Source organism: Kaistella sp. PBT33-4, from assembly GCF_029194425.1.
Classification (GTDB): domain Bacteria; phylum Bacteroidota; class Bacteroidia; order Flavobacteriales; family Weeksellaceae; genus Marnyiella.
This window is the reverse complement of sequence record NZ_JARFYL010000003.1, coordinates 1-230,686: the sequence shown is the minus strand read 5'-3', so window position 1 is coordinate 230,686 and position 230,686 is coordinate 1. Positions and strand designations below refer to the sequence as shown.

Below are 230,686 nucleotides of genomic sequence, written 5' to 3'. Positions count from 1 at the left end.
GGCTTCTAATTGGCCTTCTTGGCAACGGACATGTTCTGCTTGAGGGTGTTCCCGGCCTGGCTAAAACCCTGGCAATTAAAACGCTGGCTGATGCTGTTCAGGGCGAATTTTCCCGTATCCAGTTTACGCCTGACCTTTTGCCTGCAGATGTCATCGGTACCCAGATCTACAACATAAAAGAGAATGATTTCTCCATAAAGCGCGGACCTATATTTGCCAACTTTGTTTTAGCTGATGAGATTAACCGTGCACCGTCTAAAGTTCAGTCGGCCTTGCTGGAAGCGATGCAGGAGAAACAGGTAACCATAGGCGATGAAACAATGGCCTTGCCTAAGCCATTCCTGGTTCTGGCTACGCAAAATCCTATTGATCAGGAGGGTACTTATATTTTGCCCGAAGCACAAAGTGACCGTTTTATGCTGAAATGCCGCATCGATTATCCTTCGCTTGAAGATGAGAGACAAATCATGAAGATGGTAGCAACATCGCATCAGCCCCAAATCCGGCCGGTAATCAGCCTGAACAATATCGTTGAGGCCAAAATGCTCATCAACCAGATCTATCTGGATGAAAAGATTGAAAAATACATCCTTGATATGGTTTTTGCCACACGCTACCCGGACAAATACGGACTGGGTGAACTGAAAAATTTCATCAGCTTCGGTGCCTCGCCGCGTGCATCCATTAACCTTGCCATAGCATCCCGCGCCATGGCATTCCTGAAAAACCGTGCCTTCGTCATTCCTGAAGATGTGAAAGATGTTGCCAAGGACATCCTTCGGCACAGGATAGGACTTAGTTTTGAGGCAGAGGCTGAAGAGGTAACTTCCGATGAGGTGGTGGACCGCATCCTGGCACGCATCCAGGCCCCCTAATTTTCTAAATTATCCGAAGGCGTGCAGATCAGAGATATTATAAGGAAAGTAAAGCAGATTGAAATCCGGACCCGAAAGAAGTCCGAAGCCACACTTATGGGCCAGTATCACAGCGCCTTTAAAGGTCAGGGGATGACCTTTTCTGAAGTGAGACCTTATCAGTTCGGCGATGAGATCCGGCGCATAGACTGGAACAAGACGGCGCGCTTCCGGGAACCTTTCGTGAAAGTAATGGAAGAGGAGCGGGAACTCACTATGATGCTTCTCGTAGATATTTCGGCGTCAATGAATTATGGAACCAGAACCCAGCTGAAAAAAGAATTTGTAGCTGAGATTGCCGCCAGTGTTGGTTTCTCGGCCGCAGGTAATAACGACAAGGTAGGTCTGATTCTTTTTGCTGATAAAGTTTATAAAGTGATCCCGCCTCAAAAAGGGAGAAAACATATCCTGGCAATTATCTCCAATATCCTGACCGCAGACTTTGTGCCCGCAACTTCTGACCTCAATACTGCCTTGCAGTATATGCTGGGCATTTTCAAAAGGAAATCGCTTGTTTTTCTGTTTTCGGATTTCAACGATGAGTATGATTCCCGCACGCTGAAAATTGTGGCTCGCAAACACCAGATGCTCGGTATCCGGATCTATGATGATAAGGATAAGGAAATACCCGATGTAGGATATGCGCTCTTTCGGGACAGCGAAACCGGACAGCAGGTTTGGGGAAATACGTCGAGCAAAAGATGGCGCTATGAGTTTGCTGAGGCACAGCAACAGAGACAGCGTGTGGTGAAGGAGGATTTCGAAAATGCCTCAGCGGGCTTCATAAGTATGAATACCGGTGAGGATTATTCCAAACACCTTTATCAGTATTTCCGGAAAAAATAGTAGATTCATTGCTGCATATGATATTAAAAAAGTCGGTTTTCTTTGTTATTATTTTACTGGGGTTCATGGTGCAGTCCCAGACCCTGGGATCAAAGGTGGACAAGGAAACGCTTGCGCTTGGTGAAGTGGGCACCTACACTGTTTATATTTCAGGATTACAGGGTAAAGTGGTGAATTCCGCGCCGGAGAATGAGTTACTGCCTTTCCATTTTGAAGAGATTTCGGATTCTGTTGCGGTATCTGCTGAAAGGTATGAACGTATTATACAGTTTGCGGTTTTTGAGGAGGGAACGTATACCATTCCGGCTTTTGAATTTAATATCGGTGGTAGCGTGCAAAGGACTGTTCCCTATGAATTAAAAGTGGTCAATACTGCCCAGAAAGGCGATGAGATTAATGACATCCGCAAAAACAAGGAAGTAACTCTGGATGCGGTAGACTACTGGGATATGTACAAATGGTATATCATTGGAGTCCTTGCACTTTTGATTTTGATAATCACAATAATTTTGGTGCGCAGATATTTGGCAGCCCGAAAGACCTCGCCCAAGGTCATGACTAACAGAACAATACGGGAACTGGAGGAACTCAGGAAAAAGAAGTTTATTGAGCGTGGCGACTACCGTTCCTATTATGTGGAACTTATAGATATAACACGAAAATTCATCAGCAGACAGTACGCCATTCCGGCAGACGTCCTGCTTACTGACGACCTGATTGAGGTAATGAAACGCAGCAACAGTATCTCTCCCGAGAATGAAGTAATTGTGGAAAACGTTTTTCTGAGGGGTGATCTTGTAAAATTCGCCAAGACCTTTCCCGACCGCGAAATGATGGAAAAAGACTTCAATGACATCCGGGAATTTGTAAAGAGATCTTCCCATGATCTTGAAACTGAACAGTTAAGGTCTGGTGTATAATTGACGGATATGATGATGGATTTTTTTAATTTTGAATTTTACAGCCCCTATTTTTTACTGCTGTTTCTACTTTTTATTCCATTGCTGGTTCGTGATATCCTTAAAAGACCGAATCAGGGAATTTCTGTTCCTACCACTTTGCCAATGCCGCAGAGTGGCGGACCCAGGTTTATTTTTTTTCTGCTTAAAATCTCCAAATATCTGATACTTTCGGCACTTATCCTTGCCCTGGCCAGGCCGCGGACTTTTACAGTTTCTCAGGACCGGGACGAGACCAAGGGGATTGATATCATGCTTTCTGTGGATGTTTCTCTAAGTATGCTGGCCCGCGATCTGGAACCCGACCGTCTTACTGCACTTCGAAAGATTGCCATCGAGTTTGTAGGCAAACGGCCCAATGACCGGCTTGGTTTGGTAACTTATTCTGGTGAAGCATTTACAAAGGTCCCGGTTACCAGCGACCATCAGGTAGTTATAGATGAACTTTCAGTTCTGAATCCGCTTGAGCTGGAACCCGGCACTGCCATCGGAGAGGGGTTGTCCGTAGCCGTAAACCACCTGAAAGACAGCCGTGCAAAAAGCAAAGTTATTATCCTGATGACAGATGGGGTGAACACTATACCTAACGCAATGAATCCGCTGTTGGCCGCGCAGTTGGCGCAGGGCGCCGGCATCAAGGTGTATGCGGTGGGAATCGGTACGAACGGATATGCGCTGATGCCTACAGGCACTGATATTTTTGGCGATTTGGTTTTCACGGAAACGGAAGTACGAATTGATGAGGCTATGTTGCGCGAAATTTCTGCAGCAACCGGCGGAAAATATTTTCGCGCCACCTCAACAGAGTCACTTGGTGAGGTTTATGAAGAAATAAACCGCCTGGAAAAATCGGAAAACAAAGCCGCAAAGCTCTATAATTACACAGAATTTTACATTTACCTGCTGTGGTTCGCATTGGGGATTTTACTGGCAGATGCGCTGCTCAGATGGTGGCTTTACAAACAGTTTACTTAAGAAAATGGATTGGAAAGAGCTTAGTGTAGGAGATTACAGGTACTTGTTATGGTTGCTGCTGCTTCCGGTGGTGCTGCTGTTGCTTTTCCGCTTCCGCAACTGGATGGATCGTGCAAGGCAAAATTTCGCTGATTCCAGATTTCATGGCCGTCTTTTTGAGTCTAATACCGTATTCAGAAAATATTTCCCCGTTTTGTATATTCCGGCGCTGGCTTTTCTTCTTCTGGCGGTGCTCGATGTACGTGGTGGTAGCGAGCAGGTGGAAACCAGGCAGAATATGAACAATGTCATGTTTGTGCTGGATGTTTCCAATTCCATGAATGCCGAAGATGTTTTGCCTAACCGGCTGGTCCTGGCCAGGAATATTATGATCCGGACTATGGAAAAGATGACCAATGATAGGGTAGGAATCGTGGTTTTTGCCGGTGAAGCCACCTCCATAATGCCGTTGACTACAGATTATACAGCGGCAGAAACCTATATTGGCGGAATTGAAACCAACATGATGAAAATCCAGGGTACCGATTTTCTTAAGGCGATGCAGGAAACTGGCCGCAAATTCAAGAATGTGCCTAAAGGGTCACGAAAGGTGGTTCTGATAAGTGATGGGGAGGATAACGAAGGAAATGAGGAAAAGGCCGTACGGTTGGCAAAAAGTGAAGGCATTACCATTGTATCTGTAGGTGTAGGCACCGAACAGGGAGCACCGGTTCCGGAGTACATCTTTGGACAGTTGATGGGTTATAAAACAGACCGTACCGGCCAGACGGTACTTTCCCAACGTCAAACCCGAGCTCTGGAGAAGATGGCGTCGGGATCCGGCGGAGCCTTTATAGACGGTAATAATCTTGAGGAGTCGTCGGGTCAGATCATAGATGCGCTTTCTAAAAGCGGTGCGGGTTCCGGCACTATGGTTCGGTCGCAGAATTCCGTTCTTTTTTATCAGTATTTTCTCGCTGTAAGTATTTTGCTGTTCCTGCTTATCTACCTGCTGAATCCTAAGAGGGATCTCAATATTTAGCTCTGAATCTTGTTGAAAAGCCCTATGAATCCCCTTTTAACCTAACTTTAACGCAAGTGTGGCTTTTTATTAACAGATAAAGGGATATTTTTGTACAATGCATTTTAGGAGCTTCATTATCACGATATTTACGGTAGTTTTCTGCGGCACTTGGGTGTTCGCCCAAAAAAGCTATAAATCGTTGGTGCACGAAGGTAACCGTTTTTACGAAAATAATAAGTTCGAAGCTGCTGCATCGTCATTTATGGAAGCGGTAAAAACTGATAAGAACAGTTATACCGCTCATTATAATCTTGGCAATGCACTCTACCGCAGTAAAAAGTACGAGGAAGCCATCGCAGAATATCAAAAAGCCAGCGAGCTTTCACAAAATCTGCATGATAAAGCCTCAGCGTTGCATAATTTGGGAAATACCTATATGCAGCTTAATAAGCCTGATAAAGCAGCAGAATTTTACAAGCAGTCTCTTAAGCAGGAACCACGCAACGAGCAGACACGTAAAAACTACGAAATCGCCAAACTTAAAGACCAGGAAAATAAGCAAAACCAGGGCAAGGGCGGTGGTGGAGAAGGTCAGCAACAGCAGGATCAGTCCGGGCAGGGTGATCAGAAGAAAGACGGACAGCAGGGAGCCGGAAGCGGACCGGAAAATGAAGGCAAGGATAACAGTGGAAATAATCCCAACCCAGATAAACAAAACAATAACGGAGCTTTGCCCAAAGGCATGCAGGAGGCCATCCTGAACCGGGTTTCAGATAAAGAACGGGAAACAGCGAAAAAGATTCTGAACAAGGATTCGTACTCGATGCCGGAGAGCAACGAGAAGGATTGGTAATGACTAGATTCTATCCCATACTTTTTATTTTTTTTGCGGCATTTTCTTATGCGCAGGTTAACCTGGTTGTTACTACCGACAGAAATACCCGCGACTTTAAGGAAGAAGACCCCATTGTGGTAAACATTCTGCTGGAAATTGCCGGAAAGGACATGATTCAGCAAACGCCTTTGCGTATGTTTGATACTTCCAGGTTTGAAGTTATAGCGAGCGGTTCCGAACAGAATACTTTCATTGACTCCAAATCCGGCTTTAGGGTGAACAGGACCCTTTACCAGTACGTACTTAAACCTAAGAAAACGGGAAAACTCAAGATCGGATCGGCTTCGGTAATTGTCAATGATAAACTGTATCACACCGAACCTTTTGATATCTTCATCAGCGAATCCGAAAAGAAAGTCATAGCGGACAAAAGCTTCAGTGAAATCTATTTGAATATGGAGCTGGACCGGGATGAAGTATATAAGAACCAGCCTACTGTTGCTGTCCTGCGCGCCTATTCCCGTAACCTCAACAGTTTCCGCAAAGTCCGCGACATAAAGTTACCTGACAATATCCAACTGACGGTTCGCAAGGTCAGTTCCGAAAAATCAGAAATCGAACCCGCCGGGAATATTTCCAGTCAGGTACTGGCAGTTTTTCTGATTTATCCTTCGGAGTCGGGGAGGTTGGATATCGGTCCGGTAAGTGCACGGGTGTCCTCCGGTAATTCAAAGATTCTGTCAAATAGATCCAGGCTGAAGGTTAAAAGTTTACCGCCGTCAGCTCCTGCGGGATTTAAAGATGCAGTAGGGAATTTTGAGCTCCAGCTTTCACATTCCGGCGAAAAGGCCGAAGTTGAAAAACCGGTGAAAGTGTCACTCACTTTACGAGGTGAGGGCAATTTTGACAATATGACACTGCCGAAGATCAAAGAATCGGAAAGCTACCGTTTTTACACTCCTAAGATTGTTACAAATACAAAAGTTTCCAAATCCGGAGTGAGAGGTGAGGTTACGGCACATTATCTTATTATTCCGCAAAAACCCGGGCCGCTCACTGTCTCCACAGATGCATTCTCTTTCTTTAATCCTGAAACTGGCAAATATGTAGACCTGGGCAGCAGGAAAGTGAAGATGGACGCACTTACGCACAACGAAATACTGGCAGCGCGCACTCCCATTGAAAAGGTGAATGATTATACGAATACCGTGCTGGAAACCGTAGACAATCCTGTAATAAAAACCACTAATCTGCGCGTAGAGGAAAGAAAAACTTTAAACTGGAAGACGGTATGGATCAACCTTGGACTTTTGCTGGCCGCTGCTTTGGGCCTGTTGTGGTTTCGAAAGTACCGCCGGACAAATGCTGGTGCCAGCTCGGCAAAACAGCAAAAAGATTTAGGTACGATTGCCGAAACAGAGCGGGAGTTAAAAGCAAAGGAGGCTGTGGACACGGATATATATGTTCCTTACCTACAGCAGTTGGCAGATAATGCTCAGTACGATAGATTTTTTGAAACGCTGGCAGAAATGGATGCAGCTTTCCGTGCGGTTTTTGGAGCAAACACAACGGCTGATTTCAAGGTTGTTCTGGAGCAGTCCTTCGGGCAGAATATGGCCGAAAATTACCGTATTTTGCAGCAAAAAATCCAGATGGAAAAGTTCGCGCCCGTCCATACCCCCGAGCACATCCGGGAACTTCTTGAAGAAACCCGGAATTTATATTCGCAATTTAACAAATAAACAATAATATTTCATATTTTTGCGAAATTATTAAAGCGTCTGTAATGTTTGAACACTTTTCCTGGAAAGAGATTTTAACCTGTTCTATGGTTCTGTTTGCGGTAATCGATATCATCGGGTCCATCCCGATCATCGTGAGCCTGAAGAAGAAATTCGGTAAAATTGAAGCCGAGAAAGCAGCCATTGTAGCGGGCCTTCTGATGATTGTTTTCCTTTTCGTGGGTAATAAAATCCTTAATTTTATTGGTGTTGACGTAAATTCGTTTGCGATAGCGGGTGCATTTGTCATTTTTATAATAGCTCTGGAAATGATCCTGGGTGTGCAGATACAGAGGAATACTGAGGCTACTTCAGCTTCCATTGTGCCTATTGCTTTCCCCCTGATCGCCGGTGCGGGAACTCTTACAACTACGCTGTCACTGAAGGCCGAATATCACGATATCAATATTATATTCGGAATTGTATTGAATACAATTTTTGTATATGTTGTTTTAAAATCCGCAAACTGGATTGAAAGAAAATTAGGTACCGGAACTCTTAAGGTGGTTGAAAAAGTTTTCGGAATTATCCTTTTGGCCATCTCCATTAAATTATTTACCGCTAACTTTGCGCAGCTATTTCAAACTTACGTTCATTTTTAATAAATAATCATGCAGCTATATTATAAGATATTTCTGGTTCTTTTTATCCTATTCATAGGTTTTAACCTCTATGCTGTGGACTGGAATATCGGTTTGATGAATGATGATAATCTTAAATACGTATTTTCCCTTTCGGCAGGTATCGTAGGACTTCTCTTGGTATTTGTTCTGCATACCTGGAGCAAACTCAGGTCGCGTCCGTAACTGCAAGGTTATTTAAAACTGCGCCGGCTTTCAGTTCGGTTTCCTGCCATTCTTTTTCAGGATCACTTTTCGCATTAATTCCTCCGCCTGCGTACAGGTGGACACCCGATGCTGTGAAGCGCGCGCACCGAAGATTTACAAAATACTGAATTTCACTTTCTGTTTCCACCCTGATATATCCCGAATAGAAAGACCTTGGATTCTTTTCGAATGCAGCGATTGCTTTTTGGCAGAAATCTTTCGGAATTCCGCAGACGGCAGGCGTAGGATGAAGTTCAGCTATCAGCGCTTCAAGGTCATCTTTTTTTACCTTGGCTTTAAAGTCTGTCCGCAGGTGCTTGATGTTTCCGGAATGATGATCGTATGTTTCAGAAATCCATACCTCTGAACTGTATTTCTGAACCGTTTCAGCAATGTACAGTGTTACTGGCCTCTGTTCTTCCGTTTCCTTATCTGTCCAGTCTTCCTCCAGAGGAAGTGTACCGGCCAGGCTCATGGTTTCAAAAACCGATGTTTTTTTGTTAAATCGGCCTAAAAGTTCAGAAAATGCGCCCATCCAGCAGTGCTGCCCCTTATTAATAAGATAAACAAAAGCATTAGGATAAGATCCGCACAGATTCAGAAAGCTTCTGCCAAAATCAATTTCCCCGCTGCCCGAAAGCTTGCTGTATTGTAAATATTTCTGCCGGGAGAGTACCAGTTTAGGAATGTCATTCTTTCTAACAAATTGAATTACTTTCGCCACCCTTTCCAGATATTCTTCTTTACTTTCAGAACGAAAATAAGGATCCGGCCCGCCTGTAACCCGCGGAAAGGTCGAGCTCAGTATTTCATCATTTGATAACCTCATCAGTTTACCGCCAAACCGCACCGTCTCAGTTTCATCAAATGAAACAAGCTTTACCGGAAACTCGTTTTCCGGCCCCTGTACGGTGAAAATTTCAGGTTGGAAAGGGAACTTGAGGAAGATCATTATGAAAGCTTGCTGTGCGGAATGATATTATTTGTCATGGTAGTATGATTGATAAGGTGGCCTTTGGCATCCCTTATTTCAATCTGCGAAACATGAACTGTATTCCCCTTGCGTATGAAGGAGGCTTTTCCGGTCACGGTGCCTGTGCGTATTGCACGCAGATGGTTGGAGTTGATATTGGTGCCAACCGGCGCATATTTTTCCATATCTACATGAAGTACTGACAGACATGAGCCAAGTGTTTCGGCCAGAGCCACGCTGGCGCCGCCGTGCAGGATGCCGTAGGGCTGATGCACACGGGGTTCTACCGGCATTTCTGCAGTTAGCGATTCATCATCAACATCAGTAAACCGTATATTGAGGGTTTTTCCAAGATTTTCCCGACCCCAGTTGTTCAGACGGTCCAGGATTTCATTTCTTTTGCTGTCTTCCATAATAAATCAGCTGATATTTGGGTTCCAGTTTTCAGGTACCTTTGGCGTTATGTCGTATTCCTTGTAGTAGTCGGAGATGTGCTGCAGTACCTCCTCATAACTCATTAGTTTAAGCTTTTCGTATGGTATGGTATGCCCCAGATAAACGGTATTGCGTTTAAAATCACCTGCTCCCAATACAATGGGTAATTTTGCCTCCATTGCCATATAATAAAAGCCTTTCCGCCATTTCGGTACCCAGCTGCGCGTCCCTTCGGGTGTTATTACCAGACTGAAATTTTCCTTTTCGAACAGTCTGCCTACAAACTTTACGAGATCATTTCTCTGGCTGCGGTCTATACCTATACCCCCCAAAGCCTTTACGATCCCACCGTACCAGCTTTTGGTGTGCTCATCTTTAATGATAATTTTAAGAGGTTTGCCCAATGCCCAGTATGCGAAGTTACCCAGGATATATTCCATGTTGTGGGTATGGGGAGCAATAACGAGGATACAGCGTTCCAAAACTTTTGGATCGCCGTGTAAAACCACTTTCCAGCCCAGCATTTTCAGTGCCAGCGCACCAATAATTTTCTTCATGAAGTGTATTGTTAAAAACAAAAAAAGTATAACCAGCAAGGCTATACTTTACAAATATATTGAAATATTAACTCTCCTAAAACAAACTGCTTACTAAATAAACAATCTTAAATACGATTTCTAAAACAAGCTGTACCATAGGTGAAATTTTTGTGGTTTTGGTGGAACGAATTTACAATTTTATTTTTAATAATTAAAAAGCAGGTGATGCTAATTTTTTAATTAATAATCAGACTGATAATGAACGGGCAGATAAAACCTGAACTGGGAGCCTTGAAACTCTGCCCGTTGCCAAATCACTTTCTTACCTGGTCTTGATGGATACTTCCTTTTTTTGGCCATTAATGGAGATATTGATATCCTTAATGCTGTCGGTATCTATCTTCAGCTTTTTAATCATCAGATCTGCCTCTTCTTTGGATACCTTTTTGCCGTTTACGATTATGGAATCGGCATTGTTTGATGATACTACGATGCTGTTACTGCCCGTGTTCTGATTTCCGTACCTGTCATCTTCATCACGGTCATCGCTCAGTGAGAAACCCCGCTCATCATTCAGCGCAATTACGCTCATGTTTTGTGGAACTACCAGTTCATAATCTACCCGGTAGTCACGGAACCTGTATTCGTAGGGATAGGAATAGTAGTTAGGGAGCAGTATCTTATTGTTCACGATTTCTACGGGAATATTTACCTTAAGTGGCAGATTATAGCCGTCTGCTCTCTTCTTCACTTCCAGGTATGGCGCGGCTACATTTTCACGGCGTACATGGATATCAGGATAATCCTGTTTATAGATTGTTTTTCCGTCGGAATATATATCATCCCAATACGATTTGAAATTTTGAGGAATCACCACTTTTTTCACATCTACCAGTATGGAGTCCGATGTGGTATTTATGGCTACATTCTCTGTTTCATCATTATTGCCGCTGTACTGCGTGCTGTATTTAATTGCACTTGCTCCTGTAAATGCGGCTAAAGCAATCCAGATCAGTACAAGTCCGCCAATTACATAACCTGTATTGTTGAGTTTAGTTCTTGGCGAAAACAGCTTAATGGCCAGGTAACAGAAGATCAGAGCCGGAATAAACACCGTCAGGAATGCCAGGGCTATAGCCAGGAATCCCAGGTTGCTGTCCTGCAGATAAAATCCTAAATTATCAAAGAAATTGATATTACTGGTTCCTGCCAGTCCGAAAACACTTATTGAGGCCAACAGCATGGACAGACCGATGAGCCCGAATATACCGCCAAGTATATAACGGATTACGTTCCAGATGCCGTTTCCTGCATTATTAATATAGGGTTTGTTCTCGGTATAAATTTCCCCTACACGCTGCGTGGATTCATTGGCAAACTGTACCAGTTTATTGGATTCACTTTTCAGGTTGTCAAAATTCATGGGTTTGCCTTTCATCTTCAGGAAGTCTGCCGCCGTTTGGGCTTTAGGCAGGACAATCCAGAAGATAATATAAATCAGTATAATCAGTGAGGTGGAAATTGCTGCTGTAAATATTCCCAGGATGGCTATACCTAACCAAATGGCACGCATCGCACTGATGTCCATACCAGTGTAGTGTGCCAGACCGGCGCAAACCCCTGCTATCTTTTGCCTTTCGGGATCACGGAACAGCTGTTTCGCACCTGGATTGCCAAAAGCCTTCCGGCTGTTTTTATTATTCGTTTCAGAATAATAGGCTTCCTCCTGCTCTTCAATTATTTCAGGTTTTCCAATCTGGAATATAACCTTTTCAACGTCTGCGTCATTTATGACTTCGCGTCTGCCAAGGGTTTCCTTAAATATTTCGACCATCCGTATTTCGATGTCGTGCATCACTTCATCAGCTTCTGTAGGCTCCAAAGAACTTCTTAGGGCTGCCAGATAATCGCTGAGTTTTATATAGGCGTGTTCCTCAATCGTAAATGAGAAACCGGCGAGTCCAATTGAGAGTGTCTTGTTCATAGTTTTAAGAATTTGCTTGAAACGGATTTTCAGTCCCGCTTGTCGGATTGTTTTTAGTGATTTGGTTTACAGATTCATTCAGCTCGCGCCAGGTAGTCAACAGTTCAGCCAGAAACAGGTTTCCTTTTTCGGTGATCTGATAATACTTCCTTGGCGGCCCTCCGGTAGATTCTTCCCAACGGTAGGAAAGAAATTCGCCGTTTTTCAGTCGGGTGAGGAGCGGATAAAGCGTTCCTTCCACCACATCCAGTCTGCCTTTCTTTAGCTCATCTATGAGATCGGAAACATACATCTCGCGCTCATGGATCAGACTCAAAATGCAGAATTCCAGAATTCCTTTGCGCATCTGCGCCTTCGTGTTCTCGGTATTCATTTAGTTGAGGTTATGATTTGGTTAATAATTCAAAACTGATATAACTTAACAATACAAAGATATGTTATTTATTCAGTAATATGCAATACAAAGTAGTGTAAAATTATGCTAATGTCGTTTAAGTAATTGATTACCAGTATAAAAATTTTTAAGAAATTTTACTGTACTTTAAATCTAAAATGAAATTTGATCAAATTTTAAGCAAAATTTCAGATAATATCCATTTTTAGTAATTTTATACGAAAATTAAAAAAGCTATGAATAACCACGAAATCGATTACAGGATACATGGAGAAGAAATGCAGTGTGTGGAGATTGAACTGGATCCCAACGAAAGCGTCATTTCCGAGCCGGGAAGTTTTATGATGATGACCGACGGCATACAGATGGAAACTATGTTTGGCGACGGTAATGAAAAGGGGCTTATGGGCAAACTGTTCTCGGCAGGCAAACGTTTACTTACCGGTGAAAATCTCTTCATGACAGCTTATACAAATATATCCAGTAAGAAAAGGCAGGTGTCTTTCGCAGCACCTTATTCAGGAAAAATAATCGCGTTGGATCTTTCGCGGCTGGGTGGACGGGTAATCTGCCAGAAGGACAGCTTCCTGTGCGCTGCCAAAGGAGTATCTGTAGGTATTGAATTTCAGAAGAAGCTGGGTACAGGGCTTTTCGGTGGCGAAGGGTTCATAATGCAGAAATTAGAGGGAGACGGGATGAGTTTTGTGCACAGTGGCGGCCACGTAATTGAGAAACAGTTGCAGCCCGGCGAAATACTCAAGATCGACACCGGCTGTATCGTTGCTTTTACCAAAGAAGTGGATTATGATATCCAGTTTGTGGGTGGCATTAAGAACTCCATTTTTGGCGGCGAAGGACTCTTTTTTGCGCAGCTTCGCGGTCCCGGAACAGTTTGGATACAGACCTTGCCCATTTCCCGACTGGCTGCTCGTATACTCCAGTTCGGAACCGGAAAAAAAGGTGAAGAAGGAAGTGTACTCGGAAAATTGGGTAATCTCCTGGACGGTGACGGATTTTAAAGACCGGTTTTCAATAAACGGATTTTAAGCGGGTTTATACAGCCTGCTTTTTTGTTTTATTAAATCCCTGGACCTGCGCTAAAAAGACATTAATCAGGGTGCTGAATTTTTGCATAAAAATTTAAATATCAGTATTTTTGTGAATTACTGAAATTTGGGCTAAAGCTGCAATGTAATACCGGCAGCATTTTATATGAGCGAAAACAACAACTTTAATTATACCGAAGACAATATCCGGACGCTGGACTGGCAGGAGCACGTTCGGCAGCGGCCCGGGATGTACATCGGAAAGCTGGGTGACGGATCGTCTGCTGATGATGGAATCTATATCCTTCTGAAGGAAATCATTGACAATTCCATAGATGAATTTGTGATGAAATCCGGAAAGCGGATTGAAATCAAGATTGATGAAGGTAAAGCTGTGATCCGCGATTTTGGCCGTGGGATACCGCTGGGGAAGGTGGTAGACGCGGTTTCCAAAATGAATACCGGTGGTAAATACGACAGCAAAGCCTTCAAGAAGTCTGTGGGACTGAATGGTGTGGGTTCCAAGGCTGTTAATGCTCTTTCCGACTTCTTTAAAGTTAAATCGGTACGTGAGGGACGGATGAAGGTTGCCGAATTCTCCAAAGGGGTAGTTACCCACAACCACGACGAGGCGGATACTTCCGACCGTAACGGTACGGAAATTACTTTTATTCCGGATCATGAGATCTTCCCGCATTTCAAATTCAGGAAAGAGTATATAGAAAGGATGCTCAGAAACTATGTATACCTGAATCCGGGACTCAAGATTATCTTCAACGGTGAAACTTTTTTTTCGGAAAACGGTCTTAAGGATCTGCTGCAGGAAGAACTGGAGGGCGACATTCTGTATCCTATCATACATCTGAAGGCTGAAGATATTGAGATTGCGGTTACGCATTCAGACAAATCGCAGTCGGAAACCTATTTTTCTTTCGTAAACGGTCAGAATACAACGCAGGGCGGTACTCACCTCAATGCATTTAAGGAGGCCTATGTAAAAACAATACGCGAATACCTCAATAAGACCTACGAAGCCTCGGATATTCGCAAGTCCATTATAGCGGCTGTTTCCATAAAGGTTATTGAGCCGGTTTTTGAATCCCAGACCAAGACCAAACTGGGCTCGAATGATATGGAGCCGGGAAAAGAAACCATCCGGACTTTCATGAATAATTTCCTTAAAAAGGAACTGGATAATTACCTGCACAAAAATCCGGAAACCGCCGAGGCGGTTCACAAGAAAATCCTGGTTTCGGAACGCGAGAGGAAAGAGCTTTCCGGTATTCAGAAACTGGCCCGCGAAAGAGCGAAGAAAGTATCACTTCATAACAAAAAACTGCGTGACTGCCGTCAGCATTATAATGACCAGAAGGCAGAAAGGAAAGCAGAATCCCAGATTTTCATCACCGAAGGAGATTCGGCCTCCGGTTCTATTACCAAGTCACGGGATGTTGAAACCCAGGCTGTTTTCTCACTGCGCGGTAAACCGCTGAATTCCTATGGTCTTACTAAGCGGGTGGTGTACGAAAATGAGGAGTTCAACCTTTTGCAGGCTGCGCTGAATATTGAAGACTCATTGGAGGATTTGCGCTACAACCAGGTAATTATTGCCACAGATGCCGATGTGGACGGTATGCATATCCGGCTGCTCATGATCACCTTTTTCCTGCAGTTTTTCCCGGATCTGATCCGGAACGGGCATTTATACATCCTTTCCACCCCTTTGTTCAGGGTGCGGAATAAAAAAGAAACGCGTTACTGCTATTCCGATGCCGAAAGGATAAAAGCACTGAATGAGCTCGGCAAGAATCCGGAGATCACACGCTTTAAAGGTTTGGGTGAGATTTCCCCCGATGAATTTAAGCATTTCATTGGCAAGGACATCCGGCTTGAACCCGTGGTAATCGGTAAAGATCAGACTATAGAGCAAATTCTGGAATTCTATATGGGTAAAAATACTCCGGACCGGCAATCCTTTATCCTTGAAAACCTGGTAGTTGAAGATCCGGAAATTGACAAAAAGGAAAAACTGGAAGATGTGCACGTATAATTTGCAGCATCCATTATCAAACAGAATTAATTTCGCGCTTGCGCGGACCAATATATGACTGAAGAAAACCTCCATGAAGGGGAAAGTTTAAGGAAAGTATCAGGGCTGTATAAGGACTGGTTTCTGGATTACGCCTCTTACGTAATTCTGGACCGGGCCATTCCGTCGGTCTACGACGGTTTCAAACCTGTTCAGCGCCGGATCATGCACTCCATGCGTGAGCTGGAAGACGGCCGCTACAATAAGGTGGCGAATATCGTTGGGAATACAATGAAGTATCATCCTCACGGTGACGCCTCCATTACCGATGCGATGGTTCAGATTGGGCAAAAGGAACTGCTCATCGATACCCAGGGTAACTGGGGAAATATCTACACCGGCGATTCTGCCGCTGCCGCCCGTTATATTGAAGCGCGCCTAACACCCTTTGCGCTCGAGGTTGTTTTTAACCCAAAGACTACCGAATGGTCCAAATCTTATGACGGCCGGAACAACGAGCCTATTGACCTGCCCGTAAAATTCCCGCTGCTCCTGGCACAGGGGGTGGAAGGTATTGGGGTTGGACTTTCAACTAAAATCCTGCCGCATAACTTTAATGAACTGATCAGTGCATCAGTTGCGCATCTGAAGGGCAAAAAATTTCAGGTGTTCCCGGATTTCATTACAGGTGGTTTACTGGATGTAGCCGAATATAATGATGGTGAAAGAGGCGGTAAAGTACGCGCAAGAGCCAGGATTGTTCAGCGTGAAAAAAACCTGCTGGTAATTACCGAACTTCCCTATTCCAAAACCACTGTAGACCTTATTGACAGTATAGTAAAGGCCACCGAAAGAGGTAAGATCAAAATAAAAAGGATTGAAGACAATACCTCGGATAAAGTGGAGATCCTGATTCATCTTGCCAATGATGTATCTCCGGACAAGACCATTGATGCACTGTACGCTTTCACCGACTGTCAGGTTTCCATTTCGCCTAATGCGTGTGTAATCGTGGGTGACAAGCCAATGTTCCTGAGTGTTTCCGAAATCCTGCGCATGAATACCGACCACACGGTATCTCTGCTGAAAAAGGAACTTGAGATTGAACTTCATGAACTTCAGGAAAGCTGGCATTTTGCCTCGCTTGAACGTATTTTTATTGAAAACCGGATCTATCACGATATCGAAGAAGTTAAATCCTGGGAAGAAGTTCTTACGACTATTGATACAGGCCTCAAACCGCACACCGGGCATCTGCTGCGTGAGGTAACAGAAGAGGATATTGTCAGGCTTACCGAGATCAGGATAAAGAGGATTTCCAGGTTTGACCTTGATAAATTCAAGGAAACCATAGCGGCGCTCGAGGATAAGATTGAAAAATGCAGATACAATCTGGAACATCTTATTCCGTATGCCATAGACTACTTCCTGAACATCCAGAAGAAATACGGTAAGGACCGCGAAAGAAAGACCGAGATCAGGATATTTGATACGATTGATGCTTCCAAAGTAGCGGTTGCCAACGAGAAATTCTACGCGAATTTTGCTGAAGGATTTATTGGTACTTCCCTTAAAAAGGACCAGTTCCTTTTCGACTGTTCCGATATTGATGATATCATTACCTTCCGCCGCGACGGTACCATGAAGGTAGTGAAGGTGGAAGCCAAGACCTTTATCGGCAAAGACATTGTTCACGTAGGCATCTGGAAAAAAGGCGACACCCGCACGGTGTACAATACCATTTACCGCGAGGGACGCGACGGCCCTTATTATATGAAGCGTTTCTCGGTGACAAGCATTACGCGTAACACCGATTATCCGCTTGCCTCTGAGAAAAAAGGATCTGAATTCCTCTATTTTTCTGCCAATCCAAACGGCGAGGCAGAACTGGTGACGGTCTTGCTGAAGCCCAATGCGCGCGTACGCAAGAACAGGATTGACATAGATTTTTCCGAGCTGGCCATTAAAGGCCGCGCCTCCCGCGGGAACCTGGTCACCAAGTATACAATTAAAAAAATTGACCTGAAGGAAGAAGGTCACAGCACCCTTGCACCAAGGAAAATCTGGTTTGACGAAACTGTTCGGCGTTTGAATGTCGATGCTCGAGGTACGCTGCTGGGTAACTTTAAAGGCGACGACCGCATACTTACTATCAACAGTAACGGTGAGGCAAAACTGGTTTCCTTTGACCTGATGAACAGGTTTGACGATGAATATCTGGTGCTGGAGAAGTGGATTCCGGAACAGCCAATTACCTGTATTTATTTTGACGGTGAGAAAGGTATTTATTTCATCAAAAGATTCCTGCTGGACCACACCCCAAATATTCAGCATTTTGTACCTTCAGATCATCCCAAAACTTTTATTGAACAGATTATTACTGTGGACAGGGCCCAGGCAGAGATTGTTTTTGCCAAAGAAAAAGACAAACAGCGTGACCCCGAAACTATCATTATCGATGATTTTATCTCGGTAAAAGGCATCAAAGCGATAGGTAACCAGCTTACGAAAAGCAAGGTGAAAAGCATTAACATCACCCTGCCTGAGCCGGAGGAAATGAATCCCGGTTTCGACGAGGTAGAACAGAATGAAGACAGTGTGGCCTTTATAGACCACGATGTAGCCAACGGAGACTTCCCGGAGGAAGGGGCCATAGGAAATCTCTTCGAAGAGTAATTTAAACTGATGCCGCTTACCGCATCATCAATGAAAAAAATATGAGTTTAGTACTGATTATAATTATCGCGGCTACGGCCCTTATAAGTTTTATCGCCTTCAGCAACCAGCCGCTGTTCGAGAAATATAAATTCAATGTAGGAGCGATCACCAATAACCGGGAGTATATCCGGCTGATCAGCGCAGGATTCCTGCATGGTGATATGATGCATCTGCTTTTCAATATGATGACGCTCTACTTTTTTGGGCCCATCGTGGTGCAGGCGTTTGGCGAAATTGGATTTTTAATCGTTTACTTTGGTTCCATACTTTTAGGCAACCTGTTTTCCCTTTATCTGTACAAAGCCCAACCCTGGTATTCGGCGATTGGTGCGAGTGGCGGTGTCTCCGGGATTTTGTTTGCTTCAATTGCAATGATTCCGGATCTGGGTATATACTTTTTCTTTATCCCAATACCCATTCCGGGTTATATATTTGGCTTTTTGTACTTCGCCTATTCCGTATATATGATGCTTAATCCAAGACCTCACGACAATATCGGACATGCTGCTCACCTCGGAGGTGCAGCTTTCGGACTTGTATATGCCGTAGGTTTGCTGCCGGAAGTGGCATTAAGTAATATCCGTTTCCTTGGCATTATGTCGCTGCCACTGCTCTATATGGCGTATATGGTTTTTGTAAAGAAAGCCATCTGATCACTTTTCTGTTTCGCATTAAGTAGCCATATTACCTCAGCATAAAATAGTAAATCAATGCCCAAACGGTAATAAAGAACAGGCCCGGGTACAGCACAGACCTTAGCATCTGAATGTCCTTTTTTACAAAGGCCAGGTAAATCACATAAATGATAAATACGATGATGAGTCCTATTGGAATTAGTGGGTAAGTCATGGCATTTGTTTTAAAAGTTCGACATTATCATTGCGGAATTTTGCGACGGTTCCGAAAGTTTCAATTGAGTGAATTTTAAATCACCTTCTCACGAACGCCGTTCCAGCGTACCTAAAGTTAATAAATCTATTTGATTTACATCCTCAGATACAGCACGACAGTAAAACAGCCATTATTCTATATCATCTCAAAAATTGTCGGAAACCGACATTCTGTTCCTGTGATTAATTCCCCAGTCTTTCAGGGCATAGATAATCGGCGTCAGGGTGTCAGCGTACGCTTCTGCTTTGTAAATGATACGCGACGGATAATTATCCGAAACCGTACGGCGTATGAGCTGGTGGCGCTCCAGGTCCTTCAGTTCCTTTGCCAGTACACGTGCACTGATCCCCGGGATACTTTCCTGTATGGCATTAAACCTCTCATTTCCAACGGATATAGAAATCAGTATAGGCAGTTTCCACTTGCCGTTAATAACCTCCAGTGCATCCCGCACCGGATTTAAAGTGTCTAAACAATTGCTGCATTCTCTCTTTGCCATAGCCATCTATTATAATGATAGTACTTGCCTCTCGGAAAGCACTATACAAAAGTAAGTTAATTTTGGTAAATTTGCAGAACCATTTCACTTAACAGAAAATCATAAATATGAATAACCGAACAATATCATACTCAATCCTGGAACTCGCGATCGTTTCGCAGGGACAAAGTTTTAAGGAAACGCTAAACAACTCTCTGGTTCTGGCAAAAGAGGCCGAAGAACTTGGCTATAAGCGATTCTGGTTTGCAGAACATCATAATTCCGAGTCCGTAGGTAGCAGCGCTACCTCGGTCCTTATTGGTTATGTAGCCGAAAACACCACGAAACTTAGAGTGGGTTCCGGCGGAATCATGCTTCCGAATCATGCCCCGCTTATCATTGCTGAACAGTTCAGTACACTGGCGCATCTTTATCCGGGCCGGATTGATTTGGGACTAGGCCGTGCACCCGGTACAGACCAGGAAACCGCCCGTGAGATCCGTTCGGATTTTATGCAGGCTGCACATTCATTCCCAAGAGAGGTGGCAAAGATCCAGCAGTATTTTTCAGCGGACAATAAAACCGCTAAAGTACGCGTGCCTATGGCCGAAGGGACTGACGTTCCGGTTTATATATTAGGCTCCAGTACTGACAGTGCGCATCTTGCGGCTCAAAAAGGTTTGCCATATGCTTTTGCCAGCCATTTCGCTACCACGCATCTGCATAGTGCGCTCCGCATTTACCGCGACGAATTCCAGCCTTCCGAATTTTTGGAGGCGCCTTACACTATTGCGGGAGTCAATGTGTATGTAGCAGATACGGATGAAGAAGCGCAGGAACTTTTCACCTCTTTAATCAGAATGTTCATCGGAATCCTGACTGGTGCCAGAGATCCGCTTTATCCGCCCGGACCCATGACCGACGATCTGGAGGAGATGTTCCATCATCCGGCGGTGCAGCAAATGCTGAAATACTCCTTTGTGGGAAGCCGCGAAACTGTGAAAAGGGAAATCAGGCAGTTCCTGGAAGAAACCGGCGTAGATGAACTCATCGTTGTTTCTACAATGTTCAACCTTCAGGATAGGCTCAAATCCGCACATCTGTTTTCGGAAATTATGACCGAAATAAATAATGGGAATTAAGCAGCTGACAATTTTTAATTGATACCTTAGAAGAGATTAGGATTTTAGGACGGATTCTCTTTCAGTTCATCAAACTTAGCCTTCATAGTGGGATTGTTGTGCGTAAGTTTCTTGATCGTAAGATCCTCAGTTTTCTGATTGGCAAGTCTGAGGTTATTTTCCGAAGAAAGCAGTGCTTCCTTGGTTTTCTGAAGCTGATGGATGGTTTTGTCAATGCCGTCTATAGCATCCTTAAACTTTCGGCTGGCCAGATCATAATTCCGCGCAAATCCTTCCTTGAACTTGTTCATTTTCTCCTCAAAGTTCGTAATATCGATGTTCTGGCTTTTCACCAGGGCGAGTTCAGCCTTGTACTGAAGGGAGTTCATGGCCGCGTTGCGGAGTAAGGTAATGATGGGGATAAAGAATTGGGGTCTTACCACATACATTTTGCCGTAACGGTGGGAAACGTCTACGATACCGGAATTATAGTACTCGCTTTCTGCCTCCAGGCATGAAACAAGAACAGCGTATTCGCACTTCTTCTCATTACGGTCTTTGTCCAGTTCTTTCAGGAAATCCTCATTCCTCTTTTTCGTAGCTGTTGCGTCGCATTCATTTTTCATTTCGAACATAATCGAAATGATTTCATTGCCTGCATCATCAAACTCTTTGTAGATGTAGTCACCTTTACTGCCGGAACGGGCGTCATTGTCTTTTTCGAAATAGGCTTTCTGGAAAGCCGTAGCGCGAAGTTTGTTGAATTCGATCTCGCAGTGCTGCTCCAGGGACTCGCCCAGCATTTTGGTACTGAGTTTGAGTTTCATATCACGAATGCGGGCTATTTCATCATCTTTATATTTAATGATGGCTTCCTTATTCTGAAGTTCGGTGGCAAAATGCTGTTTCAGGGATCCTTCCAGATTCTGTTTCTCCAGATCCTTGGTCCGCACCTCATGAGCCAGTGCATCGCGTTCCTTTTCAATCTTCTGCACAGCTTCAGTAACGGCCAGTTGTTTCTGAATCTCTACATTATCGATGATGGATTTCAGTTTCAGGATTTCAGCTTCTTTCTGATTAATCTTTTCGGCCAGAGCGACTTCGCTCTGAGCTTTAAGTTCAGAGATTTCGCGGTCTTTTTTTGCCAGATTCTCCTGAAGTGCCTGCCGTACCTGAGCCTCCGCCAGTTTTACGGCACTTTCTTTCTCGCGGTCGGCCAGCGCCAGGCGGGTTTTAAGTTCATGTTCAAACTGGTGGTCGCGCACCTGCCGCACAATATCGGCAAATCCCGCTTCATCAATCTTAAAGGCTTTGTTACAGTGGGGGCAGATTATTTCGTTCATGTTATTCAGTAGTAAGTGAAGCTAAGCTAAGGATTATTAGGGAATTCAGGATTTGAACCAGGCTAAATTCTTTCAAGTTCATCCGCGCTGATTGTCGTCTTGAAAGTGCCGTAATTTACGGTTATTTTGTTTTTGGAAACTTTCTCAATAGTTCCCACACTTGTGCTGCCCGTGATCCTAACACGCTGGCCGGGTTTTAGCCATAATTCACGTTCTTCTTTTTTCCTTTCAACAATCTTTTCGTGGGCTTCCGCAATTTTTTCCTGGATATCAGCCTTTTTTAACTGTTGGGTAATTTTGCGCTTTACAACCTGCAGTTTTTTGGATTCATCCTTATCCGTACCCAGCTTTCTGAATTTCTCCTGCTCCAGAATCTTTACAAAATCGCGCACAACATCTTTCCGGGATTTCCCCTTCATATAGGCATCTATAAAGCCTTCAATCTTATTTCCGAACTGCAGCTTGCGGTGCTCTTCCTCGTACAGTTTCTGGAAGTTGAAGAGTTTCTGCTGCAGTTGCTCATTCAGTTTTTGCAAATGATCGCGTTTGTCAGTTACCGAGTCTTTCTGTTCCGAAAGATTGGTGCGAAGCTTCTCTACCTCAAATTTTTCCTGCTGCAGTTTTACAATGGTTTTGTCCAAGTTCACCACATCCTTTTCAACCTTCTTCTTGGCAGATCTCAGGATGAACTGTGGGATTTTATTTTTCTCGGCTACCTCAAAAGTAAATGAACTGCCGGCTTGACCTACTTCCAGTTTATAGAGTGGTTCCAGACTCTTCTCATCGAAAAGCATGGCGGCATTTTCTGCATTCGGCAGCTGTTCCACAACAAGTTTAATGTTGGTATAGTGGGTGGTGATGATGGCAAAGCTCTTCTTTCCGTAAAAATATTCCAGAAAACTCTCGGCCAGGGCACCACCCAATTCAGGGTCCGAACCGGTTCCAAATTCGTCGATGAGCAGCAGTGTTTTGGCGTCGGCTTCCTTAATGATGCCCGACATCTTCTTCAGTCGTGATGAATAGGTGGAAAGGTGATTTTCGATAGACTGATTGTCACCGATATCCGTCATTATTTTGTCAAAGAAAAACATCTCCGACTTCGGATGCGCCGGGACCAGGATACCGCTCTGAATCATAAGCTGTAGTAAACCCACCGTCTTTAGTGTGATGGATTTTCCGCCGGCATTGGGTCCGGAAATACAAAGGATCCTGTTGTGCTCGGTAAGAGTCAGCGTCTGGGGAAATATCTTTTTCCCTTCTGCTTTATTGCTTAAGAACAGCAGCGGATGATAAGCCTCCCTGAGTCTTAGGGTAGGATGCCGGTTTATTTTGGGCAGGATTCCGTTAATCTGCTCAGCGAATTTTGCTTTTGCGCGAGTAAGATCAAGATCGAACAGATACAGTTGGTATACGCTGAGTTGGGGCTGGAATTCTGCCGTTTCAGCCGTCAGTCTCCGCAGAATGCGGTCCACTTCTTTTTTTTCCTCCTCCTCACTTTCCCGCTGCTTAAAATAATGCTTCAGCACACTTTCCGGCTGAATGTAAGTAATGGAACCTGTTTTCGAAATTCCCAAAACCCGCCCCGGAACTCTTTTCTTGAAGCCTGATTTTACTGCCAATACACGCTGATCTTCAATAATGGTCTCGCGTATTTCATCCAGGAAGTCACTTTGCCCATAGGTGGTGAGGGCACGGTTAAAGTTTTCCTGAATGGCTTTTCTTGAATGCTGTATTTCGGTCCGGATTTCTTTAAGTAGGGTAGAAGCGTCGCTTTTTACATCGCCGAACCGGTTAAAGACCTTGTCAATCCTGTCAATGATTTCTTTGCGGAATTCAAGTTTCCTGATTTCAGCCGTCAGATGCGGAAAGGTCTCCTCGAAATTGGGTAAGAATTTTTGCAGCCTTCCAATCTGCGCCGTAATATTCTTTATTTTGATAAAAGATTTCGCATCCAGCCGGAAGTTTTCAATAACCATAAGTTTCAGCTCATCGTCAATATCTTCAAATTCATTAAACGGAATGATGTTATGACTTTCAAAACTGGTGAGGAATTCTGCAGTTTTCTTAAGCGTAAGCTCAGCATCATCTATCGCCATTGGACGCAGCTCCATAATCCGGTCCTGCGTTTTGTGAGAGTATGCAAATGGAGCAATTTCCGCTAAAAGCGCGGGGAATTCCAATTCGTCTAAATCTTCTTGTTGTATCAGCACAGTGCAAATATAAGTTAATAGTTGTAGGTAAGGCTGGCCGCAGGCGATATGAATTACCTAAACTCACCGTTAAACCCGTAACTTAACATCAAAGAATATTCCCTAAAAATTTCTGGCCTGCAATTGGGGATGTGCACTACATACTTCAACAAAATTCGGACAACCTGGCAACTACCAAAATAAAATCTGCAAATTTGCAGTCAAATTATAAGCAAATGGCGGACTGGAAAGAAATACTTGCACCCATAAAAAACTCAACCTACTTCGAACAGCTCTGGAAGGATGTGCAGTCAGAATATGCAGATACAAAATGCTTTCCGCCCAAAAAACAGATTTTCCGTGCCCTGGAACTTACTCCGTTTAATGAGCTAAGGGTCGTTATTCTCGGTCAGGATCCTTATCATAATGACGGACAGGCCAACGGTCTTTGTTTTTCGGTGTCCGAAAGTGTTGCTGCGCCGCCATCTTTAAAGAATATATTTACAGAGCTCCAGACTGATTTAGGAATTGAACGTACCCGCAAAGACCTGGAAGACTGGGCTACGCAGGGCGTACTTCTGCTCAACGCCACGCTGACGGTTAGGGCGCACTCGCCAAATTCGCATAAGGATTTAGGTTGGGAGAGATTTACAGACTTCATCATCAGTGAGATTTCAGCCAAAAAAGAAAAAGTTGTTTTTGTTTTATGGGGTGCCTTCGCACAAAAAAAGGAGGAACTTATCGATTCCTCCAAACATCTGATTATTAAGTCGGCGCATCCTTCACCATTTTCGGTCTACCGCGGATTTTACGGCAGCCGGCCCTTTTCGCAGGTTAACACTTGGCTTGCTCGCCACGGCCAACCCCAGATCCAATGGTAATTACCTTACAGAGGGCTCTACCGAATTCTGTGCGACTTTATCAACTTTAATTCCAATGACATATTTTCCGGAATTTGCCGCAAATCCTGCTCCTGCAGTCGGGTAGGGATTCGCCTCTACCAGGGTGTACCTGTAACCGTTAAAGAAAGCTTTGTTATCATAACCTCGCTGCGGATTACTTTGTGTGGATAGCTTCACTTTAACCGGACGGGTATAGGTTCCCATCAGTTCAATCTCTGCTGTCGCTACGCCTTCCCAGACGCAGTTTACTTCCTTCGGACAGCGGCTGTCCTCCAGCATCTTTGTGAAGGTGAAAGTCATATCATGATCTTTGAGAAACATGGATTCTCCTTCTTTAAAGTACAGAACACCTTCCATTTTTTGAATTTTTGCTGCAGCTTCTTTATTTTCAACCCGTTTGGGTTCTTTAGGGATATTGGTATCGGTATTCTTTACTGTATCCTTTGCAGGACTTGTGACATTGCTCTTTTTTGTTTCAGGAAGTGGCTGTTTTTCCTGAAGATGTTTTTCCTGTGCAGAACATGCCAATATTGAAAGCGATATAATTCCGGTGAGAAGTATGTTGTACATTGGTTAATATTTAGGGGTTAATGATGTCCCACAATACAACCAAAAACATTGCCACACCAACCATCAGGTTAAAGCCGGTACCGATGATGAAGCCAATGAATGCACCTTTCATAGAGTTAAAGGCTTTTTTCCTGTCGCCGGCATCATGGAGTAACTCACCGATAAAGACTCCGGCAAACATTCCGATAAGAAAACCAAAAGGGATGGGGAGGAAGAAACCAACAAAAGTTCCGATTACAGAACCAATGCTTCCCCAACGGGTGCCGCCATACTTTCGGTTGGTTTTGGCAGGTATCACGTAATTCAGCACTATGGAAGCTGCCGTAAGGAGGGAAAATATCCAGATATAGGCCATAGAAAGATCTGAACCTGTCCCGAATTTATAGATGAGCACACCGCACAGGCTTAGTAAAAGTCCCGGAAGAACCGGCAGAATGGTGCCTGCTATTCCTAGAACAAGCAGTATAATACTTATGAGGGATATAAGTCCGTAATCCATATTGTATAATAATTGATGAATAAAAAGAGAGCAGCCATTTAAGTGCCGCTCTCCGTTTTGCAGTAAGATAATTTTATTTAAAGATTTAAAATTACATACTGAAGGATGGGGGCAGTATTTCCAATATTGCCAGTTGCATGGTTATGAAATGTGGTATAATAGATATTTCCGCTTGTTGAAACACCTGTACATGAGCCTACGGAATCACCATGACCCAGGTGAGCCTGAAGTGCATTTTGATTGATGGTTAGCGTAACGGGCGTTCCGTTGTCGTCATGACAAATGGTAATCCAGCCACTGTTCGCCGAGTTTCCGACAGGCATGGCAGGTGCGCCAGTGCTGTGGAATTTATTGGTACGAAGCATAAGTGCTTCATTATTACGCTGTACCAATACTTCCCAGAAGGCTGCATCGTAATTGATGACTTTCTGCCATGAACCTAAATCGTACTGGATGTCCAGCGTATTGAAACCTAAAGCGTTTGCCAGGTTCACATTGCTCACAGCACAGTTGGTATAAGTAGTAGCCGAACCTGTACTGGTGGAACACATCAATGCATCCGGGATAAAACCGCCGGCGGTATTGCAGGCCGGTGTGTTGTTATTCCCACCCAGTAGGTACGCCACGTCCCAGTCTGATGCATAGAGGCTGCCACCATTACTTACAAAAGTTGCAAGGTTGTCGTAGATTTCGGTGTCATTATTTGGTGTTGAAGTACCGGAATGACTTTGGCCACGTGAGCCGCAGTTCAGGAAAATAACATCATACTGCGATAGTGTGCTCATTACCTTCAGGTCGTTATAATCAATTTCTGTCACCAGATAACCAAGGCCCGTCACGATATCTTCAATTTCATCATAACTGCCTTTCACATAGGCCATATTGGCCACCTGATTGAGTTTGGTTACGTTCAGTGGGGCAACAACATTGTCGGATTTCGGTACGTTGATTGTGAATTCGGAGCGGAAGTTTGACCCATCACCCGTCTGGATATGAATGGTGCGCTGCCCTTCCGGTGCCTCCAGTGTGAAATCGCCAGCTGCATTTGAGAAGGTGCGGTAAATTTTGTTTTGACTGTCGAAGGTGAATACCAGAGCTCCGCCTATTGGCTTAATTCCGTTCTTAGCCATCACCTTGCCGCTCACGCTGCCTTTTTTGGTGCTTACCGGAGTGGGATTGGTTACTTCAACAATATTGTCGTCACTGCGAATACAGCCGTACAGTGACAGCAGCATAATACTCAGAAAAAGGTAAATTGTTTTTTTCATAGAATGATTTTTAAAAGTTAATGATTGTGATTTGAATAACAAATATAATAAAATATTAACAATAGCTTAATTAACAGGTTTGAATACCATCAAATTGTTATTGATTTTTTCAATCAAGTATTTGAATGTGATTTGCCTTAAGTGACTGTGATGTTTAATATTTAGTAAATTTGCTTGAATGAAAGAGGAAATTCAGCAAACCAAAACATTACTGGCCGATTTGGTACTGACCATTCACCGGTTTATCGCGGAAAATATTTCTGATCATTGGGAAGTGCAGGTGCTCATAAAGTTCCTGATGCTGTTCGGGATCGTAATTGCATTGGATCTTCTCATAAAAATGATTCTGCTTCCAATTTTCTCGAGTTACCGTGACGGAGAAAAGTATCCTTTCCTGAAAGCAGTGCATACTTCGGGAATTACACGCTCTGTAGCCAATATAATTGCACTCCTGCTGGGTAACATTCTTTTTACGGCCTTTTTCAGCATTTATCATAAGGAGACATTCAGTGTCCTGCACAGGGTGTATAACGTAGTTGCAATTGTGGCGGTAGCCAGAATGGGACTGCGGGCAATGAAGGCTGTAGAGAATTATTTTTTCTACAAAAAGGATTATTACAAGATCGTCGCGCTGAAAGCCATTTCCGAAACCCTAAAAACGATAGGTATTTTCATTTTCATTGTGGTGTTGATTTCGGTAATCTTCGGCATCCAGGGAACGACCATTCTGGGAAGTCTGGGAGCAATAACCGCCGTTCTGGTACTCGTTTTCCGTGATACGATTCTTGGTTTTATGACCAGTCTTCATGTTGCAACATCCAAAAACCTGAAGGTGGGCGACTGGATCGGCATCCCAAAATACAACCTGGAAGGCACCATTGAAGAAATTAACCTGCTGACCACCAAGATCCAGAATTTTGATAAGACAAAATCTACGATACCTACTTACGATCTTTTATCCACCGAGATCAAGAACATGCAGGTAATGTCCGAAAGTAATACGAGACGTATTAAGCGGTCCATCAGTTTCAATATCAAATCATTCAGGTTCCTTAGTCCTGAAGATATAGAAAAGCTGTCCAAAATAAATTTAGTGGCCGATTACCTTAAAATTAAGAAAGAAGAAATTGCCGCCGAACGTGCAGGTCTGCAGAATTCCGACCTACTTATAAACGGCCGTCAGCTTACCAACATTGGTGTATTCCGCGAATATACTTTCAACTACTTAAAAAACAGTGCCCATATCGATCAGGAAGGGACATTGATGGTACGTCAGCTGGAAAACACGCCGCAGGGTATGCCACTGGAAATTTACTGCTTTACCAACGATTCAGTTTGGGTGAACTATGAGGAAATTCAGTCAGATATATTCGATCATTTGCTGGTGGCTTCGCGCGAATTTGACCTGGAAGTGATGCAGTTTACCAAAATTTAAAGGATTTTTTTGATGACAAAACTTAGTGTAAATATAAACAAGATTGCCACGCTCCGTAATGCAAGGGGCGGCGAACTGCCCAGTGTCACCGAAGCGGCTGTGAGACTTCAGAAATTTGGTGCGCAGGGAATAACCATCCATCCCAGACCGGATGAAAGGCATATTACCCGCCGCGACGTGTACGACCTGAAACCTCTGGTTACAACCGAATTTAATATTGAAGGAAATCCCCACCGGGCATTTATTGATATGGTTCTCGAGATTAAACCCGAACAGGTAACGCTGGTGCCGGATGCTGATGATGCCATAACCTCCAATGCCGGTTGGGACTGCATAAAGTACGGTGGTTTTCTGACAGAAGTAATCAAGGAATTTAAAGACGCAGGCATTCGCACTTCAGTTTTTCTGGATCCCAATCCTGAAATGGTGAAATATGCCGCCGCAACAGGTACCGACCGGATTGAACTCTACACCGAAGCGTATGCAAAAAACTATTTGATTAACAGGGAGCAGGCTGTTGAGCACTATGTGAAGACTGCCGAAGTAGCAAACCGAACTGGCCTTGGTGTCAATGCCGGGCATGATCTGAGTCTTGAAAACCTTAAATATTTCGCAGATACTGTGCCGGGACTGTTGGAAGTGTCCATTGGACATGCTTTAATTTCCGAAGCACTTTACATGGGCATGGAAAATACAGTTCAGGCCTATCTGAAAAGGCTGGCTAAGTGGTAACAGGGGCAATTTTATTGCTATTTTTGAATCAAAATTTTTTAGAATGAATATTCTCCACTCGAAGATATACGGACAGGATAAATCCGGAATCCCATTGCTCGTATTTCATGGTCTTTTCGGAATGCTGGACAACTGGGCCAGTTTCGGAAAGATTATGGGCGATTTCTTTCCCGTTCATCTTGTCGACTTAAGAAACCACGGCAAAAGTTTCCACTCCGAGGATATGTCCCATGACGATCTTGCTCATGACATTGCACACTATATGGAAGCACATAAGCTGGAAAAGGTAAATCTTCTCGGGCATTCCCTGGGTGGTAAGGCAGTGATGCAGTTTGCTGTGAAATATCCGGTAAAAGTAGAGAAACTGATTGTGGTTGATATCGCTCCCAAGGCTTATCCCCCGCACCATCAGGGCATCATTAAAGCCCTCCAGACTGTTGATTTTGAAAAGGTGACGTCAAGACAGGAAGTGGAAGATGCACTTAAGGAATATATTCCTGAACCCTCAGTCATTCAGTTTCTGGCTAAAAACCTATACTGGACCGAAGATAAAAAATTAGCCTGGCGTTTTAACCTGGATACGCTTTCCAAAAAATATGACCAGTTTGTATCCAATGCCATTAAATTTGGGGTGTTTACCGGTGAAACGCTCTTTATCGGTGGTGCCAAATCCAACTATATCCTGCCTCAGGACGAGTTTCAGATAAAACAGCAGTTTCCTCATTCTTCTGTAGTGACCATTGCCAACGCTGGACACTGGGTCCAGGCTGAAAACCCAACCGATTTCAATGAAGTCGTTAAGGATTTCATATTCGATATTAAAAAATACTGATGCAAAAGTATCAAAGCAACATATGGTTTTAGTTACAGGCGCAACAGGAATTCTGGGCCGGGTCATTGTCTTGGAACTCCTTAACAGGGGATATCAGGTGCGTGCTGCGAAGCGTCCTTCAAGCGATCTGGACGAAGTCCGAGAGTCCTTCAGTTACTACACCGACAGTCCTGATGAATACTTTGACAAAATTGAGTGGATTGATGCTGATTTTGATGATATTCATTCTTTGGAAGCCGCTGTAACGGGGGTTAGCAGCGTATATCACTGTGCCGGGAAGGTGAGTTTTTATCCTACCGATGAGAAAGAAATTTACAGCACCAATGTAACGGGAACTGCCAATCTGCTTTATGCATGCGAAAATTCTTCAGTTCAGGACTTCTGTTTTATCAGTTCAGTAGCAGTCCTGGACGGTCTGAATGAGGTAGGGCTGATGGATGAAGACTCAGATTTCAATCCCAAACTCAACCACTCACATTACGCCATTTCCAAACACCTGTCGGAAATGGAGGTTTGGCGCGCTTCGGCAGAAGGCTTAAATACTGTAATTCTGAACCCCGGCATTATTCTGGGCAGCGGTAACTGGAATGCCAGCAGTGGAGAACTTTTTAAAACGATTGAAAAATTTCCTTATGCCATGCCCGGCAGCACTTCTTATGTTGATGTGCGCGACGTAGCTGAAATTTCGGTACGATTGATGGAAGAGAATATATTCGGTGAAAGGTTTATCGTCAGTTCTGAAAACCGTACGTATGCGGATATTGCTTCCAGGGTACGCCGTAGATTGGGCAAGCCGAATCCGAAAGTGTTATCAGGAACTATCCTGGATGCCGGTTATTTTCTACAGCTTATTTTTGGAGGCCTTTTCCCGGCGCTGCGTATAATGAACAGGACAAATTTGCAGACAGTGAGGTCCCGCAGTCATGTTTCCAATAAAAAGATCACCGAGCAACTCAACCGGGATTTTATTCCGGTGAATGAAAGTCTGGAATTTCACCTTTCGAATTATATTTCGCATAAAAATAAACTATAATATCACTGATGAATATCGCTGAATTCCTGAATGTCAATGCAAGAAACTACCCGTATAAAGCCGCAATAGGTTTTAAGGTAAGGGAAGAATGGAAAGAACTGAAATGGCCGGTATTCCGTGATATGGTTTTCAAAACGGCGAACGCACTACGCGAAACCGGAATCGGCGAGAACGATTGTGTAGCTATTTATTCAGATAATTCTGCAGAATGGATCACCATGGACCTTGCTGTCCTGAGTCTGGGCGCAGTTACCGTACCTGTATATTCAACCAACAATAAGGAACAGGCGGCCTACATCCTGAATGATTCCAAAGCAAAGCTGGTGCTGGCAGGCAATCAGGAGCAGTATGATTCCTGTTACGCCATCATGGAAGAGGGTTCGTCCCTGGAACATATTATTCTGGCCAAAAAGAGAGACTGGATCAAGAAAGACCGCAGCTCCTATTTTGAGGATTTCATCAAAAAAAGTTCGCCTAAATTTGAGATTTGCCCAAAAGAAGAGGATGATCTCGCTACCCTTATCTACACCTCCGGAACAACCGGTGTGCCTAAAGGCGTAATGCTAACCCACGGTAACTTCCAAAAGTGCTTCAAAGCACATTTCGATTTTTTTAAGTTCCGGGATTTTGAAAGGGAGCACTCGCTGGCTTTCCTGCCGCTTACCCACGTCTTCGAAAGGAGCTGGACGCTGCTTTCTCTTTCGGGTGGTGCCAAGGTGACTTTCCTGGAAAACACCAAACTGATCGCGCATACCCTCATGGAGGTAAAACCCACTATGATGTGCGCGGTACCGCGTTTCTACCAAAAAATATATTCCGGTGTGCACGATATGGTGCAGGAAGGGTCTCCGCTTAAAAAGAAAATCTTCGCCTGGGCGCTGGATCTAGGAACTGAAATGGCTGAACGCAGGCGGCTGGAGAAAAGTATATCGCCTGGCTTAAGACTGAAAAATGCCCTTGCCAACCGTCTTGTTTTCGCAAAAATAAAGAATAAGATGGGCGGCAAACTCTGGTTTATGCCCTGTGGTGGAGCCTCGGTATCGCCGGAAGTCACGCGTTTCTTCGATGCAATCGGAATGCACATGACCGTTGGTTACGGACTCACCGAAACTACAGCTACACTTACTGCTTTTCCGTTTACAAAGTACAGGCACGGCTCGGCGGGTATTCCTCTGGGCGATACGGAACTTAAAATCGGCGAAAACAATGAGATTTTAGCAAAGGGAAGCGGTATTATGAAAGGCTATTATAACAAACCCCGGGAAACGGCGGAAGTCTTTACTGAAGACGGCTGGTTTAAGACAGGTGACGCCGGCGAGTTTGATGATCAGGGCAACCTTACGATTACAGACCGGATAAAGGACCTTATGAAAACCTCCAACGGTAAGTATGTAGCCCCGCAGCCTATCGAGAATCTGCTGTCCAATGACAGTCTTATCGAACAAGTGATGGTGGTGGCTGAAGGTAAGCCCTATGTGACCGCGCTCATTGTGCCCAATTTTGAAAACCTGAAACAGCAGCTGGAAAAACTTAAAATTCCATTTTCATCATGGAGCGAAATTGTGAACCTTCAGCAGATTAAAGACCTCTATCATCAGAAACTTGAAGTGATACAGAGCGGCCTTCCCGGCTTTGAAAAAGTGAAGAAATTTGAACTGATGCCGTCGGAATTCGAAATTGGTGCCGGTGAAATTACCCCAACTTTAAAAATAAAGAGGAATATTTTACTCAGAAAGTACGAATCGCTTATTGAAGGCATGTACGATGCTAAAATGGGTTAAATCCAAAGGATTATAAATAATGGAAAAAGAATTTTTATCAGAAAAGACCTTTAATATAAAAGACATTACGGTTACAGCCAGCTGTCCGTCTAATATTGCACTCATCAAATATTGGGGCAAATATGCCGGGCAGATTCCCGCTAATCCAAGCATCAGCTATACCCTGAATCATTGCCGGACAAATACCGAACTTGAGTTTTTAGCAGGCGAGGGGTTTTCAGTTCAAACTTTCCTGGCAGGAAAAGAAGAACTGAAATTCGCTGAAAAAATGGAGAAATATTTCCGGAGCATTGAGCCTTATCTGCCCTGGATCCTGAAGGGGAAATACATTATCAGGACAGAGAATACTTTTCCCCACAGTTCCGGAATCGCCAGCTCCGCGTCAGGTTTTGGTGCCGTTGCCAAATGTCTGATGGAAGTTGATGATGCATTCTCCGGAGAAAACGGAACTGAATTCAAAGTAAAGAAAGCAAGTTTCCTGGCCCGGCTGGGCAGCGGCAGCGCCTGCAGAAGCCTTTATGACGGACTTGTTGTTTGGGGCAAAACGCCGGAGGTGGATGCAAGCAGTGACCTGTTCGCAGTTCGCTATCCCGACAGTGAGGTGCATTCTGTGTTCAAAGATTTTAATGATTGGGTGCTGTTGATTCACGAGGGTGAAAAATCGGTAAGTTCCACTGTAGGACATGGGCTTATGAACACGAACCCTTACGCGGAGCGCAGATTTCAGGAGGCGCATGAAAATTTTACATTATTGAAGGGAATCCTGGGAACTGGAGATATGGAAGGCTTCATTAAGCTGGTGGAGCACGAAGCACTGACCCTTCACGCAATGATGATGATGAGTGAGCCTGCTTTTATCCTCATGAAAACCGGAACACTGGCTGTCATCAACAAAATATGGGAATTCCGGAAGTCCACAGGTTTACAACTGTTTTTTACGCTGGATGCCGGAGCAAATGTTCATCTCCTTTTCCCAAACAACGGCGATGAAGACCAAATAAAGGAATTTATTAGGGCTGAATTACTTCAGCATACCCAGAATAACGGGGTAGTGAAGGATGTGATGACGTTCCTGTAAAGAAGCATCTGATGAAAATCCATCATATTGCAGTCATCTGCTCAGATTATGAAGTTTCCAAAAAATTCTATACCGAAGTTATAGGACTTCAGGTCTTGCGTGAGGTATACCGTGCAGAGCGAAAATCCTATAAACTGGATTTGGGCATCGGTGATCAGTATGTAATTGAGCTTTTTTCATTTCCTGATCCCCCGCCCCGTCAGTCACGTCCCGAAAGCTGCGGACTCAGGCATTTGGCGTTCAGTGTAGAAGATCTTCAGGCAAAACGTGATGATTTGATGGGTAAAAGCCAGCGCTGTGAAGAAATCCGGACGGATGAATATACCGGAAAGAAATTCTTTTTCACACAGGATCCCGACGGTTTGCCCATAGAATTTTATGAAGCTTAGAAAGCGGTTAGAATGCGAACCCCTCTTAGTGCGGATGTTCGGTTCGGTCCCGGTTGTCCGACTCCTCTTTTCTGCCTTCAACTATAAGCTCATCCACTACGTCTTTCTCTTCCTCTTTCAGCGTCTTCACTTCGTCTATCTGCACCTGTTTCGCCATTGGATCAATATGAAATTCGCACAGAATAGGGAAGTGGTCTGAACCGATATGTTCCAGAGTTTCCAGCCGGTCTACAAAGATATGCGAACTGTGGAAGAGTAAATCCAGGGGTACACGGAAAAACCAGTATTTTGCGTGAAACGTTGCCAGGATTCCCCGGCCTACACGCGCATCAATCAGCTCGCTGGTTTTGCGGAAAAGAATCGAGGTATCCGACCAGGCCACGGTATTGAAATCGCCAATGACAAGCGTTGGTGTTTTTGTTCCGCGGATTTTCTTGGCCACACAAAGCAGGTCACCATCCCTTTCTTTGGAGGTGCGTTCTTCGGTCGGACTGGGTGGCGGCGGGTGTACACCGAATACAATAAAATCCCGCCCGTCTTCGGTCCGGAAATGCGACTCGAAACTGGGAATATCCTCTGCCACAAAAAAGTGGATTTCTGATTTCTGCAGCGGCATTTTGGAATAAAGGTGCATGCCGTAGGTATTGTCCAGTGTCATCTTCTGGGTGTGGGGGTAATCTTTTTCCAGTTTGCGGTTCGCTTCTTCCCATTTTGAATCCGTCTCCATTGTAATAAAGATATCAGGCTGATGTTTTACAATGAGTTCATGAAATCTGCTGTAATCCGTGTTGAACTGGTGCACGTTTACAGACAGTATCTTTACCTTAGAAGATGAATGTGAGGTTTTTGAAGGTTTCTTTCGCTTATAGAATTTAGTATACCGGATCAGAACATACAGATGATAGCACATAAGCGCTAGTTGGGTGATATTCAGGATCCAGAACCAGAGATCTTTAGTGACCAGAATAATGCTGAACCCAAAAACTGCAGCCTGCAGGATGAGCAATTGTATTTTCATAAATTCCGGCACGCGGAAAATCCAATGCTGATTCTTAATAAAAGGAAGTACACTCAGCAGTATAAGAAGTCCGGAAAAGACGTTTAGAAACAGTTCCATAGTTTAATAGTTGCAAAGTAAAATAAAAAACCCGCATTTAAAGCTTTTCTGTTCAATTTAATTCAGTCAGGACCTTGGTGCCTATGGGATTCCTTTCGTATTTTTGCGGTGCCGGCACGTTATTTTTTTAATCCGGCAGCTTTCATACTTCTTCAATAAAATTCTAAAATATGAAAATCGGGATATTAGGTGGCGGACAGCTGGGACGGATGTTAATTCAGGAAGGTCTGAAATACGACGACGAATGGTTTACTCTTGATCCCGCAGCCGACGCGCCATGCAGTACTATATCCGGTTTTACCCAGGGCAGGTTTGATGAGTTTGAGACGGTTTTCAACTTTGGGAAAGGAAAGGATGTGGTTTCCATTGAAATCGAGCATGTTGATGTAGATGCGCTTTATGAACTTAAAGCCTCAGGCATCAGGGTTTGCCCAAGCCCGGAAATCATCCAGATCATTCAGCAGAAGATATTGCAGAAGAAATTTTACCAAAAACACAATATTCCAAGTCCGGACTTTCAGATTATTCAGCAGAAATCCGAAGCAGACTTTCCGCTGCCTTTTGTTCAGAAAATGAATACCGGCGGTTATGACGGTAAAGGAGTTCAGGTCATACGTACGGAAGACGATCTGCATAAGCTTTGGAATGTACCCTCGGTACTGGAAGCTCTTGTCGATATTGAAAAGGAACTTTCCATCATTGTGGCGATTGGCGAAGACGGCGAAACGAAAACATTTCCCGTAACTGAAATGGTGGCCGATCCCAAACTGAATCTGCTGGATTTCAATATTTGCCCTGCAAATATTTCTGACGATGTGGAGAAACAGATCGCCGAAATAACTGCGCAGTTCACGAAAGCTGCCAGCTCTGCCGGCCTGTTCGCTATTGAACTGTTCCTTGATAAAGAAGGTAAGGTTTGGGTAAATGAAACTGCGCCCAGGCTGCATAATTCCGGTCACCAAACACAGGAAGGAAATGCCAACTCGCAATTTGAGCAGTTATGCAGGATCCTGAAAAACGTACCTCTGGCTGATACGGATGCAACGGGTTACTCGGGCATGCTGAATCTTGTAGGCGATGAAAACCACTCCGGCAAAGTAAAATATGAAGGTTTGGAAGAAGTGATGAAACTGCCACAGACTTATGTACACCTTTATGGAAAAACCAGCACGAAACCCGGACGAAAAATGGGTCACATCAATGTATTAGCAGACAGCCGTGAAGAGCTGTTGGAGAAACTGATCCGCATAAAGTCCATGGTGAAGGTTACTTCCGTTTAAGCATTCCGGGACGGTAGTTCATGATGATGACCCCGGTGATGATGAGTATCGCTGCAATAATAAACTTCACGGTGATTTCTTCATTCAGCACGAGCCAGCCCAGAAAAATGGCAATACCTGTATTAACGTAGGAAAGCATTGATATCTGCGTCGGTCGTAGCCTCTTAAGCGCATAATTGAAAGCAAAATAAGCCGCCACTGAGCCAAAACAGGCCAGATAAACCGTTGCTGCAATACTTCGGGCCGACCATAAACGGTAATCGGTGGCTTCAGAAAAAAGGAAAGCAATGATTAGCTGCACAATTCCCGCAAAAGCAAACTGGTAAAAGAGGTTCAGGAAAAGACTGTCATTACGGAACTGAATTTTCTTCGTGTAAACAGTTCCGCCTGCCCAACCGAATATGGCAAGAAAAAGCAGGATAATGCCGAAAAGGTAATCAGGGTTTGCAAAATCGGACATTCCGTTCCAGAAAATAAACAGCACCCCGCTAAAGCCGAAAAGTATCCCGGTCAGAGACCGGAAAGAAAATTTTTCCAGTCCGAAAAGAACACTGCAAAGCAAAACCGCTATGGGCGACATTGAACTCACCAGGGAGGCCAGACTGCTCGATATATGGGCTTCGGCCACAGTGGTAAGACCGTTGGCAACGATCAGCATCAGCGACGAAAGGGTGATCTGCACCATGAAATTTCGTCGTCCGATCCATTTTAACTGTCCGCGCGCAAGCAGGAAAAGCAGCAAAATTATCGCTGCCAGCAACTGCCGCAGGCCGGCTACAAACCAGGGCGGGATGGTCTCCACGCCGATCTTTATACCAAGGAAGGTGGTTCCCCAAACGATGGCAATGGTAAGTACTGCTAAGATAAGCCGGATATCTGCACTGATTTTCACGCTGCAAAAGTAGCCATTCCCCACGTCATGCCGCCGCTTTTCCTAAATTTTCCTAACTTTAAGGCTTCAAAATAAATATCTTTTTCTCGGTATGGTCGGAATAATTATGGGTAGCCAGAGTGATCTGGCCATTATGCAGCAGGCAGCAGATTTCTTAAAATCACAGAATATAGACTATGAGCTTACAGTAGTTTCGGCACACAGGACTCCGGAACGCATGTTCGACTACGCAAAATCTGCAAAAAGCCGTGGACTTAAGGTAATCGTAGCCGGTGCCGGCGGTGCCGCACACCTTCCCGGAATGGTGGCGAGCTGTACCACGCTTCCTGTAATCGGCGTTCCGATCTTATCCTCCAACTCCATTGACGGCTGGGATTCAATCCTTTCAATTCTGCAGATGCCGTCCGGAATTCCCGTGGCTACGGTCGCGCTGAACGGTGCCATGAACGCGGGAATCCTGGCCGCCAAGATCATTGGTGCATCCGACGAATCCGTTGCGGAAAGACTTGAAAAATACCAGGAATCACTTAAAGACAAGGTTCTCGGAACGGTGGATGAAATCAGCAAAAGCCATCCTAACAACTTCGACAAATAGCCGGCAACCGTCCCAAAAGACAGCGGTCATCACGGCTTATTCTGTTTCCATTCTTGAATAAAAATTAATTTGAGGGCAATAGTAGACGGCTTCTCATAATGAGCGTGGAGAAGTCCACTTTTGTTTACTTCTTGAAGAAGTCCATCAGGTCCATATAATTTTTCTGGTTCACGCCGTGTCCGCTCATATATTCGCGGAAAGTGAAATAGCAGCTCAGGTCGTATAACAGATCTGCGGCTTTGCGGCCCCACTCCAGAGGGATAACAGTGTCGTCGGTACCATGAGAGATAAAGAAACGCAGGTGTTCCAGTTTTTTCTTGTCCTTAACAATTTCTCCCAGAAGTTTTTCTTCAGGATAACAGCTCAGGCAGGCTACTTTGGAAAATAATTCAGGTAAACGCAGGGCAAGTGCGTAACTTAGGATACCGCCTTGCGAAAAGCCACACAAATGTGTTTTGTTGTCGGTGAGTCCATATTGGTTGGATATTCTGAGCATTTGGTCCAGGATGCCGTTCAGTGACGCATTGGCCTGTGCTGTATCCACAAATTTTTCAGAATCCATAAAATCGATATCATACCACGAAAAACCTTCATACTCAGTGGAATGTGGCGCCCGAAAACTTACTACAATCCAGTCCTCGGGTAGGGTAGGCGTAAAAGAGAACAGATCCTGTTCATTGCTGCCATAGCCATGGAGAAGAAACAGAATGGTGGTTTGCGGAGTGATATGCTGAGGTTCGCGTATAAGGTACTGAAGGTCCATAGAATATTTTCTGCGAATATAGTCAAATCTGCTGCCATGCCTGTGAATTGCCATTAAGGCTGAAATTTCGGGCAATTTAATTGCAAATAATGTGCAGAATGTCAATCTTTATTATTAAAAAATCCTATATTTGACCGTTAATAATAAAATTTGGCATGAAAAGAACGCTTCTTTCCCGTAAAAAGATCAGTTTTACGTTACCGTTAATAGCTTCAGTTACTATATTAAGCCTTTTTTCCTCCTGCAAAGAGCGCGAAGAAGACCCTAACGAAACGCTGAGCGTAGCCTTTACCGTACAGGCCACACCAATGGTCGACATCAATGCGGTGGTTACTCAGGTGGGCACGGTGCAGAGCACCCAGTTCAATGTTCCCGGTACCAGCTGGTCCAGTGAGCCGCAAATAGTGAACAGTTCTGTAGGAGCTGTACATCTTGCTGCAACCGGAGAGGGTGTAGATGCCGATTCCAGACTGATCGTAAGGATCTTTGTAAATGGTGAACAGAAAGCCGTAGACACCGCCAAGGGTATCAACCTGATGGCTAAGACGGTTGTTGATTTCAATAAATAAGATTTACCTATTAATTATAAAACTCCCGGAAATACTGTTTCCGGGAGTTTTCAGTTTTAGGCTCTATTTATAGTTCACGCTCTACTTTTGCGACCGGCTTAAGCTTAATCAGCCGCATTTTGTCCAGCAGAAGCATGATGTAGTAGGTGACGTCTATCTCGTGCCATCTTACGCCGCCGAAGTTGGCTCTGCTGCCGTGTTTGTGGTGGTTATTGTGATAGCCCTCGCCCATCATAAGCCAGTCAAATCTGAAAAGGTTTTTGGAGGTGTCTGAAACCTTAAAGTTCACATAACCGTATATATGCCCAAACCAGTTGATGATCACCCCGTGGATAGGCGCCATCATATAGGCTACCGGTAAAAGCAGCCACTGCCACCAGGCCGTTGCGAAAATATAGAAAAATGCTGTGTAGCCGACCGCCCAGGCAAGTCGGGAAAACCATGAACTTGCAAAGCGGTCAAACGCTTCCCACTTCGGAACGTTCTTGGTAAATTTTTCCTCAATCGCCACTTTCTGCTCATTGATCTGCTGATAGATGGACTTCGTACGCCACATCATGGTGAACAGGTTGTGGTCGTATTTCGGCGAGTGCGGATCTTTCTCAGTGTCGGCATAAGCATGATGCATGCGGTGCATTACTCCATAACCATAGGCTGACAGATAATTGGATCCCTGGGTAACCCAGGTCAGGATATAGCAAAGTTTTTCGCCAAAACGGGACATTTTAAAACTCTGATGAGCGGCGTAACGGTGCAGGAAGAATGTTTGAAAGAACAGCCCGGAATACCAGAGGACTGCGATAAAAATAAGGATTGTCATTAACTGAAAAAATATTATTAAGTGCTAAAGTTACGCCCATTAGGGCAAAATTGTGTTCTTCAACTTGACTTTACGCTATGTATAAAATAAAAGCCGCAAAGAAATTCGCGGCTTTTACAGGTATTTTATGGCGTGTCTTTACACCGCTTTTACGATGAAATAGTTCTTTTTTCCCTTCTGCAGCAGCATAAATTTTCCGTCTATAAGGTCATTATCAGAAACTTCAAACGTGTCAGTTACTTTATCTTTATTGATGGAAATGGAATTGCTTTGCAGTTCTCTTCTGGCCTCACCTTTTGATTTCAGGAATCCTGATTTTTCAGAAATAAGGTCAATGACATTAGTGCCGATCAGTTCATTTATTAAAATTTCTTTCTGCGGTACCCCCTCAAAAACTTCCAGAAAGGTATTTTCATCCAGATTTTTAAGTTCTTCGGCGGTAGACCGCCCGAACAGGATGTCCGAAGCCTTTACCGCTTTTTCAAAATCTTCGCGGCTGTGTACCCAAACGGTAACTTCTTCAGCCAGTTTTTTCTGTAATTTTCTTTCATGAGGAGCCTGTTTGTGCTCTTCCACCAGACTTTCAATTTCTTCCTTGCTAAGGAAGGTGTAGAATTTTATAAAGCGTTCGGCATCCTCATCGGTTGCATTAACCCAAAATTGGTAGAAACGGTAGGGCGAAGTTCTTTTTGGATCCAGCCAGTAATTCTCGCCGCTTTCAGACTTACCGAATTTGGAACCGTCGGCTTTTGTAATCAGCGGAACCGTTAAGGCAAAGGCTTCGCCCTGCACTTTTCTGCGGATAAGCTCTGTTCCGGTGGTAATGTTTCCCCACTGGTCCGATCCGCCCATCTGCAGTTTCACATTATTGTTTTTATAGAGGTGCAAGAAATCATAACCCTGCAGCAACTGATAGGTAAATTCTGTAAAACTCATGCCCTCGGCACCGTTTTCGCCAGTAATACGCTTCTTCACGGATTCCTTGGCCATCATATAATTAACGGTCAGGTTCTTGCCTACATCCCGGACAAAATCCAGGAAGCTGAACTCCTTCATCCAGTCATAATTATTTACAAGTTCGGCTCTGTTGGCTTCCTCACCTTCGAAGTTGAGGAATTTTGAAAGCTGCGCCTTGATGCAGGCTACATAATGGTTCAGAGTTTCTTCGTCCAGAAGATTCCTTTCGTTGGATTTACCGGATGGATCACCAATCATTCCGGTGGCACCGCCCACAAGAGCGATAGGCTTGTGTCCGTGCTGCTGGAAATGGGCCAGAACCTTTATCGGAATAAGACTTCCTATATGCAGTGAATCCGCTGTGGGGTCAAAACCTATATATGCAGACGTAACTTCCTTGTTCAACTGTTCATCAGTTCCGGGCATCATGTCTGCGTAAAGTCCGCGCCATTTAAGTTCTTCAATAAAAGGATTCATTTCTATAAAAATTTGAGTAAATATAATATTATAACTGCCTTTAATAACAGATTGATTATCAGTCAGACTTCCGGCTGGCCAGAACTTCAGCTTTCTGCAGGCGTTTAAAGGTGCGTGCACTCAGTGCAATACTGAATTCAAAAAGAATTAAAAGCGGTATAGCAGCCATCATCATGCTGATGACATCTGCCGGCGTGATCACCGCTGCAATAATCATAATGAGCACTATGGCATGTCTCCTGTAAGTTCTGAGGAATTTTGGCGTCAGGATGCCGATGGTTGTCAGGAAATAGACAATGACCGGAAACAGGAATACGATTCCCATACCCAGGACAATCTGGAAAAACAGGGCCGTGTAATCAGAAAGGTCATAAAGAGGTTCAATGATATCTGAGATTTTGAAAAGTACGGCAAAGTTTATGGCAAATGGCAGGATAAGATAGTAACCGCAGAGAATGCCCAGAAGGAAGAGGATCCATACAGAGTTAATCAGCATCAGCGAATTGCTTTTTTCCTGAGGTCTTAATGCAGGTGAAATAAAGCGCCAGAGTTCCCACACAATATATGGGAAGGCCAGTACCACACCGCCCAGAAACGAGACAGACATCATCACATTAAACTGCTGGTAGAGTTTCTGTACACGCACCGGAAAATCTTCCGGAAGTATCATGGCATCTACACCACTCATTTGTCTGGACAGCATATTGATTACCTTAAATGTAGGAAAATCATTTCGAACCGGACCAAAAAATACCTGGTCCATTATCCATTCAATATTGAAACCTACCACCAGCGCACCAATGACTATCGCTATGATACATCTTATCAGGTGGCCGCGCAGTTCGCCTATGTGCCCCATAAAGGACATGTCTTTTCCTTCGCTCATTTTATTGGGTTCCGGCTCTCAGCATATGAAAACGGAAGCTGCAAAATTACTGATTTCTGTGGGATAATGGGCAGGGTCGATTCCGGAAAGCGACTTACTAGTTGATACCTTCATCCAGGAGCCGGTGAATGTCGATGATGCCAAAATACTGTCCCCGGTCGGTCACGATGAGCTGTCCGATGTTGCGCTCTTTAAGGATGGCCATGGCCACTTTGGCCAGTTCCTCCTTGTCTATACTTTTAGGATGATGGCTCATGATTTCTTTAGCGGTCACTTTTGAGACATCTTCTTCACGCATCAGCATGCGGCGAAGGTCACCGTCGGTAATTACACCAACGATTTCCTCATCACGCGTGACCACTGTAATTCCGTGCGAGGAACCGCTTACTGAAATAATGATTTCTCTGATGCCGGCATTTTCGCTTACCTGCGGTTTTTGAGGTGAAAGGAATTGCTTTACGCGGGCGGTGAGGTTTTTCCCCAGGCTGCCACCGGGATGGAACCGGGCAAAGTCCTGTTCCCGGAAGCCGCTGATTTCCATCAGGCATACCGCCAGGGCGTCACCCAAAGCCATCTGCACGGTAGTGGAACTGGTAGGTGCCAGTTTTATAGGACAGGCTTCCTTTTCCACAGAAGAGTCCAGGATGACCTCCGAAAATTCAGCCAGTTTGGAATTGGGGTTTCCAGTCATGCCGATTAGTGCCGACGAATATTCTTTCAGAAATGGCAGCAGGTTTACGATTTCGGGTGAGTTACCGCTGTTGGAAATGCAAAGCACCACATCATTTTTCTGAATGACACCCAGGTCGCCGTGAATGGCCTCCGACGCGTGAAGAAACTGTGCCGGTGTACCCGTGGAATTAAGGGTGGCTACAATTTTATTTCCTACATGAGCAGATTTGCCTATACCTACAACAATAAGTTTTCCTGTGGCACCGTTTATAATCTCCACGGCTTTAAGGAATTGCTGATCCAGGCGGTTTTTAAGATTTTCGAGCTCCTGTATTTCAGTGCTTACTGCAGACCTGGCAATATCGAGGATTTTTTCCGGATTCATTTTCAGATATTTGGGATGGAATTTGGATATGATTTATATCATTTATTTTTTTGTGTTATCGCTCTCAAAATTGACTTCACAAATTAACTTTATGACTTTAATTTGTTAACTTTGGCTTATTTGCAAATTTAGAAAACTTTAGACGAATTTCGTTTACTGAACAGAGAATGTGGATGTAGAAAGACCTTAGTGGTGATGCGCTGTTTCGGTCTTAAAATGAATAATAAGATGAAAATAACTTCCGCCGAATTAACAGGCGAACTTAAAAAATACTTCGGTTTTTCAAAATTCAAAGGCCAGCAGAAGGAAATAATTACAGCCCTGCTGGGAGGTAATGATGTTTTTGTGCTTATGCCTACGGGTGGCGGAAAATCTCTTTGCTACCAGTTGCCCGCGCTTATTTCCGAGGGAACCGCAATTGTAGTCTCACCGCTTATAGCCTTGATGAAAAATCAGGTAGATGCCGTAAACGGGCTTTCGTCGGATCCCGGCGTAGCCCATGTACTGAACTCATCGCTTAACAAAACCCAAACCAAGCAGGTTTTCGATGATATTACCGCAGGGCGGACCAAATTATTATATGTGGCCCCCGAATCACTCATCAAGGAAGAATATATGGACTTTCTGAAGGAGGTTAAGATTTCCTTTGTGGCCATTGACGAGGCACACTGTATCTCCGAGTGGGGCCATGATTTCCGGCCGGAATACCGTAATCTGAAGCTGATCATTGACAAAATAGCCGATGTACCTGTAATTGCACTTACTGCTACTGCTACACCTAAGGTGCAGGATGATATTCAGAAAACGCTTGGAATGACCCATGCTAAAGTATTTAAGGAGAGCTTTAACAGGCCTAACCTTTTCTATGAAGTACGTCCGAAGGTCAATATTGATAAGGAAATTGTCCGTTTCATCAATCAACACAAAGGAAAGTCCGGAATTGTGTACTGCCTTAGCCGCCGAAAAGTGGAAGAGTTTGCTCAGCTGCTGCAGGTGAACGGCATTAATGCTTTGCCTTATCATGCCGGTTTGGACCAGAAAACCCGGGTGGCCAATCAGGATAAATTCCTGATGGAGGAAGCTGATGTAATAGTTGCTACCATCGCTTTCGGGATGGGTATAGACAAACCGGATGTGCGTTTCGTAATCCATTATGATATTCCAAAGTCGCTGGAGAGTTATTATCAGGAAACAGGACGTGCGGGTAGAGACGGTGGCGAAGGAATCTGTCTGGCTTTCTATGATCCCAAAGACATTGAGAAGCTGGAAAAATTCCTGGCCCAAAAACCTGTCTCGGAGCGTGAAATTGGTCTGCAGCTTTTGAATGAGGTGGTGGGTTATGTAGAAACCTCGATGAGCCGCCGCCAGTACATCCTCCATTATTTCGGCGAAAAGTTTGATCCTGTAAATGGCGAAGGAGCGCAGATGTGCGACAACTCCGTAAATCCACCCAAGTTGGTAGATGCTACTGCCGAACTGAAAATGGTGCTGGAAATGGTGAAGGAACTGGACGAGAAATTTAAGACCAAAGACCTTATTTCGGTGATCGTTGGTAAGGAAAATTCTGTTACCAAATCCTACAAACTGGAGTCCGGAAGACATTTCGGTATGGGCAGGGACAGGCCCGAGAATTTCTGGAAATCAATTATCCGCCAGGCCACAGTTCAGAATTATCTTCAGAAAGATATTGAGACTTACGGTGTTCTTAAGGTTACCGAAAAAGGTTTGAACGTAATTACAGGTAAAGATACTGAAGCTTTCCAGATTGCCGAAGACAGGCAATACGACCTGGCGCAAACCAAGGCAAATTCCGACCAAATGCAGGGTCAGCAAAGTGGCGGAATGGATCAAAACCTGTTCGCGCAACTTAAGGATCTGCGGAAAAAGGTGGCGAAAAAACACGGGATTCCGCCCTATACAGTATTCATGGATCCCAGTCTGGAAGATATGACCGTTCAGTATCCGATAAAGATTGAGGAAATCGGCAAGATTTATGGCGTAGGCGAAGGCAAGGCCCGGAAATACGGAAAGGAATTCGCTGAATTCATCAGCCAGTACGTAGAGGAAAACAATATCGAGCGCACTCAGGACATGGTCATCAAGCAGGTGGCGAATAAATCGTCTCACAAGGTTTTCATTATCCAGAGTACCGATAAGAAAATTGATCTGGAAGACATTGCCAAAGCCAAGAACCTCAGCATGCACGACCTTCTGAAGGAAATGGAAAGTATTGTATATCAGGGTACCAAACTTAAGATTGATTATTATATCGATGAAAATTTTGATGAAGATATTGTAGATGAATTTATGGACTTTATGAAAGGCTCCGAAAGTGACAGTATGAAAGTGTTGCTCAATGAATTTGGAGATGACCTTAGTGATGATGAGGTTCGTATGCTCCGTATCAAATTTATTTCTGATGTAGCCAATTAATGCGGGTGCATTAACTATGAAGAAAAATTATTTTTCCGGCATCCCCTTGGTGCCGGAATTTTTTTTTGCTAAAGTTTTGTCACGTCTTACAATTGTTAATTGTACGTTTCCGTACAGTTTTGCTTCAAAATTTTCGTAATTTTGTGCCACTTAATTTTTAATTATCAAATCAAAATAAAATGAGTCAATTTGATGTTACCGTTATCGGTTCAGGTCCCGGTGGTTACGTAGCTGCAATCCGTTGCGCACAGTTGGGTTTAAAAACTGCAATCATTGAGAAATATCCCACGATGGGCGGTACCTGCCTCAATGTAGGTTGTATTCCATCCAAAGCTCTACTGGACAGTTCAGAACATTTTGAAAACGCAAAACATAACTTTGCCTCTCACGGAATCATCATAGATGAGCCAAAAGCTGATCTTGCAAGGATGATAGAAAGAAAAAATGAAGTAGTAGAGCAAACCACGAAGGGTATCAACTTCCTGATGGACAAAAACAAGATCACCGTTTTTGAAGGGGTGGGAAGCTTTGAATCTTCAACGCAGGTGAAGGTTACCAAAAATGACGGCTCTTCTGAAACTTTAGACTCAAAATACATCATTATCGCCACAGGTTCCAAACCCAGCTCACTTCCATTCATCACTTTGGATAAGGAGAGAGTGATCACTTCTACAGAAGCTCTGGAACTTAAGGAAATCCCAAAACATCTGGTGGTTATCGGCGGTGGTGTCATCGGTCTGGAACTGGGTTCTGTTTATAAGAGATTAGGTTCAGAGGTTACTGTAGTTGAATTTATGGATAAAATCATTCCTACGATGGATGGTGCACTATCCAAAGAGCTTAATAAAGTCCTGAGAAAGCAGGGTATGAAATTCATGCTTTCCACAGCGGTGCAGGCGGTTGAAAGAAACGGCGACACTGTGAAGGTAACTGCGAAAGATAAAAAAGGTGCCGAAGTTGTGGTGGAAGGAGATTACGTTCTTGTTTCAGTGGGCAGAAGACCTTATACCGACGGTCTTGCACTGGAGAAAGCCGGTGTAGATATGGATGAAAGAGGTCGCGTGAAAACGAATGATCATTTGCAAACCAACGTCTCAAATATTTACGCAATCGGTGATGTGGTTGCCGGAGCCATGCTGGCACACAAGGCTTCCGAAGAAGGTGTACTGGTAGCCGAGCAGATTGCCGGACAGAAACCGCACATCAATTATAACCTTATCCCGGGGGTGGTTTATACCTGGCCGGAGGTTGCCGCTGTTGGTAAGACGGAAGAGCAGCTTAAAGAGGAAGGTGTTGCCATTAAAGTAGGAAGTTTCCCAATGCGTGCCTTAGGCAGAAGCCGTGCTTCAGGCGATGTAGACGGTTTTGTTAAAATTATCGCCGACGAGAAGACGGACGAGGTTTTGGGAGTGCACATGATTGGTGCCAGAGCAGCCGATATGATCGCTGCTGCTGTAACCGCAATGGAATTCCGTGCAAGCGCCGAAGATATCTCAAGAATGTCCCACGCGCACCCCACCTTTGCCGAAGCAATTAAGGAAGCAGCACTGGACGCTACAGCAAAAATCGCGATACACATGTAATCGTAGGCTGTTCAGTCAATAATAAATTAAATAGATCTGTCTCAATACTTTATTGAGGCAGATTTTTCGTTTAGGATAATAAATTTTAGACCTACAAACAGCAATCTGCCTCTTCAGCGCTGTCTGCGGAAGTATTCAAAGATAGATCTCCGAAAATCTGTGCGAAATATGCAGCTCGCGGATTACACAGATGTATACATAAAATCTGCGATATCAGCGCAATCTGCGGGCTAAAAATATACTAATCCCCGCGAATGTGTGAGAAACTACCGCTCACAGATCACACAGATATCCACAGATAACATCAGCGTTATCAGCGCAATCTGCGGGCTAAAAAAAAATCTGCGTGAATCTGTATGAAAACTACTGTTTTAAAGAAGCAGTATCACACCGCTTCGTCTGAGTATTTGCACAGGTTTTGAAAACCAAAAGAGTTCGAAATCCTCAAATGATGTCTCAAAACTGCTTTTCAGCTCCTGAAGGGTGACTTTCCGAGCATTTTCAGCAGGATTTTCGGCCATAACCTTCATCAGCCACTGCGCTTTAGATGCTTGCAGTTCCACCGCAACAATATTGGTCTTCAAATGAAAGGTCATGCTTGCAAAAGATGCGGTCTCACCTTTTTTTGTTTTACTGTATTGTTCAACTCGCGGATTTGTATTTGTGAAAATAATTTTAGAGCTTCCTTTAATGACAAAATTTTCCTCTTCAAGCAGGCAGTCATGAATAAATGTTGGAGGAACAGTCGTTTTGGGAATTTTAAAATCAAACCATTCGCGCAGGGGCAGGTCAAAATTAATTCCGTGCATATAATTGAAGAGCGATTTTCTAAGACCCGTGCTGAAGCGGCTATGGTCAATACCTGTGCTGTCAGTGAACTGAACATCATTATTCGCAAACTGAATATCCTGTAATTCAGGCCTGACTCCAAATTCTTCTGGGTTTTGTCCCACCGGCGAATGTGTCGTCATGGCGAACTGATGCCAGAACCCACTCTGTACAATGCCCATTTCAAACAACTGCCGAACCATTTCAAGCGAGTCAACAGTTTCCTGTATGGTTTGTGTTGGGTAACCATACATCAGATACGAATGCACCATAATCCCCGCTTCCGTGAAATTACGCGTCACTTTGGCTACCTGTTCCACCGAAACTCCCTTGTCTATCAGTCTCAGCAGGCGGTCACTGGCAACTTCCAGACCGCCGGAAACCGCAATGCAGCCCGAAAGCTTAAGCAGATAGCAGAGGTCGCCGGTAAAGCTCTTCTCAAACCTGATATTGGTCCACCAGGTTACCACCAGTTTTCGCCTCAGGATTTCCAGTGCTACCTCCCGCATAAGTGCTGGCGGAGCCGCTTCATCAACAAAATGAAACCCCGATTCGCCGGTTTCCGCAATTAAGATTTCCATACGGTCTACCAGAATTTTGGCTGAAACTGGCTCGTAGGTCTTGATGTAGTCCAGTGAAATATCGCAGAAGGTGCATTTGCCCCAATAACAGCCGTGTGCCATAGTCAGTTTATTCCACCGTCCGTCGCTCCACAAACTATGCATAGGGTTGGCCACCTCAATCACAGAGATGTACTGGTCCAGCAGTAAATCACTGTAATCAGGTGTGCCTGTATAGGCCATCTTATAATCAGGGCGGGTAGAATCATTTTTATAAACAGTTTCACCGTTCTGCCGCAGGAAAGTTCTTTTAAATTCCGGCTGCGGACTCTGTGTTATACCGCAAAAATGGGAATGCAGCAATTCAATGGGCAGTTCGCCATCATCCAGAGTAATGAAATCAAAAAAATCAAATACGCGGGCATCTTTCAGGTCGCGCAGTTCCGTATTTGCAAATCCACCACCCATGGCCGTCTTTATATCCGGATAATTTTGTCTGATGAATTTCGCAGCTCTAAAAGCGGAATACAGATTTCCCGGAAAAGGCACGGAAAAACAAACCATTTTGGGCTGAAGGTCATCAATTCTTTCCTTCAGAATTTTTAATGTAAACTGGTCGGTGAATGTGGCCTCAGCCTGAAGTTTCGCATAGAGTTCATCAAATGAATTGGCACTTTGGCCAAGGCGTTCGGCGTAACGGCTGAAGCCGAAATCAGGGTCAATATTTTCGACAATAAAATCTGAAAGGTCTTCCAAATACAGCGTGGCCAAATGTTTTGCCCTGTCCTGCAGTCCCATGTTACCGAATGCGTAGTCCAAATCATCAAGCGCATTGAATCTGGAGGCCTCCGGCAGAAAATTCATTGTGCAGATCTGTCTGGCGAGGGTCGGGTTTCTGTTTTGCAGAAAAAGCATCACCTGATTGATGGTATTTACATACTCATCGCGCATTGCACAAATACGGCTGCTGTTTTCTGAGAAACCGGCTGTTCCATCCACCCGGTCAAACACCTTCCTCAATCCCTCTCTGGAAAAAAGTTCCAGAATCACCTCTATTCCCAAATCCATCTGAAAAGAAGAAATATTTTTTGTGTTCAGAAAACCTTTTAGGTAGGCTGTAGCCGGATAAGGGGTATTCAGCTGGGTAAAAGGTGGGGTGATGAGCAGGAGGTCTTTCAAGAATGTTTTTTGCAAATTTATTGAATTATTAGCAATGCAGTCATCGTAAGCCGGGTGCTTTTGGCGGACTTTTCACCATATCGTTGATTGCCCAGATGTTTAGTTTTTTTTAGATTTACTGTAAGCAAGTAATAAAAAATTAATGAAATGATGCCTGATGTAACAACTGTAATATCAAACGGTGATTATTGCCATGTTATTGGCGGTACACATAAGGGAAAATCCGGTACTGTTCAGGACAAAAACCTGAGCAAGACCGGGCAGATTACCATCACTGTGGTGCAGGATGATGGCGTGCGCTTTAAAACACTGGCGAAAAATGTACGGCTGCAGCTTAATAAGTAGATTCTCACAATCTACTTGAGCAAAAATCAGTTCGGCATGAGCTGAGGGGCATTTTGGTCTGATGTTTTCATGTGGCTTACAATTGGAGATATGAAAAAAAATTTACTCTGTTATTTTATTAAATAATCAGGCACGTGCTTCTAAGACCGGAAGCAGGTATCTGGTTGTTTTCAGTGTGATGCCGGACTGTTTTTGGTAATAATGCTGTCTTTACTTATGTAAAATTTTTGGATTTCTTTGATAAGGCTGTCGCTGCGACCTCTGCTAAAATGTCTGATATCACATGAAAAGTTTTAAAAAAGTCCTTAAATATGCCGGTATAACATTAGGATCACTCATCATTCTGGTGGTATTTGCAGTCCTGAGCCTGCAGCTGCCGGCGGTCCAGAATTTTCTTAAGGGCAAGCTGGTAAACTATCTTGAGGAAAAAATTCACACCAAAGTCACACTGGAACGTGTTTTTGTAGCGTTCCCCAACAGTCTGGTAATGGAAAATCTTTACCTCCAGGACCAGAATAAAGATACTTTACTGTTCGCAAGGAAAGTGGATGTGGGACTTCATATTCCCAAACTTCTTAAAAGTACGGCAGATTTGACCTCTGTTGATCTGGCCGGTGTGCGTGCAAATGTAATCCGCAGGCAGAACGGTAATTTTAATTTTGATTATATTCTGGAGGCCTTTGCCACCAAAGATGCTGAGGAGAGCGAATCCAAACCTTTTATTATTTCACTGGATAAAATAAAGCTTCAGGATATTGGAGTTAATTTTCGGGATCTGCAGGCTCGCAACGATCTGAGTGTATATTTCAAGTCCTTTGATACCCGCGTGAGGACTTTTGACCTTCAGAACAATTCCTATTCTGTAAATGACATCCTCATGGATGGTCTGCGCCTCCGTCTTAAGCAGGATTTACTTGAGGAAGTTACTGAGGAGGTGGAGCAGACTGTCGATTCACTGAACCGGCGCAAGCCGATGCAATTAGACCTTAACAGAATTAAACTGACCAATTTCGATATTGATTATGGTGATGATAATACCAAGACTTTCGGAAAAATAAAGTTTGCAGAACTAAGTTCGAAGGTAAATAAACTGGACCTTCAGAACAGTGATTTTGTTGTAGATAATGTAACGTTGAGAGCTGCAGACATTAATGCTAAACTTTTTATGCCGGCTTCCAAAGGCGCTTCAACCAAAGATAACACAGATACTAATAATCTGAGCACGGACAAGCCTCTCGCACTTCAGCTTAACAGATTAACATTTGACGATGTCCGCGTGGTGTACGATAATACGGCAATACCAGTTACGAGGCGCGGTATGGATTTCAACCATCTTAATTTCTCTAAACTGGATATGGAGGTCCGGAACTTCCAGATGAAGGATGGAACATTTGCCGGCACGGTAAATTCGGCGGTGGTTAAAGAAGGTCGCGGACTGGATATTCAGCGTTTTGAAACCGATTTTGTTTATGGTGAGAAACAGGCTTATCTGAAGGATCTTTATTTGCAGACTTCAAAGACACTTCTGCGCGATGAACTGGTATTGAACTACAATTCAACTGAGCAGCTGTCGGCCAATCCGGGGGCGGCACGGATATCGGCAAATCTTCGCAACTCAAAGGTAGGATTTTCAGATATTTTGATGCTGGTGCCATCCCTGCAGAATACCGTTCCGTTTAACAAATATCCTAATTCGGTTGTCAATGTAAATACAAGGCTTAGGGGCAGCCTGAATGTCCTGCAGATCCAGTATCTGGAGCTTTCCGGGATTGACAGGCTGAAGGTCAACGCGTCGGGAAATGTAAAGAATGCCATGAATCCGGACAATCTTCTCTATGACCTGAACATCCGCGAACTCTCATCCGATGCCCGCACAGTTACAAACTTGCTACCTAAAAATACGCTGCCGGCTAATATCACAGTACCCTCTTTTTTCAGGATCTCCGGTATCGCTAAAGGAAGTACTCAGGTGGTAAATACCAACCTGAAATTAACGTCGACTCTTGGTAATGCCGCCATACGGGCCGCTTTGGACATGAGGCGTAAAAACCAGGAGCGCTATGATGTCTTGGCTAATCTGCGAAACCTTCAGATCGGAACAATTATACAGAACAAAGACCTGCGTTCTGTCACAGGGCAGATTGCTGTAAAAGGCCAAAGTTTTGAACCCAACCTTGCCATCGCCAATTTAAAGGGAAATATTGCCTCTGTATATTATAACGGCTATACTTACAGGAATATGAATCTTGCGGGCACGGTGAACCGTGGGGCTTACGTTATTAACCTGGATTCCAAAGATCCGAATGCCAATTTAAAACTGCGGGCATCGGGAGTTTACAAAGAAAATAATCCGAGCATCAGGGTAAATGGTAATATCCAGAAACTGGACCTTAACAAACTGGGTTTTTATAAGGATCAGATGATTCTTGCCGGTGAGTTGGCTGGAGATTTCACGAGTCTGGACCCTGACGCACCAAACGGCTACCTCTATCTACGGAATTTTGCCATTTCAGATACAAAGGATGTCTATTCTCTGCAGGAAGTAGCACTCACAGCGCGGTCTACACCGGACAGTAATAGTATTAATCTGCAGTCTCAGGTAGTAGATGTAGACCTGACAGGAAAATACAAACTGACGCAGATATTCGGCTCACTAATGCAGACGGTAAATCAGTATTATCAGTTTCAAGGCCCGGGAGCTGCGGCTTCAAAAGTGGATCCAAACCAGTTCTTCGCCTTCAGCGCAAAGATTAAGGATGACGATTTGCTGCGCCGCTTTGTTCCTGAACTGAATTCCTTTGAACCTGTTGTTCTTACTGGAAATTATGTGGCAGATACCCGACAGCTGCAGATAAATGGTCAGATACCTCAGGTAAGCTACGGAAAGAACGATATCAGAGGTGGTGTGATTTCGGTAAATAATGCTGATGATTCTTTGATATATGATGTAAGTCTCGACGAATTCAAAAATGAGAGTATCGCATTGATGAAGGTAAACCTGAACGGTAATGTGAAGGACAATCTTATCACTTACAATGCATCAACCAAAGATGAAAAGGATGCCACCAAATTTTTACTGGCCGGAACCGCAGAGAAATTAGGCGAACTGACGGAAATCAGCCTTAATCCCGATGGACTGATCCTGGATTACACCAACTGGCAGGTTGCACCGGGCAATTCTCTGCGAATTGGCAGCCGTGGTATTGTAGCTGATAATTTTGCGGTCTCCAACGCCGGAAGTGAAATTCGGTTGCAGTCCGAATCCAATGTTCCCAACAGTCCGCTCAATGTAACCATCCGTGATTTCAAAATAGAATCCATTACAGAAATCCTGAAAAAAGATTCGCTTCTCGCGAAGGGAAATATCAACGGTACTGCGCAGTTGCGGGATCTGAAAAACAATATGTCCTTCACTTCGGATTTGGCGGTAACAGACCTCTTTGTGTACGGAAGTCCGGTGGGTAATGTGGATGTAAAAGTGAACAGCGAAACTTCTCAATTGCTGAGAGCCGATGTACAGGTTTCCGGTAATGATAATGATGTTAAGCTTCTGGGGACATATAATACATCGTCCGGCATTCTGGATATGAATCTGGATATGGACAGGCTGCAGATGCAGACGGTTCAGGGGCTATCGCTCAATGCCATTGAAAATGCAGAAGGTTATCTTTCCGGCGATCTCAAAATTGCAGGTAATCTGGATGCACCTTCCATTCTTGGTGATGTTAGGTTTAATAATGTAGGTCTTGGGATCACACAGTTGGGAACTAAGTTCAAAAATATCAATGATGAAATCAGTTTTACAAGAAACGGGATTGATTTTAATGATTTCCAGCTTAAAGATGAAAGCGGAAATGCCATTAGGGTTGATGGGTCAGTTTTAACTGAAAGATACAGGGAATTTGCATTTAATCTTGATGTTGATGCAGATGATTTCAAAGTGGTAGATTCCAGGAAAGATAATGACAAACTGATGTACGGTGTACTTGCTGTAGATGCTGGCCTCCGTATCCGGGGTGATCTTGACTTGCCAAGGGTAGATGGCAGTATAGCTGTAAAGGATGTCACAGATTTCACATTTGTATTACCCCAGTCATCACCTGCAATGGAAGACAGGGAAGGTATAGTGGAATTCATAGACCAGGACCAGATCGCGCTTCAGGAAACTGTTACGGCAGATTCACTCACAAATCAAAGTGACATAAAAGGCCTGGACGTAAATGTAAACATTGAAGTGACCAAAGAAGCAAAGATCTCGCTGCTCATTGACAAAGCCAACGGAGATTTTGTGGCACTTCAGGGTGAAGCACAGCTCACCGGCGGGATAGATCCTTCAGGAAAGACCACGCTTGTAGGTGTTTATGAAGTTGATCAGGGTGCCTACGAAATGTCGGTTAGTCTGCTGAGAAGAAAATTTGAAATTCAAAAGGGAAGCACGATAACCTGGACGGGTGAACCAACCACTGCTGACCTGGATGTGACGGCCATATACAAAACCGATGCAGCACCACTGGACCTCCTGCAGCAGCAGCTTACAGGCGTCAGCGGCACTGAACTCAACCAATACAAGCAGCGGATTCCTTTTAATACCCTGCTGATGATGAAGGGAGAACTCATGAAACCGGTTATTACTTTTGATATTACAACGGATGAGGAAAACAGTTCGGTTTCAGCCACGGTATTAGACAATACGAGAGCTAAGCTGGACCAGCTCCGACGCGAGGAAGCTGAAATGAACAAGCAGGTTTTCGCGCTGCTTCTACTGAACCGTTTCATTGGCGAAAATCCGTTCCAAAGCGAGACAGGACTCTCGGCATCAACGATAGCAAAGCAAAGTGTGAGCAGGATACTTTCCGAGCAGTTAAATAATCTGGCCGAAGATCTGGTAGGAGGGGTAGAACTTAATTTTGACCTGGAATCCACTGAGGATTATTCCAGCGGAAACAGAAATGAGCGTACAGACCTCAATGTGGATCTGAGCAAAAGACTTTTCGATGACCGCCTGAAAGTGACAGTAGGCAATAATTTCGGCATTTTAGGTGATACCCGGAAAAATGAGCAAACCACCAATATTGCCGGCGATGTAACTTTGGATTACAGCCTGTCCAAAGACGGCAGATATATGCTGCGTGCTTACCGCAAGAATGATTATCAGGTCGCCCTGCAGGGGCAGGTTATTGAAACCGGTGTGGGCTTCATTATTACTTTGGATTACGATAAATTCAGGGAGATTTTTGAAAGAAGCCGCAAACAGAGAGACACAAAAAACAAAACCGAAAACACGACTTCAAAATAATGAAGAAATCCAGTTTATTATATTTGCCTGCAGCTGCCGTAGCTTTAGCATTAACGGTTTCATCGTGCAGTAATACGCGCTTTCTGAAAGAAGGCGAAAAACTTTACACAGGCGCCACCATCGACATCGTAAACGATACCTTAAGCAAAAAGGAAAAATCCAATCTGAAAGATGCGCTCAAGGATCAGTTGCGGCCAAAACCCAATTCTTCCTTTCTTGGTTTGCGGCCTCAGCTTTATATCTATAACATAACAAAGGAGCCAAAAAAGGAAAAGGGGCTCCGTAACTGGCTGAAGTACAAAATTGGTGAAAAACCTGTGCTTTTGGGGGATGTGGATCGTGAATTCAATGAGAAGATCATCGTTAATTATTCCGAAAACAAAGGGTTCTTCAATGCACGTGCATCTTCGGATACCATTTCGAAAAACAGACGGGCAAAAGTTGCCTACACCCTGAAACCCGGCGCAAGGTATTTCATCAGCAACGTTACCTACGCGAAGGATTCAACTGTCATCAATGCAGAAATACAGTCTATTAAGGATAAATCATTCCTGAAGACGGGCAATCCTTTTGATCTGGATGTGATTAAAGCGGAACGCGAGCGCATAGATGAACACCTTAAAGACAAAGGTTTCTATTATTTCGGCGCGGACAATATTGTGGTGCAGGCCGACAGTACCGTAACAAAAGATCCAAAAGTAGAGCTTATCGTAAAGTTGAAAGACAATACTCCGCAACTTGCCAAAGAGCAGTTTACCATAGACAAAACCATCGTTTTTCCCGACTACAATATTGCTGACGCCAAGCTGGGAAAATATGGTATTCCCTATAATACAGATTCGGTGGAAGTTATAGACGACCTTTACATCATTGACCCTGAGAATAAATTTAAGCCCAAAATATTTGACCGTGCGTTGTACTTTGACAAAGGTGACCTTTATAACAGGAAAGACCATAACCTCTCGCTCAACCGTCTGATCAGTCTGGGTGTTTTTAAATTCGTAAAGAATGAATTCATCGTTTCAGATTCGCTCAACCATAAATTTGATGCCTATTATCTGCTTACGCCAAGGCCTTTTCAGTCCTTGCGACTGGAAACCTTAGGTAAGACGAGTTCTGCCAATTATACGGGCGGCGAGGTTAACCTCAACTGGACCCACCGAAACCTCTTCCGTGGTGCCGAACAGCTGAAAGGTGCGGTGTATGGTGCTTTTGACGTGCAGGTTGGCGGTCCCAAAGATGCCAATAATATTATCAGGGTGGGTGCCAACGCGCAGCTTTCTATTCCAAGAATTGTGGCGCCTTTCCGGTTTGAATCTTCCAGCGCATTTGTACCCCGGACCAATATAGAGTTGGGTTATGAATACCTGAGCCGGACAGGACTCTATACACTTCACAACTTCAATACCTCCTTCGGTTATCTTTGGAAGGAAAATGAGAGAAAGGAGCATAACCTCAAGGTTTTGGATGTTACGCTGGTGGCTCCCCAAAATGTGAGTGATAAATACCGTGAACAGATTGAAGGTAATCCAGCGGCGGGAATTCCTGCAAACCCTTCGCTTCAGCGCGTGATAGACAAACAGTTAATCTTCGGACCTGCGTACACTTATACTTATACCAACACCATGCTTCCGAAAAAAAATACGGTGTATTATAAAGGAAGCGTGGACCTGGCGGGAAACATTGCCGGTCTTGTAACTGGCGCCAATGCTAAAGAGGGTAACCAGAAAGAGCTTTTCGGCATTCCTTTCAGTCAGTATGCGAAGATGGAGCATGACTTCCGTTATTACCGAAAGGTGGGCGATAAGTCCTCAGTCGCTTCGCGGGTAATTGCGGGTCTTGGCTACCCTTACGGAAACAGTGCCACCATTCCGTACGTAAAGCAATTCTTTGTGGGAGGAAGCAACAGCATACGGGCATTCCGGGCCAGGACCCTTGGGCCGGGCAGTTATGATCCGCGCGTGCAGAACGCCTCTTTTTTCTTTGATCAGTCCGGAGATATTAAATTGGAGATGAATCTGGAATACCGTGCGAATCTTTATAAATTCCTTAATGCTGCTGTATTTGCTGATGCCGGAAATGTTTGGCTTGTAAATGAAGACCCGGAAAGACCCGGCAGTAAATTTTCAGGTGATTTTATTAAAGAGATGGCAGTAGGAGCAGGGATCGGCCTGCGTTTGGACTTTTCAATTCTCATTCTGCGCCTGGACCTGGCTATGCCACTTAGGGTTCCATATTATGCTGAGGATGAGCGTTGGGCTTTTGACAGGATTGATTTTGGAAGCAGTGCCTGGCGCCGTGATAATCTGATCCTCAACATCGCAATCGGCTATCCTTTCTGAGATATTGCGTTGAGAATTAATATTGAAGAGGCATTGCCTCTTTTTTTTGTTTCAAATTTTTATTTAGAATTATTAAAAATAAGGGAAATTATTTTACTTTTGCAGCGTCTTTACAGACCTGAAACAAATGACTAACTTCTCCTATTACTTATATGCGTTTATGACATTGATACTCTCCAGAGATTTTGATACAGCATTGCGGGGTTTTCAGTCAAACTTAGCAAAAGGAATTTTAATATCATTTAAAAAATCAGTTTGATGGCAGTGGTAAGGTTTATCATTTTCGTGTTACCGCTACTTTTATTACCGACCCCTTTATTCGCACAACTCAGTGGAGTGGTAGTGGAAGCCGATACACGCAAACCAGTTGGTGGCGTTCGGGTGACGGTTGAAAATACAGGGGTGTGGACGGTGACGGACAATGCCGGTAATTTCGTATTACAATACAGCAGCGGTGAGACGGTGGTCTTCTCACGCGTTGGTCTGTTGGAAGAAAAGCGAACTTTCCTACAGCCTTTTTCCGGGAAAATTACAGTGGAAATGCAGGTAGCTTCAGTCCGGATTAAAGAAGTAACACTTACAGCCAGGAAAAAACACTACTCCGAAATTGAAATCAGGGAAGAAGCGCTGAAGAACATTCAGGCATTTTCAATAAGCGATGTGCTGGAGCAATTGCCCGGGCAGAAACTTCAGGACCTGAGGCTCAATGAATTTAAACCCATTGTTTTCCGTTCGGTGAATCCAAATGCGATCGCTGCAAACGGAATGGAGGGTTTCGGTAATAAATCTTTCGGAACTGCGGTGGTGGTAGACGGCATACCTGTGTCCAACAACGAAAATATGCAGAGCTACGTAGGAAATTACGCTCCTAACTCCAACTCGTTTCTGTATCAGGGATCTGTATTTTCACCCAATACTATTGGTTTCGGGGTTGCCAACGGTTATAACGGATATTTCTCCAATACCAATTTCGGCTCGGATCTCCGTGAGATTCCTGTTGAGAATATTGAAAGTGTGGAGGTGGTTCAGGGTATTCCCTCAGCACGTTATGGTGACCTTACTTCCGGCCTGGTCCACATTCACCAAAAAAGCGGCAGCACTCCTTACCGTGCTTACCTGGCAGTTCGTGAAGGTACCCAGGAATACAACCTGAATAAAGGTTTTAAACTTACCGAACGGATAGGATTCCTGAATGTAAATCTCAATTACCTCAGTTCCAATTCTGATCCGCGTACCAAATTCAACAATTATCAGCGTCTTGGAACTAATTTGTTATGGACTGTTTATGGCCGAAACCGTAATATCAGCAATTCACTTTCGGTAAATTATAGCAATAATCTGGACGATGCCAACTTTGAAGCCGAGGACCAGACCCAAAAAATTGTTTACAACAGAAAACGGGATTTCATGATCTCCAACCGTTTCAACTGGCGTCTAAAGACGGCGCTGGCAGATAACCTGAATGTAAGCGCAAGTTATTCACAGGGTTATCAGAACACCCATGAGTCCAGTATCTACAATTCGGGTGGGGAGGTTGTGGGAACCAGTTTGGTTGAAGGCGTTTACCTGGGAACTTATTCGCCCGTAGTATACCGCCAGACCAAGGAAGTGGAAGGTAAACCGGTCTCCATGTTTTTTTCTGCCGATGTAAAAAAGAATCTGAAAACCGAAAAAGGCTGGATCCATAATTTCCTCGTGGGTATCTCGGCACGCGGCAGTGACAACCGGGGAGCGGGGCGTTTGGGAAGTCCCGAAACCATTATTGCTGCCTTCCAGGGTGGTGGACAGGCCTTCAGACCGTATAATTTCGGCGAAAATGTCAGGCCGGAATATCAGTTTTCTCTTTTTTCAGAAAACAATATGTTCAAGAAATTTGGTGAATTTGTTTTTAATCTGAACGCGGGCGCCAGGCTGGACCGTCAGGCCGGAACCACCATTCTGCAGCCCAGGCTTAATTCTTATCTTCTTTGGAAAAATCTAAAGGTTCGTGGTGGATTTGGTATCGCTTCAAAAGCACCCGGAATCAATATGATTTATACGGGACCGCGGTATTTTGATATGATTTTAGCTGATGTCCGTGTACCCGGAGTTTACAACTTCGGAATCGTACAGACTTTCATAGACTATTCGGACAATATGGACCTTAAGCCCAGCAGAAGTAACCGCACAGAGGTGGGACTGGATTACCGTTTACCCTTCGGAAATGTGAGTGTTACGGCATATTACAACAAACTGCAGGACGGATTTACGAACGAAAGTTTCGCAGCCAAAAGGGATTTAGCCGAAGTTACGGTGCAGCCGGACGGCACCAATACACCTGCCTTTCAGATTACGGGTTATGACGATTACTATTTTCTGCAGAACCGTATTGTTAATGCGCTTACCTCTACCGATAAAGGTTTGGAATTTATGATGAACTTTAACCGTTTGCCGGTAAACAATCTTTCACTGGATCTTAACGGAAGTTATGTAGAGACCACAAACAACTCCGGAACCGATAAATATTTCAGGTCTACAAACCTCACCAAAGATGAAATATACGGTCTGTACCGCTCTTTTACAAGTAAATACCGCCAGATGATGGTGGGGGCTGCCCTCAATTACCATTTGCCGGGCGCCGGGCTCCTGGTCACGCTGCGCACCCAGCATTTTATAGTTGATGATGCCTTTGTGCATAACCCGCGCCTGCTGTATGCTTATATCGATACCAACTTAAACATGGTGGAGCTTACTCAGCAGCAAATTGATGATCCTTCACAGTTTGCACATATAAAAACCGCAAATGTAGATGAGGTAAATACCAGCCTGGATAAAGTGTACCACAATATGAATCTCAAAATATCCAAGGATTTCCGGAATGGATTTAAATTTTCCTTTTACGCAAATAATTTCCTGGATCTAAAGCAAACCGAAACTTATTTTGAGTCCGGAGTATATAAAGTAAGACCAAAAGGTGGCCTGCTGGATCTGTCCTTCGGAGCCAAGATAGAGTACGAATTTTAATTTTGTGAATATGAAGCAAATTATAAGTATTATTTTCCTTTTACTGATGCTGTTTTCATGCAGGAGTGATGATTTTGGCTCCGGCAGTGGCTCCGGAAACCTTGTGCCGGTAACCTTTACCGTTCAGGTAAGGTACGACAGCTACTTTGGCAATAAACAGTCCAAGAACGCGGTGGTTACCCTGGTGAATAACAGTTCGGGTGATACCTATACAGCAACCAGCGGAGATAACGGTGCCGCGGTTTTTGCAACCGTAATTCCGGGAAGCTATAAAGTTACCGTCTCCAAAACGATGCCTGCGGCAGAATTCCTTTCTGCTTTCGGATACCCTTCGCCGGTACCTGAGGTACATTTTAATGGGGTACAGGAAAATGTGATCGTAAATGCGAACGTAACTGCTACATCAATTGAGATTAAATCTGCACGGCTGGGCGATCTGGTAATCAAGCAGGTGTATTATGCAGGATCCCACGCAACGCAGGGAGCCTCCTTCCGGGATCAGTTTATTGAGATCTATAACAATTCCAATGAGGTGATCTATGCCGACGGCCTTTTCATCGCGCAGTTATATGGCAAGAACAATATGACCGTAAATGCGACATCACTTGCAAACGGTCAGTTCGACTGGAGTAAATCTCTGGGTATGACGGGCGGAAGTTCTGCAAATACAGATTATGTATATGCGGATTATGTACTGCAGGTTCCGGGCAGCGGAACACAGTATCCAATCCAACCCGGGCAGTCACTCGTAATTGCACAGAACGGGTCCAACCATAAAGCGCCGCTGGTAGATAACACCGGTGTTCCGGTCACTGTTTTGAATCCATCACTTACTTTGGATTTAAGCACTGCAGATTTTGAAGCTTATCTGGGTGATTTCAAACTCTCCATCGGAGATACGGTTTATAAATATGACCTCCAGAACCCAGCTGTAAAAGATCTTACAATCGCCTATTGGGGAAGAACAGGCTACTGGAACAGTAATAATGACTTCCTGATCGATAATCTGGGCCGCGACAGTTTCGCTATTTTCAGGATGAATGATTTCGATGCGCTGCCCGATTATGCCGATCCTACAGTAGCTGTTGTTGGGACCAATACAAGATTCTATAAACAGATTCCTGTTTCTGTAATAATAGACGGGGTAGAGCTGCAGCACTTTAATCCCAATTCCCAACGGCCAAAGATGCTCGGTTCCGCGGTTGATGCTTCCTTTATCAATACGGATGCAGCCTTTAATTCCCAGTCTGTCATCAGGAAAACAAAAACGGTTTTGCCGGATGGCCGACGTATTTTGGAAGACACCAACAATTCCGCAAATGATTTTGTTAAACTTCCAATGGCCAACCCGCGTGGCTTTGCGCTATGATGAGATATAAACCGGCATTAACACTAAGTCTAATTCTGTCTTTTCTGGCTGTAGCCGCACAGGAGAAGGACAGCCTGAATTTGATGCAGAACCGGATTTACAGGCCTCAGTTTGATCACCTGAAGACAAATCCGGTGCAATACACAGATTTACCGCTGGCCGATTTTACAGAAACCACCCTAATGCTTAGCAGCCGCGATCTCAATCTGAAACGTACCCAAACCGCCGGGCAAATCACTGAATATGGCTTTGCAACAGACGGTATCTATAACATTCATCAGAACCTCCGGCTTTTTGGCAGTTTCAATTACGCTTTCATAAAGGAAAAAGAACTTGCCTACAACCTGACTTCCCAGCGCACGGAGAATAATATGATTCTGAATCCAAATTATCTGCTGGTACCAAAAGCCGGTGACTGGGAATCACAGGAGTACAAAGTAACCGGTGGTGCAAGTTACAGGCTTTCCTCATTTGATTTTGGCGCAACTGTAAACTACGGAAACCGGAGTTCCTTCCGGGATACTGATCCCCGCCCCGGCATCTCCTCCGCCGATTACTCAGGAAAAGCTTTTGTTGGTTTTAATTTGGGAAAACATCAAATCTCATTTTTTGGACATTTAGGCCGCAAGACAGAAGAGCACGATATAATTTCAGTGAACGAATACATTAATGCACCCTCGTTTCCGGATACTTTCGTACGATTTTCGGCGGGTTATGGCCGGATAATTAATTTCCCGTCTTACAGTGATTTCATTTACAAAACTTTTGACCGAGGTTACGGTGCCGGTTATGCTTTCCAGGGTGAGCATGATTTGATAACTGTTAATTCCGGCTACTCAAAATCGATTGAGACTTTATTTACAAAAGATGCAGGTGGAGCTGTCTATTTCGAGGAAAGTCTGGAAAACATGAAATACCGCCTAAAAAGTTACTATGCACAAGTGCAGTGGTTGCGAAGAGGTGCTGAAAAAGATATTATTACTAACATAGATTTGAAGAGCATTACCGGCGATAATTATAGTGTGCCGGAGCAGGGTCAGAATTTCCGTATGACCCTGGACCGGGCAGAACTTTCCAACGCGGTGGTCTGGAAGGACCGGAAGCGTGTGCTTCTTGGTTTAAATACAAGCGTGTCATACTCAGATTTTTCCGCAACAGACCTTTTAGGAGTTACCTATAAGCACATCAAATCTTTTGATTTACAGTTTGCAGCAAACCGCGACCTCCTTCATTCAACAGAATTTATACTGAACCTGGAAGCGGGCGCTGATGCTTATATTCCGCTGTCTCAAAGCCTGAATTATACAGCGGCATCCTCCAGTGACCTGATGTTCAATAATGTGATTGCGCCTGATCACGCCTTTGACTCAACTACTAAATTAGGTCCGCAACTTACCCTGAACTTTTACCGTCCTTTAACTGCCAGAACAAACCTCAGGATTTTCACAAGTTTTGCGGCACTATATGCGCTAAGCAGTGAGTTTCAGGATCAAACCGATTATTCCGGAACGCCTAACCTCCGTTTTAATGCAGGAATTTCTTTGTTCTACTAGCCTATATAGCCATTATGCGAAGTTGATCTGATTTAATGAGATGAAATTCGAGCTCAGCTCCGTTTACGATAAGCAAATCTTGGTTTGATTTCGCGGTTAAGAAAGATTCCCTTGGAGTAGGCCGCCCTGAATTCGTCAAAAACGTTCTGCGGAACATCCAGATAATCATAAACTGAGCCTGAATTATAGACAATGGTCAGGATCCGCAGTTCGGGTTTGTAATAATATTTATTGATGACGGTAGAAGGCATAGTCCGGCAGGTGCAATATCTGTTCCTTTAGATTTCATACCTTTACAGCTTATTATTTTATATATGAAAATCGGCCAAACGCAAATTCTTAAAATTGCAGAGAAAAATTATTCCGGACTTTTCCTGGAAGACGAAAACGGGGAAAGGGCTTTCCTTCCCAAGATTTTTGCTTCAGAAGATGCTGAAGTTGGCAGTGACATGGAAGTTTTCGTATATCAGGACGACGACAGACTGAAGGCGACTACCGAAAAGCCGACCGCAGAAATCGGTGAGTTTGCCGTGATGACATGTGTGCAGGCGTTGCCCAGCGGTGCATTTATGGATTGGGGCATCATCAAGGACCTTTTTATTCCCTATCAGCAGCAGAAGCTGAAAATACTGGAAGGTAAACGATATCTCGTTTATGTATATGTGGATGAAAAGCTGGGCCTTATTACCGGCACTACTAAGTTTAAAAGGAATCCGCAGTATGAAGATCTGCCCTTCCGCAAAGGAGACAAGGTAAATATTATTATCATGGGCGAAAGTGAACTGGGCTGGAACGTGATCATCAACAAAAAATACATAGGGCTCATTTATACTTCCGATGTTTATAAGCGGCTTTTTCCGCTTTCTGATGAGGTGGGTTATATTAAAACCATCCGTGAGGACGGAAAAATCGATGTTTCCCTGCAGCCTGAAGGTTATGATAATATAGACGAATTCCAGCAGGTGATCCTGGAAAAACTGGAAAGCAATTACGGTCTTCTGTATCTTTCAGACAAATCCGAGCCGGAAGAAATTAAGCAGGAACTCCAGATGAGTAAGAAGAATTTCAAAAAAGCCATCGGTGGCCTGTACCGTGACAAGAAGATAGAAATATTTGAAGATAAAATACGTTTGGTTAACGAAGGTGAATAGACACGCAGGACTGGATTTCAGTCCTTTTTTTATGTCTGGAATGGAAAATCAATAAACAGAAAAAGAGCAGTGACAAAAAACTGCTCTTTTTTTCAGTCGGGATGACTGGATTCGAACCAGCGACCCCTTGCACCCCATGCAAGTACGCTACCAGGCTGCGCTACATCCCGAATTCGTGGGCAAAAGTAATCATTCTTTTCTTACCAGCAAAATCCAGTCTTCTTCCAGGAATTTATAGCCAATATCATAGACAAAACGGTACTCTGCACCGTTTTTATAGATTTTCAGATTTGTAAAATATTCGAAATCAAAACCTTCGGCTGAAAGTTTACTGCGGGTGGTTTTCGCTTTGCCTTCGGTGAACTTTTGATCAGCTAAAATCCGGTGATTCTTCCGCAGTTTATTATTGATATTGCGCATCAGATTCGATGCGTCTTTATTCTGCTTATTGTTAAAGGCATTACGGCACGCGTCCGAACAGAATTTCTTGTCGGATCTGCCGTGTATGGGCTCATTGCATTCCAGACAGTTGTTCATGTGCTTAAGTTTTAAGTTTTTTGGCGAAAGCAATAATGTGACCGTCAGGATCAGCCAGATAACATGCACGGTCTCCCCAGTCGCGGTCGGAAGGTGCACTTACGATTTCAGCATTCAGATTCACGGCTTTCTGAAATTCAGCCTCAATATCATCAAGATAAAGATAAAGTTCACAACGCGGAATTCCAGTTCCGCTTGCAGGGTCGGGTGTTTTCCCGTGAAGAATTTTGTTTATGCTGCTGTTGGGCATCAAGCCCAGGGTGAAAAAATCAGAAAGCTGAAACTCTGTCATTCCGGGCACATCCAACACGGGCTCCAAACCAAGAATCTGTCTGTAAAAATCCCGGCTTGTGGCTTGATCTGTTACATACAGGATGGTATGTACTTTCTGAAAGCTTTTCATCACAATCAAATATAGCAAAATATCCGTTCGGAAACGGATATTTATAAGTATACTTTAAAGTTGTGGTATTTACTGCTTAATGATTTGTTTAATTTTCTGAGTATTGTCGCTCAGTGTATATCTCATCAGATATTTGCCGGGTCTCAGGTTTCCAAGGTTAATCTCCGCCGCATTCATATTCACATTATAGCTGGCCACCTGAGTGCCAAGAATGGAATAAAAGGAAACCGACTTCACTTTAACCATTGGATCTTTTGCTTTCACCAACAGGATATCGCGTGTAGGATTAGGATAGGCCACCAAAGTTCCGTCATCATTTTTCTGGCTGATGCCAAAGGGTTCACGGCTTTGAGCAGTTAAAGTGGAGCTGAAGCCAAGACTAAAAAATAATATAATAAGTAAAAGTTTTTTCATTTTTTAATACAATACTTTACGAAGATAAGAAACTTCTTTTAACCTGCAATAGTTTTATCATTAACTATTGGTAAATTTGTACTTTCAAAAAGAATACCACTTTTACATTTATAATATGATGATATATTCCCGGAACCGACGTCTCAGAGTGAGCGCCGCCATACGCAGTTTAGTACAGGAAACTGTCCTTACTACCAACGACCTGGTAATGCCGGTTTTTGTAATGGAAGGCCAGAACAAACAGGAGGCTATTCCTTCTATGCCCGGAATATTCCGCAGGACTTTGGACCTAACAGTGCAGGAGTGCCGCGAGCTGTATTCTCTGGGAGTGAAAGGAGTAAACCTTTATATGAAGGTCTCCGAAAACCTGAAAGACTATACCGGAAAAGAATCCTGGAATGACAGCGGACTTATGCAGGATACTATCAAAGCCATCAAGGATGCTGTTCCCGGGATGGTGGTGATGCCCGATGTAGCGCTGGACCCATATTCGGTTTACGGTCATGACGGTATTATAACCAACGGAAAGGTTGACAATGACGCTACCAACGAAGCACTTACCAAAATGGCTGTCTCTCACGCAAAGGCCGGTGCCGACATTGTAGCGCCCAGTGATATGATGGATGGCAGGGTGGCCGCTATACGTACTGGTTTGGAAGAAGGCGGTTTTACTGATGTAGGCATTTTAAGCTACTCAGCAAAATATGCCAGTTCTTTTTATGGCCCGTTCCGCAGTGCTTTGGATTCAGCACCCGTGGATGCACAGGAAATTCCGCAGGACAAGAAAACCTATCAGATGGACTTTCATAACTCGCGCGAAGCTATTGATGAAGTATTGAAAGATGTAGCCGAAGGTGCCGATATCATTATGATTAAGCCGGGCATGCCATATCTGGATATCGTAGCCAAAGTTCGCGAAACCATTGAGTTGCCGATTGCCGTTTATAATGTAAGCGGCGAATATGCCATGCTGAAGGCCGCGGCACAGAACGGCTGGCTGGACAATGACAAAGCGGTTATTGAAAGTTTAACCTGTATCAAGCGTGCCGGCGCAGATATGATCTTTACCTATGCGGCCAAGGAAGCGGCCATCCTGCTGAACGGATAAGTTCTCAGCACAAATTGCAAAAGGGTCTTCGGGTACGGAGACCCGTTTGTTTCAAGACCGGTCTAAATATTGGCTTGTGTGAATTTTTACTTGAAAACCCATTATCCCAGTATTAATAAACCAGCCTCTTTGTCATTCCGAAGGAATCTCAATAGACAGAAATCTACTGTAAATAACAATTTGATGGATTTGTATCCGTATTTTTTTTTAAATATATCTATATAATCAGTGGGTATACTATTCGTGTGCGGTTAACCACGGCGTGTACGTAGGTTCTCTCAGCTTGCAGGGAAGTTTTAATACTTCATTTTCTGAATAAATCTAACTTCTAATCTCTAACCTCTGATATCTAATGTCCAGACAAGGTCCAAATTGAATAAAATTAAGCTTAGAACCATGGTTTCCTTCCCTGAACATACGTGCGGTCAAACTGCTCGTCACTCATCGTAAGGTAAATGATACCTTCAATAAGAGGTACGATAAAAACTACAGGATAGAAGGCACTTCCAATCCCGCAGGTAATTATGGTGAGCAGTGGCAGGATAATGAGCGTGGAAAGCAACAGCGTAATACCTTCACTTGTATAACCGAGATAGAACTTGTGGATGCCTAAAGCACCCAAAATGATGGCGAAGATGCCTGTGGCCAGTTTCTTGTCGGAGCGGTAATTGGGATTTCTGTTTTGTGGATCGGGATTATTGTAGCCGTAGGTTTCCATGGTTTTTTATTTAAAATTAACAATAATATTGAATTTCTGCACAAATATTTAAGGCTTGTGCCGATATATTCAAAAATTTGTGCTTACTGAAGTCGTGCACCATTTTTATTTATATTTGCTGCATGATTTTACGGGGAGAAAATTTAATTAAGGAATACGGACCGAAAAAGGTGGTGAAAGGCGTTTCTGTGCAGGTTTCACAAGGTGAAATTGTAGGGCTTTTAGGTCCCAACGGTGCCGGAAAGACAACTTCTTTCTATATGATTGTGGGTCTGGTGAAACCAACCTCCGGAAAAATCTACCTGGACGATAAGGAAATTACTTCAGATGCGATGTACCGCCGTGCACAGAAGGGTATTGGCTACCTGGCGCAGGAAGCATCGGTATTCCGTAAACTTTCTGTGGAGGAGAATATCTTAGGAGTTCTTCAGCTTACCAAGCTTTCCAAAAGGGAACAGCAGATGAAGTGCGACGAACTTATTGAGGAGTTTTCGCTCCAGCATGTGCGCAAGAACCGTGGCGACCTGCTTTCCGGGGGTGAGAGACGCCGTACCGAAATTGCCCGCTGTCTGGCCACAAGCCCCAACTTTATTCTATTGGATGAACCATTTGCGGGAGTGGACCCCATTGCGGTAGAGGATATCCAGAAAATAGTCCGCAGCCTTGTCGACAAAAACATAGGCATCCTGATTACTGATCACAATGTGCAGCAAACCCTTGCAATTACCCACAAAACCTATATTATGTTTGAAGGTAAGATCCTGAAAGAAGGTCTGCCGCATGATCTGGCAAATGATCCTCTCGTTCGGGAGGCTTATCTGGGGGAGAACTTTGTATATCAGGACATCCTGAATAAGGAACACACCAAATCATACGTATACAATATCTGGGCAGGTAATTTTGATACTAAAAACCACTTCAGGGATTTTGTTGATGAAAATTTTTCCGGACTGGACAATCTTAGACTGATGTACGGCTTTGAAGATATGAGTTTTGCTTCGCTGGCCAATTCAGAAATTGAACACATTTTCAACAATGTGGTTGATAAAAATGCGAACAATTCCTTCCTGTTCCAGAAGAAGGAACTGACAAGCCGCTATTCAATGGAAATGGCAGAAGCTGAATCCAGCGCTGCCAGCCGTCCCGAACTGCACTATCTGACAAGCTACAGCTACAAAAGCTAAAACTGTTTTGGTCAAATTTTTGTTTATTTCAGGTTTTGGAATTTTCTGAAACCTTTTTTGACATTGATGCCGAAACCATTTGCCCGCACCACCAACCTGATCAGCATTTATAAACAGCTGAGACCGTTTATATCGCCTTACCGGTTTATGATTTACGGTACGCTGTTCCTCACCTTCCTGGGGGCTTTGGCGGCGCAGGTAAACCCGCTGGTGCTGAAGTATACCGTGGACGAAGTTACTGCGCTGGTAAATCTTCCGGATCCGATGAGTGAAGGTATTCATGTCCTGGTGGTCATCACCGCTATTTTACTTGGCAAGGAGCTGGCCAACATCTTCATTCAGTTCGGTCAGAAATTCTATGGCGAAAAAATCAGGATTAATGTAAGTTCTGTATTGGCCCAAACTGCGATCGATAAAATTCTCCGTTATAGGATCGCTTACTTTAACGATGAAAATCACGAAACCGGAAAGTTGCAGACCCGCATAGACCGCGGCATCGAAAGCCTGACAAAATTGGTGCAGAATTTTTTTATTGATATCCTGCCTTTGTTTTCAAATGCCATTATCGCCCTGATCATCATGTATATGCAGAATGTATATGTGGGGTTGGTTTCTACGGTGGTGGTGCCCATTTATTTCTATGTAAGCGCGCTGCAGGCCAAACGACTTTCAGGTGTACGCCGTACGCTGAGAAATCAGCGGGAGCAGAAGACCTCAGGACTTCTTAATCTGATAGGCTCTATTATGGTGATCAAGAGTTTTGTACGCGAAAAATTTGAGGGTAAAAAACAGTTTGACCTCCAGATGCAGCTTATGGAAAGCCAACTCTACACCCGGCGTACCAATTTTATTTATGACGGTTTAAAGACCTTCATTGAGCAGTTTGGTGTTGTACTTATCATTTTGCTTACTGTATACCTGGTCCTGGACCAGCAAATGACTATCGGAGCCATTATGCTGCACATTATGCTGTTCAACAATGTGTCGTCGCCCATCCGGCAACTGCACCGCATATATGACGATATGAATGATGCCTTCATATATGCTGAAGGATATTTCGACATTTTAAATGCTGATGATGAAACCGAGCCCAACGGAACACATATCGACAGTGATATCTCAGGCAATTTTGAACTGAAAAATGTAGATTTCAGTTATCCCAACGGTACAAAGGCTTTGAATAATGTTTCAATGCGTATTGAAAACGGCAAAACAACGGCACTGGTAGGTTTAAGCGGCGCAGGAAAATCAACAGTGATCAATCTGCTCTGTAAGTTCTATTTGCCGGATTCGGGGAATATTACGCTCGATAACATTAACCTGAATCAGTATGAAAATTCATTTCTTCGCGGCGATATTGGTTTGGTGCTGCAGCGCAACCATATTTTCCAGGGAAGCATTGAAGATAACATCCGTTATGGTAATATGGAGGCCACTTTTGAAGAGATTGAAACTGCTGCCAGAAAAGCCTACCTGCATGACCAGATTATGGATTTGCCGCAAGGTTATCAACATGACGCAACGCAGCTGTCCGGCGGACAGCAGCAACGCATCGCCATCGCCCGGCTATTCCTGAAGGATCCGCCAATTATTTTCCTGGACGAACCAACAGCCAGCCTGGACGCCATTGCCACCGAACAGATCAAAAATTCACTCGATGCGATTAAGGAGGGCAGGACGGTGATCATAATTTCCCATTCACTCTCGCAGATTCTGGACAGTGATACGATTTATGTGATGAAAAAGGGGAAAGTGGTTGAAAGTGGTAATCATGAGCAGCTGGTGAACATGAACGGAACCTACCGCGAGATCTTTGATGCCTCAGCCCGAAGCCTCAATCTTGATAAACTGGTGAGTTCCTTCCGCGATAATCAATAAAAGACTGAAAATTACGTTTAATCCAGACATGAAAATATTTAATACGAACGCGGTGCTGGCTGCAGGTGCAATGATGCTGTTTTCCTGCCAGAAAATTGAGGAAAGTGTAACGACTATTGTAACAGATACTAAGGAGCAGGTTCAGCAGAAAGCCATGGAGACCGTGCACCAAACCATCACCGAACAGGTGAGCAGGGTAGTGAAGGCAGAGGATGTCGCTTTTGACAGTGTGTTTATAGGATCAAATGACCTGCAACTGAGTCCAATAACCGGCAAAAAGATTGTAACACCCAGTGGCTCGCCATATTATGTCTTTAAGTATAAAACTCCGGAGAAGGAACTACTGTTGCAGTCGCTTACAGAACAGCCAACAACCGATGAAAGCCGGTCTTCCAAAGAGTATAAGAAAGTTGATGGAGGATCCATCATCGAAAAGATTGCTTTTGTTGAAAAATTCATCCCCGGTGAATTGGTTAATGTTTCCTTTCTGAATGAACTCAGGACCGATAAAACAATAGAATATTATAAAATAAGCCGTTTTCCAAACTCCAGCACCGTCATTTATCATCCCAAGGACCAGACGGTATGGCATTTCGTGGAGGTAATGAAGTAGGCTATCAACTTAAGATTTCCATTTTAAAACTTTATCTTTGGGTATGAAAATTTATACGAAGACCGGTGATAAAGGCGAAACCTCCCTATACGGCGGGACACGCGTTTCCAAAGCTTCAGCGCGGGTTGAATCTTATGGGACAATAGACGAGCTGAACTCATTTATAGGCTTTGCCAAAGCTGAGATAACGGACGAAGGTATCCTCTATCAGCTTAAGAAAATTCAGTTCGACCTTTTTACGGTAGGGTCAGAATCGGCCACGCCAACTGATAAACTTACGCTGGCTAACGGAAAGTCAAGACTCTCTTTGATGATTTCTGAAACAGAAATTGAAGAACTGGAGCAGTGGATGGATGAATTTGAAACTGCTCTGGAGCCATTGCAGTATTTCATACTTCCGGGTGGTGGTAAAGGTGCGACCTCGCTGCATATTTGCCGTACGGTTTGCCGCCGGGCTGAGCGCAGTCTGGTGTTCCTTAATGAGCACGAAGAGGTAAGACCGGAACTCATCAAGTACCTGAACCGCCTGTCGGATTATCTTTTTGTTTTGGCCAGATATGTATCCAAAATTCAGGGTGAGCCGGAAGAATACTGGAATCCCAACGACCGCGGCCAATAAATGAATCGCGCACTTCTTTTCATCAACGGTGTTCCACCTAAGCAATTGCCGGAAACTGCTGCGTACGATATGGTTGCCTGCTCTGATGGTGCCTTTCATTATCTGAAAGAAAAGGGTTTTGCTTTGAACCTGCTGGACTTTATTTCAGGTGATTTTGACAGTCATACGGGCAGCGACGAAGAAATTTACAGTCAGAGATTCATCCATACACCGGATCAGGACAAAACGGATTTTCAGAAATCGCTGGAGATTCTGCTGGAACGCGGAATTCAAAAAGTTGATGTGTACGGCGGCAGTGGTGGCGAAATGGACCACTTTCTCGGAAATCTGCATGTAGCTTACCTCTTCAAAGACCGGGTAAAAATTACCTTTTATGATGAATTTTCCAGTTACTTTTTTGCGGACGAATACACAGTGCTCAACGGCATAAAAGACCGTCTGGTCTCGCTATACCCCTATCCCGAAGCAAACCAGATCACTACAAAAGGATTGAGATGGCCTCTGAACGAAGAAAAACTGATGATTACCGACCGCATCGGCACAAGAAACCACGCCGCAGACGATTTGGTTGAAATAAAATTTGAAAGTGGCGCGCTGGTACTGTTCGTCGGCCTGGCAACCGGTATTTCAGCCGGCAGCGCTGACGGATAACTGAGCCGATTGTTCTTAAAAATCAACTTTTTTTACCACATTTGCATTTTGTAATTCCATAAACCGACAGCATATAATGAAAATTAAATATTCAGAACTTATTGACCAGACCCTTTATTTCCCAACTGAAGAATTCAACGTGGTTGAGAACAGTCTGCAGTTTCACGATATTCCGCTGATGGATATTGTTGAGGAGTTTGGTACCCCGCTGAAATTTAATTATTTGCCCAAGATATCTACCAATATCCAGCGGGCAAAAGGCTGGTTTAAGGAAGCTATTGAAAAAAATGATTATAAGAAAGGCTATGTATACTGTTACTGTACCAAATCCAGCCAGTTTGCATTTGTTGTAGAGGAAGCCCTGAAGAATGATATTTCACTGGAGACTTCATCTGCCTACGATATGGACATTATCCGTTCGCTGTACAACAAAGGTAAGTACGGCAAGGATGTAGAGGTTATCTGTAACGGTTTTAAAACCGATGATTACCTGGCAAAGATCTCAGACCTCATCAACAACGGTTTCCAGAACATCATTCCTATACTGGACAATTACCGCGAACTGGACAAGCTTACCGAAAGCATCGATACCACTTTTAACATAGGCATCCGCATCGCTTCGGAAGAAGAGCCTAAATTTGAGTTCTACACCTCGCGGCTGGGAATTGGCTACAAGGACATTATTCCTTATTACAGCCAGAAAATTGCTGAGCATCCCAATGCCAGGCTCAAGATGCTGCACTTTTTCATTAATACCGGAATTAAGGATACTGCCTATTACTGGAACGAACTGTATAAATGTCTGCGGGTATATGCCAGACTCAAGAAAATTGCGCCTGAAGTCGATTCACTTAACATCGGTGGCGGTTTCCCCATCAAAACCTCACTCAACTTCGATTATGATTACCAGTATATGGTGAATGAAATCGTTTCTCAAATCAAGAAATTCTGTGAGGAAGAAGGGGTGGAAGAACCGCATATCTACACGGAATTCGGCTCCTTTACGGTAGGTGAAAGCGGTGGACATCTGTACAAGGTGATTTCACAGAAAAGACAGAACGACCGTGAGAAATGGAATATGATCGATTCCAGCTTCATGACTACACTTCCTGATACCTGGGCTATCTCTCGTAAGTTTATTATGCTGCCGCTTAACCGTTGGGACGATACCTATGAGCGTGTATTTCTGGGTGGACTCACGTGTGATTCGGATGATTATTACAACTCCGAGCAGCATACCAATGCCATTTACCTGCCGGTCTTCAGTGAGACCAAGCCCATGTATATCGGATTTTTCCATACGGGAGCTTATCAGGAAACCATCGGAGGTTACGGCGGAGTTCACCACTGTCTGATGCCGCAGCCAAAGCATATTTTAATCAACAAGGATGAAGACGGCAATTTTACGTACGAAGTCTTCCGCGAGGAGCAGCAGCCGGAGGAGGTTTTGAAACTTTTAGGATATTAAGATTAGGAGCAACACGCGGGTTGCTCCTTTTCATTTGTCGTCCCGCTTTACGCTGCAATTTGGCTGCGTAGAACGATAATGATAATAGCTATTTTTCCTGCTTCAGCACTTTTAAAACTTCTCCCATCATTTTCTTATCAGTAAACATCATAACCATCACGCTGTTATTGAATGTGCTGTCACTGAACTATTGTGAAATATTTGTCTGTCCTGATTCTTCAAAAAGATCTTTGATTTCCACTCCAAATTTTTCGGCTAATCTTGGGATATATTCCGATTTAATACCACTGGTTTCCTTTTACCAATTGATGTATGTTTTTCTACCAACCCCTATAAAATCAGCGACAGCTTGTTGTGAGTAATTTGTTTTGGTTCGCAGAACTCTAAGTGTTCTACCGACAGTCATAAGTGTATATTTTTCACAAATATATAAAATGTCCTAAAAACACCACATGCTTTGTGAATTAATTACTACATTTAGTTTGAAAATTCTTTTTTAGCTTTGATTTGTCAATAATGACACAAAACAATTTTTTAAAACATTTTATTATGAAAAAATTAAATTCAATTCAGAAAGGGTTTTCTTCTTTGGAAAACAAAAAACTGCAAAATTTGAGTAAAATATCTGGCGGTGATATCGTAGAGGAAACTTGGACGAATGAACAAACCTGTGGTGTAGATGGCAATACCCCGGATCATGTACAATTTTCAGATGATAACAAAAAAATGAGACCCTGCTCGATTATTGGTGGTTAATGAAAATCTTAGAAAAAATAAAGCTGATTGTTAATTCAGTCAGCTTTTTTTACATATGAAAATAAAAAATATTGTATTAGTTGGCAGTTGCATGGTAATGTTGTCTTGTGCTGCCAGGAACACTGACAAAATGGATTATCTAAATGATTATTATCCCTCCATTTATAAAGCAGACAGTTTATTTCACTACTCTGGGAGTAAAGAGGATGCATTTCTTTTGTATAGAAGTGTCTATAAAAAACATCCAGTTTTAGGCAATGATTTTTATGATTCATACAAAAACTACCTAAAATCAGGATATCTTACACATAACGATTTTGGTGGTCGAAAATCTTTAATCACCTATCTGAAGTCTCAAGCCGGGTATTTAACGTATAAAAGTGATGATAGCTTACTGAATGTAATTTATAAAGCATATTTAATAGATGATGATGACATTGAGAAAATAATTACCCACTCAAGAAAGAAAATTAAAGTTCGATTACGCGATAGCATAATTGTAATTAAAGAAAGAGATCAGGAGAACAATCGTTCCATAAACAAAACACTTATCAAGAACGACAGTATGAATGAGAAATCTCTATTAAGAATTTTCAATAATGAGGGATTTCCAGGGTATGACAAAATTGGAGGTGAGGGTCCAAAGCGGGAAAACCTTAATTTAACAGCAGTTCTAATGCATATGAATTATGGGAAGAACTATGAAACTTTCAAGGCTAAACTTTATACTTTTCTAAAAAATGGCGAATTAGACCCGCTAACCTATGCTTTATTTATTGATAAGCATAATAACACTAACCGAAAACCAAGTGAGTACGGTTACTTGAGCGGTAGTCAAATTGATACTATAAGGATCAATTCAAATAGAAAAAAAATCGGACTACCTACCTTGTCCTATGAAAACCTTAAAAACAAATAGAATATGGTTTTGATTTTTTCTGAAAAAAATGATCAAACTACTAACAAGGTTATTCAATGGTTTCTTTATTATAACAAAGCATTTATCCGGATTAATGACGATGAAATTTTTGAAATACAAGTAGAAAATAGGAGGCTAAAACTTGTTAGTCGCAGTAATTGCTTTTTTATTGACGAAATCACAAGCGTTTGGTTCAGAAGAGGTGGGCTAAAAATAAAATATTTGGAGTACGATAATGCAGGTTTGAACGATTATATGTTTGAAACCCAATTTTGGATAAAGGATTACATATTGTACAAGTTGGAACAAGTGAAAACAATAAACAAGGAATCAAAGTCAACTGTTAATAAGCTGATTGTATTAGAATATGCTGAAAAAATTGGTTTGTCAGTTCCGCAGTATTTTCTATCAAATTCCACAGACGGGCTTGAAATGGGAGATTTTGTAACGAAAACAATTAACGGAAATGGTACAGTTGACCTTTCTGACAATGTTTCAGGTTGGTCCTACACAACAGTTTTTAGACCAAAACTTGGATTTCACATTCTATCCAACTCTTTTTCAAAATTTAATAGAAAAGAAATTTGAAATAAGATCCTTTTATTTAAACGGGAATATTTGGTCAATGGCAATAATTTCACAGTTGGATCAATCAACAGCAATAGACTATCGACATTACAACAAAGAAAATCCTAATAGAAATACCCCCTATAAACTGCCCTTTTATCGTTTAATAACAAGTATCCATATAGGAGTTTCTTTGTCTTTACGCTGCATCGGGGCTGGTAGTCTGCTTTCACTTTGTGCGCCTGTTTGTCATTCCGCAGGAATCTCTACGAATTACTCCTTGCTCGGTTTAGATTCCTGCGGAATGACAGAAGTCATAGAAATAACTTAATGTCCGTTTCGTTGCGCTTTGATCGCATTACACTCACATCCAGACAGCAGTCTCCTTGTCATTCGCTGCAATCGGAGCTGGGAGTCTTCTCTTCACTTTGTGCGCCTGGTTGTCATTCCGCAGGAATCTTTACGAATTACTCCTTGCTCGGTTTAGATTCCTCCGGAAAGACCGACGACGCAATCAGGTTTGCTTAAAATTGTTCTTTTTGAACAAATTATACCATACCTATTGTCAACAGCCTGTTTGTCATTCCGCAGGAATCTCAACGAATTACTCCTTGCCCGGTTTAGATTCCTCCGGAATGACATGCCAACGCGTATAAATTTACTGCTGTTACCGAAGTCTAATTGGCCGGATAAGTACTATAGCCAATGCAGCAAATCAGTTAATAGACTCTAAAAATACTTCTTCACCTTCTCAAATTCAATATCCGAGAAATCGAAAACCGACAGATTGGCTTTGGTATAATCCTGATTTTTTGAATGTGCGCTTTGGTAAGCAGTACAGAAAATTCCCGCCGAATGCGCCGCCTCAATCCCGTTTGTTGAGTCTTCAATCACCATGCAGTGTTCTCTGGGTTCCCCGGCCATTTCGGCAGCGAGCTCAAAGATCTCTGGGTGCGGTTTGGATTCCTGTAAGTCAGCACCGGAAATTTTCCCGATAAAGTAGGGTTCAAGCTCAAATTTCTCAAACACCCAGTTGATGGTATTCATATGTGCCGATGAAGCCAGTACCAGCTTCACACCGTTTTCGTAATAGTTCTCAATCAGGCTTTTTACGCCCGGGATCAGGTCGAAATCCGGGTCGGTATCAAAATAGTTTTTGAAATGATGTCTTTTTATCCGTGCCAGATCTTCATGGTCGGCTTCCAGCCCGAACGTGTCAATGAGTGTGGTGCAAACCCTTTTTGTAGATGCTCCCGTAAAGGTGGTAAAGAGTTCCTCCGAAACATCGATTCCGAAATCCTCAAACATCCGGAAATAGGCTTTCCTGTGCAGGGGTTCCGTGTCCACAATAACACCGTCCATATCAAATAAAACAGCTTTTAAAGGCATTGCAATTTTTTTTGCAAAACTATTAAAATAATAGGGAACGAAGCCTACGGCATAATGTATATCCGGCAACAGTCACCACGAACGGCTGCCAGTGACCGCAATTTTATTATCTTTGAAATCCGAAAAAAACAAATTAAAAAAGACTAACATCAATGAGAACATACGCCGCAATCCCGGAAGAAAACGCAACTCTGGAAAACTCAAAGGTAATGCTTGTGACCGTACCTTATGACGGAACTTCAACCTGGGGCAAGGGTGCCGACAAAGGACCCGAGCTTTTCCTGGATGCCTCCGAAAATATGGAACTCTACGATATTGAAACTGGCACCGAGCCTTACCTGGAAGGGGTATATCTGGCGGGTGAGATTTCTGAAAATTCTTCTCCGGAGGCAATGACTGACGCCGTTTATCAGAAAACCAAAGAGCTGATTAAGAATGATGGCAAACTGTTCACACTTTTTGGCGGCGAACATTCGGTTTCCATCGGCTCCATCCGTGCGGTAGGAGAGAAGTACGAGAACCTAACGGTTCTGCAGCTGGATGCGCATACAGATTTAAGACCTGAGTTTCACGGCTCCACCTCCAATCATGCCTGTGCGGTTTTTGAAGCTTCTCAGAAACTGAATCTGGTGCAGGTTGGGATCCGCTCCTGCGATGCTGAGGAAATGCAGTATGTACCGGAAGGTCAGTGTTTCTGGGCGCACGAGATCGCCACTAATCCCAACTGGATAGATGATGTTCTGGCCAAGCTTTCCGGTAATGTATACATCACCATTGACCTGGACGCTTTCGATCCTTCGATCGCTCCTTCCACAGGAACACCGGAACCTGGTGGCCTGCAGTGGTACCCAACTTTGGAACTGCTTAAAAAAGTGTTTGAAAAATGCAATGTAGTGGCTTTCGATATTGTAGAGCTTATGGATTCGCCCATGCCAAAACCAACCGCTTTCCTGGCGGCCAAACTCTACTATAAGATGCTGGCTTACTATCATCTGAATAAATAGAAATTTCTAAAATAGTGCACCTAAAACTTTCCGGGCTTCCGGGAAGTTTTTATTTTTATATTTATTTGCTGAATGATGTTGAATCTGTTTGAGGATAATTTTTACCCGGAAAAAAATCTGCTGCCGCAAGACGGTACAGTACTTTATTTTGGCAAAGTACTGGATCGCGCGCAGGCAGATGAATATTATGAAAAATTGCTGACAGGAATTGTATGGAAAAATGATGAAGCCGTCATTTTTGGCAAAAAAATCTTCACCAAAAGGAAGGTTGCCTGGTATGGTGATGAGGGTTTTGAATATACCTATTCCAAATCTACAAAAACTGCATTGCCCTGGACCGATGATCTTCTGGAGCTGAAAAAAATTGCGGAACAGAAAACCGGTGAAACATTTAATTCCTGCCTGCTGAACCTTTATCACAGTGGCGAAGAAGGCATGGCCTATCACAGCGACGGCGAGAAGGACCTTAAGAAAAACGGCGCGATTGCCTCCCTGACTTTGGGTGCTGAAAGGAAATTTTCATTCAAACATAAAACCACCAGCCAGAAAGTCGAGTTGGTTCTCGAACATGGTAGTTTATTGGTAATGAAAGACCAGACCCAGAGTTTTTGGTTGCACCGTTTACCTCCGACCAAAAAGATATCCAGCCCGCGAATCAATCTTACCTTCCGCACGATCGAAAAATAAGAAATCCCCGAAAATTCGGGGATTCCAGGGTATTTATTAGGTTGACGTTATGCCTTAAGATAACGCGCGTAAGCATAGCCCTCCTCGCCGGACGAGGTCCTGATCTTCCACCAGTCATCTGAAGACTGCTCCACAAGCGTCACTGACTCACCTTTGGAAGCCTTCCCGATGATCGCTGCCTCGGTAGATGGTTCCTGTCTGATGTTCAGGCTGGACTCTTCGGTGTTTACTGTAAGGTTGGCTCCGGATGCAAAGCCTGTAACCTGGACATCAATATTGATGTCTGATGCAGAATAGGTGGTATCTATGGCCCCCAAGGCGTTCCATACCGCATCTTTGGCAGCGGTGCTGCCTGCCGAACCCGAAACATAAAGTATACCGTCCTGCTCGCGTACCTGTAAACCTGAAATTCCCGCCGCTTGTGCTGCTGAGATTACACCGGCATATTTGTCCTGTAATGCGCTCATATTTTTTCTTATTTAACGTTATAGTTGTAATTTACTTTCCCTGCCTGAAGCGCATCTACCGATTCTTTAATCTTCCTGGCCTGAGCAGGCGATACATCACCTGTAAGGGTCAGTTCTCCGTTCACAACCTCTACTTTAACAGACGGGAAATCCTTTACCGCATCCTGAACTTTCTGCTGAACTGCCGGATCAACTGCAGACACCGTTTCAACTACAGGTGCTTCAATACGGGTCATATCCATTACATCCTTAATTCCGGGAATCGCTTTCAGCTGGCTGATCATCGCGTCGCGGGAAGCTTCATCCGGGAAAGTCCCGCTCAAATGGGCCGTACCGTCCTTAACTTCTACAGTTGCACCCGGGTTGCTGGTAACCACTGTTGTTGCCTGGGTCGTAAGTTCTGCATCGGAAACTTTCTTCTTACAGGAAACTGAACCGAAAGATATAGCCAGCGCCATGGCAGCCATCGCAAATGTTTTTTTCATAGTATTTTATTTAATGTTAAGAATTAATGATCTCAAATTTAGTAATACTTATCTGATTGTTGTTTCAGCTAAAGGCTAAATGTTTCTTAAATTTTAAGGTCGTAGTTCCGAACTGTTGCTTTGCGGGGTCCTGTCATGCCGGCTGAGGCGCAGGGCAATTTAATGTTTGTTAACACTCTGATGAAAAATTATATATTTGTAGCTGTTATAAAAATTATATGAGTCCTACACTCCTGAGGATATTTCCTTATTTTACACTTACGGTTGCCGTACTGCTTCATGGAATTAATCTGTTAAACCCTCTTCCCCCCGACTATCTTGTTTTTGGGCACCTGCTTTTTGTATTGGGAATGGTTACTTATGCAATACAGAGAAAAAACCTTACAACATGGATCCTGGTAAGTATTGTAATAGGTGTGATTGTGGGACGGGATTACCCCGGTGTGGCGCTTTCTCTGCAACCTCTGAGCCAGGGCTTTATCAGGCTGGTAAAGACCATTGTAGGACCAATACTCTTTGCAACCCTTGTTTATGGAATTGCAGGTCATTCCGATCTTAAGCAGGTGGGGCGAATGGCTTGGAAATCATTACTTTACTTTTATACTGCAACTACTATCGCCCTCTTCATCGGTCTTGCAGCCATTAATATATCGCAGGCCGGTGTGGGAATCGACGCTTCCAAAATTCCTCACCATGATCTCCCCACGGCTTCAGCGGTTAAGGAAGCAGATCAGCGTGCTCTGGAAGCCATTCCGGAGCATAACCACTGGCTTTTCAAGACAACCGCTTTCTTTCGTGATGTATTTCCTGAGAACATCATCAAATCAATTTACGATAATCAGGTTCTTCAGATTGTTGTATTTGCGGTGATCTTCGGTATCGGGCTGGCTCAGTTACCGGAACGCAAAAAAAGACCGATGGTGGATTTCGTGGACAGTCTGGCGGAAACAATGTTCAAGTACACGCACATTATCATGTATTTTGCGCCGATTGGTGTGGGTGCCGCCATGGCATACACCGTAGGACATATGGGTATTGACATCCTGAAGTATCTCTTTATGCTCCTGCTTACGCTCTACTGCGCACTGATTGCCTTCCTGCTGCTGGTACTCCTGCCTATTGCGCTCTATATGAAGGTGCCAATCAAAAAGTTTATACAGGCTATTAAGGAGCCGGTTTCCATTGCTTTCGCAACTACAAGTTCCGATGCGGCGCTGCCTGTGGTAATGCAGAATATGGAGAAATTCGGAGTTCCCCGGAAAATCGTATCCTTTGTCGTTCCCACCGGTTATTCCTTCAACCTGGACGGAACCACGCTTTACCTGTCATTAGCGTCCATTTTTGTTGCGCAGGCTGCCGGGATGCATCTTACCTTCGGTCAGCAGCTGCTCATTTGCCTTACGCTTATGATCACCAGTAAAGGTGTGGCCGCGATTCCAAGAGCTTCTTTAATTATCCTGATCGCCACTGCCGACCAGTTCGGTTTGCCGGTATTCATCATAGCAGCCATCCTGGGAATTGATGAACTGATGGATATGGGCCGTACCTCTGTTAATGTGATCGGAAACTGTCTTGCGTCTGTAGTCATTGCCAAATGGGAAGGTGAGTTTGACCAGCAGGCAGCACTGAACTTTGAGGAGGAGTGATGTTGATCAGCTTATCCAGCAACTTAGCATCTTTTTTTTGCCTCACTTTCCTGCGGTCACATGACATCGGTTAGGTTGGATGGAAATCCTTATTTTTATTAAGTCTAAATTGGCGTTTATTCCGTAACTTTGCGGTTCAATATTCAGATTATATTATGTTGAAGAAAGCAAACGTTCAGGATTTCCTGAAAGAGATTGAAGTAGAAGACCTCGTGAATAACCTTCAGGTTATGGGCAATGAGGTGTATATAGATATGACCGCGCACTCGCCGGCAATGCACGAAAAGAAAAAACTGGAAGTGGCTATGAAGCAGGCTTTTGCATCTCAGTTTGGAGAGGATGTCGTGCTGAAGTTAAAGATTGTTTCACCTGACCCTACGGAAGTTCAGCAGAATCAGATCAAAGGAAAGCAGATTCCCGGAATTCAGAATATCATCGCTATTGCTTCCGGAAAAGGAGGCGTGGGTAAATCAACAGTTGCCGCTAACCTGGCAGTTACATTGGCAAACATGGGCTTCAAAGTTGGTCTTTTAGATGCTGATATTTATGGTCCATCGGTTCCAACAATGCTTGATACTGAAGGTGCAAAACCACTTTCAGTGGAGGTAGACGGTAAAAACCTGATGCAGCCTGTGGAAAATTACGGCGTAAAGATGCTGTCCATCGGATATTTTTCCGGAGCCAACCAGGCAGTGGTTTGGCGTGGGCCAATGGCTTCGAAAGCACTTAACCAAATGATCCGTGATGCCCATTGGGGCGAACTGGATTTTCTGCTGATTGACCTTCCACCGGGAACCGGAGATATCCATCTTTCCATCATCCAGGAAGTACCTGTAACAGGAGCAGTGATTGTTAGTACGCCGCAGCATGTGGCTCTGGCCGACGTGCGTAAGGGTATCGCCATGTTCCAGATGGAAAGTATTAATATTCCTGTTCTCGGTTTGATAGAGAATATGGCCTATTTTACACCCGAGGAGCTTCCTGAGAACAGGTATTACATCTTCGGGAAACAGGGTGCCCAATACCTTGCAGAAGATATAGGTATCCCGGTACTGGGAGAGATACCTCTGATTCAAAGTATACGTGAGGCCGGTGATGTAGGCCGTCCGGCCGCATTGCAGGAAAATTCTAAGATTGCAGATATCTACGTTGAAACCGCCAAAAGTATGATTGAAAGTCTGGTGGAAAGAAATAAAAGCCTTCCGCCTACAGAGGCCGTGAAGATCACAACAATGGCCGGTTGTTCACCAAAAGCAAAATAACAAGCGAGTGATGGTCTGGAGACAGCACACCACCCCGACACAAAATATGGAAAGTAATATCGTACACGAAGCCACTGTAACCAAGGTACTTGAAGCACTGGAGAGCATACGTCCCTTCCTGAACAAGGATGGGGGAGACATAGAGCTGATTGATGTGGAAGGCAGCAAGGTGATCGTTAAACTTCAGGGAAACTGCAACGGCTGTCCCATGAGCTTTTCGACAATGAAATTGGGTGTCGAAAATACAATTAAACAGTATGCACCAGAAATTACTGAGGTTGTTAGTGTAAATTAATGCCTCAAAATTTATCAGAAAACCCTTTCAGCCTCTGCGGCTGGAGGGGTTTTTCATTTGCACAGATCAAGGATCAACTGATATTGACACCGCTTTTACTATATTTGACTATGATTAGTCTTCAAAAGAATCACCTTCTTGCTGCCGCTGTGTTGGGCAGCCAGGTTTTTTATGCGCAGGAAATACCGCAGAAACTGGATGCAGCTACAAAAAATCTGATGGAATCGCCGGCAGCCTATTCAGCGAACCTGTCTTTTTATGTGGCTGATGAAAACGGCAAGTTCATTTATGAATATCAGGGAAATAAAGGACTGTCCACCGCCTCAACCCAGAAAATCTTTACGGCTGCAGCTGCGCTGGAAACTTTAGGTAAAAACTACACCTATAAAACAACAGCCTCCTATTCCGGAACTGTTAGTTCCGGTAAACTTGACGGCAATCTGTTTGTAAGCTCCAACGGAGATCCAACCCTGGGCAGCTGGCGCTACGATGGTCATAAACCGGAAGATTTCCGCCGCCAGCTTATCGAGGCGCTGAAAAAACAGGGAATTAGCAGCATTGCCGGCGATTTAATCATTGATGATACTTATTTTGATTTTCAAACCGTTCCCGGTGGCTGGCCCTGGGATGATATGGGAAACTATTACGGTGCAGGCGTCTGGAGTGTAAACTGGCGCGAAAACCAGTTTGATGTAAATCTCCGGAATGGCGCAATAAAAGATTTTAATATTCCGCTCCACAATTTGAAGTGGGTCAATGAGGTAAAGGTGGCCGGATCTTCAGACCAAAGTCTTATTTTCACCGCACCGCACTCCGAGGTAGCCCTGATAAACGGTACCTTACCGGCTAAAGCGATCACGGTTTCGGGCTCACTTCCCAATCCACCCCTGCAGTTGGGCATGGAGATAAAATCCTGGCTCAGTGCAAGCGGAATCTCCTTAACCGGCAATGTTATCACCAACAGCAGTCAACTTATTAATGGGCTCAAAATTCAGAAAGCACCGGAATCAAACGTGTTTTTTACATGGCAGTCGCCAACGCTTGATAAGATCGTTTACTGGTTCCTGAAAAAAAGTGTAAACCTGTACGGCGAAACCCTGGTGAAGACCATGGCAAAAGAGAAAAGAGGTGTGGGAAGCTTTGATGAGGGAATTGATTTCATGAAGGATTTTTGGAAGAACAAAGGAATTAATGGGGCGATGATTAATTTCGCCGACGGCAGTGGCCTGTCTCCCCAGAATTACGTTTCTGCCCGGGCCGAGGTTCAGGCTTTGCTCTGGTCCCGAAAACAACCCTGGTTCAGCAGCTATTTTGATGGTTTTCCAGAGCAGAACGGTATGAAGATGAAGAGTGGCACCATCAGAAACATTAAATCCTTTGCAGGCTATCACACATCAACTAACGGCAATAAATATGTATATTCCATTATCATCAACAATTATCAGGGTGGAAGTGTAAGTGATGCCCTTTACAAAGTTTTAAACGTTTTAAAATAGAAAATTCTTGAAAAGACCTTTTCTTTCCAGGCTCAACCAGTGGTTTGTCTTTGGGTTACTCACCATAGTGACCTCGGCAATCGTGATCTCGTCCGTAATGCTGATTGATTACTTGCGTAAGGAAGAGATCAAAAGGATTGATTTATTAGCGAGTGCCATAAAGTATCAGCAGGAGGTTACCGCTCCGGATCCTTCATCCCAGGATTTAGCACTGAAGATAACGACTACAAATAATACAATTCCTGTGATCATTCTTGATATACAAGACAGGCCAATGTTTCACAAAAACATACCGAAAGAAATCGAAAACAGTGCATCTGCATTAGTAAAACTTGCAAAAAACATGGGTAAAACCTATCCGCCCATCGAACTCAAGTTTCCGGACGGAAATAACCAGTTTGTTTATTATGACAATTCGCGTTTGCTCAACGATTTGCGGTGGTCACCTTATTTGCTTGGTCTTTTCATATTTGCTTATCTGCTTTTCTCCTTCTGGTTTCTGCGTACGATTAAGAAAACAGATGAAGGATTCCTGTGGGCAGGCCTCGCCAAGGAAACCGCACATCAGATCGGTACTCCGCTCTCGTCAATGATTGGCTGGGTCGAAATTATGCGGATGGATAATCCCAATTCCCAGGAAGCCGCTGAGATTGAAAAAGACGTGAACCGCTTAATGACTATTTCAGAGCGCTTTTCAAAAATTGGCTCGGTTCCGGAGCTGAACGATATGAACCTTTCCGAGACCATCCAGCAGAACTATGATTATTTGAAAAAACGCATTTCCGGCAAGATTGATTTTACACTTAACCTCCCTGCGCGTCAGATTATCATTCCCCATAACCGCATTCTGCTGAGCTGGGTCATTGAAAATCTGGTTAAAAACGCTGTTGACGCGATGAAGGGACAGGGAAAGCTTGAGATTCTTGCCTATGAGCGCGGCCGCAACATCATCGTGGACTTCCGCGATACCGGTTGCGGACTCACCGCACGACAGGCTGCCAATGTTTTCAAGCCGGGATATTCAACCAAGAAGAGAGGTTGGGGGCTGGGACTTAGTCTTGCAAAACGCGTGGTAAAGGAATACCACCGCGGGGATATCCGGATTCCGCAAACTGACCTGGGTAAGGGAACCACCTTTCGGGTAATTCTACGTAAATAGAAATCAGTCTGCTTTTCGGTACTCCACATAATAATTTCTATCGAAGGTAACCGGAACTGAAGAGTTCAGTTCAACCTGCTGCCATTTTTCGTTAGGTAAGATCAGCTGATTCCCGTTGATCCTTAACGGTAATTGCAGGTCTTTCACCGCATTTTCATAACGGAATTCCAGCATCTTTCCTTTCTGTCGGTAAACTAAAGCCGGTATTTTAGTGGTGCGCAGGTATTGGTCGAAAACCGTACTGAGGTCCAGACCGGATTTTTCAGTGATATAACTCTCAATCTGCCCTGTGGTTACCGTTTGATGGTAAAAGTTTTTATTTAGTCCACGCAGGATACTGCGGAACTTTACATCATCATTAATTATTGTCCGGATGGTGTGCAGCATATTGGCACCCTTAAAATACATATCGCTGCTGCCCGTATTCCTTACGCCGTAATCGCCAATTACAGGCAGGTCATTTTGAATGTTCTGTCTTGTTCCCACTACGTATTTGTCGGCATCACTTCGGTTCAGGAAATTTTCGGTAAAAAGCGTTTCAGAATAGGAGGTGAACGCTTCATGAATCCACATGTCCGCTTTATCTTTGGCTGTAATACTATTGGCAAACCATTCATGTCCACTTTCGTGGATGATGATGAAATCCCATTTCAAACCGACTCCCGTTCCTGATAAGTCTCTGCCCAAATAACCGTTACCATAGCTATTCCCATATGCCACATTACTCTGGTGTTCCATGCCCAGATAGGGACTTTCCACCAGTTTAAAACTGTCTTCGTAAAAAGGGTAGGGCCCAAACCAGTACTCCAGAGCTTGCATCATGGGTTTTACCTGTGTGAACTGCTTTTTTGCTTTCGCCAGATTCTGTTGCAGAACCCAGTAATCCAGGTCCAACGGACCTTTTTCACCACTGTAGGTATCTTTGAAATTCACATAATTCCCAATATTAGGAACTATGGAATACGCATTGATAGGATTTTTCACCTCCCATGTGAAGTGTTTCTTATCACCTGCGGTTTCCGTCTTGATCAGCCGCCCGTTTCCTACACCCACCAGTTGTTTTGGGGTGATGATTTTCATCCGTACCCCGTTGTCAGGCTCATCAGCCCAGTGGTCTTTAACAGGCAGCCACACCGAAGTGCCAATTCCTTCCTGAGCCACACTCATAAACGGCATACCGGCATCATCCCGGCTGAATACCCAGCCCCCGTCCCAGGGTGCATTCGGTGCTATGGTAGGACTTCCTGAATAGGAAATTTCTATCCGGTAGTTTTTGGTAGGTTCAAAAGTTCCGCCCGCGTGAATCCACAGGAAGTCTCTCTGGCGCTCCGTCTTGATGATCTTGAAATTGGATTGAAGAACCTCTGCTTTCATCGGCTGCTGAATATCAATCTGAAATATGGGGTTTTTTACCTTTTTAGTTACATCAAAATGTATAATATTACTTCCGCTGACCATCCTGCTGTCAAAATCAGCCTCTACGGTAAGTTCATACTTTTTAACATCCCAGAAATTTCTGTAGACGTTATCAGATCCCTTCAGCGAATCTGATTTGGTATATTTCTGCGCTCCCAAACCCAGGGAACACAGCATGAACAGAAAAATCGGGGTTTTCATCTGAAAGTAATTTCATCAAAAATAACAAATATAATGGTAAGGAATTCGGCCATGTTTTTGCTGCCACAGGTCACACACCATCGTTATTAAATTTGTATTTTTACCATGAAATGAAAGACGGACAACTAATCACACTCATCCGCAGCGCACAGCAAAAGGACCAGAAAGCACAGACTCACCTCATCAACCTTTTTTGGGTAGATGTTTTTTCTTTTGTGATGAAGAAAGTCAGAAATGAGATTGATGCCGATGAGATTACCGTAAATGTTTTCTCCAAGGTCCTGAATAAGCTGGATCTCTATGATCCTAATTTCCAGTTCAAGACCTGGGTTCTCACCATTGCTCAGAATACAGTGATTGATTTTTGGCGAAGAAAAAACCGTGAAAATGAAGATGCTGTAAACAGTTTCGACGAAATCCGCGACCAGTTTGCACGGTCACCCGAAGAACTTCTGATTTCCGAAGAGGAGCAGAAGCAGATTCTGGCTGTTATTGCCTCTCTGGACCTTAATTATCAGGAAATAATCCGTCTGAGGTTTTTCGAGGAAAAAAGCATTAAGGAAATCGCCGAAGAGCTGAACCTCACCGTTTCAAATACAAAAGTGAGGATCATGAGGGCCAAGAAAGTACTTTCGGCTCTGCTGAAAACCAATGAGTATGAGGATTGACCAGTCAATTTCTAAATTCGTAATTTTGCACTTTATTTTTAATGATGAACGACACTGTTGTAGATACCACCATCCAAAAGCCTAAATGGATCCGCGTAAAGCTTCCTACAGGGAAAAATTACCGTGAACTCCGTAGCCTTGTCGATAAATATAAACTGAACACCATTTGCCAGAGCGGCAGCTGCCCTAATATGGGCGAGTGCTGGGGCGAAGGAACGGCCACATTCATGATTCTGGGCAATATCTGTACGCGCAGCTGCGGTTTTTGCGGCGTAAAGACCGGAAGACCGCTGGATGTAAACTGGGACGAACCGGAAAAAGTGGCCAGGTCCATTAAACTTATGAAGATCAAGCATGCAGTGCTTACTTCGGTAGACAGGGATGACCTTAAGGATATGGGCTCCATACTATGGGCCGAAACAGTGAATGCCGTTCGCCGGATTTCTCCGGGTACCACGATGGAGACGCTTATTCCGGATTTTCAGGGAATTACAAAGCATATTGACCGCCTGGTAGAAGTGGCGCCGGAAGTGATTTCACACAATATGGAAACTGTGAAACGGCTTACCCGCGAGGTGCGGATACAGGCAAAATACGAGAGAAGTCTGGAAGTACTGCGTTATCTGAAGGAAGCCGGGCAAAACCGGACCAAAACAGGTCTGATGCTGGGCCTGGGTGAAGAACGTGATGAGGTTTTCCGGACAATCGAAGACATCAGAAACTCCAATGTGGATGTCATTACAATCGGTCAGTACCTGCAGCCAACTAAAAAACACCTTCCGGTTAAAAAGTTCGTGACACCTGAAGAGTTTGCAGAATTTGGTGATTTTGCCAGAAGTCTGGGCTTCAGACATGTAGAGAGTTCACCTTTGGTCAGGAGTTCCTACCATGCCGAAAAGCATATTCATTAAGGAGGAAAAAATAATGGGCTGCAGAAAAAGCAGCCTTTTTTTGCATCGTTTTAAGTGTAAAAAATTATTCGGAATATTCTGGAAATGGATAACTTTAGTTCACTAAATACAATTTAATATGAAATTTCCTGTTTACCTGTGGGCGCTGTTGTCGCTCCTCACTTTTTCATGCGCTGAGAAAACAACAACTGAAAGTTCTGCCCTGGCAACTTCAGACAAAAAAACTTCAATAAAAAGCGAAGAACTTTCCTACGGAATCAATGGAATAACTCACAGGTCATTTGCAGCTTTTAATCCTGATCTCCCGGGACCGCTGCCTGTAGTATTTGTGCTGCCGGAGTGGTGGGGACTGAATGACTATATTTAAGACCGCACAATGCAGTTGGCAGAACTCGGTTATTATGCCGTGGCGGTAGATTATTACGGTGAGGGCAAAGTGGTGGAGACGCCGGAAGAGGCACAGAAATTATCTTCGCACTTCTACAGAATCCCGATTGATGCCCGGAGGATGTTTGATGCCGCAAAAAACAGGGTAATTATCACAGAAAATGCAGACCACACCCGGATGGCCATAATCGGTTACTGCTTTGGTGGCGCACAGGCGCTTAATATGGGAAGGACTTACACCGATTTCAAAGGAGTGGTGAGTTTTCACGGGAATCTTATGACCGGAATTCGGGCCAGGAACAATAAGGTGAAATACCTGGTTTTGAACGGTGCAGCGGATACTTTTGTGTCACAGGAAGAGATTGCCGGATATAAAAGCGAGATGGACAGTGCAAAGATTGATTACAAATTTGTAAACTATCCCGGCGCGCTCCATGCTTTTACAAACCCTGCTTCTACAGCCACCGGAAAAAGATTCAACATTCCCATTTCCTATGACAGCGATGCTGATGAAAAATCATGGAAGGAGATGGCAGCATTTTTGGCCCATGTGCTGAAATAGGTTGCTGTGAGTTTACATAAAACAGTTGCGCCGAAACTCCGTTTCGGCGCAACTGTTTTATAGGCAATTTGTGATATTAATCCCCGTCAACTTCATCTCCGTTCGCACACCAGAATACAGCATTCTGCAGAAACTCCTTCGGGAAAGACCGGAATTCACCCGGCATCAGGACGCTGAAGATGTCTGTGAAGTTCTGTACTCCCTTATTGTCGGTTACAATCGCCGCACGGTTCCATTTGGTAAGGTTTTTCATGCCTAAAAGGACATCCTGAAACCAGGCGCCGGCCGTCCAGTTGTCCAGATCGGTATCCAGTAAGAGCAAATAGTTCAGTTCATCAAATGCATTTATCTTTGCCTCTACATGAGGAAAAACAAGGTTTTCAAAATCGGCCTGTGAGATTTCGCCGGTGGCTTTAAATGCCGCTACATTTTCGGGTACATCAGGAATTACGGTAATCATTTTTATGGAGTTTAGTGTTCAACAAGTGATTTTCACTCATCAACAATAATTGAACCAATAAAAGATAGAATCAGGAACAGAAACAAGAGCAGCAATTCTAACAATTAGTTAAATACAGTTCACCTTCCTGGCACGCCGTTTATTCCGGGAAAACTTTAAATTTGAACCATAATTTTATTTGATGAAAGCAGTTCTGATTACCATTGGCGATGAAATACTCTCCGGAGATACCGTAGATACCAATTCCAGCTTCATTGCCGGCCAGCTGAAAATGATTGGGATTCCGGTAATTCAGATCCTGACCGTTGCAGATAAAGTGGAAACAATAAAAGCTGCACTTCAAACGGCATGTAATTCCGCTGATTTGGTGATTACCACAGGTGGTCTGGGACCCACAAAGGACGACAGGACCAAAACGGCATTTGCCCAGTTTTTTAATGATGAGCTGGTTTTGGATGCTGCCACCTTCAGTCATCTTGAAAAACTTTTCATTAAGCGGAAGCGTGAGCACCTCCTGGAACTTAACAGACCTCAGGCTATGGTACTGTCGCGCGCCCGGATTTTTCAGAATGAGAATGGTACCGCTCCCTGCATGATGATGGAGCAGGACAGTAATCTGGTGTTTTGTCTGCCAGGCGTTCCGTATGAGGTAAAACCCCTTATTACAGATAAGATTATACCTTTCCTGGCGAAACGAAATCCCGTTAACCACCTGGTTACACGTACAGTTACGGTAGTGGGGATTCCGGAAAGTTTACTTTCTGCACAAATTGAAAGTTGGGAACTGGCGCTGCCGCCATCCATTTCTTTGTCGTACCTGCCTGTGGGCAACAGGATCAAGCTGCGGCTCAACTCCAACGGGCCGGATCTGGAAGTCCTGAACGCGAATTTGGAGGCGGAAGTGCAAAAACTTCAGCCACTGATAGGAAAAAACGTCATTTCGTGGAAGGGTAATGAAATTCAGGAAATCCTGAAGGAAATCCTGCTGGCCCGTATTTTAACCCTATCAACAGCAGAAAGTTGTACAGGCGGGGCACTGGCACGGCTTCTTACTTCCGTACCCGGCAGTTCGGCCTATTTTCTGGGTGGAATCATTCCTTACGATTACCGCAAAAAAATCGAAATCCTGAACGTTTCTTCAACAACCATCTCCGAAAAAACAACCGTTTCAGCAGAAGTTGCGCAGGAAATGAGTTTAGGTTGCCTCAATTTATTTCACACAGATATTGCTCTTGCCACCACAGGAGTTGCCGGTCCATCCACAGATGAATTCGATAATGAAGTAGGTACTGCTTATTACTCCATCCGCACCAGAACATTTGAAAAAACACAAAAACTTTATCTGCCACATCTTCAGCGTAATGATTTTGCACAATTTGTAGCAATACGCGTTCTGCAGGACCTGGTGGATGTCCTGGTTACGGGTGAATGAAATAGGATGGCTTATACCAATATGAAGCGCGCCATCGCGGACAGTATTTAAGCTAAACGATACTCCGGGAATTACCTGCATTTGCAGGCTTCACATTCCTGTAAAGTTTCAAAACCCTTCTGCGAGCACCCGGTATAGGTTATCTGTTCACATTTACTGGTGCCTTCATTGTAAAACCACCTGGTGAAATTAGCTGAGCAGATTTCATTGGTTGGCGGAGCCTCTGCGCATTTGGCCGGCGCTGGACCGCAGTCGCGGGATGAACAATTTATGACAAGGCAGGTTCCAAATAAAAGCAGGCCTTTAAGAAGTAGATTTTGTTTCATAATAATGGTTTGATAGGTTAATGAAATGAAGTGGTGCAAGAAGAAGAGCAATCATTGCTAAGTAGAATTAAAAAAAAAAACTGCATAACCTGCCTTACGGTTTCAAATATTTTTTATTACTGCTTTGATTATCAGTTGCTGACAGTGTAACAGGTCAGTCACGAATGCACAGCACCTGCCTTGGCCGGCTGGGCTCTTTATGTCCTTTAAAATGACTATTTTTGGAGAAAAATTATAGGATGAGAAGTAAATTCGCCATTGCGGTGCTTGCGCTGTTACTGCTTACGGCCTGTAACAAGGATAAAGAAATTCTTAATACACTGAATGAGTACAATCTCCAGATGGAAAGTACAGGTTATCATTTTGGAGATAAACTGCAGTTGCCCGCTGAAGTCATGGAGAATGCCTCGGAAATAACCATAAGTTTCGGCGATAAGGAAACTTCTGCGCTCGTAGTTGATCCTAACTTTTTTACCCTCGGTGATAACGCGGTTACGTTTAATATCAAAAAGAAAAATGGCGAGGTACTAAATCAGGATGCCACTATAAATGTATTTGCCAAGAACCCTGAAAAGCAGTTTGCTTACACTGTAGTTGCAGAGTATCCGCACGATGTGGCTAATTTTGTACAGGGATTCCAGTTGGAAGGGAATATGGTTTATGAGTCCGACGGACAGAATGGGTCTTCAAAAATTTTAAAATATCCTCTTGGAAGCACTGCACCTGTGGCCTCCACAGATCAGCCGGCTGATGTCTTTTCTGAAGGCAGCACCATTATAGGTGATAAGGTTTATCAGCTTACCTGGCAAAATAAGAAAGGGTTCATTTATGACAAAGCGACGCTGAAACTGCTGGGCGAATTTCCATACCCCAATGTAATGGGCGAGGGATGGGGCCTTACTTACGACGGTAAAAATCTCATTGCTTCAGACGGTACCAAGAACCTCTACTTTCTGGATATTTCAGATCCTTCGAAATTGGTAAGGTATGTGGCCGTAGCCGGAAATACGAGTGCCTATGACCGCCTGAATGAACTGGAGTACCACAATGGTTATGTATATGCGAATGTCTGGCAGAAGCCTATCATCCTGCAAATCAATCCAAAAACAGGAGAGGTGACCGGCAAATTTGATTTTACTGAAATCGCAAAAAAGCACACGACCGGCGACGATGATGTCCTGAACGGGATCGCTTTCAAAGGAAACAATATGCTCATCACCGGTAAGAACTGGCCAAAAATTTATGAAATCGCCGTCCAATAACAGCGCTCTGGCGGTTCAGGAACCGAATTAAGATATGTTTTCAAAAGCACTTCAGTTCATCCTTTTGCTTATATGCTGCACGGCTAACGCGCAGCATTTATTGCCTATGGACACTGTGCAGCTTAGGGAAACAAAGGAACTTTTTGCAGATGATTACGGAAATTTCTATCTGTACCGCAACAAGGACTTCAGCCTTACCAAATATGATTCACTGGGCCTACAGAAGGGCCGGCTGATGCTTACGCTGCCTTTCCGGATTCAGTCCGTTCAGAATCCGCTTAATATTCCCACCTTTTCCGAAAATGCACAGGTACTTCGCTTTTATGACCAGAACCTCAACGAAATCCAAACCGTAGATCTGCGTAATCACTTCGGATATATTAAGGCAGCTTATGCTGAAGATCAGCAGTTTGTATGGTTGCTGGATGAGAGTACAAAAAGCCTGATACGCTTCAACTTTCGCGATGGCAGGTCAGTACTTAATATTCCGCTGTATCTTCCTGTTGATGGTGTCCGCGACCTGCTGGTCTTCGAAAACAGAATTTATATCCTTACTCAACATCAGTTCCTCGTTTATAATATGAGATCAGAAAAAATACTTGAACTGCCGTTTGAAGAAGGTAAACGGTTACGGCGCGAAAACGACCGGATATACATCATATCCGCTGATTCCGTATTTTTATTAGATAACGGACAGACCTTGGAAATCTTTCGCGTACCCGGTGCATCGATTGTGGATAAAAACTCAACACGTTACTTTGTAATCAAAGGCAACAACCTCTATCTTTACCCCGTCCGGAACCATTAATGTGCAATGGCTGTTCAGCGCCTTCTATATTATTGGTTTTTAATATCCTATAACATTTAATCACAACCCTTAATAATGCATATTGCGGTAACAGGAAATATTGGTGCAGGCAAAACAACACTAACCACGATGCTGGCGAAACACTACGGCTGGGAAACCCAGTTCGAAGACGTAGACCATAACCCCTATCTGGAGGATTTTTATGCCGATATGAGTAAATGGAGTTTCGCGCTTCAGATTTATTTTCTGGGCAGCCGCTTTCGCCAGGTAAAGGAAATCCGCGACAGTGGCCGCAGTGTGATCCAGGACAGGACGATCTATGAAGATGCTCATATTTTTGCCGAAAATTTAAATGACATGAATCTGCTCTCGGACCGCGACTTTAACAATTATTCCGCGGTTTTTGACCTGATGCGTTCTTTCGTTTCGGCACCGGATTTGCTGATCTATTTAAAATCAGATGTTCCCAATCTGGTGAAAAAGATCTATAAACGCGGCCGGGATTACGAAGCGAGCATCAGTATAGAGTATCTATCCAAGCTGAACCAGAAGTATGAGCGTTGGATTTCCGGATATAAAGAGGGAAAGTTACTGATCATTGAAGTTGATGATTTGGATTTTGTGGAGAGACCTGAGGATTTTGGATATATCCTGCAGCGCATCGAAACAGAAATGCATGGCCTTTTTTAGAAATATATAACCGTTAGATACTGCTAGCCATGATAAAAGTCCTTCATAATAACAGCTGTTCCAAATCCCGGGCGATCCTGGAACACCTGGACGAAAATAATGTTCCTTTTGAAATAATTGATTTTATGGAACATCCGCTCTCCGAACTTGAACTGCGTACCGTTCTCAAGAAACTCAACACAGATATTGACGGTCTTATCCGGAAAAATGAAACTCTCTACAAAGAGAAATTTGCAGACAAGCAGCTTTCGGAAGAAGAGTGGATACATGTACTGAGTGAGAATCCGTCTCTGATGCAAAGACCGATTTTAATAAAAGGATCTGTTGCCATGGTCGCAAGACCAGTGGAAAACGTTAGGTTTTTCCTTGATAAGTAAATTAGTTGTTTAGCGCCTTAAAAGCCTGATTAAGTTCAGGATATTTAAAATCAAATCGCTGTGATTTGATTTTTTTATTGCTTACGCGTGTGCCTTCCAGGATAATTTCACTCATCTCGCCCATTACTAGCCTTAACAGGAAAGCGGGAACATTAATTGGCAGGAAAAATTTATCCCGGGCTTCAGCGAGTTTCCGCATAAATTCCTTATTGGTAGGTATGTCATCTGCCACTGCATTGTAAATACCGTTAAACTCTGTGTTTTCCACCGCTTCAACATACATATTGACTAAATCATACAGATGTATCCAGTTGAACCATTGAGTCCCTTTACCTATGCCACTGCCCAGGTTAAGGTCAGTTATCATGTTCAGTTTTTCCAGTGTACCTCCCCGTGCCGACAGCACCGGTGCAGTTCTGAGTATGACTGTTCGGCTGGCAATGTTATTAAAATGCAGTGCGGCACTTTCCCATTTTCTGCACAAATCACTCAGGAAATCCAGCTTAGCAATATCTGAATCTTCATCCAAAATCCGGTCTGAAGTAAATGTCCCGTAATAATTGATTCCGGAGGCAGAAATGAAAGACTTTAATGATAAATCTGCAAGTGTGCAAATGTCAAACAGAAAGTTTGCACTGTCCACCCGGCTGGAAATCAGCTCCTGTTTGTATTCGTATGTCCATTTTCTACCAATAGATGCCCCAGCCAGGTGAATGATACTTTCTACACCCTCCAAGGCGCCTTTGTCCAGTTCACGTTTTTTGTAATTCCAATAAAATTCATCCGGGTTTTTTGGCTTTCTGCGTACCAGAATATTTACAGAGTGTCCCCGTTTACGAAGTTCGGGTACCAGCTGCCTGCCTACAAGTCCGGATGCCCCGGTCACCAGGATTTTCATATGTTAAAGCATTACCACGCCGTCAATTTTTGCCACCTTCTTATAAAGGTCAATCACCTGGTTGGCATCCATTACAAAAGCGGTCATGCTGGCGGCAATGTATTTGCCGTTCTTACTTTCACGTGTAGAAATGGTGTACTTGATTTTGTCGAAGACCTGATACAGTTCCGTGAGTTTCAGATTGTCATTCGGGAAAATGAATTTATAAAGATAATCTTCAGGGAAATTATGATTCTCTTCAAGTTTGCTTTTGAGCGACTCGTAAAATTCATCCTGATTCTGTCCGCTGGTATCGGCGTATAATGGGTCCATTCTGTTAATTTTATTAATGAAAAAAGGTCCTGAAAAAGGACCCTAAAGATAGTATTATTTCATTGATCCTGCACTGCCGCTGAAGGCGCCTAACATGCTGGATTTATTTTTCTCCTCATAATCAGCAATAATGTTAAAGATTCCGTTTACCATCTGTTCGGATGCCAGCCTGCTTAAACCGTTACCACCCAGATTGGTTGAACTGCTTTGGCCGCCAAAAAGGCTACCCAGCATATTGGTACCCTGTAAAGCAGTGTTAATCGACCGTACGATGCCGAACTGATTCAGTTTTTCATCCACCTTCGGCATAATGGCCTGGATCAGTTGATGTTCTGTTTTTTCACGCAGAACCTGGGTGGCAATCCCCTGGCCGCCCTGCATAATCCGAGATACATCGTTCGCATTCAGACTGTTTACTGCATTCTGAAGGATAGGTTGTGATATATTTACAGTATATGCAGCACTTTCAGCCACATACTCCTTGCCTCGCATTGCTAAATTCGGGGCCACCCTTTCAAGTAGATTGTACACACTTCTAAGGTTTTCGGGCAGTGCACGCACAATCAGGTCATTTTGCAGGAAAGCCTGCTTATTGCCGAAAATATTGCCCATTTGCGTCACGCCTCCCAACAGAACCCTCTTGATGACAGAAAGTCCCAGGTCTGAAGTTGCCAGAGCCATGCAGGATTGTGTGGAAGTAAGCAGAACACCACCGGTGCCCATTAGCAGTGCTGCGGAAAGTATGATCTTTTTCATGATATCTATTTTAAACTAAGGTGCACTCTCAAATATTACGCCAAATCTGAACATGCAACCGTATTGGACTCCGTACCATATTACAGTTGCTGTTAAAAGTCCCTTCCTCATCCCTTTTGTTATGCTTTAAGCCATAATTTTCCGCTAAAAATCCGTATTTTTGTGACGATAAAAAGTAAAAAGAAAGAATGGACTCGTACAAAAATCCACTGGAAGAGCGGTATTCAAGCCCGGAAATGCTTTACAATTTTTCCCCAAACAATAAGTTCAGAAACTGGCGTAAGCTTTGGATCGCTCTGGCAGAGATTGAGAAGGATCTGGGTCTTGAGATTTCGGATGAGCAGATCGCAGAACTGAAGGCCAATGCTGAAGATATCGATTATATAAAAGCGGCTGAATACGAGAAGAAATTCCGTCACGACGTGATGGCTCACGTGCATACTTATGGTGATGCCGCACCGTCTGCAAAAGGAATTATCCATTTGGGTGCAACGTCTGCATTTGTTGGCGATAATACCGACCTCATCCAGATGCGAGACGGGCTTCTCCTGCTGAGAAAGCAGATGGTCAATGTGATTAAAAATCTGTCGGATTTTGCCCTGAAATATAAAGACCTTCCCACACTTGGGTTTACGCATTACCAGCCTGCTCAGCTTACTACTGTGGGGAAGCGTGCTACGTTATGGCTGCAGTCTCTGATCCTGGATTTCGAGGAACTTGAGTTTTTTATAGAAACGCTTAGATTCCGTGGGGTAAAAGGAACTACCGGTACTGCCGCAAGTTTCCTGGAACTTTTTGAAGGCGATTATGCTAAGGTGAAGCATTTGGATACAGAACTTTCAAAGCGTTTTGGTTTTGACAAAGTTTTCGGTGTTTCAGGTCAGACCTACGACCGTAAGATCGATGCAAAGGTGATGGCCTTACTTTCCAATATCGCTCAATCCGCACATAAATTCACCAATGACCTTAGACTTCTGCAGAATTTAAAGGAAATAGAAGAGCCTTTTGAGAAGAACCAGATCGGTTCATCGGCGATGGCCTACAAAAGGAACCCTATGCGTTCCGAACGGATTGGTGCGCTGTCCAAATTCGTAATGTCACTGAGTTCAAGCTCCGCAATGGTAGCTGCAACTCAGTGGTTTGAAAGGACTTTGGACGATTCGGCCAACAAGAGACTCGCTATTCCGCAGTCTTTCCTGGCGGTGGACGCTATCCTTCTTATCTGGAACAATATTATGAACGGTATCGTGGTTTATGAAAACCGCATCAATAAACATATCATGGATGAGTTGCCGTTTATGGCCACTGAATATATCATCATGGAAGAGGTGAAAGCCGGCGGTGACCGTCAGGAAATTCACGAAACAATCCGCGTACATTCCATGGAAGCTTCAAAGAAAGTAAAGGAGCAAGGTAAGGAAAATGACCTGCTGGAGCGCATTCTGAATGATACCAGCCTGAAAATGGACAAATCCAAACTGATGGAAGTTCTTGATCCTAAGAATTTTGTTGGCTTCGCGCCAATTCAGACAGAAGAGTTTGTTAAAAATGAAGTGCAGCCAATTCTGGATAAATATGCCGGACTTATCGGCATGAAAGCTGATTTGAAAGTGTAATTTAATATATTTTTTATCTGCAGTGAAAAGTTTGATTAAAAACATATCGAGAAAAACCATAGTTATTTCATTAATGATCTGGTTTATCGGTTTTTTCTTACTCGCTTGTGCTATGACTGATCTTTTTAGTGAGAGTTTTTTCCAGGCCAGATATTTACCAATTTACTTTTTAATGCTTGGCGGCCCAACAGTAGCTTCTATTGTAATTTATTGGAGAATCAAAGGTAGAGATCTGCCACTGAATCATTGATTAGGGAAAAGTGCTTAGAAAAGATACATCTACTAGCAGTTTTCATACAGTTTAATTTGATAGAATTTGTGTGTTGGATACAATTACTCAAAACTTCCTTTAGCCCATTTTGCAACAGAAAACATTGGCTTCGGCCAAAATCTATAAATCTAAAAATCTGACATCTAATGTCTAACAAAAAAAGAATCTTCGTAGAAAAAAGAGGAATTTTCGATGTTGAAAGTCCAAAAATATACAGCGAACTTAAAAATGTGGTTCCGGAAATCCAGGACGTAAAAGTGTATAATATCTACGATATTTTTGGTGTGGATGAGGACGGGTTCAAACTCGTTGTAAACAACACCTTCGTGGATCCTGTTACCGATATCCTGCACGAAAATAATCCGGCGGCACAGCTTCATTTCGCTACGGAATTTCTGCCGGGACAGTACGATCAGCGCGCCGATTCTGCCCAGCAGTGCATCGCGCTCCTAACCGGCAATGAAACTTCAACAGTCCGCAGTGGAAAAGTGATCGAGCTGTTCGGAATTTCTGAGGCAGATTTGGATAAAGTGAAAGACCATCTGATCAACCGTGTGGAAAGTCAGGAAAAAGACCTTTCAATACTCCAGATTCCTGCAGAGGAAAAGCCTTCTCCCGTTATTACACATTCCGGATTTATAGATTTTACTGAAGAAGAGTTAAAGGCGTTCTACCAAGACCATGGCTTCGCATTTGGTTTGGATGATCTGCAGTTTATCCAGGATTATTTCCAGTCCGAAAAACGCGATCCTACAGAAACCGAACTGAAGGTCCTCGATACTTACTGGAGCGACCACTGCCGTCACACTACATTTGAAACTGAACTTACTGATATTCAGTTTACCGGTGACTTTAAAGCTACGCTGGAAGCGATTTTCAACGACTATCTTGAAAAGAGAAAATACCTGGGCCGCGAGGCAAAACCCATATCGCTTATGGACCTGGCCACGGTCTGTGCCCGTTATTTCCATAAGACCGGAAAACTGGACAACCTTGTGGTTTCAGATGAGATCAACGCCTGTACAATAGAAATTGAAGCCGAATTCGACGGTAAAATAGAACCGTGGTATCTGCTTTTCAAAAACGAAACGCATAATCACCCCACCGAGATTGAGCCTTTTGGTGGTGCTTCAACCTGTCTGGGCGGCGCGATCAGAGATCCGTTATCCGGTCGAGCATTTGTTTACCAAGCCATGAGATTATCCGGCGCAGCCGATGTGCTGGAGCCAATCTCTGAAACTTTACCGGGGAAACTGCCGCAAAGGACAATCACCAAGCAGGCGGCCAACGGCTACTCGTCTTACGGAAACCAGATCGGTCTTGCTACTACACTTGTAAATGAGGTGTATCACGAAGGCTATAAAGCTAAAAGAATGGAAGTAGGTTTTGTGGTGGGTGCCGTGAAAAAAGATGCTGTGAAGCGTGAGCAACCACAGGTAGGCGATCTTGTAATCCTTCTGGGCGGTGCGACCGGTCGTGATGGGGTTGGTGGAGCTACAGGAAGTTCCAAAGAGCAGGACGAGACCTCAATCCACACGCTATCTACCGAAGTTCAGAAAGGTAATCCGGTGGAAGAACGTAAAATTCAGCGTCTCTTCAGAAATCCTGAGGTAACCACACTGATTAAGAAATCGAACGATTTCGGTGCCGGTGGTGTTTCAGTGGCAATTGGCGAGATTGCTGAGTCGCTTGAAATCAATCTGGACATCCTTCCGCTGAAATATGGAGGTTTGAACGGTACGGAACTGGCCATTTCAGAATCCCAGGAACGTATGGCAGTCGTGATTGACGCAAAAGATAAGGATACCTTTATAAGTTTTTGCGAGAAAGAAAATATAAAAGCGGTTGAAGTAGCCAAAGTAACGGATTCCGGCCGTATGAAGATGTTCTGGCAGGGCAGGCAGATTGTCGATCTGAGCCGCGACTTCCTGGATACCAACGGTTGTGCGAAGCGTCAGGATGCAAGGATATCCCACCTTCAGGAGGTGAAAAATGATACTCCGGAATTTTCTGAGGAAAATCTGTTGACTGCGTTGGCAAATAAGAATACGGCCTCACAAAAAGGGCTGACGGAGATGTTTGATGCGTCCGTGGGCGGTACTACTGTGGCGATGCCTTACGGTGGCAGGTATCAGCTCACGGAGATGGAGGGAAGTGTACAGACACTGCCTGTATTGGGTGCCTCCGATGTAGAAACCGTTTCATTGGCCAGCTGGGGTTTTGATGCCTATATTTCTTCGCAAAACTCAATGGTGGGCGCGGCTAGTGCCGTAGTGGAAAGTGTAGCTAAAATCGTGGCCATGGGCGGCGATTATAAAAATATACGTCTGAGCTTCCAGGAATATTTTGAGAAACTTGGTTCAGTTCCTGAGAATTGGGGCAAACCACTTGCATCGCTATTGGGAGCCTATGATGCTCAGATGAATTTCGGCCTGGCCGCGATTGGAGGTAAAGACTCCATGAGTGGCAGTTTCCAGGACATTAACGTTCCGCCCACTCTGATCTCATTTGCATGCTCGAACGGTCATAAAAGGAACATCATTTCCCCTGAGTTCAAAAAGGCCGGAAACAGCCTTTATTACTTTAGGCATAAGCCACAGGAAAATGGACTGCCGGATTACGAATCACTGAAAGAAGTCTTTGAATTTTTACACGACAACATTAAAAACGGTAACATCGTTTCAGTTAAAACGGTTAAAGATGGTGGAGTAGCGGCAGCCCTTGCAAAGATGAGTTTCGGTAACATGCTTGGTGCGGAAGTCAACCTTGAAAAGCAAGACCTTCTCAGCAAAAATATAGGCAGTCTGATTATTGAAACAACATCAGAAATCAATCATAACCATCTTCATAAAATAGGTGAAGTAAATGACTCCAACAGTTTATCAGTTAATGGTTTAACGGTTTCAATCTCAAAATTAGTTGAAGCGTGGAGTGGGACTTTTGAGGAGCTTTTCCCAACAGCTGAAAAGGAAAAGATCGTAGTGGAAATTGATTCAGATCTGAATGGCAACGAGACTAAATCGTTCCATATCCGAAAGCACAACCTGGCCAGTCCGAAAGTATTTCTTCCGGTATTTTCGGGTACCAACTGTGAGTATGAAACGCAGAATGCTTTCCGCAAAGAGGGAGCTGTGGTTTCCAGTTTACCGCTGGTCAATCTGAACCATGACCTGCTGAATGAAAGTATTGATGCCTGGATTGAAGAAATTGAACAGTCTCAAATCCTGGCCTTCTCCGGAGGTTTTTCAGCCGGCGATGAACCGGACGGTTCGGCCAAGTTCATTGTGAATGTGCTGAAGAACGATAAAATGAGAAATGCAGTTCACAGGTTGCTGGAACGCGACGGATTGATCGTGGGAATCTGCAACGGCTTCCAGGCTTTGGTTAAGTCCGGGCTGCTTCCCTATGGCGAGATTCGTGACCTTGATGAAAATTCACCGACATTGGCACATAACGCGATAGGACGGCATATTTCACAGATGGTGGATGTAAAGGTGGTTAATGACAGTTCTCCATGGCTGCGTGGGATGAAAGATCAGGTTTATACGATTCCTATTTCTCATGGTGAGGGACGCTTCATGGCTTCGGAGGAAGTTTTGAAAGAACTGTATCAGAACGGTCAGGTAGCAACGCAATATATAGACCTGAACGGAAATATCGCACATGGAATGCCTTACAACCCGAACAATTCACTTTTTGGTATTGAGGGGCTAACGAGTAAATCAGGTAAGATCTTCGGCCGGATGGGACACCCGGAGCGTTTTGCTGAAGGACTTTTCAGAAATATCCCGACTGCGAACTACCACAACATCTTTAAAAACGGAGTTAAATATTTCAGATAAAATATTCACAAAGGTACTTTGGATAAATAATCAGGCCGATAATCAGGGAAGATAAAGCCAGCAGCATTACTGCGCCGGCGGAAATATCCTTAATAAGGCCGATTTTAACATGGAATTCGGGGTGGATGAAGTCACAGAGCTTCTCCACCGCGGTATTCATAAGTTCTGCTGCCAAAACTGCACCGCAGATCGCAAGAATCACAGTTGCTTCGGTTGGCTGTACTTTCAGTAAAAAAATCAGAACAATATTTATCGCCAGAGCGGCCAGTTCTATCTGGAAATTTCTTTCCTGCAGAACCATGTGGCCAATTCCGCGCAGGGCATTTAGAAAGCTTTTATAAAGTGGGGGTTTTCGCATTGCTGATCTTGAATTTCAAAGATAGAGATTTATCAAAATTGTTGATAAGTAATCCGGTTTAGTTTCTCAATTTTAAGCCAATTCATTATATTTGTCCAAATAATTTGTACAGATGAAGTTTATTGTGTCAAGTGGAGAGTTGCAGAAAGCCCTGCAAACCGTTAGTGGAGTAATTTCAACCTCCCAGTCAAGACCCATCTTAGAAAACTATCTTTTTGAATTAGAGAACAACAGTCTGAAGATTACCGCTTCCGACGGGGAAACGACCCTTATTACTTCTCTTGAAGTAAAATCAGAGGACAGCGGCAAATTTGCTGTACCTGCCAAGATTTTTCAGGATTTTGTAAAGACTTACGGTGAGCAGCCACTTACACTTTCGGTGAAGGAGTCGGCAGATGCTGCCGGAAATGTTCTGGAAATTCTGGATGAAAAGGATAACTTCTCTGTAGCGCTGGATAATGCTGAGGATTATCCGGAAATTCCCGAGTTTGAAAGTGCACAAAGTGTATCACTGCCTTCAGGTGTCCTTTCTGAAGCGCTTAGCAATACTCTTTTTGCGACGAGCAATGATTCCCTGCGTCCCGTTATGACAGGTGTCCTGTTCCAGTTTGGTGAAAATGAAACCAATTTCGTCTCTACAGACTCTCACCGTCTGGTTGTGTACAAAAGAAAAGATCTCGTATCCGAGCCTTTGGAATTCATTATGCCCAAGAAACCTCTGAGCATTTTCAAGAATATCCTGGCCAGTACAAACGACGATGTTCTTATTGAGTTCAACGACAATATGGCCAAATTTACTTTTGGAAATAATATCTGGATCTGCCGTTTGATTGATGGCAAATATCCCAACTATTCCGCAGTTATTCCGAAGGAAAATCCAAATGTTCTTACTATAAACCGCAACTTGCTTCTGGGAGCAATCCGCCGTGCGTCCATTATGTCCAATAAATCTACAAATCAGGTTCGCTTCAAGCTTTCCGGAAATGTGCTTCACCTGCATGCTGAGGATACGGAATATGCAAACAAAGCCGATATGCAGATTCCCTGCGATTATAATGGCGAGGACATCAATATTGGCTTCAGCTCAAAATTCCTGACAGAAATGTTGTCCGTTCTTCGTGCCGATGATATTACAATGAAAATGTCCCAACCCAACAGACCCGGTATCATAGAACCTGTGGACGGGCTGGAAGACAGTGAGAACCTGCTTATGCTGTCTATGCCGGTTATAGGCATGTAATTGCGCAGAAACATAAAATTTAACCCGGGCGACCGGGTTTTTATTTTTCAATGAGCTCCTCAGTTTTAATTTTTATTTTTGTCGAAACCATATTCAGCTTTTGAAGGACTATTACTATTTTTTGGGAATTAAGGACGATGCTTCGGAGGAGGACATCAAGACCGCCTACCGGAAACTGTCCATGAAATATCATCCCGATAAGAATGATAATGATGCCTTCTTCGCGCAGCGGTTTATGGAAATCCAGGAAGCCTACGAAACGCTGAGTGATCCGCAAATGCGCCGCAATTACGACCACAATATAGTTTCCGGCAGAGGCAGTAGCCGCAGTTCGCTGCCGCCAACCGTTAAGAGTTTCACCAGTAACAAGGTTCATGCGGTGAAAGGCGAGGAAGTTATTATTAAGTGGAATACGCTGAATGCCGACGTGGTGAAGATCGTTCCCTTTGGGTTGGAAAAGGCCTACGGCGAGCGTACTTTCAGGATTACTGAATTCAAGAACGGGAAATTTGTCATCATCCTGCATGCCGCCAATTCATTAACGCGCCAAACGGCGGTGAAGGGAATTACAATAACTGAAGTCTTTGAGAATGACCGTGAACGGTTTCGGGAAAATGTTGAAAAAGTCTTTCAGCAGGAAAATAAGGCTGAAGCGCTGCGGAGTAACACTTCAGCCTGGATCAGGATTTTGCTGGCCATCCTGCTACTGGCTGCAGCACTCTATTTTATTATGCAGGAATTTTAGGCCAGTTTCAGCTTTCCCGGGCACTTCTTGCAGCGCTTTCCGGTCTTAAATTTCTTGCAGCATTTCTTTTTTCCGCAGTACATTTCTTCTGAAAAAGAACCTGCCGGAAGTAGCGGGGCTATCTTGAAAGGAATATTACCTGTTTTCATGGCGCAAATATAATTAATCTAGACTAATTATAAATAAGCTTTGTGCAATTGATTAACTGATTAAATACAGGGTTGCCCAAAATGCATAAAATCCGTAATTTTACAATCCTATACTCCCCATTAAATAAATCTTAAATAAAAATGAATACACAGCAGTTTGTTAGCCGTCACATTTCTATGAATGAGGACGACAAAAAAGCGATGTTGGACAGAATCGGTGTGTCCGGTATCGATGAACTCATTTCACAAACCATCCCGGCTTCCATTAGGGCGGAAAAGGAACTTAACATCTCCGAGCCGCTCTCTGAATATGAACTGATCCGTCAGTCTACGGCTTTGGCTGCTAAAAATGCCGACTATACTAATTACATTGGTTTCGGATACCACAATACCCTGTTGCCGGCGGCTATTAAAAGGAATATTCTTGAAAATCCGTCATGGTATACGGCTTATACGCCTTATCAGGCTGAAATTGCTCAGGGTAGGCTTGAAGCCCTGCTTAATTACCAAACAGTAATTTCCAACTTAACAGGTTTCCCGCTTTCCAACGCGTCTTTGCTTGACGAGAGTACAGCAGCTGCAGAAGCGATGAGCATGTTTTTCTCCAACAGGACCAAAGAGCAGAAGAAATCAGCTGCGAAATTCTTTGTTTCGGATCTTGTTTTGCCTCAAACTGTGGCGGTACTGCGTACGAAGGCCGAAGGTCTTGGAATTGAGATCGTAGAGGGAAATCACAAAAACCACCAGTTCAGCAATCAGTATTTTGGTGTATTGCTGCAGTATCCGGGTAAGAACGGAATTGTTCTGGATTACACAGAAGATATAAAATCTTATAAAGAACTGGACCTTCAGGTGGCAGTAGCCTGTGACCCGATGGCATTGGTGAAACTTAAATCACCCGCTGATATGGGTGCAGACTGTGCTGTAGGAACTTCTCAAAGATTCGGGATCCCGATGGGATACGGTGGTCCCCACGCCGCATTCTTTGCATGTAAGGAAGAATATAAACGTGATATCCCCGGAAGAATAATCGGTGTATCGGTAGATGCTTACGGAAAGAGAGCTTTAAGAATGGCACTTCAGACCCGCGAGCAGCATATCAAGCGCGAAAGGGCGACTTCAAACATCTGTACTGCGCAGGTTCTGCTTGCCGTAATGGCCGGTATGTACTGTGTATATCACGGACCAAAAGGCCTGAACTATATTGCAGACCAAATCCATTTCAAAGCCAATGCACTCTCTGATGCACTTTCTGTATTGGGTTACGATGTTGTAGAGGAACCTCACTTCGATACGGTGAAGATGAGAATCCATGAAGACGAAAAAGGTAACCTGATGCGTTTGATGCGTGACCGCAAAATCAACCTCAATTATTTTTCTGAAGGTATAGTAAGTATTTCAGTTAATGAAAGTACTACGATTGAAAAACTAAACTGTCTGGTAGAAGCGTTTGCAAATTTCAAGCAAAAACAGGCGTTTAAACTGGAGATCAAGGAAAATCACAGCATCCCCGCCGATTTACTGAGAAAGGATGCCATACTTACGGAAGAGGTTTTCAACAGTTATCATACGGAAACGGAACTGATGCGTTATATCAAGCGTCTTGAGAGAAAAGACCTTTCTCTTACACATTCCATGATCGCTCTGGGCTCATGTACAATGAAACTTAACGCGGCAGCACAAATGCTTCCGATCTCATGGAGCGGCTGGGGGAGCGTTCACCCGTTTGTTCCCACCGAGCAGGCTGGCGGTTATCAGGAAATCATTAAGGAACTGGAGCAGGACCTGGCTGAAATTACAGGTTTTGCGGGAACCTCCCTGCAACCTAATTCCGGTGCACAGGGTGAATATGCGGGACTTATGGTTATCCGCGAATATCACAAAGCCAATGGTGAAGGTCACCGTAACATCGTGTTAATTCCACAGTCGGCACACGGAACCAATCCGGCATCTGCAGTGTTGGCTGGAATGAAGGTTGTTGTTTGTAAAAATCTGGAGAACGGTGAAATTGATCCTGAAGACTGGAAAGCCAAAGCAGAACAGCATAAGGACAACCTTTCTGCAGCAATGATTACCTACCCGTCTACTTATGGTTTCTTTGATGCCAACATTAAAGAAATTATTAAAATCGTTCACGATAACGGCGGACAGGTGTATATGGACGGTGCCAACATGAACGCACAGGTTGGATTTACAAGCCCCGGACTTATCGGTGCGGATGTTTGTCACTTGAACCTTCATAAGACTTTTGCTATTCCTCACGGTGGCGGTGGCCCGGGTGTAGGTCCCATTTGTGTTGCTTCTCATCTGGTGAAGTTCCTGCCGAGCAACCCGAACATTAAGATCGGTACTCCGGAATCCATCGACGCCATCTCTGCTGCACCTTATGGTTCCGCACTGGTATTGAATATCTCCTATGCTTACATCAAGATGCTGGGTGCTTCCGGACTTAAGAAATCTACTGAACATGCCATCCTCAACGCCAACTATCTGAAAGAAGTTCTGGCCGAGCATTTCCCAATCCTTTACAGCAACGAGAACGGCCGCGTAGCCCATGAGTGTATTGTTGATTTCCGTCAGTTCAAATCCTTAGGTATTGAGGTGGCTGATGTAGCCAAGCGTTTGATGGATTATGGTTTCCACGCACCTACAGTTTCTTTCCCTGTAGCCGGAACGCTGATGATTGAACCTACAGAATCTGAAAGTAAGGCCGAAATTGACCGTTTTGCGGAAGCGTTGATCAGCATCAAGAAGGAGATTGACGAAGTTGCCAATGGCGAAGCAGATCCGGCAAATAACGTTCTGAAAAATGCACCTCACACAGAGCAGGTGGTGATCTCAGACAGCTGGGACAAACCATACAGCCGCGAGAAAGCTGCCTATCCGCTGGAGTGGGTACGCGAGAATAAATTCTTTGCATCAGTATCCAGAGTGGATGAAGCTTATGGCGACAGAAACCTGGTTTGTACCTGCGAGCCGATTGAAGCTTATATGTAATCATAGGTTTAAGCTAATTTATACTGAAGTTCCCGGCCGAAGGCCGGGAACTTTTTTTCAACACTTATCAAACATACAGTTTCTGGTCTTTTTCGCAGTAAAAGGAACGCCTCTTGGTTATTCCGTGGTGGTTTTTGGTAAGTGGCAGTCCGCATTTGGGACAGATTGTCTTTGTGTGCACCAACCAGTTTTTCTTCAGTACATATTCTTTTTTCCAGCGCAGGAAATCAAAACTGTAGTTTCGGGCCTCAGAAACAAGTGCCGAAAGCTTTTTTGGCGGGAGTTTTCCTACCAAACTTTCGGGATGAACGCCAATGCGGAACAGTACCTCATTTTTTATGATATTGCCAACACCTGAAAAAATATTCTGGTCCAGCAGGGCGTCGCAAACCATGGTTTCCGGCTGCGCTTTAAGTTTTTTTCTGGCTTTCAGGGGTTTCCATTCATCGCTCAGGACATCAGCTTCCCAGTCAATTTCCTTCAGAACTTCAATGTCAAGGAGTTTTATGGAACAGGAGTAGAAGTAAAGGTCTCCGTTCTCAAACCGGAGGTGCAGTCTTAGTTGGCGCTCCGGCTTTATGTTTTCATCAACAGAGTAGGAGCCGAACATCAGGAGATGAATCCGGATGGTGTAAGGACTGACAACCAAATATGACTGCTTCCCGAAAATCCTGTACTCTTTAAAGATTAATCCCGGCAGTCTGTCCATTTCAACCTTTGCGTTTCCGGAGGCAGAAATGATTTTCCTGCCTATGAATTTTTGAGCTTTCTCTTTTAGGATTAATATGGACGGTCCTTCCGGCATATAGCTGTTTTTTTAGGTTGAATTCAAATCTTAAACCATTAGCCTGCGTCCAAAATTCCGTATTTTTGGATAATGAACCTTAACAGCATTTTTACTAATAAGCGTACAGGAAATATAGCCGCTACTTTCGCATCACGAACCGATTACCAAAGGGATTTTGACCGTATTATTTTCTCAGCCGCTTTCCGCAGGCTGCAGAACAAAACCCAGGTTTTCCCGCTTCCCGGAAGCGTGTTTGTTCACAACCGCCTCACTCATTCACTTGAGGTTTCATCAGTTGGTCGCAGTTTGGGCAGCGCCATCGGCGAATTTATTTCCTCGGAATTTTCGGCAGAACTGGATGCCAGTGCTCAGAATTTCTATCAGCATAACCTTCAGAACGTCATTGCGGCGGCCTGTCTTTGTCACGATGTGGGGAATCCCGCTTTCGGGCATTCCGGGGAGGATGCCATTGCCAGTTATTTTGACAAAAATGAGGATCATCTTAAGTCAAAATTTAACGAAAAAGAATGGGCGGACCTGGTTAATTTTGAAGGAAACGCTAATGCGATAAGGGTTCTAACGCATCAGCAAAACGGTAAAGATGAAGGGGGCACTCAGCTTACTTATGCCACCCTTGCCAGCATTGCCAAATATCCCTGTGAATCGGTGGCCAGCCAAAAAGGGGTTTTGCACCGCAAGAAGTTTGGTTTCTTCCAGAATGAGAAGTCCACCTTTCTTGATATTGCGGAATCTGTAGGTATGATTTCCGAAAGTTCAGAACCTGTTGTTTATAAAAGACATCCTTTTGTTTTCCTTGTTGAAGCTGCCGATGACATCTGCTATAACATCATCGACATGGAAGATGCACACCGGTTGGGTATTGTGTCCACCTCCGATTGTGAAGATCTGTTTTTTGAACTGATCCGCTCAGAAAATCAGAATACCGCGAGGGTGGAGGACAAGCTGGCCGTACTGACCAATGCCAACGAAAGAATATCTTACTTAAGAGCGAAAGTAATTAACTCACTGATCAATAAATCCATACAGCTGTACCGGTCAAATTTTTCCGAAATAATAGCCGGAACCCTGGACAGATCACTGCTTGACATTTACAAGATGGATAATGAATCCCTCCAGGAAATCGAAAGTTTCTCCATTGAAAAGATTTATAATCATAAGGCTGTAGTTGAAATTGAAAATGCCGGCTACAATGTCATGTATGAGTTGCTGGATCATTTCGTACCTGCTGTAGTAAAACCTAAGGACCAGAGAAAATCGTATGACCGGATGGCCCTGAAACTATTGCCTCAGCAGTTCGTTTACGAAAGCGGCAGCGATTACCAGAAGGTTCTGGGCGTAATAGACTTCGTTTCGGGCATGACAGACAACTTTGCCACCGACCTATACCGCAAGATTAAAGGAATCGAGATTGGTATGACGGTTTAGATCGGATTCACTTTTATACCGGAATTTATGTGGAAAAAACCGCTTTTTTCTTTATCTTTAATGCTCAAACAACTATTAATCAAAGACAAAATTTAAAACATGGTTTTTTTAGGTATTATTGGTTTTCTCGCGCTTATCACGCTGTTCGCCTCATTTTTTACGGTGAAGCAGGCTACGGCCGCGATTGTAGAACGACTCGGAAAATTTCATTCGGTGAGGCAGTCGGGACTGCATCTTAAGATTCCTTACATCGATCAGGTGACAAAAAGGATGAACCTGCGGATCCAGCAGCTTGATGTAATCATCGACACAAAAACACTGGACAATGTATTTGTTCGTATGAAAGTGTCTGTACAGTATCAGGTAATTAAGGAGCAGGTAGCAGATTCTTTCTACCGACTGGAAAATCCTGAAAATCAGATTACTTCTTATGTATTTGATGTAGTAAGGGCAGAAGTGCCAAAGATGAAGTTGGATGATGTTTTTGTGCGTAAAGACGATATCGCCATCGCTGTTAAAGGTGAATTGCAGGAAGCGATGCAGAGTTATGGATACGACATCATCAAGGCTCTTGTCACCGATATTGATCCGGACGAACAGGTGAAGCATGCCATGAACAGGATAAACGCTGCCGAGCGTGAAAAAACCGCTGCCGAGTACGAATCTGAAGCACAGAGAATACGTATCGTAGCAGTAGCGAAAGCGGAAGCGGAATCCAAGAAACTTCAGGGTCAGGGTATTGCCGACCAGAGACGTGAGATTGCCAAAGGTCTGGAGGAATCTGTAAAAATGCTGAACTCCGCCAACATCAGCTCTCAGGAAGCATCTGCTCTGATTATCATTACCCAGCATTATGACACGCTGCATTCCATTGGCGCAAGCAACAGAAGTAACCTTGTTCTTTTACCTAATACACCTACGTCGGCCAGTACAATGCTGAACGACCTTGTGGTATCCATGGCGGCGACCCAGAAGATGGACGACCTGGCAAAACCGGGCGTACCCGAGCCACCCAAACAGCATCGTCATTAATATATTAAGACGATCTTAATAAAGCCGGGCAATGTTGTCCGGCTTTTTTTTAAAATTAGCTGTCCGTTTTGCGGTTGTAGTGGATGCTGTTTTATAATTAGTTTTGTATTGTTAAAGGAAAAAAATGCAGCTTACAAACGAAATCATGTACCAGGCTTCAGTGGATAAAAATCCTGACTTTGAAGGAGTTTTCTGGATGGGCGTAAAGACCACCGGGATTTTTTGCCGGCCTACATGCCGGGCGCGGAAGCCCAAAGCCGAAAATGTGGAGTTCTTCCACAGTACGCATGAAGCGCTGACCAATGGCTACCGTCCCTGTAAGGTCTGTAAACCTCTGGAAAACCCGGACGAAACTCCGGCCGGCATCAGCGGAATACTTCAGGAACTTGCAAACGACCCATCAGTTAAAATTACAGACCGCGATTTAGCTGCCCGTGGGATGGAACCCGTAGCCGTACGCAGGTGGTTTACAAAACACCATGGAATGACCTTTCAGGCTTTCCAAAGGATGCACCGCCTGAATTCGGCTGTAAAGAAGCTGAAGCTGGGTCACAGTGTCCTGGATACTGCCTACGACAGTGGTTTTGAAAGCCTTAGCGGATTCGGCGATGGATTCAGTAAAATCTTCGGCACCTCACCGGCTAACGGGAAGTATCAGAAAGTAATCGACTTAAAAAGAATTGAAACACCCGTGGGAACCATGTATGCCGCCGCGGTAGAGGCAGGTATCTGTATGCTTGAGTTTGGCGACCGCTCCACGCTGGAATCCACACTTACCAAAATAGCTACAGCGTTGAACGGCAGGGTAGTGCCGGGAAATAATCCCCACTTTGACTTGCTTGAGAGGGAGTTGGCAGAATACTTTAACTGCAGAAGAAAAGTCTTTACAGTGCCGCTTTCGCCTATAGGCACAGATTTCCAGAAAAAGGTTTGGGAGGTTCTGCGTAAAATACCTTATGGTGAGACCTGGACCTACAGCAGGCAGGCTGAATTTTTAGGGGATGTAAAGAAGGTACGTGCTGTGGCCAATGCCAATGGGATGAACCGGATATCAATCGTCATTCCGTGCCACCGTGTAATCGGAAGCAACGGCACCCTTACCGGATATGGCGGGGGCATTTGGCGCAAGCAGAAACTGCTGGAACTGGAAAGAAATGTACTGAAAAATTCAGCTGATTAAAATGACTGGCTTTCGCTTTCTGCATGAATTCGGACCTAAACCCAGTTAGTTTAAAGGGTTTTCGCTTTAATAGTCAAACTGATAAAACTCGTAACCTTTATCGGAATATCTTGCGTTGATGTGCTGCAGGCCATTCGTCAGTATTATTTCAGGTGCACCGATTACCGAGTTATATCGCGCGGTCTGCTCAAAAGTTTTTTCAGTAAGAGTTATCGAAGGCGCTTTACATTCTACCAGGATTTTAGGGGTGGTTTTCTCCGTTACCAGCAGGTCTATACGTTTGGTAAGACCATGAAGAACTACCTTCTTTTCTGATATTAATGCCGATGCTGAATAGCCTTTGCTGCTGAGGAAATAATGGATCCAGTGCTGCCTGACCCATTCTTCCGGAGTAAGCAGAAGGTAGCTTTTCCGGGTAAGGTCATAAATAAATAAGTTATCTTTGTCTTTCCTGAAACGGAAGTTATAGTTTTCCCGAAAATTAAGTTTTGGCAGTTGCAAGCTGGTATGAAAGATTTAGAATTATTGCTCAAAAATATTAAAAATAAAGCACTTCTTCCCGTCTATTTTTTTCACGGTGAGGAGCCTTATTATATTGACATCGCTGTAAAAAGTCTGGAAAACGATGTTTTAACCGAGGACGAGAAATCCTTTGGGCAAACAGTGCTCTACGGAAAAGATACCTCGATACCGGAGATTATTTCCCTGGCACAGCAGTTTCCTATGTTTGGCGAGTTGAACCTCATCATTGTAAAAGAAGCTCAGGACCTTAAACTGGGTGAGGATGAACTGAAATCCCTTGCGTTTTATCTTGAAAATCCTGTGCCTACCACCGTTTTGGTTTTTGCCCATAAACATAAGAAGCTGGACAGTCGGAAAAAAGTTACTAAAATCCTGACTAGTAACAACTGGATTTTCCTGAGCGAACCCGTAAAGGATTATCAGCTTGCCAAATGGATTGCCGACGAGTGCAAGACCCACCACATCAAAACCGCACCTAATATTTCGCATTTGCTGGCAGATTACCTGGGCAATGACCTTTCCCGTATTGCCAATGAACTGGGCAAGCTGAAAATGGTAATGAAAAAAGGTCAGGAGCTGGACGAAAAACTGGTGGAAACCCACATAGGCATCAGCAAGGATTTCAATGTCTTCGAACTTCAGAAAGCTTTGGCCAACAAAAACCAGGCGGCCGCCCTCAGGATTGCCTTTTTTATGGGCAAAAGTCCCAAGACCAATCCTTTTCCAATGATTATTGGGAACCTGTACAATTATTTCTCAAACATCATTATCTATCACACCATGCAAGGCCAGAGTCCACAGGCTATGGCTACCGCTATGAATGTGAATCCCTACTTTATAAAGGATTTTGCCGAATCGGCGCGTTTCTATCCTCTGAAACATGCCACCAGAATCATTTCCCTGCTTCGCGAATCCGATCTCAAGAACAAAGGGCTTGGTGCCAACCAGACCGATGATGCTGAACTTCTGCGGGAGCTAACCTACAAAATACTGAATGTAGACAGGTTGAAGGTAAGCGTTTAATCCGACCTTAAAGAATCTTCAGGGGGTACTCGGTGTGGAACGTTAAATTCAGGATTTTTGATTTTGAATTTTGGATCTTGAATTGCTTCGTCAGTCTCTGAACGCTGATGGCAAACCTCTGACTTCTGAGGTCTTGCATCTTCGTCCCGCATCTCCGGTATTTTAAGCGGGCTAAATTAACCGTAGAGCGCACAGAGGCTACACAGAGGCAACAGAGCTTAAATCTATAACTCATAAATTAAAATCCTGGTCTTGGTTCTCTCGGCGGTTAAAAATATCCCTAACTGACTACCGACCGGTCGTGGGCTGAGTAAATTGTTACATTGTTACATTCCGATATCTCACCTCTAATCTAAAGTCTAACATTTAGAATCTGATGTCTGATATCTGAAATCTTGCATCTTGATTCTTGGTTCTTGACTTACCTTTTACTTTTGCCTTGGTTCTTCTCCTCTGTCATCTCGAGGGATATCTTCCGCCTACAGCGGACCTCGCCTCAAACACTCAAACACTCAAATACTCAAAAACTCAAAAACTCAAACATACTGCTACCTTGAAGGCCTCTGTGTCCTCTGCGCCTCCTCCGTGTCTCAGTGGTCAACTTCAACTCCCTTTTCACTTTTGTCATCCGTAGGGATCACCTCGATCTACATAGACCTCAACTTGCTTCTTTTTACTTTTGCCCTGAGTCTTCATTCAGGATAGCGTACCTACGGCACGCCCATTCTCCTCCCTAATTCCCTTCTACACAGATGATGTTCCTACGGAACCTTATTTCCATTACTCCACAACTTTACACTTTTACACCTCAACACCTTAACTACTCAACGACTTTACAACTTTACACCTCAACAACACTACTTTCTAACACTCTAACCTGCTAACAGAATCTACTTTGGGCTTGCCGCGTCGCTTCCTTCGTCCGCTCCTCGCAAAACGTCCTTGATAGGGCCTGGTGAAGATAATATCAATCAAACACCCAAACACTCCGGCACATCAACGTCCCTTTGGGCCCCTTGTTAAACTTTGTGCCCTTTGTGGTTAATAAATCGCTGTAACTGGGTAATTATAATGTCACCCCCTTCGGGGTTCCGGAATCTTAAAAAAAAACTGCAAATCGTCAACTGCAACACATCTACATGGCTATACTGCTACATTGGTACATTGTTACATTCCGATATCTCACCTCTAAAATTTAAAATCTGGAATCTGATGTCTGATATCTGAAATCTTGCATCTTGACTCACTTTTACCTTTTTACTTTTGCCTTGGCTCTTTCCCCTTTCCTCTCCTCCAACCACGCAGGCAAACTTTTTGTACTCCGCTACCAAATCAAATCCGATATCACCCTATCATAAATCGCCGCCATAGTTATGGCGCGCTCGCTCATGTTTCACTTTTAAACCAAAACAATATGGCACTGGAAGAATACCGTAAGAAACGCTCTAAAGAAAAGACCCCTGAGCCATTTGGTGGGAAATCCACCGGAAAGGAACTTCACTTTGTGGTTCAGAAACACGATGCCTCGCATCTGCATTACGACTTCCGGCTGGAAATGGACGGCGTGCTGAAAAGTTGGGCTGTTCCAAAAGGGCCCTCACTTGATCCCTCAGTAAAGCGGTTGGCTATGATGGTGGAAGATCACCCTTTTGATTACCGTAACTTTGAAGGTGCGATTCCGAAAGGCCAGTACGGTGGCGGCACCGTCATAGTATGGGATGAGGGCACTTATCTGCCTGCTGAACCCGCAAAAAGCCGTAAGAAACAGGAGCAGCAACTGTTAAAACAACTGAAAGCGGGGAAAATCAAATTTACACTTAACGGCACAAAACTAAAGGGCGAATTTGCCTTGGTCAAAGCGCACGGCCGTGGTGATAACGGTTGGCTGCTGATGAAGCTTAACGATAAATATGCCGACACTGAAGATGTAACTCTGAAAGACCGTTCGGTACTTTCTGATAAAACAATAGCGGAAATGGAAGAGGCCCCGGTGGAAGTGTACGGTCAGAAGGATTCCAAAAAAGCTAAAGCTAAGAATGCCTCCAAAACTTCAAAAAAGAAAACTGCCGAAACCGAAAAGAGTAAACCTGCGGTAAAGAAGCCTGCGAAATCTGTGGAGAAATTGCTGGCGAAGGCCCCTAAGCAGCCCTTTTATACGGAGCTTGCCCCCATGCTGGCTACACTGGTGGATAAACCCTTCGACAGTGACGAATGGCTCTATGAAATTAAGTGGGACGGTTACCGCGCGGTGGCCTTTATGAATAATGGTGCAGTGACCCTGAAATCTCGCAACAACAAAAGCTTCAGCGAAAAATTCTATCCGGTACAGGAGTAACTGACAAAACTTAAAATGGATGCCGTGCTGGACGGCGAAATTGTGGTCCTGGACAAAGACGGAAAAGCGGACTTCGGCACACTACAGAACTGGCGCAGCGAATCCGATGGGGAACTGGTTTACTACGTATTCGATCTGCTGTGGTATCAGGGCAGGGACCTGAAAGCACTTCCTCTAACTGACCGGCGCGCAATTCTTTCGCAGATTTTGCCTAAGTCAGACCGAATTATGCTCAGTCAGGAGTTTCATACCTCGGGTATTGAATTTCTGGAAGCTGCCCGCAATATGGATCTCGAAGGAATTATGGCCAAGCGTAAGGACAGTGTGTACCAGACCAAAAACCGAACGAAAGACTGGCTTAAGATCAAAGCCAACAAAAGGCAGGAGGTGGTAATAGGTGGATTCACCGTGAATGACGGTACCAAAAAAGCGTTCAGCAGCTTGTTGGTGGGTGTCTATGAGGGCAGGAAACTCGTATACAGTGGTAAGGTAGGCACCGGCTTTAATACTAAGACCCAAAAGGAAATGATGAATCTCTTTAAACCGCTGATTACGGATAAGCATCCTTTCACTCAGGAACCTGATGTAAACAAACCATCCCGTTTCCGCCACAATCCACCCAACGCCACTGTTACCTGGTTAAAACCTAAACTTATCTGTGAAGTGGATTACACTGAGCTTACATCAGACGGCGTAATGCGCCATCCCTCTTTCAAAGGAATGCGGTCCGATAAAAAAGCCGCGCAGGTGGTTCTGGAACAGGAAAAACCGGTGCAGGAAGTCGTTCCTGAAGCAGAGCCGGTGGTTACTGCACGGAAAGATCCGGGGCGGAGGACCCTGCTGAATCCGAAAGAAAAAACCCAGGTAAAAAAGGTTGGCGGCCATGAACTGAAATTTACCAATTTAGATAAGGTATTCTGGCCCGATGAAAAACTTACAAAACGCGATCTGATAAATTACTATTACCGCGCCGCTCCTTTTATTTTGCCGTATCTGAAAGACAGACCTCAAAGTATGAACCGCTTTCCGGACGGTATAGAGGGTGAAGGTTTCTATTATAAAGACGTTTCCGGTAGCGCTCCTTCTTGGGTGAAAACTTTTGACTATACCAGCGACTCTGATAAACGTGCCCGAAAATATCTGGTTGGTACGGACGAAGCATCACTGCTCTATATGGCGAATTTGGGTTGTATTGAGATGAACCCGTGGAGTTCCACTATAAAGAAGCCTGATAATCCCACCTACTGCATTCTCGATTTGGACCCCGATAAGAATTCATTTAATGACGTCATCAAAACTGCGCAGGTAACCCGCCAGCTGCTGGACGACCTTGATATTCCTTCATACTGCAAGACCAGCGGTTCCACAGGTCTCCACATCTATATTCCGCTCAATAACAAATATTCCTATGAAGAATCAAAGGAATTTGCGCGCCTTTTGGTAACAATTGTACAGGGTGAGCTCCCCAAACTAACAACAATTGAAAGAATTATCAAAAAACGCGGAGGCAGGATCTATCTTGATTTTTTGCAGAACCGCCCACATGCCACCATTGCCGCACCTTACTCCCTGCGGCCTAAACCGGGGGCGACTGTGTCAATGCCGCTGCATTGGGACGAAGTGAAGAAAGGTCTGAAGATGAAGGATTTTACCATTTTTAATGCGCTGGAGCGAATGGAAAGCGAAGGCGATATTTTCAAACCCGTTCTGGGCAAAGGCATTAACCTCAAAAAGGTGATTAAGAAAATGGAAGGGCTTTAGCCCTTCTTATTCGTTTACCTCTGAGCATTCTCCTGTAGGATTTTGTGACCTCAAAATCAAATCTCTGTCCGAAAAATTACGCTGTACTGCCGCTTCACTTTCTGAAAATAGTATCTTTGTAAAAATTTACTTTTCTATGCTGGTTATCGGAATTGCAGGCGGAACAGGATCGGGTAAGACTACCGTGGTCAATAAAATTATGCAGCAGCTAAATACTGAAGGCGTGAACGTGCTTTCGCAGGATAACTATTACCATGATAACCAGTCGCTTACCCTTGCCGAAAGGGAAGTCCTGAATTACGACCATCCAAAATCCATTGATTTTGAACTTCTCCTGCGCCACGTTCAGATGCTGAAAAACAATGAGCACATAGAACAGCCCATTTATTCTTTCGTTACCCACTCCCGGACCGGTGACCATGTTGTTGTGGAACCAAAGAATGTCCTTATTGTGGAAGGAATTCTGGTCCTTACCCATCCTGAACTGCTGAAGGAATATGATTTGAAGGTTTTCGTACATGCCGATTCAGACGAAAGGCTCATCCGCCGCATCCGCCGCGATACGCAGGAAAGAGGCCGCGATCTGCAGGAAGTTCTGCACCGCTACCAGAATACCCTGAAACCTATGCACCATGAGTTCATTGAACCGTCAAAGAATGAGGCTGATCTCATTGTACCCAATATGAAACACAATACGGTGGCAATTGACTTTCTTTCAACAGTGATTAATAATTCACTTAAAAAAGTACACTGACATGGCTAAGAATGACCCGCTAATAAAGCCCATCAGGCCCAAATCGCCGCTGGAAAAATTCGTCCGGAAATATATTGTTAATAAATATTTCGTTACTGTTTTCAGTTTCCTGGTCTGGATGGTTTTTTTCGACAGTACATCATTTCTGGTTATTAATGAACTGAACAGTGAAATTAATAAATATGAGGAGCAACTGGCTTATTATAAGACCGAATACAGCAAAAATGACGATTTCTACCGCAGGCTCATGAATAATAAGGATGAAAAGGAAAAGTATGCCCGTGAAAATTATTTCATGAAGAAACCGAATGAGGAAATCTTTATCCTGGTAGTAGACAGTTCCAAAGTAAAGAAGCAACCCTAATTCTAAAACTCAAATAACCATCAGAATGTTTGCAAAGACCACACTCAGCGACTGGGAAAACTTAGTTCAGAAACAGCTTAAAACAGAAGACATCTATTCCGTTCTGCAGAAAGAAAACCTGGAGGGAATCACCGTTAGGCCTTACCACGCTGCGGTGCAGAAACCATTGTCGCTGTTGCCCAAAGTGGAGGAGTCTACCCAGTTGGTGTCCCGGTACAACGAAAGCCTGGAACAGGATGTTATTGCCTTTCTGCTGGATATGAATGTTGAAAACCTGGAAGAGAAAAGCATTTTCATCAACAATAAGGAACTTGCCGAGCACATCTCGCCGGAAGAAACTAACAGTTACTACTCACTTATAGATGTTTTTTCCGAAACTACAGGCGAAATGGACCGGCAGTTGGGAACGGAACTGTTGGCAAAAGCTTTTAACAGGAATATTTGTGTTAATGTTTCCCTGCATCAGAACGCCGGGGCTTCAATATTCCAGCAATTGGGCATCGCATTGGCTAAGGCAAAGGATCTGGCTGAAGCTTTTGGTCCTGAAGTTTTGGACAAACTGGTCTTCCGCTTTGCGGTTAGTGCCAACTACTTCTTCGAAATTGCGAAGATCCGCGCTTTCAAACTGGTTTTTGCCCAGTTGGCTAAAGAATTTGATCTCCAAAGCGTACCTTATATTTTTGTGGAAACCTCCTTGCGGAACAAATCCAAAAATGACCCGGAAAACAACCTGATCCGTTCCACAGTTGAACTTTCCGCTGCCATGATTGGGGGCGCTGATGCGGTTTTTTCAAATGATTTTATGCTGGAAAACGGAAATTCACTTTCTTCAGAAGTGTCGTTTAAGCAGCAGATTGTCCTTGCTTATGAAAGTATCATAAATGTTTTTGAAGACGGTGCCAACGGCAGTTATTATGTAGAAGACCTTACCCGGCAGTTGGCAGCAAAAGCCTGGGCATTTTTCATTGAAATGGAGCAGGCCGGTGGTTATTCCGATATGATGAAGAAGGGTGAACTACAAAAACTGATGTATACGCAGGCTCTTGAAGAACAGAAATGGGTAGAAGACGGACGTCTGAAACTGATTGGTGTAAATATGTACCCAAAACGGGAAAAGACAAGGGAGGCCGGCGAACTTTACAGTGCAGATGAACTCCGTGCGGTAAGGCTTGCGCAGATGTTTGAATAATTTTGGTGCTGATACTTTTTCAGCCGGTATTCTGTTTTATAAGGTCACCCTTTTCTGTTGCCTTTATCGATCATGATTAGAAAAGAGATTCAGGATTACATCCGTACGAATATTGCCACCGATCTGCCCACTCTAGTTTTGCGCAGGAGCCCTTTCCCTGATTTCTCCATGCAGGAAATCGCTCAGCAGGTAAAAGGTCTCAAAGTGGCTTCAAAAAAATTTCCATTTCTGCTGAAAGAAGGAATACAGTTTCCGCCGGGAATCAACCTGGAGCAGGCCTCTTCCCAGTCTACGGGTCAGTTTAAAGCCCAGGACCTTAAGGGTGAAAAATTTCTCGACCTTACCTGTGGTTTCGGTATCGATGCCTGGTTTATGTCGGAGAATTTCATTGAGATTACACTTATTGAACAAAATCCGGAACTGATTGAAATAGTGAAGCATAACTGGGAGCTGCTGGGTCGTAAGGCAAATTTCGTTAATGATTCGCTGGAATCATTTCTGAAGCGAAACCGTGAGAGATTTGATCTGGTTTATCTGGATCCGGCGCGGAGGGACCAAAATAAGAACAAAAAATTCCTGCTGGAAGACCTTTCGCCCAACCTGTTGGAGATTCAGGAAGATTTGTTCAGGATTTCGGATCATATCATCATTAAACTTTCACCGCTCATTGATATATCCTATTTGTTGGATGCTGTCCGGAACATCAGTAAAATACAGATTATAGCAGTACGCAACGAAGTCAGGGAATTGGTGCTTCATCTTCATCCGGATACCGTAGCAGTTCCGGTTATTGAAGCTATCAACCTGGAAACCGCCGAACCTGCATTTGAATTTTTGGTAGGTGAAGAAGCTGAATGCACACCGGAGTATGCCGAACCCGAACAGTTTCTGTATCTGCCCGGCACAGCCGTCCTGAAGAGCGGCGCTTTCAACCTTCTAGCTTCAAGATTTGGATTGAAAAAACTGCATCCGAATACCCATTTGTACACCTCCGAAAACAAAGTTGAAAACTTCCCGGGCAGGGTACTGCAGGTGGAACCTCTGGAGCCAAAGTCTATTATGAAGGGTGAAAAATTTAATATCGTTTCCAGGAATCATCCTTTGACTCCGGACCAAATCAGAAAAAAGTACAGGATTTCCGACGGTGGCAGCCGGTATCTGATATTTACGCAGTCCGTTAAAGGTAAAATAATGTTGAAATCGGTTTAAAAGTTTGGTTAAAGGAGTCAAAATTTCTTATTTTTGGTGCCAATAATCCAGGAAGAATTATAATTATGAAAAAATTGGTATTGGTATTGTTTTTTGCAGGCTTGGCTATGAGCTGTAAAGAGGTACAGGCAGGTGGAAATCAGGGCGTTTTGAGATTGGAAAAGGGCGCCGACCGTTATGATTCTCACGAAAACAGAGCACCGCTGCCCGAGACAGCAGTTGCAGCGCCTGTTGCCACGGATACCCTGGCTACTGCACCGGAATCCGGAATCATAGGCGACTCTGCAAATGTGCAGACAGGCCAGACCCGTTAATCCGCAGACTGCACTCAACAGAAAAAGACCAATGCCTTGCCTACGCGGGGCATTTTTTTTATTTTTACAGAGCAGGAAGCAGGAACAAGAACAAAGATAAATGAACAAAGAATAAAGAACAAAGATGCAGGATGCAACGAAACAACAAGCAACAGTGTCGAACCTCGAACCCTAAGCTCTGGATCGCGAACCCCGCATCACGAACCACCAATCACCAATCACCAATCACCAACCACCAATCTCCAACCTAAGTTTAACCATCTAAGCTCTTAACAATTTAGCAATTTAACGGTTTTACGACTTTACACCTCAACACCTCAACACCTCAACAACCCAACAACTCAAAGAAACATGCAAGAAACACTCAACTACATTAACGAAAACAAAGAACGCTATCTGGACGAACTTTTTGAACTGCTTAAAATTGCCTCTATATCCGCAGATTCTGCTTATAAGGATGAAGTCCTGAAATGTGCTGAAGTTTGTGCCGATCACCTTAGAAACGCCGGTGCAGATGAAGTGCAGATTTGCGAGACCAAAGGCTATCCTGTCGTTTATGGTGAAAAGATGGTGGGTGAGGGCTTGCCAACGGTTTTGGTATATGGACATTATGATGTACAGCCACCGGATCCGCTCGAACTTTGGACTAAACCGCCGTTTGAACCTTATGTAAAGAAAACAGACTTACATCCTGAGGGCGCCGTTTTCGCGCGCGGAGCAGCAGATGACAAGGGCCAGTTCTTCATGCACATCAAGGCTTTTGAAGCCATGATGAAAACCAATACCTTACCCTGCAACGTGAAATTCATCATTGAAGGTGAGGAGGAAGTAGGTTCCAAAAGCCTGGGCGATTTTGTAAATGAATATAAAGAAAAACTTTCCTGCGACTGCATCCTGATTTCTGATACCAGCCTGTACTCCACCGAGCAGCCTACGGTGACTACCGGTTTGCGCGGCCTGAGCTATGTGGAAGTAGAGGTGGAAGGACCGAATAGAGATCTTCATTCCGGACTTTATGGTGGTGCCGTACCTAACCCAATCCATGTGCTGAGCCGTATGATTGCCGGTTTGATAGATGAGAACGGTCACATCACCATTGACGGTTTTTATGATAATGTGGAGGAGGTGTCCGCAGAGGAGCGTGCGCTGATGAACAAACTGAAGGACGATCAGGAAGCTTTTAAATCCTCAATCGGACTTAGCGGAGTAGAAGGTGAGAAGGGTTTCACCACGCTGGAGCGTACTTCCATCCGTCCTACTTTGGACTGCAACGGTATTTGGGGAGGTTATATTGGTGAGGGAGCCAAGACCGTGATTCCGTCCAAGGCATTTGCTAAAATTTCGATGCGTTTGGTTCCTTACCAGACTCCGGAGGAGATCACCGGGAAGTTTACAAAGTATTTTGAAAAGATTGCTCCCGCCAATGTAAAGGTGAAAGTGAACCCACATCACGGAGGTATGCCGTATGTTTTACCGAGCGATACAAAAGAATTTGCCGCTGCCAAAGAAGCCATGGAGACTGCGTTCGGAACAGAGGTGCTGCCCTTCCGCAGTGGAGGAAGTATCCCGATTACGGCCATGTTTGAAGAAGTCCTTGGGGCTAAATCTGTACTGATGGGCTTTGGTCTGGCCTCCGACGCGATTCACTCGCCTAACGAACATTATGGACTTTATAATTTTTACAAAGGCATAGAAAGTATCCCGCTGTTCTTTCAGAACTATGCGAAAGGATAATTACCTGGAATTCTTATAATTACGCCGGCAAAATCTGCCGGCTTTTTATTTTTAGTAAAATAAATGGGTTATAAGATTTTGCCGATCTCATAATATTTAGTAGTTTTAGCTTAAATAAAATATAAAAATTATGAGAAAAATTTTACTTTCCGCCTTTTTAGCGGCGTTTTCATTTGCAAGTGCACAAACTACTGTGTACACTTATGGTTTCGATACTGATTTTGGAACAGACTGGACCAGGACCAACCAAAGTACAGCGCCTCCTGCCACACCTACATTGTGGAGCAAGGCCACGTATACCACGGCAAGTACCGTGACCAATTCAATTTTTGGCAGTGGTATCGGAGGGGTTCCTTCCGGACAGGCAGGGGGTCAGAATTCTTTTGCATTGGTAAATTATACGAGTACCAATACCGGAACCATAAGTAACTGGCTTATTTCTCCGACTGTAAATGTACAGGATGGTGACGTGGTAACTTTTTACACCCGAAAAGGAACTGATGGGACAGTAGACTATGCTGACAGGCTGGAAGTTCGCTACAGTTCAGCAGCTACTACAGTAGTGCCAGGTACGGGTCCAACCGATGTGGGTAGCTTCACTAACCTGGGAGTTTCTGTAAATCCAAATCAGGCGGTAGGTTTTGTGTACCCCCAAACCTGGACTCAATATACTTTTAATATTACAGGAGTTGGCTCAACACCGGTGCCTGTGAAATTTGCCTTTAGATATTTTGTAACCAATGCGGGTCCTTCAGGTTCCAATTCAGATATAATTGGTATAGACAGTTTCCTTATTTCGCGATCTTCAATGGCCACAGGTGAGGTTGCAGCTAAGAAATTCTCAATTTCTCCTAATCCGGCAACTGATTTTATTCACGTGAAGAATACCGACAAACTGAAATCCATTACAGTTTATGATATGAGCGGCAGAAAGGTTCCTGCAACATTAAATGGAGAGTTAGTTGACGTAAGAGGTTTAGCTAACGGCACGTATCTAATTGATATAGAAACGGATAACGGAAAAGTGTCTCAGAAATTTATTAAGAAATAATAGAAATCGAAACCGGCCGTGGCCGGTTTTTTTTAATTCTAAATGTTTAGATCACATATAAGCTACAAACTGTAAAGGTACAGGATTTCGGATCGTATAGGATCTTGGCCACGCATGTGAAGATATATATAAAAAAAAATTGGCATACGTCTAATATTGTATTAAATTAGCCGGAAATTAAAGAAATTAAAAAAATATGAAAAAAGTTTTATCCTCTCTGTTGCTTACTTCTGCAACAATGATGATGTTTGGACAGGTGATCCTCAACGAAAATTTTAACGCTTTAACAACGGGCAATCTGGGAACCAATGTAGCCGGTACAGCTGCCGGGCAAAATGGATGGCTTACTTTAGGAGGCGCGAATGCGGATTATCAGGTAGCTACGATTGATGCCCCGCATGGAAAATCTCTGCAAATTACCGGCTACAACAGTTATAATGCAACAACTACCGCATTGAACGGACGGATCGCTGCGCAGTTGTCTACTGTGACAGCGGCAACAGGCAATAATATCCTACAGGTCAAGTATGAACTGTACACTGGCAATTCTACCGGAGCTGGAACGGCGCAAATGAGGGTTTGGGGTATGCAAGGTGCAACTTCCCAAACCATTGGAGGATTTGCTTATAATTTTGCTACTAAAACTTTAACAGGTCTTGCGACTGCAAATAACTTGGTGCCGCCTGTCCTTCCTACTGACACGCCACTTGGTCCTGTTACTTATTCTTTCAATTTAGTTGCTGCACCAGGTCTTGTGCTCGCGGCAAACACATGGTACACTCTGATTTATGAATACAACGTTACTACAGGTGTTTCCACATGGAGACATCCGGCAGGCGCAGGTTCTACATCAAGTACCAGCACAAGTTATTCATTGATCACAGGAATGACCGCAGAAGATATTTATTTCTACAATAACTCCTCGGCAACAAACACGGTAAGTAATGTTATTGGTGTGGATAATATCATTGCGCAGTTTGGTAATGCAGCATCACTTTCAACGAACGATGTGGTGAGCACCGTAGAGGTGAACGGCAGTATTTCAATCTATCCAAACCCAACTTCCGACATCCTGAACGTGAAAGCCGACTCCAAAATCAATGCGGTATCTGTGGTAGATATGTCTGGTAGAAGCATCAAGGTAAATGTTGATGGCGACAAAGTAGATGTAAGCACGCTTCCGGCAGGAACGTACTTAATCAATATTGAGACTAAAGACGGGATTTCTACAGAGAAATTCATAAAGAAATAGTCCTGTTTAATACAATGCGAAACGCCTCTTTTTGGGGGCGTTTCGCGTTTTAATATGAAATAAGTTGATGTAATATAAAAAATATGACTTTGTTTATTTTTTCATAATTTTACGTAACCTATAAATTTATATAAGATGAAAAAAATTCTATTTTCTGCTGCTTTGATGGTGATATCCACTGTGGCACATTCGCAAACTTTAATGACCGAAAATTTCGAGACCCTTACTGTGGGTAATGTTACAGCAGATGCAACGGGTGTGACCCCTGGTCAGGGTGGTTGGCTCACTTCAGGATCAGCTGTGACAGATTTCCAAATAGTAAATTCCGGAACAGATAAGGATCTTAAAATTACAGGTGCGGTGGGCGATGTAAGTTCATCACGCTACATGTGGAAAGATGGCCTGGCCGCTTTATGGGCAACAAGAACACCGGGAAACAATACCATTCAGATTGAATATGATTTTTATACCGGCCCCGTGTCCACGAGTAAAAACACGGTAGGAATGGAGTTGTACAATACCAATTATGCGAAGTATCTCGGTGGGTTCAGGATGCAGGCCGATACTAAAGTATTAAATGGGATATACACCACCGCTGCAGGTACAAATCCATCGCTGGTTACCCTTGGCGCCACACCTATTGTTTTGCCTCCCAATCAGTGGGTACGCGTCGGTTGGGCGTACAATGCAACTACAGGTCTGATCACTTTTAAAGGTCCCGGCTTTGAGGGTACAATTACGGGAGCAATTACTGATATTTACGAACTTGATTTTACGATGGAAAATGCAGTTACTACAGGTAATACGGCAAGTTTTGAAGGGATGTTTGACAATCTAACGGTACGGGCAGTTCCAACAGTAAACCTACTGGGCACCAATGAGGCGGTCTTGGCCAAATTGGGTATTTCAGTATATCCTGTACCCACAAGCGATTTCCTTAAAGTAGATTCTAAAGTAAAAATTCTAAGCACTTACATTTACGACCATTCGGGTGTCAGGATGGATGCAAAATTGGTGGATGGCAAAATTGATGTAAGAAGTCTGCCGGTTGGGAGCTACATCCTCGGTTTAAAGACTGAAGAGGGCATGGTGAGCAAAAAGTTTATCAAAAAATAAGGTGAAAACTTAATGGCTTGGGTTCCGCACTTCTGTGCGGAATTTTTTTTGTTTATTGATCTTCACTTTAGTGGAATCGCAGCATTTTTTAAACTCATCCTCGCTATGGCTGGTAATAAATCTCTTGAAATTGCTCCTATCCAGCGCCTTTTTGCTATCTTTAGGCCACTAAAATTCTAAAGTATGTTTAAAGATAAAGTAGCTTATATAACGGGCGGAACCAAAGGTATTGGTTTCGGTATCGCCGAAGTTTTAATAAAAAACGGAATCAAAGTAGCGGTTTCCGGCAGAAAACAGGAAGATGCTGAAGAGGCAGCGAAAATCCTTTCTGATGACGGAACAAAGGCATTCGGTATTGCATCGGATGTCCGCAATTTTGAAGATGAGAAAAATGCGGTGGCCGAAATCATCAATAAATTCGGCAGACTGGATTATGTTATTGCCAATGCGGGTCTGGGAGTATTTAAACCGATAGACCAAATGGAACTGGAAGACTGGAACAGCATGATAGAAACCAACCTGACCGGTATTTTCCACACTCTGAAAGCTTCAGTAGAAGAACTCAAGAAAACCGAAGGTTATTATATTACCATCTCAAGTTTGGCCGGAACCAACTTCTTTGAAAATGGTGCGGGTTACAATGCATCCAAGTTTGGCGCGGTAGGTTTTACACAGGCCGCCATGATCGACCTGCGTAAATACAATATTAAAGTGTCCACCATTATGCCGGGATCAGTATCCACCAACTTTAACGGTAATGAACCTTCCGAAAAGGATGCCTGGAAAATTCAGCCTGAAGATTTGGGTGAACTAATAATGGATATCCTCAAGATGAATCCGCGTACCTTGCCGAGTAAGATTGAGATTAGGCCCTCTAAACCAAACACTTAATTATGCAGTAAATATTATTCAGCATAGTGCTATGCATGCATAATATTTATTTTTTTTATCTTAGCCAAAATAAACTTCATAACCAGAGCCCTCAGGTTCTAAATCCATAAATAACTTTCAACATGAAAATATTAGTGTGTATCAGTAGTGTTCCGGATACTACTTCCAAAATTAATTTTACAGCAGACAAGTCCGCGCTGGACAAAAACGGGATCCAGTGGGTAATCAATCCTCTGGACGAGTTTGCATTAACCAAGGCGGTGAAGCTGCAGGAATCGCAGGGTGCTACGGTAACGGTACTTAATGTAGGTGATGCCGGCACTGAGCCTGTAATCCGCAAAGCGCTTGCTATTGGTGCAAACGATGCGGTAAGGATCAACGCTGAGCCAAAGGACAGTTTTTCGGTAGCGAAGGAAATAGCTGCTGTTGCTGAAGCGGGTGGTTACGACCTTATCCTTTGCGGAAGGGAATCCATTGATTATAATGGTGGCGCAGTTCCCGGAATGGTGGCGCAGCTGCTTAACAAGCCGTTTGTTAACGCATGCGTTGGTCTGGAAGTGAACGGTGCTGAAGCTCAGGCGGTTCGCGAAATTGAAGGTGGAAAAGAAACCATTTCTGTAAAGTTACCTGCGGTGATTGCCGGTCAGAAAGGTATGGTAGACGAGAAAGAGCTTATTATACCAAACATGAGAGGTATTATGTCGGCAAGGACAAAACCTTTAAACGTACAAGAAGGTACTTCTGCTCAGGTAAAAGTACAGGGTGTTTCTTACGATTCCGTACCGCCAAGAGCTGCGGTAAAAATGGTATCACCGGATAATATTGACGAACTTGTAAGACTGCTGCACGAAGAGGCAAAAGTGATCTAATTCAGAAAAATTAATTTTTAAAAAGATTTAAAATGGCAATATTCGTATATGCAGAAAATATAAACGGAGTTTATAAAAAAGCCGCTTTTGAAGCTGTTTCCTACGCTAAAGCTGTCGCTGACCAAATGGGTGATACAGTGACCGCGGTTTCCGTGAACCCGACTGACGCATCAGATTCATTATATAAATATGGTGCAGATAAAGTCATCAACATAAAAGATGACGGACTTAAGAATTTCAGTGCGCGTGCTTATGCCGAGGCAATGAACGCAGTAGCAGACGGAAATGTGATTGTATTTCCGCACACTACAGATGCTTCTTCGGTAGCACCCATGCTGGCGGTGATGAAAGATTTCTCGCTTATTACCAATGTACTTGAGGCTCCGGAAAGCACATCTCCGTTTCAGGTGAAAAGAAAAGCTTTTTCCGGAAAGGGTTACATGCATGCAAAGGCTGAGGGGCAGGGTGTGATCATCACTGTTTCCCAGAATGCTTTCGGTGTGAAGGAAAATGCTGTGGCAGGAAACGAGGAAGTAAAAGACCTGACGATTGCAAACGAAGATACTAAGGTTCTGTCGCACGAACAGAGCTCCGGTAAACTGGACCTAAAAGAAGCTGAAGTTGTAGTGTCAGCAGGCCGCGGAATGAAAGGTCCGGAAAACTGGGGAATGATTGAGGATCTGGCGAACACTTTGGGTGCCGCTACAGCCTGCTCCAAGCCAGTGTCAGATATAGGCTGGAGACCTCACTCCGAGCACGTGGGGCAAACCGGTAAGGCAATTGCGCCTAACCTGTATATCGCAGTAGGAATTTCAGGAGCTATACAGCATCTTGCTGGGGTAAACTCTTCCAAGACGATTGTTGTGATTAATAGTGATGCAGAAGCGCCTTTCTTCAAATCGGCAGACTATGGAGTAGTGGGCGATGCTTTCCAGATCATTCCTGCGCTTACAGAGAAAATTAAAGCATTGAAAGGGTAGATTAAACCCTTCTTACAGACAGAGTCCGGCTGAGTCCGGACTTTTTTATTTGTTGGCCTGAAACCAAAGTTTCAGAATGAATACTAAATTTAATTATATTTGTGCTTATGGATTTAAAGCAACTCGTCATACGCGGAATTTCATACAGCCAGACCCAGTCCGGCGCCTATGCGCTGCTGCTGGAGCATGAAGAAACCAATGTGAAACTTCCCGTGGTGATTGGAAATTTTGAGGCACAGTCCATCTCTTTGGGTCTTGAGAAGGACATTCATCCGCCCCGACCTTTAACGCATGACCTGTTCGCCAAGTTTATAACAGACACAAAGCATTCTATTGCTTCCGTCATCATCTATCAGATTGTAGACGGTGTTTTCTTTTCAAATATAAATCTTCTGAATGAAGAAACGGGGCAGGCCGTGGTCCTGGATGCCCGAACTTCAGATGCCGTAGCTATGGCCGTACGTTTTGATGCGCCTATATTTACAACTGAAGAGGTTCTTAGTGAAGCCGGAATCCTGCTTGAAATAGAAGAAAAGCAGTCCGAAGATCCCGAATTCAGTGATTTGGTGGCCGATCAGTCGCTGACCTCACTCTCTATGGATGACCTTCAGAAACTGCTGGAAGATGCGGTGAAGGATGAGGATTTTGATACCGCCATGGAAATTCAGGAGGAGATCAAGAGAAGGAAAAAGAAAATTGAATAATCATACTGACTTTATGAATTTAAAATTAAGACTCACCGTCCTGAGTTTTCTGCAGTTTTTTGTGTGGGGAGCATGGCTTACAACATTAGGTACCTACGGATTTTCATATAAACAGTGGAGTGGTGCCGAGTTTGGCGCTGTATTTTCTACCCTCGGGATAGCGTCCATATTTATGCCCGCACTGATGGGGATTGTAGCAGATAAATGGATCAATGCCGAAAAACTGTACGGAACGCTCCATATTCTGTATGGACTCACGCTGTTTCTTTTGGCGCTGACCGATGATCCCACAACTTTTTTCTGGATCCTGCTGGTGGGTATGTGTTTCTACATGCCTACTTTATCACTGTCCAATTCAATATCCTATAAATTACTGAAGGACAGTCATTATGATGTTGTAAAGGTGTTTCCGCCCATCCGCGTGTGGGGAACTATAGGGTTTATTGCGGCCATGTGGTGTACCAATATTTTCAGTGACGAGCAGTCCTTCTCCGCATTCGGAATTGGCGTGGGTCAGAAGGTAGCAAACATGATTGGTAACTCACTCAATGCGAATCAGTTTTATTTTGCCGGTATATTTGCGGTCGTTTTAGGGATCTTTTCCTTCTTTCTTCCAAAATGCCCACCGCCAAGGCTAATCAGTAATAATGCTACCGTTGCCCAGAAATTAGGACTGGATGCCTTTAAGCTTTTCAAGGAAAAAAAGATGGCGCTGTTTTTTGTGTTTTCAATGTTCCTGGGCGCGGCGCTGCAGCTTACAAATATGTATGGCGACACCTTCCTGAAGGATTTTGGCTCAGTGGAGGTGTATAAAGACTCGGCTGTAGTACAGTATTCCACCATGATCATTTCCATCTCGCAGATTTCAGAAACCCTTTTCATCCTGGCCATTCCTTTTTTCCTTTATAAATTCGGTATTAAGAAAGTTATGCTGATCTCCATGGTCGCCTGGGTGCTGCGTTTTGGTTTCTTCTCTTTTGGGGAACCGGAAGGTTTTGGGCTGTTGCTGATCATCCTCTCTAATATCATATACGGGATGGCTTTTGATTTCTTTAATATTTCCGGGTCTCTTTTTGTGGAATCCAACACAGACAGTAAAATCCGCTCTTCAGCGCAGGGACTTTTTATGATGATGACAAATGGTTTTGGTGCGATCCTGGGCAGTGCGGTGAGCGGCTGGCTGATTACCTCCTTTTTTACCACCGACGGTGGCGGGAAGATGTGGCATGAAATCTGGCTCGTATTCGCACTTTATTCACTTGTTGTGGCCATTCTGTTTGCCATTCTGTTCAAACATAAACACAATCCCGCTGCCATTGGTGCAGTGAAACACTAGTTTAAAAAAAACACATAAATCATGATGAAATTAAAACTGACAGCACTTACGCTTATGCTTGTTTCCGGTCTGTCCTTCGCCCAAAAAGTGAAATACAGTAAGGAAGAAATGAAGGAGATGGACAACTACATGTTCGGGGAAATGTTCACCGGATTCTCGCCAAAAAAGGAAACACGGATCATTTTAAAAGATGCCGGGAATGTAAAGGGCAACGCCCGCGATATGGACCGCAAAAAAGGCCAGATCTATTCCGTAAAGATCAGAAATACTGCTACCGGTAAAGATGAAACTTATAAGGCAGAGGATATTGCGGAGATGTACCTGCCTGTTTCCGGTTTTGAAAAAGGGATGCGTACAGCCAACTACTTCAACAAAATCAGTAACTGGAGCAGGAAAAGCCCTTCGAAAATAACAGAGAAAGATGAGGTTTATCTGCGTAACCAAACTGTTTCCCTGAAAAATAAAAAAGCTGAAAAGGAGTATCTGATGCAGCTTATCAACCCCGATTTCAGCAGCATTATTGAGGTTTATGCAGATCCTGTGGCCTCAGAAACAACAGGTGTAACCTTTGGAATGGGACCTTTAACCAGCCCTCAGGTAGGCGGCGGAGTAACCAAATCATTTTATGTGAGAAAAGGTGACCGTGTGATCTGGCTGAAGAAAGCGGATTTTGAAGAGCATTACAATTTCCTCTTTGGCGATAACAAAGAATTTATGGCAAAGTATCCTGCAGAATCCGTGAAGTGGGACTATTTCAGCTGGCTGGTATTCCAGTATACAAAAATGACCGAAGAAGCCAAAGGCTGAATCTCTTCCTGAAATTCTTTATTGAAAACACGCTTACACAGGTGTGTTTTTTCAATATAGAGTTAAGACAAATAATGTGCAGATAACTGATTGCCGGTGGATGAGTGTGTTTATATCCTTAAGCACAACTTTAAATAAGTAACATAAACTAAAAAACAATAATAACCACGATGAACACAAGAATTTTACTTTCGGGAATAGCGCTGTCAGTTTCTGCGGTGTTGTTTGCTCAGGAAACTCCAACGCTCGGTCAAAAGATGAAAGAGCATGCGGCTAATGTAGACAGTATAGTTGCAGCCGAAAAGATGAAAATGAATGCCGAGTTTAACAGTTTGGATTCAGAATATAAGGAAGGCAAAATTACTGCAGCTGAAAAGCAGAAAACCCGTAAGGAAATTGCGGAGCGCTATGAGCAGAGCCTTCGCGAAAAAGTGAATGCCGAAAGGGAAGCATTGGATGAGATTACTGACGATGTTTTGGCTTCTGCAATGCAAAATTCAGACACTGATCAAGAGTCCGAAACTTCAGAAGTTAGTGTGAGTGTAAAACATGCAACTAAAAAAAGTAAACATCCAAAAGATTTACTGAACAGTTCTGATCTGGCTGTAAGCATTGGTATGCCCACCTTAACCAACAGCGATGCCCCGTTTAATTTTTTTAATGATGAATCTGAGGTTCGCCTGGGACAGAGCATTTCCTGGAATTTTGTGCTGCGCCGTGAGAATCAGTTAGGAAATTATAAAAGCCCTGTGTTCATCAACTATGGTTTAGGTTTCAGGGAAGATATTTACGATCTGGGCCCCGATCGCGTGTTCGCACAGACCGAAGACTATCTTTACATCGCTCCATTTGAAGCTGGAAAAATAAAATACTCCAATTTAGCCGTTGATTATATTGAAGTTCCTGTGGGCGTCAACTTTGTATTAAATCCCAAGTACCTGGAGCACGAAGGTACAGAATATTTGGACGCAACAAAGAGCCAATTCCGTGTGGGTCTGGGCATCTACGGAGGAGTCAAAGTTGGCAACCGGATCAAATACCGGTATTCCTCCGATGTCAGTAACAAAATTGTGGTACAGGAAAGAGTGACTGACGGTGTGAGCCCATTTCTTTTCGGCGGTAAATTCAGTCTCGGTTACGGCGGTATTCATCTGTTCTTAAAGAAGGATTTTACGCCCATTTTTGAAAAAGACACACAGCTTAATAACAAATTCGGTCTTCAGGTTGGTGTGGAATTCGTGAATATCACACTTTAACCGGCCGTTTAAACTCATGAAAAACACACTCCGGACTAGTGTGTTTTTTTTCGTAATTTGCGGCTTCTTAAAATCAATAAAATGGCTGTCTTTACTGCCGTCAATCAAATAATTTAACAAAATGAAAGAAGTATTCATCGTATCTGCTGCAAGAACACCAATCGGAAGTTTTATGGGAAGCCTTTCCACGGTTCCGGCTCCAAAACTTGGTGCTGCAGCAATCAAAGGAGCATTGGATAAGATCGACCTGGATCCAAAGCAGGTTCAGGAAGTATATATGGGTAATGTGCTGCAGGCCGGCGAAGGTCAGGCACCTGCACGTCAGGCGGCTTTGGGGGCTGGACTTTCCAACGAAACCCCTTCAACAACCATCAATAAAGTTTGCGCTTCCGGTATGAAAGCTGTAATGATGGGTGCGCAGTCCATTAAGGCCGGCGATCAGGACATTATTGTTGCCGGTGGTATGGAGAATATGTCAGCAGTTCCTCATTATTTTAATGCCAGGAATGCAACTAAACTGGGCGATGTAAAGATGCAGGACGGTATGGTACTGGATGGGCTTACCGACGTGTACAACAAAGTACATATGGGTGTTTGTGCAGAAAAATGTGCTGCAGAACATCAGTTTTCGCGCGAAGATCAGGACAATTTCGCGGTTCAGTCCTACAAGCGTTCCGCACAGGCCTGGGCCGACGGCAAATTCAGTGATGAAGTGGTTCCTGTGGAGATCCCGCAAAGAAAAGGAGAGCCTGTTATCTTTGCTGAGGACGAAGAATATAAATCGGTAAATTTCGACCGAATCGCCACTTTGCCAACGGTTTTCCAGAAAGAGAACGGTACAGTAACAGCAGCTAATGCTTCAACACTAAATGATGGTGCTTCCGCACTTATCCTGATGTCCGGTGAGAAGATGAATGAGCTGGGGCTTAAGCCTCTGGCTAAAATCGTTTCTTACGCTGACGCTGCCCAAGAGCCTGAATGGTTTACCACTGCACCGGCAAAAGCCCTTCCCGTGGCCCTAAAGAAAGCAGGTCTGGAGGTATCGGATATTGATTTCTTCGAATTTAACGAGGCATTCTCCGTAGTTGGACTTGCCAACAATAAAATCCTGGGACTGGATGAAGCTAAGGTGAATGTAAACGGTGGTGCCGTATCTTTGGGTCACCCACTGGGAAGTTCAGGTTCCAGAATCATCGTGACACTTATTAATGTACTGAAGCAAAACGGTGGTAAATACGGTGCTGCAGCTATCTGTAACGGTGGCGGTGGAGCATCTGCTATCGTTATCGAAAACATGCAGTAAGAGGCACTTTAAATTTCATTAAACCATTAAGAAATACAGTTAATTTAAACCGTATTCTTAATGGTTTCTTTATTTTTGTTAATATTTCATCTCCATGCAGGAAACAAATCTGACCACGACCAAAAGGATCAAGAACAATCCGAAAATCATGAAAGCCTGGGCGGTTTATGACTGGGCTAATTCGGTTTATTCACTGGTAATTACTTCTACCATATTTCCCATCTATTATGCGATACTGACCACGATAACGGAAAAAAAGGTTTTTGTTGAAGAAACCGGTGAGTACATAATGGTCCCGGTTAGAAACCAGATTACTGTTTTCGGCGAAAGTTACCATCCCGACGCTGTTTATGGTTATTCCCTCACCATTTCCTTCTTTATTGTAGTATTGCTTTCACCCTTCCTGTCATCACTGGCTGATACGATTGGGAATAAAAAGTCCTTCCTGCAGTTCTTCTGCTACCTGGGTGCCACCTCATGTATGGGTTTGGCCATGTTCACCGGTATGAACAATGTCTTTTTGGGGCTTCTTTTCAGCATAACTGCCAGCGTGGGCTTTTGGGGCAGCTTGGTTTTTTACAATTCCTTCCTGCCGGATATTGCCACACGTGACAAACAGGATGCACTGTCGGCCCGCGGTTATGTTTACGGGTATATCGGATCCGTAGTTTTGGTCATTATCTGTCTTATATTGATTCAGGTGCTTGCTAAAGATGCGGAACAGGCAAAACTATATACGCGGATTTCATTCCTGCTGACAGGTGCCTGGTGGTTTGGTTTTGCACAGTATACCTTCCGCCATCTGCCGCAGTTTGGTTTGATTAAAGATCAGCTACCCAAGGATCTGGTGCTGCTGAACTATAAGAATATCTTCAAAAAACACGAAGAGCAGGGTGGATTTTTTGAGGTGCTGAAAGACAATATCAATTTTTATCTGGATGTTGCCAAAGAGAGTTTTAATGAGCTTTTTAAGGTGGGGCGTACTCTTTTTAAAGATGCCAACCTGAAATATTTCCTTTCCAGTTTTTTCTTTTACAGTGTGGGTATGCAGACCATCTTCCTCATGGCAACACTTTTCGGTAAAAGCGAAATCAACCTGGAACAGGGCAAGCTTATTGCCACGCTGCTCATTATTCAGATTGAAGCCATCATTGGTGCTGTTATATTCTCCAGGCTTTCACGCCGGATCGGAAACAAGAATGTAATCTCAATAGCTGTAATCCTCTGGATGGTGGCCTGCCTTTCTGCTTACTTCCTGAACAAGGAAAATCCATATGTAGAATATCAGTTCTACGGCGTTGCAGCAATTGTAGGTCTGGTAATGGGTGGTCTGCAGGCCATGTCACGCTCTACTTACTCCAAATTACTGCCGGAGGAGAGCAATGACAATACAACTTATTTCAGTTTTTATGATGTTTTGGAGAAACTGGCCATTATTTTGGGAACCTTCATTTTCGCTACGTTAATAGACAGGTTCGACAATATGCGTTATGCCGCGCTTTCAATGACCCTGTTTTTCGCCGTCGGACTTATTCTTATCAGATTTATGAAGATTCAGGTTAATACGGATAAGGATGTTTTATAGTTTACGGACTTATAATCTTATGGCTCGGCTTTTGCTAAATGGCTAACATATTATCGCCCGGCTTTTTGTATCTTTGCAGTTGGAAATGTGATCCTTAAATAATATGACGAATCCTTTATTTTACGCGAAAATCCTTCTCTTCGGTGAATACGGTATCATCGAGGATTCTCAGGGGCTTACAGTGCCTTACAGCTTTTATAAGGGTACCCTTAAGTTTTCAGCATTACCTACAGATTTTGAGAAAAAATCCAATGAACACCTTAGGCTTTATGCTTCTTATCTGAACACGGTTATACTGCCGGATGGATATCAGCTTGACCTTGAGGCATTTCAAAAAGACATTGACAACAACCTGTTCTTTGACAGTAATATACCGCAGGGATATGGTGTGGGAAGTTCCGGTGCCCTGGTTGCGGCAATTTTTGAAAGATATTCGCTTACAAAGTATCATCCGGACAGTATTTCCAAAGACCAGCTGAAAGACCTGAAAAAGGTTTTTGGTATCCTGGAAAGTTATTTCCACGGCACCAGCTCCGGTATCGATCCGCTGATCTGTTATATGAATCTGCCTATACTTATTGAGAACCGGGAGAGTGTAGACAAGGTTACCATTCCGGCCAGTACAGATGACAGAAAAGGCGCCATTTTCCTGATCGACAGCGGCATGGTAGGAGAGACCGGTCCTATGGTGCAGATTTTCTTTGAAAAAATGAAAACCGAAGGATTCCGTAAAACACTCCGCGAAGAGTTTATCCGCTATAACAATGCCTGTATTGATGCTTTCCTGAAAAAGGAAATGAATCCGTTCTTCAAAAACCTGAAGAAACTTTCAGTGTGGGCCTACGATCATTTTAAACCAATGATTCCTGAGAGTATTTATAATATCTGGAAGAAAGGTATAGACACCAACGCATACTATCTTAAACTGTGCGGCAGCGGCGGCGGCGGTTACATCCTTGGATTTACCAGGGATTACGAAGAAGCCGAAAAGATGCTGAGTGGCTTTAATAAAGAAGTGATTTACAGATTCTGATCATCAACCTGATTTTTTATGATTACCGGCTTGCCCTCTGACTGTTTATGAAAAAAAAACCTGTAATCTACAGAATTTCACAGCTGACGGGCTTCCTTCTGGGAGCGCGTTTTTTCATGACTGTCCTGCTGGCTTTTGCGCTGTATGTCTCCACATTTTTTCTGTTTAATCAGGAAGAAAGTCTGCGTGCCTTTGTTTTTGATTTTCGTGTGCACGCTATTATCTTCTGCAGTTTACTCAGCATTCTGGCAGGTGGCATCATCAATCAGTTTTATGACCGCGAGAAGGACCGCCTGGTGAAACCTTTCCGGAGCAGGCTGCAGGCTTTCCTGAAACAGAAGTATTTTCTGTATGCCTACCTGATCCTTAATACGCTGTCGCTGGGCATCGCACTGCTTATCTCAGCGCGGGTTGTAATCTTCTTCCTCATTTACCAGTTCCTGATGTGGCTGTACAGTCACCGCCTTAGCCGAATGCTTGTCATTAACAATGTCACATTCGTAGCGCTTACACTGTATCCTTTTTTTGGGATGCTGGTTTACTACCGTACTTTTTCCGTTCAGATTTTTATGATGGCGCTTTATCTGACGCTTATGTTGCTGCTTACGGACATCATAAAGGATACGCTCACAAAAAAAGCGGACCGGCTATTCGGATATATGACCATTCCCAACCATTTCAACGAAAAAACTACATCAGCAGTCATTTCCGTCCTCCTGGGATTCACCTTTGGTGTTTCACTGCTTATTACGGACTGGCTTGGGCTGGAGCGGGTTATGGGCTGGTATTTTCTCCTGGGCCTGATTGTATTGGCAGCAGTTTTTTTCCAAATGAAGCTCAAAAGAGACAGGTCCCGGTCCTATGCACTTAATATGCTGCGGATCTGGATTTTCGTGGGCATACTGGCTATGCTTGCAGACGGGATTATATTGAAGTATTAACCTTTTGTATACCGCAAACTATTGTTAAATTTGCGTAATAATTCCACCCATTTTATGTCCATCTTCAACGATACAAAGATTGCTTTTCAGGATAAATCCACCGACCAGCTCCGAAAAGCCTACTGGATGTTTAAAGCCATTGAGCATCCTACGCTTACAAGTTTAGGTATAAAAGCTCTCAACTTCACCATTCACAACAGATTTCCCCTTGTGGAAGGCATTGTACGTACCACTCTCTTCGAGCAGTTTGCCGGGGGCGAGACCCGCGAGAAAAGCCTGCAGGTTGTTGACAAGTTGTACAAACACCATATAGGAAGCATCTTCGATTATGCTATTGAAGGAAAAGAGGATGAAGCGACTTTTGATCTTACCTGTGAGGAGATTAAGCACAACATTAATTTTGCCGAAGGAAATCCGGCGATTCCTTTCGTGGTTTTTAAACCTACCGGATTTGGACGTCTGGGCATTTATCAGGAAATCCAGGCCGGAACGGAACTGACGACCAGTGAAAAGGAAGAGTGGGCACGCGTGGTTAAGCGTTATGAAAACGTTTGCCGCCTGGCGTATGAGAAAGATGTAGTCATCATGATTGATGCCGAGGAAACCTGGATACAGACCGCTGTGGATGATCTTGTTAATGATATGATGTCCAGGTTTAACCAGGAAAAAGCCATCGTCTGGAATACCATTCAGATGTACCGCACCGGACGGCTGGAATATCTGGCGCAGGACCTGAAACGGGCTACGGAAGGAAACTATTACCTGGGTTATAAATTTGTTCGCGGTGCCTATATGGAAAAGGAGAGAGCCCGCGCCGCAGAGATGAACTATCCGGATCCTATACAGCCTGACAAACAGTCTACCGATGATAATTTTAACGCTGCCATCGACTTTGTAATGAAGAACACCGACCGCGTTTCCGCCTTTTTCGGTACGCATAATGAAAAGTCTACGGAGCTGGTCATGGACAGAATGCGTGACCAGTCACTGCCAAATGATTACGGGAAAATTCACTTTGGCCAGCTGTACGGCATGAGTGATAATATTACTTATTATTTAGGCGAAAATAAGTACAACGCCACTAAATATCTGCCGTACGGACCCGTACGAGATGTCGTTCCTTACCTTACACGCCGGGCTCAGGAAAATACTTCGGTAGCAGGACAGACAGGCCGTGAGCTGGCACTTATCTCTAAAGAGCTGGAAAGAAGAAAAGGCAGTTAGATATAGCATCAACTTAAGTAATTTATAAAATTGAGCGGAGCAGGATCCGCTCTTTTTTATGCTCAAAAGCCGGTAAAACTTATATTAAATCCTTATTTTTGGATTTACTTTTCAGCAGTCACCACCAATTCCACAAGCACTACCTTGAAGTTTGCACAGATAATTCTTCCACTTAACCTGCAGGGAACGTTCACCTATAGCGTTCCGGTAGCCATCGGGGATCAACTTCGCCCCGGAATGCGCGTTTTAGTGCCGTTTGGCGGAAAAAAAATTTATACGGGTATCGTTTTCAGGATTCATGATGATGAAGTTCAGGACGCATTTGTACCCAAAGAAATCATCAGTATACTGGACGAATCTCCCATTTTACCACAGGAACAGATTGATTTCTGGGCCTGGATGTCCGATTATTATCTGTGTAATCTGGGTGAGATTTACAGGCTGGCTTTCCCCGGTTCGTTGAAGCTGGAAAGTGAAACCTATCTTAAAATGAAGCCTAATGTGGTTGTAGACTTCCAGAATCTAGATGTACACGAAATGTACCTGATTCAGGCCCTGGAGGTCAGACAGTTAATTAATCTTTCTGAGATTGAGGCGTTTATTCCTAAAAAGGAAATAATCAAGACCATTAATTCGCTGATAGACTTACAGTATATTGAGGTGGATGAGAAGATCACAGAAAAGTATAAGGCCAAAGAAGTAGCCTATGTGCGAATTAAGGATCCTGAAGCCGTCCGGAATCATCTGCCGGAAATCCTTCTCCAGCTGAAAAGGTCGCCCAAACAGCAGGAACTGTTTCTGATGATCCTCCAGATGCATACCGAAAACCCCGAAGCTCAGCTTCGTAAGTCCCATATTCTGGACGATGGTAATTTTGCGCATGCACAACTTAAATCCCTTCTCGAAAAGAACCTTGTTGAGGAATATTTTCTGCAGGTGGACCGCCTGGAATCATATGAAGGTGAAACGGAACAGCTGGAAGAGCTGAGCGGTGAGCAGATGCGCGCCCGTAAGGAAATAGCTGAAGCGTTTGAGGAAGGTAAGAATGTGCTGTTGCATGGCGTAACGTCATCCGGCAAGACCCATCTCTATCTTGAGAATATCGAGGAGACTGTTTTGGCCGGTCTGAATGTTCTTTTGCTGCTTCCGGAAATTGCGCTGACCAAACAAACCGCAATGCGTCTGGAAAAGAAATACGGGCAGGCATTAGGCTTTTACCATCAGAAACTCTCTGATTTTGAGAGGGTAGAAGTGTGGCGCCGTATCCGAACCAACGAAATCAGGGTTCTGGTGGGTACCCGCAACGCGCTTTTTCTACCGTTCCGCAATCTTGGACTGATTGTAGTTGATGAAGAGCATGATACCGCCTACCGTCCCCGTGAGGTGGCCCCTTATTTCAATGCCCGGGATGCCAGTCTTATACTGGCCGAGCTTTATGGCGGACGGGTAATTCTGGGATCGGCCACTCCATCGGTAGAGAGTTACTGGCTGGCCCAAAACGACAGGCTTAAGCTGGTCACGTTAAGCGAAAGATTCGGCAAGGTGAATCTGCCTCAGTTTGAAATTATAGATTTTAAAGAGGCACAGCAGAGCAAAAAGGTTAGTGGCAACTTTTCCCAGCAGGTACTCGATGAGATTACTGAAAATCTTCAGCATAAAAATCAGGTGATGGTTCTGCACAACCGTCGCGGCTATGCAAACGTGGTGGAATGTGAGACTTGCGGTCATGTTTCCTATTGCAGCAACTGCGATGTGATTATGACTTATCATAAATATGCCAATGAGCTTAAATGTCATTATTGCGGAAATAAATCTTCCAAACCAAGCAAGTGCCCGAAATGCAACGCGGAAAATCTGAATACCCGCGGTGTCGGGGTGGAGCAGATCCATGAGGAAGTTTCACGGCTTTTCCCTGATGCGGAAGTTGAACGCATGGATGTGGATTCTATGCGCCGGAAATTTGCCTATGAGAAACTCTACGAAAAGATTGAAAGTGGCGAAACGGACATCATTGTAGGCACCCAGATGATTTCCAAAGGATTGGATTTTGACCATATAGAATTGGTAACTATCCCGCGTGCGGACCATATGCTGTATGTGCAGGACTTCCGTGCAGAAGAAAGAGCCTACCAGCTCATTACTCAGGTTTCCGGACGCGCGGGACGTGTATCCGGTAGGGGAAGAATACTGATTCAGACCTATAATCCACAGCATTTCATATTTCAGTTGATCCGTGAAAATGATCCGCGTGAAATCTACACCTACTTACTGGAGGAAAGGAAAAAATTCAATTATCCGCCTTTTACCAAAACCATCCTTATTGAACTTAAGCACCGTAACGAAGGCAAGACAGACCGGTCATCACAGTTTCTGGGTTCCATTCTGCGTAAATATTTACCGGCAGAATGTGTTCTGGGACCCGAGAAATCGCCGCTGGCCAAAATCAACCTGATGTATCAGTACCAGATTTTAATTAAATTACCCCGTGGAAAATCTTATAAGATTTTTAAAAATTATATAAGGGAAAGTATCGCTGAATTTGAGGAAATCGCGGCTTACCGAAGTGTAAAACGTCACATTTATGTTGATTATTAACATTTTTTAACAGCATTTTTAGTCTTTTAGGTTTTTTAAATGATTGATATTCAATATTATTTAATACTTTTGGCGCATTGATCAGCTGATTTAGAAACTTCGCAGAAGTTCTTTAACCATAAGATAAAGCATTAATCAAAAATAAAGTGAACAATATTTATGATGATTAAACTGAAAAACTATATCGCCGGTGTCTCGGTCATGTTTTCAGCATTGATGGCTGCACAGTCGGGCAATAGTTCCGTGAAGCAGTATCCTACAATGTATGAAAACCAGAGTACCAGCTTACCTTCCAATACATCCGTTACTGCTGAAAAAGTAGTACTTTCTGCCAAAGAGCTTGTCGACATTAACCTGAACGGTATGATGAACGACCCGGTTCTTCGGAACGCTGACTGGGGATTCGTAGTATATGACCCAAAAACCCGTAAAGTCATTTCTTCCTATAACGAGACAGCCTCCCTGATTCCGGCCTCCACTACCAAACTTCTTACCACCGAAACTGCTTTGAGCCTGCTTGGTGACAAATTCCGCTGGATTACCCAACTGGAATATTCAGGTGAGTTAGATGCAGATGGCAACCTGAACGGGAACCTTTATATCATAGGTAGCGGCGACCCTTCCCTGGGTACCGGTAAAGCCGGTGCCAGCACATACAGCCGGATTTCTGCCGACTTTATATCAGCAGTCCAAAACCTGGGAATCCGCAGGGTAAACGGTGGGATCATTATCCAGAATGCCGTCTTCAAGGAAAATAAAAGAGCGGTACTTCCCGAAAACATTGTATGGCTGGAGCACCATAATTATTATCTGCCGGTGGGCACCACTGCGAATATCAATCCTGCCAATGAAAAACTGATTGCGAAGAAACCCAGCCCTTTTGATAAGGAAAGCAAACGTTATTTCTATGTTTCGCCCTACATCAACAAGATGGTTTATGCGGAAAAATTTGAAGGCAGTCCACTATCCACAAAACTGCCGGATGCTCCCTATTCACTTGCAAATACACTGAGAACTGCACTGGTGAAAAAAGGCATTCCCGTAACAGGAAAGGTAGAGGCCCGCACAACCGACCTGAATCCAGAGGAGAGAAGATTCATCACCTTCTACAAGTCGCCCACTTTAGCTGAAATCGTTTATGATACCAACCAGCGTAGTGACAACGCCCTGGCGGAGGCACTGTTGAGAATGTCGGGTTTTCAGAAAAAAGGTGATCAAACCCTGGAGTCGGGCCGCGAGGTTGTAAACGCGCATTTGCTCGCACGAGGTTTTGATATGAAAGGTTTAAATTATTATGACGGAAGCGGACTTTCACGAAATAACCATGTTACCCCAATTGCGCAGGTGAAATATCTTACCGATCTGATGAAGGAGGATTACTATAGGATTTATTTTGACTCACTGCCTATTGCCGGACAGACCGGTACACTGAAAAAATCTTTTATGGGCAGTGGCTACGGACAGGTGTTTGCTAAAACCGGGACACTGAATAAGGTAAAGACACTGGCCGGCTATCTGAAAACCAATACAGGACGGACACTTGTTTTTTCCTTAATGGTGAATAACTACGCGGGTTCCGTAGACCAGGTGAAACAGCGTATGGAAAGTATCCTGGCGCCCACCTTAAATCTTTGATGATATTATTAAAATGAATATTAACCTTCCGGAATCCAACCGGGAGGTTTTTTTATATCTTTATTTCCTTAATTTTTATGAATGAAAAAGATATTTTTTTTACTCGTTACTATTTTGGCTTCCCAGCTGAAAGCCCAGATACTTCCTGACCAAACTTCAGTGCTGATCAGTAAAGAACAGAAGGCCTTCCTCAATAAGATGAATGTTGGAAATGTAAACCCCAACACGCTGAATTACGACCTGCGCTACCAGCGTATGGACATAAGCGTGGACCCCGCGGTTTATCAGGTTTCCGGCAGTGTGACCTCGCATTTCATTCCGAACCAGAATATTTCCAGTATTTACTTTGACCTTACCACTCAGCTTACTGTTTCTCAGGTGGTCTATCAGGGTGCTAACCTTAACTTCCAGCAACTTGGCAGCAACGAGGTGAAGATTGACTTTCCGACTGTTCGTCCTGCCGGTGTGCTTGATTCCCTGAGCATACATTATGCTGGTGCACCGGCGCCGGGTTATAATGCATTTACTACCACTTCCCAGAATGGGGTAGCTTTGCTTTCTACACTTTCAGAGCCTTACGGCGCGCAGGACTGGTTTCCTACGAAGCAAAGTCTGAATGACAAAATTGAAAACTTTGACATAAAAATTACCGCACCAGCCCAGTATAATGTGGCCTCAAACGGTACGCTGATGTCCGAAACAACCTTAACGGGTGGTCAGAAGCGAACTTTCTGGAGAACGCAGTATCCTACGGCTGCTTATCTTATAGCGATTGCGGTAACCAACTACACAAAACTGAATGATGTTATCGGTACGCCCCCTTTCCCTTTTGTGAACTATATTTATCCATCTACAGTAAACGATGCTTCCGCCATGGCCAATATTGAATGGACCAAGCAGGCCATGACTACTTTTGAGACCTATTTTGGCGCTTATCCTTTCCGCAACGAAAAATACGGTCATATGCAGTTTCAGTTTGGTGGTGGTATGGAACACCAGACCATGTCGTCCATGGGTGGATTTTCAAAGCAGCTTATTGCCCATGAACTGGCGCACCAGTGGTTTGGCGACAAGGTAACCTGCGGCGCCTGGAACGATATATGGCTAAACGAAGGCTTTGCCACCTTCGGTGAGCATCTGGTCAATGAAAAACTGATAATGACGCCTGTGCAGTTTATGAACTATCTGGAGGACCAAAAGGATTACATCACTTCGGCCACGGGCGGAAGTGTTTATGTTGCAGACTCCAATTTGGGTAGTGTAAATGCCATTTTTAACGGAAGATTAAGCTATGCGAAAGGCGGTTATGTAGTCCGCATGCTGAAATGGGTATTAACTGATCCTGTTTTTTATCAGGCCGTTAAGGACTACCACCAGCGACCTAATCTCGCCTATAATTATGTGCGAACAACAGACCTAAATACCTCACTTCAGACATCAACCGGAAAGGATTTCACCGAATTCTTCAATGATTGGGTGTACGGTCAGGGTTATCCTACCTATAATATCAGATGGAAGCAGAACGCGAACCAATCCATCACTATTCAGGCGCTGCAGACTACCAGTCATCCTTCAGTAAGTTTCTATGAAATGCCTCTTCCCATTAAGGTGAACGGTACGGGCGGCCAGGTCGTTTATCTGAAGCCTGAACACACTGCAAACGGGCAGTACTTTAACTATCCGCTCAACTTTGCCGTAGCCTCCGTGCAGTTCAATTATGAGCACCAGATTCTGGAAAAGAATTCAACGGTAGTGATGGATGCATCCCTTTCAACCGAGGAAACGGTAAAGGATACTATATCCGTTTATCCAGTGCCGGCCAGTGATGAATTCAGCATCTCAGGGTTAACCCGTCCGGCGGATTTCAAAATTTTTGCAACGGACGGAAAGCTGGTAAAAGTGGGAAATTATACTCCGGGTAAAGCTTTGAATATTTCCGAACTGGTTCCGGGCAATTATATTCTTGCAATTGGGGACGGTAACTATAAATTCATCAAAAAATAATAGCGGAATAACGGATTAACATCTTAAGCTAACCATGGTAAAGTGCGGAATTATTGTTTTGGAAATTTTGCCACGAATGCCCAAGTGTTAGTATCCTGCCTCTATTTTTCTTAAATTAGCCCATCTAAAATTAATAAGAATGATTTCACAAAAGTATCTGGACAACCTGCAGCAGGAACTTAACAATATAAAGAACGACGGCCTTTTTAAAACCGAACGGATCATCACTTCGCAGCAGTCTGCTGAAATTGAGGCCAACGGTAAAAAACTGCTTAACTTCTGCGCAAACAATTACCTTGGACTTTCAAACCATCCGGAAGTGATGCAAGCTTCACAGGATATGATCCAGAGTCATGGCTACGGTATGTCTTCCGTACGTTTCATCTGCGGAACTCAGGATATACACAAGGAGCTGGAAGCTAAAATTTCAAATTTCCTTGGCATGGAGGATACTATCCTGTACGCTGCCTGTTTTGATGCCAATGGTGGTGTCTTTGAACCGCTTTTCACCGAGGAAGATGCTATCATTTCAGATGAGCTAAACCACGCCTCCATTATAGACGGTGTCCGTCTTTGCAAGGCGGCGCGCTACCGTTACAAAAACAACAATATGGAAGACCTGGAAGCACAGCTTAAGGCGGCTTCCGAAAAGAACCACCGTTTCAGAATCATCGTTACAGATGGTGTTTTCTCAATGGACGGCATTGTTGCGGACCTGAAAGGGGTTTGTGACCTGGCGGAGAAATATGACTGCCTGGTAATGGTGGATGATTCTCACGCTACAGGTTTCATAGGCAAAACCGGCCGCGGTACCCATGAGTCCAATGAGGTAATGGGTAGGGTTGATATCATCACATCCACTCTTGGTAAAGCATTGGGTGGGGCCTTGGGCGGATTTACTTCGGGAAAGAAAGAGATTATCGATATGCTGAGACAGCGTTCCAGACCCTATCTTTTCTCAAATTCTTTGGCTCCGGGAATCGTAGGCGCCGCTTCAAAGGTAATTGATATGATTTCCGAAGATACCTCGCTCCGTGATAAAGTAATGGAAAACGCTGAGTATTTCCGCACCGAGATGAAGGCCAGAGGTTTTGATATTCCGGACGGGGATGCAGCCATTGTTCCTGTGATGCTGTACGATGCGCCTTTGTCTCAAAAAATGGCCGAAATGCTTATGGAAGAGGGAATTTATGTAATTGGATTCTTCTATCCGGTGGTTCCTAAGAACAAAGCAAGAATCCGTGTACAGCTTTCAGCTGCTCATACAAAAGAACATCTGGATAAAGCAATTGAAGCCTTTACCAAAGTAGGTAAGGAACTTGGTGTAATCTAAGTTTATAATTGACAAATAACGAATGGTGTGGCGCTGTCTGCACCATTTTTTTTGCTATAAAAAGTCTATCTTTGCGCTTAAATTTTTTGGATGCTCTATACCGTCATCAAAGCCGTTCACATCATTTTTATGGTCAGCTATTTTGCCGGACTTTTCTATCTGGTCAGACTTTTTGTGTACTATAAAGATACAGACGACTTTCAGGAGGAAAAGAAAAAGATCCTGCGTGAGCAATACCTGTTTATGACACGCAGATTATGGAACATCATCACAGTTCCCGCGGGAGTCATTATGCTGCTGAGTGGTCTTACCCTCATCATTCTGAATTTTGGGCTGATGAAGACGCCCTGGTTTCATCTGAAACTGACATTTTTGATTGGGCTCGGTCTGTATCATTACTGGTCCTGGAAACAGGTTCTCAAAATGAAGACATTGGCAGGCGACACTTTTCCAACCGCCAATATTAAACTGAGGCAGGCCAACGAAATTGCGACCTTCATACTTTTCTTAGTTGTATTCACCGTAATATTAAAATCTATGGTCATTGAATACTGGTGGCAGCTTCTGGCAGGATTTGCCGGATTGGTAATGGCCATAATGCTCACAGTAAAGTTGGTGAACAGGAATAAAAAAAAGATTAAGGCATAAAATCCTCATTATAATTCAATATAAATGACAGCAATATTTAAAAAAGAACTTTGGACTTATTTCGGCAATTGGAGCGCGTGGGTGATCATTGCGGCTTTCAGTTTAATCGGGACGCTCTTTCTATTCTTTTTTGAAAATGATTCAAATATATTCGATATAGGCACTGCCACACTGCAAAGCTATTTTGTACTGGTACCCTGGCTTTTGATGTTTGTCATTCCGGCGCTCTCCATGAAGTCATTGGCAGAGGAAAGACAGGGCGGTACACTTCAGTGGCTTTTTTCTCAACCGGTGCACATCTCCGAAATCGTGACCGCTAAATTTCTAGCGGTATGGTTCGTTGGTATACTTTGTCTTTTACCTTCACTGGTTTATCTGTATACGGTTTATGTGTTGGGAGTACCGCAGGGAAATCTGGATATGGGAGCAACAATGGGAAGCTATTTTGGACTCATCATTCTGGTAGCGGCATTTTCGGCGGTCGGTATTCTGGCCTCGGCACTTTCGCAAAACCAGATCATGGCTTACCTGCTGGGAGTTTTTATGTGTTTTATCCTGTATTTCGGTATTGAACAGCTGGCCAGCTACAAACTTCTTGGCGGTGCAGATTATATTCTGTCTCAGGTGGGTTTTTATCAGCATTTCCTTGGTTTTACAAGAGGGCTAATCGATCTCCGCGACATCTGCTATTTCCTGCTGGTTATCGCGATCTGTCTTTTTCTGTCTAAAGTTTTTGTTGAAAAGAATAAGTAATTGTTAAGAAGATGAAAATGCAAAAAAATACAGTTTTATATATCATTGCAGCGGTGATTCTGCTTTTAGGTGCCTACGGTCTGTTCAGTTTCAGGCTGGACCTTACTGAGGAGAAACGTTATACACTTTCGGAATCCTCACAGGAGGTTTTGAAATCAGTGGATAAACCACTGATGGTGGAAGTCTATCTGGAAGGTGATTTCCCGGCAAGTTTCAGACAGCTTCAGAATGAAACCCGTTTTATGCTGGAAGAATTCCGCAAGATCAATCCGAAAATCGATTATAAATTCATTGACCCTATAAAGACAAAGATTTCGCAGGATACTTTGATGGCCATGGGTCTGCAGCCATCGGTTTTACCTGATATGAAGGACGGCGAGATCCGTCAGATCGTTATGTTCCCATATGCAGTCCTGAAATATGAGACTTATGGAACATCAATTCCGCTTATCGTAAACCAGGCAGGGCTGGAGCCGGCAGAACAACTGAGCAAATCCATTGAAGGCCTGGAGTACAGCCTGATTTCAAATATAAAAGACATCACACGCGACAGCCGCAAAAACGTAGGTATCCTGATAAACCAGGATGAACTCAGACCTGAAGAATTTCAGGGTTTTATGCAGATGGCGCTTCAGAATTACAATACAGGACCCATAATTCCGGAGAACGGAACCGAACTTACCGTGGCAGATGTTCCGAGACTCAGGCAAATGGACGCTCTGGTGATCGCGAAGCCCCGTAAACCTTTTACAGACGGTGAAAAGGTGGTGCTCGACCAATACATTATGAACGGCGGTAAGACTTTGTGGATGATGGACGCTGTGAATGCTGAAATGGATACACTTTACAGGTCGAAGAAGATTATGGCTTATCCTATTGAGACCAATATGAATGATTTCTTCTTCAATTATGGTGTCCGTATAAATCCGGGTCTGGTGAAGGACATGAAAAAGTCGGCTCTCCTGCGAATTGTTTCCGGTGAGGTAGCCGGTAATCCGCAGTACAGTTCATTTCTTTGGCCTTATTTCCCGTTGGGCATCGCCGAAAAAAATAATCCCATCACCAAGAACATTAATCCGGTTAAATTTGAATTCCCGACGGCAATTGATACATTGGGACGCCCCGGCATTAAAACCGAGGTGCTTTTTGAAAGCAGTGAAAGGACTTCTGTGAAACCGGTGCCTAACTATGTTTCCCTTTCCGAAATCGTAAGTGCCGACTCTGTAGCTGCGTTCGAAAAGCCAAGCGCGCCTAAAATCTTTGCGGTCTCACTTCAGGGCAAATTTACATCGGCATATGCCAACCGTATTGAGTCCAGGTCTTTTCCGGGTTTTAAAAAGCAAAGTGCAGACAATAAAATGATCGTCATTTCGGACGGCGACGTAGGTCGCAACCAGGTCCTTAAAGGAAAGCCACTTCCACTGGGTGAAGATCTGCTTACGAAACAAAGCTATGGCAACGGACAGTTCCTGAGCAATGCGCTGGATTTCCTTCTGGATGACGCCAACCTTATGCAGCTCCGTAACCGGAATATTGAAGCACGTCTTTTGGACCGCCAACGGATAGATTACGAAAAAAGCTATTGGCAATGGATTAATTTGCTCCTGCCTTTAGCCATCATCGGCATCCTGGGCGGTTTATTCTACCTGATCAGAAAGAGGAGGTTTGCGTAAATTAAAGGTTACACATCCTTTATAAAATCCTCATATTCGTAATAAAAGCGTTGAAAAGCTTCCATTTTTTCCACGAAGAATTCAAATATGTCCTGCCATGTGTTTTTGTTGAAGATGGAAACATTTTCCTTTGAAACCCAAATCCGCGAGATTACTTTGCCGTTTTCAAGGGTGTAGAATTCGTCTTTTTGAAACTCGCCCACATGTTCTTCCAGCATGTTTTCCAAAGACCATATTTTCTCGTAATAGGCATTGCGGAACAGTTCGTCCTTCATTTCCAGATCCAGTGAGACCTCGGCTTTCTTATTGTCGGCGTAAAATTTAAAGGAAAAATCCTTGATCTTGGTATCGTAAAGGATCCATTTTCTCGGAAAACTTTTGCCGAAGGCGGTCCAGAATTCCTGTTTTAACTGCTGAGCTTCCTGTTTTGAGAACATGATCTGTAAAGTCTGTGTTTATTTCCACGAACATAAGGATTTTATTCATGCCTGACACCGTACAGGGCTTACCTTTTTGCTTACTTTTGTGCGCAGATTTAAAAAATGAAAGAACTTTATATTGTTGCCTCCGTTTCAGGGAGAATTATCTGATGGACGCGGTAGAGATCCTGAACAAACTTGTTTACGAAACCAGGAAAGAGGAAGGCTGCCTGCAGTACGACCTGGTGGAAGATACAGATAAGAAAGGCGTTTTCTTCATCGCTGAACTTTGGCGTTCGGCAGAACATCACCGGCAGCATAATGTAAGCGAACATCTTTTGGAGTTCCGCAGGCTGGCTGCTCCGTTACTTGAAGACGCTGTGCAGGTTTACAGTGGGTATAAAACCTTTTAAGTAATCTGAAGGTGGTGGAGTTTAGGTAAGCGTAGCTTCAAATACTTCGGTGAAGTGCTTTTTGATTTTTTCCTTCAGTTCTGCAATCTCTTCACCGGTAAATTTCCTTTCCAGTTCGCGCTGTAGTGAAGTGACTGCCTTGTCCTTTATTCCGCAGGGAATGATATATTCAAAATAACGTAAATCGGTGTTCACATTCAGGCCGAAACCGTGCATGGTGACCCATTTTGAAGTTTTAACACCCATCGCGCAGATTTTACGTGCATAAGGTTTTCCCACGTCCAGCCAAACGCCTGTCTGTCCTTCACTGCGTTCACCCTTCAGGCCATATTCTGCGATCGTGCGGATGATTACTTCCTCCAGGTTTCGCATATAGAGAAAGATGTCGGATTTAAAATTGTCCAGGTCCAGAACCGGATAGCCTACGAGTTGGCCAAAACCGTGATAGGTAATGTCGCCGCCCCGGTTGGTCTTTACATAGGTGGCATCAATTTCTTTAAGCTTTTCAGCATTTGCCAGCATATTGTGCTCGTCTCCTGATTTTCCCAGGGTGTACACGTGAGGATGCTCCACAAACAAAAGATAATTAGGCGTTTCCTCTCTGTCATCCTCACTCTTTTCGCGGTTAGCCAGTTTAATGTCGATAATTTCCTTCATCAGCTTTTCCTGGTAATCGAAAGCGGGCAAATAATCCATTAAACCAAGGTCACTGAATTTCAGGCTTCTGTTCTGGGTTGCTGTCATAATCACATTTAAAGGTGCAAATTTAATATTTATTATCCTATGCAGTGAATATTAATCCAACAGAAAATTAGAAATGATCTTTTTACCTTCTGTTGTCAGCACACTTTCAGGATGAAACTGCACGGCATGTAGATTATAGCTTCGGTGCTGGAGCGCCATTATAATACCATCAGCATCAACGGCAGTTACTTCAAGTGGTTCCGGAAATGTGTCCGGATGCACCGCCCAGCTGTGATATCGACCTGCTTCAAAATTTTGCGGAATACTTTGAAAAAGTTTGCATTCGGTATTCAGGATAATAACAGGCGAAGCCACACCATGATAAATTTGGTGAAGATTGATGAGCTTTCCGCCAAAACATTCGGCAATGGCCTGCAGGCCCAGACAAATTCCAAGCATTGGGATCTCCTTATGAAGTTCTGCAATTAGTTCTTTCAGGATTCCGGCTTCGGCCGGTACTCCCGGACCGGGAGAAATAATGATTTTGTCAAATTGCGCTGCCTGGGCCACACTTATTTCATCATTTTTGGCAACCTCAACCCTTTCACCAAGGATTTGCTCGGTCATCTGGACCAGATTATAGGTGAAGCTGTCGTAATTGTCCAGAATCAGAATCTTCATGGCGCAAAAATATAAAAAAAGACTTTGCCTGGTTGAGCGTCAAAGTCCTGTTATATTCTGATTATTTTCTCCGTTAAATTTCTTATTCCTCAACATTTTTCAGGGCCATCAGCAGGGAATATGCACCTTTAATTACAAACTTTTTATTGCTGTTTTTAGGGTCAAAATTCAGCAGTTCGGTATACCCGCTTTCAGAATTCCCCACGGTTACCGGAAACATTTTGTAGGTGAGTGTTTTCACTTCTTCAAAAATATACTGTCGGTCTTCCCACGTAACTATGGCATCGTCAGAAATAACGAAACCTTCTTCTGCATTCACCTCAACCTCGGCATTCATAAACGTACCTGGAATCAGTGATTCATCTTTATCGATTAAGTCGCAGTGTACCATGACACTTCGGTCTGCAGAAAAATCTTTACCGATGAGTTTCACGGCGGCAGCGTATTTTTTATCCGGATTTTGGTTGGTAAAAGCGTACACCCTCTGTCCAATAGAAAGTTTATTCAGGTCTTTTTCAAACACCCTCAGTTCCAAATGGATAACATTGCTGTTCACAATCGTGTAAAGCACCTCGGCGGGGGACACATACTGGCCAACGCTAACATTCAAAGTGGAAACATATCCGGAAATTGGTGCGGTAACCGCAGTACTTTTCTGAATATTTCCTGCACTTACCCCTTCAGGACTAATTCCATAGGAACGAAGCTGTGAAGAGATTCTCCGCACTGCTGCATTTTGGCTTTGCAACTCACTCATCGCACGCTGAGTTACTTTATTTGAACTTGCCTGATACTGATTCAGGTATTTCTGTCTTTCATAATCCTTCTGGGCATATCCGACCGCGGACCTTGCCTGCAGATAATCCTGCTGAAGTTTTGCCAGTTCGGGATTTTCAACAACCGCCAGTGTTTGTCCCTTTGCAACATAATTTCCGGGCATAAATCTAGCCGCTTTCACAATACCGCCGGATGACGATGAAACCCCCGACATGGCCTGTGGCGGAACACTGATCTGACCGGGAAGCATGATTTTGTTTGCAATGCTTTGGTTCGCCAGCGTTGTGGTTTCTATGCCTGCATTTTTATGTTGCAGCGCGGTAAGCGTAATCTGATTACCCGATACGGAAAAAGTTGCCTTTTCTTGTGCTTCTTTCTCATTGGAACAGGAAAACACCAGCAAGCCGGTAAGGATGATTGCTGCAAATTCTTTCATTCTGGCAGGTTTATTTGTTCGCCGCCGATCATTTTGGAAACAATCCCTTTTTTATTCGTCAGTTCCCCAAAGATGATTCCCATAAAATGCAGCACTACAAAGGTTGGAAGCCAGTAAACCGCAAATTTGTGCACTTCTTCCGCTCTTTCTAAAGTTGCTTCGCCGGCCAATTCGAATTTCAGCGCAAAACCGGTTAGAATCTGCACAATGAGAAGTACATAAAAAATGAGGTAAACGGTTCCTTGCAGTCGGTCTTTTCCATTTGTATTTTTGGAAAAGGGGTTCGGAAACCGGATTCCTTTCGCAAACATGTAGATTAACCTTATGATATAGGCGGCTACAAGGACATAGGCGAAATTGACGTGCCACTCAAACATTGGGTTGATGATGCTTTTTGCAATAGCAAGCACGCTTTCCTGTGGCAGCTGCATCTGTTGCGCCTCCAGTTCGGAGTTTACGGCAGTGGTAATGGTTTTTTTAGACATCCAGAACATTCTAAGAAATCCCGTGGCAAAGAGCACGAGCATTGCGGTGGCAATGGTCCAGTGGATGATGCGGTGTAGTGTTGTGAATTTTTTCATTTGATAATTTTGATTTAAGTGAATAGTTTATTCGGCTCTCAGAGCGTTCAGCTCAATTATTTTTTCATTAAACAGTTTTTGGGCATCGATATACCGGTTCTCGATTTCAAGGCTTTGGTTGACGAGCATCGTGTATTCCAGATAATTGATTTCACCCTCCTTTAAAAGCAGGTTTGCGGTAAAAAAGATGGTTTGAGCATTTTTCAGCCCTTTGCTTCTGTAATATTCAAGTTCTGATTTCAGTTTCAGGTATGCGCCAAAAGTAACAGCATACCGGTTTTTCAGATTTTTTACAGCAATCTGATAATTGTTTTCTGCAATCTGCTGATTGATTTTTTGGCCTTCTATTATGGATTTCTGCGCAGTGTTAAACAAAGGCAAGTCCAGGCCAATCAGCCCACTTTGAAATCGTTTCCCACGGTCGTAGAATTTTTCATCCGCTCCAAATCCATATTGTGTGGCAGAGGTAACCCCCAGATTAACACTCGGCAACAGCTTGGTTTTTTCCGCATTGAGTTTGGCATTTTCAATGTTTTTTTGCTGTTCATACTGTTTTAGAACGGTTGCATTTCCGTCATAATTTCCATCTGATATCAGTTCCATGATATAAAAACCACCTTTCAGATTGGTATAATACTGGGCATCATTTATTAAATAATTGAGCTGATGTTGCGATACCTCGCGGTCCTTCATTAAGTTCTGCAACTGAATTTCTGCCTGACTACGGTAGTTTTCTGCCGTTGTTTTCTCCAGGATATTGCTTTCACCTGCCCTTAAACGAAGGTCTGCCCGCTGATAATATTGGGAATAAATACTGTCGGCTTTTTCAAGCAGTTTCTGCTTTTCATCCAGATAATTCAGGTTATTGTAACTCAGTGCAAGTTCACGCTTCAGCTGTAATTTTTGTACTTCCAGCGTCAGCATGGCATTTTTCCATTCCTCCATCAAAACCTGGTTCTGACTTTGGTAGAATTTGGGTAACCGCAGCTTTTGGTTTACAGAAATGGCGTTATCTGCATACGCAGAATTCAGCTGCCCGATTTCTGCGGTGATGTTCAGGGGGTCTACAACGGCAGCAGAATTTTTAATCCGGTGGTGATAATCTTTTTTAAGCTGCCCGGACTTTACCTGAAGATTGTTCTCAATCGCTTTTTCGAAAGCGGTCTCAAGAGAAACCGGCGTCTGCGAAAAAAAATTGAGAAAGCACAGCAGAAACAGGATATGGAGGTATTTATTTTTCATTTTATTCATCCAGGTTAATGGTTTTCTTCTTCTGTGGAAAATGTTTTTCAAACCAGATATAAACGGTTGGTAAAATAAAGAGCGTTAGGAATGTCGCCAGCAGCAAACCGCCAATAACTACTGTAGCAAGCGGCCTTTGCACTTCTGCACCTTCACCCAGGCTCAGAGCCATTGGCAAAAATCCCAGCGATGCAACCAGCGCCGTCATTAGTACTGGTCGCAGTCTCATTTTACCGCCAATCTGTACCACTTCATTCAGATCAGAATGAATTTCCTTCTGACGGTTGAATTCGGCAATCAAAACAATTCCGTTAAGTACTGCCACTCCAAAAAGAGCGATGAAACCAACTCCGGCAGAAATGCTGAAATTCATTCCGCGAAGCCAGAGTGAAAGTATGCCGCCAATCGCAGATAAAGGAATCGTCGTGAAAATAATCAGTCCATATTTCACAGAACTGAAAGCGAAATAAAGCATGAGAAGTATTAATGCCAGACTTACCGGAACTGCGATCCCCAAACGTTTCTGTGCCTGCTGAAGATTCTCAAACGTTCCGCCGTATTTGATGGTGTAGCCCACGGGAAGTTTCAGATCTTTATCCACTGCCTGTTGCAAATCGGTAACGGTGGATTGTATGTCGCGGCCTTTCACATTCAAACCGACAATGATTCTGCGGTGTGCCTCTTCGCGCTGGATCTGGTTTACGCTTTCCTTTATTTCTACATGAGCTACGGTACTCAGAGGAATTTCCGCACCTGTAGGTGTCGGAATCAGCAGGTTTTTCACATCATCTACGTTTTTCCTGAGTTCACCGTCGAGACGGACCACCAGATCGAATTTTTTCTCTTCTTCAAAAACAGAACCCGCGCTTTGGCCCGCAAAAGCGGTGTTTACCAACCTGTTTACATCGCCGATGTTCAGTCCAAATTGTGAAAGTGCAGCCCGGTTATACTCAATTACAATTTGCGGCATTCCGGAGATGGGTTCCACATAAATGTTTTCGGCTCCTTTAATTTTCCGGGAGATTTCACCCAGTTTTTCAGCATAAACCTTAAGAGAGTCAAGATTTTCACCAAAAATCTTGCACACCACATCCTGTCTGGCACCGGTCATGAGTTCATTAAACCTCATATTCACCGGATACTGAAAGGAATAGGTGACACCGATGAGATTTTTCTTGAGTTCCACAGACATTTTTTCGGCGAGTTCATCATAAGATTTGGCTGAAGTCCATTCCTCGCGGGGTTTCAGGATAATCATCATATCACTTGCATCGATTGGCATCGGATCCGTCGGAATTTCGCTGCTGCCTGTTTTCCCTACGATTTTCTCAATTTCAGGGAATTTTTTCAGCAGGATCTGCTGACTTTTTAAAACAGCTTCAGTTGACGTCTTCAGGTTACTTCCGGGTAAAACCCGCGTGTCCACAGCGAAGTCACCTTCCGGAAGCGTAGGAATAAATTCGCCGCCCAGTCTGGTCAAGATAAAAACGGAAAAAAAGAATAAACCCAGGACGCTGAAGAACAGCGGATTCTGATATTTCAGAATTTTTTTAAGAATTCTGTCATAAGCGGCTTCCAGCGTTTCCATCATTCGGTCCGCATAGTTCTTTTTGTGCGATATTTTCTTTGACAGAAACAGCGCACTCATCATCGGAACATAGGTTAACGAAAGGATAAACGCGCCTAAAAGGGCAAAAATCACCGTCAGCGCCATCGGTTTAAACATTTTCCCTTCAACACCTTCCAAGGTGAGAATCGGAAGATAAACCATCAGAATAATAATCTGGCCGAATACCGCGGAATTCATCATTTTCCCGGCAGAACTCTGCACCGTTTCATCCATTTCGGTAGTGGTAAGTAAACTTTTGTTCTGTAATGTTGGTCCATGGAGCCTGTGCAGGATCGCCTCAACGATAATCACCGCTCCGTCCACAATTAATCCAAAGTCCAAAGCGCCCAAACTCATTAGGTTTCCACTGACACCGAAAAAGTTCATCATGATGAACGCAAACAGCATGGACAGTGGAATGACGGATGAAACAATAAATCCGGCGCGCAGGTTTCCGAGAAAAAGAACTAAGACAAAGATGACGATTAAGGCACCTTCAATGAGGTTTTTAGAAACGGTACTGATGGCGTTATTCACCATTTTGGTCCGGTCCAGAAAAGGTTCTATAACCACGCCTTCCGGAAGGGTTTTCCTGATTTCTTCAATCCTTGCTTTTACCTTACCTATCACTTCATTGGAGTTGGCGCCTTTCATCATCATTACAACTGCTCCGGCCACCTCACCTTTTCCATTGTAGGTCATTGCACTGTACCGGATTGCATTTCCGTACTGCACTTTTCCTAAGTTTTCAATTAGGATTGGTGTACCGTCAGGAAGGTTTTTAACAACCGTTTTTTCAATGTCCCTGATTTTCCCTATCAGACCTTCTGTCCTGATGTACAGAATCGTGGGTCCTTTTTCAATATAAGCTCCACCGGTATTTTGATTGTTGTTTTCCAGTGCGGTAAAAACTTCCTGCATCGTAACTCCCATTGATTTAAGCTGCGCGGGATTTACTGCAACTTCATATTGTTTAAGGTTGCCGCCAAAACTTGCAACATCAGCAACACCATCGGTTCCAAGTAGCTGTCTTCTCACGATCCAGTCCTGAATGGTGCGCAGTTCCATGGCATCGTAGCGGTGCTCATAACCTGTTTTTGGCCGGATGATGTATTGATAAATCTCGCCAAGACCGGTTGAAATTGGGGCCATTTCGGGGATTCCGAGCGTTTCGGGAATATTCTTTGAGACATTCAGTAAACGTTCCGAAACCTGCTGCCGTGCGAGATAAGTATCTACATCTTCCTCAAAAACAATGGTCACCACAGAGAGTCCGAAGCGCGAAAAACTGCGCATCTGCTTGATGCCCTGGATATTGTTCATCGACTGTTCCAGAGGAAAAGTAATGAAGCGTTCTACATCGGGAGCGCCAAGACTGGCAGATGCGGTGATGAGCTGCACCTGATTGTCGGTAATGTCCGGCACCGCATCTATGGGTAATTTTCTGAGTTCTATTATTCCATAAATAATCCAGCCGAGCGTCATAAGGAGGATGATCAGCTTATTTTTTATGGAAAAATTGATGATTCTGTCTAGCATTTTTTCACTTTAAAAATTAATAATAACCTAAGTAAATTTACGAACCAATAAGCTCATTTTAAGAATCTTAGGATATTCAAATGCTTTAAAATGACATTAATCATCATCATGATTGTCTTCCGTTTCCAATGCGTTTCCTCCGGAGTTTTGACTTGCAGTTTTGCTCCTGATTTCCGTATGCCGGATTTCGCCGCCCGTTCTTCCGGCTTTCTGAGCGAAAAACAATGTCGCGAGGGCAAATAAGCCTACAACAAAAGGCATTATTTTGGAAAAAATATAGTTCCTGAAGCTCGCAAAAAGTGCTACTGTGCTTATTCCTCCTAAGACATAGGACAGCGCGGCAAATACCTCAGCTGCTTCTTCATGGGTTTCAATAAGGCTATCGGTCACGCCCGGAAGGTTTTCTACGCCGTGGTCAGCGCCTTCGCCGGTGGCCATAGCAGCAATTGAGGCAATTGCACCAAGGATGAAAATGAAATAGGAGTTACGTTTTGAAACTTCGGTTTTTGTGAAAATACCGATAAGAAGCAGGATGATCCCTGCTACAGGAAATATAATTGGCAAATGGTTTACTACCAAATGCAGATGTGTATTGTTCATTTTGACTGATTTAAAGTTTAAATAATGAGAAATGCAAACCCCTCCTCAATTCAGTGATTGAATAGGATTCATCTTTACAATATTTAAACAAAAACCGGTGGGCGGAACACGCTGTTCAGCGTATTGGAAGCATAAATGAAATTTCGGAATGGAATAACTTTTCGCTCCCTGAATGGGGCAGGACTTAAGAGTGAAAAGGTGAAATTTTCCGGGATAGTGAGTGGGTTTACGACTACTGTATTTGTTTCGTGAGTTTTAAAAGGTAGTTTCATATCCTGCTCATAGTCGGAATCCACACTCTGTTCGTCAACATAATGCATCTTTAAAAAGGAATATACGGTCGTGTCGCTGTTGCTAATCCGATGCGCCAGAAAATGCGAAACAAGGTTGGGCAGTCTCAGTATTTGCTGCACCTCCGTAAAAGAGAGAAGGTAAACAGTTAGAAATAAATATACAGTCAGCCGTTTCACTGGTCAAAGGTACGAAGCATTTTCTCTAAATTGTTGAGCCTGATAAATTTATAATTATTACAATTAAAAATAAGGTGTAATTCTTGAGCTCTTTTTATGTGTAAAGCCGCAAATTAAAACCTAATGTCCTATTTTTGTCCAAATTTGATATTATGAAAAAGCTACTTACATTAACATTCGCCACGGCACTTATTGCAGCCAGCTGCAGCAAAAAAGACAGTACTTACAAGCAGGACAGCAATACGATGCTTGCCGAGCCGGAAGTTTCTGAAATGGATACAACACAAACCATCTCCGAACCCACTGCAACTTCCACCTTCGAGGGTCCTGGACCAAATGCCAGCGGAGATACAATTAAGCCCTATCCTGCGGGAACTACTTCTACAGGAGCCACAGATAAATCCAAGCCGTCAGGGAATGAATAAATTCTTTATGGCCTGTATAGTTGCAGGTCTGCTGATGACTTCATGCGCTAAAAAAGAGACTTCTTCTGTTCCTGATTTTGACGCACCACCAGCTTCTGCGCCGGAAAAGGTTCAGGAAATTTAAGGCGGAAGATCTTATGGCCAGAATAACAGAAGGTAAATCACTTATAGAAGGAACCGACTGTATGACCTGTCATAAAACAGACAGTAAACTTATCGGTCCTTCCTACCTTGAAATTGCGGCAAAATATGATAACAGTCCGGAAAACCTTGAACTGCTTGCCGGCAAAATAATTGATGGCGGCAGCGGTGTGTGGGGTAGTGTCCCAATGTCTGCCCATCCCGGCATGAGCCGTGACAATGCAAAGAAGATGGTGGAATACATTCTGAGTCTGCGGGTAAATTAGACCTTAGCTAAGCAATATACAGCAGCCCGTACGGCTGCTTTTTTTATGCCCAGCTGTTCCGTTTACTGCAGAAATTTAACTAAATTTGCCCTCTTAAAAAGCAAGCAAACATGCAGTTATCAGAACAGGAAATCATCAGAAGAGAAAAGTTGGCAACCCTTACCAAAATGGGTATTGACGCTTTTCCGGCAGAGGAATATAAAATCTCAGCAACTACCAAAAGTATAAAGGACGATTTCACTGAAGGTAAACAGGTGCAGATTGCGGGACGACTAATGAGCCGAAGGATTCAGGGTAAGGCAAGTTTTGCTGAGCTCCAGGATTCCGAAGGCAGGATTCAGGTTTATTTTAACAGGGATGAAATCTGTACAGGTGAAGACAAAACCCTGTACAATGAAGTTTATAAACACCTTTTGGACATCGGTGATATCATCGGTATTGAAGGTGAACTTTTCAGTACTCAGGTGGGTGAGAAAACCGTAATGGTAAAGAATTTCAAAATTCTTACGAAATCCCTTCGTCCGCTGCCGCAGCCACGTACCGATGAGAACGGAGTGGTCCATGACGCATTTAATGATGCAGAACTGCGTTACAGACAGCGTTATGTAGACCTTACTGTAAATCCACATGTAAAGGAGATATTCGTTAAGCGTACAAAACTTTTCAACGCCATGCGTACCTTCTTCAATGATGCAGGCTATTTTGAGGTAGAAACACCTATCCTTCAGTCTATTCCCGGTGGTGCAGCTGCCAGGCCTTTTATCACGCATCATAACGCGCTTGATATTCCACTGTATTTAAGGATTGCCAATGAACTTTATCTGAAAAGACTTATTGTTGGGGGCTTTGATGGTGTTTATGAGTTTTCCAAGAACTTCAGAAATGAAGGGATGGACCGTACCCATAATCCGGAATTTACGGCGATGGAAATCTATGTGGCCTATAAAGACTATAACTGGATGATGGACTTCACTGAAAAACTGCTGGAATTCTGTGCGGTTCAGGTAAACGGTACCACTACTGCTACCTTCGGCGAGAACCAGATTGATTTTAAAGCTCCCTATCCACGGGTGTCCATGACGGAAGCCATCCAGAAGTTTACAGGTTTTGACATTACAGGAAAAACCGAAAAAGAACTTTACGATTTTGCTAAATCGATTGGTATTGAGGTGGACGAAACCATGGGCAAAGGAAAACTCATCGATGAAATTTTCGGTGAGAAGTGTGAAGGTAACTTCATTCAGCCTACATTTATCACTGATTATCCGGTTGAAATGTCGCCTTTAACCAAAAAGCACCGCAGCAAAGAAGGCCTTACCGAACGTTTTGAACTGATGATCTGCGGAAAGGAGGTGGCCAACGCCTATTCGGAGCTTAACGACCCAATTGATCAACGCGAACGTTTTGAATCTCAGCTTGCACTTTCTGAAAGAGGGGATGATGAAGCGATGTTCATTGACAACGATTTCCTGCGCGCCCTGGAATACGGGATGCCGCCAACTTCAGGTCTGGGGATCGGTATGGACAGGTTAATTATGTTCCTTACCAATAACGCTTCTATCCAGGAAGTACTTTTCTTTCCTCAGATGAAGCCCGAGAAAACAGTTCCGCAGGTGGAACTCGGCGAGGACGAAAAGGTTATTTTGGAGATCCTGAATTCTCAGGAAGAAGCCATGCAGCTGTCAGAGGTTAAGGAACGTGCACAATTATCCGGTAAGAAATGGGATAAAGCGACCAAAAACCTTACGAAATTTGAAATGATTAAGGTTGAAAAATCGGCTGATGAAATCCTGATTTACCTGGTTTAATACACTCCATCAATTTAATAACGGGCTTCGGTCCGTTATTTTTGTTTAAAGGGTCTCTGTACCTTTCACATAACTCCCGTGTTCCGGGTTTACAGCATTACTTTAAATAACATTTTTTAACTTTTATATCCGGGTAAAAATCGCGATATTTGTAGGTCTTTGCAAACCGCAAAAACAATCACTAAATTATACATTAAATAAATATTTTGCTGCACATTAATTTGCAGCGGCAAAAACAAGCAGTATGAGTCAGAAACAATATACAGCAAGCAGTATTCAGGCCCTGGAGGGTATGGAACACGTGCGGATGAGACCTTCCATGTACATAGGTGATGTAGGTTTACGGGGTCTTCATCATTTGGTTTATGAGGTTGTGGATAATTCCATTGACGAGGCACTGGCCGGACACTGCGATACCATTTCGGTCACCATACATGAGGGAGAATCTATTTCAGTAAAGGATAACGGACGCGGGATTCCGGTAGATTTCCACGAAAAGGAGCAAAAATCGGCTCTGGAAGTAGTAATGACCAAAATTGGTGCAGGTGGAAAGTTCGACAAGGATTCCTATAAGGTCTCCGGTGGTTTGCATGGTGTGGGGGTTTCGGTTGTTAACGCACTTTCCGTATCTCTTGTGGCAACAGTAAACCGTGACGGCAAGGTATATCAGCAAAAATATTCACGTGGGGCAGCCCTTGGGCCGGTGAAGGAGATTGGAACAACAGACGGGAGAGGTACGGAAGTATTCTTTGAACCTGATGAGACTATTTTTCAGGAAATACTGTTTAATTATGATACTCTGGCCGCACGCCTGCGCGAACTGGCCTTCCTGAACCGCGGTATCTCCATCACCCTTACAGACGAAAGGGTAAAGAATGAAGACGGATCATTACAGCAGGAAACATTCTATTCTGAGGGCGGGCTTAAGGAATTTGTTGAATTCATCGACGGCAACCGCGAGGCCATCATGGATAATGTGATCTTCATGGAGGGCGAAAGGGATGATATTCCCGTGGAGGTGGCCATGCGCTACAATACGTCATTCAACGAGAACTTACATTCTTATGTAAATAATATCAATACCCACGAGGGAGGTACGCACCTTACAGGTTTCAGACGTGCACTTACCAGGACACTGAAGAAATTTGCCGATGAACTGGGCATACCTGCCAAGGAAAAGGTAGAGGTTACCGGCGATGATTTCCGTGAGGGTCTTACAGCCATTATTTCGGTTAAAGTGATGGAGCCTCAGTTTGAAGGTCAGACCAAAACGAAACTTGGTAACTCCGAGGTTGCAGGTGCTGTGGATAAGATCGTGGGTGAAATGCTGACCAATTTCCTGGAAGAGAATCCTAACGAAGCCAAGATGATCGTGCAGAAAGTAGTTTTGGCGGCTAAAGCGCGGCAGGCTGCCAAGAAAGCACGTGAAATGGTGCAGCGAAAATCACCTATGGGCGGAGCCGGACTTCCAGGTAAGCTTGCAGACTGCTCTTCCAAGGATCCTGCGATTTCAGAAATCTACCTGGTGGAGGGGGATTCGGCAGGTGGAACTGCCAAGCAGGGCCGTGACCGTCATTTCCAGGCGATTCTTCCGTTGCGCGGTAAGATCCTGAACGTGGAAAAATCCATGATCCATAAGGTCTACGATAATGAGGAGATTAAAAATATCTATACGGCTCTTGGTGTGTCGGTAGGAACTGAAGAGGACAGCAAAGCACTCAATCTCTCTAAACTGAGATACCATAAGGTAGTGATCATGACCGATGCCGATGTGGACGGTTCACACATTTCCACACTGATCCTGACCTTCTTTTTCCGTTATATGAAGGAGCTTATAGAGCAGGGCTACGTGTATATCGCATCGCCGCCACTTTACCTCCTGAAGAAAGGTAATAAGAAGATTTATGCCTGGAACGAAAAGGAGCGGGAAGATTACACACTGGAAATGTCTCCGGACGGAAAAGGGGTTGATGTACAGCGTTATAAAGGTCTCGGTGAGATGAACGCTGAACAATTATGGGAAACCACAATGAATCCGGATCACCGTACGATGAAACAGGTAACAATAGACAACGCAGGTGAGGCCGACCGAATCTTCTCCATGTTAATGGGTGATGAAGTACCGCCAAGGAGAGAATTCATTGAGAAGAACGCTAAATACGCACGTATTGACGTCTGATTTAAGTTGGATCCATATGTAAAACCGTCCGGCTTGGACGGTTTTTTGCTTTTCAATTCAGATGACTACTATGAAACAATTACTTTGTACGCTGACACTTGCAGGCGTTCTCTCGGCAAGCTGCAACAAGAAAACTGTGGAAAAATCTCTGCCGGACACTTCATATAACAAAACGGATACTACAGCGGCCAGGGAGAAGGTATCTTTTGCTGTGGATTCGCTTAAAATCACTGATTCCGCTGTAATTTCCCCAACGCTTACGCTGGAATACAGCCAGAATGTGCTGCTGTTCAAAGGTTTGAAAAAGGCCGTTCTGGACACTCTTTATGCTGATGTACTTTTCCAGGATGGTAATGTATTGCCCAACTATTCAAAAACTGCTGTACAGAAAGCCGCATCTGACCGTATGCACAGCTACTTTGTAGATTCCCGTACAGATTACCGGGATTTTATGCCCGAACGGTCTCAAAAATGGGATCAGCATTCTGCGATGAAAGTTCACGGTAATTACCACGGATTACTGACTGTTCAGTATACCGGTTATGGATACACCGGCGGCGCACATGGGTATGCGTATGAGAATTACAGGACAGCCGATATTATTCAGCAAAAAAATATCAAACTGGAGGATATTGTTGATGTAGAAGCAGTTCCGTGGAATCAGCTATTGCTTGCACATCTGGGTTCGCGTAAAGGTGAGCTTTTCGAACCGGCAACTTTAACCTATACCCAAAATTTCTTTTTTGATCAGGATTCACTTACTTTCGTTTACGGGCAGTATGAAATAGCACCCTATGCTTCCGGAATAATTCAGATAGCACTGCCGCTGTCCAGGATTTCAGGAGCGCTGAAGCCAGAATTTAAAGAACGCGTGGGTATACCGGCCAAATAATTAGCTTTTCTTTATCTACATTTGCAGCTATGTTGCGCACCGCTTTTATAATCAATCCACGTTCTGCAAAAAACAGTGCAGACCACTTTCTCAGACAACTAAAGGCCCGGATACCGGATCCCCTTGTCCATATTTCCCAGTCGGTACAGTCAACACATGATTTCATCCTGGAAAATTTTGATGAGGCAGATATTTTTGTTGCAGTTGGCGGAGACGGTACCATATCCAGTGTAGCTTCAAACCTGCTGAACACGTCAAAACTCCTGGCTGTAATTCCGGCAGGATCAGGTAACGGTTTTTCGCGTGAGATGAAATTTTCTTCAAGCCTGGATCACTTGCTGGGTAAAATAAAGGCAGGCAATGTTGAGGAGATTGATACTTTCACGGTGAACGGCAGGATTTCCGTCAATGTTTCAGGTACCGGTTTTGACGGCGAAGTAATACAGACTTTCGAGCAGACCTCCCGTGGTTTTGCCAATTACATCCGCACTTCCCTGGCAAAATACAGGAGTTACAGACCCATCAAGGTACGTTTTGAAGAAAAATACAGTGACTGCAACGGCGAATATCTGATGATTAACGTGGCCAATACCCGGCAGTTTGGTAACAATGCCTTTATCGCACCTCACGCCAGCCATAGTGACGGACTGCTGGAGATCGCCCTGGTGCGGAAATTCCCTTTCATACACGCACCGGTTTTTGCATACCGAATGTTCTCAAAAAAACTCATTCCAAATCAGTACATAAAATATCTGTCCGTGCCGGAAATCCGGTTTGAGGTCGATAGTGATGTCTGGCACCTGGATGGTGAGGGTGTCAAAATACCGTCGCCAGTGCATATAAAAATATGGCCAAAAAGCCTGAAAATTGTTGTGTAAATTTTCAGACAGGTTTTTTTGAAAAGTTTAAAGCATTTTCATAATTTCATCGGTGTCTTCATTTTTGAAGTTGGAGTAAACCGTGTGATGAAAAGTATTCAGTTTTTTAAGTGAGGAAAGAAGTGCTTCTTTTTCCTTGAGGCTGAGTTGCCCACACATGATCCTGGAAACTTTGGTAATGTCCTGCATGGAGTCTAAAAAAACATTGCGGCCCTTCTCCGTTACTGAAATCCGTGTGCTGCGCTTGTCATTCTCATCAGGACTTTCCTTAAACAAGCCGTTCTTTACCAGACGTTTAATGATTTCAATGCCCGTCTGCTTTTCGTGCGCATTTTTTTCAATGAGTTGCATTTTCGTCAGGCTCTCATAATCCATCATCCGGAACAGATAAGTGAAATCCTCATTTGCCAGGGCAGGATGGTTTTCCAGTGATTTTCGGATAAGCTGTTTGGAGTATCGTCCAAGCATGATCACCTGCTTGGCGATTTCATTCTCCAGATCATATACCTTAAGGTCAAATTTTTCAGAAAGATTCCTGGGAGTCTCTCTTTGGTAAGCTCTTTGGTTAAGGTGCATGCGGAAATCTTCCAGACTTTGCTGGTTTTGTGGATGACTTTTCTGAAAATGGTCCAGTTCTGTCAGAATTTCAATGATAAGATGAAGTTCCATCGTTTATTTAAGTTCAGACCGTCTCATTATAGGAAACTTGTGGTCTTGTATATAAATTGATCCCTGCAAAGATACTGAGAATACAGGCAGATGCCAAACTGTAGCGTAAGCAGTCCATACAGCAGATGCATCCTGTAAAAAGATTGTGATTCAGTACTTTAAAAAAGCAGTATATTTATTATTGATTTTCCTTATTGTAAAGATAGTCAAAAATATTTCCAAAGCAAGTATAAAAGTATACTTTTGTACTAATTGATTTTAGCCCTTATGAAAAAAGCAGTTATCATTGGATCCGGTTTTTCATCTTTATCATGTGCCTGCTATATGGCCAAGGCCGGTTACGAGGTAACGGTCCTGGAGAAAAATGAGCAGATCGGCGGACGCGCTTCCATGCTGGAAGGCGATGGCTTCCGCTTCGATATGGGACCCAGCTGGTATTGGATGCCTGATATTTTCGAAAGGTTTTTTGCTGATTTTGACCGTAGGGTTGCCGATTATTATACACTGGAAAAGCTCTCACCTGCCTACAGGGTATATTTTGGCGAAGATGATTACATAGACATCGCGGATAATCCTGAAAGCATTATCCAGACATTTGAGAAAATAGAACCCGGTAGTGGCGCTCATCTTCGCAGGTTTATGGAAAAAGCAGAGGCTAATTACAAAGTAGCCATGACGGACCTTGTGTACAATCCCGGTAAATCCCTGCTTGAACTGGTAAGTCCGGAAACAGCTGCACGTCTTCCCTTATTTTTTCAGAATATTTCACAAACTGTCCGCCGCAACATTAAGAATCCTAAGTTACGCAGCATTCTGGAATTTCCCGTGCTCTTTCTGGGCGCAAAACCGTCGGATACTCCTGCTTTCTACAACTTTATGAACCATGCGGATTTCGGCATGGGCACCTGGTATCCGAAAGGTGGCTTCAACGCGGTTGCAAGGGGAATTCATCAACTGGCGGTTGAATTTGGGGTAGCATTTAAGGTTAATGAAGAGGTGAAGTCGATAGACTGCCAGGAAAGCAAGGTGAAATCCGTAACTACTCAGAACTCCACTTATTATGCAGATGTTGTGATCTCCGGCGCCGATTACGCCCATACCGAAACTTTACTCCACAGCGGCCTGCGGAATTATTCAGAATCTTACTGGCAGAAGAAAACTTTTGCTCCTTCATCGTTCCTGTATTATGTGGGATTCAACAGAAAGGTGCCGAAGTTGCAGCATCATAACCTTTTCTTTGACACCGATTTTGAGGAGCATGCCCGTGAAATCTATGATACCGGTGCATTGCCCCAAAAACCTCTTTTTTACGCCAATTTCTCCAGCAAAACAGATCAGGGGCTTTGCGATCCTGATAAGGAAGTAGGCTTTTTCCTCATTCCCGTGGCTGTGGACCTTCAGGATTCGCAGGAAATTCATGACCGCTACTTTGATCTGATTCTGGAGCGCATCAGAAAAAACACGGGTGAAGACCTGCGGGACGCAGTTGCTTTTAAGAAGAGTTTCGGTGTGCAGGATTTCAAAGAGCGCTATCATTCCTGCAGGGGCAATGCCTACGGTCTTGCCAACACGCTTCTGCAGACTTCCGTGCTGAGGCCGAGAATTGACAACAGGAAACTAAGCAATCTTTTTTATACGGGACAACTCACGGTGCCGGGCCCCGGAGTTCCGCCCGCGCTTATTTCGGGAAAAGTTGTCGCTGAATATATTTGTAAAGAACACAAATCACCAAATCACCCACATTATACCTATGAATAATCTTGACATTTTCCACACAGTTTGCGGCCTGTCCTCGAAGATGGTGACGCAAAAATACAGTACCTCATTTGCATGGGCGTCCACACTGTTTAAACCTGACATCAGACAGCATATCTACAATATTTACGGTTTCGTGAGATTCGCCGATGAGATTGTTGATACTTTCCACGGGTATGATAAGGCCCAGCTTCTGGCAGAATTTGAATCCTGTTACCGCAGCGCAGCCGACAAAGGGATTTCTTTAAATCCCATACTGCACTCGTTCTGCCGCACCCTGCATGAAAAAAACATTCCTGCTCATTTGGTGGATTCGTTTTTAGATTCCATGCGTATGGACCTTGGTGTTATAAGGAATTTCAATGATTCCCGCTATAATGAATATATTTACGGAAGTGCTGAAGTGGTAGGTTTAATGTGTCTGAAGGTTTTTGTGGACGGAAACGACGAAGAATATGAGCGACTGAAGCCGTATGCTCAAAGCCTGGGTGCGGCCTTTCAGAAAATAAATTTTCTGCGGGATATTGCAGCCGATTTCAATGACCTGAACAGAACCTACTTCCCTGAGGTGGATTTCAGTAAGTTCAGCCTGGGCGACAAACAGAGGATAGAGGAAGACATTGCCAGAGATTTCGCTCATGCCTTCATTGGCATTAAAATGCTGCCTATTTCCAGTAGAATGGCCGTTTTTATGGCTTATAAATATTATCTCAACCTGTTCCTGAAGATCAGGAATACCGAGCCGGCACTGCTGCTCACCAAAAGAATCAGGGTGTCCAATGCAAGGAAGATTTATCTTTTTGGCGAGATGTTGCTTAATAAGAACCTAAATTTGGTGCGGCTGTGAAAAAGTTATTTGCCTTAGTTTTGTTCAGTTCGTTTGTGCTGGTTAGTAGTCAGGATCTTGAGCGGTTCCGTAAACTTATGCAGCAGGCTGAGCATTCGGATTCGGCCTCCAAAACGCTTTTTGAAGATTCCCGCAGGAGCTATGATTCAAGTCGTAAACCTATTGCCCTGGCATTCTTTGCGCTTGGAAATTTTCTGATGGCCAAACATTCAACCAATCCCATCACCCAGTATTATTATTTCAGCAAAGGCCAAAAAGCGCTGGACGAAGCGGTGAGGAAGGATCCAAAAAATCTGGAGATCCGTTTTATACGTTTTATGAGTCAGGATCAGGCACCTGCGGTATTAGGTTATCGCTCCGATTTGGCCGCGGACAGAAAGTTTATCTTATCTGAAATGAAACGCAGTTCAGATGCTTACCTGATAAGGAAAATAAAGTCATATTTTAAGATGTAAATAATGGAAGTTCTTTTTTATATTTTAATTACTGTTGCTGTATTTGTAGGTATGGAAGGGATTACCTGGCTTACGCACAAGTACATTATGCACGGGCTGGGTTGGTATTTTCATGAGGACCATCATCAGCCCGGATATCCGCATGTTTTCGAGAAAAATGATTTCTTTTTCTTTGTATTCGCTGTTCCGTGTATGCTATTGTGTTATTTTGGAAGTTGGTACGGTCTTAACTGGCTTTTCTTTGTAGGATTGGGCGTTTTTCTGTACGGCATGTGCTATTTCATGGTGCATGATGTCCTTATTCACCGCCGTTTCAAGTGGTTCGACAAAACCAATAACTGGTATTTCCGGGCACTGAGAAAAGCACATAAGATTCATCATAAACATTTGGGAAAGGAAGACGGCGAATGTTTCGGCATGCTGTTCGTGCCGCTGCGCTACTTCCGCGAAGCAAAATCATCAACAAAATAATTATCCGTCTTGCAGCATTACTACTATCTGTTACTTGATCTTCTGAGTTTCTGCATTCCGTTTCTTTTCAGTTTCGAACGAAAAAGAATGCATTTCATCCAATACTGGAAACCTTTTTTTTCGGCGATATTCATTGTTGGACTGTTTTTTATTGCCTGGGATATCTGGTTCACAGAAATGGGTGTCTGGGGATTTAATGATGACTATCTTATTGGTCTCCGGATTATAGGGATGCCGTTGGAGGAATACCTCTTCTTTCTTCTTATACCTTATGCGAGCGTCTTTATCCATTACGCACTGGAGTATTTTCTCCCAAAGCTTGTACTCAGTAAATCTGTCACTCATTATATCTCCCTTTTCCTGTTTGTTCTGAGCGCGGCCATTGCTGCTCTTAACATAGATAAGATCTATACTGTCACCGCATTTGGTCTGTTCTCATTGCTGATGCTTTTTCAGCTGATTTTCCGGTGGAAATTTGCTTCGCGGTTTTATATAAGTTTTGTCATCATATACATCCCTTTTTTCTTTGTTAATAATGCCCTAACCGGCAACTATTCAGCTGAGCCCGTGGTGTTTTATGATGATGCTGAGAATCTGGGAATCCGTGTGGGAACTATGCCACTGGAGGACAGTTTCTACTGTTTTGCTCTGCTGTACGGTATCGTTTTGGTGTTCGAATATTTTAAACTGAGATGGCAGAAACCTTTAACCCTATAAAAATGAAGCTTAAAGTAGTAAAACAGTCCGGCATCTACACCCTAACTTCAGAGCAGGAACTTCCTATATCGTTGGATGAAGCCTGGGCGTTTTTCACTGTTCCAGGCAATCTGGACCGGATCACCCCTTCAGAAATGAAATTCAGTATTACCAACAGTCCGGGCCAGCATACGTACCAGGGACAGATTATTACCTATAAAATCGGAATAATTCCATTAATCAAAAGCAACTGGATTACCGAGATTACACACTTTGTCCCTAAGAGATTTTTTGTGGATGAACAACGCTTCGGTCCTTATGCCATGTGGCATCATGAGCACCATTTTACCGAAACCGGTGACGGACGTGTCCTGATGAAAGACATAGTGAATTTTAAAATGCCCTTAGGCATCTTTGGCGACATACTTGCAGGTGAAGCTGTAAAAAAGCGTGTGGTTTTCATATTTGAAAGCCGATACAGAATACTGCAGAAACTCTTCTCTAAATGAAAATTTTTCTTACCGGTGCCACAGGTTACATTGGCAAACGTTTACTTATACAGCTTCTGGAAGAGGGGCATACTGTAGTTTGTTCCGTGCGCGATCCCAAGCGATTCAGTACCAGGCTGTACCAGAATCACGTGAACCGTCTGCAGGTTGTACAGAATGACTTCCTGGATTCCGCCACGCTGGACAATATTCCTATAGATCTAGATGCAGCCTATTATCTTGTGCATTCCATGTCTTCAGGCGAAGGCGATTTTGCCAAAAAGGAGCAGCAGTCCGCAGATAATTTCCGTACGGCTATGGAAGCAACGAGCGTAAAGCAGGTCATTTTCCTGACCGGAATAGTGAACGAACAGAAACTCTCCAGGCACCTGGAATCGCGGAAAAGGGTAGAAGAGTCGCTTAAAAGTGACAGATATGCACTTACGAGTCTGCGTGCCGGAATCATAGTGGGCTCAGGCAGTGCTTCATTTGAAATCGTACGCGACCTTGTGGAGAAACTTCCGGTAATGATTGCTCCAAAATGGCTGAACACAAAATGTCAGCCCATCGCAATACGGAACGTGATCCAGTTTCTGGTGGGTGTTCTGGGCAAGGAATTTACCTTCAACAAAAATTATGATATTGCCGGCACGGATATTCTGACTTATAAAGAAATGCTGCTGCAGTATGCTCAGGTACGCGGATTGAAAAGGCATATTTATATGGTGCCGGTGATGACGCCCAAGCTGTCCTCCTATTGGCTTTACTTTATTACAAGTACGAGTTATCCCCTGGCAAAGAACCTGGTGGATAGTATGAAGATCAACGTGATAGCCAGTAATAATACGCTTGCTGAGGATCTTGGTATTCAGCTTTTTTCTTACCGCGAGGCGATTCTGATGGCTTTTGACAAGATTAAACAGAATGATGTGCTTTCCAGCTGGTACGATTCATTCAGTGGGACCTTTCATGCTCGTAATGTCTGGCAATATCTTGAAGTGCCGTCAAAAGGCTGTTTCAAAGATGTCCGTTCCATGACGGTTGACAATGAAGATTCTGCACTGGAGCGAATTTTCAGTATTGGCGGCAAGACCGGCTGGTATTATGCCGATTTCCTGTGGCGGATCCGTGGTTTTCTTGATAAGATATTTGGAGGTGTAGGACTTCGGCGGGGCCGGCGGAATCACAGTGAGCTGGAAGCCGGAGACTCTGTAGATTTTTGGAGGGTGCTTTATGCCAGTAAGGAAGAAAAACGGCTTTTACTTTTTGCTGAAATGAAAGTTCCGGGCGAAGCCTGGCTCGAATTCAGAATAAAAGATGGAGTACTGCATCAGGAGGCAACGTTCAGGCCATTGGGTTTGTCCGGAAGACTGTACTGGTATGCAGTCCTGCCGTTCCACGGGCTTATTTTTAACGGGATGCTTAAGAAACTGGCTGGAAAAGATTAGTTTGTCACTTGAAATAAAAACTTGCCCATTGTTGCGAGGTTTCGGCTTAATAAATGGTATTTAACATATTATTTAACCGAAAACTGACCTAATGCAACAAAGGCAAGAAATTGAAAGGCAGATTCTCATCATTTGTGTTCCCGAATCTGTACAAATATATTCCTCTCAATACTTCCACCGCTTAACATTTGTTTATTTTAGAAAAATTTCCTTTTTCTTTGCGGATTCGGGAAAGATGAACTGGAGAAATATTTAGCCATGATGCAAGATGTTTGAGAGGCACGACGTCTAAATAGTGAGAGAAATGGGTTTCAATGAGATCATAATTCTCGCTTGCACTATTGAAATTCAGTTTGTTACCAAATTTTAGTAAGCTTACGTAATGTTCCTCCATAATAAGCAGTCCAAACAGGGCCCAGTCGTGATACAAAGTGTATAGTTTCATTAAGTCCTGTCTGTCTATGGAGTAGACAATGGAATCCTCATAGCAGTAAATATTGCAGTTACTGGTAGTTTGGGAGCTGAAACTTTCAAATTCAGTTATTACAGAGCTTTTCTGCTCCAGCCAAACTGTTTTTTCTTCAGCCTCCCCGTTTACGAAAAAGCACCGTGTAATTGAATTTTCAACCATGAAAATCCGCTTACAAACCTCGCCCTCCTGTAAGATAAATTCTCCAGCTTTATAGTAATCCACCTGAAATTCCGCCAGGCCGGCTTCCAAAATATCCAAATCAAAATCCGGTTTATACCCCAGAACCTTTTCTCTGATAAAATTTTTATTTTCTTTATTCATAGTTTATTATTCTAAACCTACAGAATCATCGCCGCGACTGTCAGCAATTGCTGTCGTCATTCCCGTATCATCAAAGACGATTAATTCTGTCCTGCCAATCTGTTCCGTTTTAACAAAACTGTAATTCTTTTTGATCAGTGACTCTATGGTCTTTTCTGGAAACGTCCTTTCAACAAGGACGCCCTCTGGCAGCCACTGATGGTGAAACTTGGGCGAATTTACGGCTTCTGATGGGTTTAACCCGAAATCCACAATATTTACTATCGACTGAAACACGGAGGTTGGAATTGTAGTACCGCCCGGTGTTCCTACAATGATGAACGGTTTACCCTTCTTCATAACAATAGTGGGTGTCATTGAACTCAGCATCCTTTTACCCGGTTGTATGGCATTGGCTTCTCCACCTACGGCACCAAACATATTGGGTACTCCGGGTTTAACTGAGAAGTCATCCATTTCCTTATTCATGAAAAATCCTGCGCCTGCTACAACCACTTTACTTCCATATAATCCGTTGAGTGTGGTGGTGACAGATACCGCATTTCCTTCCCGGTCCAGTATTGAGATATGCGTTGTTTCCGCAGATTCTTCCGGCAGCGCTGTGATTTTACCTACAGCAGCACTCGGAGTTGCGAAATTTCTGTCAAAATTTTCCCAGCGTTTCTTCAGATACTCTTCAGAAATCAGCATCTGGGTTCTGTCTTCAGTGAAATCCGGATCGCCCATAAATTCGGCACGGTCAGCAAAAGCCCTGCGCTCAGCTTCCACCATTATCTGGACCGCCTCAGGTGAGTTATGAGTAAACTTTCCGAGGTTTTGAAAATCCGACATCTTCAGCATTTGCGCGAGCAATATTCCGCCACTTGAAGGCAAAGGCATGGATACTATTTCATTCTCTTTATAACGGAAAAGCAGGGGTTGCCGTTCAACAGCTTTATAATTCCGAAGGTCCTGCAGTTCAATGATGCCTTTACCCCGTTTCATTTCAGCGACAATCAATTCTGCAGTTTTACCTTCATAGAATCCTTTGGCGCCATCCTTTTGTATTCTTGTCAGTGTTTCAGCCAGTTCCCTCTGGACCAGCAAATCTCCTTTCTTCCACAGTTCTTTTTTCTGAAATACCGAGCGAATGGTATTGTGTAGATTAAATTGAGGCATTTGGCGGTTAAGCAAAGCTGCTTCACGCGCTGTTATAGTAAATCCTTTCACTGCAAGCTCTATGGCAGGCTGTATTAGGACATCCATCGGCAGATTGCAGTGCTTTAGAGTAGCAAACATTCCTGCTACAGAACCCGGTACGCCAACGGCAAGCCTGCCGTTTTGGGACAGGTCTGTATCGGCATTGCCTTGTCTGTCCAGATACATATCCCGTGAAGCTTTTGCCGGTGCAGTTTCGCGGTAATCCAGGGTGAATTTTTCGCCGCTGCTTTTTACCGCGACCAGAAAACCTCCGCCGCCCAGATTTCCCGCTTGCGGATAAACCACTGACAGAGCCAGTTGGGTTGCGACGGCTGCATCAAAAGCGTTGCCGCCAAGCCGTAATATGCCTGCTCCAACTTCACTTGCCAGCGGATGAGCGCTTACAACCACACCTTTATCTTTAGTACGTACTTCCTTGACCACATTGATTTCGGTGAACTGCGCAAGCGTGATAACCGGCCAAAACAGAATAATCAAAAGCATATTTTTCATCACAGGAAGTTTTATCAAAAGTAAAGAATACTTTTATTAACGTCTCAATTTTTCTAAATTTGCCGGTATCTAATTTCTAAACAAAAAGCATGGAGTCCTACACGGAAAAAATCCTGATTACAGGTGCCCTTGGGCAAATTGGAACTGAGCTCACCAACAGACTTGTTGAAATTCATGGCGCCGAAAATGTGGTGGCTTCCGGACTGGACCGTTACGATAAAAACCTTACCTCTGCAGGCTATTATGAAAGGATGGACGTATCCAATACTCAACTTGTCAGGCAGGTGGTGAAGGACTACGAAATTACAACTGTGTATCATCTCGCTTCACTGCTCTCCGGAACATCTGAGAAGCAGCCATTATTCGCATGGAAGCTTAATGTAGAACCTCTGCTTAACTTCTGTGAACTTGCGCGGGAAGGTTTGCTGAAAAAGATTTTCTGGCCAAGTTCTATTGCTGTTTTCGGTAAAGGAATTCCCAAGCATAATGTAGGGCAGGACGTAGTTCTGAATCCGACAACCGTTTATGGCATCTCAAAAATGGCCGGTGAAAAATGGTGCGAATATTATTTTGATAAATATGGTGTGGATGTAAGGAGCATCCGTTATCCCGGACTTATTTCCTGGAAAACACCTGCCGGAGGTGGAACCACGGATTACGCCGTTGAAATTTTCTATGAAGCTGTGGAAAAAGGCAGCTATACCAGCTTTATCTCCGAAGAAACTGCTATGCCTATGCTTTATATGGACGATGCGATCAACGCCACACTCCAGCTCATGTCGGCTCCTTCCGAAAATCTGACGGTTCGTTCCTCTTATAATCTCGGCGGAATGTCATTTACTCCCCAGGAGCTTGCAGCAGAAATCAAGAAAGAAATGCCTGAGTTTGAAATTGATTACAACCCGGATTTCCGTCAGGCAATTGCCGATTCCTGGCCTTCATCCATTGATGACAGCGTGGCAAAAAAAGACTGGGGACTGAACTATGAATTCGATATTACGGATATGACAAAGGACATGCTTAAGAACCTTAAAGTAAAATTAGAGAAATAGAATTTGGTTTAAATAATCTAAATCAACTATCAGAAAATCAGTTGAGAAGAGGATTTAATTAAATAATACTTTAAGTTAACACTTTTTATATTTGCCATAAAAAACGGGACTGCATATTGCAGTCCCTTTAAAATTTAACTAAGTTCAAACACGGTGATCTCGGGATCTATACCCACCCGTCCGGGGTAGGCAATCACACCAAATCCCCTGTTCACATAGAGATATCTGCCTTCACTTTCATATAGGTCTGCCCATTTCTTATAACGGTACTGCACGGGACTCCATTTGATGTTTTTCAAGTCCAGGCCAAACTGCATTCCGTGCGTATGGCCCGAGACGGTGAGTTGCACATTGGATGGATGCTTTTTCACCACTTCATCAAAATGTGACGGATCATGGCTCATCAAGACTTTTATCGCGTCGGACGGTATGCCTTTGGTCGCCTTGTTAAGGTCTCCATATTGCGGAAAAGGCTTGATGCCCCAGTTTTCAACACCTATCACGAAAAGGTCCGCACCTGCAACGGTCAGTTTCCGGTGTTCGTTTAGAAGGGTTTCGAAACCGGCTTTTTTCAGAAGTTTGATCAGGTTGGGAACATTTGCCTTCTGTTCTTCTTCAGACGCCCACTCGCCATATTTTCCGTAATCATGATTGCCCAGAACCGCAAACTTACCGTCAGGTGCCTTAATCTCGGAAAAAAGCGGGATAAACCGTGAGAATTCTTCCGCATAGTTATTAACTACGTCACCGGTGAACAGCACAAGATCCGGTTGCTGACTGTTGATCAGTTCAATCGCGGGTCTTAATTTCTCAGGGTTAAAAAAACTGCCGCTGTGAAGGTCGGAAATCTGCACGATTCGATATCCTTTAAGTCCTGCTGGGAGATTCGGAATTTTAAGCTTTACCTTACGCGCTTTGTGACGGTATTTTCCAAATATAATTCCATCGGCAAAGAGACCTGCCGCCAGTCCGAACAAACCTATGCCTGTCAGACTCAGAAATTTTCGGCGTTCCGGATATTCCGACGTAGGGTTAGAGGTCACGTATTGATAACCAAACTGAAAAAGTCTCAGTATGTCGTCTATCAGCAACATCACAACCACCAAGAGTTTTGGAAGAACAAAGATCAGAAAAACAGATACGATGATCTGTATACGGTGATGCTCACGGTCCGCGCGGTCCAGTGTAAGAATAAGGTAAACCAGAGTGACATAGGTAAGTATGGTAACGGTCCAGTACATGGTCCTGGCTGCGCCTTTGTCAAAAATATTCCGGAAAGCCTGAAAGACGTAAAATTCCAGAAAGAAGATAAGGACAGTGAATATCAGAAAATTCCTTTGCATAGGGATAAAAACTAAAAGGCACAAAAATCAGAAAATTTTGTGCCTAAATTGATTGATGTGATCTTTTTTACGGGAAACGGTAGACAATACAGTTGATGTTCATACCGGCGCCTACGGAAGCGAGCAGGATGTTGCCTTTGTCCCTGAACTTATGACCCTTCATTTTACCTTTTTTGATCATATTGAACATGGTAGGAACAGTAGCCACGGATGAGTTGCCCAAAAACTGAATAGTCATGGGGGCGATAATGCGGTCATAATCGCTGTGCCCGTACAGTTTCATAAGACGGTCTATAATTGCATGGTCCATTTTGGCATTGGCCTGATGCAGGAGGATCTTATCGATATCATATATTTCCAACCCTGCATTGTCAAGGGTAGCTTTCATTGCAGCTGGAACGTTCTTCAACGCATATTCGTAGATCTTCCGTCCCTGCATACGAACATAAAGCGGAATCTGACTGGCTTCTTTGTTCAGTGAAGGTGCATTTTCCAGATAATTAAGTTCTGCGTCATTATCGCAGATGGTGTTATGCTCCAGAATACCTACATTTTCCTCTTCAGTGGCCTGCACTACAACGGCACCGGCACCGTCAGCAAAAATCATCTTGTTCCTGTCGTATGGATCAGTTACGCGGCTCAGCGTTTCGGCACCCACCACCAGGATCATTTTCGCTGCACCGGCTTTAATTAGGTGGTTGGCCATAATCATGGATTCCACCCAGCCCGGACAGCCAAAGATCATATCATAAGTAATACACTTTCTGTTCCTGATGCCCAGTTTCTTTTTCAGACGGGCGGCCATATTAGGCATGAAGTTAGAGCGTGTGCTCTCGCTTACCTCACCAAAATTACTGGCATAAATAATATAATCAAGTTCTTCAGGATTGATTTTCGCGTCCTCTATTGCCTCCTGAGCCGCGATAAGACCGATATCGGAATTCATTTGGGTGTCATCCACATATCTGCGGGTCTCGATCTCCGTGATTTCTACGAATTTGTCTATGATTTCGGCATTTGGTTTATCGATGCGCTGGCCCTCTTCGGTATAGAATTCACTGTCCAGGAAATGGTCTCTACCTACTACTCTTGGCGGAAGATAGCTTCCTGAACCTATTATTATTGTACTCGGCATTTAAATAAAAATATACCTGCAAATGTAAGAATTAAAATCTAACAGGACAGAACCAAAAATATTACTAAATTTGCAGAAATATCACCGAAAAACAATGAAAAAAAACCCCGCCCTTACAGGCTTTATAATTTCCGTTTTGTTCGTAATTATGGCGTTTGGGGTCTATTTTCTTTTCCTTTCCAAGAAAGACTATTACCTGGTGGACAATCCTACTCCTGAGATCTATTATTTCAGGATTAATGACGATGCTGAACGTATTATCACTGCAGGGCAGTATATAAAAGTGGACCTGCCTAAAGGCACGAACCGGATAAAGGTTTATGATGAGAAGAAAAGCATGATTTACGATTCTGCCTTTAATGTAAACAAAGTGCGTGGTCTGCTTAACATCAGTCACCAGGATTATTACATCAATACCCAGTATTATGGGTATGATCTGAAACGTGATTCTCTGCTTTTGGCTCTGGGTACTACAATGATTGACGGCAAGGCGTACCACGGTGCACCTAAGCTCTTCAACAGCTTATATACAGAGGATTTCTATTACAATCTGGACGAGCGGTATGATCCGGTGATCAAGAACATACAGAAAGTGGAAGCTCGCACCAAAATATTCCGTAAACAGGATTTCCTGAATTACTACAAAGATTATTATCAATTTTAATTAACAGATTTGGAACAGATAAAACCCTATAATTCGGATGCCAGCAAAAAAAGTGAAGTGGAGGATATGTTTGACAACATAGCTCCCAAATACGATTTGCTGAACCATGTACTTTCGATGAAAATTGATGTAGCCTGGCGGAATACACTTGTAAAGTGGATGAAGAAGGATTCCGTGGAAAAGGTTCTGGATGTGGCTACCGGCACCGGAGATCTGGCAATTGCAGTCCATAAAGGGACACAGGCCGAGGTCGTAGGGTTGGATTTATCTCAGCAAATGTTAAATGTTGGTCTGGTTAAAATAAAAAAACTTAATTTAGACGGCAGAATTTCCATGCAGAAAGGTGATGCAGAGAACCTTCCTTTTGAAGATAACAGCTTTGATGCGGTTTCAGTGGCGTTCGGGGTTCGTAATTTTGAAAATCTGAACAAAGGGCTCGCTGAACTTAGGAGGGTTGTTAAGGAGAACAGAAGCGTGTACATACTGGAATTTTCTAAGGTGGAAGGCTTCCTGGGACCGTTTTATATGTTTTATTTCAGGAATATCCTGCCCAGAATCGGCAAGCTGATCTCTAAGGATCACAGAGCTTACAGCTATCTGCCGGATTCGGTAAATGCATTTCCGTATGGAGAGAAGATGAAGAATATCCTGCTGGAAACAGGATTTAAAAATGTTGAATTTAAGAAGCTGAGTTTAGGCATTGCCACAATTTATAAAGCTACCAAGTGATATCCGGCGCCAGCGCAGGATGTTGTAAAAATTAATATAACACATGAACAGAATTTTATTTAAGTCTTTGGTCCTGTCGTCGTTGGCATTTGCCACTTTTGCAGATGCGCAGTTCCGTACAAGAAACCGGATGGATAAACTGGAAAGTTTTGACCAACAGAAATTCAGCTGGGGCTTTTATCTTAATGGGGCAATGTATGATTACCGTTTGGTACTGGATCCCAGATACGGGATGGATGTTAACCACAATCTCGTAACCTCCAAGCCCAGCTACGGATTTGGTGCCGGCCTGATTGGTAAGATGCGCCTTAACGATCATTTTGACTTAAGACTGGAGCCGGGACTGCAGTTCATTCAGAGAGAGCTTCGTTTTGAAACTCAGAGCAATGACCAATATTCCGACGGTACGCTTACCAATCCTAAGTTTACTCCAAAACAGCTTACTGAAGCAGATAAGGTTCGCAACATCAAGGCAACCATGCTGGATATACCTGCGATGATCGAGGTACACGGCGACCGCTGGTACAATACCCGTGCCTATGCTGCCGCTGGTGTAAATTACATTATGAACCTGCAGTCCAATGCAAATAACAGTGACGACAACCTTCAGGGCGTATTCCGTTCCACCACACATAATTTTGCATGGTCGGCGGAAATGGGTGTTCAGATTTACTTTAACCGGTTTAAACTGACGCCGGGCTTCAGAGGGACCTTCTTCCTGAATAATGAAATGGTTTCCGACGATCCGGCAACGCCACCGTACTGGGCAAAATCAATTAGCACGGCACAATCCAGAGCTTTTATGTTTATTCTTAAATTTGAATAAGACAATTTATACAATCTATAGGAAAGAAGGTTTATTTAGCCTTCTTTTTTTATGCTTTCGCCTGAAAATACTGCCGGGTAAAGCACTTGATTTCAATTTAATTTTATACTTTTGCTTAAATGTTAGAATTTTAAAGACGCGGAATGCTAAAAGAATTAGAAAATAATTTTTCTGAATTAGAAAGAAAAATTTCTAATGTTAGTAAGGATTACCGTAATCTTTATACCAAATATAAGGACCTGGAAAAAGAGCACGAAGAGCTGCAGTTTAAATATGATGAAGAGCGGAAAAAAAACCAGGTACTCGCAGAAGAACAGAAGAAAATAAAACTTTATTCAGCAATAGCAGGAAATCCCGAACATAACAGGCTAATGAAGAGTCATATCAACCGGTTAATCAAGGAAGTGGATTTTTGTATTGCAGAGCTTCAAAACAGTGGACTGTAATGGACGTGAGGCGAATTACCATTAATGTGGCCGGAAGGGTTTATCCGCTGAATGTGCCTGCCGCTGAGGAGGAAACACTCCGCAAGGTAGGGAAGCAGATTGAAGCTATGATTAAAGATTTTGAACTTAATTTCGATGTCAGAGATAAGCAGGATGCGCTGGCAATGTGTGCCCTGAAACTGGGTACCAGTGCTGAAGTTTCTGCCAAGAACAACGAGAAAAATATAAATGCTTCCAACGAAAGGCTGTTGAAGATCAGCCAGCTGCTGGAAGACCTGGAAAAGTAGATTTTTCTTTTCCGATAAGTACTGCCTACAATAGTTCTAACACATTAAAGGTAAACTCAACGCTAAACAATTACCGAACAAAAGTCCAGTGAATGGCGTGCCGCAACCGCGGATTACAGACATTGGAAATCAGTTCAAATCGTGTTGATTAGGAGTTTACTCTAAATCACTGAACTGTTGTGGGCTTTTTTTATTTCAAAACATTTAAAATAACATATAACTAGACAAATAAAACGCAATATGACAACAACTGTTATTATCGTAGGCATTCTCGCACTGGTCATTGGGGCTGTGCTGGGTATGGTTTTTTCCCGAAGTTCACTGAACACCAAAGCCAGGTTCATTCTGGAAGATGCAAAGAAGAATGCCGAAAACGTTATAGAAACTGCTAATGTGAAAGCCGAAGCATTACGCAAAGACAAGGAATCACAGGCAAAAGTTAAATTCCTTGAGTTGAAATCACAGCACGATTCTGAGATCCAGAACCGTGAAAAGAAGATGCAGGATGCCGAGAAAAGAATCCGCGACAAAGAGCAAAAACTGAATGATGAACTCAGCAAGACAGGAAAACTTGAAAAAGACCTGGACAGACAGATTGCTGATTATGCGAAAAAACATGAAATCCTGGAGAAGAAACAGCAGGACCTTGATGCGGTGATCGCTCAGAAAGTTGAGATTTTGGAAAAAATTGCCAATTACAGCGCCGAAGATGCAAAAGCGGAGTTGGTGGAAGCTATGAAAGCAGAAGCCAAAAGCCGTGCGCAGGCTCACGTACAGAGCATTATGGAAGAAGCGCAGCTTAACGCCAAGCAGGAAGCCAGAAAGATTGTGATCCAGACAATTCAGCGTATAGGTACTGAGCAGGCTATAGAGAATTCTGTTTCTGTTTTCAATATTGAATCAGACGAGATTAAGGGACGTATTATCGGCAGGGAAGGACGTAATATCCGTGCCCTGGAAGCTGCCACCGGAGTTGAAATTATTGTTGACGACACTCCCGAAGCAATCCTGCTTTCCTGTTTCGATCCGGTGAGACGAGAAATCGCCAGACTTTCCCTGCACAGACTCGTAACTGACGGCCGAATTCACCCGGCAAGAATCGAAGAAGTGGTGGAGAAGACCAAGAAAATGATCGAAGAGGAGATCATTGAAGTAGGTAAGAGAACCATAATGGATTTGGGTATCCATGGACTTCATCCGGAATTGGTTAAAATCGTAGGACGTATGAAATTCAGGTCTTCCTATGGCCAGAATCTTCTTCAGCACTCACGTGAAGTGGCGAACATCGCCGCAACTATGGCTGCAGAACTCGGCCTGAATGTAAAGATGGCTAAAAGAGCAGGTTTACTGCATGATATAGGAAAGGTGCCGGAGCAGGAGTCAGAACTGCCACACGCACTCTTAGGCATGCAGTGGGCCGAGAAGTACGGCGAGAATGCCGAGGTGGTGAATGCCATCGGTGCGCACCACGACGAAGTGGAAATGACTTCGCTTCTTTCACCGATCATTCAGGTTGCCGATGCGATCTCAGGTGCAAGACCGGGCGCAAGACGTCAGGTGCTGGAATCCTATATCCAGCGTTTAAAAGACCTTGAAGCTGCAGCTATGAGCTTTGACGGTGTTTCCAGCGCGTACGCCATCCAGGCCGGACGTGAACTTCGGGTAATGGTAGAAAGCAACAAGGTGAACGACGACCAGTCCTCACAACTTTCTTACGACATTTCTGAAAAGATTCAGAATGAACTTACGTATCCGGGTCAGGTACGGGTAACGGTTATTCGCGAGACAAGGTCGGTGAATATTGCGAGATAAGTTAGAACAAAATATTTCAACAAATCAATCCTTTCTGAATTCAGAAAGGATTTTTTGTATCTTAACCCAACAGTAAGTTTTCCATTAATTTAAAGTAACTCACCTACAATACCTTATCTTTATGAGTACTCAATTTATAAAAAGGGATGTGTATTTGCTTCCGAACGGTTTTAAAATGGTTGGGGTCGCTGTAATCCTATTGTCACTGGCTCTTTTTATTCTCCAAACGCAAGGCTGGTTTCCAGATACTGATCATGACTTTAGGATCGCGGTCACTTTGTTATTAACTGGGCTGGCGTTGATAAATATTTCAAAGGAAAAAATTGAAGATGAAAGAATAAAGAAGATTCGATACAGAACCTGGGCCTATTCTCTTCAAAGTATTATTGGACTTGTAGTCTTCGGACGGATTTTGAATTCCTTTCTGGAAGAGCCGTTGGAATATTTCAACTCATCCTCAGCGATATTGATTGTGACCTTACTCCTAAACCTGATTTATTTTGCCACCTCTAAGGAAGTGGATTACGATAAAGAATAATATCCGGTTCGAGCGGACCCTCCTGAAGATCACCCTGCAGGAACTTGCAGAAAGAGTTGGAGTATCCCGCCAAACGGTTAATTCAATAGAAACAGAGCGCTACGTTACATCCACAGTTCTTGCACTTAAATCGCCAACTTCTTTAAATAGACAGTTAACGAAATTTTCTTTTTGGAAATGGAGGATTAACGCAAAAATTCCGTAGCGTTATTGTTTTGAATTTCTAAAGAAACGGCTTCATCTCATCCTCAAGCTTTTCTCTCAACTGCATAAGGCGGATTGCATATGCCTCATTTTGCTTCTCCTTTTCTGTTTCGGGAATCCATTTTGGTACGGGGAGCTTTTTGCCGTTTTCATCCACAGCCACAAACACGATGATGCAGTGCGTTTTCTTGTCGAAATCCGGTTGCTTAAGGTTTCTGGAAAATACGTTGATGGAAATATGCATGCTTGAAGTTCCGGTGTAAATGACCTGGGCTTCCACCTGTACAATCTCACAAATCTTGATCGGTTCATAAAATCTTATTCCGCCCACATACACCGTTACGGAATAATTGCTGCTCCAGGTGGTTGCACAGGCATAGCCGGCCTGGTCTATCCATTTCATTACGCTGCCGCCGTGCACGTTGCCAACGTGGTTAACGTCACTGGGCTCGGATATGAACTGAAACTGATAGGAGTGTTTACCATAATTCAATATTTAATTTAAAGATAATGATTAGCCGGCTGGTAGTCCCGTAAACAGCCACCTTTGCTCCAAGTTTAACACCTTATTAACGATAGTAAGCATAGAAGTTGATAGGTACAGCATGCTGAAGATAGACTTTGGTATTTAACATTAAAATATTACAAACAATGGGTTTAGGATCATTTTTAAAAAATGTAGGTGAGAAAATTTTTGGCGGTGGCGAAAAGCCGGAAGAACAGGCACTGAAGGTGAAGAATCATGTGGCCAAATATGGTTTCGATATTTCGGCACTTACTTTTACGGTGGCCGATGATAAGGTGACCATCCAGGGTGAGGCAAAAAACTGGGACGAGAAAGGAAAAATTTATGTGGCGGCCGGAAATGTGGAAGGTATTGACGGTGTAAATGACCGGATGACGGTTAAGGCTGCACCTGTTGCAGCTCAGACGCCGGCACCTGCCGCAGCAGCTGTTCAGCCGAAATTTCATACTGTACAGAGTGGCGACACATTATCAAAAATTGCAAAGGAAGTTTATGGTGATGCGAATGCCTATAACAAAATTTTTGAAGCCAATAAGCCAATGCTTTCAGATCCCAATAAAATTTATCCGGGTCAGGTTCTGGTAGTTCCACAGTAGGGATATTAAAAATATTGTGAAAAGCATCCTTTTTTTCGCGAAATGGGTGCTTTTTTAATGAAAATTTTCCATGATTTTTCCCGCCGCGCATTTATTTTTTGTTATATTAGCAAGATGAAAAAAGTTTTTTACCTTAAAACCTGCGATACCTGCCTGAAAATCCTGAAAAAATTTAATTTGAAAGATTGGGAACTTCGCGAGATTAAGATAAATCCAATAACAGAAGAAGAGGTGGAGCAGATGCATAAGCTTGCCGGCTCTTATGAAGCTTTTTTCAGCAAAAAATCCAATCAGATCAAGCTTCGTGAACTGGACCCCAAGAAACTTACTGAAGAAGATTATAAAGAACTCATACTGGATCACTACACTTTTCTTAAGCGTCCCGTTTTCATGACGGACACCGAGATTTTCATAGGCAACGACAAGAAAAACCTTGAGGCCTTAAGGTCTTATTTCGCCGATTAATGTGAAATTGCTGTGGCTGATATTGGTGATCACCGGTATTTCGGTCGCTGCCCAGAGCGTTTACCGAACTCCTTCGGGTACAAAGTACCATCTCTCTAATTGCCGAATGGTCAGGAATGTTTCCTCTGTTTCGGGCATTGAAAATGCGCTTCGGAGCGGACTGACTCCATGCAGAATTTGCCGGCCGCCATACCGCCAGATCTCCGGAATAAAATCACTGCCGAAAAAGGTTTCAGGAACCAATTCCGCCAGCCGCTGCCGAGGGACTACCCAGGCAGGAACGCGCTGCAAGCGCAAAACAAGGATCGGTAATGATTTCTGTTTTCAGCATGTGCGTTAAAGTGACAAATTTTCGCAGATTTTTTTTAAAATTGTGACTGATTTCTGACATAAATACCTGGTGTTCAGTATAAACTGTAAAAATGTCCGCAGAATATTGCGGGCATTTTTTTTGTGTCCTCTTCGGTATAATTACTTGATGTCTAACCCAAAAAATTGATGTATCATGTCTAATCTTATCAGAAGAAACAGCTTTTTTGATGATTTCATTACCAGAGATCTTTTCGATTTCAACAGACAAAGATTTTCACCTTCCGAGAACACATTACCTTCGGTAAACGTGCTGGAACACAAGGATGCATTTGAAATACACGTTGCGGCGCCGGGAATTAAGAAAGAGAATTTCAAGATTGACCTGGAGCGAAATGTATTGACGGTAAGCAGCGAAACACGTGAAGAACATTCGGAAAAGGATGAAAGCGGTTCCTTTACCAGAAGGGAGTTCAATTACAGTTCTTTCAGCCGATCTTTCACCTTGCCGGAAAATGCGGCAGCTGAAAAAATTGAGGCAGCGTATGAAGACGGTATCCTTAAGATTACCGTTCCGAAAAAGGATGTTACTATGGAGAATATTAAATCCATTGAGATTAAATAGATTTACGCAGGAAACAAAAGCGCCGCCCGGAATTTTTCCGGGCGGCGCTTTAAATTCAGCAGAAGACCCTAAACGAAAGGTGTCTTCAAAACTTTAGCAGGTATATTCTTGTTCCTGATCTGTATATAGATATCCGTTCCTGTCTTGTAATGTGGTTTGTCCACATAGGCAAGGCCAATTCCTGTTGATTTCATTGGGCTCATGGTTCCGGAGGTCACCCTGCCAATAACATTGCCTTCCGCGTCTACTACGGGATAGTCATGTCTTGGGATGGCTCTTTCCTGCATCTCGAAACCAACAAGTTTTTTGGTAATTCCTTCTTCTTTCTGTTTTGCAAGCCGTTCCTTATCCACAAAATCCTTGTCGAATTTGGTAATCCAGCCAAGGCCCGCTTCCAAAGGTGATGTAGTGTCATCAATATCGTTACCGTATAAGCAAAATCCTTTTTCAAGGCGTAAAGTATCTCTGGACGCCAGTCCGCAGGGAATAAGACCAAACTCTTCACCAGCCTCTGTTAAAGACTCCCAGATCTTCACCGCATCACCGTTTCTGAAGTAGATCTCAAAACCTCCGCTGCCGGTATATCCCGTGTTGGAAATGATTACGTCCTGCACTCCTGCAACTGTTCCCTCGGTAAAATGGTAGTAAGGCAGATCTGCAAGGTTGGTATCGGTAAGTTTTTGAAGTGTTTCAGCAGCCTTAGGACCCTGCACGGCGATAAGCGACATATCGTCTGATGCGTTGGTCAGTTTTGCACCGAAACGCTCGTTATGCTTTACAAGATGATTCCAGTCCTTTTCAATATTGGAAGCGTTCACCACAACGAAATATTTCTCATCTGCCATTTTGTAGATGATCAGATCGTCCACAATCCCTCCATTGCCGTTCGGCAGGCAGGTGTATTGCGCTTTACCCGTTTCCAGTGTATCTAAATTATTGGTAGTTACATATTGTAACAAATCTTTAGCTGTCGGTCCCTCAACGAAAATCTGACCCATATGGGACACATCGAAAATCCCAACCTTTTCGCGCACTGCAAAATGTTCTTCCGTAACACCGGAATATTGTACAGGCATATCAAATCCTGCAAAAGGTACCATTTTCGCTCCTAGCGACACATGCTTGTCAAACAGCGCAGTTCTTTTAGTCATTGCTTAATTATTTAATTCAGATTATTCATATTTGGTCGCGGAAATCCCTACTTATTCCGCCATTTCTTAAAAAGTTACAGATGGTGTTTGTATTCTTCCAGGATTATTTTGAACCATTCCGTAAACTGGTTCGGATTGGCCTGCATTTCCATATCGAGCTTTTCCATTGTAATAAATCGTGTTTCGCTCACCTCATCTTTATTTGGATGAATTTCTCCATTGTAAGTACCTGTGAAAACATAATCAAGCTCATGTTCCCAAAGATTCTGACCAACATCGGCCTTATAAATAAAATGAAACTTTTCTGCAAGAGTGGTTTGTATTCCCAATTCTTCCCTCATCCGTCGCTGGGCGCCTTCCAGATATGATTCCTCCAGTCGGGGGTGGGAACACACCGCATTGGTCCACTGGTCAGGCGAATGGTATTTTCCTGAAGCCCTGCGCTGCAGCAACATTTCACCTTTATCATTAAAGAGGAAAACCGAGAAAGCACGGTGCAGAATACCGTTTTCATGAGCTTTCATCTTTTCCATGGTTCCCAAAACCTCATCCTTTTCAGAAACCAGCACAACATGTTCTTCCATCCTTACAAATTTAGGACATATAAGGCGAGTGGGGAAATATTTAAATATAATTTAGCAGTTGGAGTACTGGGCAACAGTAATTATTGTAAAATTGTAGGCGAATCTGAACCCGGCAGCATTTTTAAGGTTTTAAAATTGACAGAGTTTAATTGCAGGGAAGTCATCTTTCAAAGCCTTCTCCCCAACCGGATATTTAATACGACTATGAAAATATTAGCTAATGACGGACTGGATCAGTCCGGGATTGATATTTTGGAATCCAAAGGTTTCCAGGTAATCACAGAAAAGATCCCACAGGATTTCTTATCAGAATACATCAACGCAAACAGCATCCGCACCTTAATTGTACGCAGCGCTACGGAGGTGCGGCGTGAACTTATTGACCGCTGTCCTACGCTGGAGATCATTGGGCGGGGAGGTGTAGGCATGGACAATATAGATGTGGATTATGCGAGGCAAAAAGGGATTCATGTCATCAATACACCTGCTGCTTCTTCCGAATCGGTTGCGGAACTGGTTTTTGCCCATCTCTTTTCGGGATGCCGCTATCTTCAGGACTCCAACCGGCAGATGCCTGTAAGTGGACATACGCATTTTTCTCAACTTAAGAAATCCTATGAAAAAGGCATTGAGCTTCGCGGCAAGACCATCGGCATTATTGGTATGGGCCGGATTGGTCAGGAAGTAGCCCGTATTGCACTTGGCCTGGGAATGCGCGTTATAGCTGCCGACAGTAATGTGGGCAGAGCCAGCATTAAAGTCAAATTTTACAACAGCCAGTTTATCAATGTGGATATTGAAACCGAGCCACTGGATGGAGTCCTGCGCCACGCAGACTTTATTACCCTGCATGTTCCGGGTCAGGCAGGCGGCTTTATGATTGGTGATAAGGAATTCGGCATAATGATGGAGGGTGCAGCAGTAATTAACTGTTCGCGCGGAGGTGTGGTAGATGAGGAAGCTTTGCTTCGGGCGCTTGATTCGGGGAGGATCAGGTTTGCGGGCCTGGATGTATTCGCAGATGAGCCTACTCCGTCACAGGCTGTACTCAGTCATCCGGCCATATCATTAACACCTCATACGGGAGCATCCACGCTGGAAGCACAGGACAGAATTGGTCTGTCCCTTGCCCAGCAGATTTGCAGTATACTTCAGGTTCCCTAATTACTACGGAAGCAGGTGTATTACTGGTTGGTGCTCTTTTCCTTCAGTAAATCCCTGATTTCGGTGAGCAGCTGTTCTTCCTTCGTTGGTCCTGGCGCCGCGGCCGGCGTTGGGCGTGTTACCTTGTTGGCTGCCTTAATGAGCCAGAACAACACCATTGCGATACAGAGAAAGCTGATGCCTGCCGACAGGAAACTGCCATATTTCACTCCATTCCACGAAAGTTGTGCGATGTTTTCCGCATTTACCGCTTCCAGGGTTGGATTCAGTATAAGTGGTGTGATGACATCTTCCACCAGAGAGGTTACGATTTTTCCAAAGGCAGCACCAATGATCACACCCACTGCCAAATCCATCACATTTCCTTTGAATGCAAATTCTTTAAATTCCTGTATAAAGCCCATAATTTAAGTTTTTATTCACTCAAATTTAATGAAATATTACTGAGAACAACCATGTTTCAGATAAGTTGAAAGATTCATTTCCTAAATTTTTACTTTTAAATCATTATTTTTAGATATTCAAATTAATAATGAAAATTTTCTCGGCAAACCAGATCAGGAAGTGGGACCGTTTTACCATTGAGATTGAAAAGATATCATCACTTCAGCTAATGGAGCGTGCTGCCAAGTCCTGTACTGCCTGGATCATTAACCGTTTTGGAAGCAGTGTGGAATACTGCGTACTCTGCGGACCCGGGAATAACGGAGGCGATGGTTTTGCTGTTGCACGTTTGCTCCACTCTGAAGGTGCTGATGTCACTGTTTATGCAGACCTGCAAAATTTACCTAAAACAGAAGATGCGCAGTCTAACCTGGAGGCGCTGCAGCAGGTATCTGGTATAACTTTATATGACTTAAACATTTTTCCGGAAGTTGGACTCGACCGAAAAGTGATTATTATCGATGCACTTTTTGGTTCCGGTTTCAGCGGAAATCTCAGAGGCGTTTATAGGAGCGCTGTCCTTAAATTAAATGCGCTCGACAACATGAAGGTATCAGTTGATCTGCCATCCGGTCTGGATGCCGACGAATATTCCGGTCCTGATTCTGTGGTTGTCAGCGCAGATTATACACTCACTTTTCAATCGCCTAAAAAGACTTTTCTATATCCTGAAACCGGTGTTTTTTGTGGTAAGGTTGTCCTACTGGGTATAGGTCTGTCCAAAGAATTTTATGAGGCCGAAACCTCTGAGCAGTTTACGGTCGATGAGCAATTAATACGTAAATCCTTCCATCGAAGAAGTTCCTTTTCAAATAAGGGCAATTTTGGAAAAAGCCTTATTGTTGCCGGAAGTTACGGTAAGACCGGTGCTGCGGTGCTCGCGGTACGGGGTGCGCTTAGGACTGGGAGCGGCATTACGGTATCGGCCGGACCTTCCTGCGGATATAACATTCTGCAGACTGCATGTCCTGAAGCAATGTTTGAAGCCTTTGGCACCACTCATCTCACAGCTTTTGAAGCCGGTGAAGACACCGTGGTTGGTGTGGGTCCCGGTCTGGGCAGACATCCGGAAACTGCAGCGGCACTGCGCGACTTTTTACATAGATGGCGTAAGCCCCTGGTATTGGATGCAGATGCCCTCAATATTCTGGCTGAAAATCCGGAATTTCTCCGATTGCTTCCCGCCCAAAGCATCATTACCCCGCATCCCCGGGAATTTGAACGTCTGTTCGGCAAGACTTCCGACTCTTTCAATCGTACCTCTTTAGCCAAACAAATGGCGGCAGAACTGAATATCTGCATTGTATTAAAAGACCATCATACGCAGGTCATCACATCCAGCGGAGAGGTGTATTATAACACTTCCGGTAACGCCGGTATGGCCAAGGGTGGTAGTGGAGATGTTCTTTTGGGAATGATTACAGCACTTTTGGCTCAGAAATACAGCACGGAACAGGCAGCTGTACTGGCCGTGTGGATTCATGGAAAAGCCGGTGATCTGGCAGCCGAAAAATGGTCGCAGGAAGCCATGCTGGCTACTGATCTGCTTGATGAAATCGGCAATGTTTTTCTGGCTTTGGCAAGTGAGGTGTGAATTTTGATACTGCTTCAGAAAAAAATTGAAATGAAATTAGTAAAGCTTTTATTTTCAGCGTTTGTAACAACCGCACTATGGTCATGTGCTGCCAGTGGTGCTGCTAAAACAGCCACTGTGACGCGGGACTGCACCGGAACATATCTTCGCGTGGACTCGAAGGACTGGCTGGTTTGCAATGCAGAAATCCTCAGCAGGCATAAAGAAGGTGCAGTTGTAAATGCGAAATTTATAAAAACAGATCAGTGTCCCGAATTTGCAGACAAGATTTTTTGCATGATGTATCATGAAAATGAAGGATTGATCCGGATTACAGAACTGAAGTAGTTTTATAAAAAATGCCTCCCGATATGAGAGGCATTTATTTTAATCAGGCTTTTCATTTTCGGCCTGTGTGATCCTGTTCTTTTGCGAGTACCACATAATCACCGCTCCGGCAATCATAAATGGGATAGACAGTACCTGTCCTGTATTTAAGCCCGCAAACTGGATGAATTCGTCGCCCTGAGGTTCTTTCAGGAATTCTACGAAGAACCTGATGGCCCAAAGCACTATAAAGAACAGCCCGAATAACCACCCTTGCTGGTATTTGCGGTTCGTATAACGGTAGAGTACCCAAAGGAGGATGAAAAGCAGCACATAACCGGTAGCTTCAAACAGTTGGGTAGGATATCTGGGTACAATTGCGCCATACTCCGTACTTTGCTGCGGAAACAGCACTGCAAAAGGTGAGTTTTCCGGTGCCGGCTTGCCTATGATTTCAGAATTGAAGAAATTCCCTATCCTCACAAAAGCTCCCCCGATGGCAACTACAATTGCAATCCTATCGAAAACCCAAAGCGGGTTCTTCTTAATAATTTTGTAAGAATAATACAAGGTAGTAAGAATTACGGCAATGGTTGCACCATGACTGGCAAGACCAGAGAAACCGGTGAATTTAAATTCCGGAACAGTCTGAATCGGAAGGAATACCGACCAGAAATCCTGCCTGAAAAGCTCAGGCTGATAAAACACAACATGCCCGATTCTTGCACCCAGGATGGTACCTACCAAAGTCCAGGTGAATACTGGTTCCACATATTTCAGGTTTACATTATCAATCCTATACATCTTAGTCATCAGGTAATAGCCCAGGCCGAAGGCAATCACAAACATCAGGCTGTAATAGTGCAGGGTTATCGGTCCCAAATGAATTCCTGTAGACGGGTCCCAGGTTGTGTATAAAAGTGTAAGCATATTTTTTATCGTTTATTTATTTTTTTTGGTGGCACGGGATCATAACCTTCGCCTCCCCACGGGTGACATCTTGCGATCCTTTTTGCGCCCAGCCAAAGGCCTTTGAAAACTCCGTGTACCTGCAGTGCTTCAGCCATGTACTGTGAGCATGTAGGCTCGTAGCGGCAGTTTTTGGGCAGTAATGGTGATATAAACCACTGATAAAAACGGATCAGCAGGAGTAAAGGGAAGGTAGTGATTTTGTTAAAGTTCAACTTCAAAGCAGTGCAAAAATACTTTAATTAATCAACAGACTGAAATTTTTGAAACCTTTGTGAAGAATTCCTTTTTGGTGAGAATCATTAACTTTGAAACTTAATTAACAATTTATGAATGCAAATGCACCGCTGGCCGAAAAAATGCGCCCCCAGAATCTGGATCAGGTGCTGGGTCAGGAGCATCTTACAGGCCGGAACGGCGCCATCCGCAAAATGCTCAGGAATGACACACTGAATTCACTGATTTTTTGGGGTCCTCCGGGCACCGGCAAGACAACGCTGGCTGAAATAATTTCCCTTCAGTCGGGGCGGAAATTCTTTAAACTTTCTGCAGTATCCAGCGGAGTGAAAGATGTCCGTGAAGTTATTGATGAGGCAAAGAAGCAGAATCTTTTTTCAGGTAAGTCACCAATTCTCTTTATTGACGAGATTCACCGCTTCAACAAATCCCAGCAGGACTCACTGTTGCATGCCGTGGAAAAAGGCTGGATCGTTCTTATTGGTGCTACAACGGAGAATCCCAGTTTTGAGGTTGTTTCAGCATTACTTTCCAGGTCACAGGTCTACGTATTAAAATCCCTGACCTACGAAAAGCTTGAGGAGTTGGCAGAAACCGCACTTCATAATTATAATGTGGAACACGGTACACATTTCAGTATTTCGGCAAAAGAAGCATTCATAAAATATTCCGGTGGTGATGCCCGTAAACTCATCAATTCGGTTGAAAATGTGCTGAACAGTTTCCTGAACAGCGGCAAGTCTGATATATCCAATGATGATGTACTGGAAGTTCTGCAGGAAACAATGGCGCTGTATGATAAAAATGGTGAGCAGCATTATGATATTATATCGGCCTTTATTAAATCCATGCGCGGTTCGGATCCCAATGCAACGGTTTATTGGCTGGCAAGAATGCTGGTAGGTGGCGAAGATGTAAAATTCATTGCGCGCAGGATGCTTATTCTGGCAGCCGAAGATATCGGACTGGCAAATCCCAATGCCCTCGTGATCGCTAACAACTGTTTTCAGGCGGTGAATGTGATTGGCAATCCCGAAGCGAGGATTATCCTCAGTGAAACCGCCGTATATCTGGCAGTCTCACCCAAGAGTAATTCTACCTATACTGCAATCAATGAAGCCATGGCTTTTGTGAAGAAAACCGGTGACCTGCCCGTTCCTCTGCATTTGCGCAATGCGCCCACTAAGCTGATGAAGGAAATGGATTATGGCAGGGATTATGACTATGCGCATTCACATCCCGGTAATTTTGTGGACCTTGAATTTTTGCCGGCGGAAATTTCAGGCACACAGTTCTATAAACCGGGAAATAATTCCACGGAAACTAAAATTGAGTCCGAGCTCCAAAGGAAATGGAAAGGGAAGTATTGAATCCGGCTGTAGGGCATGAAAAAAGCGTCCAATGAGGACGCTGATTTTTATTTTAAGAAATAGGTTACTTAAGTGCCGAGACGGAAGTACTTTTCGGTGTAGTCGAGATGGAAAGCATTTTCTTACCGTTTACCTCTGTAACTTCCATGTGTTCCAGAACATTACCCAATACAATAAGATCTGTATTGCTGATGATATTACCGTCAAAGTTAACCGGTGAGTTATCTGCAAGCTTGAAACCCTGGTTCAGTTCTTTCAGCGAAATTCTGTCGTAATAGTTTTCTTTTACTTTCACTGCGGTAATACCGTTAGCCGCCAGGCTCTCAAAGCTCTTAAGATTTTGCGGCAGGTTTCCGCTTTTATAGTTATTTGTAGTCTGAATATTCTTTTTATCCTGTGCAACAAGGCTGCTGGAGGCCAGCATTCCGTCTACAAGAACCACAGGCTTGCCTGAATTTTGCTGGGCAAAAGCAGTAGCTGAAGCAAAAATGGCGAAGAAGTAAAATAATTTTTTCATAAGCTTTGATTTATTTCTTTTACAAAAATAGTAAAACAATTGATTTATTAGATTATTTGTGCAAAAATTAATGCGATTGCCGCATTGTAGCCGTTAATCGGTATTTTGTTCGTCTTTCCAGTGATTTAGAATTAGCTTCATCAGAAAATCGGGACATTTTACAATTTTATTTCTTGCCGAATCCAGAAAAAAGAGAGTTGTGCTTGCTTCAGAAATCCGTTCACCCTCTTCGCCAAAAATCTCATATTCAAATTCGATTCTGACTCCCGGAATTTTTTTCACGTAAGTATGGATGGTCAGAATTTGGTCATATCTTGCAGGTTGCAGATATTTAATTTTGAACTCAGAAACAGGCAGCCAGATTCCCCGCTTTTCAATCTCATCGTACGACATTCCGATACCTCGGAAAAGTTCCACGCGGGCCACTTCCAGGTATTCGGCATAGTTACCGTAGTACACATATTTCATAGGGTCAGTATCGGCGTAACGTACACGTAATGTGTTAGTTGAGTGTATCATTAAGGGGCTTCTTTTAGACATACAAATATATTTTTTAATAATCAAGGGTACAACAGTTTTTTTTTAATGATTAAATTATCCATCTTTGCTTTCCCGATAAAAATTAATAACAAGAGGCCTAATTGAAGTTGAACAAATGAATGAAAATTTAGTACTGATTTGGGAGAAATGCCTCCAGTTTATGAGGGACAATCTCAACGCTGCCGAAGACTCTTCCAACCTGAAAAAGCTCGAGAATTCTTTCGATTTACTTTTTGATAAGGTTCAGCCGGTTTCTCTGGTTGATAACAACCTTACATTGATGGTTCCGAGCGATTTCTACAAGGAATATATTGAGGACAATTATTTGTCCCTTCTTTCGGCTGCTCTGAAAAAGTACATCGGGAAAGGCGTAAAACTGTGGTACCAGGTAATGGAAAACAGGCCTGCCGGAAAGGAAAAGCCAATTACTGTAAATGTAAAAGGCAAATCCACGCCGGCACCAAAGCCACAGGAAACAATGCCTCAGCATTTTTCATCGGACAAAATTGTTAATCCTTTTGTGGTGCCCGGCATCCAGAAGATTAATATCGACTCCAACTTAAAGGCCGACTTTTCCTTTGACAGTTATGTAGAAGGTGAAAGCAATAAATTTGCGTCCACCGTGGCAAAATCAATTGCCAAAAGACCGGGTGCAACCGCTTTTAACCCACTTTTTCTGCACGGAGGTTATGGTGTAGGAAAAACCCACCTTGGCCATGCCATCGGTCTCGAAGTAAAAAATTCACTGCCGGACAAAGTTGTTCTTTACCTTTCGTCCGAGAAATTTATACAGCAGTTCGTTTCTGCCGCCAAAGCACACAAACAGACGGAGTTCGCCAATTTTTACCAGATGGTGGATGTCCTGATTATTGATGATATCCAGTTTCTGTCGGGGAAATCGGCTACACAGGACAGTTTCTTCCACATCTTCGACTATCTGCATCAAAACGGTAAACAGATCGTACTGACTTCTGACCGCGCACCTGTGGATATTATGGATATCCAGGAACGTATTGTTTCCCGTTTTAAATGGGGTCTTACCGCCGAGATTAAAGCGCCGGATTTTGACACGCGCAGAAAGATCATCATCGACAAGCTGAGCCGCGACGGTATTGAACTGTCTGATGATATGCTGGATTTCCTGGCCAATGAAGTGAAGAGCAGCGTGCGGGACCTGATTGGTGTGATAAACTCTGTAATCGCTTACTCCACCATTTATAAATCGGATCTCACCCTGGAGCTGCTGAAGGAAACCATCAGCAAGATTTCATCCACCAAGAAGAAAGTCATCAATATTCCTTATATTCAGGAGGTGGTTTGCGAATATTTCGGCATAGAGCGCGATCAGCTTCTCTCCAAAACAAGAAAGCGTGAGATTGCATTACCCAGACAGCTTGCCATGTATTTTGCCAAGGAATATACCAATGCCACATTCACCAAAATTGGTGAGGAAATGGGTGGTAAAGACCATTCCACAGTAATGTATGCCTGCGATACGATTAAGGATGTATCGAAGATTGACAAAGAGATTAAGAAATATGTAAAGGAGCTTACGGAAAAATTAAAGCATTAAGATTTTTGCCGTACTCATAGAATAATAACCCTTTCAACTTTTAATCCAGCTGAAAGGGTTTTTTTTAAATTTAAAACATAAAATTCATGAAAATTCTAGTCGTATGTTTGGGAAACATCTGCCGCAGTCCTTTGGCTGAGGGAATCCTGGCGTCTAAACTGCCGGAACATTTTGTGGTCGATTCAGCTGGAACAATTTCGCTGCATGAAGGTGAACAGCCGGACAAGCGTGCGGTTGCTGTCGCTCATAAATATGGAATTGATATCTCCGCACAAAAGTCAAGACCCATTACGCCGCACGATTTTCAGATCTACGATTACATTTACTGCATGGACAGGACCGTACTTCACGACGTAATTGAAGTCACAGACAGTGAGGAAGAGAGAAACAAAGTGTCACTTTTTCTTGAAGCTGCAGGTATGGATGTAAATAATTATGAAGTTAAGGATCCTTACTGGAGTGATGCTGAGGGCTTCCGCGAAACTTTTGAACTCCTGAACCAGGCTTCCGAAGCGATCTGTAATAAACTTACCTCTAAAGCAAAGTAATTATGCTCTTTCTAATCCCTGCGTACCTTTCCGAGAATTCTCCTTCATCCTATTTTGCGCCTGCAGTTGAGGAGTACATCATGAAAACGGACTTCTTTTTTGTTGAAAATGAAAAGACCGCGCGTAAAGTCATCAAATTTTTTGCACCTGGGAAAAAGCAGGCTGACCTGAAACTATATCTTCTGGATAAATATTCTGAAAGTTCCGACCTGAAGGAGGCGCAGGACCTTATGCGGAAAGGTCAGGACTTTGGTTTACTTTCCGAAGCCGGACTTCCCTGTATTGCGGATCCCGGAAACCTTATGGTGAAATGGTGCCATGAAAACAAAATTCAGGTTATCCCTGTAAACGGACCTTCTTCAATTATTCTCGCGCTTATAGCCAGTGGATTCAACGGTCAGGAATTCACCTTCCATGGTTACCTTCCCATAGACCGGTCTGAAAAGAAGAGTAAAATACTCTGGCTGGAATCTCAGGTGCAGAAAACCGGTTATTCACAAATCTTTATGGAAACTCCCTACCGGAATAATGCACTCTTTGAGGATCTCTGTAAATTCCTGGCTCCAAACACTAAACTTTGTGTCGCAGCAAACATCAATGATCCGGAAACCGAATTTATCCGGACACTCAGCATTAAGGAGTGGCAAAAAAACAAGCCGGAACTTCATAAGATTCCGGCGGTGTTTGTTCTTGGCAAGTAGGGTTTACTTTTTATAATGGTAAGTGAGACCATTCACCGAATCGTCACCCAGGGAGAGGTCGGTCGCATTTACGCTGTTCACCATTTTATCCGGATCATTGGAAAAGTCGATATACATTTTCTCCACATGGTCTGTAGAGGTTACTCCTTTGTAAAGCGAATAATTTCCCTGACTTTGAACGATATCATTTTCCTTAATCGTGTAAGTCCCTTCGGGCGTCAGAATTAACTGCGCGGTCTTTCCGGTATTTGTGGGATTTTCATTTACATTCACACCTGTTGTAGCCACCCAGTCCCAGGCTCCTACATACTGTTCATTTGAAAGCTCGTCGTCGCGGCTGTCGCAGGAAACAATCGAAGTAACAAAAAGGGCGGGCAGAAACAGTCTTGTAAACAATGTTTTTACAGTAGTCATCTTAACTAATTTTATACCCAAATTTAATCAAATTATCCTTCAAAATATTTTGTTTGGCTGGTGAATTACAGAATGCTGACAGTAATCATATTTTTGAAGGATATATAGCCGGGTCATGGAGGTTTCTGTGGCATTAGGGTTTATACCATACCTGTATTTACTAAACTTTTTGCCTTCAGAAAAAACAGAAAGTTGTATTATTACGCTCTTAATTATTGATATATGAGTGAAACACTGTCTGTGGCCGAATTTTTTGAAAAAGTTATTCTAACAGCTAATGACCTTATATGGTCCAATGCCTTAATTATCCTGTGTATTGGTACAGGCATCTACTTCAGCATCCGAACCAAATTTGTACAGGTCAGGTTTATGAAGGACATGATTTCACAGTTGTTTACCGAAGGTTCAAGTGATAAAGGTGTTTCTCCGTTTCAGGCGTTTTCCATTGCCATTGCCGGCAGGGTTGGTACAGGGAATATAGCCGGCGTAGCTACAGCCATTGCAATGGGTGGGCCGGGTGCGGTTTTCTGGATGTGGGCCATTGCTTTCCTTGGAAGTTCCACAGCCTTTATAGAGGCAACTCTGGGGCAGATTTATAAAGTTGAAAAAAACGGGAATTACCGGGGTGGCCCGGCGTATTATATTGAGAGGGGTATGGGTAAAAAGTGGTACGCCGCACTCTTTGCAGTCTGCACTATTGTGGCCTGCGCGCTGTTCCTGCCGGGTGTGCAGTCCAACAGCATTGCGCAGAGTATGAACAGCGCATTTGACTTTGACCCGCTTTGGGTGGGACTTGGTGTTGTACTTATCCTTGTACTCATTATTATAGGAGATGTAAAACGCATAGGCAAATTTTCAGAATTAGCAGTTCCTTTCATGGCTGGCGCCTATATACTTATGGCTTTGGTGATCATCGGGCTTAATATTGAACAGTTACCTGCCATGATTAAACTGATCCTTTCATCAGCTTTTGGTGCCGAGGCTACTTTTGGCGGAATCCTGGGCTCGGCAATTGCCTGGGGCGTAAAACGGGGGATTTACTCCAATGAAGCCGGCCAGGGGACCGCTCCTCATGCCGCCGCTGCCGCCGCAACAACCCACCCGGCAAAACAGGGAATACTGCAGGCTTTCTCGGTGTATATTGATACATTGTTCGTGTGTACAGCTACAGCCCTAATGATTCTTTTCACCGGAATGTATAATGTAAGCGACGGCAACGGTGGTTTCCTTCACCATAACCTGCCGGGAGTGGAAGAGGGAGCACTTTTTACACAGGCGGCCATCTCGGCTCATTTTCCGGCCTTAGGCCATGGATTTGTAGCCTTCGCGCTTCTATTTTTCGCTTTCACCACCATTCTTGCCTATTATTTTATTGCTGAATCCAATCTCTATTATCTGAGAGAGAAAAAAATGCATCCTGCGGTGCTTTGGACACTGCGAATCCTGTTCCTTACCAGTGTGGTTTTCGGTTCTGTTACTACCGGCGGCAATGCATGGGCACTGGGAGACATTGGCGTTGGTTTGATGGCCTGGCTTAACCTGATCGCAGTACTTATACTTCAGAAAAAAGCACTGATTACACTCAAAGATTACGAACAGCAGAAGAAGGAGGGCCGGGACCCTGTCTTTGAACCGGAAAAGCTGGGAATTAAAAATACTTCCGAGTGGTAAGGCATCCCTCCGGGTGGTATAAAGAAAAAGGCAGGTCACCGCGACCTGCCTTTACTGTTTTTATGATATTGTCTTAGGAAATCTCTACGCCATTTTCAACCTGGTTTTCCGGAGTCACGAAGGTCAGTTTACCATCCGGTTTGGTGGCCAGCAGCAGCATACCCTGTGATTCGATACCACGGATTTTTCTGGGCGCCAAATTCAGTAATATCATTACCTGCTTTCCTACACATTCCTCAGGTGTGAAACTTTCAGCAACACCTGATACAACCGTGCGCACATCAACACCTGTATCTACGGTAAATTTGAGAAGTTTGTCCGCTTTTTCCACTTTCTCGGCAGTAAGGATGGTTGCAGTTCTTAAATCGATTTTCGTAAAATCTTCAAACTGTATTTCTTCTTTCATGGGATTGGCTTTAGGATTTGTTTTTTTATTTGACGCTTTGGTCTGTTCCAGCTTGTGGATTTGGAAGTCCACCGTCTCATCTTCTATTTTTGAAAATAAAAGTGCGGCCTCATTTATTTGGTGACCGGTTTCTATCATCAGCTCACGGTCTTTAAGGTCTTGCCAGTTCAGCTGATTACAATTGAACATTCTCAATAGCTTTTCGGAAGTGAAAGGCATAAACGGTTCAGAAAACTGAGCCAAAGCAACTGCGATTTGTGCTGCATTAAAGAGTGAATTGGCAGCCTGCTCCGGGTTTTCTTTTATTGTTTTCCAAGGTTCCTCAATCTGCAGGAACTGGTTGCCGTAGCGCGCCAGATTCATAAGTGCCGAAAGTGAATTCCGGAACTCAAATTTTTCCAGATACATCTTAATCTCACTACCCGCTTTTTTTATTTCTGCCTGTTCCGTTTCGCCTAAAGTACCTTCAGGAATAAAGCCGTTATAGTATTTGTGGATCAGGACCGCGACTCTGTTAATGAAATTTCCAAAAATCCCTACCAGTTCAGAATTGTTCTTGGTCTGGAAGTCTTTCCATGTAAAATTATTGTCTTTGGTTTCGGGTGCTGAAGACAATAACGCGTATCTCAGTACATCCTGCTGGCCAGGGAATTCCTGCACATATTCGTGTGCCCAGACTGCCCAGTTGCGCGAGGTTGATATTTTTTCGTTTTCCAGGTTCAGAAATTCAAAAGCGGGAACATTGGCAGGCATAATGTAATTGCCGTGCGCCTTCATCATTGCCGGGAAAATAATACAGTGAAATACAATATTGTCCTTGCCGATGAAATGAATCAGATCGGAATTTTCATTTTGCCAGAACTCTTTCCAGTCCCTGCCGTTTTTCTCAGCCCATTCCTGGGTAAATGTTATATAGCCAATTGGAGCATCGAACCAAACATACAGGACTTTCCCGTCGGCATCTGGCAGCGGCACAGGCACTCCCCAGTTCAGGTCGCGCGTCATGGCGCGTGGCTTCAGACCGTCTGTAAGCCACGATTTCACCTGTCCGTATACATTTGGTTTCCAGTCATCTTTATGACCTTCAATAATCCATTCATTCAGGAAATCTTCATACTCATTAAGTGGCAGATACCAGTTTTTTGTCTCTTTCAGCACGGGCACATTACCGCTAAGCATTGATTTCGGATTCAGCAGTTCTGAGGGTGAAAGCGTGGCGCCGCATTTTTCGCACTGGTCACCATATGCACCATCGTTAGAACATTTTGGACAGGTGCCTACAATATACCTGTCAGCCAGAAACTCACCGGCCTGCTCATCATAATACTGTTCTGATACCTCTTCCGTAAACTTGTTTTTATCATACAGTGTCTTAAAAAAGTCCTGACTCACCTCACGGTGTCTCCTGGAAGTGGTTCTTGAATATTCGTCAAAGGATATTCCCAGGTCAGAAAAGGATTTTTTAATCACCTCATGATATTGGTCCACGATATCCTGAGGAGTTACGCCTTCCTTTTTAGCCCGTATGGTAATAGGAATACCGTGTTCATCGGATCCACAGATAAATGCGACGTCTTTTCCCAACCTTCGCTGGAATCTCGCGTATACATCTGCAGGAATATAAACACCGGCCAGGTGGCCAATATGTACGGGGCCGTTAGCGTATGGCAGTGCGGCCGTGATTAACTTTTTATCTGACATTTCTTTGAAGCTGTTTGAAGTTGCAAAGATAGGCTTCTGATGTGGATTCGTGATTAATTCTATCGTTAAAAATAGAGCAGGCAGGACAGAAAATGAGATCAGACAGATAATGTTAATTATTTTTTTGCCGGTTTTGCTGAAATGAAGTTCATAAATGCTGCGGGAACCCCGGGCCGGTTATTCAGTCTTCAGCCAAAGTTTTCTCTGAGTATCTTTATTCAAGAATTATCTGCCAATTGATATTGAATTACATACTGTATAGAAGAAACTTTCCTACTTTTAAAGTTAATTAATAACAGTTAAAAATTCGGTCCTGAAAAAAATCAACCTGATTACGGTACTCTTTGTGATAATTGGACTATTTACTTCAGTAAACGGCCAGAATAAAGGCTTCTACGAAAATGTCCAGAAAAAAAACGTGAATAAAGTTCTGGACGACCTTAATGCCTTTGCTGCTCAGGCAGAATTCAAAAGCTATTTTGACCTTTTTGCGGAAGAGTCCACATTTATAGGAACAGATGCTGCGGAAGTTTGGGATAAAAACCAGTTTATGGCGTATTCCAAACCTTATTTTGATAAAGGCAAAGCCTGGAATTTCAGGTCAGTGAAAAGAAATATTTATTTCAGCAAAGACGGCATGTTGGCCTGGTTTGATGAGATTCTGGATACACAGATGAAAATCTGCCGCGGTTCCGGAGTGCTTGAAAGGGTGGGAAACAAATGGAAAATTAAGCAGTATGTGCTTTCTGTGACGGTGCCCAATGATGTGGTGGACGATGTTGTTAAAATAAAGACCCCACTGGAGGACAGTTATCTTAATCAATTCAAATAACGGATTTGATGAGATTTGTATGTTGACTGCGCTCCAAAGTTCACACATCTATTGCGCAAAACACGCCGGATTAATGGAAGACGGAACTTAACCTAAGTCAATGTTCTAATGGATTACGAGCGGTAAATTTGTGAAATAAATCAATAATATATGAAAACTGTATATCACAAAGCAAATACAAGAGGTTTTGCAGACCATGGTTGGCTAAAATCCTATCACAGTTTCAGCTTTGCCAATTATTACAATCCCGAAAGAATGAACTTTGGCGCGCTGCGCGTTCTCAATGATGATCAGGTAGCCTCTGGCATGGGTTTCGGCGCACACCCGCACAGCAATATGGAAATCATTTCCATTCCGCTGGAAGGTGATTTGGAACATAAAGATTCCATGGGAACCACTGCCGTTATCCGCAAAGGCGAAATTCAGGTAATGAGTGCCGGAACGGGTGTGCAGCACAGCGAATACAACAGGAGCAGGGATGAACTTGTGAAATTTCTCCAGATCTGGGTCATTCCAAACAAAATGAATGTACAGCCGCGGTATGACCAAATTAATATCAGTGAAAATGCGGAAATAAATACGTTCCAACAGATCCTTTCGCCTAGTCCCGAGGATGATGGGGTCTGGATTCATCAGGATGCCTGGTTTCATCTTGCCAATTTTGAAAAAGGCTGCAGCCGGGAATACCGTCTGAAAAAAGCAGGTAACGGCGTGTATATCTTTATTCTGAAAGGTTCCGCAAAGATCGGGGATCAGGTTTTGGAAACCCGGGACGGTTTCGGAATCTGGCAAACAGACGCTTTTCAACTGGAAGCCCTTGAAGATTCAGAAATTTTACTGATGGAAGTCCCTATGGTTATCTGATTTCGGATATATTTAACTGAATTATTCAGCTCAACCTCAACCTCAACCTCAATCTCAACCTCAACCTCAACCTTAACCTCAACCTCACCCTCAATATGAAAATACTGGCTTTCGCAGGAAGCAATTCCGAAGTATCTATCAATAAAAAACTGATTTCTTATGTCAGTTTATTTTTCAATGAAGATGATGTAGAAATCCTGGACCTTAATGATTTCGAGATGCCCATTTATAAGCATGAACGGGAACTGCAAAATGGCATTCCTCAGTTAGCAAAAGATTTTGCAGCTAAAATAGACAGCTCCGAACTTATCATTATGTCGCTTGCTGAACATAATTCGGCTTATTCAACAGCTTTTAAGAATGTCTTCGACTGGATTTCGCGCATTAAAGACCGTAAGCATTTTGGAGACAAACCAATATTCTTGATGGCAACTGCGCCCGGAAACGGTGGTGGCAAGAATGTAATTGAAGTATTTTTGAAACGCGCGCCATTCAGCGGTGCCAACGTAATTGAAACCTTCTCTTTACCCAATTTCAGGGACAGATTCGAAGAAGGATTTGGAATTACTGATGCGGAAAAACTGACTGAACTGAAATCAAAGATTGAGACAGTAAAGCAGTTTTTTACCAATTAAAGTCTGGCCAATTCATACAGAAAGCGGGAATTCACCCGCTTTCTCTGTTTATATATCGTACTACTATTATTTCTTGAGTATGGAGAGTGCTTTCCCTCCGAAATGAAACACGGGCAGGGCAATGATTCCGCCTATTATACCTGCCAGTGTATCCCGGAGTAAGGAGTTGGCATTTGGAAGAAAATGATGATGGATCCAGTCAATATTGTGGACAAAGATGCCTCCGGCCACCAATATCAGGGCTACGGTACCGATTACCGCAAGTCCTTTTATCACCCACGGCAGTGCACTAACCAGAAAAGTTCCTACCGTTACCAGAAAACCTTTATCTTTTCCCGACCTCTTGATGATTTTATATCCGGCATCGTCCATGCGAACGATTAAAGCTACAATTCCGTATACACCTACCGTAGCGATGATGGCCACAATAGATACCGAAACAATTTCAACTAGCAATGGGTTAAATTGTGATTTCAGGGCTTCGTATCCTTCTTTTGCAGAGGCAAGCGCAATAATTACAATCTCCAGCGAAAGAATAAAGTCCGTTGTTACCGCCGACTTGATTTTGGATTTTTCCAGTTCATCCCCATTTGCATCATCCGCCACATTTTCCTCAATAACTTCTTCACCTTTTTTATTCCTGTGAAAAAGAAATTCAATAATCTTTTCAACACCTTCATAGGCCAGGTAAAATCCTCCGAAAACCAGGATAATGGTAATTGCAGGCGCATACAGCCACTGTAGGAGGAAGACCGCAGGAACGATAATAATCTTGTTAATGAAGGAACCTTTCATAATCTTCATCAGAACCGGAATTTCCCTTGATTCCAGAAAGCCGGTCGCTTTTTCGGCGTTTACGGCCAGGTCATCGCCCAAAATTCCGGCGGTCTTTTGGGTAGCCACTTTGGCCGTCACCGCTACATCGTCCATCAACGCTGCAATATCATCTAAAATCGCAAAAAATCCTGAAGCCATAGTCTGTTTATTTGGCAGCAAAAATAGATAAATGAATTAAAACGAAGCGTAATTTTTTTGAATCCATTTTTTAAATCCGCTAAAAAATCTTACTTTCGCAGAACAAAATTTTTTAACATTGAAGCCGCAGAGATTACATTCCCTAAGTGAAAAATTCCAGGATTTGGGATGCGCAATCTCCTCCAAAAAATAATAGTGAGCCGACGTCTGTATGATTGTCGGCTTTTTTATTTGGCTTTAGTATAACCTAATGAACATGAGTAACACTTACAAATCCGCCGGTGTAGATAAGGAAGAAGGCTACAAAACCGTTGATAAGATAAAATCTGCCGTGGCAGAAACCCATAATGAGAATGTCCTGAACAACCTGGGAAGTTTTGGAGCATTTTACCAGATCGCCGGTTATAAAAACCCGGTTCTTGTGAGTGGAACAGATGGCGTGGGCACAAAGCTTAAGGTAGCGCTCGATTCTAAGAAGTATGACTCGATTGGTGTGGACTGTTTCGCAATGTGTGCCAATGATATCCTGTGTCACGGTGCAAAACCTCTTTTCTTCCTGGACTATCTCGCGTGCGGAAAACTGGATTCAGAAATAGCTGCCGAAATCGTAATGGGAATGGTGAAGGCCTGTAAGGACAATGAATGTTCGCTGATCGGCGGCGAAACCGCCGAGATGCCCGGTATGTACAAGCCAGGCGATTACGATGTGGCTGGTTTCTGCGTGGGGATTGTGGAAAAAGAGAACATCATCGACGGTTCCAAGATCAAGTCGGGTCATAAAATAATCGCACTGCCCAGTTCTGGATTTCACAGTAACGGATTCTCATTGGTTAGAAAAATATTCACTGACTTTAACGAAGAGTTTGAAGGCAAACCGCTCTATGAAACACTTTTAGTTCCCACCCGACTTTACTATCAGCCAGTACACAAACTGCTGGAGGAAGTTAAGGTAGACGGTATCGCTCATATTACAGGCGGCGGTATCATTGAGAATATTCCGCGAATCATTCCGAACGGATTATCTGCACAGATCGATACATCTGCAATCAGGATTCCTTCTGTCATGCTGGAGCTTGAAAAACGCGGAAATATAGAGCGTACTGAAATGTACGGTACCTTTAATATGGGTGTTGGTATGGTGATCGTAATCGATGCCAACCATGCGGAAAAAGTCCTGAACCTTCTGGATGATGCCTATGAAATAGGAGAGATTACCGAAGGTGAAGAGAAAATAGTACTCAACTAGTCAGGCGCTGACCAATTATTAAGTTTCGAACTCCTTTATGAAGAATATCGTTGTATTGGTATCCGGAGGTGGCACCAACCTTCAGCGCATCATAGACTGCACCGAAAATGGTGAGATTCCGGACGCTAAGGTTACCCTGGTGGTCGCAGACCGTGAATGCTTCGGACTGCAGCGCGCCGAAAAACATGGAATTCCTCATCATTTGATTAAAAGAGGTCAGGAGTTTTCATTGAAACTGGCTCAGGTAGTTCCCGGGGATACGGATCTGGTGATTCTTGCAGGTTTTCTGTCTATACTGAGCACGGAGTTTTGTGAAAAGTTCAGAGGTAAAATCATCAATATTCATCCCGCATTGCTGCCGAAGTTTGGCGGAAAGGGAATGTGGGGACATCATGTACATCAAGCTGTGCTTGATGCCGGAGAAGCTGAAAGCGGTGCCACGGTTCATTTTGTAACGCCGGGGATTGACGAAGGTGAAATTATCCTTCAGAAATCATTTGAAGTTGCGGAAGATGAAACTGTAGAGGGTTTAGCCGAAAAAGTACATAGGATTGAATATGAAATATTCCCCAAGGCAATAAATAAGGTTTTGGGGGCGTGAGTTCCGTAGGAACGAACGATATCTGCATGGGAATTTATTCCAATGTATGACAGTTGAATAAAGTGGCATTATATTGAGACGGCAACTCGTATTTGTTCCGAAAAAGTTAGAAAAATGTCCGGTCGACAGACATTGGGACAGTCAAATAAAAAGTAAAGAAAGAAAGATGTCAAAGAAAAGAGCGCTGATCTCAGTTTCGGATAAATCCGGACTTATCGGTTTTGCAAAATTTTTAGAAGAACAGAATTATGAACTGGTTTCCACAGGCGGTACTTTTAAACACCTGAAGGAAGCGGGACTCAATCCAATTCAGATTGACGAGGTAACGGAATTTCCGGAAATGCTGGACGGCCGTGTAAAAACACTTCACCCAAAAGTTCACGGAGGTTTGCTTGCGGTGCGAAACAGTGAGGAACACATGTCCACCGTACAACAGCACGGAATCGGACTTATCGATATGGTTATCGTTAACCTGTATCCTTTCTTTGAGAATGCAAATGCAGATATTTCACTGGACGAAAAAGTGGAATTCATCGACATTGGCGGACCGTCTATGCTGCGTTCAGGAGCCAAGAACTTCAATTCGGTTACCGTAATTACGGATGTACAGGATTATGATCTTGTTAAGCTGGAAATGGCTGAAACGGGTAATACAACGGCTGAAACCAGAAAGAAATTGGCCGGAAAGGTTTTCAACCTGACTGCCGCTTACGACGCGGCAATTTCCAGAATGTTGCTGGACGAGGAATACCCTCAGTACCTGAATGCCTCCTATAAAAAAGTTGCTGACCTCCGTTACGGAGAAAACCCGCACCAGTCTGCGGCCTTTTACGCTTCTACTACCGAAAATGGTGCCATGAAGGATTTTGAAATCCTGGGCGGAAAGGAACTTTCATTTAACAACCTGCGTGACATGGATCTTTGCTGGAAGGTAGTGAATGAGTTTAAAGATGAAATGGCCTGCTGTGCCGTGAAACACTCCACGCCATGTGGAGTAGCGGTCGGAACTTCAGCTCTGGAAACCTATACCAAAACGTTTGAATGTGATCCTGTATCCATTTTTGGTGGCATTATTGGCATGAATTTTAAAGTGGATGCTGCTACCGCCACGGAACTTAACAAAACCTTCCTCGAAATTGTAATGGCACCGGATTTTGATGAAGATGCCCTGGAAATCCTGAGGAAAAAGAAAAATCTCAGAATCATTAAGATCAAAAATCCCGTATCCGATGCACAAACTTGGGTAAAGGTGGACGGCGGAATTCTGGTTCAGGGATCAGACAGTGACTTTTCAGATAAAATTGAAACAGTAACTGCGGCACAACCCTCAGCAGAGCAGGAAAAAGCGTTGCTGTTTGCTCAGCGCGTTGTAAAATACGTGAAGTCCAACGCTATAGTAGTATCAAACGGGGTACAGGCACTTGGTATCGGCGGCGGGCAGGTAAACCGGATCTGGGCTACAGAACACGCGGTTCAGCGTGCTAAGGAGAAGTTCAGCGGTGATCTTGTCCTGGCTTCAGATGCTTTCTTCCCATTTCGCGATGTGGTAGACTACTGTGCGGCCGAAGGTATTAAAGCCATTATACAGCCCGGCGGAAGTATGCGCGACGAGGATAGCATTGCTGCTGCAAATGAGCACGGTATTCCAATGCTGTTTACTGGTATGCGCCACTTTTTCCACTAAAAAGTGCGGTTAAAAGGCGTAATCTTTTAATTGCCGAATTTGAATTACTCAACCAAAAGAGTAATTTTGTATCATCTAAAAAATAAACTTTAATATGAGAGTACTAATCATAGGAAACGGTGGCCGCGAGGCTGCAATAGGCCGCAAACTTGCTGAAGACCGCAGGATCAGCCAAATATTTTTCGCCAAAGGAAATGCCGCAACAGAGCAGATTGGCAAAAATATCTCCTTAACCGATAACCAGGACTTGGTGAATTTTGCTGCTAAAGAAGCTATTGACCTTACGATTGTAGGTCCGGAGGCATTTCTGGTGAGTGGCATTGTAGATGAGTTTACCAAAGCAGGACTCAATATTTTTGGCCCCTCAAAAAAAGTGGCAAAACTGGAAGGCAGTAAGGCATACTCCAAGAAATTCATGCAGGACTACGGTGTGAAAACAGCAGATGCCCAGATCTTTAATTCCTATGTAGAAGCTAAGGCCTACTTGGAAACTGCTAAATATCCGCTGATAATTAAAGCTTCAGGCTTGGCTCAGGGCAAGGGTGTGGTTTTAGCCGAAGATAAGGATGAAGCTATGAAGACCATTCACGACTTCATGATCGACAAGATTTATGGTGATGCCGGTATCAAGGTAGTTATCGAGGAATATCTTCGTGGCTTTGAGGCGTCGATAATCTGTTTCTCCAACGGTAAAGACCTGTTCCCATGTATTGCTGCAAAAGACTACAAACGTGTGGGTGCCGGAAACCGCGGACCAAATACGGGTGGTATGGGCAGTGTGGCACCAACTCCTGAGTTTACGGCAGAACATGAGCTGGACTTCCGCAAGAACATCCTGGAACCTACCATCGCCGGTCTCAAAGATAATTACCTGATGTTCAAAGGATTTATTTTCTTCGGACTTATGGTTACCGATAAGGGCTGTCACCTGCTGGAATATAATATGCGCTCCGGGGATCCTGAAACTCAGGTGATCCTTCCGCTTTTGGAAAATAACCTTCTGGACACCATTAACGACTGTATTGAAGGAAAAGATATTGAACTCAAGTTTAAAGATGAAAAAGCGGTTTGCCTTGTAATGGCTTCCGGTGGGTATCCTGGGAAGTACGAAACAGGCTACGAAATTACACACCTGGACAGAGCAACTCAAAGTACTGTCCTGTTGGCTGGCGCCTCCACCAAAGCTGGTGGTGTATATACAGCCGGCGGCAGGGTAATCAACCTAGTTGCTACAGGGAAAGATTTTGAAGAAGCCAGGAAGAAAGTGTATAGTGACGCGAAAACGATACAGTTCGACTACGCTTTCTATCGGGACGATATCGCGAAATTCTAATAAATAAAACGTGAGTTTTCACGTTTTTTTGTTTAATATAAACTGCAAACTATTTAAGACACTATGAAGAACGGTATCGTTATTCTGGACTTCGGTTCCCAATACAATCAACTTATAGCCCGCCGCATACGCGAAATGGAAGTGTATTCGGAGGTAATTCCCTATAACACACCACTGGAGGAAATCCTTGCAAAAGAACCCGCAGGTATTGTGCTTTCGGGTGGCCCCAGCTCTGTAAATGCAGAGAACGCCCACTTGATAGACAAAGCGCTGTTTGATCAAAATATTCCTATACTCGGTATCTGTTACGGAATGCAGCTTACCACACATCTTCTGGGTGGCAAGGTGAAGAAAGGGGTGAAAGGCGAATATGGTAAAGCTAAACTGCAAATCGATAAGTCCAACGAACTTTTGGCCGGCGTAAGCAGGTTCTCTACTGTTTGGATGAGCCATTTTGATGAAGTACAGACTGTGCCGCCAGGCTTTAATGTTAACGCTACGACTGATGTAATTTCAGCGATCTCAAACGAAGAGAAAAAGATTTACTGCGTGCAGTTCCACCCCGAGGTTTCACACACTGAAGAAGGTACACGCATGATTGAAAATTTTGTAATTAAGATCTGTAAAGCGCCGCGGGAATGGAAACTCACCAATTATATTGAAAAAACCGTAGCCGAAATCAGGGAAAAAGTTGGCAATGAGAAGGTGATTCTTGGCCTTTCCGGAGGCGTGGATTCTTCTGTAGCTGCAGTGCTGGTACATAAAGCGATTGGAGACCAGCTTACCTGCATTTTTGTGGATACCGGGCTGCTTCGCAAAGATGAAGGCCGTAAGGTGATGGAGAACTATGGTGAGCATTTCCATATGAAGATTGATATGGTGGATGCTTCTGATCGTTTTCTGAGCAAACTGAAAGGTGTCTCTGATCCTGAAGCAAAACGTAAAATTATTGGCAATGAGTTTGTGGCCGTCTTTGATGAAGAATCTCATAAATTCGAAGGTGCCAGATTCCTGGCGCAGGGTACCATTTACCCCGACGTAATTGAGAGCCAGTCTGTAAAAGGACCTTCTGCAGTAATTAAATCACATCACAATGTTGGCGGATTGCCGGAGGAAATGAAGATGGACCTTCTGGAGCCACTGCGTGAACTTTTTAAAGATGAAGTCCGCAAAGTGGGCGAGGAGCTCGGGATTCCCCATCATTTGGTAATGAGGCATCCGTTTCCGGGCCCCGGCTTAGGAATCAGAATCCTTGGCGAGGTTGATGAGGAGAAAGTGAGGATCCTTCAGGAAGCAGATGACATCTTCATAGAAGAACTCTACAAAAATAACCTGTATGAGAAGGTGTCTCAGGCTTTTGTGGTACTGTTGCCGGTGAAGTCGGTAGGTGTGATGGGCGATGAGCGTACTTATGAATATACCGCTGTAGTTCGTTCCGCCAATACCATTGATTTTATGACTGCCACTTTCAGTAAGTTCCCGTGGGAATTTCTGGAAAACGTATCCAACCGTATTATTAACGAAGTACGCGGAATCAACCGTGTGGCTTACGATATATCAAGCAAACCGCCTGCAACGATTGAGTGGGAATAAAAAACTGCAAAATTTATATTTTTAAGCCCCGGGGTCACTGCCTCGGGGCCTATCATTTACGCCGATTCCCTTTTTCTTAAGTCTTTCCTCGGTATACGATCGGGTCACTTTCAGTGTGTCGGCAGATCTGTAAGTGTAAGTCATATTTCTGTTAAAGTTATACCGAATGTAAAAAGGTACTTTCTCGTAGGTATTTCCCAAAAGTACAGCTGCACTGTCACCTTCCCAATACGCATCTTCAATGGTGAATGATGGTCCGAAGTAGGAGAGCTGCCGCACAGTTTTGGATGGCAGATGTACAAGTGATACCTGCTGGTCTGCTTCAAATCCGGGATTTCCGTTTTCGTTAGTAAACCAGTGGTAACTGTCGAAATCTATATATTTCGATTTATCCGGACTGTACACCAGGAAGGGTTCATATATCGGATTGAAATCTTCTTCAAAATTAGCTTTCACCGCAGATGGACTGTATCTAAGGTCAGCGCTGTCCAGTAAGGTAAAACTGTCTGCTGAAAAATCGGGATTTTCCGCTTTATAAAACTTGAGCCACCGTTCCAGATTTTCCGGAAGTTTCTTTGCCGTTTTTATTGTAGTTTCGTTATCATGCGGTACTACATCCTTCTGCACAGTTTCTTTTTTATCTGTACAGGAAATGCAAATGAGTATTGCGGTGAGCAGGAGGTGTTTAATTTTCATCATCAATCATCTTTCAGAAATTCGTTGATTGCATTTTCAGCGCATTGCCTGCCATATTCAATCTGCTGTTTAACTTTAAAAAAATCATGCATGCTGCAGGACTCACGCGACAGCTGAATCAAGATGTCTGGCGGAAAAGCGGTAAGTGAATTTCTGGCATTAGCTTCAATAAGAAGACTAAGTGAGTGTGAAAGCACATTTATGCTTGAGCCCAAATCCACAGCTGAATTTTTCGCGCCTTCAAATTCGATAAAAGCATTTACATCTACCACAATTAACAAGTCCTTCTTCTTCCTGCGGGCATACTCTATAGGAATATTGTTCAGTACACCACCATCAACATAAACATCACCGTCAATTTCCACCGGAGAAAATATAGTCGGTATTGCGACTGAGGCCCGGATGGCGTCGTAAATATCACCCTTTTTGATGCATACCGATTTTTTTGCATAAAGTTGGGTTGCAATCGCTGAAAAGCCAATTTCAAGATCTTCAATATTTACAGTTGGGAACAGTGCCTTCATCTTACGGAATACCCTGTTTCCTTTTAGAAGCCCCCGTCGACGTATAGACAGGTCAATCAGATCCAAAGCCTGAAGTTTCCCCATATGGGTTACCCAGTTTTTGAAATCTTTCAGTTTACCCATCGCGTACAGACCACCTATAAGCGCACCCATGGAGGTACCTGCAATGCTGTGGATATGGAACCCTCTTTCTATAAGCACTTCTATGACGCCTATATGGCCGAATCCGCGGGCGCCACCCCCCGAGAGGACCAGTGAGACCTCGCGGTATGATTTCTTTCTTTTCTTTGAATTAAATAAGGAAAGCAAGTCAGTCAATTCTTTTATTTTTAAAAATACAAAAAATAACATACCATTTGACGCCGATGTAGCTTAAAACACGCTAAAAATTAATTTCAGTAGCTTTGCACCACATTCCACGCGCTGTCTCTGCTCTTTTTAAATTAGAATACCCATGAAAACCACTTTTGCAGATTTTGATCTGTCCGGAAAGTTACTTGATGCTCTGGCAGACCTTAATCTATTTGAACCAACGCCCATTCAGGAAAAAAGCTTTAAAGCCATACTTTCCGGCCGCGATATTATGGGAATTGCCCAGACCGGTACCGGTAAAACCCTGGCTTATCTGCTGCCGGTTCTGCAAATGTGGAAGTACAACAAAACGGGTAATCCAACGGTTCTGATTCTCGTACCTACACGTGAACTCGTAGTTCAGGTTACCGGCGTTCTGGAATCTTTGGCTGCTAATACTACGGCAAGGATCATTGGGATTTATGGCGGGAAAAATATAAACACCCAAAAGCTCCTCTTTAACGACGGCTGCGACATCCTGGTAGGAACTCCGGGTCGTGTAATGGACCTCGCTATAGATAATGCCATTTCCCTGAAGGAAGTGCAGAAACTGGTTATCGATGAGTTTGATGAGATGCTGAGCCTGGGATTCCGTCCTCAGCTTACCCATATCTTCGAGATGATGAAAGCCAAACGGCAGAATATTCTGTTTTCGGCAACGATGACAGAGGCCGTTGATGCTATGCTGGACGAATATTTCGCAAATCCCGTTGAAATTTCATTGGCAAAATCGGGAACACCGCTAGAGAAAATTGCCCAAACCTCTTATCTCGTCCGTAATTTCAACACCAAAGTCAACCTGCTTCAGTACCTGCTGGAAGCAGATGCAGAAATGTCCAGGGTATTGGTGTTTACAAACAATAAAAAACACGCGGATCTTCTCTTTACCAAAATTGATGAGCTGTTTCCTGCTGCTTTTGATGTTATTCACTCCAACAAATCTCAAAATTACAGGCTGAAAGCCATGAAGCGTTTTCAGGACGGCGAAATTCGCGGTCTTATTACAACTGATGTAATGGCCAGAGGTCTTGATATTTCAGATATCACTCATGTTATCAATTTTGAGATCCCGGAAATTCCGGAACAGTACATCCACCGTATTGGTCGGACAGGACGTGCCGACAAAGACGGTAAATCCATTTCATTCTTTACCGAAAAAGAAGAACCGCTTGTTTTTGATATAGAGGTTCTGATGGACAGACAGCTTGAAGTACTTCCATTTCCTGAAACTGTGAAGGTAAATCCCACAAAAATAGCGTCCGAACAGGATGAGGTTGTGATGAAAAATGCACATACCGTGAAAATTGTAGAGGGAGGCGGTGCATTTCACGAGAAAAAAGAAAAAAACAGAAAGGAAAACTGGGGTGGTCCGCATAAAAGGAATCCTCCAAAAACGAAGCCCGGCGCGAACCGCGGGCAGGCAAAAGCGAAAAGCAAAGCCCGCCGTAAGAAGTAGGATGTTACTTTAGGTAAACCTAAACTGTGTTTTTTACAGGTTAATTCACAGCGTCCGTCCAACTTTTGTCTTTGGTTCCGCATTTCCCGGCGCTGTATAACTCTTATACCGTTCTTCATTAATTTCCGTATTTTTGCATCTTCCTGTTTTCAATAACGAAAGCGGCATTTATAATGAGCGAAAAGAAAGAATATATAGAAATTTACGGGGCACGGGAACACAACTTAAAGGACATTGATGTCCGCATCCCGCGTAACGAACTTGTAGTGATTACAGGTTTATCCGGCAGCGGAAAATCTTCCCTGGCATTTGATACTATTTTTGCCGAAGGCCAGCGCCGCTACATTGAGACCTTTTCGGCCTATGCCCGGCAGTTCCTGGGTGGACTGGAAAGACCGGATGTGGATAAGATTGAAGGACTGTCTCCAGTGATCGCTATAGAACAGAAAACAACAAATAAAAATCCGCGTTCCACCGTAGGTACGGTAACCGAACTTTATGATTTCCTCCGACTTCTGTTTGCCAGGGTTTCCGACGCCTATTCCCTGACGTCGGGCCGAAAACTGGTAAGTTATACCGAAGAGCAGATTCTGGAAACCATTAAAGAAAATTATCAGGGCGAAAAAATATTGTTATTGGCCCCAGTTGTGCGCTCCCGGAAAGGACACTATCATGAACTGTTTGTACAGATGGCGCGCAAAGGGTACAGTCAGGCACGTATTGACGGTGTCCTGCAGGATCTGGAGTATGACCTGAAACTCGACAGGTACAAAACGCATGATATCGATATTGTAATTGACCGCTGGATTATTGGCGAAAAAGCGACGGAAGGGCGTATGGAGAAATCGCTTCGTACGGCTCTGGATATGGGTGAGGGCGTTATCGGAATCCAGAAACTTGGCGGCAGTGACATTCAGTATTTTTCAAAAAACCTGATGGACGATGATTCCGGGCAATCGCTGGCTTTACCGGAACCGAACACTTTTTCTTTCAATTCACCTAAAGGTAGCTGCCCCAACTGTAAGGGACTTGGGGTCATCAATAAGATTAACACGGATTATTTTGTTGAAAATCCTAAGTTGTCAATCGGTCAGGGAGCACTTCTGCCGCTGGAGGATATCAAAAACAATAAATGGGTACTCGCTCAACTCAAGAATATCCTCGAAATTTCAAACCTGTCACTCACCACACCTTTCAGGGATATTCCATCGGAGGTGGTGGATTTTATGTATTTCGGGATGTCCCGCGAAATAAGTAAGGATCTTAAGTATGCAGGAATCTCCAAGAAGATCAAGGTGAATTTTGAAGGTCTGGTGGCATATATTCAGGATATTATCAATGACAAAGAAAGTTATGACGCGGTGTTGCTGGAAAGGCATTTTACAACCGAAGAAATTTGTCCTAAATGTAACGGAACGCGACTGCAGCCCGAGAGTCTGAGCTTTAAAATAGACGGCAGTCACATTGCCGAAATCAGTGCCCTTTCGCTTTCAGAGTTTAAGGAATGGCTGGACCAGGTGAAACCGAAATTTTCAAGCAAAAATGCCCTGATCGCCAATGAAATACTGAAGGAAATTGAAACCCGTCTGCAGTTCCTTCTGGATATGGGACTGGACTATCTGAGTCTGAGCCGCAGTTCGCGTACGCTGTCCGGTGGCGAAAGTCAGCGAATCCGCCTGGCTACACAGATCGGTTCACAGTTGGTTAATGTGCTTTACATTCTGGATGAACCCTCTATTGGTCTTCATCAGCGTGATAATGAAAGACTTATTAATTCACTGAAGAACCTGCGGGATATCGGTAATTCCGTTTTGGTAGTGGAACATGACAAAGATATGATCCTGGGAGCAGACCACGTGCTGGATATCGGCCCCCGTGCCGGAAAATTTGGCGGCGAAGTCTTATGGCAGGGTCATCCGGACGATCTGCTGAAAGCTGATACCGTAACCGCAGATTACATGACCGGTAAAAGGCAGATTGAAATTCCTGCTCAAAGGCGGTCAGGCAACGGGAAAAGCATTGTCCTGAAAGGTGCGACAGGCAACAACCTGAAGAATGTAACCCTGGAAATTCCACTGGGAAAACTCGTGGTGGTTACCGGAATTTCCGGTAGTGGAAAATCTTCACTGATCAACGGTACACTGTATCCCATCCTCAACCGTCATTTCTACCGCAGCGTGCAGGAACCTTTGCCTTATAAAAAGATTGAAGGCATCGAACATATAGATAAGATTGTAGATGTAGACCAAACCCCCATCGGGCGGACACCAAGGTCCAATCCTGCCACCTATACCGGTATGTTTACGGATATCAGAAACCTGTTCTCTGAATTGCCGGAGAGTAAAATCCGCGGCTATAAACCAGGCAGATTTTCCTTCAATGTGAAAGGCGGGCGCTGTGAGACTTGTCAGGGAGGTGGTCTCAAAGTGATTGAGATGAATTTCCTGCCCGATGTGTACGTGCACTGCGAAACCTGCAACGGCAAAAGATTTAACCGCGAAACGCTGGAAGTGCGCTACAAAGGAAAATCAATTTCGGATGTGCTGGAGATGACAATTGACGAAGCAGTGGATTTCTTTGCTCCTATTCCCCGGATTTTCAGCAAGGTGAAAACACTCCAGGATGTGGGGTTAGGTTATATCACGCTTGGGCAGCAGTCCACAACGGTTTCGGGTGGTGAAGCCCAGCGTATTAAACTTGCCACGGAACTTGCAAAACGCCAGACCGGCAATACGCTGTATATTCTGGATGAACCTACTACAGGCCTTCACTTTGAGGATGTTAAAGTGCTTATGGATGCCATTAACAGACTTGTAGACCTTGGTAATTCCTTCATCATAATCGAGCATAATATGGATGTCATCAAGCTGGCAGACCATATGATTGACATTGGTCCTGAAGGCGGAAAGCATGGCGGAAAGATTGTAGCTAAAGGTACACCGGAGGAGGTGATCAAAAACTCAAAATCACTGACCGGAAAATTTTTACGTAAGGAACTTAATTAATGTCATGAATTACGAAATCCGCAGGATGAAATCCACCGACAGTGACTCGGTTATCAGCATTTTTAAGCAGGGTGTTGACGGTGGTAATGCCACATTCGACAAAGAGGCGCCCAACTGGGAGAACTGGGATGCGGGATATTTTCATAAGTGCCGCTGGGTAGTAGAGGATGAAAGTGAAAAGGTGATGGGTTGGGCCGCGCTGAAACCCATCAGCACACGTGAATGCTACAGGGGTGTGGCTGAAGTGAGTATTTACCTTGATAATGCGGTGCAGGGACGCGGACTGGGTTCAGTATTGCTCAAAAAATTAATACTGGACAGTGAAGAACACGGCTTCTGGACATTGCAGTCGGGCATTTTCCCTGAAAATGCTGCATCTATAGCTATCCACGCCAAAATGGGATTCCGGGTGGTGGGTACCCGGGAAAAAATTGCGCAAATGAACGGGCGCTGGCGCGATGTCTTGCTGATGGAGCGCCGCAGTTCTGTGATTTGACACAAAAAAAACTGTTTTTTTTTAAACTGAGGTTTAACTTTAAGGAATTGCTGATATCCAAAAATCGCCGGGGACAGTCTTTGGCATTAAGATTGAAAACAATACCTACAACATTTAAAACCTTTAAGAAATGAAAAGCATCTTCAAAATAATTTTAGCGTCAGGACTGGCTTTTACACTGGCTTCATGTGGCGCACTAAATGATCCTTACGGAAATAACTATCCGAATAATTATCCAAATAACGGTACAGTGTACAGAAGTCCGGATGGTACTGTATACCGTCAGGGCGATGTATACAGGGACCGTAACGGTAATGTGTATCAAAACGGAAGGGTAATAAGTTCAGGCGGTGTGTACAGTAACACCCGTGGCCGCAATCAGGTAGGTACGGTGTATCCGCGTAACAATAGAAATCTTCCTCCGGGACAGGCCAAGAAAGTGTATGGCGGTAACGCCAAAGATTATGCTCCGGGTCAGATGAAAAAGAAAAATGGCAACTGGGACAGCAGGAAATGGGACGATGGAAAGAAAAAAGGAAAGTCTTATAAAAAACATAAAAATCACAGATAACCTGTAAGAAAGCGGGCTCCCACCGGGAGCCCGCTTCATTTTAGATCTTTAGTGGAATTATCTGCAAATTAGATTTACCCAATGCCTGTAGGGCCGTCGGTTTCTTTAAATTCATTAAGTAATGTCTTAAAAATCATCACCTCGTCGCCAAAGCGCTTTTCCACCCGCTCACGGATATTCTCAAACTCATTTTCCAGAAATGTGGCCCGCAGTTCCACCGTTTCAAAAATCAGGAGCAGATTAGTGTTTCTCCCCTCATTCAGCATTTCACTTTCAACATCCGAAAGGATGTACTTTTCCACATCATAGAGGTTGTGAGCCAACTGTTTCAGTTCAGTTCTGGCATATTGTTCCCATTGCGGCACAGTAGACTCAATGCAGTGGAAGGTAAGGCTTAAAATACTCATCTTATTTAACTGTTTTTTATGAAGATTGCTCCCGGGTTAAGCCGCAAAAATCGGTATTATTTTCGTAAATTAGCCCGTTATTATTAATTGAAAATCAATAAAAATTTACAGCCTTTTTAAAGCGCTGAAAATCATTTTAATAGTTAAATATGAATACAGAAGGAGAGCGGTTGATACCGATCAGCATTGTAGATGAAATGAAGTCGTCCTACATTGATTATTCAATGTCTGTGATCGTCTCCAGAGCATTGCCTGATGTCAGAGATGGTCTGAAGCCTGTACACAGAAGAGTTCTGTACGGTATGTACGGTTTAAATGTATTTTCCAACCGGAAGCATCTTAAATCGGCCAGGATTGTAGGTGATGTTTTGGGTAAATACCACCCGCATGGCGACAGTTCCGTGTATGATGCCATGGTGAGGATGGCGCAGCCCTGGAGTTTGCGGTATCCCCAGGTAGACGGACAGGGTAACTTCGGTTCCATGGACGGCGACCCGCCGGCGGCTATGAGGTATACCGAGGCACGCCTTAAGAAGATTTCTGATGAGGTCCTGGCAGACCTGGATAAGGATACCGTGGATTTCCAGAATAACTTCGACGACAGTCTTACGGAGCCTACTGTAATGCCTACCCGCATACCCAATCTTTTGGTAAACGGTGCCTCCGGTATTGCTGTGGGTATGGCCACCAATATGGCGCCGCACAATCTCTCTGAAACTGTAGATGCCATCTGTGCCTATATAGACGACCGCGAGATTTCTATAGATGATCTGATGAAGCACATCATCGCACCGGATTTTCCTACCGGAGGAATTATTTACGGCTACGACGGCGTTCGCGACGCTTTCCACACCGGTCGCGGCCGTATCGTGATCCGTGCCAAGGTAAACTTTGAAGAAGTTCACAACAGAAATGCAATCATCATTACCGAAATACCTTATCAGGTAAATAAAGCCGAGATGATTGCACGTACCTCCGATTTGGTAAAAGAGGAAAAGATTCCGGGAATCTATGAGATACGTGATGAATCAGACCGCCGCGGTATGCGTATCGTTTACGAGCTTAAGAACGATGCCATACCTAATGTAGTCCTGAACCTGCTGTATAAGTATACCGCGCTTCAAACCTCTTTCAGCGTAAACAATATTGCCTTGGTGCACGGCAGGCCGGAGCAGCTTAATGTTAAAGACATCATCCATCACTTTGTGGAGCACAGACATGAAGTGGTTATCCGCCGTACAGAGTATGAGCTGAAGAAAGCAAAGGAAAGGGCACATATCCTGGAAGGGTTCATGAAAGTGATTGCTACACAGGAAAGCCTGGATAAGGCAATTGCCATTATACGCAACAGTGCCAACCCAGCCGACGCGAAAGATGGGCTTATTGCTGAATTTGATCTTTCAGACCTTCAGGCACAGGCCATCCTCGATCTTAGACTGGCCCGTCTTACAGGCATGGAACTGGATAAGATCCGGGCCGAGTATGAAGAGATCATGAACATGATCCGCGATTTTGAAGATATCCTGGCCAATGAATCCCGCAGGTTTGAAATCATCAAGACTGAGATGCTGGAGATCAAGGAAAAATATGGCGACGAGAGAAGGACTGAGATCGATTATGCCGGCGGCGATATGTCTATTGAGGACTTTATCCCGAACGAAAATGTAGTAGTAACCATTTCTCACGCCGGATACATAAAAAGGACCTTGCTTTCTGAGTACCGTGTGCAGAGTAGAGGAGGAGTGGGTAACAAGGCGGCAACTACCCGCGATGAAGACTTCCTGGAATATATCGTCTCAGCCACCAACCACCAGTATATGCTGTTCTTTACAGAAAAGGGCAAATGTTACTGGCTGCGAGTATTCGAGATTCCGGAGGGATCCAAAATATCAAAAGGCAGAGCCATCCAGAACCTCATCAATATTGAACCGGACGACAAAGTAAAAGCCTACATCCGCACAAATGACCTGAAGGATGAGGAATATGTAAACCAGATGAATGTGGTGATGATCACCAGGAACGGAACGGTGAAGAAAACATCGCTTGAAGCGTATTCCAGACCAAGAACAAACGGTATCAATGCCATTGAGATCCGCGATAATGACCAGCTTTTGGGAGCGCGGCTTACCGACGGTACTTCCGAGATAATGATTGCCACCAAGAACGGAAAATGCATCCGTTTTCCTGAAGAAAAGGCACGTGCCGTAGGTCGTGGTTCCATTGGAGTGCGGGGTATAGCTCTGGAAGATAATGATGAAGTGATTGGAATGGTTGTAGCCAATGACGTTGCCAATGAAAGTGTGCTGGTAGTGTCTGAAAAAGGATACGGTAAACGTTCAGCGGTGCAGGATTACAGAATCACGAACCGTGGCGGAAAAGGGGTGATCACACTTAATATCACCGAAAAAACAGGAAACCTGATTGCGATCCAGAATGTAAAGGACGGCGACGGTCTGATGATCATCAACAAATCTGGTGTAGCCATCCGCATGGGTGTAGACGAACTCCGCATCATGGGCCGTAACACTCAGGGAGTAAAGGTCATTAATCTGAAAGGGAATGACGAAATTGCGGCCATTGCCAAAGTGGAAATGGATAAGGAGGTGGAAGAAGCCGAATCATTGGACAGTGAGGGCATGCCGGCCGCGGTGATCAGTGACCAGGTAGCGTTCAGTGATGTGCCGCAGTCAGGCGATAACTCGATGACCAATATGGGAGATGAAAGCTTCCTGCGCAAAGTGGAAAAGGAGGAAGCGAAAGAGCAGAAAAACTATGCTCCGGACGAACGCACCGACACTCCGGAAAAGGATGACACTGATGAAGAAGAGGCTGACTCTTAAAATTAATTATTAATTTTATCAGATTTTTAAAATAAGGATTAACAATGAAAAAAATATTTTTAAGCCTTGCGTTGGTCTCGCTGACTTTCGCAACCGCGCAAAAAAAGGAAATAGCCAATGCGGTAAAGGCGGTGGAATCCAATGATTTTGCCGGAGCCAATGCGCAGATTGCTGCAGCGGAGTCTGCAATAGGCGGCAAGACCCAGTTGCTGGAACCCGCACTTTTGGAGCAGTATTACTACGCTAAAGGGTTAGCGCTGTTAAAAACAGGAAAATCGACAGAAGGTGCAGCCTACCTTTCCAGGATTAATGATTTGGGAAAATCGGATATCTATGTGGGCAAGGACGGTAAAAGCAAAGTATACTTTGTTGGAAAAGCTGCGGCGGATGCTTCAGGCATCAGCGGTCTGAAAGCAGAAAAGTTTTCCACAACTACATCAGATAAACTGGCGGTGGCGATTAATCCATTGATACAGTCCAGTAATAAGGCTGCAATAGATGCTTACAACGCTAAAAATTATGCCGTCGCAGGAGCTAAATTCCGTGAATCATATGACTTGCTCAAGGCCGCCGGACAGGTTAATGGTCAGCTTCTGTATAATTCCGCACTTAGCTACGCATATGCCCGTGATAATGATAAAGCGCTGGAAGGCTTTGGTGAGCTCATCAACTCCGGATATACAGGCGTTCAAACAACATATACGGCCAGGGAGAAATCTACAGGAAAAACCATCGACTTAGACAAAGCGACTTGGGAGACACTTAAGAAAAGTCCTGATTACAGTGATTTTAAGACCGAAATGTCGCCAAGTATAGAAGCTGAACTATATGAAACATATGCCAATATTTTGTCTGATGCAGGGAAGTACGACGAAGCTATCGCATTTATTGAGAAAGGTTTGAAGAAGTTCCCTACCAGTGTACGGTTGTCAGAATTACAAAGTCATGCCTATTATAAGGCTGGTAAAACGGCGGAATTTGCTACCTCGCTAAAAAGTTACCTCGCCAAAAATCCAAATGATGCGGTAAGTTGGTACAATCTGGGTGTACTACAGAGCAAAGACCCGGCTCTAAAAAACGATGCCGAAAGCGCTTTTAAGAAAGCAATTGATCTGGATGCAAAAATGATAAATGCCTATCAGAATCTTGCGTACCTAATTATGGGAGACGACGATACCACAATCACACAATATGAAACTTTAAGGAAAGCAGGAAAGGTAGATGAGGCGAATAAAGTAATGGATGCCAGACGCGAACGTTTTAAATCCGCGATTCCAGTTGTGGAAAAATGGCACCAGGCTCATCCTGATAACCTGGATGCAGTAACTCTGTTAAAAGGTATGTATCAGACCACCCGTAACGAAGGCAAGCATAAAGAATTCAAAGCCAAGGAAGATGCTTTGAAAGCTAAAGCAAAATAATTCTTACTTATATCCAGTTCAGGCAGTGCAGCGATGCACTGCTTTTTTATTTTACAAGCATTTTGTCCGTTGCGTTGGAGCTGAGGTGTACGGTTCCTGCGGGTGTATTCACCAGAAAAGATTTATCGAAATTTTCAACTTTAACTATCTCGAACTGCATCTCCAGCTGTATACTCCTGTCATTCAGATAATGCAGGAAGTCATCGTCCGAATAAGTTACTGCTTTAAAAACCACAGAATCCCCGCTTTTGCAGGAACTTAATTTCTTAAGTTCCTGAGCGATGATATTACCGTCCTTATCCGGAATGGGCTCGCCATGCGGGTCAAATTTGGGATAATTCAGGATCTCGTCCATCTTGTCGAAAAAGAGGGTGGAGTGCACATGTTCCAGCTGTTCGGCAATTTCGTGCACATTTTCCCAGCCGAAATTCATCCTTTCCACCAAAAACATCTCGGTAAGCCGGTGTTTGCGCACCACCAGGGCAGCTTCCCTCATGCCCAGAGGAGTGATGATTAGTGGTTTATAATTTTCGTAAATCACCCATTTTTTCTCGGCAAACTTCTTCATCATATTGTTCACTGAAGGCATTTTGACATCCAGAATTTTGCTCAGCTCGTTGATGGTCACGCTATGCGTTTCCGTAGCCAGGTGGAAAATGGCCTTCAGGTAATTCTCTTCAGTATGGGTGTTTCTCAAAATGTTAGATTGTATTTAATGCAAAGCTAACTTTTAATTTTTAAACCCGCAGTATTTCAAATTAACCTTAATTTCCTGCGGCTTGCTTACCTTTACGGGATGAAGTATTCATTTAAAAATGATTATGCCGAAGGTGCTCACCCACGCATTCTGGAAGCTCTTGTAAGGACAAATCTGCAGCAGCAGAACGGATATGGTTCTGATCAATTCAGTCAGGCGGCGGAACAGCTGATCCTTGATTTAAGCAAAAGCCCAAAGTCCCGCGCGCATTTCGTTTCCGGAGGAACGCAGGCCAACATTATTGTCATTTCTGCCCTGCTAAGGCCGCACGAAAGTGTAATCGCAGCAGACACGGGTCATATTTTCACCAATGAGAGTGGTGCCATAGAAGCCACCGGCCATAAAGTTCACGGCGTTCCTACAGCTGACGGGAAACTGCGTGCGCAGGATGTCCAGAACGTACTCGATCAGCATACCAATAAACCGCACCAGCTGAAGCAGAAGATGGTTTACATCTCCAATGCCACCGAAGTGGGTACATTCTACACAAAAAGTGAACTGCAGGAACTTTCTGACTCTTGCCGCCGGCACGGGCTCTGCCTTTTCATGGACGGTGCACGTTTGGGAAATGCTTTAACTGCTGAAGGCAGCGATCTCACTCTTGAACATGTAGCCCGGCTAACCGATGTCTATTATTTGGGAGGCACCAAGAACGGCGCTTTGCTGGGCGAGGCTATCGTCATCAACAATACGGCTTTGCAGGATGAATTTGACTTCCACATTAAACAGAAGGGTGGAATGCTGGCCAAAGGCCGCCTTCTGGGCATACAGTTTCAGGAACTGTTACGCGATCATCTGTATTTCGATCTAGCTCGGCTTGCCAACACCCAGGCTATGCGGATAAAAAAGGCATTTCAGCAGGCCGGCTGCAGCTTTCTATCTGATACCTATACCAACCAGATTTTTCCTGTCATCACGAACACTCAGATAGAAAAACTGTCCACCCATTTTGATTTTTATGTGTGGAAAAAAATAAATGCGGATCAATCTGCTATAAGGATTATTACGTCCTGGGCCACCACAGAAGAAAGCGTGGAGGCATTTATCCGGGAAATTGGAGAATTAGGTCACGAATAAATCCTGTAAAAAGGAAACTGGTTAATTTTCCTTTACCATTTCGGCGAGTTGCTCAAGAACCTGAGCTTGAGAAAACTCACCAAAATATGAGCTGTATTTGCCTTTTGAATTGAAGATGACAAATGAACTGCACGGGTAATGAAAATCAAAAAATGTATGTTCTATGATTGCTTTCGGGTCCTTTTTCCAGGCGATAGATTTTAACTCCTTTACTATGCCTTTCTCTGTTTTATAAAAATATAGCGCCTTTACTCCTGCTATTTTTAATGTTTCCTTTTCCAGATCTTTGAACCATCTTATTTTGTAAGATGTATTTGCAGTTCCGGAAGAGTTGCATCTGTCTGGGCCGGGATGGTAGATAACGATTACGGGCTTCATATCATCAATGGAGGTGCCTGTTCTGGACTCAATACTGCTCTTCAACTCCGTGTAATTTGCAAAGGTTCCGGCTTCCGAGCGGTTGGAGCGGAACATGGCCTTTGTAAGATTCAAAGAGTCATTTTTCACAATTAACAGGTTGGCGCGCTTATATCCGTTAAATTCCTGTTCCGTAATTTTTCGGTTATTCGGATCAAGGTACACAGTTTGTGCATGCAGGCAATAAGAGACTGTGAATATCAGGAAGAAAGTAAATGCCTTTTTCATATGGATAAGCTGTGCACTGCTAAGGTTTTTTATACCTGTCCAGGACTAAAGCCAGATCCTCCGGAATTTCCATGGGTCTGAGCGGTGGTACATTGGCTCCACCGGTATTTCCCACGGGAATTTTCCCTACAAAAGATTTTACACCACCCACAAGGAGTCTGGGAATCTGTCCGATGATTTCACGGCGGTCTTTTATCTTAATCCCAAATTTAAGCATCAGCCAGTGGCTGTAATTGTGCTCACGGGGCCAGGACTGTCCCAACACGTGTGCACGCTCCAAATGCCGCCAGGCCGCAGGCAGATTACCAATTTTCATTTGCTGTCCGTAGGACTTAACTTCATCATTAAAATATACTTTAAGCCCTGCCGGCATACTCCAGTAGAATTTCATGGATTAGTTTAGTTTTGAAAACTGAAATTGCAAAAAATTGCAGAATTGGGCAAGTGATGGAATGATAATATTTGTATTCGTGGAAACGTGATGTTGTTAATGAAGGTTTTGTACGTCCTGATTTCCCAGTTCATTGATGCTTATACTCTTTATCTAAAGTCCATTACCGGAAAAGTTTACCGCAATGCTCAAATCATGAACCTTCCAAAAGGGAAGTTTTGGTTTTGGCGAAACCACTTTTAATGGCTGCGCTCACTTACAATCTGAAAAAATACCTGTAGTTCATTACCCGAAAAGTTCACGGCAATGCCCTAATCATGAACCTTCCAAAAGGGAAGTTTTGGTTTTGCCAGAACCTCTTTCCCACGGCTTCAATATCCTTTGTTTAAGGCCACCTAAAATCCCGAAAATTTTTCATTACTAAAAAAAAGACCTCCTTTAAATCGCTTTAAAAGAGGCCGTTTTTTATTGAATTTTCAGACCTTGCCGCTGAAATCTGAGGTTGCGCAACGGTTACCAATCTTTACTTTGTAATCAGAAAAACGGATAACTTTAGAATAGCAAAACAGAGGTGAACCAGGGT

211 protein-coding genes, 1 tRNA gene and 4 pseudogenes (1 of these 216 cut by a window edge) are annotated in these 230,686 nt (G+C 43.8%); 147 read left to right on the top strand and 69 right to left on the bottom strand.

The features are described from left to right. From P0M11_RS07080 to P0M11_RS07040, 9 genes are all read left to right on the top strand, one after another. Positions 1–875, top strand: the 3' portion of a protein-coding gene (locus P0M11_RS07080) for a MoxR family ATPase (RefSeq protein ID WP_275625052.1). The gene continues 130 nt to the left of window position 1, outside the view; the window shows 875 of its 1,005 coding nt (coding positions 131–1,005); its start codon lies beyond the left edge, outside the window; its stop codon occupies positions 873–875. Between the two features lie 21 nt (positions 876–896). Continuing rightward, positions 897–1,760 (top strand): DUF58 domain-containing protein, encoded by an 864-nt coding sequence (locus P0M11_RS07075; protein WP_275625051.1) that lies wholly within the window; start codon positions 897–899, stop codon positions 1,758–1,760. 17 nt (positions 1,761–1,777) lie between these two features. Then, complete coding sequence (locus P0M11_RS07070) at positions 1,778–2,680, top strand: BatD family protein (protein ID WP_275625050.1); 903 nt, start codon at positions 1,778–1,780, stop codon at positions 2,678–2,680. Between the two features lie 15 nt (positions 2,681–2,695). Next, entirely contained in the window at positions 2,696–3,694 is a 999-nt protein-coding gene (locus P0M11_RS07065) for a VWA domain-containing protein (protein ID WP_275625336.1), read from the top strand. A 4-nt stretch (positions 3,695–3,698) separates the two neighbouring features. Continuing rightward, the gene (locus tag P0M11_RS07060) at positions 3,699–4,715 is read left to right on the top strand and encodes a VWA domain-containing protein (protein WP_275625049.1); all 1,017 of its coding nucleotides are present in this window, start codon (positions 3,699–3,701) and stop codon (positions 4,713–4,715) included. 97 nt (positions 4,716–4,812) lie between these two features. Next, the gene (locus tag P0M11_RS07055) at positions 4,813–5,550 is read left to right on the top strand and encodes a tetratricopeptide repeat protein (RefSeq protein ID WP_275625048.1); all 738 of its coding nucleotides are present in this window, start codon (positions 4,813–4,815) and stop codon (positions 5,548–5,550) included. Next, on the top strand, positions 5,550–7,274 hold the full coding sequence (locus P0M11_RS07050) for a BatD family protein (RefSeq protein ID WP_275625047.1): 1,725 nt from the start codon (positions 5,550–5,552) through the stop codon (positions 7,272–7,274). The genes P0M11_RS07055 and P0M11_RS07050 overlap by 1 nt, the downstream gene beginning before the upstream one ends. 44 nt (positions 7,275–7,318) lie before the next feature. Next, positions 7,319–7,915, top strand: a complete 597-nt coding sequence (locus P0M11_RS07045; RefSeq protein ID WP_275625046.1) for a MarC family protein — start codon at positions 7,319–7,321, stop codon at positions 7,913–7,915. A 9-nt stretch (positions 7,916–7,924) separates the two neighbouring features. After that, positions 7,925–8,119, top strand: coding sequence for a hypothetical protein (locus tag P0M11_RS07040; protein WP_158063668.1), 195 nt, complete (start codon positions 7,925–7,927; stop codon positions 8,117–8,119). Here P0M11_RS07040 and P0M11_RS07035 read toward each other — a convergent pair. The 5 genes from P0M11_RS07035 to P0M11_RS07015 all read right to left on the bottom strand — a co-directional run bounded on the left by P0M11_RS07035 (position 8,103) and on the right by P0M11_RS07015 (position 12,444). Continuing rightward, positions 8,103–9,092: a chorismate-binding protein gene (locus P0M11_RS07035; protein ID WP_275625045.1), complete on the bottom strand. Its 990-nt coding sequence runs from the start codon at positions 9,090–9,092 to the stop codon at positions 8,103–8,105. The genes P0M11_RS07040 and P0M11_RS07035 overlap by 17 nt on opposite strands. Continuing rightward, the gene (locus P0M11_RS07030) at positions 9,092–9,526 is read right to left on the bottom strand and encodes a PaaI family thioesterase (protein WP_275625044.1); all 435 of its coding nucleotides are present in this window, start codon (positions 9,524–9,526) and stop codon (positions 9,092–9,094) included. Before P0M11_RS07030 ends, P0M11_RS07035 begins: the two co-directional genes overlap by 1 nt. Before the next feature lie 6 nt (positions 9,527–9,532). After that, positions 9,533–10,105, bottom strand: a complete 573-nt coding sequence (locus P0M11_RS07025) for a 1-acyl-sn-glycerol-3-phosphate acyltransferase (protein ID WP_275625043.1) — start codon at positions 10,103–10,105, stop codon at positions 9,533–9,535. A 304-nt stretch (positions 10,106–10,409) separates the two neighbouring features. Next, positions 10,410–12,071 (bottom strand): PspC domain-containing protein, encoded by a 1,662-nt coding sequence (locus tag P0M11_RS07020; RefSeq protein WP_275625042.1) that lies wholly within the window; start codon positions 12,069–12,071, stop codon positions 10,410–10,412. Positions 12,072–12,075: 4 nt separating this feature from the next. Further along, complete coding sequence (locus tag P0M11_RS07015; protein WP_158063673.1) at positions 12,076–12,444, bottom strand: PadR family transcriptional regulator; 369 nt, start codon at positions 12,442–12,444, stop codon at positions 12,076–12,078. Positions 12,445–12,701: 257 nt separating this feature from the next. Here P0M11_RS07015 and P0M11_RS07010 point away from each other — a divergent pair, with 257 nt between their 5' ends. From P0M11_RS07010 to P0M11_RS06995, 4 genes are all read left to right on the top strand, one after another. Then, positions 12,702–13,484, top strand: a complete 783-nt coding sequence (locus P0M11_RS07010; protein ID WP_275625041.1) for a TIGR00266 family protein — start codon at positions 12,702–12,704, stop codon at positions 13,482–13,484. Between the two features lie 193 nt (positions 13,485–13,677). After that, positions 13,678–15,561 (top strand): DNA topoisomerase IV subunit B, encoded by a 1,884-nt coding sequence (locus P0M11_RS07005; RefSeq protein WP_275625040.1) that lies wholly within the window; start codon positions 13,678–13,680, stop codon positions 15,559–15,561. 54 nt (positions 15,562–15,615) lie between these two features. Then, positions 15,616–18,216: a DNA gyrase/topoisomerase IV subunit A gene (locus P0M11_RS07000; protein ID WP_275625039.1), complete on the top strand. Its 2,601-nt coding sequence runs from the start codon at positions 15,616–15,618 to the stop codon at positions 18,214–18,216. 41 nt (positions 18,217–18,257) lie between these two features. Then, the gene (locus P0M11_RS06995; RefSeq protein ID WP_275625038.1) at positions 18,258–18,911 is read left to right on the top strand and encodes a rhomboid family intramembrane serine protease; all 654 of its coding nucleotides are present in this window, start codon (positions 18,258–18,260) and stop codon (positions 18,909–18,911) included. Positions 18,912–18,942: 31 nt separating this feature from the next. On the opposite strand, the gene P0M11_RS06990 is transcribed toward P0M11_RS06995, so the two are convergent. Together P0M11_RS06990 and P0M11_RS06985 are read right to left on the bottom strand one after the other, a co-directional pair. Then, positions 18,943–19,107, bottom strand: coding sequence for a hypothetical protein (locus tag P0M11_RS06990; RefSeq protein WP_275625037.1), 165 nt, complete (start codon positions 19,105–19,107; stop codon positions 18,943–18,945). 187 nt (positions 19,108–19,294) lie between these two features. Then, on the bottom strand, positions 19,295–19,648 hold the full coding sequence (locus tag P0M11_RS06985; protein ID WP_275625036.1) for a helix-turn-helix domain-containing protein: 354 nt from the start codon (positions 19,646–19,648) through the stop codon (positions 19,295–19,297). A gap of 107 nt (positions 19,649–19,755) precedes the next feature. On the opposite strand from P0M11_RS06985, the gene P0M11_RS06980 reads away from it, so the two are divergent. Continuing rightward, the gene (locus P0M11_RS06980; RefSeq protein WP_275625035.1) at positions 19,756–20,769 is read left to right on the top strand and encodes an LLM class flavin-dependent oxidoreductase; all 1,014 of its coding nucleotides are present in this window, start codon (positions 19,756–19,758) and stop codon (positions 20,767–20,769) included. 44 nt (positions 20,770–20,813) lie between these two features. Here the strand turns inward: P0M11_RS06980 and P0M11_RS06975 are convergent, their stop codons facing one another. Then, positions 20,814–22,091, bottom strand: a complete 1,278-nt coding sequence (locus P0M11_RS06975; RefSeq protein WP_275625034.1) for a DUF2130 domain-containing protein — start codon at positions 22,089–22,091, stop codon at positions 20,814–20,816. 62 nt (positions 22,092–22,153) lie between these two features. Beyond that, on the bottom strand, positions 22,154–24,301 hold the full coding sequence (locus P0M11_RS06970; RefSeq protein ID WP_275625033.1) for a DNA mismatch repair protein MutS: 2,148 nt from the start codon (positions 24,299–24,301) through the stop codon (positions 22,154–22,156). Positions 24,302–24,516: 215 nt separating this feature from the next. On the opposite strand from P0M11_RS06970, the gene P0M11_RS06965 reads away from it, so the two are divergent. Beyond that, the gene (locus P0M11_RS06965; protein WP_275625032.1) at positions 24,517–25,161 is read left to right on the top strand and encodes a uracil-DNA glycosylase; all 645 of its coding nucleotides are present in this window, start codon (positions 24,517–24,519) and stop codon (positions 25,159–25,161) included. On the opposite strand, the gene P0M11_RS06960 is transcribed toward P0M11_RS06965, so the two are convergent. The 3 genes from P0M11_RS06960 to P0M11_RS06950 form a co-directional block, all read right to left on the bottom strand. Beyond that, on the bottom strand, positions 25,162–25,752 hold the full coding sequence (locus tag P0M11_RS06960) for a hypothetical protein (protein WP_275625031.1): 591 nt from the start codon (positions 25,750–25,752) through the stop codon (positions 25,162–25,164). Positions 25,753–25,762: 10 nt separating this feature from the next. Next, complete coding sequence (locus P0M11_RS06955) at positions 25,763–26,251, bottom strand: DUF456 domain-containing protein (RefSeq protein WP_275625030.1); 489 nt, start codon at positions 26,249–26,251, stop codon at positions 25,763–25,765. A gap of 77 nt (positions 26,252–26,328) precedes the next feature. Continuing rightward, entirely contained in the window at positions 26,329–27,519 is a 1,191-nt protein-coding gene (locus tag P0M11_RS06950; protein ID WP_275625029.1) for a lacto-N-biose phosphorylase central domain-containing protein, read from the bottom strand. 178 nt (positions 27,520–27,697) lie between these two features. On the opposite strand from P0M11_RS06950, the gene P0M11_RS06945 reads away from it, so the two are divergent. Genes P0M11_RS06945 through P0M11_RS06915 form a run of 7 tightly spaced genes read left to right on the top strand, consistent with a single transcriptional unit; the run spans position 27,698 to position 34,799 of the window. Continuing rightward, complete coding sequence (locus tag P0M11_RS06945) at positions 27,698–28,954, top strand: mechanosensitive ion channel domain-containing protein (protein ID WP_275625028.1); 1,257 nt, start codon at positions 27,698–27,700, stop codon at positions 28,952–28,954. A gap of 12 nt (positions 28,955–28,966) precedes the next feature. Continuing rightward, positions 28,967–29,686, top strand: a complete 720-nt coding sequence (locus tag P0M11_RS06940; RefSeq protein ID WP_275625027.1) for a pyridoxine 5'-phosphate synthase — start codon at positions 28,967–28,969, stop codon at positions 29,684–29,686. Between the two features lie 43 nt (positions 29,687–29,729). Then, positions 29,730–30,518 carry an alpha/beta fold hydrolase gene (locus tag P0M11_RS06935; protein WP_275625026.1) on the top strand — a complete coding sequence of 263 codons (789 nt, stop codon included), beginning with the start codon at positions 29,730–29,732 and terminating at the stop codon, positions 30,516–30,518. Positions 30,519–30,540: 22 nt separating this feature from the next. After that, positions 30,541–31,551: an NAD-dependent epimerase/dehydratase family protein gene (locus P0M11_RS06930; RefSeq protein ID WP_275625025.1), complete on the top strand. Its 1,011-nt coding sequence runs from the start codon at positions 30,541–30,543 to the stop codon at positions 31,549–31,551. Positions 31,552–31,559: 8 nt separating this feature from the next. Further along, the gene (locus P0M11_RS06925; RefSeq protein WP_275625024.1) at positions 31,560–33,332 is read left to right on the top strand and encodes a long-chain fatty acid--CoA ligase; all 1,773 of its coding nucleotides are present in this window, start codon (positions 31,560–31,562) and stop codon (positions 33,330–33,332) included. Between the two features lie 19 nt (positions 33,333–33,351). Further along, complete coding sequence (locus tag P0M11_RS06920; RefSeq protein WP_275625023.1) at positions 33,352–34,410, top strand: diphosphomevalonate decarboxylase; 1,059 nt, start codon at positions 33,352–33,354, stop codon at positions 34,408–34,410. An 11-nt stretch (positions 34,411–34,421) separates the two neighbouring features. Next, positions 34,422–34,799 carry a VOC family protein gene (locus P0M11_RS06915; protein WP_275625022.1) on the top strand — a complete coding sequence of 126 codons (378 nt, stop codon included), beginning with the start codon at positions 34,422–34,424 and terminating at the stop codon, positions 34,797–34,799. Between the two features lie 25 nt (positions 34,800–34,824). Here the strand turns inward: P0M11_RS06915 and P0M11_RS06910 are convergent, their stop codons facing one another. Continuing rightward, entirely contained in the window at positions 34,825–35,916 is a 1,092-nt protein-coding gene (locus P0M11_RS06910) for an endonuclease/exonuclease/phosphatase family protein (RefSeq protein WP_275625021.1), read from the bottom strand. Positions 35,917–36,086: 170 nt separating this feature from the next. Here P0M11_RS06910 and P0M11_RS06905 point away from each other — a divergent pair, with 170 nt between their 5' ends. After that, positions 36,087–37,196 carry a 5-(carboxyamino)imidazole ribonucleotide synthase gene (locus P0M11_RS06905; protein ID WP_275625020.1) on the top strand — a complete coding sequence of 370 codons (1,110 nt, stop codon included), beginning with the start codon at positions 36,087–36,089 and terminating at the stop codon, positions 37,194–37,196. Here P0M11_RS06905 and P0M11_RS06900 read toward each other — a convergent pair. Continuing rightward, positions 37,183–38,088 (bottom strand): EamA family transporter, encoded by a 906-nt coding sequence (locus tag P0M11_RS06900; protein ID WP_275625019.1) that lies wholly within the window; start codon positions 38,086–38,088, stop codon positions 37,183–37,185. The two genes, P0M11_RS06905 and P0M11_RS06900, sit on opposite strands and share 14 nt — an antisense overlap. Before the next feature lie 91 nt (positions 38,089–38,179). Here P0M11_RS06900 and purE point away from each other — a divergent pair, with 91 nt between their 5' ends. After that, on the top strand, positions 38,180–38,683 hold the full coding sequence (gene purE, locus P0M11_RS06895) for a 5-(carboxyamino)imidazole ribonucleotide mutase (RefSeq protein ID WP_275625018.1): 504 nt from the start codon (positions 38,180–38,182) through the stop codon (positions 38,681–38,683). Between the two features lie 124 nt (positions 38,684–38,807). Here purE and P0M11_RS06890 read toward each other — a convergent pair whose 3' ends face one another. Beyond that, on the bottom strand, positions 38,808–39,446 hold the full coding sequence (locus P0M11_RS06890) for an alpha/beta hydrolase-fold protein (protein WP_275625335.1): 639 nt from the start codon (positions 39,444–39,446) through the stop codon (positions 38,808–38,810). Positions 39,447–39,601: 155 nt separating this feature from the next. Here P0M11_RS06890 and P0M11_RS06885 point away from each other — a divergent pair, with 155 nt between their 5' ends. Beyond that, positions 39,602–40,015 carry a hypothetical protein gene (locus P0M11_RS06885; RefSeq protein WP_275625017.1) on the top strand — a complete coding sequence of 138 codons (414 nt, stop codon included), beginning with the start codon at positions 39,602–39,604 and terminating at the stop codon, positions 40,013–40,015. A gap of 67 nt (positions 40,016–40,082) precedes the next feature. Here P0M11_RS06885 and P0M11_RS06880 read toward each other — a convergent pair whose 3' ends face one another. From P0M11_RS06880 to P0M11_RS06865, 4 genes are all read right to left on the bottom strand, one after another. Beyond that, positions 40,083–40,835, bottom strand: coding sequence for an acyl-CoA desaturase (locus P0M11_RS06880; RefSeq protein WP_275625016.1), 753 nt, complete (start codon positions 40,833–40,835; stop codon positions 40,083–40,085). 138 nt (positions 40,836–40,973) lie between these two features. Beyond that, on the bottom strand, positions 40,974–42,269 hold the full coding sequence (tyrS, locus tag P0M11_RS06875) for a tyrosine--tRNA ligase (RefSeq protein ID WP_275625015.1): 1,296 nt from the start codon (positions 42,267–42,269) through the stop codon (positions 40,974–40,976). 58 nt (positions 42,270–42,327) lie between these two features. Further along, positions 42,328–43,155 carry a twin-arginine translocase subunit TatC gene (tatC, locus tag P0M11_RS06870; RefSeq protein WP_275625014.1) on the bottom strand — a complete coding sequence of 276 codons (828 nt, stop codon included), beginning with the start codon at positions 43,153–43,155 and terminating at the stop codon, positions 42,328–42,330. Positions 43,156–43,252: 97 nt separating this feature from the next. Continuing rightward, positions 43,253–44,212 carry a KpsF/GutQ family sugar-phosphate isomerase gene (locus P0M11_RS06865; RefSeq protein WP_275625013.1) on the bottom strand — a complete coding sequence of 320 codons (960 nt, stop codon included), beginning with the start codon at positions 44,210–44,212 and terminating at the stop codon, positions 43,253–43,255. A gap of 228 nt (positions 44,213–44,440) precedes the next feature. Here P0M11_RS06865 and recQ point away from each other — a divergent pair, with 228 nt between their 5' ends. Then, positions 44,441–46,645: a DNA helicase RecQ gene (recQ, locus tag P0M11_RS06860; protein ID WP_275625012.1), complete on the top strand. Its 2,205-nt coding sequence runs from the start codon at positions 44,441–44,443 to the stop codon at positions 46,643–46,645. A 179-nt stretch (positions 46,646–46,824) separates the two neighbouring features. Continuing rightward, entirely contained in the window at positions 46,825–48,228 is a 1,404-nt protein-coding gene (gene lpdA, locus P0M11_RS06855; protein ID WP_275625011.1) for a dihydrolipoyl dehydrogenase, read from the top strand. A 371-nt stretch (positions 48,229–48,599) separates the two neighbouring features. On the opposite strand, the gene P0M11_RS06850 is transcribed toward lpdA, so the two are convergent. Beyond that, positions 48,600–50,795: a B12-binding domain-containing radical SAM protein gene (locus tag P0M11_RS06850; protein ID WP_275625010.1), complete on the bottom strand. Its 2,196-nt coding sequence runs from the start codon at positions 50,793–50,795 to the stop codon at positions 48,600–48,602. A gap of 147 nt (positions 50,796–50,942) precedes the next feature. On the opposite strand from P0M11_RS06850, the gene P0M11_RS06845 reads away from it, so the two are divergent. The 6 genes from P0M11_RS06845 to P0M11_RS06820 all read left to right on the top strand — a co-directional run bounded on the left by P0M11_RS06845 (position 50,943) and on the right by P0M11_RS06820 (position 64,703). Beyond that, positions 50,943–51,140 carry a KOW motif-containing protein gene (locus P0M11_RS06845; RefSeq protein ID WP_275625009.1) on the top strand — a complete coding sequence of 66 codons (198 nt, stop codon included), beginning with the start codon at positions 50,943–50,945 and terminating at the stop codon, positions 51,138–51,140. A gap of 283 nt (positions 51,141–51,423) precedes the next feature. After that, positions 51,424–56,436 (top strand): translocation/assembly module TamB domain-containing protein, encoded by a 5,013-nt coding sequence (locus P0M11_RS06840; protein ID WP_275625008.1) that lies wholly within the window; start codon positions 51,424–51,426, stop codon positions 56,434–56,436. Continuing rightward, the gene (locus P0M11_RS06835; RefSeq protein ID WP_275625007.1) at positions 56,436–58,778 is read left to right on the top strand and encodes a BamA/TamA family outer membrane protein; all 2,343 of its coding nucleotides are present in this window, start codon (positions 56,436–56,438) and stop codon (positions 58,776–58,778) included. Before P0M11_RS06840 ends, P0M11_RS06835 begins: the two co-directional genes overlap by 1 nt. Before the next feature lie 258 nt (positions 58,779–59,036). Continuing rightward, positions 59,037–61,781, top strand: a complete 2,745-nt coding sequence (locus P0M11_RS06830) for a TonB-dependent receptor (RefSeq protein ID WP_275625006.1) — start codon at positions 59,037–59,039, stop codon at positions 61,779–61,781. A gap of 10 nt (positions 61,782–61,791) precedes the next feature. Continuing rightward, entirely contained in the window at positions 61,792–63,150 is a 1,359-nt protein-coding gene (locus P0M11_RS06825; protein WP_275625005.1) for a DUF4876 domain-containing protein, read from the top strand. Beyond that, positions 63,147–64,703, top strand: a complete 1,557-nt coding sequence (locus tag P0M11_RS06820; RefSeq protein ID WP_275625004.1) for a DUF6850 family outer membrane beta-barrel protein — start codon at positions 63,147–63,149, stop codon at positions 64,701–64,703. Before P0M11_RS06825 ends, P0M11_RS06820 begins: the two co-directional genes overlap by 4 nt. 53 nt (positions 64,704–64,756) lie before the next feature. On the opposite strand, the gene P0M11_RS06815 is transcribed toward P0M11_RS06820, so the two are convergent. Next, entirely contained in the window at positions 64,757–64,954 is a 198-nt protein-coding gene (locus P0M11_RS06815) for a KTSC domain-containing protein (protein ID WP_275625003.1), read from the bottom strand. 63 nt (positions 64,955–65,017) lie between these two features. Between P0M11_RS06815 and P0M11_RS06810 the strand changes: the two genes are divergently transcribed. Beyond that, the gene (locus tag P0M11_RS06810; protein WP_275625002.1) at positions 65,018–65,854 is read left to right on the top strand and encodes a S1-like domain-containing RNA-binding protein; all 837 of its coding nucleotides are present in this window, start codon (positions 65,018–65,020) and stop codon (positions 65,852–65,854) included. Positions 65,855–65,950: 96 nt separating this feature from the next. Here the strand turns inward: P0M11_RS06810 and P0M11_RS06805 are convergent. The 4 genes from P0M11_RS06805 to P0M11_RS06790 form a co-directional block, all read right to left on the bottom strand. Next, positions 65,951–66,024 (bottom strand) — tRNA-Pro (locus tag P0M11_RS06805). A gap of 19 nt (positions 66,025–66,043) precedes the next feature. Beyond that, complete coding sequence (locus P0M11_RS06800) at positions 66,044–66,391, bottom strand: DUF2116 family Zn-ribbon domain-containing protein (RefSeq protein WP_275625001.1); 348 nt, start codon at positions 66,389–66,391, stop codon at positions 66,044–66,046. A 4-nt stretch (positions 66,392–66,395) separates the two neighbouring features. After that, positions 66,396–66,794: a VOC family protein gene (locus P0M11_RS06795; RefSeq protein ID WP_275625000.1), complete on the bottom strand. Its 399-nt coding sequence runs from the start codon at positions 66,792–66,794 to the stop codon at positions 66,396–66,398. Between the two features lie 69 nt (positions 66,795–66,863). Next, positions 66,864–67,208, bottom strand: a complete 345-nt coding sequence (locus P0M11_RS06790; RefSeq protein WP_275624999.1) for a T9SS type A sorting domain-containing protein — start codon at positions 67,206–67,208, stop codon at positions 66,864–66,866. A gap of 115 nt (positions 67,209–67,323) precedes the next feature. On the opposite strand from P0M11_RS06790, the gene hemB reads away from it, so the two are divergent. Beyond that, a complete protein-coding gene (hemB, locus tag P0M11_RS06785; RefSeq protein ID WP_275624998.1) occupies positions 67,324–68,316 on the top strand; it encodes a porphobilinogen synthase in 993 nt (330 codons plus the stop codon). A 388-nt stretch (positions 68,317–68,704) separates the two neighbouring features. On the opposite strand, the gene P0M11_RS06780 is transcribed toward hemB, so the two are convergent. Continuing rightward, positions 68,705–69,034, bottom strand: a complete 330-nt coding sequence (locus P0M11_RS06780; RefSeq protein WP_158063719.1) for a TM2 domain-containing protein — start codon at positions 69,032–69,034, stop codon at positions 68,705–68,707. A 122-nt stretch (positions 69,035–69,156) separates the two neighbouring features. Here P0M11_RS06780 and lptB point away from each other — a divergent pair. The 9 genes and pseudogenes from lptB to P0M11_RS06735 form a co-directional block, all read left to right on the top strand. Then, positions 69,157–69,882 (top strand): annotated as a pseudogene (gene lptB, locus P0M11_RS06775) (LPS export ABC transporter ATP-binding protein); the annotation flags it as partial. A 483-nt stretch (positions 69,883–70,365) separates the two neighbouring features. Continuing rightward, positions 70,366–72,096, top strand: a complete 1,731-nt coding sequence (locus P0M11_RS06770; protein WP_275625334.1) for an ABC transporter ATP-binding protein — start codon at positions 70,366–70,368, stop codon at positions 72,094–72,096. Positions 72,097–72,124: 28 nt separating this feature from the next. Then, positions 72,125–72,709 (top strand): hypothetical protein, encoded by a 585-nt coding sequence (locus P0M11_RS06765; protein WP_275624996.1) that lies wholly within the window; start codon positions 72,125–72,127, stop codon positions 72,707–72,709. A 43-nt stretch (positions 72,710–72,752) separates the two neighbouring features. Beyond that, positions 72,753–73,328: a cob(I)yrinic acid a,c-diamide adenosyltransferase gene (locus P0M11_RS06760; RefSeq protein WP_275624995.1), complete on the top strand. Its 576-nt coding sequence runs from the start codon at positions 72,753–72,755 to the stop codon at positions 73,326–73,328. Continuing rightward, positions 73,329–73,979, top strand: a complete 651-nt coding sequence (locus tag P0M11_RS06755) for a thiamine diphosphokinase (RefSeq protein WP_275624994.1) — start codon at positions 73,329–73,331, stop codon at positions 73,977–73,979. It abuts the gene before it with no gap. 76 nt (positions 73,980–74,055) lie between these two features. After that, the gene (locus P0M11_RS06750) at positions 74,056–75,447 is read left to right on the top strand and encodes an arginine decarboxylase (protein ID WP_158063724.1); all 1,392 of its coding nucleotides are present in this window, start codon (positions 74,056–74,058) and stop codon (positions 75,445–75,447) included. A 549-nt stretch (positions 75,448–75,996) separates the two neighbouring features. After that, positions 75,997–76,203, top strand: coding sequence for a hypothetical protein (locus P0M11_RS06745; RefSeq protein ID WP_275624993.1), 207 nt, complete (start codon positions 75,997–75,999; stop codon positions 76,201–76,203). 130 nt (positions 76,204–76,333) lie between these two features. Beyond that, complete coding sequence (locus P0M11_RS06740) at positions 76,334–77,122, top strand: hypothetical protein (RefSeq protein ID WP_275624992.1); 789 nt, start codon at positions 76,334–76,336, stop codon at positions 77,120–77,122. Positions 77,123–77,125: 3 nt separating this feature from the next. Further along, a complete protein-coding gene (locus P0M11_RS06735) occupies positions 77,126–77,710 on the top strand; it encodes a hypothetical protein (protein WP_275624991.1) in 585 nt (194 codons plus the stop codon). Positions 77,711–78,418: 708 nt separating this feature from the next. On the opposite strand, the gene P0M11_RS06730 is transcribed toward P0M11_RS06735, so the two are convergent. Further along, positions 78,419–79,078: an HAD family phosphatase gene (locus P0M11_RS06730; protein ID WP_275624990.1), complete on the bottom strand. Its 660-nt coding sequence runs from the start codon at positions 79,076–79,078 to the stop codon at positions 78,419–78,421. 152 nt (positions 79,079–79,230) lie between these two features. Here P0M11_RS06730 and speB point away from each other — a divergent pair, with 152 nt between their 5' ends. Beyond that, positions 79,231–80,082, top strand: a complete 852-nt coding sequence (gene speB, locus P0M11_RS06725) for an agmatinase (RefSeq protein WP_275624989.1) — start codon at positions 79,231–79,233, stop codon at positions 80,080–80,082. A 75-nt stretch (positions 80,083–80,157) separates the two neighbouring features. Next, on the top strand, positions 80,158–80,769 hold the full coding sequence (locus P0M11_RS06720; protein WP_275625333.1) for an alpha-ketoglutarate-dependent dioxygenase AlkB: 612 nt from the start codon (positions 80,158–80,160) through the stop codon (positions 80,767–80,769). A 47-nt stretch (positions 80,770–80,816) separates the two neighbouring features. Here P0M11_RS06720 and P0M11_RS06715 read toward each other — a convergent pair whose 3' ends face one another. After that, complete coding sequence (locus tag P0M11_RS06715) at positions 80,817–81,236, bottom strand: SH3 domain-containing protein (RefSeq protein ID WP_275624988.1); 420 nt, start codon at positions 81,234–81,236, stop codon at positions 80,817–80,819. An 8-nt stretch (positions 81,237–81,244) separates the two neighbouring features. After that, positions 81,245–81,721: a BON domain-containing protein gene (locus P0M11_RS06710; protein ID WP_275624987.1), complete on the bottom strand. Its 477-nt coding sequence runs from the start codon at positions 81,719–81,721 to the stop codon at positions 81,245–81,247. 218 nt (positions 81,722–81,939) lie between these two features. Between P0M11_RS06710 and P0M11_RS06705 the strand changes: the two genes are divergently transcribed. The 5 genes from P0M11_RS06705 (at position 81,940) to P0M11_RS06685 (ending at position 87,579) form a co-directional block, all read left to right on the top strand. Beyond that, a complete protein-coding gene (locus P0M11_RS06705) occupies positions 81,940–83,367 on the top strand; it encodes a cation:dicarboxylase symporter family transporter (protein ID WP_275624986.1) in 1,428 nt (475 codons plus the stop codon). 155 nt (positions 83,368–83,522) lie between these two features. After that, positions 83,523–84,629, top strand: a complete 1,107-nt coding sequence (locus P0M11_RS06700; RefSeq protein ID WP_275624985.1) for an Mrp/NBP35 family ATP-binding protein — start codon at positions 83,523–83,525, stop codon at positions 84,627–84,629. A gap of 46 nt (positions 84,630–84,675) precedes the next feature. Next, positions 84,676–84,924: a NifU family protein gene (locus tag P0M11_RS06695; RefSeq protein ID WP_158063732.1), complete on the top strand. Its 249-nt coding sequence runs from the start codon at positions 84,676–84,678 to the stop codon at positions 84,922–84,924. Between the two features lie 218 nt (positions 84,925–85,142). After that, on the top strand, positions 85,143–86,420 hold the full coding sequence (dacB, locus tag P0M11_RS06690; RefSeq protein WP_275625332.1) for a D-alanyl-D-alanine carboxypeptidase/D-alanyl-D-alanine-endopeptidase: 1,278 nt from the start codon (positions 85,143–85,145) through the stop codon (positions 86,418–86,420). A gap of 7 nt (positions 86,421–86,427) precedes the next feature. Continuing rightward, positions 86,428–87,579: a HAMP domain-containing sensor histidine kinase gene (locus P0M11_RS06685; RefSeq protein WP_275624984.1), complete on the top strand. Its 1,152-nt coding sequence runs from the start codon at positions 86,428–86,430 to the stop codon at positions 87,577–87,579. Positions 87,580–87,582: 3 nt separating this feature from the next. Here P0M11_RS06685 and P0M11_RS06680 read toward each other — a convergent pair whose 3' ends face one another. Next, positions 87,583–89,196, bottom strand: a complete 1,614-nt coding sequence (locus P0M11_RS06680) for a M1 family metallopeptidase (protein WP_275624983.1) — start codon at positions 89,194–89,196, stop codon at positions 87,583–87,585. Positions 89,197–89,306: 110 nt separating this feature from the next. Between P0M11_RS06680 and P0M11_RS06675 the strand changes: the two genes are divergently transcribed. The 4 genes from P0M11_RS06675 to P0M11_RS06660 all read left to right on the top strand — a co-directional run bounded on the left by P0M11_RS06675 (position 89,307) and on the right by P0M11_RS06660 (position 91,724). After that, positions 89,307–89,864, top strand: coding sequence for a sigma-70 family RNA polymerase sigma factor (locus P0M11_RS06675; RefSeq protein ID WP_275624982.1), 558 nt, complete (start codon positions 89,307–89,309; stop codon positions 89,862–89,864). Between the two features lie 44 nt (positions 89,865–89,908). Beyond that, positions 89,909–90,775, top strand: a complete 867-nt coding sequence (lipA, locus tag P0M11_RS06670) for a lipoyl synthase (RefSeq protein ID WP_158065389.1) — start codon at positions 89,909–89,911, stop codon at positions 90,773–90,775. Between the two features lie 118 nt (positions 90,776–90,893). Continuing rightward, complete coding sequence (locus P0M11_RS06665) at positions 90,894–91,142, top strand: hypothetical protein (RefSeq protein ID WP_275624981.1); 249 nt, start codon at positions 90,894–90,896, stop codon at positions 91,140–91,142. A gap of 9 nt (positions 91,143–91,151) precedes the next feature. Next, positions 91,152–91,724, top strand: coding sequence for a dienelactone hydrolase family protein (locus tag P0M11_RS06660; protein ID WP_275624980.1), 573 nt, complete (start codon positions 91,152–91,154; stop codon positions 91,722–91,724). Between the two features lie 76 nt (positions 91,725–91,800). Here P0M11_RS06660 and P0M11_RS06655 read toward each other — a convergent pair whose 3' ends face one another. Continuing rightward, positions 91,801–92,184 carry an STAS/SEC14 domain-containing protein gene (locus P0M11_RS06655; protein ID WP_158063738.1) on the bottom strand — a complete coding sequence of 128 codons (384 nt, stop codon included), beginning with the start codon at positions 92,182–92,184 and terminating at the stop codon, positions 91,801–91,803. 181 nt (positions 92,185–92,365) lie between these two features. Between P0M11_RS06655 and P0M11_RS06650 the strand changes: the two genes are divergently transcribed. The 5 genes from P0M11_RS06650 (at position 92,366) to P0M11_RS06630 (ending at position 97,079) form a co-directional block, all read left to right on the top strand. Further along, on the top strand, positions 92,366–93,616 hold the full coding sequence (locus P0M11_RS06650) for a CinA family nicotinamide mononucleotide deamidase-related protein (RefSeq protein ID WP_275624979.1): 1,251 nt from the start codon (positions 92,366–92,368) through the stop codon (positions 93,614–93,616). A 565-nt stretch (positions 93,617–94,181) separates the two neighbouring features. Further along, positions 94,182–95,204 (top strand): glutaminyl-peptide cyclotransferase, encoded by a 1,023-nt coding sequence (locus P0M11_RS06645; protein ID WP_275624978.1) that lies wholly within the window; start codon positions 94,182–94,184, stop codon positions 95,202–95,204. Between the two features lie 34 nt (positions 95,205–95,238). After that, positions 95,239–96,012, top strand: a complete 774-nt coding sequence (locus tag P0M11_RS06640; RefSeq protein WP_275624977.1) for a hypothetical protein — start codon at positions 95,239–95,241, stop codon at positions 96,010–96,012. A 75-nt stretch (positions 96,013–96,087) separates the two neighbouring features. Continuing rightward, positions 96,088–96,702 (top strand): deoxynucleoside kinase, encoded by a 615-nt coding sequence (locus tag P0M11_RS06635; protein ID WP_158063743.1) that lies wholly within the window; start codon positions 96,088–96,090, stop codon positions 96,700–96,702. A 29-nt stretch (positions 96,703–96,731) separates the two neighbouring features. Further along, positions 96,732–97,079 (top strand): ArsC/Spx/MgsR family protein, encoded by a 348-nt coding sequence (locus P0M11_RS06630; protein WP_275624976.1) that lies wholly within the window; start codon positions 96,732–96,734, stop codon positions 97,077–97,079. 1 nt (position 97,080) lies between these two features. Here P0M11_RS06630 and P0M11_RS06625 read toward each other — a convergent pair whose 3' ends face one another. From P0M11_RS06625 to P0M11_RS06615, 3 genes are read right to left on the bottom strand one after another with little or no spacing between them, the layout of a single operon-like run. After that, positions 97,081–97,977: a TIGR01777 family oxidoreductase gene (locus P0M11_RS06625; RefSeq protein WP_275624975.1), complete on the bottom strand. Its 897-nt coding sequence runs from the start codon at positions 97,975–97,977 to the stop codon at positions 97,081–97,083. A gap of 3 nt (positions 97,978–97,980) precedes the next feature. Next, positions 97,981–98,289: a DUF493 family protein gene (locus P0M11_RS06620; RefSeq protein WP_158063746.1), complete on the bottom strand. Its 309-nt coding sequence runs from the start codon at positions 98,287–98,289 to the stop codon at positions 97,981–97,983. 54 nt (positions 98,290–98,343) lie between these two features. After that, positions 98,344–99,045, bottom strand: a complete 702-nt coding sequence (locus P0M11_RS06615; protein WP_275624974.1) for a DUF4197 family protein — start codon at positions 99,043–99,045, stop codon at positions 98,344–98,346. A gap of 188 nt (positions 99,046–99,233) precedes the next feature. On the opposite strand from P0M11_RS06615, the gene purB reads away from it, so the two are divergent. Together purB and P0M11_RS06605 are read left to right on the top strand one after the other, a co-directional pair. Beyond that, entirely contained in the window at positions 99,234–100,661 is a 1,428-nt protein-coding gene (gene purB, locus P0M11_RS06610) for an adenylosuccinate lyase (RefSeq protein ID WP_275624973.1), read from the top strand. A 417-nt stretch (positions 100,662–101,078) separates the two neighbouring features. Beyond that, positions 101,079–104,774 carry a phosphoribosylformylglycinamidine synthase gene (locus tag P0M11_RS06605; protein WP_275624972.1) on the top strand — a complete coding sequence of 1,232 codons (3,696 nt, stop codon included), beginning with the start codon at positions 101,079–101,081 and terminating at the stop codon, positions 104,772–104,774. On the opposite strand, the gene P0M11_RS06600 is transcribed toward P0M11_RS06605, so the two are convergent. Beyond that, on the bottom strand, positions 104,767–105,132 hold the full coding sequence (locus P0M11_RS06600) for a diacylglycerol kinase family protein (RefSeq protein ID WP_275624971.1): 366 nt from the start codon (positions 105,130–105,132) through the stop codon (positions 104,767–104,769). The genes P0M11_RS06605 and P0M11_RS06600 overlap by 8 nt on opposite strands. Before the next feature lie 112 nt (positions 105,133–105,244). Here P0M11_RS06600 and dnaN point away from each other — a divergent pair, with 112 nt between their 5' ends. The 3 genes from dnaN (at position 105,245) to gcvP (ending at position 110,263) form a co-directional block, all read left to right on the top strand. Then, entirely contained in the window at positions 105,245–106,372 is a 1,128-nt protein-coding gene (gene dnaN / locus P0M11_RS06595) for a DNA polymerase III subunit beta (protein ID WP_275624970.1), read from the top strand. A gap of 100 nt (positions 106,373–106,472) precedes the next feature. Next, complete coding sequence (locus P0M11_RS06590) at positions 106,473–107,117, top strand: J domain-containing protein (RefSeq protein WP_275624969.1); 645 nt, start codon at positions 106,473–106,475, stop codon at positions 107,115–107,117. 290 nt (positions 107,118–107,407) lie between these two features. Further along, the gene (gcvP, locus tag P0M11_RS06585) at positions 107,408–110,263 is read left to right on the top strand and encodes an aminomethyl-transferring glycine dehydrogenase (RefSeq protein ID WP_275624968.1); all 2,856 of its coding nucleotides are present in this window, start codon (positions 107,408–107,410) and stop codon (positions 110,261–110,263) included. Positions 110,264–110,330: 67 nt separating this feature from the next. Here the strand turns inward: gcvP and P0M11_RS06580 are convergent, their stop codons facing one another. After that, positions 110,331–111,068, bottom strand: a complete 738-nt coding sequence (locus P0M11_RS06580; protein ID WP_275624967.1) for an endonuclease — start codon at positions 111,066–111,068, stop codon at positions 110,331–110,333. 72 nt (positions 111,069–111,140) lie between these two features. On the opposite strand from P0M11_RS06580, the gene dgt reads away from it, so the two are divergent. The 3 genes from dgt to P0M11_RS13305 all read left to right on the top strand — a co-directional run bounded on the left by dgt (position 111,141) and on the right by P0M11_RS13305 (position 114,708). Next, positions 111,141–112,496: a dGTP triphosphohydrolase gene (gene dgt, locus P0M11_RS06575; RefSeq protein WP_275624966.1), complete on the top strand. Its 1,356-nt coding sequence runs from the start codon at positions 111,141–111,143 to the stop codon at positions 112,494–112,496. A gap of 99 nt (positions 112,497–112,595) precedes the next feature. Beyond that, complete coding sequence (locus P0M11_RS06570) at positions 112,596–113,528, top strand: SPFH domain-containing protein (protein ID WP_275624965.1); 933 nt, start codon at positions 112,596–112,598, stop codon at positions 113,526–113,528. A gap of 124 nt (positions 113,529–113,652) precedes the next feature. Beyond that, complete coding sequence (locus P0M11_RS13305) at positions 113,653–114,708, top strand: methylated-DNA--[protein]-cysteine S-methyltransferase (protein ID WP_345774356.1); 1,056 nt, start codon at positions 113,653–113,655, stop codon at positions 114,706–114,708. A 66-nt stretch (positions 114,709–114,774) separates the two neighbouring features. On the opposite strand, the gene P0M11_RS06555 is transcribed toward P0M11_RS13305, so the two are convergent. Continuing rightward, the gene (locus tag P0M11_RS06555; RefSeq protein ID WP_275624964.1) at positions 114,775–115,209 is read right to left on the bottom strand and encodes a type I restriction enzyme HsdR N-terminal domain-containing protein; all 435 of its coding nucleotides are present in this window, start codon (positions 115,207–115,209) and stop codon (positions 114,775–114,777) included. Positions 115,210–115,215: 6 nt separating this feature from the next. Here P0M11_RS06555 and holA point away from each other — a divergent pair, with 6 nt between their 5' ends. The 30 genes and pseudogenes from holA to gldG all read left to right on the top strand — a co-directional run bounded on the left by holA (position 115,216) and on the right by gldG (position 152,902). Continuing rightward, a complete protein-coding gene (gene holA, locus P0M11_RS06550; protein ID WP_275624963.1) occupies positions 115,216–116,253 on the top strand; it encodes a DNA polymerase III subunit delta in 1,038 nt (345 codons plus the stop codon). 1,414 nt (positions 116,254–117,667) lie between these two features. After that, positions 117,668–120,349 (top strand): annotated as a pseudogene (gene ligD / locus P0M11_RS06540) (DNA ligase D). A gap of 136 nt (positions 120,350–120,485) precedes the next feature. Further along, on the top strand, positions 120,486–121,103 hold the full coding sequence (udk, locus tag P0M11_RS06535) for a uridine kinase (protein WP_158063762.1): 618 nt from the start codon (positions 120,486–120,488) through the stop codon (positions 121,101–121,103). Between the two features lies 1 nt (position 121,104). Further along, positions 121,105–121,467: a septum formation initiator family protein gene (locus P0M11_RS06530; RefSeq protein WP_275624960.1), complete on the top strand. Its 363-nt coding sequence runs from the start codon at positions 121,105–121,107 to the stop codon at positions 121,465–121,467. 25 nt (positions 121,468–121,492) lie between these two features. Further along, positions 121,493–122,656, top strand: coding sequence for a methylmalonyl-CoA mutase family protein (locus tag P0M11_RS06525; RefSeq protein ID WP_275624959.1), 1,164 nt, complete (start codon positions 121,493–121,495; stop codon positions 122,654–122,656). A gap of 72 nt (positions 122,657–122,728) precedes the next feature. After that, positions 122,729–123,865, top strand: coding sequence for an RsmD family RNA methyltransferase (locus P0M11_RS06520; protein ID WP_275624958.1), 1,137 nt, complete (start codon positions 122,729–122,731; stop codon positions 123,863–123,865). A gap of 65 nt (positions 123,866–123,930) precedes the next feature. Further along, on the top strand, positions 123,931–124,179 hold the full coding sequence (locus P0M11_RS06515) for a hypothetical protein (protein WP_275624957.1): 249 nt from the start codon (positions 123,931–123,933) through the stop codon (positions 124,177–124,179). Between the two features lie 351 nt (positions 124,180–124,530). Beyond that, positions 124,531–125,913 carry a dipeptidase gene (locus tag P0M11_RS06510; RefSeq protein ID WP_275624956.1) on the top strand — a complete coding sequence of 461 codons (1,383 nt, stop codon included), beginning with the start codon at positions 124,531–124,533 and terminating at the stop codon, positions 125,911–125,913. 130 nt (positions 125,914–126,043) lie between these two features. Further along, on the top strand, positions 126,044–126,964 hold the full coding sequence (locus tag P0M11_RS06505; protein ID WP_275624955.1) for a choice-of-anchor J domain-containing protein: 921 nt from the start codon (positions 126,044–126,046) through the stop codon (positions 126,962–126,964). A gap of 196 nt (positions 126,965–127,160) precedes the next feature. After that, the gene (locus tag P0M11_RS06500; protein ID WP_275624954.1) at positions 127,161–128,216 is read left to right on the top strand and encodes a T9SS type A sorting domain-containing protein; all 1,056 of its coding nucleotides are present in this window, start codon (positions 127,161–127,163) and stop codon (positions 128,214–128,216) included. A gap of 135 nt (positions 128,217–128,351) precedes the next feature. Beyond that, positions 128,352–129,332 carry a T9SS type A sorting domain-containing protein gene (locus tag P0M11_RS06495; protein WP_275624953.1) on the top strand — a complete coding sequence of 327 codons (981 nt, stop codon included), beginning with the start codon at positions 128,352–128,354 and terminating at the stop codon, positions 129,330–129,332. 183 nt (positions 129,333–129,515) lie between these two features. Next, positions 129,516–130,223: an SDR family oxidoreductase gene (locus P0M11_RS06490; RefSeq protein WP_275624952.1), complete on the top strand. Its 708-nt coding sequence runs from the start codon at positions 129,516–129,518 to the stop codon at positions 130,221–130,223. A gap of 122 nt (positions 130,224–130,345) precedes the next feature. Beyond that, positions 130,346–131,092, top strand: a complete 747-nt coding sequence (locus P0M11_RS06485) for an electron transfer flavoprotein subunit beta/FixA family protein (RefSeq protein WP_275624951.1) — start codon at positions 130,346–130,348, stop codon at positions 131,090–131,092. A 32-nt stretch (positions 131,093–131,124) separates the two neighbouring features. Then, positions 131,125–132,072, top strand: coding sequence for an electron transfer flavoprotein subunit alpha/FixB family protein (locus tag P0M11_RS06480; RefSeq protein WP_275624950.1), 948 nt, complete (start codon positions 131,125–131,127; stop codon positions 132,070–132,072). A gap of 107 nt (positions 132,073–132,179) precedes the next feature. After that, complete coding sequence (locus P0M11_RS06475; protein WP_275624949.1) at positions 132,180–132,776, top strand: bifunctional nuclease family protein; 597 nt, start codon at positions 132,180–132,182, stop codon at positions 132,774–132,776. Between the two features lie 13 nt (positions 132,777–132,789). Then, positions 132,790–134,112 (top strand): nucleoside permease, encoded by a 1,323-nt coding sequence (locus tag P0M11_RS06470; protein WP_275624948.1) that lies wholly within the window; start codon positions 132,790–132,792, stop codon positions 134,110–134,112. A gap of 21 nt (positions 134,113–134,133) precedes the next feature. Next, positions 134,134–134,919, top strand: a complete 786-nt coding sequence (locus P0M11_RS06465) for a hypothetical protein (RefSeq protein WP_275624947.1) — start codon at positions 134,134–134,136, stop codon at positions 134,917–134,919. A 170-nt stretch (positions 134,920–135,089) separates the two neighbouring features. Next, entirely contained in the window at positions 135,090–136,175 is a 1,086-nt protein-coding gene (locus P0M11_RS06460) for a hypothetical protein (RefSeq protein ID WP_275624946.1), read from the top strand. Between the two features lie 121 nt (positions 136,176–136,296). Then, positions 136,297–137,478, top strand: coding sequence for an acetyl-CoA C-acyltransferase (locus tag P0M11_RS06455; RefSeq protein WP_275624945.1), 1,182 nt, complete (start codon positions 136,297–136,299; stop codon positions 137,476–137,478). A 94-nt stretch (positions 137,479–137,572) separates the two neighbouring features. Next, positions 137,573–139,063, top strand: coding sequence for an MFS transporter (locus P0M11_RS06450; protein WP_275624944.1), 1,491 nt, complete (start codon positions 137,573–137,575; stop codon positions 139,061–139,063). A 103-nt stretch (positions 139,064–139,166) separates the two neighbouring features. Beyond that, entirely contained in the window at positions 139,167–140,096 is a 930-nt protein-coding gene (locus P0M11_RS06445) for a mevalonate kinase (protein ID WP_275624943.1), read from the top strand. Positions 140,097–140,143: 47 nt separating this feature from the next. Beyond that, a complete protein-coding gene (locus P0M11_RS06440) occupies positions 140,144–141,037 on the top strand; it encodes a UbiA family prenyltransferase (RefSeq protein ID WP_275624942.1) in 894 nt (297 codons plus the stop codon). Between the two features lie 54 nt (positions 141,038–141,091). Beyond that, positions 141,092–142,261: a proline dehydrogenase family protein gene (locus tag P0M11_RS06435; RefSeq protein WP_275624941.1), complete on the top strand. Its 1,170-nt coding sequence runs from the start codon at positions 141,092–141,094 to the stop codon at positions 142,259–142,261. Positions 142,262–142,405: 144 nt separating this feature from the next. Beyond that, positions 142,406–144,856: a primosomal protein N' gene (gene priA, locus P0M11_RS06430; protein WP_275625330.1), complete on the top strand. Its 2,451-nt coding sequence runs from the start codon at positions 142,406–142,408 to the stop codon at positions 144,854–144,856. Between the two features lie 162 nt (positions 144,857–145,018). After that, positions 145,019–146,491 carry a D-alanyl-D-alanine carboxypeptidase/D-alanyl-D-alanine-endopeptidase gene (gene dacB / locus P0M11_RS06425; protein WP_275625329.1) on the top strand — a complete coding sequence of 491 codons (1,473 nt, stop codon included), beginning with the start codon at positions 145,019–145,021 and terminating at the stop codon, positions 146,489–146,491. An 81-nt stretch (positions 146,492–146,572) separates the two neighbouring features. Further along, on the top strand, positions 146,573–148,495 hold the full coding sequence (locus P0M11_RS06420; protein ID WP_275624940.1) for a M1 family aminopeptidase: 1,923 nt from the start codon (positions 146,573–146,575) through the stop codon (positions 148,493–148,495). 139 nt (positions 148,496–148,634) lie between these two features. Further along, complete coding sequence (gene kbl / locus P0M11_RS06415) at positions 148,635–149,828, top strand: glycine C-acetyltransferase (protein WP_275624939.1); 1,194 nt, start codon at positions 148,635–148,637, stop codon at positions 149,826–149,828. A 90-nt stretch (positions 149,829–149,918) separates the two neighbouring features. After that, the gene (locus P0M11_RS06410; protein ID WP_275624938.1) at positions 149,919–150,476 is read left to right on the top strand and encodes a CopD family protein; all 558 of its coding nucleotides are present in this window, start codon (positions 149,919–149,921) and stop codon (positions 150,474–150,476) included. A gap of 24 nt (positions 150,477–150,500) precedes the next feature. Continuing rightward, entirely contained in the window at positions 150,501–151,229 is a 729-nt protein-coding gene (locus P0M11_RS06405) for an ABC transporter permease subunit (RefSeq protein WP_275624937.1), read from the top strand. A gap of 11 nt (positions 151,230–151,240) precedes the next feature. Next, positions 151,241–152,902, top strand: a complete 1,662-nt coding sequence (gene gldG / locus P0M11_RS06400; protein ID WP_275624936.1) for a gliding motility-associated ABC transporter substrate-binding protein GldG — start codon at positions 151,241–151,243, stop codon at positions 152,900–152,902. 8 nt (positions 152,903–152,910) lie between these two features. Here gldG and P0M11_RS06395 read toward each other — a convergent pair whose 3' ends face one another. Then, the gene (locus tag P0M11_RS06395; protein ID WP_275624935.1) at positions 152,911–153,339 is read right to left on the bottom strand and encodes a DUF4268 domain-containing protein; all 429 of its coding nucleotides are present in this window, start codon (positions 153,337–153,339) and stop codon (positions 152,911–152,913) included. Between the two features lie 152 nt (positions 153,340–153,491). Here P0M11_RS06395 and P0M11_RS06390 point away from each other — a divergent pair, with 152 nt between their 5' ends. Continuing rightward, positions 153,492–153,734: a putative quinol monooxygenase gene (locus P0M11_RS06390; protein ID WP_275624934.1), complete on the top strand. Its 243-nt coding sequence runs from the start codon at positions 153,492–153,494 to the stop codon at positions 153,732–153,734. A gap of 21 nt (positions 153,735–153,755) precedes the next feature. Here the strand turns inward: P0M11_RS06390 and lipB are convergent, their stop codons facing one another. The 8 genes from lipB to P0M11_RS06355 all read right to left on the bottom strand — a co-directional run bounded on the left by lipB (position 153,756) and on the right by P0M11_RS06355 (position 162,296). Next, entirely contained in the window at positions 153,756–154,478 is a 723-nt protein-coding gene (gene lipB, locus P0M11_RS06385; RefSeq protein ID WP_275624933.1) for a lipoyl(octanoyl) transferase LipB, read from the bottom strand. 51 nt (positions 154,479–154,529) lie between these two features. After that, positions 154,530–155,099, bottom strand: coding sequence for an aminodeoxychorismate/anthranilate synthase component II (locus tag P0M11_RS06380; RefSeq protein WP_275624932.1), 570 nt, complete (start codon positions 155,097–155,099; stop codon positions 154,530–154,532). Between the two features lie 82 nt (positions 155,100–155,181). Then, positions 155,182–156,312, bottom strand: a complete 1,131-nt coding sequence (locus P0M11_RS06375; protein ID WP_275624931.1) for an efflux RND transporter periplasmic adaptor subunit — start codon at positions 156,310–156,312, stop codon at positions 155,182–155,184. Beyond that, entirely contained in the window at positions 156,309–156,893 is a 585-nt protein-coding gene (locus P0M11_RS06370) for a cytochrome b/b6 domain-containing protein (protein ID WP_158063793.1), read from the bottom strand. Before P0M11_RS06370 ends, P0M11_RS06375 begins: the two co-directional genes overlap by 4 nt. A gap of 27 nt (positions 156,894–156,920) precedes the next feature. Next, a complete protein-coding gene (locus P0M11_RS13300; protein ID WP_345774355.1) occupies positions 156,921–158,135 on the bottom strand; it encodes a TolC family protein in 1,215 nt (404 codons plus the stop codon). Between the two features lies 1 nt (position 158,136). After that, entirely contained in the window at positions 158,137–161,283 is a 3,147-nt protein-coding gene (locus tag P0M11_RS06365; RefSeq protein WP_345774354.1) for a CusA/CzcA family heavy metal efflux RND transporter, read from the bottom strand. Positions 161,284–161,379: 96 nt separating this feature from the next. Further along, the gene (locus P0M11_RS06360) at positions 161,380–161,883 is read right to left on the bottom strand and encodes a hypothetical protein (RefSeq protein WP_275624930.1); all 504 of its coding nucleotides are present in this window, start codon (positions 161,881–161,883) and stop codon (positions 161,380–161,382) included. 83 nt (positions 161,884–161,966) lie between these two features. Further along, entirely contained in the window at positions 161,967–162,296 is a 330-nt protein-coding gene (locus P0M11_RS06355) for a hypothetical protein (RefSeq protein ID WP_275624929.1), read from the bottom strand. A 209-nt stretch (positions 162,297–162,505) separates the two neighbouring features. On the opposite strand from P0M11_RS06355, the gene P0M11_RS06350 reads away from it, so the two are divergent. The 6 genes and pseudogenes from P0M11_RS06350 to P0M11_RS06325 all read left to right on the top strand — a co-directional run bounded on the left by P0M11_RS06350 (position 162,506) and on the right by P0M11_RS06325 (position 168,942). Then, positions 162,506–162,778: a hypothetical protein gene (locus P0M11_RS06350; RefSeq protein WP_158063798.1), complete on the top strand. Its 273-nt coding sequence runs from the start codon at positions 162,506–162,508 to the stop codon at positions 162,776–162,778. 152 nt (positions 162,779–162,930) lie between these two features. Continuing rightward, positions 162,931–163,185: pseudogene (locus P0M11_RS06345) on the top strand (c-type cytochrome); the annotation flags it as partial. Between the two features lie 110 nt (positions 163,186–163,295). Continuing rightward, positions 163,296–164,993 carry a lysine--tRNA ligase gene (gene lysS, locus P0M11_RS06340; RefSeq protein ID WP_275624928.1) on the top strand — a complete coding sequence of 566 codons (1,698 nt, stop codon included), beginning with the start codon at positions 163,296–163,298 and terminating at the stop codon, positions 164,991–164,993. A 244-nt stretch (positions 164,994–165,237) separates the two neighbouring features. Next, positions 165,238–167,172 carry a DNA topoisomerase (ATP-hydrolyzing) subunit B gene (gene gyrB / locus P0M11_RS06335; protein WP_275624927.1) on the top strand — a complete coding sequence of 645 codons (1,935 nt, stop codon included), beginning with the start codon at positions 165,238–165,240 and terminating at the stop codon, positions 167,170–167,172. A 70-nt stretch (positions 167,173–167,242) separates the two neighbouring features. Continuing rightward, positions 167,243–168,064: an RsiV family protein gene (locus P0M11_RS06330; RefSeq protein ID WP_275624926.1), complete on the top strand. Its 822-nt coding sequence runs from the start codon at positions 167,243–167,245 to the stop codon at positions 168,062–168,064. Positions 168,065–168,093: 29 nt separating this feature from the next. Beyond that, a complete protein-coding gene (locus P0M11_RS06325) occupies positions 168,094–168,942 on the top strand; it encodes a diacylglycerol kinase family protein (protein WP_275624925.1) in 849 nt (282 codons plus the stop codon). A gap of 27 nt (positions 168,943–168,969) precedes the next feature. Here P0M11_RS06325 and P0M11_RS06320 read toward each other — a convergent pair whose 3' ends face one another. After that, the gene (locus P0M11_RS06320) at positions 168,970–169,611 is read right to left on the bottom strand and encodes a MarR family winged helix-turn-helix transcriptional regulator (protein WP_158063804.1); all 642 of its coding nucleotides are present in this window, start codon (positions 169,609–169,611) and stop codon (positions 168,970–168,972) included. A gap of 267 nt (positions 169,612–169,878) precedes the next feature. Here P0M11_RS06320 and crtI point away from each other — a divergent pair, with 267 nt between their 5' ends. The 7 genes from crtI to P0M11_RS06285 are packed head-to-tail and all read left to right on the top strand — an operon-like array spanning position 169,879 to position 175,771. Then, positions 169,879–171,369, top strand: coding sequence for a phytoene desaturase family protein (gene crtI / locus P0M11_RS06315; RefSeq protein ID WP_275624924.1), 1,491 nt, complete (start codon positions 169,879–169,881; stop codon positions 171,367–171,369). Further along, on the top strand, positions 171,362–172,213 hold the full coding sequence (locus P0M11_RS06310) for a phytoene/squalene synthase family protein (RefSeq protein WP_275624923.1): 852 nt from the start codon (positions 171,362–171,364) through the stop codon (positions 172,211–172,213). Before crtI ends, P0M11_RS06310 begins: the two co-directional genes overlap by 8 nt. Further along, positions 172,210–172,668 carry a hypothetical protein gene (locus P0M11_RS06305; RefSeq protein ID WP_275624922.1) on the top strand — a complete coding sequence of 153 codons (459 nt, stop codon included), beginning with the start codon at positions 172,210–172,212 and terminating at the stop codon, positions 172,666–172,668. The genes P0M11_RS06310 and P0M11_RS06305 overlap by 4 nt, the downstream gene beginning before the upstream one ends. 3 nt (positions 172,669–172,671) lie before the next feature. Then, positions 172,672–173,139, top strand: coding sequence for a sterol desaturase family protein (locus P0M11_RS06300; protein WP_275624921.1), 468 nt, complete (start codon positions 172,672–172,674; stop codon positions 173,137–173,139). Positions 173,140–173,148: 9 nt separating this feature from the next. Further along, positions 173,149–173,856: a lycopene cyclase domain-containing protein gene (locus tag P0M11_RS06295; RefSeq protein WP_275624920.1), complete on the top strand. Its 708-nt coding sequence runs from the start codon at positions 173,149–173,151 to the stop codon at positions 173,854–173,856. Positions 173,857–173,858: 2 nt separating this feature from the next. Then, a complete protein-coding gene (locus P0M11_RS06290) occupies positions 173,859–174,344 on the top strand; it encodes an SRPBCC family protein (protein WP_158063810.1) in 486 nt (161 codons plus the stop codon). Next, the gene (locus tag P0M11_RS06285) at positions 174,341–175,771 is read left to right on the top strand and encodes an SDR family oxidoreductase (RefSeq protein ID WP_275624919.1); all 1,431 of its coding nucleotides are present in this window, start codon (positions 174,341–174,343) and stop codon (positions 175,769–175,771) included. Before P0M11_RS06290 ends, P0M11_RS06285 begins: the two co-directional genes overlap by 4 nt. A 181-nt stretch (positions 175,772–175,952) precedes the next feature. On the opposite strand, the gene P0M11_RS06280 is transcribed toward P0M11_RS06285, so the two are convergent. After that, entirely contained in the window at positions 175,953–176,564 is a 612-nt protein-coding gene (locus P0M11_RS06280; protein ID WP_275624918.1) for a Crp/Fnr family transcriptional regulator, read from the bottom strand. 6 nt (positions 176,565–176,570) lie between these two features. Beyond that, entirely contained in the window at positions 176,571–178,256 is a 1,686-nt protein-coding gene (ggt, locus tag P0M11_RS06275) for a gamma-glutamyltransferase (protein WP_275624917.1), read from the bottom strand. Between the two features lie 89 nt (positions 178,257–178,345). Between ggt and P0M11_RS06270 the strand changes: the two genes are divergently transcribed. Beyond that, positions 178,346–179,308, top strand: a complete 963-nt coding sequence (locus tag P0M11_RS06270; protein WP_275624916.1) for an NAD-dependent epimerase/dehydratase family protein — start codon at positions 178,346–178,348, stop codon at positions 179,306–179,308. Between the two features lie 134 nt (positions 179,309–179,442). Here the strand turns inward: P0M11_RS06270 and P0M11_RS06265 are convergent, their stop codons facing one another. Beyond that, entirely contained in the window at positions 179,443–180,651 is a 1,209-nt protein-coding gene (locus tag P0M11_RS06265; RefSeq protein ID WP_275624915.1) for a metallophosphoesterase, read from the bottom strand. A 67-nt stretch (positions 180,652–180,718) separates the two neighbouring features. Beyond that, complete coding sequence (locus P0M11_RS06260) at positions 180,719–181,786, bottom strand: ketoacyl-ACP synthase III (RefSeq protein WP_275624914.1); 1,068 nt, start codon at positions 181,784–181,786, stop codon at positions 180,719–180,721. Positions 181,787–181,880: 94 nt separating this feature from the next. Here P0M11_RS06260 and P0M11_RS06255 point away from each other — a divergent pair, with 94 nt between their 5' ends. From P0M11_RS06255 to P0M11_RS13295, 8 genes and pseudogenes are all read left to right on the top strand, one after another. Then, on the top strand, positions 181,881–182,450 hold the full coding sequence (locus P0M11_RS06255) for a hypothetical protein (protein ID WP_275624913.1): 570 nt from the start codon (positions 181,881–181,883) through the stop codon (positions 182,448–182,450). A gap of 9 nt (positions 182,451–182,459) precedes the next feature. After that, the gene (gene ubiE / locus P0M11_RS06250; RefSeq protein WP_158063818.1) at positions 182,460–183,179 is read left to right on the top strand and encodes a bifunctional demethylmenaquinone methyltransferase/2-methoxy-6-polyprenyl-1,4-benzoquinol methylase UbiE; all 720 of its coding nucleotides are present in this window, start codon (positions 182,460–182,462) and stop codon (positions 183,177–183,179) included. 43 nt (positions 183,180–183,222) lie between these two features. After that, a complete protein-coding gene (locus tag P0M11_RS06245; protein WP_275624912.1) occupies positions 183,223–184,005 on the top strand; it encodes a porin family protein in 783 nt (260 codons plus the stop codon). Between the two features lie 143 nt (positions 184,006–184,148). Continuing rightward, entirely contained in the window at positions 184,149–184,451 is a 303-nt protein-coding gene (locus tag P0M11_RS06240; RefSeq protein WP_158063820.1) for a hypothetical protein, read from the top strand. Beyond that, on the top strand, positions 184,451–184,738 hold the full coding sequence (locus P0M11_RS06235; RefSeq protein WP_158063821.1) for a cell division protein ZapA: 288 nt from the start codon (positions 184,451–184,453) through the stop codon (positions 184,736–184,738). The genes P0M11_RS06240 and P0M11_RS06235 overlap by 1 nt, the downstream gene beginning before the upstream one ends. Positions 184,739–184,978: 240 nt before the next feature. Next, positions 184,979–186,550, top strand: a complete 1,572-nt coding sequence (gene rny / locus P0M11_RS06230; protein ID WP_275624911.1) for a ribonuclease Y — start codon at positions 184,979–184,981, stop codon at positions 186,548–186,550. 121 nt (positions 186,551–186,671) lie between these two features. Continuing rightward, on the top strand, positions 186,672–187,088 hold the full coding sequence (locus P0M11_RS06225) for a hypothetical protein (protein WP_275624910.1): 417 nt from the start codon (positions 186,672–186,674) through the stop codon (positions 187,086–187,088). Between the two features lie 43 nt (positions 187,089–187,131). Beyond that, a pseudogene (locus tag P0M11_RS13295) lies at positions 187,132–187,238 on the top strand (helix-turn-helix domain-containing protein); the annotation flags it as partial. 73 nt (positions 187,239–187,311) lie between these two features. Here the strand turns inward: P0M11_RS13295 and P0M11_RS06220 are convergent. Beyond that, positions 187,312–187,785, bottom strand: a complete 474-nt coding sequence (locus P0M11_RS06220) for an acyl-CoA thioesterase (protein WP_275624909.1) — start codon at positions 187,783–187,785, stop codon at positions 187,312–187,314. A gap of 158 nt (positions 187,786–187,943) precedes the next feature. Between P0M11_RS06220 and lysM the strand changes: the two genes are divergently transcribed. Beyond that, positions 187,944–188,414 (top strand): peptidoglycan-binding protein LysM, encoded by a 471-nt coding sequence (gene lysM, locus P0M11_RS06215; protein WP_158063829.1) that lies wholly within the window; start codon positions 187,944–187,946, stop codon positions 188,412–188,414. A gap of 114 nt (positions 188,415–188,528) precedes the next feature. Then, entirely contained in the window at positions 188,529–188,879 is a 351-nt protein-coding gene (locus P0M11_RS06210; protein WP_158063830.1) for an ArsC/Spx/MgsR family protein, read from the top strand. A gap of 60 nt (positions 188,880–188,939) precedes the next feature. On the opposite strand, the gene P0M11_RS06205 is transcribed toward P0M11_RS06210, so the two are convergent. Next, the gene (locus tag P0M11_RS06205; protein ID WP_275624908.1) at positions 188,940–189,170 is read right to left on the bottom strand and encodes a hypothetical protein; all 231 of its coding nucleotides are present in this window, start codon (positions 189,168–189,170) and stop codon (positions 188,940–188,942) included. Positions 189,171–189,384: 214 nt separating this feature from the next. Between P0M11_RS06205 and P0M11_RS06200 the strand changes: the two genes are divergently transcribed. Further along, positions 189,385–189,813, top strand: coding sequence for an Hsp20/alpha crystallin family protein (locus tag P0M11_RS06200; RefSeq protein ID WP_275624907.1), 429 nt, complete (start codon positions 189,385–189,387; stop codon positions 189,811–189,813). A 68-nt stretch (positions 189,814–189,881) separates the two neighbouring features. Here the strand turns inward: P0M11_RS06200 and gcvT are convergent, their stop codons facing one another. Further along, positions 189,882–190,964, bottom strand: a complete 1,083-nt coding sequence (gene gcvT / locus P0M11_RS06195; protein ID WP_275624906.1) for a glycine cleavage system aminomethyltransferase GcvT — start codon at positions 190,962–190,964, stop codon at positions 189,882–189,884. 74 nt (positions 190,965–191,038) lie between these two features. Next, entirely contained in the window at positions 191,039–191,548 is a 510-nt protein-coding gene (idi, locus tag P0M11_RS06190) for an isopentenyl-diphosphate Delta-isomerase (protein WP_275624905.1), read from the bottom strand. Between the two features lie 204 nt (positions 191,549–191,752). On the opposite strand from idi, the gene P0M11_RS06185 reads away from it, so the two are divergent. Continuing rightward, on the top strand, positions 191,753–192,712 hold the full coding sequence (locus tag P0M11_RS06185; RefSeq protein ID WP_275624904.1) for an NAD(P)-dependent oxidoreductase: 960 nt from the start codon (positions 191,753–191,755) through the stop codon (positions 192,710–192,712). A 20-nt stretch (positions 192,713–192,732) separates the two neighbouring features. On the opposite strand, the gene mscL is transcribed toward P0M11_RS06185, so the two are convergent. After that, positions 192,733–193,116, bottom strand: coding sequence for a large conductance mechanosensitive channel protein MscL (gene mscL, locus P0M11_RS06180; RefSeq protein ID WP_158063835.1), 384 nt, complete (start codon positions 193,114–193,116; stop codon positions 192,733–192,735). Positions 193,117–193,244: 128 nt separating this feature from the next. Here mscL and P0M11_RS06175 point away from each other — a divergent pair, with 128 nt between their 5' ends. Together P0M11_RS06175 and P0M11_RS06170 are read left to right on the top strand one after the other, a co-directional pair. Continuing rightward, complete coding sequence (locus P0M11_RS06175; RefSeq protein ID WP_275624903.1) at positions 193,245–194,750, top strand: NAD(P)H-hydrate dehydratase; 1,506 nt, start codon at positions 193,245–193,247, stop codon at positions 194,748–194,750. A gap of 30 nt (positions 194,751–194,780) precedes the next feature. Next, entirely contained in the window at positions 194,781–195,077 is a 297-nt protein-coding gene (locus P0M11_RS06170; RefSeq protein WP_275624902.1) for a hypothetical protein, read from the top strand. A 39-nt stretch (positions 195,078–195,116) separates the two neighbouring features. Here the strand turns inward: P0M11_RS06170 and lgt are convergent, their stop codons facing one another. Continuing rightward, positions 195,117–195,986: a prolipoprotein diacylglyceryl transferase gene (gene lgt / locus P0M11_RS06165; protein ID WP_275624901.1), complete on the bottom strand. Its 870-nt coding sequence runs from the start codon at positions 195,984–195,986 to the stop codon at positions 195,117–195,119. Between the two features lie 5 nt (positions 195,987–195,991). Next, a complete protein-coding gene (gene yidD, locus P0M11_RS06160) occupies positions 195,992–196,246 on the bottom strand; it encodes a membrane protein insertion efficiency factor YidD (RefSeq protein WP_275624900.1) in 255 nt (84 codons plus the stop codon). Positions 196,247–196,354: 108 nt separating this feature from the next. Here yidD and P0M11_RS06155 point away from each other — a divergent pair, with 108 nt between their 5' ends. After that, complete coding sequence (locus P0M11_RS06155) at positions 196,355–197,632, top strand: replication-associated recombination protein A (RefSeq protein WP_275624899.1); 1,278 nt, start codon at positions 196,355–196,357, stop codon at positions 197,630–197,632. A gap of 64 nt (positions 197,633–197,696) precedes the next feature. Here P0M11_RS06155 and P0M11_RS06150 read toward each other — a convergent pair whose 3' ends face one another. Next, complete coding sequence (locus tag P0M11_RS06150; RefSeq protein ID WP_275624898.1) at positions 197,697–198,149, bottom strand: hypothetical protein; 453 nt, start codon at positions 198,147–198,149, stop codon at positions 197,697–197,699. A gap of 93 nt (positions 198,150–198,242) precedes the next feature. Beyond that, positions 198,243–198,668, bottom strand: a complete 426-nt coding sequence (locus P0M11_RS06145) for a thioesterase family protein (protein WP_275624897.1) — start codon at positions 198,666–198,668, stop codon at positions 198,243–198,245. Between the two features lie 136 nt (positions 198,669–198,804). Between P0M11_RS06145 and dnaA the strand changes: the two genes are divergently transcribed. The 3 genes from dnaA (at position 198,805) to P0M11_RS06130 (ending at position 201,511) form a co-directional block, all read left to right on the top strand. Then, positions 198,805–200,262, top strand: a complete 1,458-nt coding sequence (gene dnaA / locus P0M11_RS06140; RefSeq protein ID WP_158063843.1) for a chromosomal replication initiator protein DnaA — start codon at positions 198,805–198,807, stop codon at positions 200,260–200,262. Positions 200,263–200,348: 86 nt separating this feature from the next. Continuing rightward, positions 200,349–200,810, top strand: a complete 462-nt coding sequence (locus P0M11_RS06135) for a low molecular weight protein-tyrosine-phosphatase (RefSeq protein ID WP_275624896.1) — start codon at positions 200,349–200,351, stop codon at positions 200,808–200,810. A 2-nt stretch (positions 200,811–200,812) separates the two neighbouring features. Then, on the top strand, positions 200,813–201,511 hold the full coding sequence (locus tag P0M11_RS06130; protein WP_275624895.1) for an SAM-dependent methyltransferase: 699 nt from the start codon (positions 200,813–200,815) through the stop codon (positions 201,509–201,511). Between the two features lie 3 nt (positions 201,512–201,514). Here P0M11_RS06130 and P0M11_RS06125 read toward each other — a convergent pair whose 3' ends face one another. Then, complete coding sequence (locus tag P0M11_RS06125) at positions 201,515–201,925, bottom strand: hypothetical protein (RefSeq protein WP_275624894.1); 411 nt, start codon at positions 201,923–201,925, stop codon at positions 201,515–201,517. A gap of 222 nt (positions 201,926–202,147) precedes the next feature. Between P0M11_RS06125 and P0M11_RS06120 the strand changes: the two genes are divergently transcribed. Next, positions 202,148–203,596: an alanine/glycine:cation symporter family protein gene (locus P0M11_RS06120; protein ID WP_275624893.1), complete on the top strand. Its 1,449-nt coding sequence runs from the start codon at positions 202,148–202,150 to the stop codon at positions 203,594–203,596. A 73-nt stretch (positions 203,597–203,669) separates the two neighbouring features. Here P0M11_RS06120 and metG read toward each other — a convergent pair whose 3' ends face one another. Next, entirely contained in the window at positions 203,670–205,733 is a 2,064-nt protein-coding gene (gene metG / locus P0M11_RS06115) for a methionine--tRNA ligase (protein ID WP_275625328.1), read from the bottom strand. 316 nt (positions 205,734–206,049) lie between these two features. On the opposite strand from metG, the gene P0M11_RS06110 reads away from it, so the two are divergent. The 3 genes from P0M11_RS06110 (at position 206,050) to P0M11_RS06100 (ending at position 208,034) form a co-directional block, all read left to right on the top strand. Further along, positions 206,050–206,535, top strand: coding sequence for a nuclear transport factor 2 family protein (locus P0M11_RS06110; protein WP_275624892.1), 486 nt, complete (start codon positions 206,050–206,052; stop codon positions 206,533–206,535). Positions 206,536–206,685: 150 nt separating this feature from the next. Beyond that, a complete protein-coding gene (locus P0M11_RS06105; RefSeq protein ID WP_275624891.1) occupies positions 206,686–207,399 on the top strand; it encodes a pirin family protein in 714 nt (237 codons plus the stop codon). Positions 207,400–207,494: 95 nt separating this feature from the next. Beyond that, on the top strand, positions 207,495–208,034 hold the full coding sequence (locus P0M11_RS06100; RefSeq protein ID WP_275624890.1) for an NAD(P)H-dependent oxidoreductase: 540 nt from the start codon (positions 207,495–207,497) through the stop codon (positions 208,032–208,034). 66 nt (positions 208,035–208,100) lie between these two features. Here the strand turns inward: P0M11_RS06100 and P0M11_RS06095 are convergent, their stop codons facing one another. Further along, a complete protein-coding gene (locus P0M11_RS06095) occupies positions 208,101–209,009 on the bottom strand; it encodes a DUF808 family protein (protein WP_275624889.1) in 909 nt (302 codons plus the stop codon). Between the two features lie 256 nt (positions 209,010–209,265). Between P0M11_RS06095 and purM the strand changes: the two genes are divergently transcribed. From purM to guaA, 5 genes are all read left to right on the top strand, one after another. After that, complete coding sequence (gene purM / locus P0M11_RS06090; RefSeq protein WP_275624888.1) at positions 209,266–210,255, top strand: phosphoribosylformylglycinamidine cyclo-ligase; 990 nt, start codon at positions 209,266–209,268, stop codon at positions 210,253–210,255. Between the two features lie 37 nt (positions 210,256–210,292). Then, on the top strand, positions 210,293–210,856 hold the full coding sequence (gene purN, locus P0M11_RS06085) for a phosphoribosylglycinamide formyltransferase (protein ID WP_275624887.1): 564 nt from the start codon (positions 210,293–210,295) through the stop codon (positions 210,854–210,856). Positions 210,857–211,022: 166 nt separating this feature from the next. Then, on the top strand, positions 211,023–212,540 hold the full coding sequence (gene purH, locus P0M11_RS06080) for a bifunctional phosphoribosylaminoimidazolecarboxamide formyltransferase/IMP cyclohydrolase (protein WP_275624886.1): 1,518 nt from the start codon (positions 211,023–211,025) through the stop codon (positions 212,538–212,540). A gap of 94 nt (positions 212,541–212,634) precedes the next feature. Next, on the top strand, positions 212,635–213,873 hold the full coding sequence (purD, locus tag P0M11_RS06075; RefSeq protein WP_275624885.1) for a phosphoribosylamine--glycine ligase: 1,239 nt from the start codon (positions 212,635–212,637) through the stop codon (positions 213,871–213,873). A 63-nt stretch (positions 213,874–213,936) separates the two neighbouring features. Next, the gene (gene guaA, locus P0M11_RS06070) at positions 213,937–215,466 is read left to right on the top strand and encodes a glutamine-hydrolyzing GMP synthase (protein ID WP_275624884.1); all 1,530 of its coding nucleotides are present in this window, start codon (positions 213,937–213,939) and stop codon (positions 215,464–215,466) included. Positions 215,467–215,487: 21 nt separating this feature from the next. Here the strand turns inward: guaA and P0M11_RS06065 are convergent, their stop codons facing one another. Beyond that, entirely contained in the window at positions 215,488–216,165 is a 678-nt protein-coding gene (locus P0M11_RS06065) for a hypothetical protein (RefSeq protein WP_275624883.1), read from the bottom strand. Continuing rightward, positions 216,165–217,004 carry a patatin-like phospholipase family protein gene (locus P0M11_RS06060; RefSeq protein WP_275624882.1) on the bottom strand — a complete coding sequence of 280 codons (840 nt, stop codon included), beginning with the start codon at positions 217,002–217,004 and terminating at the stop codon, positions 216,165–216,167. Before P0M11_RS06060 ends, P0M11_RS06065 begins: the two co-directional genes overlap by 1 nt. 136 nt (positions 217,005–217,140) lie before the next feature. On the opposite strand from P0M11_RS06060, the gene P0M11_RS06055 reads away from it, so the two are divergent. The 4 genes from P0M11_RS06055 to P0M11_RS06040 all read left to right on the top strand — a co-directional run bounded on the left by P0M11_RS06055 (position 217,141) and on the right by P0M11_RS06040 (position 222,565). Further along, positions 217,141–218,493 (top strand): DEAD/DEAH box helicase, encoded by a 1,353-nt coding sequence (locus tag P0M11_RS06055; RefSeq protein ID WP_158063860.1) that lies wholly within the window; start codon positions 217,141–217,143, stop codon positions 218,491–218,493. A 173-nt stretch (positions 218,494–218,666) separates the two neighbouring features. Next, on the top strand, positions 218,667–221,498 hold the full coding sequence (gene uvrA / locus P0M11_RS06050) for an excinuclease ABC subunit UvrA (RefSeq protein WP_275624881.1): 2,832 nt from the start codon (positions 218,667–218,669) through the stop codon (positions 221,496–221,498). A 4-nt stretch (positions 221,499–221,502) separates the two neighbouring features. Further along, complete coding sequence (locus P0M11_RS06045) at positions 221,503–221,994, top strand: GNAT family N-acetyltransferase (RefSeq protein ID WP_275624880.1); 492 nt, start codon at positions 221,503–221,505, stop codon at positions 221,992–221,994. Positions 221,995–222,124: 130 nt separating this feature from the next. Further along, positions 222,125–222,565 carry a hypothetical protein gene (locus P0M11_RS06040; protein ID WP_275624879.1) on the top strand — a complete coding sequence of 147 codons (441 nt, stop codon included), beginning with the start codon at positions 222,125–222,127 and terminating at the stop codon, positions 222,563–222,565. Positions 222,566–222,639: 74 nt separating this feature from the next. Here the strand turns inward: P0M11_RS06040 and P0M11_RS06035 are convergent, their stop codons facing one another. Continuing rightward, positions 222,640–222,972, bottom strand: a complete 333-nt coding sequence (locus P0M11_RS06035; protein WP_275624878.1) for a DUF4286 family protein — start codon at positions 222,970–222,972, stop codon at positions 222,640–222,642. Between the two features lie 149 nt (positions 222,973–223,121). Between P0M11_RS06035 and gyrA the strand changes: the two genes are divergently transcribed. Further along, positions 223,122–225,812 (top strand): DNA gyrase subunit A, encoded by a 2,691-nt coding sequence (gene gyrA, locus P0M11_RS06030; RefSeq protein ID WP_275624877.1) that lies wholly within the window; start codon positions 223,122–223,124, stop codon positions 225,810–225,812. Positions 225,813–225,856: 44 nt separating this feature from the next. After that, positions 225,857–227,233, top strand: a complete 1,377-nt coding sequence (locus P0M11_RS06025; protein WP_275624876.1) for a tetratricopeptide repeat protein — start codon at positions 225,857–225,859, stop codon at positions 227,231–227,233. A 46-nt stretch (positions 227,234–227,279) separates the two neighbouring features. Here P0M11_RS06025 and P0M11_RS06020 read toward each other — a convergent pair whose 3' ends face one another. Then, positions 227,280–227,930 carry a metal-dependent transcriptional regulator gene (locus P0M11_RS06020; protein ID WP_275624875.1) on the bottom strand — a complete coding sequence of 217 codons (651 nt, stop codon included), beginning with the start codon at positions 227,928–227,930 and terminating at the stop codon, positions 227,280–227,282. Between the two features lie 99 nt (positions 227,931–228,029). Here P0M11_RS06020 and P0M11_RS06015 point away from each other — a divergent pair, with 99 nt between their 5' ends. Further along, positions 228,030–229,067 (top strand): aminotransferase class I/II-fold pyridoxal phosphate-dependent enzyme, encoded by a 1,038-nt coding sequence (locus tag P0M11_RS06015; RefSeq protein ID WP_275624874.1) that lies wholly within the window; start codon positions 228,030–228,032, stop codon positions 229,065–229,067. Positions 229,068–229,088: 21 nt separating this feature from the next. Here P0M11_RS06015 and P0M11_RS06010 read toward each other — a convergent pair whose 3' ends face one another. Together P0M11_RS06010 and P0M11_RS06005 are read right to left on the bottom strand one after the other, a co-directional pair. Then, positions 229,089–229,712, bottom strand: a complete 624-nt coding sequence (locus tag P0M11_RS06010; protein ID WP_275624873.1) for a hypothetical protein — start codon at positions 229,710–229,712, stop codon at positions 229,089–229,091. Between the two features lie 19 nt (positions 229,713–229,731). Further along, entirely contained in the window at positions 229,732–230,103 is a 372-nt protein-coding gene (locus tag P0M11_RS06005; protein ID WP_275624872.1) for a DUF3703 domain-containing protein, read from the bottom strand. Positions 230,104–230,686: the final 583 nt, after the last annotated feature.

Excerpts from the sequence above, each read along its gene's own strand:
- P0M11_RS06680 (WP_275624983.1), bottom strand. The coding sequence starts at position 89,196 with ATGAAAACCCCGATTTTTCTGTTCATGCTGTGTTCCCTGGGTTTGGGA.
- idi (WP_275624905.1), bottom strand. The coding sequence starts at position 191,548 with ATGGAAGAACATGTTGTGCTGGTTTCTGAAAAGGATGAGGTTTTGGGA.
- P0M11_RS06515 (WP_275624957.1), top strand. The coding sequence starts at position 123,931 with ATGAAAAAATTGGTATTGGTATTGTTTTTTGCAGGCTTGGCTATGAGC.
- P0M11_RS06930 (WP_275625025.1), top strand. The coding sequence starts at position 30,541 with ATGGTTTTAGTTACAGGCGCAACAGGAATTCTGGGCCGGGTCATTGTC.
- lysS (WP_275624928.1), top strand. The coding sequence starts at position 163,296 with ATGCAGTTATCAGAACAGGAAATCATCAGAAGAGAAAAGTTGGCAACC.
- P0M11_RS06175 (WP_275624903.1), top strand. The coding sequence starts at position 193,245 with ATGAAAATTTTCTCGGCAAACCAGATCAGGAAGTGGGACCGTTTTACC.
- udk (WP_158063762.1), top strand. The coding sequence starts at position 120,486 with ATGCTGGTTATCGGAATTGCAGGCGGAACAGGATCGGGTAAGACTACC.
- P0M11_RS06655 (WP_158063738.1), bottom strand. The coding sequence starts at position 92,184 with ATGATTACCGTAATTCCTGATGTACCCGAAAATGTAGCGGCATTTAAA.
- P0M11_RS06740 (WP_275624992.1), top strand. The coding sequence starts at position 76,334 with ATGGATTATCTAAATGATTATTATCCCTCCATTTATAAAGCAGACAGT.
- P0M11_RS13300 (WP_345774355.1), bottom strand. The coding sequence starts at position 158,135 with ATGAAAAATAAATACCTCCATATCCTGTTTCTGCTGTGCTTTCTCAAT.
- P0M11_RS07010 (WP_275625041.1), top strand. The coding sequence starts at position 12,702 with ATGAATAACCACGAAATCGATTACAGGATACATGGAGAAGAAATGCAG.
- P0M11_RS06510 (WP_275624956.1), top strand. The coding sequence starts at position 124,531 with ATGCAAGAAACACTCAACTACATTAACGAAAACAAAGAACGCTATCTG.
- P0M11_RS07060 (WP_275625049.1), top strand. The coding sequence starts at position 3,699 with ATGGATTGGAAAGAGCTTAGTGTAGGAGATTACAGGTACTTGTTATGG.
- ggt (WP_275624917.1), bottom strand. The coding sequence starts at position 178,256 with ATGAAAAATATGCTTTTGATTATTCTGTTTTGGCCGGTTATCACGCTT.
- P0M11_RS06360 (WP_275624930.1), bottom strand. The coding sequence starts at position 161,883 with ATGAACAATACACATCTGCATTTGGTAGTAAACCATTTGCCAATTATA.
- tyrS (WP_275625015.1), bottom strand. The coding sequence starts at position 42,269 with ATGAATCCTTTTATTGAAGAACTTAAATGGCGCGGACTTTACGCAGAC.
- P0M11_RS06635 (WP_158063743.1), top strand. The coding sequence starts at position 96,088 with ATGCATATTGCGGTAACAGGAAATATTGGTGCAGGCAAAACAACACTA.
- P0M11_RS06890 (WP_275625335.1), bottom strand. The coding sequence starts at position 39,446 with ATGGACCTTCAGTACCTTATACGCGAACCTCAGCATATCACTCCGCAA.
- P0M11_RS06235 (WP_158063821.1), top strand. The coding sequence starts at position 184,451 with ATGGACGTGAGGCGAATTACCATTAATGTGGCCGGAAGGGTTTATCCG.
- P0M11_RS06790 (WP_275624999.1), bottom strand. The coding sequence starts at position 67,208 with ATGAAAAAACTTTTACTTATTATATTATTTTTTAGTCTTGGCTTCAGC.
- P0M11_RS06155 (WP_275624899.1), top strand. The coding sequence starts at position 196,355 with ATGAATGCAAATGCACCGCTGGCCGAAAAAATGCGCCCCCAGAATCTG.
- P0M11_RS06520 (WP_275624958.1), top strand. The coding sequence starts at position 122,729 with ATGATTAGAAAAGAGATTCAGGATTACATCCGTACGAATATTGCCACC.
- P0M11_RS06300 (WP_275624921.1), top strand. The coding sequence starts at position 172,672 with ATGGAAGTTCTTTTTTATATTTTAATTACTGTTGCTGTATTTGTAGGT.
- P0M11_RS06745 (WP_275624993.1), top strand. The coding sequence starts at position 75,997 with ATGAAAAAATTAAATTCAATTCAGAAAGGGTTTTCTTCTTTGGAAAAC.
- P0M11_RS06800 (WP_275625001.1), bottom strand. The coding sequence starts at position 66,391 with ATGAACAACTGTCTGGAATGCAATGAGCCCATACACGGCAGATCCGAC.
- P0M11_RS06405 (WP_275624937.1), top strand. The coding sequence starts at position 150,501 with ATGACAGCAATATTTAAAAAAGAACTTTGGACTTATTTCGGCAATTGG.
- P0M11_RS06735 (WP_275624991.1), top strand. The coding sequence starts at position 77,126 with ATGGTTTTGATTTTTTCTGAAAAAAATGATCAAACTACTAACAAGGTT.
- P0M11_RS06780 (WP_158063719.1), bottom strand. The coding sequence starts at position 69,034 with ATGGAAACCTACGGCTACAATAATCCCGATCCACAAAACAGAAATCCC.
- P0M11_RS06365 (WP_345774354.1), bottom strand. The coding sequence starts at position 161,283 with ATGCTAGACAGAATCATCAATTTTTCCATAAAAAATAAGCTGATCATC.
- rny (WP_275624911.1), top strand. The coding sequence starts at position 184,979 with ATGACAACAACTGTTATTATCGTAGGCATTCTCGCACTGGTCATTGGG.
- lgt (WP_275624901.1), bottom strand. The coding sequence starts at position 195,986 with ATGCTTACACTTTTATACACAACCTGGGACCCGTCTACAGGAATTCAT.
- P0M11_RS07015 (WP_158063673.1), bottom strand. The coding sequence starts at position 12,444 with ATGAATACCGAGAACACGAAGGCGCAGATGCGCAAAGGAATTCTGGAA.
- P0M11_RS06450 (WP_275624944.1), top strand. The coding sequence starts at position 137,573 with ATGCAGGAAACAAATCTGACCACGACCAAAAGGATCAAGAACAATCCG.
- P0M11_RS06840 (WP_275625008.1), top strand. The coding sequence starts at position 51,424 with ATGAAAAGTTTTAAAAAAGTCCTTAAATATGCCGGTATAACATTAGGA.
- P0M11_RS06130 (WP_275624895.1), top strand. The coding sequence starts at position 200,813 with ATGCTCTTTCTAATCCCTGCGTACCTTTCCGAGAATTCTCCTTCATCC.
- P0M11_RS06040 (WP_275624879.1), top strand. The coding sequence starts at position 222,125 with ATGAAAAGCATCTTCAAAATAATTTTAGCGTCAGGACTGGCTTTTACA.
- P0M11_RS06660 (WP_275624980.1), top strand. The coding sequence starts at position 91,152 with ATGCAGTTGGCAGAACTCGGTTATTATGCCGTGGCGGTAGATTATTAC.
- uvrA (WP_275624881.1), top strand. The coding sequence starts at position 218,667 with ATGAGCGAAAAGAAAGAATATATAGAAATTTACGGGGCACGGGAACAC.
- P0M11_RS06630 (WP_275624976.1), top strand. The coding sequence starts at position 96,732 with ATGATAAAAGTCCTTCATAATAACAGCTGTTCCAAATCCCGGGCGATC.
- P0M11_RS06395 (WP_275624935.1), bottom strand. The coding sequence starts at position 153,339 with ATGTTCTCAAAACAGGAAGCTCAGCAGTTAAAACAGGAATTCTGGACC.
- guaA (WP_275624884.1), top strand. The coding sequence starts at position 213,937 with ATGAAGAACGGTATCGTTATTCTGGACTTCGGTTCCCAATACAATCAA.
- P0M11_RS06010 (WP_275624873.1), bottom strand. The coding sequence starts at position 229,712 with ATGAAAAAGGCATTTACTTTCTTCCTGATATTCACAGTCTCTTATTGC.
- P0M11_RS07065 (WP_275625336.1), top strand. The coding sequence starts at position 2,696 with ATGGATTTTTTTAATTTTGAATTTTACAGCCCCTATTTTTTACTGCTG.
- tatC (WP_275625014.1), bottom strand. The coding sequence starts at position 43,155 with ATGAGCGAAGGAAAAGACATGTCCTTTATGGGGCACATAGGCGAACTG.
- P0M11_RS06905 (WP_275625020.1), top strand. The coding sequence starts at position 36,087 with ATGAAAATCGGGATATTAGGTGGCGGACAGCTGGGACGGATGTTAATT.
- kbl (WP_275624939.1), top strand. The coding sequence starts at position 148,635 with ATGATTTCACAAAAGTATCTGGACAACCTGCAGCAGGAACTTAACAAT.
- P0M11_RS06480 (WP_275624950.1), top strand. The coding sequence starts at position 131,125 with ATGGCAATATTCGTATATGCAGAAAATATAAACGGAGTTTATAAAAAA.
- P0M11_RS06485 (WP_275624951.1), top strand. The coding sequence starts at position 130,346 with ATGAAAATATTAGTGTGTATCAGTAGTGTTCCGGATACTACTTCCAAA.
- P0M11_RS06600 (WP_275624971.1), bottom strand. The coding sequence starts at position 105,132 with ATGCGAAAACCCCCACTTTATAAAAGCTTTCTAAATGCCCTGCGCGGA.
- P0M11_RS06375 (WP_275624931.1), bottom strand. The coding sequence starts at position 156,312 with ATGAAAGAATTTGCAGCAATCATCCTTACCGGCTTGCTGGTGTTTTCC.
- P0M11_RS06865 (WP_275625013.1), bottom strand. The coding sequence starts at position 44,212 with ATGAATCCGGAAAAAATCCTCGATATTGCCAGGTCTGCAGTAAGCACT.
- P0M11_RS07055 (WP_275625048.1), top strand. The coding sequence starts at position 4,813 with ATGCATTTTAGGAGCTTCATTATCACGATATTTACGGTAGTTTTCTGC.
- P0M11_RS06350 (WP_158063798.1), top strand. The coding sequence starts at position 162,506 with ATGAAAAAGCTACTTACATTAACATTCGCCACGGCACTTATTGCAGCC.
- hemB (WP_275624998.1), top strand. The coding sequence starts at position 67,324 with ATGATGATATATTCCCGGAACCGACGTCTCAGAGTGAGCGCCGCCATA.
- P0M11_RS06500 (WP_275624954.1), top strand. The coding sequence starts at position 127,161 with ATGAAAAAAGTTTTATCCTCTCTGTTGCTTACTTCTGCAACAATGATG.
- P0M11_RS07045 (WP_275625046.1), top strand. The coding sequence starts at position 7,319 with ATGTTTGAACACTTTTCCTGGAAAGAGATTTTAACCTGTTCTATGGTT.
- P0M11_RS06765 (WP_275624996.1), top strand. The coding sequence starts at position 72,125 with ATGAAAATATTTAATACGAACGCGGTGCTGGCTGCAGGTGCAATGATG.
- P0M11_RS06820 (WP_275625004.1), top strand. The coding sequence starts at position 63,147 with ATGATGAGATATAAACCGGCATTAACACTAAGTCTAATTCTGTCTTTT.
- P0M11_RS06290 (WP_158063810.1), top strand. The coding sequence starts at position 173,859 with ATGAAGCTTAAAGTAGTAAAACAGTCCGGCATCTACACCCTAACTTCA.
- P0M11_RS06645 (WP_275624978.1), top strand. The coding sequence starts at position 94,182 with ATGAGAAGTAAATTCGCCATTGCGGTGCTTGCGCTGTTACTGCTTACG.
- P0M11_RS06715 (WP_275624988.1), bottom strand. The coding sequence starts at position 81,236 with ATGAGCGCATTACAGGACAAATATGCCGGTGTAATCTCAGCAGCACAA.
- P0M11_RS06435 (WP_275624941.1), top strand. The coding sequence starts at position 141,092 with ATGTCCATCTTCAACGATACAAAGATTGCTTTTCAGGATAAATCCACC.
- P0M11_RS06760 (WP_275624995.1), top strand. The coding sequence starts at position 72,753 with ATGAAAATTTATACGAAGACCGGTGATAAAGGCGAAACCTCCCTATAC.
- P0M11_RS06120 (WP_275624893.1), top strand. The coding sequence starts at position 202,148 with ATGAGTGAAACACTGTCTGTGGCCGAATTTTTTGAAAAAGTTATTCTA.
- P0M11_RS06525 (WP_275624959.1), top strand. The coding sequence starts at position 121,493 with ATGTTTGCAAAGACCACACTCAGCGACTGGGAAAACTTAGTTCAGAAA.
- gyrA (WP_275624877.1), top strand. The coding sequence starts at position 223,122 with ATGAATACAGAAGGAGAGCGGTTGATACCGATCAGCATTGTAGATGAA.
- P0M11_RS06795 (WP_275625000.1), bottom strand. The coding sequence starts at position 66,794 with ATGAAAAGCTTTCAGAAAGTACATACCATCCTGTATGTAACAGATCAA.
- P0M11_RS06135 (WP_275624896.1), top strand. The coding sequence starts at position 200,349 with ATGAAAATTCTAGTCGTATGTTTGGGAAACATCTGCCGCAGTCCTTTG.
- P0M11_RS06835 (WP_275625007.1), top strand. The coding sequence starts at position 56,436 with ATGAAGAAATCCAGTTTATTATATTTGCCTGCAGCTGCCGTAGCTTTA.
- P0M11_RS06100 (WP_275624890.1), top strand. The coding sequence starts at position 207,495 with ATGAAAATACTGGCTTTCGCAGGAAGCAATTCCGAAGTATCTATCAAT.
- P0M11_RS06055 (WP_158063860.1), top strand. The coding sequence starts at position 217,141 with ATGAAAACCACTTTTGCAGATTTTGATCTGTCCGGAAAGTTACTTGAT.
- P0M11_RS06695 (WP_158063732.1), top strand. The coding sequence starts at position 84,676 with ATGGAAAGTAATATCGTACACGAAGCCACTGTAACCAAGGTACTTGAA.
- P0M11_RS07070 (WP_275625050.1), top strand. The coding sequence starts at position 1,778 with ATGATATTAAAAAAGTCGGTTTTCTTTGTTATTATTTTACTGGGGTTC.
- P0M11_RS06325 (WP_275624925.1), top strand. The coding sequence starts at position 168,094 with ATGTTGCGCACCGCTTTTATAATCAATCCACGTTCTGCAAAAAACAGT.
- P0M11_RS06580 (WP_275624967.1), bottom strand. The coding sequence starts at position 111,068 with ATGCCGGAAGGACCGTCCATATTAATCCTAAAAGAGAAAGCTCAAAAA.
- crtI (WP_275624924.1), top strand. The coding sequence starts at position 169,879 with ATGAAAAAAGCAGTTATCATTGGATCCGGTTTTTCATCTTTATCATGT.
- gcvP (WP_275624968.1), top strand. The coding sequence starts at position 107,408 with ATGAATACACAGCAGTTTGTTAGCCGTCACATTTCTATGAATGAGGAC.
- P0M11_RS06460 (WP_275624946.1), top strand. The coding sequence starts at position 135,090 with ATGAACACAAGAATTTTACTTTCGGGAATAGCGCTGTCAGTTTCTGCG.
- P0M11_RS06255 (WP_275624913.1), top strand. The coding sequence starts at position 181,881 with ATGAAAAAAAACCCCGCCCTTACAGGCTTTATAATTTCCGTTTTGTTC.
- P0M11_RS06390 (WP_275624934.1), top strand. The coding sequence starts at position 153,492 with ATGGACGCGGTAGAGATCCTGAACAAACTTGTTTACGAAACCAGGAAA.
- P0M11_RS06980 (WP_275625035.1), top strand. The coding sequence starts at position 19,756 with ATGAATAACCGAACAATATCATACTCAATCCTGGAACTCGCGATCGTT.
- P0M11_RS06985 (WP_275625036.1), bottom strand. The coding sequence starts at position 19,648 with ATGGCAAAGAGAGAATGCAGCAATTGTTTAGACACTTTAAATCCGGTG.
- lpdA (WP_275625011.1), top strand. The coding sequence starts at position 46,825 with ATGAGTCAATTTGATGTTACCGTTATCGGTTCAGGTCCCGGTGGTTAC.
- P0M11_RS06265 (WP_275624915.1), bottom strand. The coding sequence starts at position 180,651 with ATGCAAAGGAATTTTCTGATATTCACTGTCCTTATCTTCTTTCTGGAA.
- P0M11_RS07035 (WP_275625045.1), bottom strand. The coding sequence starts at position 9,092 with ATGATCTTCCTCAAGTTCCCTTTCCAACCTGAAATTTTCACCGTACAG.
- P0M11_RS06830 (WP_275625006.1), top strand. The coding sequence starts at position 59,037 with ATGGCAGTGGTAAGGTTTATCATTTTCGTGTTACCGCTACTTTTATTA.
- P0M11_RS06615 (WP_275624974.1), bottom strand. The coding sequence starts at position 99,045 with ATGAAAAAGATCATACTTTCCGCAGCACTGCTAATGGGCACCGGTGGT.
- P0M11_RS06490 (WP_275624952.1), top strand. The coding sequence starts at position 129,516 with ATGTTTAAAGATAAAGTAGCTTATATAACGGGCGGAACCAAAGGTATT.
- P0M11_RS07020 (WP_275625042.1), bottom strand. The coding sequence starts at position 12,071 with ATGAACAAGACACTCTCAATTGGACTCGCCGGTTTCTCATTTACGATT.
- P0M11_RS06880 (WP_275625016.1), bottom strand. The coding sequence starts at position 40,835 with ATGACAATCCTTATTTTTATCGCAGTCCTCTGGTATTCCGGGCTGTTC.
- P0M11_RS06380 (WP_275624932.1), bottom strand. The coding sequence starts at position 155,099 with ATGAAGATTCTGATTCTGGACAATTACGACAGCTTCACCTATAATCTG.
- P0M11_RS06910 (WP_275625021.1), bottom strand. The coding sequence starts at position 35,916 with ATGGAACTGTTTCTAAACGTCTTTTCCGGACTTCTTATACTGCTGAGT.
- P0M11_RS06825 (WP_275625005.1), top strand. The coding sequence starts at position 61,792 with ATGAAGCAAATTATAAGTATTATTTTCCTTTTACTGATGCTGTTTTCA.
- purE (WP_275625018.1), top strand. The coding sequence starts at position 38,180 with ATGGTCGGAATAATTATGGGTAGCCAGAGTGATCTGGCCATTATGCAG.
- P0M11_RS06935 (WP_275625026.1), top strand. The coding sequence starts at position 29,730 with ATGAATATTCTCCACTCGAAGATATACGGACAGGATAAATCCGGAATC.
- P0M11_RS06095 (WP_275624889.1), bottom strand. The coding sequence starts at position 209,009 with ATGGCTTCAGGATTTTTTGCGATTTTAGATGATATTGCAGCGTTGATG.
- P0M11_RS06990 (WP_275625037.1), bottom strand. The coding sequence starts at position 19,107 with ATGACTTACCCACTAATTCCAATAGGACTCATCATCGTATTTATCATT.
- P0M11_RS07005 (WP_275625040.1), top strand. The coding sequence starts at position 13,678 with ATGAGCGAAAACAACAACTTTAATTATACCGAAGACAATATCCGGACG.
- P0M11_RS06675 (WP_275624982.1), top strand. The coding sequence starts at position 89,307 with ATGAAAGACGGACAACTAATCACACTCATCCGCAGCGCACAGCAAAAG.
- P0M11_RS06440 (WP_275624942.1), top strand. The coding sequence starts at position 140,144 with ATGAAAAAAAAACCTGTAATCTACAGAATTTCACAGCTGACGGGCTTC.
- P0M11_RS06810 (WP_275625002.1), top strand. The coding sequence starts at position 65,018 with ATGAAAATCGGCCAAACGCAAATTCTTAAAATTGCAGAGAAAAATTAT.
- P0M11_RS06025 (WP_275624876.1), top strand. The coding sequence starts at position 225,857 with ATGAAAAAAATATTTTTAAGCCTTGCGTTGGTCTCGCTGACTTTCGCA.
- P0M11_RS06925 (WP_275625024.1), top strand. The coding sequence starts at position 31,560 with ATGAATATCGCTGAATTCCTGAATGTCAATGCAAGAAACTACCCGTAT.
- P0M11_RS06815 (WP_275625003.1), bottom strand. The coding sequence starts at position 64,954 with ATGCCTTCTACCGTCATCAATAAATATTATTACAAACCCGAACTGCGG.
- P0M11_RS06065 (WP_275624883.1), bottom strand. The coding sequence starts at position 216,165 with ATGATGAAAATTAAACACCTCCTGCTCACCGCAATACTCATTTGCATT.
- P0M11_RS06005 (WP_275624872.1), bottom strand. The coding sequence starts at position 230,103 with ATGAAATTCTACTGGAGTATGCCGGCAGGGCTTAAAGTATATTTTAAT.
- gcvT (WP_275624906.1), bottom strand. The coding sequence starts at position 190,964 with ATGACTAAAAGAACTGCGCTGTTTGACAAGCATGTGTCGCTAGGAGCG.
- P0M11_RS06470 (WP_275624948.1), top strand. The coding sequence starts at position 132,790 with ATGAATTTAAAATTAAGACTCACCGTCCTGAGTTTTCTGCAGTTTTTT.
- P0M11_RS06965 (WP_275625032.1), top strand. The coding sequence starts at position 24,517 with ATGGCGGACTGGAAAGAAATACTTGCACCCATAAAAAACTCAACCTAC.
- P0M11_RS06915 (WP_275625022.1), top strand. The coding sequence starts at position 34,422 with ATGAAAATCCATCATATTGCAGTCATCTGCTCAGATTATGAAGTTTCC.
- P0M11_RS06950 (WP_275625029.1), bottom strand. The coding sequence starts at position 27,519 with ATGAAAAAAACAATTTACCTTTTTCTGAGTATTATGCTGCTGTCACTG.
- P0M11_RS07000 (WP_275625039.1), top strand. The coding sequence starts at position 15,616 with ATGACTGAAGAAAACCTCCATGAAGGGGAAAGTTTAAGGAAAGTATCA.
- P0M11_RS06245 (WP_275624912.1), top strand. The coding sequence starts at position 183,223 with ATGAACAGAATTTTATTTAAGTCTTTGGTCCTGTCGTCGTTGGCATTT.
- P0M11_RS06755 (WP_275624994.1), top strand. The coding sequence starts at position 73,329 with ATGAATCGCGCACTTCTTTTCATCAACGGTGTTCCACCTAAGCAATTG.
- holA (WP_275624963.1), top strand. The coding sequence starts at position 115,216 with ATGAAAGATTTAGAATTATTGCTCAAAAATATTAAAAATAAAGCACTT.
- P0M11_RS06150 (WP_275624898.1), bottom strand. The coding sequence starts at position 198,149 with ATGAAAAAATTATTTTACTTCTTCGCCATTTTTGCTTCAGCTACTGCT.
- P0M11_RS06770 (WP_275625334.1), top strand. The coding sequence starts at position 70,366 with ATGATTTACGGTACGCTGTTCCTCACCTTCCTGGGGGCTTTGGCGGCG.
- P0M11_RS06505 (WP_275624955.1), top strand. The coding sequence starts at position 126,044 with ATGAGAAAAATTTTACTTTCCGCCTTTTTAGCGGCGTTTTCATTTGCA.
- P0M11_RS06570 (WP_275624965.1), top strand. The coding sequence starts at position 112,596 with ATGGTTTTTTTAGGTATTATTGGTTTTCTCGCGCTTATCACGCTGTTC.
- P0M11_RS06530 (WP_275624960.1), top strand. The coding sequence starts at position 121,105 with ATGGCTAAGAATGACCCGCTAATAAAGCCCATCAGGCCCAAATCGCCG.
- P0M11_RS06475 (WP_275624949.1), top strand. The coding sequence starts at position 132,180 with ATGGATTTAAAGCAACTCGTCATACGCGGAATTTCATACAGCCAGACC.
- P0M11_RS06185 (WP_275624904.1), top strand. The coding sequence starts at position 191,753 with ATGAAAATATTAGCTAATGACGGACTGGATCAGTCCGGGATTGATATT.
- P0M11_RS06700 (WP_275624985.1), top strand. The coding sequence starts at position 83,523 with ATGTTGAAGAAAGCAAACGTTCAGGATTTCCTGAAAGAGATTGAAGTA.
- P0M11_RS06320 (WP_158063804.1), bottom strand. The coding sequence starts at position 169,611 with ATGGAACTTCATCTTATCATTGAAATTCTGACAGAACTGGACCATTTT.
- P0M11_RS06145 (WP_275624897.1), bottom strand. The coding sequence starts at position 198,668 with ATGATACACTCAACTAACACATTACGTGTACGTTACGCCGATACTGAC.
- P0M11_RS06960 (WP_275625031.1), bottom strand. The coding sequence starts at position 25,752 with ATGTACAACATACTTCTCACCGGAATTATATCGCTTTCAATATTGGCA.
- P0M11_RS06945 (WP_275625028.1), top strand. The coding sequence starts at position 27,698 with ATGAAAGAGGAAATTCAGCAAACCAAAACATTACTGGCCGATTTGGTA.
- lipB (WP_275624933.1), bottom strand. The coding sequence starts at position 154,478 with ATGACAGCAACCCAGAACAGAAGCCTGAAATTCAGTGACCTTGGTTTA.
- purH (WP_275624886.1), top strand. The coding sequence starts at position 211,023 with ATGTCAAAGAAAAGAGCGCTGATCTCAGTTTCGGATAAATCCGGACTT.
- P0M11_RS06710 (WP_275624987.1), bottom strand. The coding sequence starts at position 81,721 with ATGAAAAAAACATTTGCGATGGCTGCCATGGCGCTGGCTATATCTTTC.
- P0M11_RS06240 (WP_158063820.1), top strand. The coding sequence starts at position 184,149 with ATGCTAAAAGAATTAGAAAATAATTTTTCTGAATTAGAAAGAAAAATT.
- purM (WP_275624888.1), top strand. The coding sequence starts at position 209,266 with ATGAGTAACACTTACAAATCCGCCGGTGTAGATAAGGAAGAAGGCTAC.
- P0M11_RS06605 (WP_275624972.1), top strand. The coding sequence starts at position 101,079 with ATGTCTAACAAAAAAAGAATCTTCGTAGAAAAAAGAGGAATTTTCGAT.
- P0M11_RS06620 (WP_158063746.1), bottom strand. The coding sequence starts at position 98,289 with ATGGACCCATTATACGCCGATACCAGCGGACAGAATCAGGATGAATTT.
- P0M11_RS06495 (WP_275624953.1), top strand. The coding sequence starts at position 128,352 with ATGAAAAAAATTCTATTTTCTGCTGCTTTGATGGTGATATCCACTGTG.
- P0M11_RS06730 (WP_275624990.1), bottom strand. The coding sequence starts at position 79,078 with ATGCCTTTAAAAGCTGTTTTATTTGATATGGACGGTGTTATTGTGGAC.
- P0M11_RS07030 (WP_275625044.1), bottom strand. The coding sequence starts at position 9,526 with ATGGAAGACAGCAAAAGAAATGAAATCCTGGACCGTCTGAACAACTGG.
- P0M11_RS06410 (WP_275624938.1), top strand. The coding sequence starts at position 149,919 with ATGCTCTATACCGTCATCAAAGCCGTTCACATCATTTTTATGGTCAGC.
- P0M11_RS06845 (WP_275625009.1), top strand. The coding sequence starts at position 50,943 with ATGATGCCTGATGTAACAACTGTAATATCAAACGGTGATTATTGCCAT.
- P0M11_RS06280 (WP_275624918.1), bottom strand. The coding sequence starts at position 176,564 with ATGAATAAAGAAAATAAAAATTTTATCAGAGAAAAGGTTCTGGGGTAT.
- P0M11_RS06310 (WP_275624923.1), top strand. The coding sequence starts at position 171,362 with ATGAATAATCTTGACATTTTCCACACAGTTTGCGGCCTGTCCTCGAAG.
- recQ (WP_275625012.1), top strand. The coding sequence starts at position 44,441 with ATGAAAATAACTTCCGCCGAATTAACAGGCGAACTTAAAAAATACTTC.
- P0M11_RS06285 (WP_275624919.1), top strand. The coding sequence starts at position 174,341 with ATGAAAATTTTTCTTACCGGTGCCACAGGTTACATTGGCAAACGTTTA.
- P0M11_RS06370 (WP_158063793.1), bottom strand. The coding sequence starts at position 156,893 with ATGAAAAAATTCACAACACTACACCGCATCATCCACTGGACCATTGCC.
- P0M11_RS06455 (WP_275624945.1), top strand. The coding sequence starts at position 136,297 with ATGAAAGAAGTATTCATCGTATCTGCTGCAAGAACACCAATCGGAAGT.
- speB (WP_275624989.1), top strand. The coding sequence starts at position 79,231 with ATGAGAACATACGCCGCAATCCCGGAAGAAAACGCAACTCTGGAAAAC.
- P0M11_RS06975 (WP_275625034.1), bottom strand. The coding sequence starts at position 22,091 with ATGAACGAAATAATCTGCCCCCACTGTAACAAAGCCTTTAAGATTGAT.
- P0M11_RS06750 (WP_158063724.1), top strand. The coding sequence starts at position 74,056 with ATGAAAATTAAATATTCAGAACTTATTGACCAGACCCTTTATTTCCCA.
- P0M11_RS06170 (WP_275624902.1), top strand. The coding sequence starts at position 194,781 with ATGAAATTAGTAAAGCTTTTATTTTCAGCGTTTGTAACAACCGCACTA.
- P0M11_RS06225 (WP_275624910.1), top strand. The coding sequence starts at position 186,672 with ATGAGTACTCAATTTATAAAAAGGGATGTGTATTTGCTTCCGAACGGT.
- P0M11_RS06045 (WP_275624880.1), top strand. The coding sequence starts at position 221,503 with ATGAATTACGAAATCCGCAGGATGAAATCCACCGACAGTGACTCGGTT.
- P0M11_RS06705 (WP_275624986.1), top strand. The coding sequence starts at position 81,940 with ATGAGTCCTACACTCCTGAGGATATTTCCTTATTTTACACTTACGGTT.
- P0M11_RS06210 (WP_158063830.1), top strand. The coding sequence starts at position 188,529 with ATGAAAAAAGTTTTTTACCTTAAAACCTGCGATACCTGCCTGAAAATC.
- dacB (WP_275625329.1), top strand. The coding sequence starts at position 145,019 with ATGATTAAACTGAAAAACTATATCGCCGGTGTCTCGGTCATGTTTTCA.
- P0M11_RS06125 (WP_275624894.1), bottom strand. The coding sequence starts at position 201,925 with ATGACTACTGTAAAAACATTGTTTACAAGACTGTTTCTGCCCGCCCTT.
- P0M11_RS06420 (WP_275624940.1), top strand. The coding sequence starts at position 146,573 with ATGAAAAAGATATTTTTTTTACTCGTTACTATTTTGGCTTCCCAGCTG.
- purD (WP_275624885.1), top strand. The coding sequence starts at position 212,635 with ATGAGAGTACTAATCATAGGAAACGGTGGCCGCGAGGCTGCAATAGGC.
- gyrB (WP_275624927.1), top strand. The coding sequence starts at position 165,238 with ATGAGTCAGAAACAATATACAGCAAGCAGTATTCAGGCCCTGGAGGGT.
- P0M11_RS06940 (WP_275625027.1), top strand. The coding sequence starts at position 28,967 with ATGACAAAACTTAGTGTAAATATAAACAAGATTGCCACGCTCCGTAAT.
- dnaA (WP_158063843.1), top strand. The coding sequence starts at position 198,805 with ATGAATGAAAATTTAGTACTGATTTGGGAGAAATGCCTCCAGTTTATG.
- P0M11_RS06200 (WP_275624907.1), top strand. The coding sequence starts at position 189,385 with ATGTCTAATCTTATCAGAAGAAACAGCTTTTTTGATGATTTCATTACC.
- P0M11_RS06270 (WP_275624916.1), top strand. The coding sequence starts at position 178,346 with ATGGAGTCCTACACGGAAAAAATCCTGATTACAGGTGCCCTTGGGCAA.
- P0M11_RS06105 (WP_275624891.1), top strand. The coding sequence starts at position 206,686 with ATGAAAACTGTATATCACAAAGCAAATACAAGAGGTTTTGCAGACCAT.
- purN (WP_275624887.1), top strand. The coding sequence starts at position 210,293 with ATGAAGAATATCGTTGTATTGGTATCCGGAGGTGGCACCAACCTTCAG.
- P0M11_RS06920 (WP_275625023.1), top strand. The coding sequence starts at position 33,352 with ATGGAAAAAGAATTTTTATCAGAAAAGACCTTTAATATAAAAGACATT.
- P0M11_RS06260 (WP_275624914.1), bottom strand. The coding sequence starts at position 181,786 with ATGCCGAGTACAATAATAATAGGTTCAGGAAGCTATCTTCCGCCAAGA.
- P0M11_RS06885 (WP_275625017.1), top strand. The coding sequence starts at position 39,602 with ATGAAAAGAACGCTTCTTTCCCGTAAAAAGATCAGTTTTACGTTACCG.
- P0M11_RS06650 (WP_275624979.1), top strand. The coding sequence starts at position 92,366 with ATGAAAGCAGTTCTGATTACCATTGGCGATGAAATACTCTCCGGAGAT.
- P0M11_RS06035 (WP_275624878.1), bottom strand. The coding sequence starts at position 222,972 with ATGAGTATTTTAAGCCTTACCTTCCACTGCATTGAGTCTACTGTGCCG.
- P0M11_RS06330 (WP_275624926.1), top strand. The coding sequence starts at position 167,243 with ATGAAACAATTACTTTGTACGCTGACACTTGCAGGCGTTCTCTCGGCA.
- gldG (WP_275624936.1), top strand. The coding sequence starts at position 151,241 with ATGAAAATGCAAAAAAATACAGTTTTATATATCATTGCAGCGGTGATT.
- lipA (WP_158065389.1), top strand. The coding sequence starts at position 89,909 with ATGAACGACACTGTTGTAGATACCACCATCCAAAAGCCTAAATGGATC.
- dnaN (WP_275624970.1), top strand. The coding sequence starts at position 105,245 with ATGAAGTTTATTGTGTCAAGTGGAGAGTTGCAGAAAGCCCTGCAAACC.
- P0M11_RS06465 (WP_275624947.1), top strand. The coding sequence starts at position 134,134 with ATGATGAAATTAAAACTGACAGCACTTACGCTTATGCTTGTTTCCGGT.
- P0M11_RS06665 (WP_275624981.1), top strand. The coding sequence starts at position 90,894 with ATGAAATTTCCTGTTTACCTGTGGGCGCTGTTGTCGCTCCTCACTTTT.
- P0M11_RS06720 (WP_275625333.1), top strand. The coding sequence starts at position 80,158 with ATGTTGAATCTGTTTGAGGATAATTTTTACCCGGAAAAAAATCTGCTG.
- dgt (WP_275624966.1), top strand. The coding sequence starts at position 111,141 with ATGAACCTTAACAGCATTTTTACTAATAAGCGTACAGGAAATATAGCC.
- dacB (WP_275625332.1), top strand. The coding sequence starts at position 85,143 with ATGGAATCGCCGGCAGCCTATTCAGCGAACCTGTCTTTTTATGTGGCT.
- P0M11_RS07025 (WP_275625043.1), bottom strand. The coding sequence starts at position 10,105 with ATGAAGAAAATTATTGGTGCGCTGGCACTGAAAATGCTGGGCTGGAAA.
- P0M11_RS06955 (WP_275625030.1), bottom strand. The coding sequence starts at position 26,251 with ATGGATTACGGACTTATATCCCTCATAAGTATTATACTGCTTGTTCTA.
- mscL (WP_158063835.1), bottom strand. The coding sequence starts at position 193,116 with ATGGGCTTTATACAGGAATTTAAAGAATTTGCATTCAAAGGAAATGTG.
- P0M11_RS07040 (WP_158063668.1), top strand. The coding sequence starts at position 7,925 with ATGCAGCTATATTATAAGATATTTCTGGTTCTTTTTATCCTATTCATA.
- P0M11_RS06995 (WP_275625038.1), top strand. The coding sequence starts at position 18,258 with ATGAGTTTAGTACTGATTATAATTATCGCGGCTACGGCCCTTATAAGT.
- P0M11_RS06640 (WP_275624977.1), top strand. The coding sequence starts at position 95,239 with ATGTTTTCAAAAGCACTTCAGTTCATCCTTTTGCTTATATGCTGCACG.
- P0M11_RS06625 (WP_275624975.1), bottom strand. The coding sequence starts at position 97,977 with ATGAAAATCCTGGTGACCGGGGCATCCGGACTTGTAGGCAGGCAGCTG.
- lysM (WP_158063829.1), top strand. The coding sequence starts at position 187,944 with ATGGGTTTAGGATCATTTTTAAAAAATGTAGGTGAGAAAATTTTTGGC.
- P0M11_RS06445 (WP_275624943.1), top strand. The coding sequence starts at position 139,167 with ATGACGAATCCTTTATTTTACGCGAAAATCCTTCTCTTCGGTGAATAC.
- P0M11_RS07050 (WP_275625047.1), top strand. The coding sequence starts at position 5,550 with ATGACTAGATTCTATCCCATACTTTTTATTTTTTTTGCGGCATTTTCT.
- P0M11_RS06015 (WP_275624874.1), top strand. The coding sequence starts at position 228,030 with ATGAAGTATTCATTTAAAAATGATTATGCCGAAGGTGCTCACCCACGC.
- P0M11_RS13305 (WP_345774356.1), top strand. The coding sequence starts at position 113,653 with ATGCAGCTTACAAACGAAATCATGTACCAGGCTTCAGTGGATAAAAAT.
- purB (WP_275624973.1), top strand. The coding sequence starts at position 99,234 with ATGGACTCGTACAAAAATCCACTGGAAGAGCGGTATTCAAGCCCGGAA.